The sequence below is a fragment of the Gemmatirosa kalamazoonensis genome, from assembly GCF_000522985.1.
Lineage (GTDB): Bacteria > Gemmatimonadota > Gemmatimonadetes > Gemmatimonadales > Gemmatimonadaceae > Gemmatirosa > Gemmatirosa kalamazoonensis.
Map to the genome: position 1 here is coordinate 346,028 of NZ_CP007130.1, position 230,686 is coordinate 576,713.

General features: G+C 73.4%; 191 protein-coding genes, 1 tRNA gene and 4 pseudogenes (2 of these 196 cut by a window edge). 77 read left to right on the top strand and 119 right to left on the bottom strand.

Annotation, left to right across the window (positions count from 1 at the left end):
• On the bottom strand, positions 1-913 hold the 5' portion of the coding sequence (locus tag J421_RS29270) for a beta-L-arabinofuranosidase domain-containing protein (protein WP_104023603.1). 1,151 nt of this gene lie to the left of the window's left edge; the window shows 913 of its 2,064 coding nt (coding positions 1-913); it begins with the start codon at positions 911-913; its stop codon lies off the left edge, out of view.
• Positions 914-1,086: 173 nt separating this feature from the next.
• On the opposite strand from J421_RS29270, the gene J421_RS29275 reads away from it, so the two are divergent.
• Both J421_RS29275 and J421_RS29280 read left to right on the top strand, forming a co-directional pair.
• The gene (locus tag J421_RS29275; protein ID WP_236646395.1) at positions 1,087-1,800 is read left to right on the top strand and encodes a peptidylprolyl isomerase; all 714 of its coding nucleotides are present in this window, start codon (positions 1,087-1,089) and stop codon (positions 1,798-1,800) included.
• A gap of 124 nt (positions 1,801-1,924) precedes the next feature.
• On the top strand, positions 1,925-2,320 hold the full coding sequence (locus J421_RS29280; protein ID WP_025414682.1) for a hypothetical protein: 396 nt from the start codon (positions 1,925-1,927) through the stop codon (positions 2,318-2,320).
• A gap of 17 nt (positions 2,321-2,337) precedes the next feature.
• Here J421_RS29280 and J421_RS29285 read toward each other — a convergent pair whose 3' ends face one another.
• Both J421_RS29285 and J421_RS29290 read right to left on the bottom strand, forming a co-directional pair.
• Positions 2,338-2,625 (bottom strand): hypothetical protein, encoded by a 288-nt coding sequence (locus J421_RS29285; RefSeq protein ID WP_025414683.1) that lies wholly within the window; start codon positions 2,623-2,625, stop codon positions 2,338-2,340.
• A 63-nt stretch (positions 2,626-2,688) separates the two neighbouring features.
• Positions 2,689-4,812 (bottom strand): tetratricopeptide repeat protein, encoded by a 2,124-nt coding sequence (locus tag J421_RS29290; RefSeq protein WP_025414684.1) that lies wholly within the window; start codon positions 4,810-4,812, stop codon positions 2,689-2,691.
• Between the two features lie 109 nt (positions 4,813-4,921).
• Between J421_RS29290 and J421_RS29295 the strand changes: the two genes are divergently transcribed.
• The 9 genes and pseudogenes from J421_RS29295 to J421_RS29335 all read left to right on the top strand — a co-directional run bounded on the left by J421_RS29295 (position 4,922) and on the right by J421_RS29335 (position 13,534).
• Positions 4,922-5,521, top strand: a complete 600-nt coding sequence (locus J421_RS29295; protein WP_025414685.1) for a hypothetical protein — start codon at positions 4,922-4,924, stop codon at positions 5,519-5,521.
• A gap of 32 nt (positions 5,522-5,553) precedes the next feature.
• The gene (locus tag J421_RS29300) at positions 5,554-5,862 is read left to right on the top strand and encodes a DUF4242 domain-containing protein (RefSeq protein WP_025414686.1); all 309 of its coding nucleotides are present in this window, start codon (positions 5,554-5,556) and stop codon (positions 5,860-5,862) included.
• Positions 5,863-6,009: 147 nt separating this feature from the next.
• Positions 6,010-7,269 (top strand): SGNH/GDSL hydrolase family protein, encoded by a 1,260-nt coding sequence (locus J421_RS29305; protein ID WP_025414687.1) that lies wholly within the window; start codon positions 6,010-6,012, stop codon positions 7,267-7,269.
• The gene (locus J421_RS29310; protein WP_025414688.1) at positions 7,266-8,861 is read left to right on the top strand and encodes a M61 family metallopeptidase; all 1,596 of its coding nucleotides are present in this window, start codon (positions 7,266-7,268) and stop codon (positions 8,859-8,861) included. Before J421_RS29305 ends, J421_RS29310 begins: the two co-directional genes overlap by 4 nt.
• A gap of 323 nt (positions 8,862-9,184) precedes the next feature.
• A pseudogene (locus J421_RS34210) lies at positions 9,185-9,793 on the top strand (MFS transporter); the annotation flags it as partial.
• Positions 9,794-9,897: 104 nt separating this feature from the next.
• Entirely contained in the window at positions 9,898-10,350 is a 453-nt protein-coding gene (locus tag J421_RS29320) for an MFS transporter (RefSeq protein WP_236646396.1), read from the top strand.
• Positions 10,351-10,412: 62 nt separating this feature from the next.
• Positions 10,413-10,664: a carboxymuconolactone decarboxylase family protein gene (locus J421_RS29325; RefSeq protein WP_025414691.1), complete on the top strand. Its 252-nt coding sequence runs from the start codon at positions 10,413-10,415 to the stop codon at positions 10,662-10,664.
• Between the two features lie 51 nt (positions 10,665-10,715).
• Positions 10,716-11,006 carry a carboxymuconolactone decarboxylase family protein gene (locus J421_RS29330; RefSeq protein WP_025414692.1) on the top strand — a complete coding sequence of 97 codons (291 nt, stop codon included), beginning with the start codon at positions 10,716-10,718 and terminating at the stop codon, positions 11,004-11,006.
• Between the two features lie 116 nt (positions 11,007-11,122).
• Entirely contained in the window at positions 11,123-13,534 is a 2,412-nt protein-coding gene (locus tag J421_RS29335) for an ABC transporter permease (RefSeq protein WP_025414693.1), read from the top strand.
• Between the two features lie 21 nt (positions 13,535-13,555).
• Here the strand turns inward: J421_RS29335 and J421_RS29340 are convergent, their stop codons facing one another.
• From J421_RS29340 to J421_RS33255, 5 genes are all read right to left on the bottom strand, one after another.
• Positions 13,556-16,315, bottom strand: coding sequence for an ABC transporter permease (locus J421_RS29340; protein WP_025414694.1), 2,760 nt, complete (start codon positions 16,313-16,315; stop codon positions 13,556-13,558).
• Between the two features lie 101 nt (positions 16,316-16,416).
• On the bottom strand, positions 16,417-17,091 hold the full coding sequence (locus J421_RS29345) for a polyamine aminopropyltransferase (RefSeq protein ID WP_025414695.1): 675 nt from the start codon (positions 17,089-17,091) through the stop codon (positions 16,417-16,419).
• 9 nt (positions 17,092-17,100) lie between these two features.
• Positions 17,101-18,198: a glycoside hydrolase family 5 protein gene (locus tag J421_RS29350; protein ID WP_148306622.1), complete on the bottom strand. Its 1,098-nt coding sequence runs from the start codon at positions 18,196-18,198 to the stop codon at positions 17,101-17,103.
• A gap of 5 nt (positions 18,199-18,203) precedes the next feature.
• The gene (locus J421_RS29355; RefSeq protein ID WP_025414697.1) at positions 18,204-18,716 is read right to left on the bottom strand and encodes a glycoside hydrolase family 97 N-terminal domain-containing protein; all 513 of its coding nucleotides are present in this window, start codon (positions 18,714-18,716) and stop codon (positions 18,204-18,206) included.
• A gap of 178 nt (positions 18,717-18,894) precedes the next feature.
• Complete coding sequence (locus J421_RS33255) at positions 18,895-19,122, bottom strand: PEP-CTERM sorting domain-containing protein (protein ID WP_025414698.1); 228 nt, start codon at positions 19,120-19,122, stop codon at positions 18,895-18,897.
• Between the two features lie 192 nt (positions 19,123-19,314).
• On the opposite strand from J421_RS33255, the gene J421_RS29365 reads away from it, so the two are divergent.
• Entirely contained in the window at positions 19,315-20,178 is an 864-nt protein-coding gene (locus J421_RS29365) for a carboxypeptidase-like regulatory domain-containing protein (protein ID WP_158508980.1), read from the top strand.
• Positions 20,179-20,295: 117 nt separating this feature from the next.
• On the opposite strand, the gene J421_RS29370 is transcribed toward J421_RS29365, so the two are convergent.
• Positions 20,296-22,962 (bottom strand): glycosyl hydrolase 115 family protein, encoded by a 2,667-nt coding sequence (locus J421_RS29370; protein ID WP_025414700.1) that lies wholly within the window; start codon positions 22,960-22,962, stop codon positions 20,296-20,298.
• A gap of 101 nt (positions 22,963-23,063) precedes the next feature.
• Complete coding sequence (locus tag J421_RS29375; protein ID WP_025414701.1) at positions 23,064-23,366, bottom strand: putative quinol monooxygenase; 303 nt, start codon at positions 23,364-23,366, stop codon at positions 23,064-23,066.
• A gap of 123 nt (positions 23,367-23,489) precedes the next feature.
• On the opposite strand from J421_RS29375, the gene J421_RS29380 reads away from it, so the two are divergent.
• Both J421_RS29380 and J421_RS34215 read left to right on the top strand, forming a co-directional pair.
• Positions 23,490-24,452, top strand: a complete 963-nt coding sequence (locus J421_RS29380; protein ID WP_025414702.1) for a GlxA family transcriptional regulator — start codon at positions 23,490-23,492, stop codon at positions 24,450-24,452.
• Between the two features lie 81 nt (positions 24,453-24,533).
• Entirely contained in the window at positions 24,534-25,745 is a 1,212-nt protein-coding gene (locus J421_RS34215) for a serine hydrolase domain-containing protein (protein ID WP_025414703.1), read from the top strand.
• Between the two features lie 525 nt (positions 25,746-26,270).
• Here J421_RS34215 and J421_RS34565 read toward each other — a convergent pair.
• The 4 genes and pseudogenes from J421_RS34565 to J421_RS29405 all read right to left on the bottom strand — a co-directional run.
• Positions 26,271-27,011, bottom strand: a pseudogene (locus J421_RS34565) (alpha/beta hydrolase); the annotation flags it as partial.
• Positions 27,008-27,502, bottom strand: a complete 495-nt coding sequence (locus J421_RS29395; RefSeq protein WP_025414707.1) for a DUF1203 domain-containing protein — start codon at positions 27,500-27,502, stop codon at positions 27,008-27,010. The gene J421_RS29395 and the pseudogene J421_RS34565, both read right to left, overlap by 4 nt.
• 107 nt (positions 27,503-27,609) lie before the next feature.
• Entirely contained in the window at positions 27,610-28,707 is a 1,098-nt protein-coding gene (locus tag J421_RS29400; RefSeq protein ID WP_312845261.1) for a zinc-binding dehydrogenase, read from the bottom strand.
• Position 28,708: 1 nt separating this feature from the next.
• Entirely contained in the window at positions 28,709-30,247 is a 1,539-nt protein-coding gene (locus J421_RS29405) for a serine hydrolase domain-containing protein (protein WP_025414709.1), read from the bottom strand.
• A gap of 135 nt (positions 30,248-30,382) precedes the next feature.
• Here J421_RS29405 and J421_RS29410 point away from each other — a divergent pair, with 135 nt between their 5' ends.
• The 6 genes from J421_RS29410 to J421_RS29435 all read left to right on the top strand — a co-directional run bounded on the left by J421_RS29410 (position 30,383) and on the right by J421_RS29435 (position 35,166).
• Positions 30,383-30,940, top strand: a complete 558-nt coding sequence (locus J421_RS29410; RefSeq protein ID WP_158508981.1) for an RNA polymerase sigma factor — start codon at positions 30,383-30,385, stop codon at positions 30,938-30,940.
• A complete protein-coding gene (locus J421_RS29415; protein ID WP_025414711.1) occupies positions 30,937-31,575 on the top strand; it encodes a zf-HC2 domain-containing protein in 639 nt (212 codons plus the stop codon). Before J421_RS29410 ends, J421_RS29415 begins: the two co-directional genes overlap by 4 nt.
• A 31-nt stretch (positions 31,576-31,606) precedes the next feature.
• Entirely contained in the window at positions 31,607-32,113 is a 507-nt protein-coding gene (locus J421_RS29420; RefSeq protein WP_025414712.1) for a YybH family protein, read from the top strand.
• A gap of 84 nt (positions 32,114-32,197) precedes the next feature.
• Positions 32,198-33,436: a pepsin/retropepsin-like aspartic protease family protein gene (locus tag J421_RS29425; RefSeq protein ID WP_025414713.1), complete on the top strand. Its 1,239-nt coding sequence runs from the start codon at positions 32,198-32,200 to the stop codon at positions 33,434-33,436.
• A 64-nt stretch (positions 33,437-33,500) separates the two neighbouring features.
• On the top strand, positions 33,501-34,787 hold the full coding sequence (locus J421_RS29430) for a hypothetical protein (RefSeq protein ID WP_025414714.1): 1,287 nt from the start codon (positions 33,501-33,503) through the stop codon (positions 34,785-34,787).
• Between the two features lie 106 nt (positions 34,788-34,893).
• A complete protein-coding gene (locus tag J421_RS29435) occupies positions 34,894-35,166 on the top strand; it encodes a hypothetical protein (protein WP_025414715.1) in 273 nt (90 codons plus the stop codon).
• Positions 35,167-35,173: 7 nt separating this feature from the next.
• Here the strand turns inward: J421_RS29435 and J421_RS29440 are convergent, their stop codons facing one another.
• Positions 35,174-37,675 (bottom strand): ABC transporter permease, encoded by a 2,502-nt coding sequence (locus tag J421_RS29440; RefSeq protein ID WP_025414716.1) that lies wholly within the window; start codon positions 37,673-37,675, stop codon positions 35,174-35,176.
• A gap of 89 nt (positions 37,676-37,764) precedes the next feature.
• Positions 37,765-38,451: a peptidylprolyl isomerase gene (locus tag J421_RS29445; protein ID WP_104023487.1), complete on the bottom strand. Its 687-nt coding sequence runs from the start codon at positions 38,449-38,451 to the stop codon at positions 37,765-37,767.
• A 54-nt stretch (positions 38,452-38,505) separates the two neighbouring features.
• Here J421_RS29445 and J421_RS29450 point away from each other — a divergent pair, with 54 nt between their 5' ends.
• Entirely contained in the window at positions 38,506-38,919 is a 414-nt protein-coding gene (locus tag J421_RS29450; RefSeq protein WP_025414718.1) for a PaaI family thioesterase, read from the top strand.
• Between the two features lie 159 nt (positions 38,920-39,078).
• On the opposite strand, the gene J421_RS29455 is transcribed toward J421_RS29450, so the two are convergent.
• Both J421_RS29455 and J421_RS29460 read right to left on the bottom strand, forming a co-directional pair.
• Entirely contained in the window at positions 39,079-39,279 is a 201-nt protein-coding gene (locus tag J421_RS29455) for a hypothetical protein (protein ID WP_025414719.1), read from the bottom strand.
• 234 nt (positions 39,280-39,513) lie between these two features.
• Positions 39,514-42,117 carry a glycoside hydrolase family 3 N-terminal domain-containing protein gene (locus J421_RS29460; RefSeq protein ID WP_025414720.1) on the bottom strand — a complete coding sequence of 868 codons (2,604 nt, stop codon included), beginning with the start codon at positions 42,115-42,117 and terminating at the stop codon, positions 39,514-39,516.
• A gap of 30 nt (positions 42,118-42,147) precedes the next feature.
• Between J421_RS29460 and J421_RS29465 the strand changes: the two genes are divergently transcribed.
• Positions 42,148-42,465: a hypothetical protein gene (locus J421_RS29465; protein WP_025414721.1), complete on the top strand. Its 318-nt coding sequence runs from the start codon at positions 42,148-42,150 to the stop codon at positions 42,463-42,465.
• A 9-nt stretch (positions 42,466-42,474) separates the two neighbouring features.
• The gene (locus tag J421_RS29470) at positions 42,475-42,969 is read left to right on the top strand and encodes a DinB family protein (protein ID WP_025414722.1); all 495 of its coding nucleotides are present in this window, start codon (positions 42,475-42,477) and stop codon (positions 42,967-42,969) included.
• Between the two features lie 24 nt (positions 42,970-42,993).
• On the opposite strand, the gene J421_RS33260 is transcribed toward J421_RS29470, so the two are convergent.
• Both J421_RS33260 and J421_RS33265 read right to left on the bottom strand, forming a co-directional pair.
• Positions 42,994-43,146 carry a cupredoxin domain-containing protein gene (locus J421_RS33260; RefSeq protein WP_236646397.1) on the bottom strand — a complete coding sequence of 51 codons (153 nt, stop codon included), beginning with the start codon at positions 43,144-43,146 and terminating at the stop codon, positions 42,994-42,996.
• A 125-nt stretch (positions 43,147-43,271) separates the two neighbouring features.
• The gene (locus J421_RS33265; protein ID WP_025414723.1) at positions 43,272-43,523 is read right to left on the bottom strand and encodes a hypothetical protein; all 252 of its coding nucleotides are present in this window, start codon (positions 43,521-43,523) and stop codon (positions 43,272-43,274) included.
• A gap of 357 nt (positions 43,524-43,880) precedes the next feature.
• Here J421_RS33265 and J421_RS29485 point away from each other — a divergent pair, with 357 nt between their 5' ends.
• Together J421_RS29485 and J421_RS29490 are read left to right on the top strand one after the other, a co-directional pair.
• Entirely contained in the window at positions 43,881-47,414 is a 3,534-nt protein-coding gene (locus J421_RS29485) for a PAS domain S-box protein (RefSeq protein ID WP_025414724.1), read from the top strand.
• Entirely contained in the window at positions 47,411-48,325 is a 915-nt protein-coding gene (locus J421_RS29490; protein WP_025414725.1) for a diguanylate cyclase response regulator, read from the top strand. Before J421_RS29485 ends, J421_RS29490 begins: the two co-directional genes overlap by 4 nt.
• A gap of 6 nt (positions 48,326-48,331) precedes the next feature.
• Here the strand turns inward: J421_RS29490 and J421_RS29495 are convergent, their stop codons facing one another.
• The 8 genes from J421_RS29495 to J421_RS29530 all read right to left on the bottom strand — a co-directional run bounded on the left by J421_RS29495 (position 48,332) and on the right by J421_RS29530 (position 56,079).
• Complete coding sequence (locus J421_RS29495) at positions 48,332-49,048, bottom strand: DUF4386 domain-containing protein (RefSeq protein WP_104023490.1); 717 nt, start codon at positions 49,046-49,048, stop codon at positions 48,332-48,334.
• Positions 49,045-49,248 (bottom strand): helix-turn-helix domain-containing protein, encoded by a 204-nt coding sequence (locus tag J421_RS29500; RefSeq protein WP_025414727.1) that lies wholly within the window; start codon positions 49,246-49,248, stop codon positions 49,045-49,047. The genes J421_RS29495 and J421_RS29500 overlap by 4 nt, the downstream gene beginning before the upstream one ends.
• A 1-nt stretch (position 49,249) precedes the next feature.
• Complete coding sequence (locus J421_RS29505) at positions 49,250-49,774, bottom strand: DUF2975 domain-containing protein (protein WP_158508983.1); 525 nt, start codon at positions 49,772-49,774, stop codon at positions 49,250-49,252.
• Between the two features lie 96 nt (positions 49,775-49,870).
• On the bottom strand, positions 49,871-50,551 hold the full coding sequence (locus tag J421_RS29510; RefSeq protein WP_025414729.1) for a methyltransferase family protein: 681 nt from the start codon (positions 50,549-50,551) through the stop codon (positions 49,871-49,873).
• Positions 50,552-50,715: 164 nt separating this feature from the next.
• Complete coding sequence (locus J421_RS29515; protein WP_025414730.1) at positions 50,716-53,433, bottom strand: ABC transporter permease; 2,718 nt, start codon at positions 53,431-53,433, stop codon at positions 50,716-50,718.
• Positions 53,430-53,774, bottom strand: a complete 345-nt coding sequence (locus tag J421_RS29520; RefSeq protein ID WP_025414731.1) for a PadR family transcriptional regulator — start codon at positions 53,772-53,774, stop codon at positions 53,430-53,432. The genes J421_RS29515 and J421_RS29520 overlap by 4 nt, the downstream gene beginning before the upstream one ends.
• A 65-nt stretch (positions 53,775-53,839) precedes the next feature.
• Positions 53,840-54,889 (bottom strand): phosphotransferase, encoded by a 1,050-nt coding sequence (locus tag J421_RS29525; protein ID WP_148306625.1) that lies wholly within the window; start codon positions 54,887-54,889, stop codon positions 53,840-53,842.
• A gap of 131 nt (positions 54,890-55,020) precedes the next feature.
• Positions 55,021-56,079 (bottom strand): hypothetical protein, encoded by a 1,059-nt coding sequence (locus J421_RS29530; protein ID WP_025414733.1) that lies wholly within the window; start codon positions 56,077-56,079, stop codon positions 55,021-55,023.
• A gap of 256 nt (positions 56,080-56,335) precedes the next feature.
• Here J421_RS29530 and J421_RS29535 point away from each other — a divergent pair, with 256 nt between their 5' ends.
• The 4 genes from J421_RS29535 (at position 56,336) to J421_RS29550 (ending at position 62,491) form a co-directional block, all read left to right on the top strand.
• Positions 56,336-56,665: a PadR family transcriptional regulator gene (locus J421_RS29535; protein ID WP_025414734.1), complete on the top strand. Its 330-nt coding sequence runs from the start codon at positions 56,336-56,338 to the stop codon at positions 56,663-56,665.
• Positions 56,662-59,436 carry an ADOP family duplicated permease gene (locus tag J421_RS29540; RefSeq protein ID WP_025414735.1) on the top strand — a complete coding sequence of 925 codons (2,775 nt, stop codon included), beginning with the start codon at positions 56,662-56,664 and terminating at the stop codon, positions 59,434-59,436. Before J421_RS29535 ends, J421_RS29540 begins: the two co-directional genes overlap by 4 nt.
• Before the next feature lie 87 nt (positions 59,437-59,523).
• Entirely contained in the window at positions 59,524-61,923 is a 2,400-nt protein-coding gene (locus J421_RS29545; protein WP_025414736.1) for an ADOP family duplicated permease, read from the top strand.
• Between the two features lie 178 nt (positions 61,924-62,101).
• The gene (locus J421_RS29550) at positions 62,102-62,491 is read left to right on the top strand and encodes a hypothetical protein (RefSeq protein ID WP_148306626.1); all 390 of its coding nucleotides are present in this window, start codon (positions 62,102-62,104) and stop codon (positions 62,489-62,491) included.
• Here the strand turns inward: J421_RS29550 and J421_RS29555 are convergent, their stop codons facing one another.
• On the bottom strand, positions 62,492-64,144 hold the full coding sequence (locus J421_RS29555; RefSeq protein WP_025414738.1) for a tetratricopeptide repeat protein: 1,653 nt from the start codon (positions 64,142-64,144) through the stop codon (positions 62,492-62,494).
• 140 nt (positions 64,145-64,284) lie between these two features.
• Here J421_RS29555 and J421_RS29560 point away from each other — a divergent pair, with 140 nt between their 5' ends.
• Positions 64,285-64,875, top strand: coding sequence for a hypothetical protein (locus J421_RS29560; RefSeq protein WP_025414739.1), 591 nt, complete (start codon positions 64,285-64,287; stop codon positions 64,873-64,875).
• A gap of 150 nt (positions 64,876-65,025) precedes the next feature.
• A complete protein-coding gene (locus J421_RS29565) occupies positions 65,026-65,850 on the top strand; it encodes a carboxypeptidase-like regulatory domain-containing protein (protein WP_025414740.1) in 825 nt (274 codons plus the stop codon).
• A 279-nt stretch (positions 65,851-66,129) separates the two neighbouring features.
• Here J421_RS29565 and J421_RS29570 read toward each other — a convergent pair whose 3' ends face one another.
• Entirely contained in the window at positions 66,130-66,984 is an 855-nt protein-coding gene (locus tag J421_RS29570; protein ID WP_025414741.1) for a PEP-CTERM sorting domain-containing protein, read from the bottom strand.
• A gap of 159 nt (positions 66,985-67,143) precedes the next feature.
• Here J421_RS29570 and J421_RS29575 point away from each other — a divergent pair, with 159 nt between their 5' ends.
• Positions 67,144-67,635, top strand: a complete 492-nt coding sequence (locus J421_RS29575; RefSeq protein ID WP_025414742.1) for an SRPBCC family protein — start codon at positions 67,144-67,146, stop codon at positions 67,633-67,635.
• Between the two features lie 44 nt (positions 67,636-67,679).
• On the top strand, positions 67,680-70,802 hold the full coding sequence (locus tag J421_RS29580; protein WP_025414743.1) for a BTAD domain-containing putative transcriptional regulator: 3,123 nt from the start codon (positions 67,680-67,682) through the stop codon (positions 70,800-70,802).
• Positions 70,803-70,807: 5 nt separating this feature from the next.
• On the opposite strand, the gene J421_RS29585 is transcribed toward J421_RS29580, so the two are convergent.
• Entirely contained in the window at positions 70,808-71,530 is a 723-nt protein-coding gene (locus J421_RS29585) for a hypothetical protein (protein WP_148306628.1), read from the bottom strand.
• Positions 71,531-71,627: 97 nt separating this feature from the next.
• On the opposite strand from J421_RS29585, the gene J421_RS29590 reads away from it, so the two are divergent.
• From J421_RS29590 to J421_RS29600, 3 genes are read left to right on the top strand one after another with little or no spacing between them, the layout of a single operon-like run.
• Positions 71,628-73,820 (top strand): TolB family protein, encoded by a 2,193-nt coding sequence (locus J421_RS29590; RefSeq protein WP_158508984.1) that lies wholly within the window; start codon positions 71,628-71,630, stop codon positions 73,818-73,820.
• Positions 73,821-73,836: 16 nt separating this feature from the next.
• Positions 73,837-75,105, top strand: coding sequence for an NAD(P)/FAD-dependent oxidoreductase (locus J421_RS29595; RefSeq protein WP_025414746.1), 1,269 nt, complete (start codon positions 73,837-73,839; stop codon positions 75,103-75,105).
• Between the two features lie 54 nt (positions 75,106-75,159).
• On the top strand, positions 75,160-75,630 hold the full coding sequence (locus tag J421_RS29600) for a DUF983 domain-containing protein (RefSeq protein WP_158508985.1): 471 nt from the start codon (positions 75,160-75,162) through the stop codon (positions 75,628-75,630).
• A gap of 17 nt (positions 75,631-75,647) precedes the next feature.
• On the opposite strand, the gene J421_RS29605 is transcribed toward J421_RS29600, so the two are convergent.
• The 16 genes from J421_RS29605 to J421_RS29680 form a co-directional block, all read right to left on the bottom strand.
• Positions 75,648-76,826 carry a sensor histidine kinase gene (locus tag J421_RS29605; protein WP_158508986.1) on the bottom strand — a complete coding sequence of 393 codons (1,179 nt, stop codon included), beginning with the start codon at positions 76,824-76,826 and terminating at the stop codon, positions 75,648-75,650.
• Positions 76,827-76,828: 2 nt separating this feature from the next.
• Positions 76,829-77,437 carry a hypothetical protein gene (locus J421_RS29610; RefSeq protein WP_025414749.1) on the bottom strand — a complete coding sequence of 203 codons (609 nt, stop codon included), beginning with the start codon at positions 77,435-77,437 and terminating at the stop codon, positions 76,829-76,831.
• Positions 77,434-77,802 carry a response regulator gene (locus J421_RS29615; RefSeq protein WP_025414750.1) on the bottom strand — a complete coding sequence of 123 codons (369 nt, stop codon included), beginning with the start codon at positions 77,800-77,802 and terminating at the stop codon, positions 77,434-77,436. The genes J421_RS29610 and J421_RS29615 overlap by 4 nt, the downstream gene beginning before the upstream one ends.
• A gap of 1 nt (position 77,803) precedes the next feature.
• Entirely contained in the window at positions 77,804-78,868 is a 1,065-nt protein-coding gene (gene cheB / locus J421_RS29620; RefSeq protein WP_025414751.1) for a chemotaxis-specific protein-glutamate methyltransferase CheB, read from the bottom strand.
• The gene (locus J421_RS29625) at positions 78,868-79,755 is read right to left on the bottom strand and encodes a CheR family methyltransferase (RefSeq protein ID WP_025414752.1); all 888 of its coding nucleotides are present in this window, start codon (positions 79,753-79,755) and stop codon (positions 78,868-78,870) included. Before J421_RS29625 ends, cheB begins: the two co-directional genes overlap by 1 nt.
• 4 nt (positions 79,756-79,759) lie before the next feature.
• The gene (locus tag J421_RS29630; RefSeq protein WP_025414753.1) at positions 79,760-82,438 is read right to left on the bottom strand and encodes a HEAT repeat domain-containing protein; all 2,679 of its coding nucleotides are present in this window, start codon (positions 82,436-82,438) and stop codon (positions 79,760-79,762) included.
• A complete protein-coding gene (locus J421_RS29635) occupies positions 82,435-84,501 on the bottom strand; it encodes a methyl-accepting chemotaxis protein (RefSeq protein ID WP_025414754.1) in 2,067 nt (688 codons plus the stop codon). The genes J421_RS29630 and J421_RS29635 overlap by 4 nt, the downstream gene beginning before the upstream one ends.
• Positions 84,502-84,517: 16 nt before the next feature.
• Positions 84,518-85,003, bottom strand: coding sequence for a chemotaxis protein CheW (locus tag J421_RS29640; protein WP_025414755.1), 486 nt, complete (start codon positions 85,001-85,003; stop codon positions 84,518-84,520).
• Between the two features lie 15 nt (positions 85,004-85,018).
• On the bottom strand, positions 85,019-86,974 hold the full coding sequence (locus J421_RS29645) for a chemotaxis protein CheA (RefSeq protein WP_025414756.1): 1,956 nt from the start codon (positions 86,972-86,974) through the stop codon (positions 85,019-85,021).
• On the bottom strand, positions 86,971-87,351 hold the full coding sequence (locus tag J421_RS29650) for a response regulator (protein WP_025414757.1): 381 nt from the start codon (positions 87,349-87,351) through the stop codon (positions 86,971-86,973). The genes J421_RS29645 and J421_RS29650 overlap by 4 nt, the downstream gene beginning before the upstream one ends.
• Positions 87,352-87,464: 113 nt before the next feature.
• Positions 87,465-88,019 carry a hypothetical protein gene (locus tag J421_RS29655; RefSeq protein ID WP_025414758.1) on the bottom strand — a complete coding sequence of 185 codons (555 nt, stop codon included), beginning with the start codon at positions 88,017-88,019 and terminating at the stop codon, positions 87,465-87,467.
• The gene (locus J421_RS29660) at positions 88,016-88,231 is read right to left on the bottom strand and encodes a hypothetical protein (RefSeq protein ID WP_025414759.1); all 216 of its coding nucleotides are present in this window, start codon (positions 88,229-88,231) and stop codon (positions 88,016-88,018) included. The genes J421_RS29655 and J421_RS29660 overlap by 4 nt, the downstream gene beginning before the upstream one ends.
• Positions 88,232-88,276: 45 nt before the next feature.
• Positions 88,277-88,981, bottom strand: coding sequence for a DUF2306 domain-containing protein (locus J421_RS29665; protein ID WP_236646398.1), 705 nt, complete (start codon positions 88,979-88,981; stop codon positions 88,277-88,279).
• Complete coding sequence (locus J421_RS29670; protein ID WP_025414761.1) at positions 88,978-89,568, bottom strand: hypothetical protein; 591 nt, start codon at positions 89,566-89,568, stop codon at positions 88,978-88,980. Before J421_RS29670 ends, J421_RS29665 begins: the two co-directional genes overlap by 4 nt.
• Before the next feature lie 127 nt (positions 89,569-89,695).
• Positions 89,696-92,422, bottom strand: a complete 2,727-nt coding sequence (locus J421_RS34570; protein ID WP_025414762.1) for a winged helix-turn-helix domain-containing protein — start codon at positions 92,420-92,422, stop codon at positions 89,696-89,698.
• Between the two features lie 115 nt (positions 92,423-92,537).
• The gene (locus J421_RS29680) at positions 92,538-93,830 is read right to left on the bottom strand and encodes an MFS transporter (protein ID WP_025414763.1); all 1,293 of its coding nucleotides are present in this window, start codon (positions 93,828-93,830) and stop codon (positions 92,538-92,540) included.
• A gap of 139 nt (positions 93,831-93,969) precedes the next feature.
• Here J421_RS29680 and J421_RS29685 point away from each other — a divergent pair, with 139 nt between their 5' ends.
• The 4 genes from J421_RS29685 (at position 93,970) to J421_RS29700 (ending at position 97,720) form a co-directional block, all read left to right on the top strand.
• Positions 93,970-94,863: a LysR family transcriptional regulator gene (locus J421_RS29685; protein ID WP_025414764.1), complete on the top strand. Its 894-nt coding sequence runs from the start codon at positions 93,970-93,972 to the stop codon at positions 94,861-94,863.
• 110 nt (positions 94,864-94,973) lie between these two features.
• Complete coding sequence (locus J421_RS29690; protein ID WP_025414765.1) at positions 94,974-95,648, top strand: GNAT family N-acetyltransferase; 675 nt, start codon at positions 94,974-94,976, stop codon at positions 95,646-95,648.
• Between the two features lie 51 nt (positions 95,649-95,699).
• Positions 95,700-96,806 carry a flavin-containing monooxygenase gene (locus tag J421_RS29695; protein ID WP_104023495.1) on the top strand — a complete coding sequence of 369 codons (1,107 nt, stop codon included), beginning with the start codon at positions 95,700-95,702 and terminating at the stop codon, positions 96,804-96,806.
• Positions 96,807-96,871: 65 nt separating this feature from the next.
• Positions 96,872-97,720, top strand: coding sequence for a helix-turn-helix domain-containing protein (locus J421_RS29700; protein ID WP_025414767.1), 849 nt, complete (start codon positions 96,872-96,874; stop codon positions 97,718-97,720).
• 115 nt (positions 97,721-97,835) lie between these two features.
• On the opposite strand, the gene J421_RS33275 is transcribed toward J421_RS29700, so the two are convergent.
• The gene (locus J421_RS33275; protein ID WP_158508987.1) at positions 97,836-97,985 is read right to left on the bottom strand and encodes a hypothetical protein; all 150 of its coding nucleotides are present in this window, start codon (positions 97,983-97,985) and stop codon (positions 97,836-97,838) included.
• Between the two features lie 142 nt (positions 97,986-98,127).
• Here J421_RS33275 and J421_RS29705 point away from each other — a divergent pair, with 142 nt between their 5' ends.
• Positions 98,128-98,553, top strand: a complete 426-nt coding sequence (locus J421_RS29705) for a FixH family protein (RefSeq protein WP_025414768.1) — start codon at positions 98,128-98,130, stop codon at positions 98,551-98,553.
• A gap of 10 nt (positions 98,554-98,563) precedes the next feature.
• Positions 98,564-99,799, top strand: coding sequence for a cytochrome-c peroxidase (locus tag J421_RS29710; RefSeq protein ID WP_169738660.1), 1,236 nt, complete (start codon positions 98,564-98,566; stop codon positions 99,797-99,799).
• A 30-nt stretch (positions 99,800-99,829) separates the two neighbouring features.
• On the opposite strand, the gene J421_RS29715 is transcribed toward J421_RS29710, so the two are convergent.
• The 6 genes from J421_RS29715 to J421_RS29740 form a co-directional block, all read right to left on the bottom strand.
• A complete protein-coding gene (locus tag J421_RS29715) occupies positions 99,830-102,313 on the bottom strand; it encodes a TonB-dependent receptor domain-containing protein (RefSeq protein ID WP_025414770.1) in 2,484 nt (827 codons plus the stop codon).
• A gap of 88 nt (positions 102,314-102,401) precedes the next feature.
• The gene (locus J421_RS29720; RefSeq protein WP_025414771.1) at positions 102,402-102,590 is read right to left on the bottom strand and encodes a hypothetical protein; all 189 of its coding nucleotides are present in this window, start codon (positions 102,588-102,590) and stop codon (positions 102,402-102,404) included.
• 51 nt (positions 102,591-102,641) lie between these two features.
• Positions 102,642-103,046 carry a VOC family protein gene (locus J421_RS29725; protein WP_025414772.1) on the bottom strand — a complete coding sequence of 135 codons (405 nt, stop codon included), beginning with the start codon at positions 103,044-103,046 and terminating at the stop codon, positions 102,642-102,644.
• Between the two features lie 22 nt (positions 103,047-103,068).
• Entirely contained in the window at positions 103,069-103,719 is a 651-nt protein-coding gene (locus J421_RS29730; RefSeq protein ID WP_025414773.1) for an HAAS signaling domain-containing protein, read from the bottom strand.
• 5 nt (positions 103,720-103,724) lie between these two features.
• Entirely contained in the window at positions 103,725-104,063 is a 339-nt protein-coding gene (locus tag J421_RS29735; RefSeq protein WP_025414774.1) for a PadR family transcriptional regulator, read from the bottom strand.
• Positions 104,064-104,126: 63 nt separating this feature from the next.
• The gene (locus J421_RS29740; protein ID WP_025414775.1) at positions 104,127-106,076 is read right to left on the bottom strand and encodes a serine/threonine protein kinase; all 1,950 of its coding nucleotides are present in this window, start codon (positions 106,074-106,076) and stop codon (positions 104,127-104,129) included.
• Between the two features lie 344 nt (positions 106,077-106,420).
• Between J421_RS29740 and J421_RS29745 the strand changes: the two genes are divergently transcribed.
• The 5 genes from J421_RS29745 (at position 106,421) to selB (ending at position 112,989) form a co-directional block, all read left to right on the top strand.
• Positions 106,421-108,787, top strand: coding sequence for a glycoside hydrolase family 9 protein (locus J421_RS29745; RefSeq protein ID WP_025414776.1), 2,367 nt, complete (start codon positions 106,421-106,423; stop codon positions 108,785-108,787).
• A gap of 319 nt (positions 108,788-109,106) precedes the next feature.
• Positions 109,107-109,361 (top strand): carboxymuconolactone decarboxylase family protein, encoded by a 255-nt coding sequence (locus tag J421_RS29750; protein ID WP_025414777.1) that lies wholly within the window; start codon positions 109,107-109,109, stop codon positions 109,359-109,361.
• A 51-nt stretch (positions 109,362-109,412) separates the two neighbouring features.
• On the top strand, positions 109,413-109,703 hold the full coding sequence (locus J421_RS29755; protein ID WP_025414778.1) for a carboxymuconolactone decarboxylase family protein: 291 nt from the start codon (positions 109,413-109,415) through the stop codon (positions 109,701-109,703).
• Between the two features lie 50 nt (positions 109,704-109,753).
• Positions 109,754-111,121: an L-seryl-tRNA(Sec) selenium transferase gene (gene selA, locus J421_RS29760; RefSeq protein WP_025414779.1), complete on the top strand. Its 1,368-nt coding sequence runs from the start codon at positions 109,754-109,756 to the stop codon at positions 111,119-111,121.
• Between the two features lie 2 nt (positions 111,122-111,123).
• A complete protein-coding gene (gene selB, locus J421_RS29765) occupies positions 111,124-112,989 on the top strand; it encodes a selenocysteine-specific translation elongation factor (RefSeq protein ID WP_025414780.1) in 1,866 nt (621 codons plus the stop codon).
• 41 nt (positions 112,990-113,030) lie between these two features.
• On the opposite strand, the gene selD is transcribed toward selB, so the two are convergent.
• From selD to J421_RS29850, 17 genes are all read right to left on the bottom strand, one after another.
• Complete coding sequence (gene selD / locus J421_RS29770; protein WP_025414781.1) at positions 113,031-114,077, bottom strand: selenide, water dikinase SelD; 1,047 nt, start codon at positions 114,075-114,077, stop codon at positions 113,031-113,033.
• A gap of 22 nt (positions 114,078-114,099) precedes the next feature.
• Positions 114,100-114,196 (bottom strand) — tRNA-Sec (locus J421_RS29775).
• Positions 114,197-114,241: 45 nt separating this feature from the next.
• Positions 114,242-114,772: a hypothetical protein gene (locus tag J421_RS29780; RefSeq protein WP_025414782.1), complete on the bottom strand. Its 531-nt coding sequence runs from the start codon at positions 114,770-114,772 to the stop codon at positions 114,242-114,244.
• Between the two features lie 311 nt (positions 114,773-115,083).
• A complete protein-coding gene (locus tag J421_RS29785; protein WP_025414783.1) occupies positions 115,084-116,610 on the bottom strand; it encodes a M20/M25/M40 family metallo-hydrolase in 1,527 nt (508 codons plus the stop codon).
• A 24-nt stretch (positions 116,611-116,634) separates the two neighbouring features.
• Positions 116,635-118,494, bottom strand: coding sequence for an NAD(P)-binding protein (locus tag J421_RS29790; protein WP_025414784.1), 1,860 nt, complete (start codon positions 118,492-118,494; stop codon positions 116,635-116,637).
• A 197-nt stretch (positions 118,495-118,691) separates the two neighbouring features.
• Positions 118,692-122,129: an amidohydrolase family protein gene (locus tag J421_RS29795; protein WP_025414785.1), complete on the bottom strand. Its 3,438-nt coding sequence runs from the start codon at positions 122,127-122,129 to the stop codon at positions 118,692-118,694.
• A 10-nt stretch (positions 122,130-122,139) separates the two neighbouring features.
• Complete coding sequence (locus J421_RS29800; protein ID WP_025414786.1) at positions 122,140-122,868, bottom strand: hypothetical protein; 729 nt, start codon at positions 122,866-122,868, stop codon at positions 122,140-122,142.
• A gap of 333 nt (positions 122,869-123,201) precedes the next feature.
• Positions 123,202-125,898, bottom strand: coding sequence for a DUF7133 domain-containing protein (locus J421_RS29805; protein ID WP_025414787.1), 2,697 nt, complete (start codon positions 125,896-125,898; stop codon positions 123,202-123,204).
• 175 nt (positions 125,899-126,073) lie between these two features.
• Positions 126,074-128,716, bottom strand: coding sequence for a protein kinase domain-containing protein (locus J421_RS29810; protein WP_104023498.1), 2,643 nt, complete (start codon positions 128,714-128,716; stop codon positions 126,074-126,076).
• Positions 128,717-128,934: 218 nt separating this feature from the next.
• On the bottom strand, positions 128,935-131,595 hold the full coding sequence (locus tag J421_RS29815) for a DUF6797 domain-containing protein (protein ID WP_025414789.1): 2,661 nt from the start codon (positions 131,593-131,595) through the stop codon (positions 128,935-128,937).
• The gene (locus J421_RS29820) at positions 131,592-134,066 is read right to left on the bottom strand and encodes a hybrid sensor histidine kinase/response regulator (protein ID WP_158508988.1); all 2,475 of its coding nucleotides are present in this window, start codon (positions 134,064-134,066) and stop codon (positions 131,592-131,594) included. The genes J421_RS29815 and J421_RS29820 overlap by 4 nt, the downstream gene beginning before the upstream one ends.
• 168 nt (positions 134,067-134,234) lie before the next feature.
• A complete protein-coding gene (locus tag J421_RS29825) occupies positions 134,235-135,365 on the bottom strand; it encodes a PLP-dependent cysteine synthase family protein (protein ID WP_025414791.1) in 1,131 nt (376 codons plus the stop codon).
• A gap of 294 nt (positions 135,366-135,659) precedes the next feature.
• Complete coding sequence (locus J421_RS29830) at positions 135,660-136,616, bottom strand: 3-keto-disaccharide hydrolase (protein ID WP_025414792.1); 957 nt, start codon at positions 136,614-136,616, stop codon at positions 135,660-135,662.
• 1 nt (position 136,617) lies between these two features.
• A complete protein-coding gene (locus tag J421_RS29835) occupies positions 136,618-137,403 on the bottom strand; it encodes a 6-phosphogluconolactonase (protein WP_025414793.1) in 786 nt (261 codons plus the stop codon).
• Complete coding sequence (locus J421_RS29840) at positions 137,400-138,650, bottom strand: Gfo/Idh/MocA family protein (RefSeq protein WP_312845264.1); 1,251 nt, start codon at positions 138,648-138,650, stop codon at positions 137,400-137,402. The genes J421_RS29835 and J421_RS29840 overlap by 4 nt, the downstream gene beginning before the upstream one ends.
• Positions 138,619-139,104, bottom strand: a complete 486-nt coding sequence (locus J421_RS29845) for a gluconate 2-dehydrogenase subunit 3 family protein (RefSeq protein ID WP_025414794.1) — start codon at positions 139,102-139,104, stop codon at positions 138,619-138,621. The genes J421_RS29840 and J421_RS29845 overlap by 32 nt, the downstream gene beginning before the upstream one ends.
• Positions 139,104-140,792 (bottom strand): GMC oxidoreductase, encoded by a 1,689-nt coding sequence (locus J421_RS29850; protein ID WP_025414795.1) that lies wholly within the window; start codon positions 140,790-140,792, stop codon positions 139,104-139,106. The genes J421_RS29845 and J421_RS29850 overlap by 1 nt, the downstream gene beginning before the upstream one ends.
• A gap of 94 nt (positions 140,793-140,886) precedes the next feature.
• Between J421_RS29850 and J421_RS29855 the strand changes: the two genes are divergently transcribed.
• From J421_RS29855 to J421_RS29870, 4 genes and pseudogenes are all read left to right on the top strand, one after another.
• Entirely contained in the window at positions 140,887-141,249 is a 363-nt protein-coding gene (locus J421_RS29855; RefSeq protein WP_236646399.1) for a PadR family transcriptional regulator, read from the top strand.
• Positions 141,242-141,919 carry a permease prefix domain 1-containing protein gene (locus J421_RS29860; protein ID WP_025414797.1) on the top strand — a complete coding sequence of 226 codons (678 nt, stop codon included), beginning with the start codon at positions 141,242-141,244 and terminating at the stop codon, positions 141,917-141,919. The genes J421_RS29855 and J421_RS29860 overlap by 8 nt, the downstream gene beginning before the upstream one ends.
• Positions 141,874-143,976, top strand: a pseudogene (locus tag J421_RS29865) (ABC transporter permease); the annotation flags it as partial. The gene J421_RS29860 and the pseudogene J421_RS29865, both read left to right, overlap by 46 nt.
• Before the next feature lie 214 nt (positions 143,977-144,190).
• Complete coding sequence (locus J421_RS29870) at positions 144,191-145,807, top strand: amidohydrolase (protein ID WP_104023500.1); 1,617 nt, start codon at positions 144,191-144,193, stop codon at positions 145,805-145,807.
• 9 nt (positions 145,808-145,816) lie between these two features.
• Here J421_RS29870 and J421_RS29875 read toward each other — a convergent pair whose 3' ends face one another.
• Together J421_RS29875 and menC are read right to left on the bottom strand one after the other, a co-directional pair.
• Entirely contained in the window at positions 145,817-147,037 is a 1,221-nt protein-coding gene (locus tag J421_RS29875; protein WP_025414800.1) for a M20 metallopeptidase family protein, read from the bottom strand.
• Positions 147,037-148,173, bottom strand: coding sequence for an o-succinylbenzoate synthase (menC, locus tag J421_RS29880; RefSeq protein ID WP_104023610.1), 1,137 nt, complete (start codon positions 148,171-148,173; stop codon positions 147,037-147,039). The genes J421_RS29875 and menC overlap by 1 nt, the downstream gene beginning before the upstream one ends.
• Before the next feature lie 156 nt (positions 148,174-148,329).
• Between menC and J421_RS29885 the strand changes: the two genes are divergently transcribed.
• A complete protein-coding gene (locus tag J421_RS29885; protein ID WP_025414802.1) occupies positions 148,330-148,923 on the top strand; it encodes a hypothetical protein in 594 nt (197 codons plus the stop codon).
• Between the two features lie 343 nt (positions 148,924-149,266).
• Positions 149,267-149,941, top strand: a complete 675-nt coding sequence (locus J421_RS29890; RefSeq protein WP_025414803.1) for a uracil-DNA glycosylase — start codon at positions 149,267-149,269, stop codon at positions 149,939-149,941.
• A gap of 6 nt (positions 149,942-149,947) precedes the next feature.
• Here the strand turns inward: J421_RS29890 and J421_RS33280 are convergent, their stop codons facing one another.
• The 6 genes from J421_RS33280 to J421_RS29915 form a co-directional block, all read right to left on the bottom strand.
• Positions 149,948-150,895 (bottom strand): DUF3320 domain-containing protein, encoded by a 948-nt coding sequence (locus tag J421_RS33280; protein ID WP_236646404.1) that lies wholly within the window; start codon positions 150,893-150,895, stop codon positions 149,948-149,950.
• The gene (locus tag J421_RS34230; RefSeq protein ID WP_025414805.1) at positions 150,865-154,692 is read right to left on the bottom strand and encodes a DUF4011 domain-containing protein; all 3,828 of its coding nucleotides are present in this window, start codon (positions 154,690-154,692) and stop codon (positions 150,865-150,867) included. Before J421_RS34230 ends, J421_RS33280 begins: the two co-directional genes overlap by 31 nt.
• A gap of 143 nt (positions 154,693-154,835) precedes the next feature.
• On the bottom strand, positions 154,836-156,098 hold the full coding sequence (locus J421_RS29900; RefSeq protein WP_025414806.1) for a DNA recombination protein RmuC: 1,263 nt from the start codon (positions 156,096-156,098) through the stop codon (positions 154,836-154,838).
• A gap of 121 nt (positions 156,099-156,219) precedes the next feature.
• Positions 156,220-156,909 carry a hypothetical protein gene (locus J421_RS29905; protein WP_104023501.1) on the bottom strand — a complete coding sequence of 230 codons (690 nt, stop codon included), beginning with the start codon at positions 156,907-156,909 and terminating at the stop codon, positions 156,220-156,222.
• A gap of 59 nt (positions 156,910-156,968) precedes the next feature.
• The gene (locus tag J421_RS29910; protein WP_025414808.1) at positions 156,969-157,646 is read right to left on the bottom strand and encodes a hypothetical protein; all 678 of its coding nucleotides are present in this window, start codon (positions 157,644-157,646) and stop codon (positions 156,969-156,971) included.
• Between the two features lie 67 nt (positions 157,647-157,713).
• On the bottom strand, positions 157,714-160,326 hold the full coding sequence (locus J421_RS29915; RefSeq protein WP_025414809.1) for a DUF5916 domain-containing protein: 2,613 nt from the start codon (positions 160,324-160,326) through the stop codon (positions 157,714-157,716).
• Between the two features lie 211 nt (positions 160,327-160,537).
• Here J421_RS29915 and J421_RS29920 point away from each other — a divergent pair, with 211 nt between their 5' ends.
• The gene (locus tag J421_RS29920) at positions 160,538-161,764 is read left to right on the top strand and encodes a hypothetical protein (RefSeq protein WP_025414810.1); all 1,227 of its coding nucleotides are present in this window, start codon (positions 160,538-160,540) and stop codon (positions 161,762-161,764) included.
• 33 nt (positions 161,765-161,797) lie between these two features.
• On the opposite strand, the gene J421_RS29925 is transcribed toward J421_RS29920, so the two are convergent.
• From J421_RS29925 to J421_RS29935, 3 genes are all read right to left on the bottom strand, one after another.
• Complete coding sequence (locus tag J421_RS29925; protein ID WP_025414811.1) at positions 161,798-162,958, bottom strand: cystathionine beta-lyase; 1,161 nt, start codon at positions 162,956-162,958, stop codon at positions 161,798-161,800.
• 127 nt (positions 162,959-163,085) lie between these two features.
• Complete coding sequence (locus J421_RS29930) at positions 163,086-163,817, bottom strand: S24 family peptidase (RefSeq protein ID WP_025414812.1); 732 nt, start codon at positions 163,815-163,817, stop codon at positions 163,086-163,088.
• The gene (locus J421_RS29935) at positions 163,814-164,725 is read right to left on the bottom strand and encodes a hypothetical protein (protein WP_148306631.1); all 912 of its coding nucleotides are present in this window, start codon (positions 164,723-164,725) and stop codon (positions 163,814-163,816) included. Before J421_RS29935 ends, J421_RS29930 begins: the two co-directional genes overlap by 4 nt.
• A 138-nt stretch (positions 164,726-164,863) precedes the next feature.
• On the opposite strand from J421_RS29935, the gene J421_RS29940 reads away from it, so the two are divergent.
• Positions 164,864-165,910: an SPL family radical SAM protein gene (locus J421_RS29940; RefSeq protein WP_025414814.1), complete on the top strand. Its 1,047-nt coding sequence runs from the start codon at positions 164,864-164,866 to the stop codon at positions 165,908-165,910.
• Here the strand turns inward: J421_RS29940 and solA are convergent.
• The 7 genes from solA to J421_RS29975 all read right to left on the bottom strand — a co-directional run bounded on the left by solA (position 165,899) and on the right by J421_RS29975 (position 177,986).
• Positions 165,899-167,074: an N-methyl-L-tryptophan oxidase gene (gene solA / locus J421_RS29945; RefSeq protein ID WP_025414815.1), complete on the bottom strand. Its 1,176-nt coding sequence runs from the start codon at positions 167,072-167,074 to the stop codon at positions 165,899-165,901. The genes J421_RS29940 and solA overlap by 12 nt on opposite strands.
• Complete coding sequence (locus J421_RS29950) at positions 167,071-167,970, bottom strand: ROK family protein (RefSeq protein ID WP_025414816.1); 900 nt, start codon at positions 167,968-167,970, stop codon at positions 167,071-167,073. The genes solA and J421_RS29950 overlap by 4 nt, the downstream gene beginning before the upstream one ends.
• Positions 167,971-168,246: 276 nt before the next feature.
• Positions 168,247-168,840, bottom strand: a complete 594-nt coding sequence (locus J421_RS29955; protein ID WP_104023503.1) for an ECF-type sigma factor — start codon at positions 168,838-168,840, stop codon at positions 168,247-168,249.
• A 22-nt stretch (positions 168,841-168,862) separates the two neighbouring features.
• The gene (locus J421_RS29960) at positions 168,863-169,942 is read right to left on the bottom strand and encodes a serine/threonine-protein kinase (protein ID WP_025414817.1); all 1,080 of its coding nucleotides are present in this window, start codon (positions 169,940-169,942) and stop codon (positions 168,863-168,865) included.
• A 5-nt stretch (positions 169,943-169,947) separates the two neighbouring features.
• The gene (locus J421_RS29965) at positions 169,948-173,709 is read right to left on the bottom strand and encodes a GAF domain-containing protein (RefSeq protein WP_025414818.1); all 3,762 of its coding nucleotides are present in this window, start codon (positions 173,707-173,709) and stop codon (positions 169,948-169,950) included.
• A gap of 487 nt (positions 173,710-174,196) precedes the next feature.
• Entirely contained in the window at positions 174,197-176,695 is a 2,499-nt protein-coding gene (locus J421_RS29970) for a TonB-dependent receptor domain-containing protein (protein ID WP_158508990.1), read from the bottom strand.
• A gap of 181 nt (positions 176,696-176,876) precedes the next feature.
• Positions 176,877-177,986, bottom strand: coding sequence for a winged helix DNA-binding domain-containing protein (locus tag J421_RS29975; protein ID WP_312845254.1), 1,110 nt, complete (start codon positions 177,984-177,986; stop codon positions 176,877-176,879).
• A gap of 89 nt (positions 177,987-178,075) precedes the next feature.
• Here J421_RS29975 and J421_RS33285 point away from each other — a divergent pair, with 89 nt between their 5' ends.
• Positions 178,076-179,338, top strand: a complete 1,263-nt coding sequence (locus tag J421_RS33285) for a hypothetical protein (RefSeq protein WP_025414821.1) — start codon at positions 178,076-178,078, stop codon at positions 179,336-179,338.
• On the opposite strand, the gene J421_RS29985 is transcribed toward J421_RS33285, so the two are convergent.
• Genes J421_RS29985 through ligD form a run of 3 tightly spaced genes read right to left on the bottom strand, consistent with a single transcriptional unit; the run spans position 179,335 to position 182,741 of the window.
• Positions 179,335-179,529: a hypothetical protein gene (locus tag J421_RS29985; RefSeq protein WP_025414822.1), complete on the bottom strand. Its 195-nt coding sequence runs from the start codon at positions 179,527-179,529 to the stop codon at positions 179,335-179,337. The two genes, J421_RS33285 and J421_RS29985, sit on opposite strands and share 4 nt — an antisense overlap.
• Before the next feature lie 26 nt (positions 179,530-179,555).
• Complete coding sequence (locus J421_RS29990) at positions 179,556-180,065, bottom strand: hypothetical protein (protein ID WP_025414823.1); 510 nt, start codon at positions 180,063-180,065, stop codon at positions 179,556-179,558.
• Between the two features lie 36 nt (positions 180,066-180,101).
• Positions 180,102-182,741 carry a DNA ligase D gene (gene ligD, locus J421_RS29995; RefSeq protein WP_025414824.1) on the bottom strand — a complete coding sequence of 880 codons (2,640 nt, stop codon included), beginning with the start codon at positions 182,739-182,741 and terminating at the stop codon, positions 180,102-180,104.
• Positions 182,742-182,795: 54 nt separating this feature from the next.
• Between ligD and ku the strand changes: the two genes are divergently transcribed.
• Entirely contained in the window at positions 182,796-183,605 is an 810-nt protein-coding gene (gene ku, locus J421_RS30000) for a non-homologous end joining protein Ku (RefSeq protein ID WP_025414825.1), read from the top strand.
• Positions 183,606-183,615: 10 nt separating this feature from the next.
• Positions 183,616-184,326, top strand: coding sequence for a DUF72 domain-containing protein (locus J421_RS30005; protein ID WP_025414826.1), 711 nt, complete (start codon positions 183,616-183,618; stop codon positions 184,324-184,326).
• Between the two features lie 143 nt (positions 184,327-184,469).
• Here the strand turns inward: J421_RS30005 and J421_RS30010 are convergent, their stop codons facing one another.
• From J421_RS30010 to J421_RS30035, 6 genes and pseudogenes are all read right to left on the bottom strand, one after another.
• A complete protein-coding gene (locus tag J421_RS30010) occupies positions 184,470-185,636 on the bottom strand; it encodes an ABC transporter permease (RefSeq protein WP_158508991.1) in 1,167 nt (388 codons plus the stop codon).
• Positions 185,633-186,775 (bottom strand): ABC transporter permease, encoded by a 1,143-nt coding sequence (locus J421_RS30015; RefSeq protein WP_025414827.1) that lies wholly within the window; start codon positions 186,773-186,775, stop codon positions 185,633-185,635. Before J421_RS30015 ends, J421_RS30010 begins: the two co-directional genes overlap by 4 nt.
• On the bottom strand, positions 186,772-187,500 hold the full coding sequence (locus tag J421_RS30020) for an ABC transporter ATP-binding protein (protein WP_025414828.1): 729 nt from the start codon (positions 187,498-187,500) through the stop codon (positions 186,772-186,774). Before J421_RS30020 ends, J421_RS30015 begins: the two co-directional genes overlap by 4 nt.
• A 109-nt stretch (positions 187,501-187,609) precedes the next feature.
• Positions 187,610-188,590 (bottom strand): annotated as a pseudogene (locus tag J421_RS30025) (efflux RND transporter periplasmic adaptor subunit); the annotation flags it as partial.
• A gap of 446 nt (positions 188,591-189,036) precedes the next feature.
• On the bottom strand, positions 189,037-189,768 hold the full coding sequence (locus tag J421_RS30030) for a VOC family protein (RefSeq protein ID WP_025414829.1): 732 nt from the start codon (positions 189,766-189,768) through the stop codon (positions 189,037-189,039).
• The gene (locus J421_RS30035; protein ID WP_025414830.1) at positions 189,765-191,921 is read right to left on the bottom strand and encodes a winged helix-turn-helix domain-containing protein; all 2,157 of its coding nucleotides are present in this window, start codon (positions 191,919-191,921) and stop codon (positions 189,765-189,767) included. The genes J421_RS30030 and J421_RS30035 overlap by 4 nt, the downstream gene beginning before the upstream one ends.
• Before the next feature lie 313 nt (positions 191,922-192,234).
• Between J421_RS30035 and J421_RS30040 the strand changes: the two genes are divergently transcribed.
• Positions 192,235-192,534 (top strand): hypothetical protein, encoded by a 300-nt coding sequence (locus J421_RS30040; protein ID WP_025414831.1) that lies wholly within the window; start codon positions 192,235-192,237, stop codon positions 192,532-192,534.
• A gap of 30 nt (positions 192,535-192,564) precedes the next feature.
• On the opposite strand, the gene J421_RS30045 is transcribed toward J421_RS30040, so the two are convergent.
• The 3 genes from J421_RS30045 to trxA form a co-directional block, all read right to left on the bottom strand.
• Positions 192,565-193,443, bottom strand: a complete 879-nt coding sequence (locus J421_RS30045; RefSeq protein WP_025414832.1) for a L,D-transpeptidase — start codon at positions 193,441-193,443, stop codon at positions 192,565-192,567.
• A gap of 9 nt (positions 193,444-193,452) precedes the next feature.
• A complete protein-coding gene (locus J421_RS30050; protein ID WP_025414833.1) occupies positions 193,453-193,827 on the bottom strand; it encodes a hypothetical protein in 375 nt (124 codons plus the stop codon).
• A 121-nt stretch (positions 193,828-193,948) separates the two neighbouring features.
• Complete coding sequence (trxA, locus tag J421_RS30055; protein ID WP_025414834.1) at positions 193,949-194,311, bottom strand: thioredoxin; 363 nt, start codon at positions 194,309-194,311, stop codon at positions 193,949-193,951.
• Positions 194,312-194,455: 144 nt separating this feature from the next.
• Here trxA and J421_RS30060 point away from each other — a divergent pair, with 144 nt between their 5' ends.
• A complete protein-coding gene (locus tag J421_RS30060) occupies positions 194,456-194,890 on the top strand; it encodes a MerR family transcriptional regulator (RefSeq protein WP_104023509.1) in 435 nt (144 codons plus the stop codon).
• On the opposite strand, the gene J421_RS30065 is transcribed toward J421_RS30060, so the two are convergent.
• On the bottom strand, positions 194,887-195,129 hold the full coding sequence (locus J421_RS30065; protein ID WP_025414836.1) for a hypothetical protein: 243 nt from the start codon (positions 195,127-195,129) through the stop codon (positions 194,887-194,889). The two genes, J421_RS30060 and J421_RS30065, sit on opposite strands and share 4 nt — an antisense overlap.
• Positions 195,130-195,234: 105 nt before the next feature.
• On the opposite strand from J421_RS30065, the gene J421_RS30070 reads away from it, so the two are divergent.
• From J421_RS30070 to J421_RS30080, 3 genes are all read left to right on the top strand, one after another.
• Positions 195,235-195,567, top strand: coding sequence for a hypothetical protein (locus J421_RS30070; RefSeq protein ID WP_025414837.1), 333 nt, complete (start codon positions 195,235-195,237; stop codon positions 195,565-195,567).
• A gap of 61 nt (positions 195,568-195,628) precedes the next feature.
• The gene (locus tag J421_RS30075) at positions 195,629-196,117 is read left to right on the top strand and encodes a GNAT family N-acetyltransferase (protein WP_025414838.1); all 489 of its coding nucleotides are present in this window, start codon (positions 195,629-195,631) and stop codon (positions 196,115-196,117) included.
• A 204-nt stretch (positions 196,118-196,321) separates the two neighbouring features.
• A complete protein-coding gene (locus J421_RS30080) occupies positions 196,322-197,011 on the top strand; it encodes a phytanoyl-CoA dioxygenase family protein (protein ID WP_025414839.1) in 690 nt (229 codons plus the stop codon).
• A 60-nt stretch (positions 197,012-197,071) separates the two neighbouring features.
• Here J421_RS30080 and J421_RS30085 read toward each other — a convergent pair whose 3' ends face one another.
• Positions 197,072-197,809, bottom strand: a complete 738-nt coding sequence (locus tag J421_RS30085; protein ID WP_025414840.1) for a LytR/AlgR family response regulator transcription factor — start codon at positions 197,807-197,809, stop codon at positions 197,072-197,074.
• The gene (locus tag J421_RS30090; protein ID WP_025414841.1) at positions 197,806-198,774 is read right to left on the bottom strand and encodes a sensor histidine kinase; all 969 of its coding nucleotides are present in this window, start codon (positions 198,772-198,774) and stop codon (positions 197,806-197,808) included. The genes J421_RS30085 and J421_RS30090 overlap by 4 nt, the downstream gene beginning before the upstream one ends.
• 185 nt (positions 198,775-198,959) lie before the next feature.
• Here J421_RS30090 and J421_RS30095 point away from each other — a divergent pair, with 185 nt between their 5' ends.
• From J421_RS30095 to J421_RS30120, 6 genes are all read left to right on the top strand, one after another.
• Positions 198,960-201,512: an ABC transporter permease gene (locus J421_RS30095; protein WP_158508992.1), complete on the top strand. Its 2,553-nt coding sequence runs from the start codon at positions 198,960-198,962 to the stop codon at positions 201,510-201,512.
• Positions 201,513-201,588: 76 nt separating this feature from the next.
• Positions 201,589-201,849 carry a putative signal transducing protein gene (locus J421_RS30100; RefSeq protein WP_025414843.1) on the top strand — a complete coding sequence of 87 codons (261 nt, stop codon included), beginning with the start codon at positions 201,589-201,591 and terminating at the stop codon, positions 201,847-201,849.
• Positions 201,850-201,861: 12 nt separating this feature from the next.
• Positions 201,862-202,071 (top strand): hypothetical protein, encoded by a 210-nt coding sequence (locus J421_RS30105; protein ID WP_025414844.1) that lies wholly within the window; start codon positions 201,862-201,864, stop codon positions 202,069-202,071.
• Positions 202,072-202,099: 28 nt separating this feature from the next.
• Entirely contained in the window at positions 202,100-202,252 is a 153-nt protein-coding gene (locus tag J421_RS33500) for a hypothetical protein (RefSeq protein WP_104023510.1), read from the top strand.
• A gap of 2 nt (positions 202,253-202,254) precedes the next feature.
• Positions 202,255-202,578 carry a Dabb family protein gene (locus tag J421_RS30115; RefSeq protein ID WP_025414845.1) on the top strand — a complete coding sequence of 108 codons (324 nt, stop codon included), beginning with the start codon at positions 202,255-202,257 and terminating at the stop codon, positions 202,576-202,578.
• A complete protein-coding gene (locus J421_RS30120) occupies positions 202,571-203,038 on the top strand; it encodes a DUF1569 domain-containing protein (protein ID WP_025414846.1) in 468 nt (155 codons plus the stop codon). Before J421_RS30115 ends, J421_RS30120 begins: the two co-directional genes overlap by 8 nt.
• Positions 203,039-203,051: 13 nt before the next feature.
• On the opposite strand, the gene J421_RS30125 is transcribed toward J421_RS30120, so the two are convergent.
• The 4 genes from J421_RS30125 to J421_RS30140 all read right to left on the bottom strand — a co-directional run bounded on the left by J421_RS30125 (position 203,052) and on the right by J421_RS30140 (position 206,533).
• The gene (locus tag J421_RS30125) at positions 203,052-203,276 is read right to left on the bottom strand and encodes a DUF3565 domain-containing protein (protein ID WP_236646381.1); all 225 of its coding nucleotides are present in this window, start codon (positions 203,274-203,276) and stop codon (positions 203,052-203,054) included.
• 2 nt (positions 203,277-203,278) lie between these two features.
• Positions 203,279-203,731 (bottom strand): VanZ family protein, encoded by a 453-nt coding sequence (locus J421_RS30130; protein WP_025414848.1) that lies wholly within the window; start codon positions 203,729-203,731, stop codon positions 203,279-203,281.
• Between the two features lie 23 nt (positions 203,732-203,754).
• Positions 203,755-205,506: a hypothetical protein gene (locus tag J421_RS30135; RefSeq protein WP_148306632.1), complete on the bottom strand. Its 1,752-nt coding sequence runs from the start codon at positions 205,504-205,506 to the stop codon at positions 203,755-203,757.
• A gap of 76 nt (positions 205,507-205,582) precedes the next feature.
• Positions 205,583-206,533 carry an alpha/beta fold hydrolase gene (locus tag J421_RS30140; RefSeq protein WP_025414850.1) on the bottom strand — a complete coding sequence of 317 codons (951 nt, stop codon included), beginning with the start codon at positions 206,531-206,533 and terminating at the stop codon, positions 205,583-205,585.
• A 117-nt stretch (positions 206,534-206,650) separates the two neighbouring features.
• Between J421_RS30140 and J421_RS30145 the strand changes: the two genes are divergently transcribed.
• Positions 206,651-209,041 (top strand): carbohydrate binding family 9 domain-containing protein, encoded by a 2,391-nt coding sequence (locus tag J421_RS30145; protein ID WP_025414851.1) that lies wholly within the window; start codon positions 206,651-206,653, stop codon positions 209,039-209,041.
• On the opposite strand, the gene J421_RS30150 is transcribed toward J421_RS30145, so the two are convergent.
• A complete protein-coding gene (locus J421_RS30150) occupies positions 209,038-209,589 on the bottom strand; it encodes a dihydrofolate reductase family protein (RefSeq protein WP_104023612.1) in 552 nt (183 codons plus the stop codon). The genes J421_RS30145 and J421_RS30150 overlap by 4 nt on opposite strands.
• Positions 209,586-211,109, bottom strand: coding sequence for a lipopolysaccharide biosynthesis protein (locus tag J421_RS30155; RefSeq protein ID WP_025414853.1), 1,524 nt, complete (start codon positions 211,107-211,109; stop codon positions 209,586-209,588). Before J421_RS30155 ends, J421_RS30150 begins: the two co-directional genes overlap by 4 nt.
• Before the next feature lie 163 nt (positions 211,110-211,272).
• Between J421_RS30155 and J421_RS30160 the strand changes: the two genes are divergently transcribed.
• Together J421_RS30160 and J421_RS30165 are read left to right on the top strand one after the other, a co-directional pair.
• Entirely contained in the window at positions 211,273-212,670 is a 1,398-nt protein-coding gene (locus tag J421_RS30160) for an APC family permease (RefSeq protein ID WP_025414854.1), read from the top strand.
• Between the two features lie 113 nt (positions 212,671-212,783).
• Positions 212,784-215,393, top strand: coding sequence for a glycoside hydrolase family 2 protein (locus tag J421_RS30165; RefSeq protein WP_236646405.1), 2,610 nt, complete (start codon positions 212,784-212,786; stop codon positions 215,391-215,393).
• 10 nt (positions 215,394-215,403) lie between these two features.
• Here J421_RS30165 and J421_RS30170 read toward each other — a convergent pair whose 3' ends face one another.
• The 3 genes from J421_RS30170 to J421_RS30180 all read right to left on the bottom strand — a co-directional run bounded on the left by J421_RS30170 (position 215,404) and on the right by J421_RS30180 (position 216,658).
• Positions 215,404-215,685, bottom strand: a complete 282-nt coding sequence (locus J421_RS30170; RefSeq protein WP_148306634.1) for a hypothetical protein — start codon at positions 215,683-215,685, stop codon at positions 215,404-215,406.
• 173 nt (positions 215,686-215,858) lie between these two features.
• Positions 215,859-216,212: a cupin domain-containing protein gene (locus J421_RS30175; protein ID WP_025414857.1), complete on the bottom strand. Its 354-nt coding sequence runs from the start codon at positions 216,210-216,212 to the stop codon at positions 215,859-215,861.
• Between the two features lie 71 nt (positions 216,213-216,283).
• Positions 216,284-216,658 (bottom strand): Ig-like domain-containing protein, encoded by a 375-nt coding sequence (locus J421_RS30180; protein WP_148306635.1) that lies wholly within the window; start codon positions 216,656-216,658, stop codon positions 216,284-216,286.
• A gap of 253 nt (positions 216,659-216,911) precedes the next feature.
• Here J421_RS30180 and J421_RS30185 point away from each other — a divergent pair, with 253 nt between their 5' ends.
• The 4 genes from J421_RS30185 to J421_RS30200 all read left to right on the top strand — a co-directional run bounded on the left by J421_RS30185 (position 216,912) and on the right by J421_RS30200 (position 222,432).
• Positions 216,912-220,253 (top strand): VPS10 domain-containing protein, encoded by a 3,342-nt coding sequence (locus J421_RS30185; protein WP_025414859.1) that lies wholly within the window; start codon positions 216,912-216,914, stop codon positions 220,251-220,253.
• Positions 220,250-221,026: a sulfite exporter TauE/SafE family protein gene (locus J421_RS30190; RefSeq protein ID WP_025414860.1), complete on the top strand. Its 777-nt coding sequence runs from the start codon at positions 220,250-220,252 to the stop codon at positions 221,024-221,026. Before J421_RS30185 ends, J421_RS30190 begins: the two co-directional genes overlap by 4 nt.
• Before the next feature lie 232 nt (positions 221,027-221,258).
• Positions 221,259-221,570 (top strand): hypothetical protein, encoded by a 312-nt coding sequence (locus J421_RS30195; RefSeq protein WP_025414861.1) that lies wholly within the window; start codon positions 221,259-221,261, stop codon positions 221,568-221,570.
• An 85-nt stretch (positions 221,571-221,655) separates the two neighbouring features.
• Complete coding sequence (locus tag J421_RS30200; RefSeq protein WP_025414862.1) at positions 221,656-222,432, top strand: hypothetical protein; 777 nt, start codon at positions 221,656-221,658, stop codon at positions 222,430-222,432.
• 173 nt (positions 222,433-222,605) lie between these two features.
• Here J421_RS30200 and J421_RS30205 read toward each other — a convergent pair whose 3' ends face one another.
• The 3 genes from J421_RS30205 to J421_RS30215 form a co-directional block, all read right to left on the bottom strand.
• Positions 222,606-223,127 carry an RES family NAD+ phosphorylase gene (locus tag J421_RS30205; RefSeq protein WP_025414863.1) on the bottom strand — a complete coding sequence of 174 codons (522 nt, stop codon included), beginning with the start codon at positions 223,125-223,127 and terminating at the stop codon, positions 222,606-222,608.
• Between the two features lie 4 nt (positions 223,128-223,131).
• Complete coding sequence (locus tag J421_RS30210) at positions 223,132-223,626, bottom strand: antitoxin Xre/MbcA/ParS toxin-binding domain-containing protein (RefSeq protein WP_025414864.1); 495 nt, start codon at positions 223,624-223,626, stop codon at positions 223,132-223,134.
• A 61-nt stretch (positions 223,627-223,687) separates the two neighbouring features.
• Complete coding sequence (locus J421_RS30215; protein WP_104023512.1) at positions 223,688-227,056, bottom strand: S41 family peptidase; 3,369 nt, start codon at positions 227,054-227,056, stop codon at positions 223,688-223,690.
• Between the two features lie 162 nt (positions 227,057-227,218).
• Here J421_RS30215 and J421_RS30220 point away from each other — a divergent pair, with 162 nt between their 5' ends.
• On the top strand, positions 227,219-227,665 hold the full coding sequence (locus J421_RS30220; RefSeq protein ID WP_025414866.1) for a CBS domain-containing protein: 447 nt from the start codon (positions 227,219-227,221) through the stop codon (positions 227,663-227,665).
• A 52-nt stretch (positions 227,666-227,717) separates the two neighbouring features.
• On the opposite strand, the gene J421_RS30225 is transcribed toward J421_RS30220, so the two are convergent.
• The 3 genes from J421_RS30225 to J421_RS30235 all read right to left on the bottom strand — a co-directional run.
• Complete coding sequence (locus J421_RS30225) at positions 227,718-229,346, bottom strand: N-acyl-D-amino-acid deacylase family protein (RefSeq protein WP_025414867.1); 1,629 nt, start codon at positions 229,344-229,346, stop codon at positions 227,718-227,720.
• A 210-nt stretch (positions 229,347-229,556) separates the two neighbouring features.
• On the bottom strand, positions 229,557-230,411 hold the full coding sequence (locus J421_RS30230; RefSeq protein ID WP_025414868.1) for a VOC family protein: 855 nt from the start codon (positions 230,409-230,411) through the stop codon (positions 229,557-229,559).
• 136 nt (positions 230,412-230,547) lie between these two features.
• On the bottom strand, positions 230,548-230,686 hold the 3' portion of the coding sequence (locus J421_RS30235) for an AfsR/SARP family transcriptional regulator (protein ID WP_025414869.1). Its footprint extends 593 nt past the window's final position; only the last 139 of its 732 coding nucleotides appear in the window; its start codon lies off the right edge, out of view — the gene reads right to left on this strand; its stop codon occupies positions 230,548-230,550.

The window sequence follows — 230,686 nt, forward strand, 5'->3', positions numbered from 1 at the left end:
CGGGCACCTGGCCGTACAGCTCGCGCACGAGGTCGAAGTCGTCGTACGTCGCGTTCACGTCGCGCTGGTCGTGGCTCTGCAGCCACCACGTGGCCGGCTCGCGGAACGACTGCGCGATGTTGACGTTGTGCCAGTTCGGGAGCTTGCCCTTCTGCCGCCAGTCGGCGGTGTTGCGGTGAATCTTCTCCGCCAGCTCGAGCAGCGATGCGTCGCCCGTGCGGTTGTACAGCCAGTGGACGCTGTACAGGTTGTCGCCGCCGCGGCTGTTCTCCCAGTAGTCCTTCAGGAACTGCTCGTCGGGGATCGTGCGCTGCCACGCGAAGTAGCGCTGCATGAGCGCGAGCACGCGCGGGTCGTTCGAGCGCTCGTGATACGACTGCAGGCAGAACAGCATCGGCATGTTCGTCCACAGGTCGCGCGACGGCGTGCGTCTGCCCTGCCCCTTGTAGACGTCGGGCCCGAAGTCGCCGCTCGCGCGCTGGTTCTCGAGGACCGCGTCGAGCCAGAACGTCGCCTCGCGGATCATCGCGGCGTCGTTCAGCACGTAGCCGATGTTCGCGTAGCCCTTGAGCCAGTAGGGGAGCTCCTCCCAGCCGTGCTTCCCCTTGCCGTCCTTGCTCAGCCACGCGTTGTCTTGCTTCGAGAGCCAGATGCTGATCTCGCCGAGGTGGCCGGTGAGGCCGTCGCGTTGGAGCTCGAGCTGGCGCCGCAGCCACCCGCGCGGCGTGACGCTGCCGACGGGGAGCTTGACGAAGCGCTCGGGGAGGAGCGGCGCGCGGTTGCTCGGGTAGTGGCGGTTGCGCGTGGTCGTGGGCGGGTGTCGAACGCTGCTCACGCCGTCGACGCTGCCGACGCTGTCGGCCGTCCCGCCGCGCGCGAGCGGCGTGAGCGGCGTGAGCGGCGCGACGGGCATGAGGGGCGCGAGCCCCGCACCGGCGAGCGTGCCCACGAATCGACGACGGTCCATGGTCATGGGTTGGCGATCCTCCGAGGTTTGACGAATATCGTATACCGTATACGCTCTTCCGCCAGGGCACGCCGCCATCGAACGACCAGCCGAGGGGACGCGAGCAGATGGAGTGCAACGTGCGCGCACGGACGTCGTTCCGTCGCAATGCTTCGATCCCGCTGGTCGCGCTGGTCGCGCTCGTCGCGTGCACGCATCGGCCGTCGGTCGCCGCCGGCATGGACCGCAAGGCGCTGCTGCTCGACCCGGGCAACGCCGAGTGGCGAAAGCCGGCGCCGCCCGTGTCGCACCTCCGCTTCGAGACGACGAAGGGCGTGTTCGTGCTCGAGCTGATCCGCGACTGGGGTCCGATCGGCGCCGACCGGTTGTACAACCTCGCGCGCCTCGGCTACTACGACGACACGCGCTTTCACCGCGTGAACAAGAACTACATCGTGCAGTTCGGCCTGCACGGCGACCCGGCGGTGAACGCGGCGTGGAAGAACCGGTACCTGCCGGACGACCCGCCGCGCTCCGACAACAAGCGCGGCACGTTCGCGTTCGCGATGAAGGGCGCGGCGAACCCGAACACGCGTGACACGCAGATCTACATCAACCTCGCCGACAACACGCGCAGCGACGCGGAGCCGTTCACCATCCTCGGCCGAGTGGTCGACGGGATGGCGGTGCTGGACAGCCTGTACTCGGGGTACGGCGAGCGCTCCGGGTCGGGCGTGCGCCAGGGGCGTCAGGGTCCGCTCGAGACGGGCGGGAACGCGTACATGGACCGCGAGTTCCCGCTGCTCGACCGCATCCGTCGCGTCACCGTGAGCACCGTCGGCGCACCACGGTAGCCGACGATACCCCGCGGGTATCGCACGTGACCAAAGAGGTCTTGGACCGGCGAGCCCGGTCCGAGTAGCTCCAGAGAGGACGGGTGTGTGTCGTCGCCCGTCCGTACCTCTCCCTGGAGCTCTCATGTCTCGTACGCATTCGATTCTCTTCGCCGTCGCCGCGGCGGTGCTCGGCCCCACCGTTGCTCATGCCGCGACCGCGCACGTCGACCCCGTGGTTCGTCCGATCGCGAGCTTCCGCTTCGTCCCCGTCCGCGGGCTGGACATGCCGGCGCAGGTCACCGTCGCCGACTCGGCCGGCGTGCTGGTCGCCTCGTACCGGCTCGCCGGCTCGCGCGCCGACATCCCGATGCAGGTCGACATCCTCGAGTCGGATCTCGTCCTCCAGGGCGAGACGCCGTCGGGCGCGCTGACGCTCGTGCTCCACCAGGAGAGCGATGCCGCCAGCGCCCGCGTCTCGGGGGGCCGCTGGTGGCTCGGCGATGCGTCGGGCGAGCTGCGAGCCCGCTCGACCCGCTGACGCGGGCTCGGCCGGCGTCAGATCCGGTGGCCCGCGACCCAGACCTCGGGGACCGGTAGGCGCAGCACCCAGCACGCCCGGCGCAGCTGCGCGCGCCACACCGGGACGCACGCCTCGATGCAGGCGGCCGCTTCGGCCTCGGCGTCGTCCCCGTGCTGGCCGCGGCATCGGCAGGCGTCGAGCAGCTCGGCGCGCAGGTCGCTCGCGCACGCGTGCATCTCCTCGATGAACGCGCGCAGGTCGCGCTCCCGGAACGCCCGGGGGCGGCACCGCACGTAGACGTGGAAGTAGATGTCGTCCGTCACGCTCTCCTCCGCGGGCCGCCGAGTGGTCGCACCGACGTACCCGTATACGCGCCGGTCGTGCCACTAGGCGAGGTTCATGCGCCGCAGTAGCGCCTCGAACCGCGGCTCGCCGCGCAGCGAGGCGAACAGGAACGACCCCCGGATGCCGTAGACGCCGCCGGCGCGCTCCGCCACCGCGCGCTCCAGCCAGTCCATCGCGCGGCCGGCGTCGCCGAGGCCCGAGTGGACGTAGGCGACGTGATAGGGGGACACGTACGCGGTCCGCGCGCGCGCCTGCAGCTCGCCCACGATCGCCTCCGCCGCGGCCGCGTCGCCGTTCATCCCCTGCGCCGCGCCGAGCTGACCCAGCCACAGCGTGTTGCCGGGTGCGAGCGCGACGGCCTGCCGCAGCTCGGCGAGTCCCTCGTCCCGGCGGCCGCCGAGGAAGTACGCCCATCCGAGCGTCGCGCGCGCGCGATCGTGCGCGGGGTCCAGCTCCACCGCGTTCTCCGCGTGGCGCACCGCCTCCTCGTAGCGCCCGGCGCGGAGCAGCAGCGTCGCCACGTCCGCGCGGTGCGCGAGCGGATCCAGCGTCTGGGCGCGCTGGAGCAGCGCGAGCGCCTCGTCGTACCGCTCGAGCGCGGCGCACAGGCGCCCGTACAGCTCGTGCGCGTCCGCGTGGCCCGGGCCGAGCTCCAGCGCGCGGCGGAAGTCGTGCTCCGCGCCAGGCCAGTCGAAGTCGCGCACCATCTTCAGGTATGCCATGGCGCAGTGCGCCGGGCCCAGCTCCGGGTCGAGCCGCAGCGCCGCCTCCGCCGCCGCGGCGGCACGTCGATACGCGACGTCGGGCGCGACCGCGCCGTGCTCCACCAGCTCGGTGCACGCCGTCGCCAGGCTCGCGCACGCGAGCGCGAACGTCGGGTCGCGCGCGAACGCCCGGTCGAAGCACTCGATCGCGCGCGCGAGCGCGTCCGGCGTGTACTCCGTGAACCACTGGCGTCCGCGAAGGAACAGGGAGTGCGCGTGCATGTCCCGCGTCGGCTCGCGGCGCACGCGCGCCTGCTCGTCGCGCGAGAGCTCCGCCTTCAGCGCGGCGGCGATGTGCAGCGCGACGTCCGTCTGGATCGCGAAGACGTCCGTCACGTCGCGATCGTACGTCTCGGCCCACAGGTGCTGCTCGGTGCGCGCGTCGACGAGCTTGGCGACGATGCGCACGCGGTCGCCGGCGTGCCTAACGGTGCCGTCGAGCAGCGTCGTCGCGCCGAGCGTGGCGGCGAGCGACTTCAGGCTCGCCGGCCGCGTCTTGAACGGCGCCACGGAGGCCCGCGCGATCACGTCCAGCGCGCGGATCTTCGAGAGCTGCGCGATCACGTCCTCGGTGAACCCGTCGGCGAAGCGCTCGTGCTCCGGCTCCGCGCTCAGCGCGAGGAACGGCAGCACCGCGACCGAGGGGACGCGGCCGTCGCGCGCGGCGTGCGCCGTCGTCGCGCGTGTCGCCGGAGCGCGGCGCAGCCGGTCGGCCAGCGCGGTCACCGCGTGGTCAGGATCGAGATCGAGATCCTCGCGCAGGCGACGCGCGTGCGCGCCCGCGTGCGCGATCGCGCCCGCGCGGTCGCCCGCCGCGTCCAGCGCCTCCATGAGCGCGAGCGCGTGCGCGGCGGAGTGCGGCTCGGCGGCGGCGAGTCGCCGGAGCGTGGCCGCGCGGCCGTGCACGTCGCCCTCGCGTCCCTGCCGCTCCGCGATCGCGCGCAGCGCGTCCACGTAAGCGTGCGCCAGCTCGGCGCGTCGCGTGTCGAGCCAGAAGTCGAACTCCGCCGACTCGGGCAGATGGAACCCGTCGAGCAGCGGACCGGCGTAGAGCCGCAGCACCTCGTCGTGCGCCCCGGCGGCGATCGCGGTGCGCAGCGCGTGCAGGTCGCAGTCGAGCGCCGTCGGATCGAGCAGGAGCCCGTCGTGCGCGGTCACGATCGTGCCCTCGCCGAGCGTCGCGCGGAGCACGTGCACCGCGAGGTTGAGCAGGCGCCGCGCGCTCGCGAGGTCGCGCTCGGGCCACAGCAGGGCCATCGCGCGGTCGCGGGCGAGCGCGCGCGGCCACGCGGCGACGACGAGCGTCAGGAGCGCGATGCGATGGCGCTGCGCCGGCGGCCCGCCGACGGGCGCGTCGCCCGAGCGCAGACGCGCGCCGCCGAGCAGGTGGACCGAGATCACCGTGCGGCCTCCGCTAATCCGTGGCTAATCCCCGGGACGCATGGCGGTAAATCGGGCCCGCGCATCGTGCCCGCGCAGTTCCACTCAACCTTCATTGCGCGAGGCCCTCATGACACGCACTGCCCTGCTGTTCCCGCTCGCCGGACTTCTCACGCTGGCGCAGCTGGCCGGCTGCCGCGGCGAGCCGACCACGCCCACGCGTCCCGACCAGATGCTGAGCGTCGGCGACCTCGCGAGCAAGAGTCCCGCGGCGACCGTCGAGCGCGACGTGGCGACGCTGCGCGCCGCGACGACGCGCTTTCACCGCTTCGACGCCGCCCGGAAGGCGTCGTACACGTACCTGTTCATGAACACGTGCATGACCGACGGCAGCGCCCCGAGCCGCGGCGCGATGGGCTACCACTACGTCAACACGGGGCTCCTCGACGGCACGGTCGACGTCGCGACGCCGGAAGCGCTGCTCTACGAGCCGGGGGCGCAGGGCGAGCTCGCGCTCGTCGGCGTGGAGTACGTCATCCCGCAGGCGGCGTGGGCCGGCCCCGGCAAGCCGAAGCTGTTCGGGCGCGAGTTCACGCTGAACGGCTTCGGGCTGTGGGCCCTGCACGTGTGGGCGTGGCGCGACAACCCGAGCGGCATCTTCGCCGACTGGAACCCGCGCGTGTCGTGCGAGCACGCGAGCGCCGGCGCGAGCGCCATGGCGGCGCACTGACGCACCCCACCCTCTCGCACCGGAGCACTCCCATGCCCAAGTACCTCATCGAGCGCGAGATCCCGAACGCGGCCGCGCTCACCGGCTACGACCTGCAGGGCATCGCCGCCCGCTCGTGCGCCGTGCTGCGCGAGCTCGGCCCGAGCATCCAGTGGGTGCAGAGCTACGTGACCGAGGACAAGATCACGTGCGTGTACATCGCGACGAACATCGACCTCGTGCGCGCGCACGCACGGCTCGGCGGCTTTCCGGCGGATCGCGTGCTGGAGATCGCGACGGTCATCGATCCGACGACCGCCGAGACGGACACGATCGCCGCGGCGACGGCGCGCGACCGATAGCCGACGCGCACCATCGTCCACGGCCGCTCGGCGAGGCGTCGGATCGTCGACACTTCGCCGAGCACGCCGTGTCGGTTGCGGCGCCGCGCGCACGGCGTAAGGTGATGGCGTCCGGCTTCGCCACTCAGCTTCCGCCCTCTCGACGACATGCCGAAGTCCACTCCCGCGCGCGTCGCTCTCGTCCTGGCCCTGAGCACGATCGCCGCCTCGTGCGCGCGCACGCCGTCGCGGGCCGCGTCCGCCGCTCCCGTGCCGGCCTGGCTGCCCACGTGGGCGCCGAGCCAGAGCCCGGTGGCGGCGCGTCCCGCCGCGGACGCGCGCGACCCGGTACCGACGTACGCGAACGCCACGCTGCGGCAGATCGTGCACACGACGATCGGCGGCGATCACGTGCGCATCCGGATCTCCAACGAGTACGGCGACCGGCCGATCACGATCGGCTCCGCTCACGTCGCGCTGCGCACGAGCGGCTCGACGATCGACGCGACCTCGGACCGCGTGCTCACGTTCGGCGGCAGGCCTAACACGATCGTCCGCGCGGGTACCGTCGTCGTCAGCGATGGCGTGTCGTTCCCCGTGCCGACGCTCGGCGATCTCGCGGTGAGCCTGTATCTGCCGGATTCGGCGCGCACGAACACGCGCCATCCGCTCGCCGTGCAGACGACGTACGTGTCGCGCGACGGCGATCGCGCGGCCGCCGCGACGTTCCCGGCCGACACGACGCTGCGCCAGTGGATCTTCCTCGCCGGCGTCGAGGTCACGAACCCGCGCGCGGTCGGCACCATCGTGGCCGTGGGCAACTCGATCACCGACGGCTACGCGGCGACGACCGACTCGAACCGGCGGTGGCCCGACGTGCTCGCGCGGCGGCTGCTGACGGCCGCGGGCGAGCCGCCGCGGGCCGTCGTGAACGCGGGCATCTCCGGCAACCGTGTGCTCACGTTCGGCGCCGGCCCGAGCCTCGTGTCGCGCTTCGACCGCGACGTGCTGATGCAGCCGGGCGTGACGCACGTCATCGTCCTCGAGGGGATCAACGACATCTCCCGCGACGCGATCGACTCGGCGACCGCGCAGCAGCTCATCGACGCGCACCGTCAGCTCGCCGAGCGCGCGCACGACCGCGGGGTCGTCATCTACGGCGCGACCCTCACGCCGTTCACGCGGCCGGCGGCCGACACGCGCGCCGCGGAGCGCGAGGCGAAGCGGCAGGCGATCAACGAGTGGATCCGTCACGGCGGCGCGTACGACGGCGTGATCGACTTCGACGCCGTCACGCGCGACCCGGCGCACCCGGGCGCGTTCCTGCCCGCGTACGACTCCGGCGACCACCTGCATCCGAGCGACGCCGGCTACCGCGCGATGGGCGAGGCGATCGACCTCGCGCTGTTCCGGCGGCGGCGTCCGTGAGCCCCACGACGCTCGGCTACCTGTGCCGCCGCCTCGGCCCGGTCGCGTTCATGCTCACGCTCGTGGCGTCGTGCGCGAGCGCGCCGCCTGCGGGTGCGCCGCGGGCGCACGCGCCGCGGGCGCCCGCGCCGCTCGTCTACACGATCCGCGTTCCCGCGCCGTCGACGAGGACGTTCGACGTCGACGTGGTCGTGCCGACCGACGGCCGCGACTCGGTCGTCCTGTACATGCCGATCTGGTCGCCCGGCATGTACACGCTCATGTCGTACGGCGACCGTGTCACCGCGTTCACCGCGCGCGCCGCCGACGGCGCGCCACTCGGCGTCAGGCACCCGGACGGCGGCCACTGGGTCGTGCAGACCGGCGGCCGGCCCGCGGTCACGGTCACCTACACCGTGAGCGCACCGCGCGGAAGCAACCTCTCCAACGGCGCCACCGACACGTCGCTCGTCGTCGTCGGGCCCGCGACGTACGTGGGGCTCGCCGGCGAGACGAGCCGCCCCGCCGAGGTGCGCCTCGTGCTCCCCGCCGGATGGAGGCCCGCGGCCACGTCGCTCGCCGCGGCGCCGGGCGGGGCGCCTAACGATTTCGTCGCGCCGGACTACGACGTGCTGGCCGACTCGCCGATCCTCGCCGGCACGCACATGTCGTCCGCCGCGGTCACGGTCGGCGGCGTGCGGCACCGCTGGGCGTACCTCGGCGACGCGGAGTGGAGCGCGGCGAGCGCGATCGCGTGGCTGCGACCGCTGCTCGAGGAGCACCGCCGGTTCTGGGGCGGCACGCTGCCGCTGCACGACTACGTGTTTCTCAACATCGTCGGCGCGGGCCCCGGCTCGGGCGTCGAGCACCTCAACTCCGTCGCGATCAACACGAACGGCAGGGAGCCGCAGACGGCCGAGGCGCGCTTCCGCGAGGCGAGCTTCCTCAGCCACGAGTACTTCCACGCGATGAACGTGAAGCGGCTGCGTCCCGTGGAGCTCGGCCCGTTCGACTACGAGCACACGCCGACGACGACGGGGCTGTGGGTGGCCGAGGGGCTCACGTCGTACTTCGGCGACCTGCTCGCGGCGCGCTCCGGGCTCGGCGACACGCACGACTGGCTCGCGCTCACCTCGCGCCACATCCGCGACCTGCAGAGCAGCCCGGGGCGCCTCGTGCAGACGCTCGAGCAGGCGTCGGCGCGGATGTTCGAGCGGATCCCGCCGAACCAGCGCGTCGACTACTACGTGAAGGGCCCCGTCGTCGGCCTCGTGCTCGACGCGCACATCCGCAAGCGCACCGACGGCCGCCGGAGCATGGACGACGTCATCCGCCTCGAGTACGACCGCTGGTCGGGATCTCGCGGCTACACCGCCGAGGACTTCGCGCGCACCGCGTCGGACGCGGTGGGCTTCGACCTCGCGCCACTGCTGCACACGCTCGTCGCCAGCACGGAAGAGGTGGACTACGCGGAGATGCTCGACTGGTTCGGCCTGCGGTTCGCGCCTAACGACGATCCCGCGAGGGCGTGGACGCTGGAGGTGAATCCGGCCGCGACCGCCGCGCAGCGCGCGCACCTCGCCGCGCTGCTCGCGCCCTCCGGCCGACGCTGAGCGCGCACGATGGGAGCGGCCGCACGCGGCGCGAGCGTGTGACGTCGCGCTCTTCCCGCGGCACGGCGCGCGCACTATGATGGGCCCGCCTGCGTCCGAAAGGCAGACGGTCGCCCCGCCGCGTGGCCGCGCTGTCGACTCCGCGCCGCCTCACCTCCCCACGCTGCCGCCTCGTGACCGCGATCGAGCTCCCGCCGACGGCAGAACGGACGCACGATGCGGCTCGCCACGTCGTTCCGTACGGCGCGTGCGCGCTCATCGGGCTCGGCGGGCTCTTCGCCGGCGTCACCGGTCCGCTCCTCAGCGCCTTCATCCCGGGGCTCGTGCGCGACGTGCTCGGCGAGCACCGCACCGCCATCGGCGCCGTCATGGCGATCGACAACGTGCTGCTCCTCGCGCTCGTCCCGTGGGCGGGGCCTGCATCGGACCGCGCCGCCGCTCACGGGCGTGGTCGACTGCCGCTCGTCACCGCGGCGATGCTGCTCTCGGCGCTCGGCATGGCGCTCCTTCCCGAGACGCGCGGGCTCGGCCTCCCGACGCTCGTCGCCGCGCTCGTCCTGCTGTACGTGGGAATCAACGTGCAGCGCGCGCCGCTGCAGGCGCTCGTCGCCGACCTCGTGCCGTCGCGCTGGCGCTCGCTCGCGACGGGGTCGGTCACGTTCCAGATGTGCGTCGGCGCGATCGCGTTCCTGATGCTCGGCCACGCGCTCGGGATGCGGCCCGCGTTCTGGATCGCGGCGGTCACGGTGCTCGGCATCGCCGCGGCGCTCGCGCTCGGCCTCCGTGAGTCGCCGCGCCCGATGACGAGCGAGGTGGACGCCGAGGCGGCGGACGTGTCGTTCCGATCGCTCGCCGAGGCCGCGTGGAGCGCGGTGCGCGGCACGGTGCCCGGGATGCGCCCGATCTTCCTCGCCGCGCTGCTGCTGCAGCTCACCTTCCAGACGTTCACCACCTGGTACGCGCTGCACGCCGCCGACCGCTTCGGTGGCGGGGGGCCGATGCGACGATCGGCTTCATCGCGTGGGCGGTCGGCGGCGTGCTCGGCGCGCTGCCGGCCGGCGTGGTGGGGACGCGTATCGGGCGACGGAACGCCATGCTCGCGGGGCTCGTCGTCATGGCCGCGAGCCTGCTGGCGCTCGACCGCGTCGCCACGCTCGGCCAGGCGGTGCCGCTGCTCGCGCTCGCGTCGGCCGCCTGGACGTTCCCGCAGGTGAACGCCTACCCGCTGTTCGTCGAGCCCGTGCCCCGCGAGCGCCGCGGGGTGCTGGCGTCGGTGTTCCTGCTGTGCATGGCGTTGGGCGGCGCGATCGGCGACCCGCTGAACGGGCGCCTGTTCGACTGGTTCGGCGGCTACCGCGCGCTGTTCCTGCTCATGGCGTGCTACACGGCACTCGCGTGCGTGGCGGTGCTGCGCGTGCCGCGCGGCGCCGGTGAAGCGGACACCGGGGCGCCGGCCGACGCCCGCACCGTGCTGGCGCCCGCCGAGTGAGCGCTCGACCGAGCGCGAAGCCGATGCGTCGTGTAGTGCCACCCGAGATGACGAGGACGTACATGGAGCCGATGTTCCTGCCCGGAGTCGAGGGAGACCCCAAGCCCGGTGCATACGCCGACCTGATCGCGCAGATGCGGCCGACGGGGAGCGAGTACCCGCAGATCTGGCATCTCTTCGCCTACCTGCCTAACGCCACGCAGCATCTCGGCCGCTTCACGCAGGAGATCCTGCGCGGGCCCGCGCCGCTGTCGCCGGGACTGCGGGAGCTGATCGCGGCGTACACGTCGCAGCGCAACCACTGTCCGTTCTGAATCGCCTCGCACGCCGCGGTCGCGGCGGAGCTGCTGGAGGACGAGGCGCTGGTGCAGGAGGTGCTCCACGACGCGCAGACGTCGCGCCTCGATGCTCGACACAAGGTGCTGTTCGCGTTCATCGACCGCGTGAACCACGACTCGCCCCGCATCACGGCGGACGACGTGGCGGCGGTGCGCGCCGCGGGCTGGACGGACGAGGCGCTGTACTTCGCCATCACCGTCTGCGCGCTGTTCAACTTCTACAACCGCTGGATCGACGCCACCGGCGTGCACGCCATGTCGGAGGAGGCGCACCGCGCCGGCGGCAAGCGGAGCGCGCGGGGGTCGTACGCACGCTGACTGGCGCGCGACCGCGCCGCGCGAGGGGACGGCGGGTATCGCTCGTCAAACCCTGACGGCCGCCGCGCTGTCCCACCGCCGTTCGGCCGGACCCGTCCCGCTCCCGGAAGGCGCTCATGAACGACCTGCGCTACAGCGTGCGCGCGCTGCGCCGCGACCTCCGCCTCACCACGTTCGCCCTGCTCACGGTCGCGCTGGGCATCGGCGCGACGGTCACGGTGTTCAGCGTGATCGACGCGCTGCTGCTACGGCCCCTGCCGTTGCGCGAGGCCGAGCGGCTGATGTGGATCGCGAACGGCGACGCGTACGACCTCTCCATGCGCACGGCGCAGGTGCAGTACGTGTGGGCGCTCGAGCGCGACGGCCGCTCGCTCGTCGACGTCGCCGGCTACTCGGAGTTCTACGGCGTCGGCGACCACACGCTGACGAGCGGCGCCGGCGAGCCCGAGCGCCTAACGGGAGTCGAGGTCACGCGCGGCTTCTTCCCGCTGCTCGGCGTGTCCCCGATCGTCGGACGGCAGTTCACCGCCGACGAGGCGGTCGACGACGGGCCGCGCGTCGTGCTGCTGAGCCACCGCCTGTGGGCGCGGCGCTTCGCGTCGGACCGGGGCATCGTCGGCCGCGCGATCGTCCTCGACGGCGCGCCGGCCACCGTGGTCGGCGTGCTGCCGTCGACGTTCGACTTCGGGACGATCTTCGCGCCGGGGCGACAGGTGGACTACTACCGCCCGTTCCCGCTCACGGACAGGCGGAACAACCAGGGCAACACGCTCGCCCTGGTCGGCCGCATGCGCGCGGGTGCGACCGTCGCCGACGTGCAGCGCGAGGCGACCGTGATCGCCGAACGCGCGCGCCGCGACGGGGAGACGCGCCGGCGCACGAACGAGTTCCACCCGATCGTGCGCGGGCTGCGGGACCATGTGAGCGGCGCGTTCCGCCCCGCGCTGCTCGTGCTCGCCGGCGGTGTGGCGCTCGTCATGCTCATGGTGTGCGCGAACCTCTCGAACCTGCTGCTCACGCGCGCCGCCGCCCGCGAGCGGGAGGTCGCGGTGCGCATCGCGTTGGGCGCGGGCCGCGCGCGGCTGCTGCGGCAGCTGCTCACCGAGAGCCTCGTGCTCGCCGGCGGGGGCGCGGCGCTCGGCCTGGGGCTCGCGTCAGGCGGCACGCTCGCGCTGTCGCGCACGCAGTCGGTCCGGCTGCCGCTGCTCGACCAGGTGCACGTGGACTGGATCGCGCTCGCGTTCACCGTGGGGGCGGCGGTGGTCACGGGGCTGGTGTTCGGCCTCACGCCCGCGCTCCGCGTCTCCGCGCTGCGCGTCGACGAGAGCCTGAGGGATGCCGCGCGTGGCTCGACCGGCGGGCGGCACGAGTGGACGCGCGCCGCCATCGTCGTGGCGGAGCTCGCGCTCACGTGCACGCTGCTCGTCGGCGCGGGGCTGCTGACCCGCAGCTTCGTGCGCGTGCTCGACCAGGATCTGGGCTTCCGCCCCGAGCGCGCGGTCGCGCTTCGCATCGACCCGAGTCGGCGCTTCGCATCCGCGGGCGCGCGCGCCGCATACTTCGACGAGGCGCTTCGCCGCGTACGCGAGACGCCAGGCGTGCAGGCGGCGGGACTCACCGACGTGCTGCCGATGGGCTTCAACCGCATCTGGAACGTGGCGACCGAGCGCCCGGCGGCGCCGGACCGGCAGTTCCCGGCGTTCGTGCGCGTGGTGAGCGACGCGTACCTCCGCGCGATGGGCGTTCGCCTGCGCGCCGGGCGCGACTTCCTGCCGACCGACGACTCGGCGAGCGCGCCCGTCGCCATCGTGAACGCGGCGCTCGCACGGAAGCTGTGGCCGGGGCAGGATCCGTTAGGCCGCACCCTGCTCGGGTTCGGCGAGGCGCCGGCACGGGTCGTCGGCGTCGTGGAGGGCCTCCGCTACCAGTCCGTCGAGGAGGAGGCCGGGAGCGATCTGTACTTCCCGATGCGGCAGATGCCGGACTACAGCGCCGTGTACGTCGTCGCGCGCGGTGCGCGGCCGGCGGCGGAGCTGGTCGCCGCGGTGCGCGCTGCGCTGCGCCCGACGGATCCGACGCTCGCGCTCACCGAGGTGCGCACGCTGCAGGACATCGTCGACGCCTCGGTGTCGCCGCGCCGACTCATCGTGACGCTGCTCGCCGGCTTCGCCGCGTTCGCGCTCGTGCTCGCGTCGCTCGGCACCTACGCGGTAATCTCCTACGGCGTGGCGCAGCGGCGTCGCGAGATCGGCATCCGCATGGCGTTGGGCGCCACGCCGGCGCGCGTGCGCTCCACCGTCCTCTCGCGCACGCTGCGACTGACCGCGGCGGGGCTCGCGACGGGGCTGCTCGCGTCGTGGGCGCTCGGCCGGCTGCTCGGCGGGCTGCTGTACGGCGTCGGTGCGGGCGACCCGCTCACGTTCGCGGGCACGCTCGCCGTGCTCGCGCTCGTCGCTGCGGCGGCGGGGTGGCTTCCCGCGCGACGAGCGGCGCGGCAGAACCCGGCGAACGTGCTGCGCGCGCCGTGACGCTCGCCGGCGAGCGCCCCGCTACTGTGAGCGCAGCGCCTCCAACGGCCCCACGCGCGCCGCTCGTCGCGCCGGCAGATAGCTCGCGACGACCGCCGTCGCCACGAGCACCACGATCGCGACGCCGAGCGACGGCAGATCCAGCGGTCCGACCCCGAAGAGCTGCGCTCGGATGAGCCGGGTCGCCGCGAGCCCCGCCGGCACACCGATGACGACGCCGAGAACGGTGACGCGCAGCGCCTCGCCGAGCACCATCCTCGTCACGTCGCCCGGCGCCGCGCCGAGCGCCTCGCGCAATCCGAACTCGCCCGTGCGCTGGCTGGTCGAATACGCCGTGACCCCGTACAGCCCGAGTGCCGCGAGCACCAGCGCGACGACGGAGAAGCACGTCGTCACGCGCACGAGCAGCACGTCCTTGGACACCGTCCCGCGCACGAGATCGTTCACCGGATCGACGAAGATCGGCAGGGTGCCGTCGACGTCCTCGATCGCGCGACGGATCGGGAGCGCGAGGCGCGCAGGATCGCCGCGCACGTGCACCGCGAGCTTCGCCTGCCCCGTCTCGCCCGCGTTCGGATCGCTGAAGACGACGTACATCTCGCGAGGCGGCGTGCGGCGCACGTCGCGGCTCCGAAAGTCCCGCACGACGCCAACGATGGTATGTGGGACGCCGTCGATCGTGACCGTGGCGCCGAGCGGATCGCGAGCACCGAAGTATCGCTTCGCCATCGTCTCGTTGATCACGGTGGCGGGTGGGCCCCCTCCGAGATCGCGCGGCTCGATGTCGCGGCCGCGAATCAGCCGCGCGCCGATCGCATGGAGGAAGCTCGGGCCGACGCGATCGAGCGAGACGAGGCGCTCCGAATCCGCCTGTGGAACGAAGCCCGACACGTCGACGTGATAGCCGGACGCGCCGCCGCTGAACAATCCGTGATCGGCGAACGCGACCGCATCCACGCCGGGCACCCGGCCGACGCTCTCCGCGAGGTCGCGGCGGAGCTGCGCCAGGCGCGCCCCCACGTACGGCGAGCGCGCCGTTCGCACACGCACGGCGACGACGTGATCGCGATCGACGCCGATGTCGCTGTGCAGGAGCTGCTGCATGCTGCGCACGAGCAGGCCGCCGCCGATGAGCAGCAGCATCGACAACGCGATCTGCGCCACGACGAGCCCGCGCCCGAACGGCACGCTCACTCGCTGGCCGACGCGTGCCGCGCCCGTGAGGCTGCGTCCCTGCGACCGCAGCGACGTCGCGAGGTCGACGCGCGTCGCACGGAGCGCGGGCAGGAGGCCGAAGAGCAACACGCACGCGAGCGTCGTCGTCGCCGTGAAGGCGAGCACGCGCGCGTTGGGCGTCGTGTCGACGACGACCGGATTCGCGGCGCTGCTCACGCTCGCGAGCAGCACCCGGCTACCCCACGCCGCGGCGAACAGCCCGAGCACGCTCGACACGATCGCGAGCACGGCACCCTCGACCAGCATCTGCTGGATCAACCGTCCGCGGCCGCCGCCAAGCGTCATGCGCAGCGTCATCTCGCGGTTGCGGCCGACGATGCGCGCGAGCATCAGGCTCGACACGTTCGCGCAGACGACGAGAATGACGAGGCCGACCGCCGCCATCAGCACCCACAGCGCCTTGCCGTACTCGGCGCGCCGCTCGGAGAAGCCGAGCGCGCCCGACACGACGTGGATCGGCGTGTCCTTCAGGCCCTGCTCGAACTCCGCGAGGTCGCGACCAGCGAGATGCTCGCGAATCGCGTTCGCCTCGATCGCGCCGATCCGCTGACGTGCCGTCTCGAGCGTGACGCCCGGTCTGAGGCGCCCCATCATCACGACCCACGACCAGCCGCGGTCGTCCAGCAGATTCATCTTCGGCTGGATCACGGGATCCATCATCATCGGCAGCCAGAAGTCCTGCGGCTGGCCGACGATGTCGCCGTCGAATCCCGGCGGCGTGACGCCGACGATCGTCACGGCGACGTCGTTCACGCGCATCACGCTGCCGATCGCGGAGCGCAACCCCGAGAAGCGGCGCTGCCAGTAGTCGTACGCGAGGACGGCGACGGGATCCTGGCCCGGCGTCTCGTCCTCGGCCGCGGTGAACGTGCGCCCGGCGTAGGCGCGCACGCCGAGCACGGAGAAGAAGTTGCCGGTCACGAATCGCGCGTGCGGCTGCTCCGCCGTCGTGCCGGTGCCCGACCCGATCTGCACGTCGATCGGGCCCGACCATCCGCTCGCGTACATGTCGGTGAACACCGTGTTGCGGGCGCGCACGTCCTCATAGAGCGGGAACGACACGTAGTCGGTGAGTGGCGAGCCGACGTTGTTCGTGTTCACCGCCGCGGGGTCGCTCACGATCACGAGCTGCTCGGGATGCGGCACCGGAAGCGGGCGCAGCACGAGCGCGTCGACGAGGGTGAAGATCGCCGTGTTCGCGCCGATGCCGAGGGCGAGCGTGGCGACGACCGTCAGCGTGAACGCGGGACGGGACCTCAGCGCACGGATGGCGTGGCGCAGGTCGCGCAGGATGGACTCGAGCGGCACGGTGCCGCGCATCCGGCGGCTCGCCTCCTTCACGCGGCCCGGGTGCCCGAACTCGGCGCGCGCGCGGCGTCGCGCTTCGTCGCGCGGGAGCCCCGCGCGCTCGTGGCGCTCGGCCTCGCGATCGAGGTGGAAGCGCAGCTCCGCGTCCAGCTCCCGCTCCAGCACGTCGCGATCGAACAGCGCGCGCAGTCGGTAGCGCACGTCGCTCCAGATCTCGCTCCAGAACTCTCCCGGCATCGGCGCGTCCCTCGCTGTGCACCCGCCCGCACGATGGGCTGCTTCTTGTAGAAGCGCAAGGGGAGAGCCGGAACATTCGTCGTGCCGGCGGGAACCATCCGTTAGGCGCGCGACGCCGTCGCGAGGTAGAGCGTGTGCGTCGGACCGCCGGCGTCGTGCGCGCGCACGCGCACCGAGCGGACCTCCAGGCCGGCGCGGCGCAGCACCGCGGCGAAGCGCGGGTCGTCGCTCGCCGACCAGTAGGCGAGCGTCCCGCCGGGCCGCAGCGCGGCGACGGCGGCCGCCACGCCGGGCGCCGCGTACAGCCGCGCGTTCGTCGCCGTCGACATCGCCTCGGCGCCGTTGTCGATGTCGAGCAGGATCGCGTCGAACGCCGCCCGATGCGCGCGGATGACGTTCGCCACGTCGTCATGCACGACGCGCGTGCGCGGGTCGCGCATCGCCGGCGCGGAGAGGTCGTACGCGGGATCCGCGTTCCACGCGATCACCTCGGCCAGCAGCTCCGCGACGAGCACCTCGGCGTCGTCGCGGAGCACGCGGAGCGCGGCCTTCAGCGTGAAGCCGAGCCCGAGCCCGCCGATGAGCACGCGCGCTTGTGCAACGTCGCGGAGCGGGGCGCACGCGAGCTCGGCGAGCCGGTCCTCGGAATGGTGCCGCCGGGTCGACATCAGCTCGACGCCGGCCGCGCGGAGGAGGTACGCGCCGTCGTGGCGATAGAGCACGATCTCGGTGCCGTCCGGCGTCCGCGCCGCGGCGAGGCGCTCCGTGCGCTTCATCGGGCTCGCCTAACGCCCCAGCAGGGCGTCGAGCAGCCCCGGGCGGAAGGCGTGCTGCACCGGGTCGAACACGCCGAAGCCCGCGGCGAGCTCCCAGTACGCCCACGGCATGCCGCGCGCTTCCATCGCGTCGCGCATCGTGCGCGTGAACGTGACGCGCGACGCGTCGTCGGCCTTGCCGTACGCGCCGAACTCGCCGACGAAGACCGGGTAGCGCGTCGCCACCGACCACGCGCGCGCGACGTCGAGCGGCGCGGTCATCTCCGCGCGCTGCGCCGCGCTGCAGCACGTGACCCCGACCGGCGGTGTCGGCGTGACCCACTCCGCGCCCTGATGCGTGAAGCCGAACGGCGCGTAGTCGTGTACCGTCCCTATGAGGTTCGCGTCGTTCGGCAGCCGCAGCAGGTGCAGGTCGCTCGCCGCATTCCAGCTCGTCGGCCCGATCATGACGACGCGGCCGGGGTTCGTCCGGCGCACGGCGCCTAACGCGCGGGCGGCGAGCACGTTCCACGGCTCGCCGTTCAGCCGCCCGTGCGGCTCGTTGTACAGCTCGAACACCAGCCGCGCCCCGCGCCCCTGAAACCGCGCGGCGATCTGCTCCCACAGCGCCAGGAAGCGGACGTCGACCACCGCGTCGGCCACCGGCGCCTCGCCGGCGTCCAGCGGGTCGCCGTCGAGCTGGCGGTAGTGGTGCACGTTCAGCACGACCACGAGCCCCTTCGCGAGCAGCTCGTCGACGATCGACTCGACGCGCGCGAGGAACGCGGGCTCGATCGTGAACGGCGCGGCGGCGAGCGCGTGGCTGCTCCAGCGGACCGGCAGCCGCACGGACGTGAACCCGGCCGCCGCGGCGCGGTCGATGAACTCGTCCGTCACCGTGAGGCCCCACGCGCCCTCGGTGGGCGCCTCGAGCATGTTGCCGAAGTTCACGCCGCGGCCGAGCGCCGTCGCGATCTCGGCGGCGGCGGCGGACGCGCCGGGTGCCGCGCCGCTCGCCACCGGCGGATAGTCGTCGACGCCGACGACGGTCGGCGGCGCGGGCGCCGTGGTGGCGCGGTGGCCGCCGCACGCCGCGGCGACCAGCATCGTGAGAGCCGCTCGGCGCACGCTCGTCACCGCGCTGCTCGGATGCGAATCGCCTGCCCGCCGCCGGGCGCGAGCACCATGCGCAGCCGCGTCGCCGACGTGACCGCGCGCGTCGTGATCGCGACCGTCGTGTCCCAGTCCACCGGCACGTCGCGGATGAACGCGAACGCCGGCTGTCGTCGATCGCGAAGTCGCCTAACGCGGGCTGCGCGGGCAGCTCGGATCGGAAGCCGACGCCGTCGTCGACCGCGCGGAACACGACCGCGAACGTGCGCCGCGCGCGTGGTGTCGACGAGCACGAGGCCCCGGTCGAGCGGCGGCGCGCCGCGGAACGCGAAGCCGAGGCGCGACGGCAGCAGCAGCGCACGCCCGTCGCGGTCGAGCGCGTAGCGCGGCGCGCCGAGCGAGTCGAGCGTCGCGCGGACGACGATGCGGCCGTCGGGTGACGTGACGCTCGCGGCGGGCGCCTGGGCCGCGAGCGGGCCGGCCCCGGCCAGCAGGACCGCGGCGAGCCGCGCAGCGACGGAGGGACGGAACACGGCGAGGAGGGGGCTCAGGACACGACCGATCGGGCAGCGGAAGCCCGGCGCGCCTCAGTGTAGCACCTCCGCGGCCGGCGGTCGACACCGGACGCGCCTAACGACGGAGCGGACGCGCACCGCGCGCTCGCGGCGAGCGCCGGCTCTGTCGTTAGGCGGGGCGACTCGCGGCCGGCGCTCAGACGGCCCGACGCCGCCGCGCCGCCGCGCCGGCGACGCCGACGAGACCCGTGCCGGGCAGCGCCCAGGTGCCCGGCTCCGGCGTCGTCGCGACGGGGGTCGTGGGGCCGAAGTCCATCTGGAACGCGATGTCCCGATCCGGCGTCTGGAACCACGTCGTCGTCAGGTTCGCGAAGTTCGGATCGTCGGCGTTCACGCGAATGCCCGGCACGTAGGCGTCCGACACCGTCGTGCCGCGCTGGGCGATTACGCGTCGGCCAGGAAGTTGTACTCGGCGGGCCATGCGGAGATGGCCTGCGCGCGGGCGTTCCCCACCGCGCGTCGCCGTGCTGGACGCGGCGCTTACAGCGCGTCGCGCCCCTCCGGCCTCCCACCCCGCGTAAGCACGCGCGCAAGCGGTGGCCCGTAGCGTCCCGGCGTGCTCACCGCCGATGTCGCCGAGCGACCACTCGCCACCCAGCCGACTCCCATGCGCCCGTTCACGCTCCGCCACCATCTCGCGCGTCCCGCGCGCGCCCTCGCCACCGTCGCGGTCCTCGCCGCGTGCGCCGCCGCCGATACCGCCGATGGCGGCACACCGACCGAGCCGACCCCGCCGGGCTCGGGGCAGCAGAACCCGTCCGCCGGGTTCGTGACGGGCACCGTCGTCGACGCGGCGGGACGGCCGCTCGCCGGCGTGCAGGTGTTCGCCGACAACACGCTGTTCTACAACACGAACGCGATCGGCGTGACCGACGCGCAGGGCCGGTACCGCATCGACGTGCGGCAGCCGATCGGCACGTGGCACATGACGGCCCAGCTCACGCGCACGTTCGCGGGGCGCTCGTACCGCTTCTACCTGCACCCGGACGTCGACACACCGTTCCCCGGCGTCGACGGCGCCGTGCGCAACTTCGACTGGCGGCTGAGCGGCCAGACGGCCGACGGGGGGTTCTTCGGCGGACCGGTGTACACGCACGTCGACCCGCGCGGGTGGATGGCCGACGCCGAGGTGGACATCGAGGACATCGAGCTGACGTTCACGCCGGTCGGTCCGCTCGTCGACGGCAGCACGGGCGCGGTGCACACGATCCGGCTCGGCGGCCCGGCGGCGGACAAGTACGTGCCGATCGGCAAGTACCGCGTGACGGCGCGCTGGGCGCCGGCGGGCCGGCCGCCGCGCGACGCCGTGCTGCGGCTGACGAACGCCGACGCCGCCTACGCCGCGCAGCTGGAGGTGCTCTGGCCGACCGACGGCTCCGGCTCCATCAGGATGCTCGAGCTCGACGTGTCGGCGCCGTGATGGCGGTGAGGCGGCGCTGATCGGGCGGCGCTGGCGCTTCGGCGCTGGCACGGCGGCGCTGATACCACGCGTTATCAGCGCCGCCGTTCCAGCGCCGCCCCATCAGCGCCCGACGTTTCAGCGCCGCCGCATCAGCCCCGACGCATCAGTCTCCACCGGCCCGAGCCAGCTCGGCCGGAGCCCGCCGAGGTCCAGCACCAGCCTGTCGACGACGACGCCCGGATCGACCATGTAGAGCTTCAGCACGTGCGCGCCGGCGTTAGGCACCTCGAGCGTCACCGCGCCGGAGATCGTGTTGTCGAGCACCCCGCGGGCCCACGCGCGCGAATCGACCGAGGCGTCGACGACGAGCGGCTGCGGCGGCGCATCGTCCAGCCCCACCGCGAGCCGCAGCCCACGGCCATCCACGATCGGGAACGTGGGCACGAGCTGCACGGTGAGCGTCGCGGTGCCCGCGGTGCGCACGTCCATGCGGTACTCGAGCCGCGGCGCCGCCGTCGCCGCCGCGCCCGGCTCGACGCTCGGCGCCGTCGTCGGGAACACCGCGACCGAGCTTCCGGTGCGGCCGAGTCCCGGGACCACGCGCCATCCGACCACGCCGCGGTCGACGCGCGCGGTGTAGTGCTCGGCCTCGATCGACACCACGCGGCCGCGCTCGGAGAACGTGCCGTTAGGCACGCCGTCCGACGCCGCGTCGTCGGGGGCGCGCGGCGCGCGCAGCATCGCCTGGTAGCGCGCGGGAAGCGTGGTGTCCGCCGCGGCGAGACTCGCCGCCGGCAGCGGGAGCGGCGCGATGCGCATCGTCCGCCACTGGTTGTCGGGCGGCTCCAGCGCGACCATGCCGCGCCACTTCCCGCCCGCGACCTCCTCGTTGTAGTGGCGCGTCAGCTCCACGAGCCGCGCGTCGGCGGCGCGCGCTCGTGCGGCGAACACGCCGGCGACATCCGTGTCGCGGTCGTGCGTCGCGTCGGCGCGCTGCTGCGCGTACAGCTCGGCGTAGAAGTAGCGCGCGTTCGCGAGCGCGGCGCCGCGCACCGGGTACGCCACGAGCTCGAAGAACGCGTCGCGCAGCCGCGCGGGGATCGTCCGCTCGACGACCGTCAGGCGCCTCACGAGCGCGTCGTACGCGGCGAGCCGGTCCCAGACTTCCGCCTCGGTGAGCGGCGAGACGAGGTCGCGGTTGCTGCGCACGCCGTCGCCGGGGAGCCACCACTGCAGGTGCTCGGGCCGTCGCTGGTACGCGAGCCGGAAGTGCTCGGCGAGGATGCCGGCGATCTCCGGCGCGTTGGGCGCGCCGAACTGCGCCACGGCCCAGTCGCCGAGGTACGTCGCGATGGTCTCGCGCGTCCAGCGGCGCGCGTCCCACGCCATCTGCAGGAACAGGTCGATGCCGATCTCCGCGGGCTTGAGGTCGCCCACGTTCGCGATCCACTCCGTGCGAGCGCCGTGGTCGTACGCCTTCGACATCTCCTCCCACACGAGCGCCGGCGGCGTCGTGTAGAGCCACAGATACGAGAGCGGCGCGCCGAGGTACGAGAGGTGGTAGTACACGCCGGAGCCGCCCGTGCGCCGCTGCTCGTCGGGCGTCGGGAACGCGCGCACGTAGCCGAAGTTGTCGTCCGGCCAGACGATGGTGACGTCGTCGGGCACCTTCAGGCCGGCGCGATAGACGGGGAGCACTTCCTTGTACGGCGTGAACGCCTGCGCGACGCGCGTCACGTCCGGGTTCACGTGCTTCGCGAGCAGCGCACGCTGGTCGGCGAAGATCCGCTCCAGCAGCGCGACCTGCCCCGCCGTCGTCGACGCGCCGCGGATGCCGGAGTCGTGGATGCCGCGCATACCCAACGTGTAGACGTTCTCGAACTTCCCGTTCGCCGCGACGCGCTCCTCCCAGTACTTCGCCACGCCGGCCGGATTCCGGCTGTAGTCGTAGTCCGCCGCGGGCGCGGTCCACTCGCCGACGTTGTTGCGCAGCATCGGCTCGGCGTGCGACGAGCCCATGACGATCGCGAAGCTGTCGGCGACGAGCCGGTTCCGCGGATCGAGGTTGAACGCCTTCGTGGACGGGTGCATCGCGGGCCACAGCATGTTCGCCTTCAGGCGCAGCAGCAGCTCGAACACCCGCGCGTACGTCTTCGGACCGACGTCGCCCGTCTCCGGCTCGAACGTGCGCGCGGCCCACGGCTGGAGTCCCCAGTCCTCGTCGTTCAGGAAGATGCCGCGGTACTTCACCGACGGTGGGCCCATCGTCACCGCGCCGGCGCGCACGAACAGCGCGTCGCGGTGCGCCGGCGCGACGTCGGACCACCATACCCACGGCGAGACGCCGATCTGCCGCGACAGCTCGAGCACGCCGAACGCGGTGCCGCGCCGGTCGCTCCCCGCGACGACCACGGCGCGCGGCACCCCAGGCGCCGCGTCGGCGACGATGGTGACGACGAACGACTCCCACTGCCCGCGTACGCCGCGCACGTCGAGCTTCCCGGCCGCGACGAGCGCGTCGACGAGCCGGCTGTGGCCCAACGTGCCGACGATCACGGCCGCTCCCGTTAGGCGCGCGTCGCCCCGCGCCACGACCGGGCGCACGCCGGCGACGCGCGCGACGTCGTCCGCGAACAGATGCGCGGCGACGCCGACCACCGCCGCGTCCGCGGGATCGTACCACACCGCAGCGGCGCGCCCGCCGCGCACGAGCGCGACGTCGGTCGCGCCGCCGGTCGTCGCGACGATCGGCGGCGCCTGCGCGACGGCCGTGTGGGACGACCCCGCGGCGCACGCGAGCACGTACGCCGCGCGGACGGCCGCGCGCCCGACGGGTCCGATCGGTGTCGGCAGCGGTCTCGGTCTCGGTGTCGGTGTCACCCGTGCATGATAGCGCGACGCCCCTACGCGGCGACCTTCACGCCGATCAGCTCGACCGGCTCGATCGACGGCGGCACCGCGAACAGCTCGGGCGCCTGCGCCATCAGCGCCGACGCGATGGGGCCGTTCAGGTGCGCCTGTCGCCCCGCCTCGTCGGTGAACGCGTCGAACACGCCGTAGGTCGTCGGGCCGAGCTTCAGGGCGAACCACAACCGCGTCCTCTCCTCCTGGTTCGCGAGCTGGAGCCCGGTCTCGAGAAAGCGCTCGACGTCGCGCTCCTTCCCCGGCTTCGCTTCCAGTCGAACCAACAGCGCGAGCTTCAGCATGGTCGTCTCCTCGTATCGCGTGTGTGCCACGGGTCGGATCGATCCGTGGGTCGGAGACAATGGTACGCCGCCGCGGCGTCCGGGCCTATTGTCGGAAACGACATCTATGGTACCATTTACGCCATGGACATCGCGATCCTCGCCCTCAACGACGTGTTCGACACCGGGCTGTCGACGATCATCGACGCGTTCGCCACCGCGAACGAGCTGGCCGAGGCGACCGGCCTGACGTCGCTGCGCTTCGACGTCACCATCGTCGGCGTTCGCCGATCGGTGAAGTCGGCGCAGGGACTCACCGTCCCCGTGCAGGCCGTGCGACGCAAGACCCCCGACTGCGCCATCGTGCCGGCGATCGGCTTCAAGATGCCGGAGGCGCTCGGCGCCGCGCTGCTGCGGTCGGAGATCCGCGACGCGACGCGGCAGCTGCAGCGATGGGCGCGCGGCGGAGCGACGATGGCCGCCGCGTGCATCGGCACGTTCGTCATGGCGGAGGCGGGACTGCTCGACGACCACGACGCGACCACCACGTGGTGGCTGGCGCCGTTCTTCCGGCAGCGCTACCCCGCCGTGCGGCTCGACGAGACGCGGATGATCGTCCGCTCGGATCGCGTCGTCACGGCCGGCGCCGCGCTCAGCCACATGGACCTGGCGCTGTGGCTGATCCGACAGCGGAGCCCCGAGCTGGCCACCCTCACCGCGAAGTACCTCGTCGTCGATTCCCGGCCGTCGCAGGCGGCGTACGTCCTCACCGACCATCTCGTGCACGCCGATCCACTCGTCGAGCGGTTCGAGCGATGGGCCCGCGGCCGGCTCGCGAAGGGGTTCTCGCTCGACGAGGCGGCGAAGTCGGTCGGCGCCAGCAAGCGAACGCTGGGACGTCGGATCCAGCAGGTCCTCGGACGATCGCCGATCTCGTACTTCCAGGACGTCCGCGTCGAGCGCGCCGTCCATCTGCTCCGCACGACCGACCGCAGCGTCGAGAGCATCGCGTCGCAAGTCGGATACGCCGACGGCGTCACGCTGCGCACGCTGCTGCGTCGCCGGCTCGGCAAGGGGATCAAGGAGCTGCGGCGGCTGGACCAGTGAGACCGGTGACGCGTCGTGCCGTTCGTGGCGGCCGATCGTCCTCGCCACGGATCGCCCCGCGTCTCCCGCCGCCGCCGTGCCGTGCTCCCGTCGTTCGCCATCGCCGCCGCCGTCCTCCTGGCGACCTCCCTGCTCCCGACCCGCGCGGGAGACGAGCTGCTCCCGCACGCCGCGCCCGCCGACGTCGGGATGTCGGCGGACCGGCTCGCGGTGATCGATCGCGTCGTGCAGCGCGCGATCGACGCCGGCGGATTTCCGGGCGCCGCGGTCGTCGTCGGCCGCCACGGCGCCATCGTGTGGGAGCGCGGCTACGGCGCGCTCGGCGGCGGCTCGAGCGCGGCGGTCGACCCGGAGCGCACGCTGTTCGATCTCGCGTCGCTCACGAAGGTCGTCGCGACGAGCGCCGCGGCGATGGTGCTCGTCGACGAGGGACGGCTCGGGCTCGACGACCCGGTCGGCCGCTACCTGCCGGAGTTTCGCGCCGGCGCGAAGGGCCGCGTGACGATCCGCCACCTGCTTCGCCATCGCTCCGGGCTGCCCGCCGGCCGCACGCTCGCGTCGAGCGCCGCCGAGTCGCGGCGGCTCGTGTTAGGCACCGCGCTGGAGGCCGCGCCGGGCGAGCGCTACGAGTACTCCGACCTCGGCCCGATCGTGCTCGGCTTCGTCATCGAGCGCATCACCGGCGAGCCGCTCGATCGGTTCGTGCAGCACGCCGTCTACGCGCGGCTCGGCATGCAGTCCACGACGTTCCGACCGGCGCGCGCGCTCGCGCCGCGCATCGCCGCGACCGAGCCCGGCGTCCCGCGCGGCGAGGTGCACGACCGCGCGTCGCACGCGCTCGGCGGCGTCGCCGGCCACGCGGGGCTGTTCGGCACCGCGGGCGACCTCGCGATCTTCGCGCAGTTCATGCTCGACCGCGGCAGCCGACACGGCGTCCGCCTCGTGCGCGACAGCACCGTCGCGGCGTTCACGCGGCGCGGCGCCGAGGATCGGCAGGCGCTCGGTTGGGAGACGTGCGCCGGCGGCGGGAGCTGCGGCCAGCGCCTGTCACGGACCGCGTTCGGGCACACCGGCTTCACCGGCACGTCGCTGTGGGTCGACCCGGAGCGCGACCTGTTCGTGATCGTGCTGACGAACTGGATCGCGGGCCGGCCCGGTGGCGGTGTCGCGCCGGTGGCGGTGCTGCACGACGTGCGCGCCGACGTCGCCGATCTCGCCGCGCTGGCCGTCGTCGACGGCGCGCCCGCGCCGATGCCCGATCGGATGCGGAGCGACGCGCGCATCGGTTGGTGATGCGTCAGGCATGGCGTTAGGCATGGCGCCAGGCGCGGCGTCCGTCTGCCGCGTCAGCACGATGTGCACCGGTGTCGTGTCCATCCGCGCGTCGACGTGCAGCGCGGTGACCCGCGAGCCGGTGCGCACGAACGTCAGCCGCTTGTCCCAGAAGCGGAACACGTCGCCGTCCGCGGTGCGGCCCACGTACGTCAGGCGGCCCTCGGGGTCGTCCGGCCCGGTGAGCGGCCCGCGCATGGCGAGCCGCCCGCGCGCGTCTGCGAGCACGCGCACGTCGAGCGGCGCGCGCCCCATCGGGCCCCAGCCGGAGTAGGTGCCCACGTACGCCGCGGTCGCCCCCGTGAACAGCGGCGGCGGCGCGGTGCCGAGCCGCTCGGCGAGCCACTGCTGGTGGTCCTCGCCCGACGCCGGCGGGAGCGCATGCCCGGCCGCGTACCAGATCGAATCGCGCGTCGCGGCCGGCGCCGCGCGCCAGAGCGCGAGCGCGTGCTCCGGCGGCACGAACGTGTCCTCCCGGCCCCAGAGGAACAGCAGCCGCGCCGGCGCCGCGCGTCCGACGAACCGGAGCGCCGCGACCGGCGCCATCGCGTCGTTCCACGCGCGCCACTGTGCCTCCGACATCCCGGGCGGCGCGGGGCGGCGGCGTCCCGCGAGATCGGTGAAGTGCTCCGCGGGCCCGCCGTCGGCCACGGCGAGGACGTACGCCGTGAGGCGCCGCTCCACGCCGGCGAGCAGCGCGCCCATGGTGCCGCCATAGCTGATGCCCACCGCGCCCAGGCGCGCCGGGTCGACGTCGGGACGCGCGGCGAGCACGTCGACCGCGCGCTGGAGGTCGACGACGTACTGCACCACGTCGGCGCTGTCCTGCGGCGTGAAGCTGAGCGGGCGGCCGGGATCGCGGCGCGCGAACGGCGCGTCGATCGTGAGCACGACGGCACCGGTGCGCGCGACGGGCTCGGAGACGAAACCCATCCCCGCCGCGTCGCCGGGCGCGCCGTGCAGCACGACGACGCCCGCGTAGCGCCCGCCGGCGCCGCGCGCGGCCAGCGTCGGCACGTACAGCCACCCGGTCGCGCGCCCACCCTTCGGGCTCGCGAAGCTCACGCGATGGATCACGAGCGAGTCGGTGGTGCGCGCCACCGAGTCGCGGAGGTCGAGCGGCGCGCTCCGGTCGTACGCGAACAGCGCCGCCGGCGCCGGCTGCGCCGACGCGCTCGCGACGGAGAGAGCCGTTAGGCAGACGAGCCTGCGCGATGAGCGAATCATGTCGTGTCCCCTGGCGAAGGAGGCTGGAGCCGGTCGACGCGCGCCGCGTAGCAGCCCGGCTTCGCGTTGTGGAGGTGCAGGTACGCGACGCGCGGATCGTCGAAGAACCGGTCGATGAGGGGCGCGAGATCGTTGCCGTCGACGACCTCGGCGCCGAGCATCATCGCCGTGTCGTCGAACGCGCGCACCGACAGCAGGCGGCGCCGCAGCACGTCCGGCACCTCGCCGACGGCGGGCCTCGCTTCCGCGGCGCCGGCGCGCACGTAGATCGCGTGGCCCGCGCGGTACGGGCTATCGGCCGGCTGATGCTCGTAGTGCACGAGCAGCACGGTCTCCCCTGGCTCGGCGTCGCGCAGACTCACGCGGCAGGGAAACCCGGGCGTTCGATCGACGACGCGGCGCACGGCGCGACGCGCGCGAAGCTCCTCGTCCGAGAGGGCGAACAGTGGGGCGAACGGCTCGAATGGGAGGGCACGGATCTGAAACGGCACGTGGAGGTCCTCGGTTTCCGGTGGCGTGTGTCGGGCCTGCACGGTGCGCCGCGGCGTGAAGCCGCGCTTCCCGCGCCTTGCGCGCGAAGTTCGCGTAGCGTCACGCGCTACCGGCTTCCCGCGAGCAGCTGCCGGATCGCCCCCGAGCGGGCCGCTGCCGCCGGCGTGACGAAGTCGACGCGGGCGTGCTCGGGATGCGCCAGCACCACCTTGCCGATCCGCTCCGCGCTCGCCGCGCGCCGGTGTGCGGCGGCGACGTCGTCGAACGTGAAGCGCGCCTCGTCCAGCAGCGGGCACAGGCAGCCGGCATCGACCGTCGCCGCGAGCTCGCGCAGCATCGCACCGTGCCGCTCGCGCCCCTCGCCCGTGAGGAGCGGCAGGAGCGTGGACACGGCGTGCAGCGACAGTCCCTTGCGCAGCATCGGCCCGAGGTCCACGGCGCCGCGGGTCGCGACGGTGACCACCGTTCCGTTAGGCCGCGCGGCGGCGAGCGATTCGGCGAGCGCCGCGCCGCCCGACGCGTCGACGACGAGATCGAAGCCGCGCCCGTCGGTGTACCGCGCGACGTAGCGCGCGGTCGGCTCGTCGCGATGGTTCACCACGTGCGTGGCGCCGAGCTCCCGCGCGACGCGCAGCTTCGCGTCGGACGACGCCGTGGCGGTGACCTCCGCGCCGTCGAGCGCCGCGAGCTGCACCGCGAGGTGTCCGACGCCGCCGGTCGCGCCGTGCACGAGCACCCGGTCGCCGCGTCGCACGCGCGCCTTGCGTCGCAATGCGTCCCACGCCGTGAGCCCGGCGAGCGGCAGCGCCGCGGCCTCGCCGAGCGACAGCGAGTCCGGCTTGCGCGCGACGAGCCGCGCGTCGGCGAGCATGTAGTCGGCGAGCGCGCCGGGCGCGTCGCGCAGGCCGCCCGCGCAGCCATACACCTCGTCGCCGACGTCGACGTTCACCACGTCGTCGGCCGCGGCCACCACCGTGCCGGCGACGTCCATGTGCAGCACCATCGGCGCGGGAGGGGCGAGCACCGCGGCGCGGCCGTCGCGGATCTCGAGGTCCGCGGGGTTCACGCTCGTCGCTGCCACGCGGATCAGCACGTGGCCGCGGCGCACCGTGGGCAGCGGCGCGTCGGTGCGCTCGAATCGCTCCGGCGCGCCGAACTCGCGGAGCGTCCACGCCGACATGCGGCCGGACGAGACGGCGCGCACGTCACTTCCTCCCCGCCAGCAGCCGCTGGATCGCGCCCGACAGCTCCATCCCCGCCGGCGCGTCGTAGTTCGACAGCACGACGACCGTCCAGTCGCCGTCCCACAGCATCTCGACGTCGGCGTCGAGCCCCGTGTCGGGGTTACTCCCGGAGTGGCCGACGACGCGCTGACCGCCGCGGTCGACGTCGAAGAAGCCGTACGCGTAGCGCGCCGGCCCGCCGTCGCCTAACGGAGCGACGCCCTTCGTGACGAGCGCCGTGGTCTCGGGACGCAGCAGCTTCCCGGTCCGCAGCGCCCGCGTGAACCGGAACAGATCCTCGGCCGTGTAGCTGCCCCCGCCGAACGCGGCGAGCATGGGACCGTGCCCGACGTCGCCGAACACGCCGACGTTCGGGCGCCGCGGCTCGACGCCGAGTGGATCCGTCTCGCTGAAGCGCGCGTAGCCGATCGCGCGCCCCGGGCCGCGGCCGACGCCCGCGTGGTCGGTGCGGCGCATCCCGGCGGGCGCCCACACGTGGTCGCGCAGGTAGTCCTCGTAACGCTGCCCGCTCAGCCGCTCGACGATCGCGCCGAGCACCGCGTAGCCGCCGTTGCTGTACTCGAAGCGCGTGCCGGGCGCGAACGCCAGCGGCGCGTCGGCGAACGTCGGCAGCATCTCGGCGTGGGTCCGGAAGTCGTGGCGCGCGGTGAAGCGCGGCGCGAGGAACACGTCGGGGACGCCGGCGGTGTGCGTGAGCAGGTCGCGCACGACGATGCGGCGCGCCGCGTCGCGGTTCGGGTACTCGGGGAGCACGTTCGCGAGCGTGTCGTCGAAGCGCAGCTTCCCCTGCTCCACGAGCTGCGCGACGGCGACGCCGGTGAACATCTTGCCGACCGACGTCGTGCCGAAGCGCGTGTCGCGCGTGTTAGGCACCGCGTGCTCGCGGTCCGCCATGCCGACCGCCTCGTGCACGACGACGCTGTCCCCCTTCGCGACGAGCACGACGCCCGAGAAGCGGTCGGCCGCGGCGGCCTGCCGCACGCGGTCGCGGATCGCGCCGGAGAGCTCGGCGAGCGTCGTGAGCCCCGTCGGCCACGGCGCGGGCGGCTTCGTCGGGTCGTCGAGGGCGATCGTCATCGCGCTCTCGATGCGGTCGGCCGCCGGCGTCGCCGTCACGAGCTCGATGCCGAGCCACCGCTCGCCGCGGTGCGCGCGGGTGAGGATGCGCAGCGTGCGGTCGTCGGGCATCGCGTGCGCCCGCATCACGTCGAGCCCATCGCTCTCCGCGTGCACCTTCATGAGCGTGCGCGCGAACCACGCCGGCGTGCGCCCGCGGTCGAGCTGCGTGACGCCGCCGCGCGCGAAGAACGCGTCGATCGCGGTCGAGTCGCCCCGATTCACCAGCTCGATGAGCTCGCGCCCGAGCCGGCCGAGGGGCGTGTCGGGGAACGTGGGCGGCGCGGGCGTGGGCGCGTCCGCGGGACCGGTCGCCTGCGCCACGAGCGGCGCGCGGGCGGCGACCAGCATGAGGAAGATCATCGCGGCGAGGAGGCGTCGCATGGGCTATGGTTCCGTGGTCCGATGGTGTGTGAGATCGAGCCGTCACTCTCACAACACCGGCCGGCGCGGTTCTGCTTGAACGGCATCTTCAGAAACCGTGGCCGACCGCTTCGCGTACGCCGCAGCGTGACCGCCGTGTCTCACGCCGACCCCCCCGCGCTCTCCGACGCCGTCGTCGCCATCACCGGCAGCCACGTCGCCACGGACCGCTCCGCGCGGCTCGAGCGACTGTATCGCGCGCACGCCGCGCGCGTGTTCGGCGTCTGCCTGCGCATGAGCGGCGACCGCGTGCGCGCGACGGAGCTGGCGCAGGACGTGTTCGTGCGCGCATGGGAGAAGCTCGACCTGCTGCGCGACGAGACCGAGGCCGGCGCGTGGCTCGCGCGCCTCGCGACGAACGTCGTGCTCAACGCGCGGCGCGGCGAGCGGCGGCGGTGGGCGCGCGTCGAGCCGGTGGAGGATCTCGCGCCGCTCGCGCCGGTGAGCGCGCACACGCCGGCGGCGGTGCGGCGGATGGATCTCGACGCCGCGATGCGCCGCCTGCCCGAGCGGGCGCGGATGGTCTACGTGCTGCACGACGTGGAGGGCTACGCGCACGACGAGATCGCGGCGATGATGGGCGTCGCGGCGGGCACGGTGCGCGCGCAGCTGCATCGCGCGCGGCAGCTGATGCGCGAGGCGCTGCGCGCATGACGGCCTCCACAGCCTCGCCGCACCTCGCCGACGAGCGGCTCGACGATCTCGTCGACGGCCTGCTCGACGAGCCGGCGAGCGACGCGGCACGCGCGCATCTCGCGGAGTGCGCGAGCTGCGCCGCGCGTCTCGAGGAGCTGCGCGCGCTGCTCGCGCTCTCCGCGGCGGCGCGCCGCCCCGTGGAGCCGCCGGCGGAGCTGTGGCCGCTCGTCGTCGCGTCCACGGCGGCGCAGCATCGGACGCGGCAGCTGGTGCTGCGCTCGTTGCGTCGCCCGCTCGTGACGTTCGCCGTCGTCCTCGTCGCGCTGTCTTGCGTGACGACGGCATGGGTCGTGACGCGCGTGGCGCACGTGATGGCGAGGGGCGCCGAGGCGCCACCCGTCGTGCCGTTCCTCGACGAGGACGCCACGCTCGACCGCGCCCTCGCGGCGTACGACCACGACGGCGGCCCCATCCCGCGGCCGCGGGTCGCCACGCTGCGCGCTCGCCTCGCCGCGACCGACGCCGCGCTCCGTCACGCGTCGACCGACGAGGCGTTCTACCAGTCGCTCGCGGAGCGCGAGCGCGTGCTGCGCGAGATCCGCGCCGTGTTAGGCAGGGGGCCGCGGCCGCCGCGGCCGCCCGTGCCGCCCTGATCCGACGTCGCCCACACCACGGACATCGAACATGTCGACTCATCGATTCGCGCTCGCGTTGCTGGCCGTCTTGGTTGCCGCGGGCCGTGCGCACGCGCAGCCGCACGTGCAACCTTCGCCCGCGGGCGCGCTCGACACGGCCGCCGTGATCGCGAGCGCGCGGGCGGACATCGACGCCGCGAACGCCGCGTGGATCCCCGGGCTCCGGCAGCGCGACGCGGCGAGGATCGTGGCCGCCTACGCCGACAGCGGCCTGTTCATCGCCGCCGACGGCAGCGTCACGCGCGGGCGCGACGCGGTGGCGCGGATGTACGCGGCCACCTTCCCGCGCCTGCGCGAGATCGTCGACGGTGGGGTGGTGCAGGATGGGCTGACGGTCGCGAGCGCGGACCGTCTCTACGAGTGGGGGCACGCGTGGCTCGCGATGGCTGCGGCGACGCCGGGTGCGCCGCCCACGCGGGGCGGCGGCGCGTACCTCACCGTGTGGCAGCGCGGCGCCGACGGGCACTGGCGCATCGCCCGCAACCTCGCCTGGTAGCCGTTAGGCGCCATGCGCTGCAAACCGTCGCCGCGCGTTCGGTGTCGGAGGGTGCGATTCCCACATCCCATCAACCGAGAGCCCATGTCGAAGACGCTGCTGACCTGGACGGCCACCGCGCTGCTGCTCGCGACGCCGCTGGCGGCGCACGCCGGTCACGCGACGGCCGCGATTGCGCCGCGCGCGCCGCGCGCGCCGCGTGCGCCGCGTGCGCCGCACGATCCCGTCGTCATCCCGCTCCACCACCTCGGCGGCGGGCATCTCCGCACGGTGCGGGTGCGCGTGGGCGACGACACGCTCGACTTCCTGTTCGACACGGGGAACGGCACCACGCTGCTCGCGCGCGACCTCGCCACGCGCGCCGGATGCCGGCCGGGCGGCCACACCGTCGGCTTCCGCATGACCGGCGAGAAGGTCGGCGGCGAGACGTGCGCCGGCGTGCGGCTCGACGTGGCGAGCATCCCCGTCGAGGCCACCGCCGGCGTGGTCGACATGGCCGCGCTGCTCGACATGCCGTCGCCGACCGTGCACGGCGTCGTGTCGCTGCGGGCGTTCGCCGGGCGCGCGGTCACGCTCGACCTCGCGCACGACCAGCTCGTCGTCGAGACGCCGGAGAGCCTCGCCCGGCGCACGCGCGCGATGCGCGAGCTGCCCGCGCGCCTCGCCACGGGCATGAGCGGCGCCGACCTCGATCTGTTCGTCGGCGTCCGCGTCGGCGACGTGCCGCTGTGGCTCGAGTGGGACTCCGGGCATCAGGCGACCACGTTCGTCGCACCGCATGCCGCGCGGCTGCTCGGCATCCCCGACTCCGTGACGCGCGCCGACGCGGCGCTGCCGCTGCTGCCTAACGACACCGTGACGACGCCGGTCGTCGTGAAGGACATCATCTACGACGGCGTCCTGAGCGCGGGATTCCTCGAGCGCGCGGTGTGGACGGTCGACCTCGCGCACGGCCGCGCGTGGGTCGGGCCGGTCGCGCCGATCGCCACGCTGCCGACGGCGAGCGCGCCCGCCCCGACGCCGCCGACCGTGGACCCGGTGGGCACCTACGAGACGTGGGCGAACGTCGGCGGCCGCACGCAGCACGGCATCGTCACCATCGTCCGCGACGGCGGAGTGCTGCGCGGCACCGTGCGCGGCGTGGGCGAGGAGGCCGCGCTGCCGCTGCGCGACGTGACGATGCAGGGGACCGAGCTGCACTACCTGCTGCCGCTGCGCGACCCGACGCCGGCGCGCATCACGTTCGACGGCCTCGCCGGCACCGGCACGTGGGGCGACCCGTCCGGCCGCGGCGGCTCGCTCCGGGTCGTCAAGCGCCGCTGAGTGAGAAACGCGCGCCCATCGCCTCGTGTCGCGTGGAGTGCACCCTTCCACGACAGGAGCTCCGATGCGCGCGCTGCTTGGCCTTCGTTGCGTCGCCGTTCTGCTCCCGGCCATCGCCGGGCCGCTGTTCGCGCAGGATCGAGTGCTGGTGCCCGGCAACCCACCGCTGACCGAGGCGGCGGTGGGGACCGCCGCGCAGCTCTACGAGTGGGCGCTCGACGTTCGACTGAACGAGCCGCAGTACCACGAGTTCGAGCGGCTGCTCGTCGACCGCTGGAAGCAGCCGGGCGGCGCCGCGAGGGCGGAGATCGTCGCGACCGGCGCGCGGTGGGGAGACGTCGCGCGCATGCGCGTCACCGAGCGCGGCGCGATCCAGCCGCGCGTGCAGGACTCGTTGCTCGCGCGACTCCGCGCGGGCGCGCGCGGCGACGACGCGGACCGCTGGCTGCTCGCGCGCTACGCCGAGGGGCACCGGGTGCTCGCCGGCGGCAGCCCGCCGCTCACGCAGGCGCTCGCCGATCGGATGGCCGACTACTGGGAGTGGGTGCTCGACGTGCGCTTCAGCGACCGGGAGCGGTGGGAGCTGCAGCAGCTCGAGGTGTCGATGTGGGGGCAGCGCGACGCCGCGTGGAAGCAGAACTGGGTGACGTTCATCCCGGGCTGGTGGACGACGATGACCAGCCTCGGCCCGGTCGAGCGCACGGTGCTTCGCGTGCAGGCGCGGACGAACGTCCTCGCGGAGATCCGGCAGACCCCTGGGGATCCCTTCGATCGGTGGCGTCTCGCGCGCTACGAGGCCGCCCATCGTCCCGGCGGCGACATGAACCCCGTCCTGGTGGCCGGCGCCGTGCCGCTCACCCAGGACATGGTGACGCAGTACTGCGCGTTCGTCGAATGGCGCCGGCGGCTGCAGCTCACGGGGCTCGGCGCACAGCAGCGGCAGCAGCTGCAGCAGCTCGTCGTCGCCGACTGGAAGTCGGGGGACGCGGCGGCGCGCCAGGCGCTGCTCGCCGACCTCGGGTGGTGGCTCCAGGTCTTCCCCGGGCTGACGGATGCGCAGCGGCAGGACGTGATCTACAAGAACGAGCACACGGGCGCGTACCTCGAGCGGCTGCACCAGTCGCCCGACGCGAACGCCCGCGGCTGGTACCTGTCGCTCGAGGCGCTCACGCTGGAGACGTTCCGCTATCGCGCGGTGATGCAGAACATGTACATCCAGACGTGGCGCTCGATGATCGAGAGCAACCGCGCGACGATGACGCAGATCGCTCGCAACCTGGCCCCGTCGGGCCGATACGAGTACGACGCCCGCACCGGGGCCTACGATCGCTACACACCCTACGTCCCGTAGCGACGTCCGCCTCCTGGCGTTCCACGGCCCCGCGCGCGACTGTGGAACCGGACGTGCTACTGTGTCGGGCCGACTGCCTGACCACTGCCTGACGAGGGAGGATGTGATGTCGCGCGCATTCCTGCGGGACGATGCCGAAGGCGAGATGCCGTTCCGCGATTACGGGCTGCCGCCACGCGACGACCCCGAGTTCGACCGGGTCGCGGCGCGCGCGCTGCTCGAGGCCGCGCGCGTCGGCGAGACGCAGCTCGCCGAGCGCGCGACCGGCTACTACTGGGGCGAGCCCGCGCTGCGCCCGCACGTCGAGGCGATCCTCGCCGAGGCCGAGCGCGCCCGCGACGACCGCCTCGAGACGCTCGCGCGGCGGTTCCTGCGCTGAGCGGCCTTCACTCGTACCGCAGCGCGCGGATCGGCTCGACCTTCGACGCGCGCAGCGCGGGGACGTAGCCGGCGCCGCGCGCGACGACCGCGAGCAGCAGCGCCGCGAGGCCGATGGCGAGCGGGTCCCACCCGGCGAGGCCGAACAGGAGCGACTTCGCCGCCTGGCCGAGTCCGATCGCCGCCGCGACGCCGATCGCGCCGCCGATGGCGGTCATCGTCGCGACCTGGCGCAGCACGAGGCCGCGCACCTGCCGCGCGTCCGCGCCTAACGCCATGCGCACGCCGATCTCGCGCGTACGCTGCGCGACGGTGTACGCGAGCACGCCGTAGAGCCCCACCGCCGCGAGCAGCGTCGCGAGCACGGCGAACGACGCCGAGAGCACGCTGATCATGCGGTCGAGGAACGTGTTGTCCTTCACCTGCTGCGGCATCGTCTTCAGGTCCTCGAGCGGCAGCGTCGGATCGATGCGCTTCATGACGACCGGGATGGTGCGCAGCAGCTGCTCCGGCGCGAGCGCCGAGCGGACGTAGAAGTTCGCCGCGCCGGTCGTGCTGTCCTGCTTGTACGGGCGGAAGAACACCGGCGGCACCCGGTCGCGCACCTTCGCGTACTTCGAGTCCTGCATCACGCCGACGATCTCGATGTCGAGCTGCGCCTGGAGGCCGCCCGTGCCGATGTGCTTGCCCACGGCGTCGCGGCCGAGCCCGAACTTCTTCACGAAGGCCTCGTTGACGATCGCGACCTTCGGCGAGCCGACGACGTCGGCGTTCGTGAACTCGCGGCCGGCGAGCAGCGGCACGCCCAACGTGCGGAAGTAGCCCGGCCCCACCTCGTTGTACTGCGCGTCGGCGTCGGTGTCCGGGCCGCGCTTGAACCCCTCCACCGACACGCTGCTGCCCCAGTCGCTGTTCGCGAGGAGCGGCACGAGCGACGCCGTCACCCCGTTCACGCCGGGCACCGCCGCGAGCTCCTGCTCCACGCGCTCGAACAGCGCCGCCGAGCGCGCGTTCGAGTAGCCGTTGCGCTCCGGCGAGATGCCGAACGTGACGACGTGCTCGATCCTGATGCCGAGGTCCTCGCGGCTGACGTTCACGAGGCTCCGCAGGAAGAGCCCCGCGCACGTGAGCAGCGTCATCGACAGCGCGATCTGCGCCGTGACGAGCGAGGTGCGGAAGCGCGCCGCGGACTTCGCGCCGCCGGCGACCTGTCCGGCGCTCGAGCGGATGGTGCCGATGAGCCCCGGCCGCGTGCTGTGCAGCGCCGGGAACATGCCGAACGCGATCCCCGTGACGAGCGCGACGCCGAACGCGAACAGCACGACCGACAGGTCGACGGTCGGGTGGAGGATGGCCGCCGCGTCGGCCTTGAGCAGGGCGCTGATCCCCTTCTGCGTCCACAGCGCGACGACGAGGCTCACCGCGCCGCCGAGGGCGGCGAGCAGCACCGACTCCACGAGCAGCTGCCGCACGAGCTGGCCGCGCCCCGCGCCTAACGACAGGCGCACCGCCATCTCGCCCGCGCGGTTCGCGCCGCGCGCCAGCAGCAGGTTCGCGATGTTCGCGCACGCGATCAGCAGCACGATGCCGGTGATCGCGAACAGCAGCGTGAGCGGCGTCTTCGCCTCGCGGTGGATGGAGCTCTGGCCGCGCTGTCCCGGCTCGACGGTGATCTCCTTCGCCTTGAAGCGCGCCATCGTCTGATCGCTCTGCCCCTTCTGCAGCGGCGCCTCGACCTCGGTGATGATCGGATGGTACACCGCGTTGATGGCGCGCTTCGCCTGCGCGAGCGTCACGCCCGGCTGGAGGCGCGCGAACAGGTAGACCCAGTAGTACTGCCGGTCGGTGTACCCGTCGAACCGCGGGTTGAGCGCCTTGTACATCGTGATCGGCACGAACACCTGCGGCCGCTGGCCGAGCGTCGTGCCGTCGAAGCCGCGCGGGGTGACGCCGACGATGGTCATCGGCTGCCCGTTCACGAGGAGCGTCTTGTCGAGCACCGCGGGGTCGTGGCCGAGCTTCGTGTCCCAGTACGTGTAGCTCACGACCGCGACGAAGTGGCCGCCGATGGTCCCGTCGTCGGCGGGGCCGAGCAGGCGGCCGAGGGCGGGCGTGAGGCCCAGCGTCGGGAAGTACGAGCCCGAGACGAGCGCGCCCTCGCCGTTCAGCGTCTGCCCGTCGTAGGCGAGGTTCACGCCGATGGCGCGGTGCGCGGCGATCGCGGTGAACGACGTCTGCGCGCGCTGGAGGTCGCGGAACATCGGGTAGCTGAAGACCTGCTCGCAGTTCCCCGCGTCGTTGCACGTCGTCGAGCCGGACTTCGGCCCCGGCGCCCCGAGGTTCACGAGCCGCTCCGGGTCGCGCACCGGCAGCGGCCGCAGGAGGATCTGGTCGAACAGCGAGAAGATCGCCGCGTTCGCGCCGATGCCGAGTGCGAGGGACAGCACGGCGACGGCCGTGACGAACGGCGTCTTGGCCAGCGTGCGGAACGCGCGCGTCAGATTGGTCATGGGGCCCCCGGGGTTCCAGCCCGCTACGGGCCGGCCGTGTCGCGGGTTTCGACAGTCGCCGGCGGGGCAGCGTTTCCTCGGCCGGCCGGTCAGCGCGCGCGGACCGTCACCTTCCGGATGCGATCGAGCTTCGGGTACTTCGCGTCCAGGAACGCGTTCGCCTGCCCGTACAGGCGCGCCGTGTTGGCCGCCGCCATCGGCCGCTCGCCGTAGCCCGCGTAGAGGCGGTCGGCGACCGCCATGCCCTTGATCACGCGCCCGATCGGCGCGAACCCGAGCGCGTCGAGCCGCGGGTTGTCGCTCAGGTTGATGAACAGGTTCGTCGTCCGGTCGTCGGGCTTGAACTGCGCGAAGGTGACCGTGCCGCGCACGTTCGACGTGCGCCGCGGGTCCGGCGGCAGCGGCTGCTCGCTCCACAGGCGGGCGATCGTCGGATCGCCGGCGAGCCCGAACTGCGCGACGAAGCCGTCGACGACGCGGTAGAAGCGCGAGTCGTCGAAGTAGCCGGCGCGCGCCAGGTTGTACGCGCGATCGACGCCGCGCGGCGCCCACGCGCGCCGCAGCACGACGGTGATGGGGCCGCGCGTCGTCTCGATGTCGACGACGACCGTGTCGGGGGCGCGCGTCGCCCAGAACGGGTCGGTCGGCCAGTACAGCGCCGGTGTGGCCGCCGGACGGCGCGCGGGCGTCTGCGCGGGCACGGCGGGCGCGGTGAGCGCGGTGAGCGCGCCGGCCGCGAGGAGACCGACCAGCAGGAGCATGCGACGGAGGGACATGCGGCTGAACTTACCAGCTGGCACGCGCGTGGAGTACACGATACCCTCCGCCGCATGCGCGACCTCACCGAGCTCCAGCACCGTGTCGCGGCCGGCCTGCCCGCGTACCTCGGCATCCGCATCACGCACGTGGCCGAGGGCGAGCTGCACGCCGAGCTTACGCTGCGGCCCGAGCTGATGGCGGTGAACGGCTACCTGCACGCCGGCACCGTGGTGAGCCTGGCCGACACCGCGGCGGGCTTCGGCTGCGTCGCGCACCTGCCCGACGGCGCCGACAACTTCACGACGATCGAGCTGAAGTCGAACCACGTGGGCACGGCACGCGCGGGCACCGTCGCGTGCGTGGCGCGCCTCGTCCACGGCGGCCGCACGACGCAGGTGTGGGACGCGACGGTGTCGCACGTGGAGACGGGCAAGGTGATCGCGCACTATCGCGCGACGCAGCTGATCCTGTACCCGCGCGGCTGACTGGCGTCGGCCGCACGCTGCCTAACGCCAGAGTTCAACTGCAAGCGTTCGGGTTGGAGCATGCACGCTGGCGGACTGCTGCGCGCCTCCGTCAGCTGCAACGATTCGTTAGTCGGCCGTGTCCGCCCGGAGGCGTGGTGCACGCGGCGGGCGGCTGCCTCAGATCGGCCGCGAGCGCCCCGCGCGATGCTCGGCCAGCGCCTCGTCGGCGAACCGGTCCAGGGCCCCCGCCGCCACGTCGGCCGCGAGTCGGCGGTCCCACACCGCGGCGTCGAACTCGGCGTACCACCGGCGGAACTCGGCGAGCTCGGTCTCGGAGAGCGCAGCGACGTCGCGCTCGAGTTTCTCGACCTTAGTCATACTCTCATAATAGTGCCTGCCGGGCAGTCCGGCTAACGAATGTTAGGCGGCGTTCCGGGTGCGCCGGGAAGGCCCCGTGGAGCACCGCCAGCCCCTCGAGAATGCCGGCGTTTTCCGTGAGCTGCGCCAGCGCCAGGCCGCGTCGACGACGATCTCGCGACGTTCCCGACTCGGCCCGCGCGCGGACCGACCGGGCCTGCCGGCCTTCGCGGAGTGCGACGTCTTCGACGCCATCTACGGCCGCACCTGCACCTCGCCGCGCAGCCGGATGTCGCGCGACGACGCGCCGACGAGCAGCCGGTACATCCCGGGCTCCACGATCCAGCGCCCGCGCGCGTCGACCGCACGCAGCGCGCGCGCGTCGAGCGGGATCGTGACCGTGCGCGCCTCGCCCGCCGCGAGCGACACCCGAGCGAACCCCTGCAGCGCCAGCACCGGCCGCGCGACCGACGACACCACCGCGCGCACGTAGAGCTGCGGCACCTCGTCGCCCGCGCGCCGGCCGGTGTTCCGCACGCGGAACGACACCGCCACGCGTCCCTCGTTAGGCACCGCCGTCGGCTCGATGCGCAGGCTGTCGTACGCGAACGTCGTGTAGCTCGTGCCGAACCCGAACGGGAACGCGGGCGCGCCGGTGAGATCCACGTAGTCGTCGCCGCGTCCCGTCGGCTCGTGGTAGTACGAGAGCGGCAGCTGCCCTTCGGCGATGGGAAACGTCACCGGCAGCCGGCCGCCTGGCGCGGCGTCCCCCAGCAGCACGTCGGCGACGGCGTGGCCGCCCTCGGCGCCGGGATACCACGCCATGAGCACCGCGCCCACCGAGTCGATCCACCGCGACATCGTGATCGCGCTTCCGCCCACGAGCACGACCGCCGTCGGCGTCCCCGTCGCCGCCACGCGGCGGATCAGCTCCTCCTGCCGACCGGGCAGCGCGAGCGACGCGCGGTCGCGGAACTCGCCCTCCTCGATGCCGGCGACCACCACCGCGACCGCGCTGCGGCGCGCGAGCGCCACGGCCGAATCGATCCGCGCGTCCCGATCGTTAGGCACCCCGGCGTCCCACACGAGCCGCACGCGCGCGTTCCCCGCGCCCTCGTGGAACTCGAGCCGCACGTCGTGCGTCGTGCCCGCCGCGAGCACCGCCGGCACGAGCGTCGCGCGGGACGACTGCTTCCGCCAGTCGTCGATGACGAGCGCGCCGTCGACCCACAGCCGGTAGCCGTCGCTCCCCTCGACGCCGAGGCGCCTGACGCCGCCGGCCGGCGCGCGCAGCCGGCCGGTCCAGCGCACCGAGTACCAGTCGTTCGCGATGCCCGGTGCCGGCGCGTTGAACGTCCACCGGAAGTCGATCTGCGCGTCGCGGCGCACGACGCGCGGCGTGCCGGCGAGCGCGATGTTGTCGAAGTACTCGCCCTGCAGCGTGTCGAACGCCTCGCGGCCGACCACGACGAACGTCTCGCTCGTCCGGCCGGGCCCCGGCGCGTAGCGCACGCGATCGCCGAGCCGCGCCCGCAGCCCGTCGAGGATCGAGACCCCGCGCGCCGAGTCGATCGTGTAGCCGCCGAGCCGCGGTTCGGACGCGTCGATGCCCACCACCGCGACGTCAGGCACGTCGGGGCGCAGCGGCAGCGTCGCGTGCTCGTTGCGCAGCAGCACCAGCGACGCGCGCGCGGCGTCGCGGGCGAGCGCGCGCGCGGCGTCGTCGGGCATCCGCGCGCTGTCCGGATCGACGTACGGCCGCTCGAACAGCCCGAGCGCGAATTTCGCGCGAAGCACCCGCGCGACCGCGCTGTCGATCGCCGCGGCGGCGATCGTGCCCCCGCGCACCGCGGCGAGATACGGGCGGTGCTCCGGGTACGACGACTGGAAGATCACGTCGAGCCCCGCCTCGAGCGCATGCCGGGTGGCGGTCGCGGTGCTCGCCTCCGTGCGGTGCAGCGCCACCGCGCCGCCCACCGCCGACTGGTCGGAGATCACGAACCCGCGGAAGCCCCAGTCGCGCCGCAGCGTGCCGTTCAGCAGCGCGCCGTTCTGCGACGCGGGCACGCCGTCCACCGAGTTGTACGCGGTCATGACCGAGCCGGCACCCGCGTCCTGGATCGCGGCGCGGAACGGCGGGAAGTGCAGGCCGCCTAACGCCCGCGGGCTCGCGTCGATCGGATAGCTGTCGCGCCCTCCCGCGCCGACGTTGGCGACGAAGTGCTTCGGCGTCGCGATCACGCCGTGCCGCTCGAGCGCGCGCACGTAGGTGCGCCCCATGACGGACGTGAGATACGGGTCCTCGCCGTACGTCTCCTCGACGCGGCCCCAGCGCACATCGGTCGCGATGTTGATCACCGGCGCGAGCAGCTGCCGGATGCCGCGCGACCGCGCCTCGCCGGCGATCGCCGCGGCGACGGCGCCGACGCGCGCCGTGTCGAACGTGGCGGCGAGCGCGATCGCCGCGGGAAACACCGTCGCGCCGCGCCGCATCACGCCGTGCACGCCCTCCTCGAACGCGAGCATGGGGATGCCGAGCCGCGTCGAGTCGACGAAGTAGTGCTGCAGCGCGTCGTACGCGATCGCGTCGCGCCGCGGGTCGGCGGCGCGGCGGTCCTGGAGGCCGAAGACGCCGTGCGAGTAGTCGTGTGTCGGGTCGGCGCGGCTGCCGGGGAGCATGAACAGCTGCCAGAACTTCTCCTCGACGGTCATGCGGCCGAGCAGGTCGCGCACGCGCGCCTCGACGGGGAGCGCGGCGTTCCGGTAGGGCGCCTGCGCCGCCGCGCCGCGGGCGCCAGCGAGGAGCAGCGCCGCGGCGGTCGCCCGCGCGGCGACTGGAACTCCGAGGGTGCGGACCACGTAGGTATTCACGACTCACCAGGAGGGTCGATGCGCGTGCTGTGGACGCTGCTCAAGATCGTCATCGGGCTCGCGATCGCGATCCCGCTCGGGATGCTCGCGCTCGCGCTGACGCTGGGCGTGCTGGGCACGCTGTTCGGGCTGGCGATGCTCGCGCTCAAGCTCGCATGCATCGCGCTGGTCGGATACGGCGCCTTCCGCATCCTGCGGCGCGTCGTCGGACGCTCGCCGCGACACCGTTCGCCGCGCGACCGCGAGCCGCTCGTGCGCGAGCTGCCGGCGCCCGATCCCTACTACCGGGCCGCCATGCGCGAGCTCGACGCGGAGCTCGGGCACTCGGTGCGCTGACGGCGTCTCGTGCCGGACTTCGGCTGCGCCGAGGCGCGCGCGGTGTGGGCGGCGCTCGAGTTCCGAAGCCCGGCGCTGCTGCGCTACGTGGCGCCGCTCGACGACGGCGAGCTGCGGTGGCGGCCGCCCGGCGGCGGCAACTCCGTCGCGTGGCAGCTCTGGCACATCGCCGAGGTGGAGGACAACTGGGTCCGGGAGCTCCTGCTCGGCGAGCCGCGGCGCTACCCGTTCGGCGCGTCGGTCCGCGATGCCGCCGACGACGCGTATCCGCCGAAGCCGGCGCTCCTCGCGTACCTCGCCGAAGCGCGGCGGCTCTCGCGCGAGCGGCTCGCGGCGTTAGGCGCCGGCGACTTCGAGCGGCCGCTGGAGGACGCGCACTTCGGCGCGATCACGGTGCGCCAGATGTGGGCCGGCGTCGTCACGAGCTTCGCCTGGCACGCCGGCCAGGTGCCGCTCACGATCCGGCTGCTGCGGGCGCTGCGCGACGGGCGCGCCGCGACGTGAACGCGGCGCTCCGTCGCGTGAGCGCTACCGCACCGTGATCACGCCGGACATGGCGGTGCCGTGGATCGTGCAGTGGTACGAGTACGAGCCCGCGGCCGAGAAGGCGCGCTGAAACGTGCCGGCGGACTGCGTCGCCGACTTCGCGCCGTCGTCGAACGTCACGTTGTGCTGGTTCACACCGCTCCACGTCCATGTCACCGTCGTGCCCGCAGTGACGGTGGTCGCGTTCGGCGCCGCCGCGCGAATACGCGGGACACACCTCGAGAGACGCCGCGTCGCCGGCGTGTGTTCCCGGCGATCGCTCAGTGGTGGTTCGCCGGGTCGTCCGCGGCGCCGCCGTGGCCGCCCCGGTCGTCGTTCGGCTGCGCCTCGCCCTTGCCGCCCTTGTCGTCGCGGGGCTGCGCGTGGCCGCGGCGGTCGTCGTTAGGCTCGATCTGGCCGCGGCGCGCGGAGATCGCCGAGGGCGCGAGCGCGGTGGGCTCGGTCGTGCCGCGGTCGCAGGCGGCGAGGGCGACGAGCGAGAGGACGGCGGCGGAGATGCGGAGCGTCGACATGGTGATTGCCTCAAGCTGGAAGTGGAATGTGCCGAGCCTTCGGAACGCGAGCCCCTCCAGGGCACACGGCACGCCCGTGCCGCGTCGCCGTGTGCACGGGCCCCAACTCCTTGTGAGGCTTGCGCTTACGGATCCGCGATCGGGTGCGTGGCGCGACGGGCCGTCGTGTCGAAACGTGGCAGCTGCCTAACGAATCGTGACAGGCGCGGCATGACCGCGCCGAGACGTGGTGGCCGCCGCACCGCGAGCCGTGACGCGCACGATTCGCGGCTCGTCCTCGCGCAGGGTGTTCGACACGGCCGGGCGCTCTGCACACCGCGCCGCGAGGCCATCATCGTCAGCGCCGTTCGCCCGCCCATGTCCTCCCCCTCCCTCCGGTACGCCGCCGGCGTCGCGCCGTCGCGCGACGCAGAGCTCGACGAGCTCCGCGCGCTGATCGGCCTCACGAACGACATCGTCCACGTCTACGACGCGGACGGGCACTACCGGAAGGTGTTCGAGACGCCCACGCAGCGGCTGATCCGCCCCGCCGTCGAGCTGCTCGGCCGCACCGTCGCCGAGATCCTGCCGGCGGAGCAGCAGCGCTACGTGCGCGACCGGCTCCGCGAGGCGCTCGCCACGCAGCAGCCGGTGCCGGTGGAGTACGAGCTGCGCGTCGGTGCGGGAACGATGTGGCTGCGCGGCGTCGCGTCGCCCATCTCGACGGACGCGGTGCTGTGGGTCGCGCGCGACGTCACGGAGCGCAAGCGCGCCGAGGACCGGCTGCGGCGCCGCGAGCAGCAGCTCGCCGAGGCACAGCAGATCGCGCATCTCGGCAGCTGGGAGCACGACCTCGGCACGTACACGCTCACGTGGTCCGACGAGACGTACCGCATCCTCGGCGTGGCGCCGCAGTGGTTCGTCCCGACGCTCCGCTCGTTCATGGCGCGCGTGCACCCGGACGACCGCGCGCGCGTGCGCCGCGGCATGGTGGAGGCGCGCAGGCGTACCGACGGCGTGTCGGTCGAGCATCGCGTCGTGCGGCCCGACGGGCAGGTGCGCGTCGTGCTCGCGCAGAGCCGACTCGAGCACGAGGACGGCCGCCCCGTGCGCGTCGTCGGTACGCTGCACGACATCACCGAGCGCACGGCGAGCCGCGACGCGCTCCGCGAGCAGCAGGAGTTCCTGCGGCAGGTGATCGACACGATCCCCAACCTCGTCTTCGCCAAGCATCGCGACGGCCGGTTCACGCTCGTGAACAAGGCGACCGCCGACGCGTACGGCGTCACGCCCGAGGAGCTGCTCGGCAAGACCGACGCGGACGTGAACGCCGACGCGGCGGAGGTCGAGCATTTCCGGCGCGACGATCTCGCGGTGATGGACAGCCTCACGGAGCGCTTCATCGCCGAGGAGCCGGTGACCGATCCGTCCGGGCGCACGCGCTGGCTGCAGACGGTGAAGCGACCGATCGTGAGCGCGGACGGCCGCGCCGATCAGCTGCTCGGCGTCTCCACCGACATCACGCAGCGCAAGCACGCGGAGGCGACGCTCGCGCAGTTCGCGGCGATCGTCGCGTCGTCCACGTACGCCATCGTCAGCACCGACGCCGCAGGGACGATCCTGAGCTGGAACCCGGGCGCCGAGCGGCTGTTCGGGTATACGGACGAGGAGATCATCGGCCGGTCCGTGGCGGTGCTGCGTCCGGTGGCGGAGCGTGCCGGGCTCGCCGAGCGCCTCGACCGGATGCGTCTCGAGGCACCGGTGTACCAGCGCGAGGAGGTCCGCATCCGCAAGGACGGCGCGCCGGTGGACGTGGCCGTCAGCCGCGCGCCGATCCGCGACGAGGCCGGCCGGTTCGTCGGTGTGTCGGCCATCTACCACGACATCACCGAGCGCCTCACCGCCGAGCAGCGGCTGCTGGCCGCGCGCGAGGCGGCCGAGGCGGCGAGCGCGGCGAAGAGCGAGTTCCTCGCCAACATGAGCCATGAGATCCGCACGCCGATGAACGGCGTGTTGGGCATGCTCGAGCTCGCGCTCGACGTCGCGGCCTCGCCGGAGCAGCGCGACTACCTCGGCGTGGCGAGAGCGTCGGCCGAGTCGCTCCTCGACATCATCAACGACATCCTCGACTTCTCGAAGATCGAGGCCGGGAAGCTGGAGCTCGACGTCGCCCCGTTCCGACTCGGCGAGGCGGTGGCCGACACCGTCGTCGCGCTCGCGGTGCAGGCGCACGAGAAGGGACTCGAGCTCACCGTCGACGTCGCGCCCGACGTGCCGGTCACCGTCACCGGCGACGTCGGCCGTCTGCGGCAGATCGTCGTGAACCTCGTCGGCAACGCCATCAAGTTCACGCACGAGGGCGAGGTCTCGGTCCGCGTCGCGCTCCTCGCGGAGACGACGCGCGACGTCACGGTGCAGCTCTCGGTGTCGGACACCGGCATCGGCATCGCCGCCGAGCAGCAGCGCGCCGTGTTCGAGGCGTTCGCGCAGGCCGACGCGTCGACCACGCGCGAGTACGGCGGCACGGGGCTCGGGCTCGCGATCACCGAGCGCATCGCCGCGCTGATGGGCGGCCGCGTGCGCGTGGAGAGCGAGCCGGGACGCGGCAGCACGTTCCACGTCACCATGACGTTAGGCAGGGGCGACCGCGACACCGCGGAGCACGCGGCGCTCGCGCCCGCGGAGCTGGCGGAGCTCGCCGTGCTGGTCGTCGACGACAACGCCACGAACCGCCACATCCTCGAGCGCACCGTCGCCGGCTGGGGCATGCGCCCGACGGCCGTCGCGGACGCGACGAGCGCGCTCGCCGCGCTCGAGGACGGCGTCGCGCGCGGCGCGCCGTTCGACGTGATCCTGCTCGACGCGCAGATGCCCGACGTGGACGGCTTCGCGCTGGCCGAGCGCGTGCGCGAGAATCCGCGCCTGACCGGCGCGACGATCATGATGCTCAGCTCCGCGCAGCAGCGCGACGCCGCCGCGCGGTGCCGCGCGCTCGGCATCGCGCGCTACCTCGTGAAGCCCGTCGTGCGCGCATCGCTGCTCGACGCGCTGGTGGCGAGCCTCGGTGGACGCCAGGCGCCGACCGCCGGGCCGCCGCGCGGGCCGTCGCCCACGGGCGTGCCCCCGCGCGAGGCGGCGCACGCGGAACGGCCGCTCCGCGTGCTGCTCGCCGAGGACAACCCGGTGAACCAGCGGCTGGCGACGGTGGTGCTGCAGCAGCGCGGGCACGCGGTGACCGCGGTGCCTAACGGACGCCTCGCCGTCGAGGCGTGGCAGCGCGCGAGCGAGTCCACGCCGTTCGACGTGGTGCTCATGGACGTGCAGATGCCCGAGATGGGCGGCTTCGACGCGACGGCGGAGATCCGACGGCGCGAGGCCGAGCGCCGCGACGCGGGACGCGGCGGGACGCGCACCCCGATCGTCGCGCTCACCGCGCGCGCGATGAAGGGCGATCGCGAGGCGTGCCTCGCCGCGGGGATGGACGCGTACCTCTCCAAGCCGCTGCGCTCGCACGAGCTGCTCGCGGTGCTCGACGCGGTGCGGCCGGTGCGCGACGATGAGCCGGCCGTCGACCGCGTGGCGCTGCTCGCCACGGTCGGCGGCAATCGCGTGCTGCTCGTGGAGCTGGTGGACCTCTTCCTCGAGCAGTCGCCGTCGCTCATGGCGCTCATCGACGCTGCGATCGCCGACGGCAGCGCCGACGCCCTCCGACGCGCGGCACACACGCTCAAGGGCTCGCTCATCACGTTCGCGGCGCAGCGCGCCGTGGCCGCCGCGCGCGCACTCGAGCTCCTCGGCGACGGCGATCTCGCCGATCCGCGGGTCCGCGCCGAGGCGAGCGCGGCGCGTGCGGTGCTGGCCGCCGAGATCGAGCGGGTGCGGGAGCGGCTCGTCGCGGAGGCGCGCGCATGAACGCGCTCTCCATCCTGCTCGTCGAGGACAACCCGATCCACGCGCGACTGGCGCGTGCCGCGGTGGAGACGGCCGACCAGTCGTGGCGGCTGACGTGCGTGACGACGCTCGGCGCCGCGTGCGCGATGCCCGCGCCGCCGGATCTCGTGCTGCTCGACCTCACGCTCCCCGACAGCAGCGGGCTCGAGACGCTCGCCCGCGTGCGCGAGCGGTTCGGCGGCACGCCGGTGGTCCTGCTCACGGCGTCCGACGACCGCGCGATCGAGGAGCAGGCGCTCGCGGCCGGCGCCCAGGACTTTCTCGGCAAGGACGAGCTGACGCCGCGCACGCTGCGGCGCGCGATCCGATACGCCGTCGAGCGGCACCGCGTGCAGCAGGAGCTGCTGCAGCTGTCGACGCGCGACGAGCTGACGGAGCTCTACAACCGGCGTGGATTCTTCGCCGCGGCCGAGCGGCTCACGTGCACCGCGGAGCGCCGACAGAGCGGCGCGGACCGGTCGTTCGTCGTCGTCTACGCCGACATGGACGGGCTGAAGGAGATCAACGACACGTTCGGGCACGCGGCCGGCGATCAGGCCATCCAGGAGGCGGCGTGGGTGCTGCGCCACGCGTTCCGCGCCGCGGACGTCATCGCGCGCCTCGGCGGCGACGAGTTCGCCGTGCTCGTGGCCGACGCGGGACCGGAGTGCATCCCGATCCTGCTCGACCGCCTCGCCACCGCGCAGGCGCGGAAGAACGGCGAGGCCGGCCGCCGCTTCCGCATCTCGCTGAGCGTCGGCGCGGCGTCCGCCGCCACGTCGACCGACGCGTCGCTCGACACCCTGCTCGCGGAGGCCGACGCGGCCGCGTATCTGCGCAAGTCGGAGCGGCGCCGGTCGGTCATCCGCGCCGCGACGGGCACCGCCGCCTAACGGGTCTCAGCGCCAGACCGACGACGCCGAGGCCGCGGCCATCGCGTGCCATCGCCGCTCGTCGACGCCACGCACGAGCAGCCAGCCGATCGTCACCGCGCAGCCGAGCAGCGCGACGAGCGCGATCGGCACGAACAGACTGCCCCCGAGAGGCGGGTAGATGAACGCGAGCCAGCCCGCTCCGCCGACGAGGCCGAGCACACCGAGCGCGCGCGGCAGGAAAGTCGATCGCAGCATGAGCCAGCCGGTCAGCATCGTGGAGAGGCCGAGGAAGATGCAGGCCATGCCCGCACCCTGGCTGTTGATGCGAATCAGCAGGTACGCGATCGTCTCGAGCTGCTTCTGGCTGAACGCGGCGAGATACGACGAGCCGCCGAGCACGAACAGCGGCGCGTAGAAGAACAGGCGCGACAGGATCTTGATGCCGCTGCCGACGTAGCCGAACGCGGCCGCCATCCTCGCCAGGCCGCGGTCGACGGGCTTCAGCAGCTCGTACATGACCGCCGTCGTCGCCGTCTGACACGCCATCTCGAGCATGAAGATGGTGAACGCCGCGCGAACGACGGACGGATTCGCGACGATGTTGCGCGCGGTGGCGGCCGCATCGCCCGTGACGACGAGCCGGTCGGCGAGCACGCCCTGCGCGACGACGCCGCCGACGATCGTGGCGAGGAACAGCGCGCCGCTCCACCGGGCCATGGTTCTTGGCGACATGTCGGTCATGGACGGAACTCCAGGAGGTCTCCCGGCTGGCAGTCGAGCGCCGCGCAGATCGCCTCCAGCGTGGAGAAGCGGATCGCGCGCGCCTTGCCGGTCTTCAGCACGGACAGGTTCGCGAGCGTGATGTCGACGCGCTCGGACAGCTCGGTGAGCGTCATGCGGCGCGCGTGCAGCAGGTCGTCGAGTCGCACGAGGATCGGCATGTCAGACCGTGCCCTCGAGATCGTCGCGCATCCGCGTGCCGTGCTCGAAGACGCGCGCGAGCACGAACAGCAGCAGCACGGTGACCCAGCGCGACACGTCGAAGCGCCACTTGATGTCGATCGGAAAGCTCGGCGACGATATCGACGTCGCGATCGACATCACGGCGACGTTCAGCAGCGTCAGGCCGAGGACCGACCACGCGATGCGCTGCAGCCGCGCGGCGTTCTCGACGACGAACGGATCGCCCGCGCGCACCGTGTCGACGATCGCGAGCAGTCGCGAGAGCACCACGTGCGTGAGCGGAACCGCCGCGATCCCGATCAGCATGATCCCGCGCATGCCGAGGAGGATGGCCGCCCCGCCGTCCGACAGGCGCCCGCCGAGCGCCGTCGTGAGCCAGCTCGGGGCGACGAGGCTCATGACGAACAGCGCGAGGATCAGGACGCCCGCCGCGAGGTTCAGCGCGATAAGCACGTGGAGCACTCGGCGCGACAGGGACAGGGCATCCGGGTACGGCAGGGTCATGACGCGTCCTCCGAAGGGCGACCAGGGCTGGACCATCTCGATTATCGATATGTACGGCATCGATAATCGTGAGGTTTCAGGGCACGCCCCGGAAGCTCACCAGACGCCGGGCACGAGCCGGTGCCGGACGCGCGCCGCGTACGCCGTATACCCGGGCAGCTCGCGGCGCAGCAGGCGCTCCTCGAGGACGAGCCGGACGACGACCAGCGCCGTCGGGGCCACGGCGAGCGCCGCCGCGGTCCACGACCCGAGCCACAGCGCCTGGCCGACGAAGATCAGCGGGTCCGCGGCGTAGAACGGGTGCCGCACCACGCCGTACACGCCCGACGTCACGACTGCGTGCCGCTCGCGCTGCACCCGCACCTCGGCGACGGCGAACGCGTTCGCGCGCAGCGCGAGCCCCTTGATGACCCATCCCGCCGCGAACGCCGTGAGACCGACGACGGCGACGCCCGCCGGCACCGGAGCGAGCAGCCGCCACCGCGCGGCGTCCGCGGCGGCGACCGCCGGCAGGGCGAGGAACCCGAGCGCGAGGACGGCCGCGACGAGCAGGCGGTCGGCGCGCGGCTGGTCGCGATGGATCGGCAGCCGCGCGCGCTCGCGGAGCAGCGTCGGGTGCGCGAGGCGCACGGCGGCGACGCTCCACGCGCGCACGACGAGCATGACGGCGAGCAGCGTCCATGCGCGCGGCCACGCCACGGTCCGCGCGCCTGCGCCGATGCACGCGCCGATGAGGACCGCGTCCGCCACGACGCGGGCGAGCGCCTTCGACGTCACCGGATGATCGGGCGCACGGAGTCCACGGCCTCCCGTTGCGAGATGATCCGCCTGCCTCATCGTCGCAACCACGGACGGAGGTCCATGGTCACCGTATCGCGGCTTCCCCGAGCGGGGCTGGATCAACTCGGCGGCGCTGCGGCTGCTTCCGTGAGCGCCCCGCGTCACTCGGTGCGGAGCGCCACGATCGGATCGACCGCGCTCGCCCGCCGCGCGGGGATCCACACCGCGGCCGCCGCCACCGCGAGCACCACGAGGCCGATCGCGACGCCGAGCACCGGCGTGCGCGTCGGCGACCAGTGGAGCGCGCCGACGGCGTAGCGCGCCGCGAGCACGCTGAGCGGCAGCCCGACGACGAGGCCTGACGCACTCAACGCGAGCCCGCGCGCGAAGAACATGCGCACGACCTGGCCGCGCCCGGCGCCGAGCGCGGTGCGGATCCCGATCTCCGCCGTCCGCTGCGCGACGGCGAACGAGACCACCGCGTAGAGCCCCATCGCCGAGAGCAGCAGCGCGAGCAGGCCGCCGCCCGCGGCCGCGCCGCCGGCGCGCAGCACGTCGCGACGGAACGCCGCCTCGCGCTCGGCCATCGTCTGCGCGCGCACGATCGGGAGCTGCGGCGCCTCGGCCGCCACGGCGCGGCGCAGCGCGTCGAGCATCGGCGCCGCCGGTCCCGTCGTGCGCGCGAGCACGCCGGTGTTCATCGTCGCGTAGGGCACGTACACGCGGACCCGCGCGGCGTCGTCGTTCGGGCCGGCGGGGGCGGCCGCATCCACCACGCCGACCACCGTCATCGCGGTGCCCTGCCCGTCGTCCGATCCCGCGATGACGAGACGCCGGCCTAACGGATCCGCGGCGCCCCACAGCCGGCGCGCGATGTCGCTCGCGACGATCACGACGTCGTACGACAGCGGTCGCGCGGGGTCGTGCGTCGCGGGCGCGCGCTCGCCGTCCGTGAAGTCGCGCCCCCGTACCACGTGCACACCGAACGCGGCGAAGTAGCCGCGCGGCGCCGCCGTCAGCTGCGCGTCGAGCGCGCCGACCGCCGCGACGCCCGGCACGCGATCGTGGGGATGCACGACGAGCGGCGCGCCGATGGTTCCCATCTGCATCGGCACGGCGGCGACGACGCCCGGCACCGCGCCGACACGCGCCACGACGGCGTCGATGCGCGCCGCCAGCACGTCGGGCGACACGCGGCCGGCCCACGGGTCGAGCTCCACCTCGGCGATCCGGTCCGACACCGCGGACGGGGTGCGGTCGGCGGCGCCGGCGAGCATCGTCACGATCACGACGCCGAGCCCCACGAGCAGCGGCTGGGTGAGCGCGATCTGCACGACCACCAGGGCGCTCTGCAGCCGCGAGCGCGCCGCCGAGGTGGTGCGCGCCACGCCCTTCATCACCTCGCCGACGGACACGCGCGTCGCGTGCAGCGCCGGCGAGAGCCCGAACAGGACCCCCGTGACGAGGGCGACGGCGCACGTCGCGGCGGTCACGCGCCAGTCGACGACGAGCTGCACGTCCTCGAGCGCCGCGCCCGCGACGCGGATGCCGAGCGCCGTCACGGCGAGGCCGACGGCCGCCGCGGCGAGCGACAGCAGCACGCTCTCCGTGAGGAGCTGCCGGATCAGCCGCGTGCGTGGCGCGCCCAACGCGAGGCGCACGCCGATCTCGCGCCGGCGCGCGACGGCCAGGCCGACCATGAGCGCGCTCACGTTCGTGCAGGTGACGAGCAGCACGAGCAGCGCGAACCCGCCCGCCAGCGCGGCCGACACGATCTGGTCCGCCTGCTGGCTCACGCGGCTGTTCGCGGCGCGCATCGGCACGACGTCGGCGCCGATCGAGTCCGCACGCGCGCGCGCCGCGATGGCCGCGACGACCGGCGCGGCGGCCGCCGTCGTCACGCCGGGCCGCAGCCGCGCGAACGCGGACAGGAACAGGCTGTCGGCACCGGCGAACACCGCGGCGGTGCGCTTCTGCAGCAGCGGGTACGCGGCGAGCGGCACCCACATCGTCATGGCGCCGCTCCCCGGCGCACCGCCGCCAGTGCCGACGAAGCGCGGCGGCGCGACGCCGACGATCTCCACCGGCACCTCGTTGATGCGCACGACGCGGCCGATCACGTCGCGCGCGCCGCCGAACCGCCGCCGCCACATCGCGTCGCTGATCACGGCGGTGGGCGACGTCGTCAGCCGCGTGACGTCCGGCTCCGCGGGCGGCACGGTGCCTAACGCGGGCCTGACGCCGAGCACGTCGAAGTAGTTCGGCGTCACGAAGACGACGCGCGCGGCGACCGGATCGGACGGCGCGCCGGCAAGGTCGACGAGCGCCGTCTCGTTCGCGTGCGCGGCGACGCGGTCGAACAGCTCGGTGCGGGCGGCGTACGCCTGCACCTCGGGCCACGAGAGCAGGCGCGCCTGCGCGCTCGTCGTGCGTGTGGCGCGCACGGATCCGCGCACGCGCACGAGCGCCGCGTCGCGCGCGATCCCCGGCGCGGGGAGCGTGGCGAGCGAGTTCATGACCGTGAACAGCACCACGTTCGTGCCGAGGCCCAGCGACAGCACGAGCAGCATCGTGACGGTCGCCATCGGCGTGTGCCGGAAGTGGCGCACCGCGTAGCTCGCGTCGGCGGCGAGGCGCTCGATCCACGGCAGGCCGCGCTGCGCGTGCACGAGCCGCGCGGCCTGCGTGAGCCCGCCCGACTCGACGAGCGCTCGGCGGCGGGCCTCGTCGGGCGGCAGGCCGCGGCGGACGTACTCCTCGGTCGCCATCGCGAGATGCGCTTCCATCTCCGCGCGCAGCTCGTCGTCGGCGCGGTCGTGGCCGCGGAGCGTCGCGCGCAGCCGCGACAGCGTTCCCCGGACGATGCCGACGACGCTCACGAGGCCTCCGGCTTCAGCGCGAAGAACGCCGCGATGAGGTCGGAGGTCCGCTGCCACTCCTGCGCCTCGCGCGCGAGCGCGCGCCGCCCCGCGGGCGTGAGCGCGTAGAACTTCGCGCGGCGGTTGTTCTCCGACTGGCCCCACGACGCCGCGACGAACCCCTCCTGCTCCAGCTTGAGGAGCGCGGGATAGAGCGTGCCGTAGTTGAGCGTGAGCTGGCCGCGGCTCGTCTCCTCGATGCGACGCGCGATGCCGTAGCCGTGGAGCGGCCCGAGCACGTCGAGCGTCTTCAGGATCATGAGCGCCAGCGTCCCGGGCTGAACGTCGAGCTTCGCCGCCATGCGTCTCCTATGGGTTTCCCATATGAAAGTGCGACGGCCCCTCGAATCGCGCAAGCGTGCACGCTTCACTCGCAGGCCGCCTCGAGACGCGCGGCCCACCACGCCCACTCGCCGTCGGCGCCGGGGCGCCCGGCCGCGGCGGCGAGCGCCTTCGACCAGAGGAGCATCCGCGCACCGACGACGAGGCCCGCCCGCACGAGCCGCTCCCAGAGCGCGTCCGACAGCGGCGCGGCGAGTCGCGCCGTGAGCAGCGCGCGATATCGCGCGAGCGTCGCCTCTCGCGTGCGGGCGAGGCGGGTCGCGTTGACGGCGAGATACCATCCCACGTCGAGCGACGCCGGGCCGGCGCCGAGCAGCGCCCAGTCGAACGCGGCGACGCGCCCGTCGGGCAGCACCGCGAAGTTCGCGACCTTCGCGTCGCCGTGCAGCAGCGTGCGCGGCAATCCGTCCCACAGCCACGCCGCCTCGGCCGCCGGAGCGGTCAGCACGCTCGCGACGCGCGGCGGGAGTCGCTGCAGCGCGGCCGCCCATCCATCGGTGACGCTGGCGCGCAGCGCATCCGGGAGCACGGCACGCGCGTCGGGGTCGGCCGCGCAGCGCGCATCGAGCACGCCGGCGAGGTGTTCCGGGCGCGCCAGCCACGGCAGCGCGAGCGTGGGGGACGACCAGAAGCGCGCGTGGAGCGCGGCGAGCGCGCCGAGCAGCCGCTCTTCCGCGGCCTCGTCGAGCGGCGCGCGCACGTCCGGGAACAGGTGCGCCGAGAGGTCGTCCATCACGAGCGCGATCTCGCCGCCGGCGCTGGCGAAGGCGACGTACGGGCACGCGAAGGCCTCCCAGATCGGGCCGAGCGCCGGCTCCGCGAGCATCGCCGCCTCGCGGCCGACCGTGTCGTCGGTTCGCCGTGCCGTCCAGTCGGTGGACGGTCTGGTGCGCTTCACCACCAGCGAGCGGCGGGCGCCCGATTCGAGCGTGAGCTCCAGCCGCTCGTGTCGCGCCTCCGTGAAGCCGACGGTGTGGAGCGGCGCCCGCGCGATCGCGCGCACCGGCCCCGCGAGCGCGGCGAGCGCGTCGGGGTCGGTCGTCTGGTCGGGCGTGGCGAAGCGGAGCGGCGCCATCGGGCCCTCCGTGCTCTCGGTGCCCCGCCGGGCGGGGTGGCGTGTGCCTAACATAACGACCGCGACGCCCGGGACGCGATCTCCGCGTCCCGGGCGTCGTCATGCGAGCCGGATCGGGTGCCGGCCGCGCGTCACGGGAAGTGGCGCGTGCACCCCTGCGGCGACGCGGCCTGCCAGTTCCGCTGCACGAGATAGTTCTTCCCGCCCAGCGTCATGTTCGCGATGGCGCCGTTAGGCGTCACGAACGTCTGGCCGAACGTCCACGCGCACTTGTCGGCGTTCTCCTGCGCCGGGTTGGCGCCGTCGTACCATCCATCGAAGTTGGGATCCGTCACGGCCTCGTCGAGCTCGTGCGCGAGCGCGTTCACCTCGATGTCCGCCGGCGTGTCGTTGTTCGGCGAGCCGCTGAGCGCGGAGCAGTGACTCGGCGCGTCGGCGAGGTACGGCATCACGACGTACTTCAGCGTGTTGTTGGTGTTGGGGTACGTGAACTTGCTGTGGTACGCGCAGTAGTCGCTCGGGAACCCGCCGCCGAGGTTGACGCCCGGCCCGGTGAACACCGCGTAGATCATCGACGGGTCGAACGCGATGTGATGGTTCTGGAGCGCGGTGACGATCTGGTCGCGCAGCACGAAGTCCGGGAGGACCGGGAGCGGCGCGATGTTCCACGCGAGAAAACCACTGTACTGCAGCTGGTTGGGCACCGGCCCGCCGAAGTCGTAGTACGTGGTCTCGATGTTCCAGTACGGCGTCCCGCCGAGGTTGCGCAGGAAGTGGCCGATGAGCGATCCGTCGAACGTGCCGGAACCCGACGTGCCCGGCACCGGGCCGTTCCGGTAGATCCGGCTCTGCGACATGTAGATCACGAACACCTTCGGCGAGTTCATCACCTGGCCGAGGTGCCAGACGATCGGGCTCGTGGAGAGCGTGCCGACGATGGACGGGCGCCCTGGCGCGTCGGTCGTGTCGCCGACCGCGAAGCCCGTGCGTGGGCGCGGCCGGTAGAGCCGCTGTGGGCCCGCGGCGGACTGGGGCTGGCTCGTTTCCGCGACGGTGGGCGGCGTCGTGCGCGGTGCGCCGCGCGGCTGCGTGGGGTGATCGGAGCACGCGATCGCCGCGGCGGCGACGGTGAGCGGGACGCACGAGGAGGCGAACGAGCGCGCGATCGTGCGCAGGGTCGGGCGGGACATGATGGGTCTCCGTGGTGGGGCGGAGAGGGCGTGATGGGGGGCGTCACGGCGCACGCGGGACGTGCCTCGAGGGTCTTCCGACCGGCGTCCTCTCCGCGTTCATGGGCTGTATGGAGGGACGCGACGTCATGCCCGCGAAGCGGACATCGCCGCCGCACACTCGACTCCATCACCGCGCCCGTACCGGTGGATGTGACGAGCCGTGCGCCCCGCGTCTTGTGCGCACCACGTCTTGATACGAGACTCTTATACCAGGATGCCGGATACGCTCCCGTTCCTCAAAGGCACGCTCGACGTGCTCGCGCTGAAGGCGCTCGCCTGGGCGCCGATGCACGGCTTCGAGCTCACGCGGTGGATCGAGGAGCGCTCGGGCGCCGCGTTCGTGCTCGACGAGGCGGCCGTGTACCAGGCGCTCTACCGCATGGAGACGCGCGGCCTCGTCGCCGCCGATTGGGGGACGAGCGAGAAGGGACGCCGCGCGCGCTACTACCGCCTCACCGCCGCCGGCCGCGCGCACCTGCGCCGCGAGGCGGCGCTGTGGCGGCGCTACGCCGAGGTCGTCGCCGCGATCCTCGAGGGCGCGTGAGCCGCGGCCGCCTAACGATCCGCCCCGGCATCCGGCGCGCGTTCCACCTCGCGGTGCGGCGCCGCGCGCGGGTCGAGCGCGACGTGCGCGAGGAGATCGAGCACCACGTCGCGCTCACCACCGAGCTGCTCGTCGCGCGCGGCCTCGCGCCCGAGGCCGCGCGCCGCGAGGCGCTGCGCCGGCTCGGCCGCGCCGACTCGGTCGACGACGTCCACCAGCGGCTCGTCGCCGCGGCACGCGAACGGGAGGCCCGCATGCGGATCCGCGAGTGGCTCGACGACGCCGTCACCGACCTGCGCTACGCCCTGCGCCAGCTCCGCCGCACGCCGGGATTCGCCGGCGCGGTGATCGCGACGTTCGCGCTCGGCATCGGCGCGAACGCCACCGTGTTCGGCCTCGTCGACCGGCTGCTGCTGCGCATGCCGGCGCACGTCGCGGCGCCGGAGCGCGTCTACCAGCTCGCGTCGCGCATGGTGTGGCACGCCGACACGAACATGCAGACGACGTTTCCGTACGCCACGTTCGCGGCGTTCCGCGACCGGCTCGCCGGCCCCGGGCGCGACGTGCAGCGCGTCGCCGCCGTGTCGTACGGCGTGGACGAGATGCCGATCGGGCGCGGCGAGCGTGCGCGCAGCGCCCGCGGCTCGCTCGTGAGCGCGGGCTACTTCGCGCTGCTCGGCGTGCAGCCCGCGCTCGGCCGCTTCTTCCGCGAGGACGAGGACGTGCCGCCGGTCGGCGCGCCGGTGGTCGTGGTGAGCGAGGGCTTCTGGCGGCGTGCGCTCGGCGCCGACCCCGCCGCGATCGGACGCGAGCTGGAGATCGGCCAGCGGCGCTACGCGATCGTCGGCGTCGCGCCGCGCGGGTTCACCGGCGTGAACCTCGGCAGCGTCGACCTGTGGCTGCCGATCGCGTCGGCCGAGGGACTGCGGTTCGGCGGCGCCGACTGGGCGACGACGCGACAGAGCACGTGGCTGCGCGTGTTCGTGCGCCTCGCGCCGGGCGCGACGCCGGAGCGCGTCGGCGCGCGCGCGACACCCGTGAACCTCGACGCGGGGGAGCCGCGCATGGCGCGGCTCGGCGGCGCGATCGTCCCGGTGCCGCTGCTCGCCGCGCTTCACGGCACGTCCGCCGGCGCGTCGGCGACGGCGGAGCTGCTCACCGGGCGCGTGGCGGCGCTGCTCGGCGCGGTGTCGGGGCTCGTGCTGCTCATCGCCTGCGCGAACGTGGCGAACCTGCTGCTCGCCCGCGCGCTGCGGCGGCGCGGCGAGATCGCCGTGCGGCTCGCGTTAGGCACGCGGACGTCGCGGCTCGTCCGGCAGCTCCTCGCGGAGAGCGTGCTGCTGTCGCTCGTCGGCGGCGCGGTCGCGCTGCTGCTCGCGACGTGGGGCGCGTCGGCGCTGCGCGCGCTGCTGTTCGGCGACCTCGCGTGGGACGACGCGCCGGTCGACGGCCGGGTGCTCGCGTTCACCGCGGCCGCGACGGTGATCACCGGGCTGCTGGCCGGCATCGTGCCCGCGCTGCAGGCGAGCCGGCCGGCGCTCGCCGCCACGCTCGTCGGCGGGAGCGGCCGCGGCGGCGTCGGCGTCCAGCGCTCGCGCTCGCGCACGGCGCTGCTCGCGCTGCAGGCGGCGCTCGCCGTCGTGCTGCTCGTCGGGACGGGCCTGTTCGTGCGCAGCCTGCGCAACCTGTACGACCTGCGGCTCGGGATGGAGCCCGCCCGGACGCTGCTCGCGACGATGGACCTCGAGTCGTTAGGCATGCCGCCGCGCGACGTCGACGCGCTCTACCGCCGCATGGAGGAGCGCGTGCGCGCGCTGCCCGGCGTGCAGAGCGCCGCCGTCGCGTGGACGGTGCCGGGCCGCGGATCGTGGGGCGACCGTGCGGTGGTGCCGGGGCGCGATTCGGTCCCGCTGCCGCCCGGCGGCGGCACGTACGTCAACGCGGTGCGCCCGGGCTTCTTCCGCGCGATGGGCACGCACATCCTGCGCGGCCGCGACTTCACCGACGCCGACGACGCGTCGTCGGCGCTCGTCGCGATCGTCAACGAGAGCCTCGCGCGGCGCGCGTGGCCGGGGCAGGACCCGATCGGGAAGTGCCTGAAGCTGGGCAGCGACACGATGCCGTGCCGCGTCGTGGTGGGCGTGTCGGAGAACTCGCGGCGGCAGGACTGGATCGAGGAGGAGATCCTGCACGTGCACCTGCCCCTGTCGCAGGCGCTGCGTGGGATGACGGGCCGCGTGCTCGTCGTGCGTCCCGCGGCGGGCGACCCACGGGCGGTGGCCGGGGCGGTGCGGCACGCGATGCAGACCGCCGCGCCCGCCCTTCCCTACGCCGACGTGCGGCCGCTCGACACGGTGTTCGCGTCGGAGCTGCGGCCGTGGCGCCTCGGCGCGGCGCTGTTCGGCGCGTTCGGCGTGCTCGCGGTGCTACTCGCCGGCGTCGGGCTGCACGGCGTGCTCGCGTTCAGCGTTGGCCAGCGGACGCGCGAGCTGGGCGTGCGCATGGCGCTCGGCGCGCGGCGCACGGTCGTCGTGCGCTCGGTCGTGCGGCAGGGGCTCGCGCTCGCTGGCCTGGGCGGCGTCGCCGGGCTCGCGCTGGCGTTAGGCGCGGCGCATCTCGTCGAGCCGCTGCTGTTCCGCGTGCCGGCGCTCGACCCCGGCGTGTTCGCGGGCGTGGCGGTGGTGCTGCTCGTCGTGGCGACGGCGGCCACGCTGCTCCCGGCGTGGCGCGCGACGCGCGTGGATCCGGCGGTGGTGCTGCGCGAGGAGTAGCGCGTCGTCGCGAGCGGCTTGCGCACCCGCGGCCCGCCACTAGCGTTCCCCGCCCACGCACTCGGCTGGGACGCGATGGGAGAGCCCATGCAGCGATTCGCGCACGACGTCCGCCTCGCGCTCCGGGGCTTCCGCCGCGCGCCGGCGTTCGCCGCGGGGACCGTCGCGATCCTCGCGTTAGGCATCGGCGTGGCGTCGGCCATGGCCGCGATCACCGACGCGGTGCTGCGCCGGCCGCTCCCGGTGACGGCGCCCGGGCGCATCGCCACCGTGTGGCCGACGCGCGCCGGCGTCGAGATCTCGCTCGTATCGGAGGATCTCGACGCGCTGCGGCACTCGACCCGAACGATGCGCGCCGTCGCCGGCTTCGTGCACTGGGGCGCGTTCCCGTTCGCACTCGTCGACGGGGACCGGCCGATGGTCCTGCCGCAGGGGCGCGTCACGGGCAATTTCTTCGACGTCCTCGACGCGAAGCCGGTGTTGGGCAGGCTGCTGCGCCCGGCGGACGACGTGGCCGGCGCGACGCCCGTGATCGTCCTGAGCTACGGCACGTGGCGCCGGCACTTCGGTGGGGATCCCGCGGTCCTCGGCCGCAAGCTGCACCTGACGTCGTTCGGCGTGGACGTGTCGATCGTCGGCGTGGCGCCGCCGGGGCTGGACTACCCTGCCGGGTCGGCCTACTGGTCGCCGTGCGCGACGACCGGCGGCTGCGTCGTCGATCTCGTGGCGCGCCTGATGCCCGGCGCGACCCCCGCCGCGGCCGGCGCGGAGGTTCTCGCGCTCATGCAGCGACGCGATCCCGAGCTGCGCGTGGACGGCGCCGAGACGCACGCGCTCACGGACGCGGTGGTGGGTCGCGTGCGCCCGGCGCTCGTCGTGCTCACCGTGGCCGCGGCGCTGCTGCTCCTCATCACCTGCGTGAACGTCGGCAGTCTGCTGCTCGTGCGCGGCGCGGGACGAACCCGGGAGCTCGCCGTGCGGCGCGCGATCGGCGCGAGCACCGGCGACGTCGCTCGACAGCTCGTGGTGGAGAGCGCGGTGCTCGGGGTCGCGGGCGGCGTCGCCGGCGCCGCGATGGCGACGGGGCTGCTCCGGCTGCTGCTCCTGATCGCGGCGGACCGTCTGCCGCGCGCCGACCTCGTGGGGCGAACGGGCGTGCCGATCGCGGTGTGCGTCGCCGTCACCGTGCTCACCGTGCTGCTCGCCGGGGCGCTGCCGGCGCTGGCGACCGCGCGCGCCGCGCCGGCCTCGCCGTTGCGGCTCGACGCCCGCGCTGGGCGCGAGAGCCGCGCCCGGCGCCGCGCTCGCGGTGGGCTCGTCGCCGTGCAGATGGCGCTCGCGATCCTCATGCTCGCCGGCGCGGGGCTGTTGAGCCGGAGCCTCGCGCGGCTGGAGCGGTTGGATCTCGGCTACCGGCCCGACGGCCTCGCGTTCGGGCAGATCGTCTTTCACGTGCCCGAGCGGGGCGCGTCCGGGGCGGAGTACATGACGTACTACGGGCCGCGCTTCGAGCAGGTGTTCGCGCGCATCCGGGCCATCCCGGGCGTCGTCGCCGTGACCCCGGTGCTGATCCCGCCGTTTCTCGGGCCTAACGTCTGGACGTGGAAGCCGGAGCTGCCGGGCCGGTCGGCCGCCGACGCCGAGGCGACGCCGATGATCCCCGTGGAGCTGGCCGGCGCGGAGTACTTCCGCACGTTAGGCATCCCCATCGTGCGCGGCCGCGGCTTCCTGGAGAGCGACCGCGAGGGCGCGCCGCGCGTCGCCGTCGTGAGCGAGGCGGCGGCGCGGCGGCTGTGGCCTAACGAGAGCCCCATCGGCAAGCGCCTCCGCTACGCGTCCCTCGACAGCACCGCGTGGCGCACCGTCGTCGGCGTCGTGGGCGACATCCACTATCGCAGCCTGCGCGAGGCGAGCCCCACGATCTTCCTGCCGTGGCGTCAGTCGCTGAACCAGGGGATGTTCGCGTTCCGCACGATCGGAGATCCGGCGGCGGTCTTTTCCGCGATCCGCCGCGCCGTGCACGACGTGAATCCCGACTTCGCGCTCTGGCAGCCGCAGACGATGGACGCGTACCTCGCGGCGCCCATGGCCCAGCCGCGAACGAGCGCCCTGCTCCTCTCCGGCTTCGCCGCGGTCGCGCTGCTGCTCGCGGCGGTCGGTCTGTACGGCGTCCTGGCGTCCACGGTCGGCGAGCGGACGCGCGAGCTCGGCGTGCGCTCCGCGCTCGGCGCGACGCCCGCCCGTCTGCGACGCGACGTCCTCGGCCACGCGCTCGTGGTGTGCGGCATCGGCGCGCTCGTCGGCCTCGGTGCCGCGCTCGTGTCGTCGCGCGTGCTCGCGTCGCTGCTGTTCGAGGTGAGCCCGGTCGATCCGGTGGCGATCGTGGGCGCCGCCGCGCTGCTGTTCGCCGTCGCGATCGTCGCCGCGTGGCTCCCGGCGCGGCGGGCGACGCGCATCGACCCCGCGCGAGCGCTGCGCGCGGACTGACGGAGGCAGCGACATGCCGATCGGGGTGCTCGTGGTGCACGGGATGGGCGAGCAGAGCGAGACGAGGTGACGTTCGAGCGCGGCTACTGGGCCGACCTGCTGAACGACCGCGGGCGCGAGCTGCTCGAGCAGATGCGCGTACTACGAGATCCACCGCCGGATCCTCGAGCGGTTGCGCGTGCTCCGCGCAAACCTCGGCGGCGTCGACGCGCCGCTCGTCGTCGTCGCGCACTCGCTCGGCAGCGTGATCGTGTCCGACTACGCGTGGGACGCGCAGCACCCCGAGACCGGCCGCTCGAAGGGCGACGACGACTTCGTGTGCATGCGCACGCTCGCGGGGCTGGTCACGTTCGGCAGCAACATCCCGCTGTTCACGCTCGCGCTCCCGCGCGTGATCGCGATCGCGCCGCCGAGGTCGAGCCCCCGGCTGTCGGATGCCGTGCGGGCGGTGGCGCGGTGGGAGAACTTCTACGTGTCGCACACCGCGTACTGGAGCGACCGCGACTTCCTGGGGCCGGCGGCGCGGCTCATCGGCGCGGTGGCACTCGCCGCGCGTCGGGGCGCGTGATCAGACGGCGAACCGCTCCTGCCGGTCGCGCGCCACATCCATCAGCCGCACGAACCGCGGCTCGCGCCGAAGGCTCTCGAACGACGGATCCACGCGCGCGAGGAAGTGATGGTTCACGAAGCCGCGGTCGACGGCGACCTCGAGCCAGCGCAGCGCGGACGCCGCATCCCCGGCGCGCGCGTAGCCGCCGGCCACGAACCGCGCGAACACGTCGGTCGCGTCGGCCGCCGCCTGCACCTCGGGCGAGAGCGGCGGGATCGGGAGCCCGTCGCGCACCCGCCTAACGGAACCGGCCAGGAAGCGCGCCACCTGCGCCGGCACCGTGTCGCGCACCTCCGGCGGGAACGAGGCGATCAGCCCGGGGATCGCGTCCTCCCGCTCGTTCAGCAGCAGCACCCAGACGTAGAACAGCCGCGCCATCGGGTTGCCGGGGTCCATCTCGAACATCTGTCCGTACGCGCCGAGCGCCGCGGCGCGGTCTCCCTCGAGCAGCGACGCCCACGCCGGCATGCAGCGGGTGAGCGGCGTCAGCGGGTCGATCGCCGCCACGCGCTCGAGCAGCGGCCGCGCCGCCGCGACGTGCCCGGAGATGAGATAGCAGTTGCTCAGCAGCAGCAGCGTGTCCGCGTCGTTCGGCTCCAGGTCGAGCGCCGACTTGAGATCGTGCACCGCGTGCTGCACGCGTGAGCGCGCGTAGTGGATCCATCCGCGGAGCTGCAGCGCCGCCGCCGACGCCGGCCCCATCGCGAAGATCTTCAGCGCGCACGCCTCGGCCTCCGCGAGGGGCGCCTCGCCGAAGTCGATCCCCGCCTCGCGGTACTGGAGGTGCGCGACGCCGAGCGCGGCGTACAGTCGCGCGTTCTCGCCGACGATCGCGAGGCCGTTGCGCAGGAGCTGGATCGCCTGGTCGATGGCATCCCTGCGCCACCGCCATCCCTGCTGCCGCGCGCGCAGGTAGCACGTGTACGCGTGCACGTCGTCGATCCCGCGGTCGAGCAGTCGCCGCTCCTCGTCGCTCGTCAGGCGCAGCTCGAGCGCGCCGACCACCACGCGCGCGACGCGCTCCTGGATCGCGAACACGTCCTCGACGCCGCCGTCGAACGTCTCCGCCCACAGGTAGCTGTCGGCGTCCGCGTCGATCAGCCGCGCGGCGACGCGCAGCCGGCCGCCCGCGCGTCGCACGCTGCCCTCGAGCAGGTAGCGCGCGCCGAGCGCACGGCCGATCGCCCGCGCGTCCTTCGCGGCGCCGCGAAACGTCGCCGACGACGTGCGCGAGATCACGCGCAGCGCGCGGATCCGGGAGAGGTCGGCGGTGATCTCGTCCGCGAGGCCGTCGGCGAAGTACGCGTTCTCGGGATCGGCGCTCAGGTTCGCGAACGAGAGCACCGCGATCGACGGTACGCGTGCCGGGCCCTCGGCGGCGCGCGGGGACGGGCGCGGGCGATCGAGGTCGCGGTGCCAGCGCTGCCACGCGTCGATCTCCGGCCGATACGCGTACACGCTGCCGAGCACGCGGTGCACGTGGCGGTGCACGGGGAGCCCCTCCTCGCGCTCCCAGCGTCGCACGGTGCGCACGCCGCGCTGCAGGTAGACGGCGATCTGCTTCCAGCCGTCGAGGCGGTCGGCGCGGTCCGCGTCCGCCGCGGGCGTCATCGCGACGTCACGCGGTGGGCCGCACGCGGCCGAAGTGGGCCATCGGCGCGGCGGCCCACCATGTCGTCTATGCCGTCCGACCGGCCTCCATACGTTCGGCGGAGATCCCACGCGCGACCGACTCTCACCAGGTACCGCTCATGATCTCCGCCCGCTCCGCCATCGCCGTCTTCGGCAGCATCGGCGCCGCCGTCCTGCACGACTGCAGCGCGCTCCTGCCGACCGAGTTCGGCACGACCGCGCCGTACGCGCCTCGGAGCGCCTCGGCCCAACGAGCCGCGAGCGTCGCGGGCGCGCGCTCCATCACCGTGAGCGGCGTCGGGACCGACGGCCTCACCACCGCCGTCGTTCATTCGACGAAGGCGACGCCGACCGGGATGATCCGGACGAGCACGGAGATCATCGAGCTGTCGGGAGATCTCAAGGGACGCGTCCTGTATCACGTCACGACGGTGCTGGACACGGTGCGCGGCACGCTCGTGAACACGGGCGACCAGGTCTACTCGGGCACGGTCGCCGGATCGGCGCCGGTGATGCTCCACGACGATCGGTTCCACTTCGAGGTCGACCTCAAGACCGGGCAGGAGCGGGGGCGCGTGTACCTGCTCGATCGCATCGCGGGGCCGAACGTCCGCTGCACGCTCGACGTGGTCGGCACCGGCCTGAACGCGCAGGGGAACCCCACCTTCACGTACCGCGGTGCATGCACGTTCGCCGAGGGCCGCCCGTGAAACCATGGCCCCTCGGTCGGCGACGGTCAAGCGACGTCGTCTCCGAGCGTGCACGCGCACGTGTAAGCGTGCCGGCAAGCGGCGGTGCCTAACGTCACGGCGTGCTCACCGCCCGCCTCGCGGGCTCCACCATCCGCCGCCGTGACCGCCATGCGCACCCCGACACGCCGCTTCCACCTCGCCCGCACCGCATCCGTCTTCGCCGCCGCGGGGATCCTCGCCGCGTGCGCCGCCTCCGCCGACGCGAGCGCCCCGACCGATCCGCCGGGCGAGACGCCGCCGCCGACGACGTCGGGACAGCCGAACCCGAGCAGCGGGATCGTGACCGGAACCATCGTCGACGCGGCGGGGCGCCCGCTCGCCGGCGTGCGCGTCGTCGCCGACAACACGCTGTTCTACGACCCGAACGTGACCGGCACGACCGACGCGCAGGGCCGCTACAAGCTCGATCTCAGCCGGATCGCCGCGACGTGGCACATGACCGCGCAGGTCACGCGCACGTACAACGGCCAGGAGTACGTGTTCGACCTGCACCCCGACACCGACGCGTCGTTCTCGGGGCTCGACGGCGCCGTGCGCAACTTCGACTGGCGGCTCACCGGCAAGCGGCCGGAGCTCACCGACGGCTACTACGGCGGCACCGTCTACGCGCACATCGACATCTTCCACTGGCCCGACGGCGCCGACGCGCGCGACATCGAGTTCACGTTCACGCCCATCGGACCGCTCGTCGACGGCAGCGCGGCGCGCCCGCTGACGCTGCGCGCGCCCGACGGCTCGCGGATCGCGGACGTGCCGGTCGGCAAGTACACCATCACCGCGCGGCTCGCGCCGCAGGGCAAGACCGCCCGTCCGCTCACGATCCGCCTCACGACCGGCGGCTCCTTCGCCGACGCCGTCACCGCCGTCTGGCCGCGCGACCTCACCGGCCGCACGGGCCCGATCGATCTGCAGGTCTCGGCGCCGGATCGGTGATCGCGGAAAGGCGGCAGGAAAATGGGGTCGGAGTCGATCGATCACGATCGACTCCGACCCCATTGCTGGCACTGGCGCTTCCCCCGGAATCGAACCACGGACGGCACGGAGGTGCTGGGCGACTACTCTGGGGATCCGACGGCGATGAAAAGGATCTCGAGATCCTTTCGATCGCACGTGGATCCCCAGAGTACTCGCCTGTCACCTCGCCCCAGATGCAGACGAGCGACGCCTCGCAAGCACGCGAAGCGTCGCTCTGTCCTGCTCCCTCGATCGCCGTCAGACGCGGCGCCGACGCGCGACCGCGCCTAACGCGAGCAACCCCGTGCCGAGCAGCGCGATCGTCATCGGCTCCGGCGTCGTGGTGGAGGACGGGTCGACCTCGTAGTCGACGCGCTCGTCCTGCGCCCACGCCGGGCGCGCCTGCTGCGTGAGCACGCCCGCGTCGGCCGACCACGCGATGCCGTTCACCGTCGGGAAGAAGATCCGCGCCGTGTTCTGGAAGTCGGCCTCCCAGCCGGCGTCGGCGGCCACGGTGTACGACCAGTCGATGCGGAACGTCGTCGCGCCGCCGACGATCGCTGGACGCGGCAGCAGCAGCGCGTCCCACGCGTGCTGCGCCGGGGTCGCGTCGTCGCCGAACAGCCACAGGTCCACCGACGACACGAGCCGACCCGAGTTGATGTCCCACGCGCGGCCGATCACGTTCGCGTACGGCGTCCCGTCGGTCGAGCCGGGGATCGTCTGCCGGAAGATGCCGTCGAGGAAGAGCTGCATCGGCGCGACCGTCGCGGGACCGCCGGTGTTCGTCAGCGTCACGTGGTAGCCGAACGCGGCCGACGCCGTGGCGCTGTGCGTCGAGCCCGACGTCCCGGCGTACAGGTGCGCGGCGCCGCCCGCCACGTCGATCGCCGCCGCCGCCGACGCGCCGGGCAGCGCCGCGTGCGTCGTGAGGCTCGCGGCGCCGAGCAGCGCCTGGAGATCCTGCGCGCCGGTCGCGGCGTCGACCACCTGGCCGCTCACGTACGTCGTGGTCTGGGCGGCGGCGGGCACGGCGACGGCGCTCGCCGCGAGCAGGAAGCCCGCGACGCGGCAGGCGTGGACGGGGCGTGGAAGTGTCGTGCGGAACGTCATGGCGTCGGTCTCCGGTCGGGGTCGTGTTGGAACGGCGCCCGAACGTCGCGCCCCGCGCTTGCGCCGTCGCTTAGGTGCCCGGTGTAAGCGCCGCCGTAAGCAGGGAGGACCATCGTACGCTCGCCGTATCGCTCCCCCTCCCCTTCAGCTCCCCCGCCGGTGTTCGTCGTCGAATCGTCCGCGCTCGTCCCGCACCCGCCACGCACCGCGTTCGCCGCCGCGGCCAGCCTCGAGGGCGCCGTGCGCTGGCAGAGCGGCGTCGAAGGGGTGCGCCGGCCGCGCGGCCGGGGGCTCCGCACCTCGCCGCTCGTCCTCCTCTACCGCGCACTCGGCGAGCGCCACCGCCTCGCCGTCCGGGTGACCGAGTTCGACCCGCCCGCCCGCTTCGCCTACCGGGCCGAGGGCGACGCGTTCGCGCTGGAGACGACGCTGGCGTTCGAGCCGGCGCCCGACGGCACGCGCGTGCTGCAGCACGTCGCGCTCGACACGGCCGTCGGCGCGGCGCCCGACGCGGCCGCGCTCCGCCGTCTGCTCGCGCGTCGCACGGCGGGCGACCTCGCACGGCTCACCGCGTGGGTCGCCGCGTGGAGCCGGATGATGCGGGCGCCGAGGGCCGAGGCCCCCGCCGTGCTGGCGCGAATGGCGGACTGACCAGTAGCGTTCCTGGAGTCTTCACGTCCTCGTTTCGCCTCTCCGTGTCCGACGCCGCCGCCGCTACACCCTCCGCGCCGACCGCGCCCGCCGTCCCGCACAACGTTCCGCCCGCCCTCTCGTCGTTCGTCGGACGCGCCCGCGAGCGCGCCGACCTCGCCCGCGCGCTCGGCGGCGCGGGTGGCACGCGGCTGGTGACCATCACGGGGCCCGGCGGCGCCGGGAAGACCCGGCTGGCGCGCGAGGTGGCCGCGGCCGGCGCGGCGTCGCGCGACGACGGGCGGCCGCCGTTTCCCGGCGGCGTCTGGTGGGTGGAGCTCGCGCCGGTCTCCGACCCATCGGCCGTGGCGCCGGCCATCGGTGACGCGCTCGGCGTGCGTCCCGCGCCCGGGCGCGACGTGCTCGACGCGGTGGCCGAGGTGCTGCGCGGCGTCGGCCCGGCGTCGAGCGGCGACGACGGCCCGCGCACGCTGCTCGTGCTCGACAACTGCGAGCACGTGGTGGAGGCGGCGGCCATGCTCGTCGAGCGGCTGCTGCGCGCGGTGCCGTCGCTCGCCATGCTGGCGACGAGCCGCGAGGCGCTCGCGGTGGAGGGCGAGCAGGTGCGGGTGCTGCCGCCGCTCGCCTCGCCGCCGACGACGACGCCCACCGCGGCGGCGATCGCGCACTACGAGGCGGTGCGGCTGTTCGTCGAGCGCGCGCAGGCGGCGAGCCCCGCGTTCGCGCTCAGCGACGCGAGCGCCCCCGCCGTCGCCACGATCACGGCGCGGCTCGACGGCCTGCCGCTCGCGCTCGAGCTGGCGGCGGCGAGCGTCGGCGCGTTAGGCGTGGAGCAGGTCGCGGCGCGGCTCGACGACGCCTTCCGACTGCTCACGCGCGGCCGCCGCACCGCGCTGCCGCGCCACCGCACGCTGCAGGCGCTGCTCGACTGGAGCTACGAGCTGCTGCGGCCGGCGGAGCGCGCGCTGCTGGCGCGGCTCGCCGTGTTCCGCGGGCCGTTCACCGCGGACGCGGTGGAGGCCGTGGGCGCCGCCGGCCACGGCGACGCGATCCCCGACGGCGCGGCGGCGGTGGCCGCGTTGGGCCGGCTCGTCGAGCAGTCGCTCGTCGAGGCGCGCGACCACCACGGCGAGACGCGCTTTCGCCTGCTCGAGACGGTGAAGCAGTACGGCCTCGATCGACTCGGCGCCGACCCGGACGAGGCGCGGCGCACGCACGCCCGCCACGCGCGCTGGGTGGAGGCGCTCGCCTCCGCCGCCGCGCCGGCGACGTGGAGCGCTGCGCGCGGTCGAACGGTCGCGCGTCTCGCCCGCGACGTCGACGAGATCCGCGGGGCGCTCGACTGGGCGTTAGGCGCGGAGCCGATGCTCGCCGCGCGCATCGTCGGTGCGCTCGCGTGGTTCTGGATCTCCGGCGTGTCGTGGCAGGACGCGCGCGGCCGCGTGGAGGCGGCGCTCGCCGCCGCCGACGCCGAAGGCGTGTCCGACGCGGCGCGTTCCCCGGCCGATCAGCGCGCGCTCGCCGAGCTGCTGTTCCCGCTCTCCGCGCTGCAATGGTTCGCCGGCGAGAGCGCGCCGATGCTGCGCACCGCCGAGCGCGCCGAGACGCTGTGGAGCGCCGTCGCTGCCGGCGGCACCGACGACGCGCTGCGCGCTGCCCGCGGGCGCGCGATGATGCGCCAGCAGAGGGGGCTCGCGCTCGCCGCGCTCGGCCGCGTGGACGAGAGCCGGCGCGCCGCGGACGACGCGGTGTGCATCGCCGGCGAGTCGGGCGACGCGTGGCTCGACGCCGTGATGCGCTGCCGCCGTCCGTACATCGGCCGGCTCGGCGGCGCGTACGATCGCGCGCCGGCCGAGTACGCGGACGCGATCGCGCGGCTGCGCGCGGTCGGCGAGACGTGGCTGCTCTCGCGCAGCCTCTACGAGAAGGGAGAGATGGAGCTCGCCGCGGAGGATCTCGCCGCCGCCGCCGCGTCGATGCGCGAGAGCGTCGCCGTGCTGCACGACGAGCCCGATGCATGGTTCCTGTCGTGCGCGCTCGACACGCTGGCGACGATCGCCGTGACCTCGTCGAGCGCCGCGCGCGGCAACGCGGCGGCCGCCCGTCTCCTCGGCGCGGCCGCGGAGCTGCGCGCGCGCTGCGGCGCCGAGGTGATCGAGGCCGAGCGCGGGCGGCACGCCGCGACCGTCGCCCAGGTGCGCGCGACGCTGCCGCGCGCGACGTTCGATGCGGAGTGGGCCGCCGGCGCCGCGCTCGACCTCGACGGGCTGTTCGCCCTCGCGCGCGATGCCGACGTGCTCGATGCCGACGTGACCGGCGCCGAGCGGAGCGTGCGCGCGCCGGAGGCCGCGCCGCCCGCCGCGTCAGGCCCCGCGTCGCCGGCCGTCGCGCCGCTCGCCGTCCGGGTGCTCGGCCCGCTCGTCGTGGCGCGCGACGGCGTGCCGTTAGGCGCCGGCGAGCTGCCCGGCGGCAAGGTGAGCGAGCTGCTGCTGTACCTCGTGTGCCACCCCGAGGGACGCACGAAGGAGGAGATCGGCCTCGCGCTGTGGCCCGACGCCTCCGCGGCGCAGGTGCGCGGCGTCTTCCACGTCACGCTGCACCGCCTGCGGCGCGCGATCGGCGGCGAGCGCGGATGGGTGACGGTCGTCGACGGCCGGTACGCGCTCGCACGCGAGCCCGCGCCCGGCGTCCGCCTCGCGTGCGACGTCGACGACCTGCTCGCCGCCGCCGACGCGCTCGCCCGCGCCGAGCGTCGGCAGCAGGCGCTCGACGCGGCGGCGCTCGCCGACGCGGAGCGCGCGCTCGGCGTCGGCGCGGACGGCGGCCCGCGCGGCGATCTCGCGCCCGGTCTCGCGCTCGGCGACTGGATCGTCGAGCACCAGGACCGCGTGCGAGCGGCGTGGGCCGACGGCGTGCAGGCGCTCGGACGGCAGCACGCACGCGTCGGGCGGGCCGCCGAGGGCGCGCGCGTGCTCGGCGCGCTCGTGACGCGTGAGCCGCTGCGCGAGAGCGCGCACCGGGAGCTGATGGTGCTGTGGGCGGCGTCGGGCGAGCGGGCGCGCGCGCTCGCGCACTACGACGCGCTCGTCACGCTGCTGCGGCGCGAGGTCGGCGTGCCGCCGTCGCGCGACACGCAGGGGATCGCGGAGCGCATCCGGCTCGGGTAGGACGGTCACCGCACCATCCACGCGGCGACGCGGTGCCACCACGCGCTCGTGCCGATCGCGACGCGGAGCGGCAGCGACAGGAACACGAGCGGCGCGCCCCACCGGTAGACGCGGTGCACTCGACCCATGACCAGCCGATCGTGGATCGGTCCCGCGGCGAGGAGCGCCGCCAGCAGCAGGAATCCCAGCGGGATGTGCCGCTGCACGACCGGGATGCGTACGATCCCCGGCCACGTGAGGCTGATCGTGCCGAGCAGCATCAGCCGCTTGTGCGTCTCGCGCCGGTAGCGGAAGTGGAGCGCCGCCGCGGTGAACCCGCCGAACAGCGCGATGTCCCCGAGCGGCACGATCATGAACGCGAGCCCGTCGGGGAACGCGCCGAACGTACGGTTGCGCCGCGCGCCGTCGAGCGACGCGAGCACGCCGAGCACGAGCATCGCCGCGGCGAGCGCGCCGCCGGCGACGCCGAGCCGGCGGTGCAGGTCCACCCGATGCGCGGCGACGAGCGACGTCTGGGCGAGCAGCAGCACCAGCCACCCGGTGAACACCGCGCCGTGCACGTGCGCGATGGTCGGGATCGGTGGTGCGGCGGTGAGCGCCCGCAGGTAATAGCTCGGCGCGAACCCGACGAAGACGACGACCATCGCCGCCGCCGTCATGCCGACGTAGAATCGTCGCGTGCGTCGCGCCTCGGCCGGCGCCGCGACCCGCATCGTGTCCGTCGTCATCGCTGGCTCCATGTTCGTGTCGCGCACAGCGTCGGCCGGCGACGCGGGTGCGACAAGCACCGAACCGCACGCGTACCGCACCACGCAGGTACCGCACGTGCCCGACACGCCCGCACCCGACCGCGAGGAGATCCTGGCGCAGCTCGACCGCGTCCTGGCGAGCGCGGGCTTCCGCCGCGCCGACCGGTCGAGCGCGCTGCTGCGCTTCGTCGTGGAGCGCGCGCTCGACGGCGACGACGAGCGGCTGAAGGAGTACACGCTCGGCGCCGAGGCGCTCGGCCGCGGCGTCGCGTTCGACCCGCGCACCGACCCGATCGTGCGCGCGGAGGCGTCGCGGCTGCGCGAGCGCCTGGCCCGCTACTACGCCGCCGACGGCGCCGACGACCCGGTCGTGATCGCGCTGCCGAAGGGGAGCTACGTGCCCCGCTTCGCCCCGCGCGGCGACGCGATGACCACGACGACGGCGGGGAGACGCGTCGGGCCGCCGGACCGCGTGGTGTGGGGCGTGGCCGGCGCGGCGCTCGCGTTGAGCATCGTGGCCGCCGTCGCGTGGACGCGCGCGACGCGAGTGCGCGACATGGACGGCACACCTCTGCGGCTGGAGGTCGAGCTCCGTTCCGACGGCGTGCTCGGATCCGAGGTCGGCCCCGACGTCGCGGTCGCGCGCGACGGCACGCGACTCGTGTTCGTGGCGCGCGACAGCGCGGGGCTCGCGCACCTGTACACGCGGCGGCTCGACGAGAGCGCCGTCGCCAGGCTGGCGGGCACCGACGGCGCGCGCGTGCCGTTCCTGTCGCCCGACGGCCGGTGGGTGGGGTTCTTCGCCGACGGCGCGCTGAAGAAGACGCCGACCGACGGCGGCTCGCCGGTGGTGCTGTGCGAGGCGACCGACGTGCTGGGCGCCGCGTGGGGCGACGACGGCACGATCGTGGCCGCGCTCAACCCCACGGGCGGGCTGTGGCGGGTCCCCGAAGCGGGCGGCGCACCACGCGTGCTCGTCGACCTCTCGGCGGAGCACGCGCAGCCCGTGTGGCCGCAGATCCTGCCCGGCGGCGCGGTGCTCTACACGCGCCACACGCGCATCGACACCGACCGCGCCGACGTGGAGGTGTACGACCCGCGCACCGGCACTCGGCGGCGCGTGGTCCGCGGCGGCACGTACGCGCGCTGGCTGCCTAACGGCTATCTCGCGTACGTGAACCAGGGCACGCTGTACGCCGCGTCGTTCGACGTCGCCCGCCTTGCCGTCACCGGCACGGCGGTGCCAGTGCTCGACGACGTGGCATACTCGCGCGCGTTCGGCTATGCGCAGCTCGACGTGTCGCCGGCGGGCGGCGGCACGCTCGTCTACCGGCGCAGCGCGGCGAGCGGGCGGTTCGTCGTCGCGTGGATCGACCGCGCGGGACGCGTGTCGCCGCTGCTCGACCGGCCGGGGCGCTACGCGTGGCCGGCGCTGTCGCGCGACGGCCGGCGGCTCGCGGTGACCTCGATGGACGCGGGCCAGGGGGCGATCCTCGTGCACGACGCGGCGAGCGGCGAGACCCGGCGCCTCACGGGAGCGGCCGCGGAGCACGGCGGCCTGCTGTGGTGGTCCGACGCGACGCTGCTCGTGGGCGGCCGCGGCGGCATCGCGTCGCTGCGCGTCGACCGCGCGGAAGCGCCTCGTGTGCTGCTGCCGGTGAGCGACGTCGCCGTCCCGTGGTCCGTCGCGCCGGGCGGCAGGCTGCTCGCGTACTACGCACTGCATCCCGGCACGGGCTTCGACCTGTGGACGGCGCCGCTCGGCGGCGACTCGGCGCGCGCCGCGTTAGGCACCCCGACCTCGCTCCTGCGCACGTCGGCATTCGAGGTGTACCCGGCGATCTCGCCCGACGGCCGGTGGCTCGCCTACGGCTCGAACGAGTCGGGCGCGTGGGAGATCCACGTGCGGCGGATGGGCGGCGGGGCCTCGGTGCGCGTGTCGCCGACCGGCGGACGCGTTCCGCGCTGGTCGCCGAACGGCCGCGAGCTGCTCTACCAGACCGAGGACCAGCGTGTGTTCGTGACTACGTTCCATGTGCGCGGCGCCACGTTCACCGTCGACCCGCCGCGGCCGTGGGGCGGCTCGGGCGCGCCGCCGTTAGGCGACACGGGCGTGCTGCCAGGCTTCGACGTCGCGCCCGACGGCGAGCGCATCGCCGCGCTGCTGCCGGCCGCGGCCCCCGCGGAGCGGCAGTCGCCCGACCACGTGACGATGGTGCTGAACTTCCTCGGTGCGGTGCGGCGCCGTGTCGACGGCGCCCGTCGGTAGATCCAGGGAGGACGAGATGCACAACATACTGGTGCTCGGCGGCGGCTTCGGCGGCGTGACGGCGGCGCGCCACCTCGAGCGCCTCCTCGGCGCGCGCGACGACGTCACGATCACGCTCGTGAGCCGCGAGAACTACTTCGTGCTCACGCCGCTCCTGTTCGAGGCGTGCTCCGGCACGCTCGAGCTGCGGCACTGCGCGCAGCCCATCCGCCCCGCCCTGCGCCGCGCGCGCTTCGTCGAGGCGACCGTCGAGGAGGTCGACGTGGAGCGGCGGGTGGTGCGCGCGACCGCGGCGGGCGGCGCCATGCACGAATTCCCGTACGACGACCTCGTGGTCGCGTTGGGCGGCACGACGAACATGTCGCTGATCCCCGGCTCCGCGCACGCGCTCACGTTCAAGTCCATGGCGGACGCGCTCGTGCTGCGGAATCATCTCATCGAGCGGTTCGAGCGGGCCGACGCGGCGGCCGATCCCACCGACCGACGACGGTGCCTGACCGTCGTCGTCATCGGCGGAGGGCTCGTCGGCGTCGAGCTGCTCGGCGAGCTGACGGCGTTCGCCGACGAGGTGCTCCGCTACTACCCGCGCATCCCGCGCGACGACGTGCGGTTCCACCTGTACGAGGCGGGGCCGCGCATCCTCCCCGAGCTCGACGCGAAGCTCGCCGACGTCGCCGTGCGCGTGCTGCGGAAGCGCGGCGCCGAGCTGCGGAGCGGGACACCCGTGCGCGCGATCGAGCCGGGCCGCGTGCTGCTCGCGGACGGGCCGATCGACGCCGGCACCGTGGTACTCGCGGCGGGCATCGTGCCTAACGGCGCGGCGCTCGGCATCCCGGTCGACCACGACGCGCGCGGGCGGATCGCGGTCGAGGCGACGATGCGGAGTCGGAGCCACCCGAACGTGTGGGCGCTCGGCGACTGCGCCGCGATCACCGGGCCCGACGGCCGCCCGTACCCGCAGCTCGCACAGTTCGCGACGCGCGAGGCGAAGCAGCTCGCCCGCAACGTGGTCGCCGCCATCGACGGACGGGCACCCATGCCGTTCCACTTCCGGTCGCTCGGGACGATGGCGTCGTTAGGCGGCACGCGCGCCGTCGCGCAGCTCATGGGCGTGCGGCTCACCGGCTTTCCCGCGTGGTGGTTCCGGCGGACGTACTACCTGTTCCAGATGCCGCGCTGGGACCGCCGCCTGCGCATGATCCTCGACTGGACGATCGCGCTGTTCTTCCGGCCCGACGTCACGCGGGTCGACGTCGCGCCGCTCGGGTCGGCGGCGACGGTGTAGACTTAGGCAGCACCACACCACCACAACCGTCTGCAATCGAGCATGGAGTCGATGATGAACCGTCCGGAGATGAGCTCCGAGACCGGGATGGCGATCCCCACCGTCCGCGGCATGCTGCGCCTGTTCGGGCGCGCGTTCCTGCTGCGGTGCCCCCACTGCGGCAAGGGGCCGGTGCTCCAGAGCTGGATGAAGCTGCGCGTGAAGTGCGGCACGTGCGGGCTCAGGCTTCAGCGCGGCGAGCACGACACCGTGATGGGCTTCGCGTTCATCCTGTTCGCGCTCGTCGGGCTGTTCTCGTACGCCGTCCTCGTGGTCACGCTGCTCGTGACGCGCACGACCCCCTGGGACCTGCTGCAGAACGGGCTCCCGGTGCTGGTGATCGTGGAGCTGTTCGCGTTCTTCCCGTTCGCGAAGCTGCTGTGGCTCGCGTTCGACCTCGCGCTGCGGCCGGTCACGCCGTCGGAGCTCGAGTGGCACCGCAGCGCCACGCAGCAGTTCGAGACCGAGCGCGACGCGCCGCGCTGAGCGCTCGCCGAGCGGCGCTATCCCTCCGCCGCCCGCACGCCGACGTTCCGCGGCAGCCACAGCGTGAACGTCGTGCCCTGCCCCGCGGCACTCTCGACACTGAGGTCGCCGTCGAGCAGACGCGCGAGCCGCCGGCTCACCGGCAGCCCCAGCCCGGTGCCGCCCTTCACGCGCGTGAGCGACTGATCGATCTGCGTGAACGGATCGAAGATGCGCTCGAGGTTCTCGCGAACGATGCCGGGGCCCGTGTCGCGCACGCGGAACACGACGCGGTCGCTCGTCGCCTCGACGTCGAGCGTGACCTGGCCGGCGTCCGTGAACTTCAGCGCGTTGCCGAGCAGGTTGATCAGGATCTGCCGCAGCTTCGTCGGATCGGTGCCGAGCGTGACCCCCTCGGCGGCCTGGTTCACGACGAGCGCGAGCCCCTTCTGCAGCGCCTGCGGCACGAACAGCTCGCCCACGCTCTCGACGAGCGGCGCGACGTCCACGACCACCGGGTGGATCTCCTCCTTGCCCGCGTCGACGCGCGAGAACGTGAGGATCTCCTCGATGATGCTGATGAGGTGCCGCGCGGCCGCCTTCACCCGGCTGAGATAGGTCTTCTGGAGCGGCTCGACCGGGCCGACCATCTCGCCCTCGAGCAGCTCCATGTACCCGACCACCGCGGAGAGGGGCGTGCGCAGCTCGTGGCTCATCGACGCGAGGAACTCGCTCTTCGCGCGGCTCGCCGTCTCCGCCCGCTGCAGCGCGTCGCGCAGCTCCTCCTCGCGCGCCACGCGCTCCGTGACGTCCTGCACGAGCACGAACACGCCGTCGACGCGCGCATCGCGCAGCAGCGGCACGATGCGCGCGCTCTGCTGCATGTGCTCGAAGTCGTGGTGGCCCGGCGGCGACGGCAGCGGCAGGAAGTAGCGGTGGAACCGGTGCGCCCAGACGGTCGTCACGCCGACGAGCGCTCGGCGCAGCGCGGCCTCCGCGGGCGTGTCGCGCAACCCCGGGAACACGTCGAGCAGCGGCCGGTCGACGACGTCCGCCGCGACCGCACCGCTGGCCGCGGCGAGCCAGCGATTCCACCCGCGGACGACGAGGTCGCAGTCGAGCGTGAGGATCCCGAGCTCGAGCACCTCGCCCAGCTCGGAGAGCAGCGGGAGTGCTTCGGCGCCTAACGATGTGAGCGGCGACTCCTGCAGCGGCACCGTCACTCCTCCCGCGCCGCGAGCGCGCGGGCGATGAGCGCCAGGGAGTGCATGCCGACGGCGATCATGAGATAGCCGCCGACCTCGCCTTCGCTGAGGCGGAACCGCGTCGCCGCGAGCAGCGTGTAGTTCAGCTCCTCGCTGTCGACCTGCAGCGAGCGCAGCAGCCCCTCGAGCGACTCCACGTGCATGCGCGGCACCGAGAACGTCACCGCGACGTGGAGCATGTCGCCGAACGAGCTGAGACACGAGCTGAGGATGACGTTGCCGACTTCCGCGAGCACCTCGCGCGCCGACTGGTCGAGCCGCCCGCCGACGGCCACGCCGCCGTCGGTCATGAGGCCAGTGAGCCGCGTCGCGCTCGCGTAGTCGAGCACGAGCACGGCGTCGCCGGTGACGCTGCCCTTGAAGATCTGGTGCACCGTGGCCAGATCGCCGTCGAGGAACTCCACGAGCCGTGTGTACGTCTCGTCGATCGGGCAGATCCACAGTCGTGGCAGCTCGACGAGGATGCGTTGACCGGTGAGCTCCGACAGCGAGGACGCGGCGCGGTGCAGCCCGATGTTGAACAACTCGGTCAGCGCGTCCTTGTCGAGCTGCTCGACGTTCACGGCGCCCCCGCGCCGAGCGCGTCGCGCACGGCCTGGCGGAGTCCTTCGGCGGAGACGGGCTTGCCGAGAAACGCGAGCGCGCCCGATTCGGCGACGAGCTTCGCGGTCGAGCGCTGCACGTCCGCGCTCACCACGATGACGCGCGCGCCGGCGTCGAGCTCGCGCAGCCGCTCGAGCACCTCCATGCCGCCCATGTCCTCCATCGTGAGGTCGAGCAGCACGAGGTCGGGACGGTGCACGAAGAACCCCTCGATCGCGGCCATGCCGGTGGCGGCTTCGTGCACGACGTGCCCGTCGTCCTCCATCATCCGCCGGTGGGTGCGGCGGGTGTAGTTGGAGTCGTCCACGATCATGATCGTCGCCATCTCAGATCAGCTCCGCGATCGTGCCCGCCATCTCCTCGAGCGTCGCGCTGCGGTCACTCAGCGACGCCTCGGCCACCGCGCGCGGCATCCCGTACACGACGCACGACGACTCCGCCTCGGTGACGATCCGGCCGCCCTGCGCCTTGATGTGCGCCGCGCCCAACAGTCCGTCGTTCCCCATGCCCGTCATCACGACGCCGAGCACGCGCGGCCCGAACACCGCGGCGGCGGACTGGAACAGGACGTCGACGGCGGGGCGGTGCGGGGTGTCGAGCGGGCGCAGGTCGAGGTGCGCGCGGATCACGGTGTCGGGGTCTCGGACGAAGGTGAGGTGCCGGCCGGCCGGCGCCAGCCAGACGACGCCCGGCCGCAGCACGTCGCCGTCCGCTGCCTCGACGACCTCGAGCGGCGAGATGTCGTTCAGGCGTTCAGCGTACATCGCAGTGTATCCCACCGGCATGTGCAGCACCATGGCGACCGGGACCGGAAAGCTCGCCGGCAACCGCGGGATGAGATAACGCAGCGCCTGCGGTCCGCCAGTCGAGATGCCAAGCACGACCAGGTCGGCCGCGGTCGCTCCGGCGCGTCGCGCGAGCACCGGCCCGTGGACGTCGGTTCCCGGCACTTGGGCGTCGGGATGGGCGTCGGCGGGCGCGCGGCCGACCGATGCGCGCGACGCCGCCTCCACCTTCGCGATCAGCTCGTCGGCGATCTCGTAGACGCGGTCGCTCGCCAGCGCGGTCGGCTTCTGCACGAACTCCACGGCCCCCGCCTCGAACGCCTCGAGCGCCATCGCGCCCGACTCGCCGGCGATGCTGCAGATCACCACCGGCACGACGCGCCGCTTCGCCTGCGCGCGCAGGAACTCGACGCCGTTCATGCGCGGCATCATGAGGTCCAGCGTGACGACGTCGGGCTCGAGTCGAGCCGTGAGATCGAGCGCATCCTCGCCGTCGCGCGCGGTGCCCACGACCTCGATCGACGCGCTGCGGGCGAGCATCTGCGAGACGACCTTGCGCACGAAGGCGGAATCGTCGACGACCAGCACACGGATCCGCTTCGGCATCAATTCCTCTGAACTCGTCCCTTCACGTACGCGAACGCGCCGGCGACGTCCGCCAGCTCGAAGTCGGTCTCCAGCCGGGTCAGCGACTCCGACGCGCCGAGGAAGAGATGCCCGTCGTCGGCGAGCCCCTCCGCGAACTGCCGTGCGACACGCGTGATCGTCTCGTCGGAGAAGTAGATCAGCACGTTGCGGCAGAAGATGACGTCGGCCCGCGCGAGCGGCCGCACCTCCTCCGGCGCGACGAGATTCGCCGTCGTCCAGCGAATCCGTCCATGCAGGTGCGGGTCCACCCGCCACGCCGCACCCTCGCGACGGAAGTAGCGGTCGCGCAGCGCCACCGGCAGGTTGCGGAACGAGCGTTCGCCGTAGAGTCCCGCGCGCGCGCGGTCGACCATCGCGCGGCTCGCGTCGCTGGCGACGATCTCCACGGGGCGTCGGTGCAGCAGCCCCGCCTCGGCGAGCGCGATGGCGATGCTGAGCGGCTCCTCGCCCGTGCAGCACGCCGCGCTCCAGATGCGCAGCGGCGCGCTGCCGCGCCGCTCGAAGTGCCGCGGGGCGACGACGTCGGCGAGCGCGAGGAACTGCTCCGGCTGTCGCCAGAAGAACGTTTCCGGCACCGAGAGCCGGTCGGTGAGCTCGGCCCAGTGGCGGTCGGCACCGGCGTCGTACCGCAGCAGAAAGTAGTAGTCGAGGTACGACGTCATGCCGCGCGCCGCGAGCAGATCGGACAGCTTGTCGGCCAGCAGGTCGCGCTTGTCGTCCCCGAAGTGGACGCCGATGCGCTGCGCGATGAGGTCCCGCAGCAGCACGAACGCCGAGTCCGAGATGCCGAGGACCTCGGGGCCGTAGCCGGATCCGCCGCGTCGCCCCTCATCGAAGTCGCGCACGCGGTCAGCCGCTCACCGAACGCGCGTCCGTCGTCCGGGCCGAGCGCAGGTCGCGCTGGGCGAGCGCGTGAGCGGCCGCGGTGCGCACGGCGGGAGACTCGTCGTGCAGCGCGGCGGCGAGCAGCGGCGCGGCGGCCGCGTGCGGGCTGCGGCCTAACGCCTCCACCACCGCGCACCGCACGTGGACGTCGGCGTCATCGAGCCCGCGCGCCACCCACGCCGCGTCGCGCTCCCCCACGCCGGCGAGCGCCTCCACCGCCGCCGCGGTGCGCACCGGATCGGCCGCGATCCCGACGAGCGCCGCGATCGCGTCGACGCCGCCCATCCGCTCGAGCGCGTGCAGCGCGCGCGTCCACACGTCGGGCACGTCGCTCGCCCGCGCGAACGACGCGACCGCCGACGCGGCGCGCGGATCGGCGCGCCGGACGAGCGCGTCCAGCGCCGCCACGGCCGTCGCGCGATCGTCTCCGTCGAGCGCGGCCACGAGCGGCGCGAGCGTGGCCGGGTCGCTGGACCCGCCGAGCGCGAGCAGCGCCGCCCGCGCGACGAGCGGCTCGGGATCGGCGGCGAGCGGTACCAACTTCCGTAGCTCGTCCTCGGATCCGATCTCGCCGAGCGCGTCCACCGCGGCGATGCGGACCGGCGGAGCGTCGTCGCCGACCGCGAGCCGCAGCAGCTCCGGAAGCGCCTGGTCGGTCCGCAGCCGGCCCGCGGAGCGGGCGGCGTAGTAGCGCACCCACGGGTCGGGATCGCGCAGCGCCGCGAGCAGGCCGGGCACCGCGTCGGCCGGCGCGACGTGCGACAGCGCGCGGGCCGCGGCCGCGCGCGTGCTCGGCGTGTCGTCGGCGAGCGCCTCGCCGAGCGCCTCGCGGGCGCGCGGGTCGTCGAACTGCACGAGCTGCTCGACGGCGGCGCGCCGCACGGCCTCGTCGTCGTCGTGGCGCAGCGACAGCAGCGGCTCGACGCAGGCCGCGAACGCGAAGTAGCCGGCCATCCGCGCCGCCGCCTCGCGCACGCGCGGCGACGGGTCGGCGAGCAGCACGACGACCCGGGCCGACGACTCCGGATGCCCGAGGGAGTGGAGCGCCCCGACCGCGGCCTGGCGAACCGCCGCGTGCGGGTCGTCCAGCCGCGCGATCAACGGCTCGAACGCGCGCCGGTCGCCGATGCTCCCGAGCGCGCCCGCCGCGACGACCGCGACCTCCGGTGCGTCGTCCAGCAGCGCGACGAGCGCCGGCACCGCGGCCGCCGATCCGATCCGGCCGAGCGCCGCGGCGGCCGCCTTCCGCACCCCGTCGTCGTCCTGCGTCAGCGCGTCGAGCAGCGGGTCCACGGCGGCCGCGCCCCGCTGCACCAGCACGTCGACCACGGCGCGGCACGCGTCGGGGTGGGCGAGGAGCGCGGCGAGGGTCGTCTCCATCCCCTCGACGGAGAGCCAGCCGAGGACCGTCACCGCCGCGGCGCGCTCCGCCTCGCCCGCGGTGGGCAGCGCGCCGAGCAGCGATCGCGACGCGCCGGCCGGCGCGACCGCGCGCACGAACTCGGCGATTCCTCCGGTGCTCGCGCCGGTTGCGTCGAGACGCGCGTGCAGCGTCGCGAGCGCCACCGCGACGGCGAGCGTGGGCGACCCTGGCTGGTCGAGCAGCGCCGTGAGCGGGGCGACCGCATCCTCGCCGCCGAGCCGCGCGAGCGCGTCGACCACCGCCGGCTGCAGCAGCTCGTCGTCGAGCAGCGGCAGGAGACGCGGGGCGACCGAGGGCTCGCCGATCGCCGCCAGCGTGTCGAGCGCCGCGAACGCCACCGAGAAGTCGCGCGACTCCGCCACCTCGGCCACCGGGAGCGCCGCGGCACGCGAGCGGATGCGTCCGAGCGCCTCGATCGCGTGGAACCGCACGTTCGCGTCGACATCGGCGAGCGCGCGGATCAGCACCGGCACGGCCCGCACGTCCTGCAGGAGCCCGAGGGCCAGGATGACGTACGTCCGGAGCTCGGCGTCCGACCCGGCGGCGTCGAGCAGCTGCACCAGCGGCGGCACGACGTCGTGGTGGGCGCGGGCCAGCGCCGTGAGCGCGGCGTTGAGGACGCCCGGATCCCGGTGCCGCTCGCGCAGCGCGGACAGCAGCAGGTCGACGACGCCGTCGTCCGGCACCCGCGCGAGCCCTTCGGCCGCGGCGCGCCGGACGCGCCAGCTGCTGTCGCCGAGCGCGCCGGCGAGCGGCTCCGGCGCGGCCGCCTCGGTGTCGAGCGCGCGCACGGCGCGCAGACGCACCAGATCGTCCGGGCTCCGGAGCTCCTCGGCCAGCTCGCGCTCGCGGTCGCGGCGCGCGGTCACGTCCTCGACGGTGACGGTCACGCCCACGATCGTCTCGCCGTCGCGCAGTGGAGCGATCGTCACGTGCTGCTGCATGCGCGCGAAGCGCGCGGACGCCGTGCGCGGCGGGCAGGCGAGCAGATACTCGTGGAACGCGGGCGCGAGCACCTGCACGACGCCCGAGTCGGCGACGCGGCGGAGACGCGCGAGATGCCCGCGCGCGTCGAGGTCGGGGAACAGCTCCGCGAGCGGCCGACCGTAGGCCTCGGATTCGTCGACCCCCGTGGCCGCAGCGAGCCACGCGTCCCACGACCGCACGACGAGCGCGAGGTCGGTCGTGAAGACGCCGACCGATCCGGTGGCGACGCTCACCGGCGAGCGGTGGGAGGCCCGTCGGGCGGACCGCCCGCCCGCGCGCGGTCGGCCAGCTGCCTGACGCCGGTCTCGCCGATCGACTCGGCCGCGCGGTCGCTCAGGCGCCGGAGCTCGTGCAGCGTCTCGAGCGACGCGGCCGCGGCGTCCGACTGCTCGCGGTTCGCGCGCACGATGAGACCGATCTGCTTCGACACGTTGTGCGTCGCGCTGGCGATGTCCGCCGCGGCGCGCCCCTGCTCGGCGAGCCCCTTCGTCGTCTGCTCCGACTGCCGCCGCATGTCCTGCGCGGCCTGCGCGATCTGTCCGACGGCGGCCGCCTGCTCCGCCATCGCCGTGCTCACCCGCTCGCTCGTGCGGCGGAACCGCTCGGCCTCGCGCGACACCATCTCGCCGGCGGCGGACTGCTCGGCGAGCGCGCGCGACGTGTTCGTCGCCACGCGGCGGACGCTCTCCACCGCCTGCGACGCCTCCACCACCGCCCGCGCCTGCTCCACCATCGCGCGCCTCACCTGCGTCGCGAGCGAGGCGCTGCCCTGCGCGGCCTGCACGATCTCGGCGGACGATCGCTCCTGATCCTTCATGGCCTGCGTCACCTCGCGCGCGGCGACGCGCATCTGCCCAGTCGTGCGCACGAGGCCCTGGAGCACGCCGGCCTGCTCGGCGGTCGCGACCGAGACCTGACGCACCTGGGTGGTCGCGGTGCTCACCACCGCCACGAGGTTCTGCGTCGCGCCGAGCTGCTCCTGCGTGGCACGCTCGATCTGCGCGACGCGCGCGGAGCTCTGCTCGATGCCGCTGATGATGCGCTTCAGCCCCGCCGCTCCCTCCTCGGCGAGCCGGCCGCTCTCGTCCGCGACGCGCTGCCCTTCGGTGGTCGACGACACCGCTTCCTGGACGACCGCCTGCAGCCCGCGGATGATCGACGCGATGTCGGCGGTCGCCTTCGCCGACCGGTCGGCGAGATTGCGGATCTCCTCGGCCACCACGGCGAAGCCGCGCCCCGCCTCGCCGGCGCGCGCCGCCTCGATGGACGCGTTGAGCGAGAGCAGGTTCGTGCGCTCGGCGATCAGGTTGATCGTGTCGACGATGGAGCTGATGTCCGCCGTGCGGCGCCCGACCTCCTTCACGACCGACGCCGACTCCACCATCGCGGAGCGCACGCGCGTCATCCCCTCCATCGAGCGCTGCACCGCCGTCCCGCCCTCCTCCGCGTCGCGCGTGGCGCGGCGCGAGATCTCCGTGGCCTCGGCCGTCAGCGACGCCACGCTGCGCATCGAGCGGTCGAGCTGCGTGGCGCTCGTGGCGGCGCTCTCCGCGGCGCGCGTGATCGCCTCGGCGTTGCGGGCGACGCCCTCGACCGACCGCGCGCTCTCCTCCACCGATGTCGCGACCTGCTCGGCGAGCCCGGTCATGTGCTCGGCGCTCGCCGTCACCTGCTCGACCGACGACGCCATCGACGCCATGGAGCGCGACGTCTGCTCGGCCGCCGCCGCGAGGTCGTCGGCGTTGCCGCGCACGCCCTCGACCGAGCGCGTCGTCTCCTCCATGGACGCGGCGATCTGCGCCACCGACGACGCCAGCCCCTCGGTGTCCGTGGTGACCGACTTCACCGACGCGGCCATCTCCGTCATGCCGCCGGCCACCGCGGTCGCGATCGTCGTCATCTCGGTGGCCGTCGCGGCGACGGCGGCGATCGAGCGGCTCGTCTGCTCCACCGAGGCGCCCGTCTCGGCGACCGACGCCGCGAGGCTCGCGGCGCCCGCCGTCATCTCCTCGATCGACGCCGCGAACTCGTTCGCCGACGAGGCCAGCTCCTCGCCCGACGTCGCGATCGACTCGGCCTGCGCGGCGGTCTGGCGGAGCGATTCCGCCACCTCCGTCGCGCCGGTGACGGCGCCGTCGACGAGACGCGCCTGCGCCTCGCCCGCCTGCCAGAGGATCACCGCGGCGCGCAGCGCGTCGTTCGTGACGACGGGCGGCGCCGACGAGGGACCGCCTAACGGGCTGCCGCCGTTCGCGGCGCCGGTCGGGTGCTGGGGGTCGCGTGTCCAGAATGCCATCGGTCTCTCTCCCCTCTCACGTGGACGCCGCGTCGTCCGCGGCGGGAGCGTCTGTGGGCTCGATGTCGACGGCGAGCAGCTCGGTGACGTCGACGATGAGCATGAGGCGGTCGCCCTGCTGGGCGATGCCGCGCAGGTACCGGCCGGTGGTGCCGGCGATGCCCTCGGGCAGCGGCTTCACGAGCTCCGGATCGATGCTCGCGAACTCGCGTGCGCTGTCGACGAGCAGCCCCACCGTGCGTCCTTGCGCGTGCACGACGACGAGCCGGCTGCGGAGGTCGTGCGCCACGCGCGGGAACCCGAACCGCGCGCGCAGGCTCACCGCGGGAATGACCTGCCCGCGCACGGACACGACGCCGTCGACGTACGCCGGCGCGTTGGGCACCGGCGTCGGCGTGCCGGCCATCTCCAGCTGCAGCACGTCGTCGCTGCGCAGCGCGTAGGTGGCGCCGGCGAGCTCGAAGAGCACGTACGACTCGCTGCCGCTCGGATGGATCGTCATGCGTCGGACCTCGGGCTACGAGACGAGACGTCGCTCGCGCGGGCGATGCGCACGTCGCGCCTCCGCCTCGCGCAGCAGCGCGGCCGCGTCGAGGATCAGGCTGACGCGGCCGTCGCCGAGCTCCGTGGCGCCGGCGACGCCGGGCACCGACACGAGCGGATCGGTGACCGACTGCACGACGATCTCGCGGAGGCCGAGCAGGCGGTCGACCGTCAGGCCCATCGGCACCGCGTCGCTGCCGACGACGAGCACGTAGACGTCGGTGCCGCGCGCATCGTGCAGCCCGAACAGCCGCGACAGGCTCACGATCGGGAGCACCCCGCCGCGGTACGCGATCACGTCGTTGTTCTCGAACGGCACGATCGACGTGCGCTCCACGCGGAGGATCTCGCGCAGCGCGGGCTGCGGCACGGCCATCTGCTGGCCCCCGATCTCGACGAGCAGCGCGTCGAGGATCATCAGCGTGAGCGGGAGGTCGACGGCGAACCGGGTGCCGCGGCCCGGCGTCGACTCGAGCGTGAGCTCGCCGGAGAGCGCGCGCACCGCGGACCGCACGACGTCCATGCCCACGCCACGCCCGCTCGTCATGTCCGCCTCGTCGCGCGTCGAGAAGCCGGGCGCGCACAGCACGTCGAGCAGACGATCCGACGACAGCGTCTCCCCGGCCGCGAGCAGCCCGCGTGCGTGCGCGCGGGCGGCCACGCGCTCGACGTCGATGCCCGCGCCGTCGTCCTCGACCTCGATGCGGATGCGGTCGCCGGCCGCGGCGGCGCGGAGCGTCAGGCGCCCCTCCGGCGGCTTGCCCCGCGCGCGGCGCTCCTCCGGCGGCTCGATGCCGTGGCTCACCGCGTTGCGCACGAGGTGCAGCAACGGCTCCAGCATCCGGTCGACGACGACCTTGTCGATCTCCGTGCTCTGTCCGTGGAACTCGAGCGCGACGCGCTTGCCCGACTCGCGAATCGCGTCGCGCGCCGCGAACCGGAGCCGCTCGAACACCTCGCCGACCGGCACGAGCCGGATGCGCGTCACGCTCTCGCGCAGCCGTCGGAGCTGGCGCTCCATCACCGCGTTGGTCTCCTCGAGCGCGTCGCGCACGCTCGCGAGATCGCCGCCGGCCGCCTGCCGCAGCACGTCGTCGAGCCGCGAGCGGCTGACCACCAGCTCGCCGACGAGCCGCATGACGCCGTCCAGCCGCGCGAGGTCGACGCGGACGACGCTCGCCGCGGACGGCGCGGGCATCGGCGCCTCCGACCCCACGACCGGCGGCGGTGGTGCGTGCGTCACGCCGACGGTCCACCGCAGTCCGTCCGCGGACCACGCCTCGTCCGGCGCGCTCGCCGACGGCACCTCGACCCAGAAGTCGAACACCAGGCCCCCATCGACCATGCGCGGCTTCGCGTCGAGCAGCGCGCCGAGCGACCGCAGGCGCGCGCGCACGGCGTCCACGCCGATGCCGCGCTGGGCGAGATCGACGCTCGGCACGAACTCGAAGTGGTACACGGTGCCGTCGACGTCGCCATCGACCGGCTCATCGATGCCGGGCGGCCGAGGCTCGTCGGTCGGGGCGCGTGCGAGCGGCGCGATCCGCGCGAGCGCGGCGACGGCCGCGGTCACGTCCGGCACGCCCGCTCCGGTGCGGCGCGCGGCGATGCACTGCTCGAGCAGCTCCGCCCCCGCGAACAGCGCGTCCACGAACCCCGGCGCCGGCGGCGACGCACCGTGCTCCGCGGAGCGCAGGGCGCCCTCGAGCGCGTGCGCGACGCGCTCCGCGCTAACGTCGCCGACCATGCCGGAGAGGCCCTTCAGCGTGTGCAGGCTCCGGAACAGGTCGCGCAGGATCCGCGGATCCGGCGCGTGCGCCGGCGCGGTCGCCTCGAGGTCGAGCAGGGAGCGCCTAACGACCGCGAGGTGCTCGTCGCACTCGGCGTAGTAGTCCTCGATGAACTGATCGAAGAACGCGCCGCCGGTCACGCGCGGCTACCCGCGTCCAGCAGCGCGCGGATCTCGGGCGCGAACGTGGCCGGCTGGAACGGCTTCGTGAGATAGCGCGTCGCGCCCTCGCGCAGGGCGCTGGCGCGGCTCTCGTCGTCACCGCGCGTCGTGACGACGACCACCGGCAGCGCGCGGAAGCGCTCGTTCGTGCGCATGAAGCGCAGCACCTCGAGCCCGTGCACGTCCGGCATGTTCAGGTCGAGCACCACGAGGTCGACCGGCACGAGCGCCAGCCGCTCGATGGCCTCGAGCCCGCTCGCGGCCTGGTCGAACGTGACGTCGCCGAGCTCCCGCAGCGACGCCATGATCATGCGCCGCATGGTGGGCGAGTCGTCCACGACCAGGATCGTTCGCATGCGGGCATGGACGGCGACGGGGAGAAACGGACGAAGCTGTCGCCACAAGCTACAGCGCGCCCCTACCCGCGACTACCGGTGCCCCGCTCTCCCTCCGGCGCGGCGCGAGCGGCTCAGCGCCGCACGCCGAAGCGCAGGCGGAGGTAGCTCGCCCCCTCGACGCGCCGCGCCGTCGCGAACGAGCCTGAGTCGCTCGCCGCCAGGCGCTCGGAGATCGCGTACTGCAGCACGATCGCCCCGACCGAGTCCTGCGGCAGCACGTTCGGGTTGGCCACGAACCGGCTCGGGCCGTCGCAGCAGAGCGGCAGCGGCGCCGCCACGTCGAACCGGGTCCGCGTTCCCACGCGCAGGACCGCGCGCCGCTGCGGGTCGACGTCCAGGGTGAGGGGCACCCACTTCGCCCCCGACGGCAGTGGGGCCTCGGCGAGGACCTGCGGGTCCGACCCGACGCGCTCCAGCGCGACGTACGTCTCGCCGGCGCGCGGCGTCGTGACGCGGAAGGCCCACGGCAGGAACCCGCCGGGGTGCGCGGGCGGCTGGTGCCACACCACGATGTCGTGCCCGACGCGATACGTCGCGCCGCCGGCCATCCAGCGGTCGCAGGCGGCGCCCGCCGCGAGCACGAGCAGCACGCGGAGCGCCGTCGTCGTGAGCGTGGAGTGTCTCATCCTCGCGCCTCCGTCACGAACGTCCACCGTCGTCGCGGAGGATCCCGCGACGGCAGCTCGTCGGCCGGATTCGACGCGGAATGGTCGAGCGCGCGGCGGCGCGCGGCGACCAGCTCGAGGATGAGGGCGCGGCGGTCCTCCGCGCTCAGCGGCTGATTATCGAGCAGTGCGAGGATGAGGCGCTCGCAGTCGGCGGCGGTGAGAATGATCATGCCGTCACGATGCGCGGGGCCCGTCACTGGCCCGTCAACAGGGCGTCACGCGGGCCCCCTCACGGCTGCTGGAAGCCGAGCGGCACCTCGGGGCTCATGAGCGAGGCGCCGCCGTCCGCGTCGGATGATCCACTCCGCGACGACGACGTTGATCACCCAGCCGGCGCCCATCATCACCGCACGCGGCAGCTCGCTCGGCTTGCCGTGCGCGAGCAGCGCCCACGGGAGGTGCGTCAGCACCTGCGTGCCGGCGCCCATGCCGATCGCGTAGGCGCGCGTCATCCACGCCCCGTGCGCCGCGAAGTCGCGGCGGCGCACCGCGTCGAGCGCGAGCACCATCGACGCCACCATGGCCGAGCCGAACACGAGGCGCTCGAGGTAGACGCCCACGCCGTCGCCGGCGGGCCACGGATAGAACTGCGCCATCCACAGCCCCGTGAGCGCGGCCACCAGCCCGCACACGCCGAGCACGCGCCCGGCCGCGCGGTGCCAGCCGCGATGCCGCCGACGGAAGGCGGGCGCGAACTGGAACGCGCCGAGGATGCTGAACGGGATCACGGCGAACACGTGGAGCACGACCGGCAGCGGGTGCGCGAAGAACCGCGCGTTCTCGACGGTGACGGCCGCACCGCGCGCCAGCTCGACGAGCCTGGCCGTGCCGGCCGCAGCCGGCACGAGGCTCAACACCACCAGCAGCGCCGGCACGCGCCACGCGGCGCGGTTGGAGACCGGCATGGCGCGCGCGCTCATCGCCGCACCAGGCGCAGCCCGGCCATCACGACGAGGTCGTTGCGCGCGTCCGCGGCGCCGGGACCGTTCAACGGCTTGAAGCCGGTCACGTAGTCGCGCGTCTCGAGGCGCAGCCGGATGCGGCGCACGCCGATCTCGCCGCCGACGGCGCCGTACGCCGCGACGTCGTGCCGCGCGTCGACGTCCAGGCTGCGATAGTCGTAGCTCCGCGCGCCCGCGCCGATGCCCGCGAACGGCGCGAACGTCACGCCGTGGCCCGCGATCCACCGCGGGGCGCGCGCTTCGGCGCCGACGTCATAGGTGAACACGTCGAGCTTCGGCTGCGAGGCGGCGGCGACGTCGCGGCTGCGCGCCCAGCCGACGGTGGCCGTCACGGCGAGCGTCGGGCGCACGACGTAGGAGAGCTGGACGGCGTTCATGTTGCCGCGCTTGATCGCGTCCCGCTGGGCACCGGTCGGCAGCATGGTCCCGGTGGGCACGAGAAGCTCCCACCGCGACTGCTTGGCGTGCGACTCGGCGGTCTGCGCGGCGAGGGGGCTGACGATCGTGCAGGCCAGCGCGGCGGTGAACAGCGAGCGAGCGGTCATGGCGGCGGCTCCCGTGTTGGCGTGGTGTGTGGTCCCGACGCCAGCCAAGCTGCGGGAGTCGCCCGCCCGTCGAATCGACCGAAAGGTGCAGAGGGGGGTGTAGTCGGGGGGTGTAGACCCGCCGCGGCTACAGCAGCCGCAGCTCCTTCGCCCGCGCGAGCGCCTCCGTCCGGTGCCCCACGCCGAGCTTGGCGTACGCGTTCGCGACGTGACGCTTCACCGTCGCCTGGCTGATGGAGAGCTGATTTGCGATCTCCTGGTTGCGCAGCCCCGCCGCGATGAGACGCAGGACCTCGAGCTCGCGCGTCGTGAGCGCCTGGCCGGGCCCGACGTCCGCGATCGGTGCGGGAGCCGCTTCGGACGGCGCCGGCGCGTCGAACGCGGCGAGCAGCCGCCGAGTGTACTCGCCATCGCCGATGCCGCGGGCGGCCGCGTGGCGGAGCAGGTCGCGCATGCGCCGCCCTTCGTCGACGAACACGCGCAGGTAGCCCGCGGGCTCCGCCAGCGCGAGCGCGCGCTCCAGCGGACGGAGCGCGCCGCGCACGTCGCCGAGCGCGCGATGGGCGAGCGACTGCAGCGCGAGCGTCTCGATGACGCTTCCCGTGCGTCCGCCCGCCTCCGCCGCGTCCGTCAGGCGCTCGAGCAGCCGCACGGCGTCGTGCGCGGAAAGCTCGTCCGCGCCCGTCTCGTGTCGGGCGATGAGCACTCTCGCGAGCGTGACGTGCTCGAACTCGCGCGCGTACGCGAGATCGTCGCGCACCGTCAGGCCGCGCTGCGCGACCCACTCCATCGCCTCGGCCAGCCTTCCCTGCGAGAGCCAGACACGCGCCTTCATCGCGGCGATCGGGCGCACCCGCGGGATCGGGCTGCGGACGTCGTGCGACGCGGCCTCGTCGAGCAGCGCGAGCGCGCCCGACGGATCGCCGCACGACTCGCGCACGCGGGCCATCGCGGTGCACCACCGCTGCCGGTTGCCCGCGTGCGCGCGCTGCTCCGCCGACGCGGCGATCGTGCGCAGGTGGCCCAACGCCGCCTCCACGTCGCCGCGCTCGCGATGCAGCTCGCTGAGGCCGAGATGCAGCTCGTCCGTCTCGGCATGAGCGGTCGCGGTGTGCGCCGCCTGCCGCAGCCCGTCCTCGTAGATCGCCGCCGCCTCGCGAAGACGGCCCTGCGTCGCCCGCACGTCGCCGAGGACGAAGGTCCCGCGGATGGCGTCGAGCGCGTGGCCCGCCGCGCGCATGAGCGCGAGCGCGTCGGAGAACGTGCGGTAGGTCGCTTCGAGGTCGCCGTGCGCCCAGTGCGCGAGCGCGAGCAGCGCGGTGGCGGTCGCGCGCGCCGCGGCGTCGCCCGACGGTGTCAGGTCGAGCGCGCGCCGCGCGTGCTCCACGGTCCCGGGCACGTCGCCGCGCGCCTGCACGAGATAGACGCGCGCCGACGCGAGCTCGAAGGACAGCGTCCGGAATCGCGCCTCGTCGTCGACGATCATCTCCGCGCCGTTCGTCGCGGCGAGCCACCGCTCCACGTCCCGCAGCCTCGGCTCGGCCGCCTCCAGCTCGCCGCCGTTCAGCAGCGCCCACGCGTAGCCCATGCTCAGCACCGGCCTCGCGCGCACCACGGCGTCGGGGAGCGACTTCACCCGGCCCAGCCACTGCGCGGACTGGTAGCTCCGATCCTTCTCCGGCCACGCGGTTTCCAGCAGCCGCGCCGCGCGCTCCCAGTCCTCGGCGGCGAACGCGTGGCGAACGGCGTCGGCCGACGCGCCGGCGTGCTCGAACCACGCGCTCGCGCGGCGATGCGACGCACGCGCACGCTCGGGATCCTCGCGCATCGCGTGCGTCTGCAGCACGTCCGCGAAGAGATGATGATAGCGGAACCATTCGCGCCGATCGTCGAGCGCGACGACGAACAGGTTCCGCCGCTCCAGGCTCTCGAGCAGCGCCTGGGATCCGTGCTCGCCGGTGACGGTGTCGCACAGCGGGCCGCTGAGCCGGCTCAGGATCGCGGTGCCTAACAGGAACCGCCGCACGTGGTCGGGCTCCGTGCTCAACACCTCGTCGACGAGATAGTCGGCGACGAAACGGTGATCGCCGGAGAACCCGTCGACGAACGCGCGCACGTCCTCACGCCCCTGCATCGACAGCGCGGCGAGCTTGAGCCCCGCGATCCAGCCCTCGGTGCGCCGCTCGAGCGTCGTGGTGTCGGTCGTGGTGAGGCCCAGCGCCATCACTTCGTTGAGGTAGGCCGACACCTCGTCCGGCGTGAACCGCAGGTCGGCGGCGCGCAGCTCGGTCAGCTCGCCGCGCGCCCGCAGCCGCGCGAGCGGCAGCGGCGGCTCGGCGCGGCTGGCGACGACGACGTGCATCCGCGGCGGGAGATGATCGAGCAGGAACGCCACCGCGGCGTGGATGGGCGCGGCGTCGACGACGTGGTAGTCGTCGAGCACGAGCATGCAGTCGTCGTCGACGGCATCGACGTCGTTGATGAGCGACGTGAGGATCGTCTCGATCGCCGGCGGTCGGGGCGACTGCAGTTCCACGAGCGCGTGCCGGCCGACGGTCGGATCCACCTGCTGCAGCGCTCTCACGACGTACGCCCAGAACAGCGCGGGGTCGTTCTCGGTCGCGTCGAGCGACACCCAGCCGGCGCGGTCGGCCGACTCCGCGAGCCAGGCGGCGAGCAGCGTCGTCTTGCCGAAGCCCGCGGGCGCCACGACGAGCGTGAGCTTGCCCGCCGCGCCGTGCCGCAGCCGCCCGACCAGCCTGGGGCGCGCGACGAGATCGGCGCGCGACCGCGGCACGTAGAGCTTGGTCTCCAGCAGCCCCGGCGAGCGCTCCGGTGCGGCGCTGGACAGCAACGCGAGGCGTGCGGGACGGGACGGAGACACGCTCGGCCGGAGGAGAAGTGGCGAGGACTGGGCGGGGTGTCGAAGGGTGCAGGTGGGAGCGCGTCATCGCCAGAGGGCACGGCCGTTAGGCCGCATTCGCGCAGGTCCGCGCCACCGGTGCGCGACGCACGCGTGCCGACGCCGAGACCGCGAGCGCGACGACGATCAGCGCGGCCGCGACGCCGAACGTGACGCGCATGCCCGTGGCGACCGCGGCGGGCGGCGCCGTCGCCACGTCCGTCGCGCCCGAGGCGAGCGCGAACACGGCGCCCATGACGGACGCGCCGCTGACGAGGCCGAGGTTCCGCGACAGCGTGAGCAAGCCCGCGACGACGCCGCGCTGTCCGGCCTCCGCGTCCGCCATCACGGCCGTGTTGTTCGCGGTCTGGAACAGCGCGTAGCCGACGGTCACGATGGCGATCGGGCCGACCCAGCCGGGGATGCCTAACGCCACGGGCGACGCGCACGCGAGCGCGGCGCCGACCGCCATCGCGCCGAGTCCGACGAGCGTCGCCACGCGCGTGCCGAAGCGGTCGGCGGCGCGACCCGCGGGCACGCCGGCCGCCGCGGTGACGAGCGGACCGACCGACAGCGCGAGGCCGACGAGCGCCGGCGTCAGGCCGAGCGCACGCGAGAGGTGGAACGGCCCCACCACCAGCGTCGCCATCATCACCGTCGAGACGAGCGCGTTCGACACGAGTCTCGCGCCGAGCACCCGATCGCGCAGCATCGACGGGAACGCCGACCCGGCGCGGGCGAACGCGGTGCGGTCGGTCGTCCGCGTGCGTCCGACGGCGGGCAGGTGCCGGTACGCGAGCAGCAGCGCGACGATGCCTAACGGCACGTCGACGAGGAACAGCGCCCGCCAGCCCGCGCCGGCGATCAGCACGCCGCCGAGCGACGGACCGAGCGCGGTACCGAGCGCGGACATCGTGCCGAGCAGCCCCATCGCGCTGCCGGTGCGCGCGTCCGGCACCGTGTCGCGCACGAACGCGATGGTGAGCGCCATCATGACCGCCGCGCCGAGCCCCTGGGCGGCCCGCGCCGCGATCAGCGCCGGCAGCGTGGGCGCGAGGCCGCACAGCAGCGAGGCCGCGGTGAACGTGGCGATGCCGGCCAGCAGCAGCCGTCGCCGGCCGACGAGGTCACCGAGCCGCGCGACCCCGACGACGAGCGTCGTGACGGCCAGCAGGTACGCGACGACGACCCACTGCACGGCCTGGAACGATGCGCCGAACGCGCGGGCGAGCGTCGGCAGGCCGACGTTGGCGACGCTCGTGCCGAGCGCGGACAGCAGCGTGGACAGCGACAGGCTGGCGAGGGCCCAGCCGACGGCGGGAAACCGCTCCGCGCGCGGGGTGTCGACGAGTGTGTGCAAGGAGCCTCCGGGAGAGCGACTCCGGCAGTGGAGTCGTCCGCAGGGTAGGCCCGTCCGAGCCGAGGCGGAACGCGCACGAGTTGCACGTCATTCGTGCACGCGGCGCCACATCTCGCCGCGCGCGTGGTATGTTCGGCCGATGGCGCGCCCCGACCTCAACCTCCTCGTCACCCTCGACGTGCTGCTGACCGAGGGGAGCGTGGCCCGCGCCGCTCGGCGCCTGCGCCTCAGCCCCTCGGCCATGAGCCGCGCGCTCGCCCGGCTGCGCGCGACGACGGGCGACCCGCTGCTCGTGCGGGCCGGGCGAGGGCTCGTGCCGACGCCGCGGGCGCTGGAGCTCCGCGAGCGGGTGGGGCGAGTCGTGGAGGACGCCGCGGCGGTGCTGCGTCCCGCCGAGCGCCTCGAGCTCGCGAGCCTCGTTCGGACGTTCACGCTGCGCACGAGCGACGGGTTCGTGGAGAGCTTCGGCCCCGGACTCGTCGCCCGCGTCGTCGCGGAGGCGCCGGGCGTGCGCCTGCGCTTCGTGGGCAAGCCCGACAAGGAGAGCACGCCGCTCCGCGACGGCTCGGTCGACCTCGAGACCGGCGTGGTGGAGGAGTCGACCGGTCCCGAGCTGCGCGCGCGCGTGCTGTTCCACGACCGCTTCGTCGGCGCCGTGCGCGCCGGACACCCGCTGAGCGAGAGCGAGCCGACGGCGGAGCGCTACGCCGCCGGCGGGCACGTCGCCGTGTCGCGGCGCGGATCGGAGCGCGGGCTGATCGACGAGGCGCTGACCCCGTTAGGCATCGAGCGCCGCGTCGTCACCATCGTCGACGGCTTCGCGGCGGCGCTCGCCCTCGCCCGTGGATCCGATCTGATCGCGACGGTCCCCGAGCGGCACACCGGCGTTCTGCGCGCGGGCATGCACAGCTTCGCGCTGCCGTTCCCGTCGCCGGAGGTGACGGTGTCGCTGCTCTGGCATCCGCGGCTGCACGCCGACCCGGCGCACCGATGGCTGCGCGGTCTCGTGCTGGAGTGCTGCTCGGCGACCTGACGGGGCGGCACGCAGGTCAGCCCCTGCGTTCAAGCCGGCGAGCGTGGTGGATCGGTACCGTGAGGCGCGTTCCCGCCCCATCGCGCGCCACGCCGACCGAGGACCACCCCATGCCCTTCGCCGCCCGCCATCGTCGCGATCCCGTGCCGAGCATCGAGCCGCTGCCGGGACTCCTCGTGCGACGCGAGGACGACGCCGAGTTCATGGCGTCCATGCAGGGACGCACGCCGGAGGAGATGACGCGTCGCTTCGCGGCGGGCCATCGCGCCTACGTCGCGTGGCACGACGGCACGCCGGCGGCGTGGGGCTGGGTCGCGACGCGCAGCGCCGAGATCGGGGAGCTCGGCTCCAGCTTCGGCATCCCGAGCGGCGAACGCTATCTGTGGAACTTCGTCACGCTCGCGGCGCACCGCGGTCTCGGGATCTATCCGCGCCTGCTCGACGCGATCGTGCGCCACGAGTCGCGCGACACGTCGGACGCGTCGCCGGCCGAGCGGTTCTGGATCGCGTACGCGCCGGAGAACCACGCGTCCGGCGCCGGCATCCGGAAGGCGGGCTTCGTGAGCATCGCCGAGCTGTCGTTCGACGTCGCGGGCCGCGCGGCGCTGAAGGGGCTCGTGCCCGGCGGCGGCCGCATCGCGTCGCGCGTGCTCGGCCTCCCCGAGGCGCACGACGACCTCGCCCAGTGCTGGCGGTGCGTGCGCGCGGGACGCGGCGCCATGTCGTGCGCGCCGGGCAGCTGCCGGTGCGACTACCAGGTGCCGAAGTCCGGCTGCGCGGCCTGAGCGCGGCGTTCCGTTAGGCCATCCACCCCAACACGTCCCGGAGCCGCCGGCATGCGCCCGTCCGCACACCCCTATCTCCGCCCCGCCGCGCGCGTGGAGCGCTACGAGACCCTCGTCATCGGCGGTGGGCAGGCGGGGCTCGCCGTCGGCCATCATCTCGCCGCGCGCGACGCCGACTTCGTGATCCTCGACGCCGAGCGACGCACGGGCGACGCGTGGCGGCGGCGGTGGGACTCGCTGCGGCTGTTCACGCCCGCCGCGTACAGCGGGCTCCCCGGCATGGTCTTCCCCGCCCCGCCCACGCATCTCCCCGACAAGGACGAGGTGGCGGACTACATGGAGCGCTACGCGGAGCGGTTCGACCTGCCCATCCGCCACGCGACGCGCGTCGAGTCGCTCGCGTGGGACGGCGACCGCTACGTCGCGTACGCGGGGGACACGCGGTTCGAGGCCGACCACGTCGTGGTGGCGACCGGTCCGTTCCAGCGGCCCGTGGTGCCTAACGTCTCGACGCGGCTCTCGCCGGGCATCCACCAGCTCCACTCGAGCCAGTACCGCAGCCCGTTCGATCTGCCGGACGGCCCGGTGCTCGTCGTCGGCGCCGGCAACTCGGGTGCGCAGATCGCGCTCGAGCTGGCGCGGTTCCGGAAGGTGTGGCTCGCCGGACGCGACACGGGGCACCTCCCGCGCCGACTGTTAGGCCGCGACCTGTTCGACTGGATCTGGCCGATGATGACGCGCGCCACGCTCGACACGCGGCTCGGCCGCCGCCTGCGGGCGCGGGCGCGGAGCGGCGGCGACGCGCTGATCGGTATCCCGGAGCGCGCGCTGGTGGATGCGGGCGTCACGCGCGTCGGGCGCGTCACCGACGAGCGCGGGGGGCTCCCCGTGTGCGAGGGCACGGTGCTCGACCCGCGCGTCGTGGTGTGGTGCACCGGCTTCCTGCCGGACTACGACTGGATCGACCTGCCCATCTGCGACGAGGACGGGCGCCCGCGGCATCGGCGCGGCGTCGCGACGGACGCGCCGGGACTCTACTTCGTCGGACTGCGCTTCCAGCACCGCATGACCTCCTCGCTCGTCGGCGGCGTCGGCGCGGACGCGGCGTACGTCGCCCAACAGGTGCTGCGCGGCGTCGACCGCGCGGTCGTCGTCTGAGCGGGCGCGTTGTTCGTTCCGTCGCCGCGGGATAGAATCGGAGCGGCGACGAATCGGGAGCGCGCATGGGCAACGCAGGCGGCAGCGCGGCGCCGTATCGGGGGCACTTCGTGCCGTGGGACGGCGGCTGCATGGTGATCGGGCGTGGCGGCGCCGTGGTGCCGGTGCACGCGCACTACGCCATCCAGATCGCGTTCGGCCGCACGTCGGGCATCCGCTTCCGCACCGACGACGCCGAGGCGTGGATCGAGTACGGCGGCGCGATCATCCCCTCGCGGCAGCCGCACTCCATGGACGCGACCCACGTGCAGCCGAACGCGGTGCTGTTCGTCGAGCCGGAGACGCGCGAGGGGCGCGCGCTCGTCGAGCGCTTCCTGCGGGGCGGCATCGCGCACGTGCCCGACGCCGTGCTGACCGAGCTCGCGCCGCCGCTGTTCGCCGCATGGGAAGGAGCGTGGCAGGGGCGTGGAACGGAGCGCGACGTCGCCGACGCGGCGCGACGCGTCGTGCACGCGCTCATCGGCGGCGTGCCGCCGACGACGACCTCCGACGAGCGCATCCTGCGCGCGATCGCGTACATCAAGTCGCACCTCGACCGGCCGCTGACGCTCGACGAGGTCGCGAGCGAGGCGTGTCTGTCGCCGGGGCGCTTCCGGCACCTGTTCGTCGAGGAGACCGGCATGGGGCTGCGGCCGTACCTGCTGTGGCGCCGCTTCCTCCGCGTCTGGGAGCTGCTCATGCGCGGCGAGACGCTGTCGTCGGCCGCGCACGCGGCGGGGTTCGCGGACGCGGCGCATCTCACGCGCACGTCGCGCAGCACGTTCGGCTTCCCGCCGTCGGCGATGCAGATGCTCGGGCCCCTGCCGCGCGACGTCAGCCCCTTCGTTCAATCGGTGCCGGCGCGTCGGGCCTAACGTCAGGCTCACGACGGGCGCGCCGCTTCCGGACAGGCCGGGCGCCGCGCCGCGAACACCGAACCGCGAGGGATCCCATGACCAGCTCCACGACGTCGTGCGCGTGCACGTCCTGTCACGCGACCACCTGCGCCTGCGGCGCGACCGCCGGCGCCGCGCCCACCGACGCCGCGCGCTGCTGCTGCGGCAGCGCATGCGGCTGCGACGTGTGCGCCTGCCCGCCTAACTGCGGCTGCGCCGTGTGACGCCACGGGCTGCAGCGCACCGTCTCACGACAACGACAGCATAGCCCCTTCGTTCAAGGGCACAGCCGCTCCGTTCAATCGCGCGCGCCGCTGCGCCGGTAGCCTTGAGCCACGTCCACGCGACGTGGCTCTTCGCGCTTCCACCGACCTGCAGAGGCTCTCATGCGCACCCTTCGCACCGCTCTCGCCGCCGTGACGTCCGGGGCGCTGCTCACCGGCTGCATGCTGTTCGCGCGTCCGCCGAAGGATCTCGACTACTCGCGTACGCGCGCGAGCGAGGGCGGACGCTATCGCGCCACGATCCATCCCCAGGGCGACACCATCCCGCAGGGCAAGCTGCAGCGCTGGACGCTGCACGTGGAGACCGCCGCCGGCGCGCCGGTCGACAGCGCCGCGATCACCGTCGACGTCGGCATGCCGCAGCACGGCCACGGGCTGCCGACGAAGCCGCGCGTCACCCGCGCGTTAGGCCACGGCGACTACCTCGTCGAGGGGATGAAGTTCAACATGGGCGGCTGGTGGGTCGTCACGTTCCGCGTGCACGCCGACGCGGGCACGGACTCCGTGGTGTTCAACCTCAAGCTCTGAGGACCGCGCGATGACCCACCCGTCGCGCCGTGCGCTGAGCGCCGCGCTGATACTGCTCGCGCTCACCGCCATGGCCGCCGCCCGGTCGGCCGCGCCGCGGCGGCGTGGCTGGTCGGCCGAGCAGCGCACGCTGCTCCGGTCGCTCTCGCTCGCCAGCCTCGGCCCGCTGCCGGCCGATCCGTCGAACCGCTACGCCGACGACCCGCGCGCCGCCACGCTCGGCCGCGCCCTCTTCTTCGACGCGCGCCTGAGCGGGAACGGCACGGTGTCGTGCGCCACCTGCCACGTGCCGGCGACGGACTTCCAGGACGGCACGCCGCTCGGCCACGGCATGGGCACCACGGCGCGGCGCACGATGCCCGTCGCCGGCACGGCGCACGGCGCGTGGTTCTTCTGGGACGGCCGCGCCGACAGCCAGTGGGCGCAGGCGCTGGGCCCGCTGGAGAGCGCGGTGGAGCACGGCGGCAGCCGTGCGCAGTACGCCCACGTCGTCGCCGATCACTACCGACGTGAGTACGAGGCGGTGTTCGGCCCGCTGCCGCGGCTGGACGACGTCCCGGCGCACGCGGGCCCGGTCGCCGACACGGCGTGGCGCGCGGCGTGGGATCGCCTCGCGCCGACACGGCAGGACGACGTCAGCCGCGTGTACGCGAACGTCGGCAAGGCGATCGCGGCGTTCGAGCGGCGCGTGGAGCTCCCGCCGACGCGCTTCGATCGGTACGTGGACGACGAGCTCGCGGGTCGCGCGCGCACGCCGGAATCGACGCTGAGCGCGGACGAGGAGCAGGGGCTGCGGCTGTTCCTCGGCCAGGCGAGCTGCGTGAACTGTCACAACGGGCCGCGCTTCACCGACGACCACTTCCACAACACCGGCGTGCCGCTGCCGAAGGTCGCGCTGCCGTTCGACAGCGGCCGCATCGTCGGCGTGCGGCAGGCGGTGGCGGGAGAGTTCAACTGCACGAGCCGCTACAGCGACGCGCAGGTGGACGACTGCGCCGAGCTGCGGTTCGCGATCACCGAGGGCGAGGCGCTGGTGCGCGCGTACAAGACGCCGTCGCTGCGCGGCGTGGCCGAGCGCGCGCCGTACATGCACGCGGGGCAGCTCGCGACATTGTCCGAGGTGGTCGCGCACTACGACCGCGCGCCGCGCGCGCCGGCCGGGCACAGCGAGCTCAAGCCGCTGCGGCTCTCGCCCACCGAGCGCCGCCAGATCGAGGCGTTCCTCCGAACGCTCTCGGAGCGTTAGGCACCGCGCCTAACGCTCCGGGCGCGTGCGTCAGCTCCCCGGCGTCCCGAAGCCGACGCTGCCGCCGCCGGTCTGCTCCGGCGTGACCTGCCGCACGCGCGGCGGCCGCCCGAAGTTGTACTGGTAGCCGAGGAAGACGACGCGCGACTGCGGGTTCCGCTCGGTGAGCTGCAGCACCTTGCCGTCGCTCGTCTTGATGCGGAACCGCACCATCTCGAACGGATCGGCCACGCGCAGCAGCACGGCGCCCCGGTCGCCCTGGATCTTCCGGCGCAGCGCGACGTTCGCGACCTGCTGCGCGCCGTACTCGCCGCGCTCGATCTTCAGCGGCGCGCGGTAGTTGTACGCCGCCTGGATGGTGAGCGTCCGCGTCACCTCCGACGTCACGTTGATGCGGCCCATCCAGCCGATCGCGTTCGAGCCCACGGCGCTCGTCGAGCCGCCGTCCGTCACCTGCTTGAAGAGGCCGAAGTTCGTGAGTGCCGTGAACCGCGGCGAGAGCCGCAGCTGTCCGGTGAGGTCCGAGCCCCACGAGTCGCTGTGCGCGAGGTTCCGGAAGCTGATCGACGTCACCTCGCGCGTGTCGAGCGTGTCGGTGGTGTTGATGTCGATGCGGATGATGTTCGTCGTGCGCCGGTAGAACGGCGAGATCTGCAGCATCCCCTTCGATCCCGTCTTCGTCAGCCCGAGCTCCATCGCGTCGGTGTACTCGGGGCGCAGGTCGGGGTTGCCGAAGAACACGTTGTCGGCGTCGAAGTAGTTCGGGAACGGGTTCAGCTCCTGCGTCCCCGGCCGGCGGATGCGGCGCGAGTAGCTCGACTTCAGCGTCGTGTTCGGGGCGAGCGTGTACGACGCGACCGCGCTCGGGAACAGGCTCGCGTAGTCGTACGGGTAGCGCTGCGTCGCGAGGCTGAACGTGCGGTTCGCGTACTCGCCGCGCAGCCCGGCCTGCAGATCCCACTTCTTCACGCCCTGACTCAACACCGCGTACACGGCGTGCACCCCCTCGTCGAACGCGAGCACGTTGCTCAGCGGGCTCGGGGCCCACGTGCCGGTGCCCGTCGGGTCGACGGTGACGGCGTAGTCGCGGTCGATCCACCGGACGTTGCTCTTCCATCCCGCCTCGAGCTTCGTGCGGCGCTTGGCGAACGCCTTCAGGTAGTCCACCTGGGCGGTGAGCTGCTGCGTCACCGCGTCGTTGCGCTCGATCTTCCCGTCGCGATAGCTCGTGCCCGACAGACGGCGCTCGTCGTTCGCGTCCTCGTCGTGCGAGCGGTTGAAGCGCAGCTCCGTGGAGATCTCGTGGACGCGCGGCGCGAGCGTGCGCTTCAGCGCGACGTCGTAGTCGAACATGGTCCCGGTGGCGTCCGCTTCCCTCGGCCGCACGTACTGGTCGAGCGTGGCGCCGGCGCCGCTGAGCAGCGTCTGCGTCGTCGTCGACGCCTCGCCGGAGCCGCGGTGGCTCAGGATCAGCGCGTTCGACAGCACGTCGCGCGGCGAGAGCTTGTAGTCGACCGTCGCGTTCAGGTTCTGACCGCGCTGGCGCGGGCGCAGCAGGATGTCCTGGCCGGTGATGCTCTGCAGCGCGTTCGTCGCGTCGAAGCGCTCGCGGTCGTTCACGCCGACGGCGGTGCGGTGGTCGGACACCAGGCCGACGCCGACGAACGTGCTCCACGGCCCGCTCTGGTAGCCGAGGTTCCCGGAGCCGTTGTAGCGGTCCGCGTCGGACACCGCCGTGTTCACCGCGCCGCTGAGGCCGAGGTCGACGTTCGACTTCAGCGCGACGTTGATGATCCCCGCCATCCCCTCCGGATCGTACTTGGCGGACGGGTTGGGGATGACCTCGATGCGGTCGATGACGTTGGCGGACAGCGTCTTCAGGTACGCGGCGAGCTGCGCGCCGCGCATCGGCGTCGGACGCCCGTTGATCTGCACGACGACGTTCTCGTTGCCGCGCAGGCTCACCTTGCCGTCCATGTCGACCTGCACCGAGGGCACGTGCTCGAGCAGCTCGCTCGCGTTCGCCGCGCCGGGCGCGAGGTCCTTCGCGCGATACGCGTTCCGATCCGGCTCCGTGACGACGGCCGCGCGCTCCTCCTTCACCGTCACCCCGGAGAGCGTCACGGCCACGGGCGCGAGCTTCGCCACGCCGAGGTCGAGGACCGGCGTGGTGGGCGGCAGCGTGACGTCCTGGATGACTGGCGCGTATCCGATGTAGGCGACGCGGATCGAGAACCGTCCCGGCCGCAGGCCGGTGATGCGGAACGCGCCGTCCCGGCCGGCGAGCGCGCCGGCGACCGTGAGCCCGTTCGCCTTCAGGCGGAGCGTGACCGAGGCCTGCGGGATCGGCGTGTTCGCGGTGTCGACGATCCGGCCGCGGATCTCGAACGACGGCGGCGGGCCGGCCGGCGGTGTACCGCCCGACGGCGCGGGCGTCTGCGCGGCGGCGGTGCCGGGGCGCAGCGCGAGGGACGACGCCAGCAGCGCGGCGGCGAGGAGTCGGGGTTGCGGCATGGGGGGACGGAGACGGGTGCGGGGTCGGCGCGGTGCAGACCGCAGAGTACTTCAAGCCACAAAGTACGGCCCCCCTCCGCCCCCGGTTTCAACCCGACGACCGCCGCCCCGAGAGCAGCAGCCGGATCGCCCAGCCGCAGAGCACCGCGCTCAGCACCGTGAGCGCGAGGAACCCCGGATCGGACGCCAGACGCGGCGCCTCCGCCGCCATGCGCCACACGTGGGCGACGACGATGAGGCCGAAGATGACGCCGGTGACGAGCAGGTACGCGCGCACGAGCCGCTCCCGCGTGAAGGGTGACGTGAAGCGTGACGTGACGGGTGAGCCTTACGACGCCAGCGGGTGTCCGATCTCCCAGTCGTGGCCGAACGGGTCGCGCACGCGTCCGAGCCGCCACCCGTAGTCCTCCTTCACCGCCACGATCTCGCGCGCGCCCGCCGCGACCGCGCGCGCCACCGATGCATCCGGATCGGCGACGGTGAGGATCATCCGCACCGTGCCGCCGCCGAGCGACTCCGGGCTGTAGTTCGCGTGCGCCGGCGACTCGTCGCTCACCCAGAACTCGGCGCCGTCCACCGACAGGCGCGCGACGACCGCGCCGTCGGGCGACTCGATGCGGAACCGCTCCGCGGCGCCGAACGCGCGCACGTAGAACTCCACCGCCTGCGCGCCGCGCCGGACCGACAGCATCGGCGCGAGCGACGTGCGGACCGGCACCGTCGTCGTCGACATGCGCTCCTCTCCGGGTGAGTGCCTAACGCGACGCGCCGAGCCGGCGCAGGTACGCGCGGTCGAGCCGCGCGGCGATGGCGATGGCCGCGACCCACGCGGCGACCGTCGCCGCCGTGCGCACGAGCGCCGCCGCGGCGTCGAGCCGCGCGTCGCGCAGCAGGTGCGTGAGATAGGCGACGACGAACAGCGCGCCCCACGCGGTGAGCAGGCGCGCCGGCTCGCGCTCGAGCCGCACGCACAGCGGCTCGACGTCGAGCTCCCACGCGGCGACGGCGACGACGACGAGCGCCATCGACAGGTGCGCGGCGGGACGGTACCACGGCGACAGGGACACGCCGTCCACGTCGCCGCCGCGCTGCAGGTGCGCGACGAGCTGCAGCGCGATCGCCACCAGCGTGGACGCGAGCAGCGACGCGGCGACCTTCGCCGCGTACAGGGCGCGCCGTCCCGCGCCGTGCGCGCGTCGAAGCTCCGCGGCCACCGTGTCGGCGTCGCCGAAGCGCGCGAGCGCGGCGCGCACCGCATCGGGCGCGCCGTCGGCGGCTGCGATCGCGTCGTCGAAGTGCGCGACGAGCTCGCGCCGGAGGTCGTCGCGCGCCTGCGCGCTCGCGAGCCCCGCGTCGCGCACGAGACGCTCGACGAGCGCGTCGATCTCCTCGCGGCCGGCGGGCATGCGCCTCACGCGGGGTCGGGGCCGCCGAGGATCGCGCGCATCGCGGCGGAGATCGCCTCCCACTGTCGCCGCTTCGACGCGGCCTGGCGACGCCCCTTCGCGGTGAGGCTGTAGTACTTCCGCGCCCGGCCCGTGTCTCCCTGCCGCCACTGCGCGGTGACGTACCCGGCGCGCTCCATGGCGTGCAGCGCGGGATAGATGGTGCCTTCCTTGAGCTGGAACTGGCGTGCGCTGCGGCGCTCGGCTTCCTGCAGCAGCTCGTACGCGTACATCGGCCGCTCGCCGAGCAGCGAGAGGATCAGCACGCCGACGGTGCCGGTGAGGAACTCGCGGTCGTAGTCCATGCGTGGCCTTGGCGAGCAAGGTACGAAGCCTTGCTCACCAAGGCAAGAGCGCTCAGGGCGGGCTCACGGCGACGTGCGCAGCCGCCAGCCGCTGGAGTCGCGCACGAGCGTGGCGAGCGACGTCGCGTCGGACTTGAGGTGGTCGCGCACGCCGTTCAGCGTGATCTCGATCCGGCTCTGCACCGTGGCCGCGATGACGTCGCCGTCGAACTTCGTGTCGAGCACCGTCAGGCGCGCGTCGATGCGCTTCGCGTTGTGGAACACTTTCGCCCACTGCGCGCGCTCCTTCTCCGGCATGTACGGCACCGCGCGGCTCAGCGCCGCGAGGTCCCGCGTCGACAGCGCGATCGCGAACGCGTCGACGGCCTGCTGCGCATCGCGGCGCGCCTCGGCGACGCGCGCGGCATCGGGTCGGCTCGCCGCCGAGGCCGTGTCGTCGCGGCCGCGGCGCCACAGCGACTCGGCCGCGGCCGCGAACTCCTCGTTGCGGACGACGGCCTTCGACGACGGCGACGGCGCCTCGAGATGCAGATCGGGAATCGTCCCGTCGACCCGCGGCGCGCCGGCGAGCATCGAGTCGAGGTGCGAGGACAGCACCGACGCGCGCGACGTGTCCTCGGTGCTCGCCGCGGTTCTGTCCGCGGCGGCTTCCGCGACATGGTCCGGCGCGCGCGGCGACGAATCGACGGCCACCTTGTCGCGCGCGACGGCCGCCTGCACGCGCGGCGAGGCGTCCGCGGCGGGCCGCGCGCTCGGCGTCGCCCGCAGGGCGAGCGTTCCCGCCGCGACGGCGGAGATCTCGCGCGGCGCCGGCTCGGGCGAGCCGGCACCCCGCAGCGCCGCCGTCGCGACGATGAGCACGCCCGCGCTCACCAGTGCCGCCGCGAGGCGCCGCCGCGCGAGCGGTGCGAGCACGTCGCTCCAGCGGCGCTCGGCGTCGACATCGCCGGACACGTCGGACGTCACCGCCGCGGCGGTCGGCCGATTCGGCCACTCATCGAGCTCGGTCCACGGCACCTGCGCGGCGAGCGCCGCCTCGGTCATCCAGCGCGGCGTGTCGGCGTCGATCGACAGCTCGAGGATCGCCGGCGACGGCAACGGCTCGGGCTCGGCTGCCGACATCGGCATCGGATCCTCGGCCGCGACGAACTGCTCCCAGAGCGCCTTCACGCTCGGGGGACGCAGCTGCGGGTCGGCCGACCGCGCGGCGGCGAGCACCTCGGCCGTGGTACGGGCGTCCGGCGCGGAGTCGGCGCCGCGCGCGGCCCTGCGACGCCGCCCGCCGCGACGTGGCGGCTCGGACACGTCGCTGACCGACGGCGGGGGCGCCTGGTCGCGGGCGAACTGCAGCAGCGACGCGAGCGAGAAGACGTCGGACCGCGCGTCGAGCGCCCTCCCGGCGACGTACTCGGGGCTCAGGAACGGCAGCTCGTGCGGCGCGAACGTGCGCCCGATCGCGTCGGTGCCGATGCCGAGCACGCTCACCGACTCGTCGCGCCGGTCGGCCGACCACTCGAGCAGGATGCTGTCCGGCGTGAGGCCGCCGTGGAACAGCCCCAGCGCGTGCGCCTCCTCGAGCGCGTCGACGACGAGCTTCCCGATGCGCATCAGCCGCTCGGGCTCGAGTCGTCCGAACTGCGTCACGATCTCGCGGAGCGTCGGGCCGCGGCGGTGCTCGATGGCGAAGAAGACGCGCCCGCTCGACGTGCGGCCCCACGGATCCACCGTCGGGAAGGACGGATGCGCGAGTCGTCGCGCCAGATCCAGCTCGTCCGTGACACGCTGCACCGAAGCGGGGTCCTGCATCGCGGCTGGTCGCAGCACGTACAGCACGCGCGGTGCACCGGTCGGCAGGTGGAACGCGTGCATGACGTCGGCACCGGGATAGCGCGTCAGGAGCGCCTGCAGCTCGTACTCGCCGACGTAGCGCGGGGGACCCCGCCGTTCGAGGGTCACGTCCGGCGGGCCGAAGCCGGGTTCCGCCACCTGCCATGTCTCGGTCTGCTCGTACATTGCGCCCTCCGCATCCCGCGTCAGCGTCCCGCGTCAGCCGTCCGCGACGCCAGCGCGGAGGGCTCGAGAACGATCGGTGCCCCGGCGATCACCGGGTCACAGCGACGCTCTCGGTCTACTCATTGGGACCACGCCGCCGCGACCGGATGCGAATCACCAGCATCTCGGGCGCGAGTCGGACTGGGGAATCCGACGCGGACGGCGGGGAAAGGCGGAGATTGGGGGGACGATCCCGGCGCGTCCGTCGCTCGGTGCGAGACGCTGCCCGAAGATCGTGACGACCATCATTAGGACCAAAGCGAATGCGCGCAAGAGAGAGCCGGGCCCTCACAGTCACCCGTGTCGTGCTGCTCGCGGCCGCGCTCGCTACCCGCGCGGCGGCGCAGGCGCCGCGCCCGCTCCTTCCGATCGACTTCACACGGTCATGGGAGCACCGCGCGTTAGGCAAGCCGGTGCGCGCGCGTCGCGCCCTCGACGACTCGGCCGGCCTCGCGAGCTGGCGAATGACGGGCACCGGCCGCCTCTCCATCGCGCCGGTGCCGGCCCTCGGCGGCGAGCGCGCGCTGCGCGTCGACATGCAGCTCTTCACCGGCCCGCCGGCGCCGACGCGCAACCGCCTCCCCGCGGTGACGCTCTCGCGCGCCCTCGGCGGCGAGGACTGGCGCGACTACGATCGGCTGTCGCTCTGGGTGCGCGCGGAGGCGACGGGCTTTCCGACGGTGCCGCTGCAGATCGTGCTGCACAACGACGGCGAGGAGAAGGTGCCCGACCGCTACGGGCGCGAGGGGATCCACTACGTCACGCTCGTCGGCGACGGCGCGTGGCGGCAGGTGGTGTGGGGGATCGACCCGCTGGCGCGCGACCGCGTGACGACGCTGGAGATCGGCTACTGGGCGAACAAGATGCTCGCGGCGCCCGAGGACCGCGTGGCGTTCGAGATCGCGCGCGTGGAGCTGCAGCGCGTGGACGCGGACCATCACACGGGATGGGCGCCGGCGCCGGGAACGATCGCGTTCAGCCACACCGGGTACGACGCGAACGGCGCGAAGACGGCGCTCGCGAGCGGCCTCGCGTCGCGCGACTTCGAGGTGCTGCGCGTGGACGACTCCGCGCTCGGCACCGTGGCGCTGCGCGGCACCGTCGACGACGTGCGCACGCGGCTCGGCGCGTTCCAGCGGCTCGACTTCTCCGCGCTGCGCGCGCCCGGCACGTACGTGCTGCGCGCGGGCGACGTCACCACGCGGCCGTTCCGCGTCGGGCCCGACCCGTGGACGCGTACCGTGTGGGAGGTGCTGAACTTCTTCTACGCGGAGCGGTGCGGCTTCCCCGTGCCCGGGGTGCACGGCGTCGATCACGTCGACTGGTTCGCCACGCACGGCGCCGAGCGCGTGACGATGAGCGGCGGCTGGCACGACGCGGGCGACCTGTCGCAGGGCGTGATCAACACCGGCGAGGCGACGTATTCGATGTTCGCGCTCGCCGAGCGCCTGCGCACGTCCGGTGGCGATCCGGCCCTCGTCGCGCGGCTGCTCGAGGAGGCGCGGTGGGGGCTCGAGTGGACGCTGCGCGTGCGCTTCGACGGCGGATGGCGCGTCGCGTTCGGCAGCCACAACCTGTGGACGAACGGCGTCGTCGGCGACGCGGACGACCGCACGGTGGAGGCGAAGAACAACCCGAACGCGAACTACATCGCCGCCGCGGCGGAGGCGCTGGCCGCGCGCGTGCTGCGCGCCGACGACCCCACGCTCGCCGCCCGCAGCCTGCGCACGGCGGTGGACGACTGGGAGGCCGCGATCCGCGGGGTGGAGAGCGCGGCGACGCGTCACACGCCGGCGTTCGCGGCGACGCGCATGGAGCTCGCGTCGATCGGCGCCACGGCGTCGCTGGAGCTGTACCGCGCGACCGGGGAGCGTCGCTACGCCGACACCGCCGCGTCGCTCGCGCGCACGATCGTCGCCTCGCAGCAGACGCGTCCCGTCGGCCGTGAGCTGCCGCTCGCGGGCTTCTTCTACACGGGCCCCGACCGCGACACGCTGTTCCACCAGTTCCACCGCGGCAACGACCAGGCGCCGATCGTGGCACTCGCGTCGCTCGCTGAGACGCTGCGCGACCATCCGGACCGGCCGGCGTGGCTGGCCGCCGTCGCGCGGTGGGCGGACTACGAGAAGCGGATCGCCGCGACGACGTCGCCGTGGGACGTGCTGCCCGCGTACGTCTATCGCCTGCGCGACACCGTGGAGGTGCCCGACTCCGGCGCGCTGCATCTCGCGACGCGCGCGAGCTATCGCGCACAGGTGCTCGCCGGCCTGTCGTTAGGCGACGACTGGTACCTGCGCGCGTTCCCCGTGTGGTTCGCGCGGCGCGGCAACTACGGCGTGCTCCTGTCGCAGGCGAAGGGGCTCGCCGCCGCGTCGCGGCTGCGCGGCGACTCCGCGGGGCTCGATCTCGCGCGGCGGCAGGCGCAGTGGATCGTCGGCCGCAACCCGTTCGCGCAGAGCACGCTGTACGGCGAGGGCTACGACTGGGCGCAGCAGTACAGCGTGTCGTCGGGCGACTTCGTGGGCGCGCTGCCGGTGGGCATGCAGAGTCGCGGCGACTCCGACCTCCCGTACTGGCCGTCGCAGAACATGTACGTGTACAAGGAGGTGTGGGTGCACCCGGCGAGCCGGTGGCTGTGGCTGATGGCGGATCTGTTAGGCGGGCCGCGGTGACCGCGCTCCGCCGCTCACGCGGAGCCGCGGAGAACGCGGAGCACTGCCTTGGCAGAGCTGTCCTCTTTGATCGAACCACAGGTTCGAGGTGCTGGGCGAGTACGACTGGGGATCCAACGGCGATGAAGAGGATCTCGAGATCGTTTCAATCGCACTTGGATCCCCGGAGTACTCGCCTGGCACCTGGCCCCATCGGTGTCCTCTGCGGCCCTCTGCGTCCTCTGCGGCTCACACGAACCGCCCCGATTCTTGACACTGGACCGCACGCCGGTCAGGCTGAGTGAGCGTCGTTCAAGCGTCTCTCGACAGAGGTCACCGCATGGAGCCGATGTTCCTTCCCGAGGTGGAGGCGAACCCGAAGCCGGGGGCGTACACCGCCGCGATCGAGCAGATGAAGCAGGCGGGGATGCAGGAGTACCCGCAGATCTGGCACCTGTTCGGCTATCTGCCGAGCGCGACGCAGCATCTCGCCCGGTTCACGCAGGAGATCCTGCGCGGGCCGGCGCCGCTGTCGCCGGGGCTGCGGGAGCTGATCGCGGCGTACACGTCGCAGCGCAACCACTGTCCGTTCTGAATCGCCTCGCACGCCGCGGTCGCGGCGGAGCTGCTGGAGGACGAGGCGCTGGTGCAGGAGGTGCTCCACGACGCGCAGACGTCGCGCCTCGACGCTCGACACAAGGTGCTGTTCGCGTTCATCGACCGCGTGAACCACGACTCGCCGCGCATCACGGCGGACGACGTGGCGGCGGTGCGCGCCGCGGGCTGGACGGACGAGGCGCTGTACTTCGCCATCACCGTCTGCGCGCTGTTCAACTTCTACAACCGCTGGATCGACGCCACCGGCGTGCACGCGCTCTCCGATGAGGCGCACCGCGCCGGCGGCAAGCGCATGAAGACCGGGACGTACGCGCGGTGAGCCGGCGGTGAGCCGGGCGCCGCGCGGCGCCCCCTCACCGCCTAACGATCGTGTCCGACACCCCGGCGCTCGCGCGCCTTCCCTCGGTCGACGAGGTGCTCCGGCATCCCGCGTTCGCCGCAGCGGCCGGCGGGCTGGCCGACGCGTACCGCACGCGGCTCGTGCGGCAGACGATCCAGACGCGTCGACGCCGCCTCCTCGACGACCCGCCCGCCGACGGCGCCGACGTGCGCGCGGACGTCGTCGCCGACTGTGCGCGCGAGGCGCGGGCGCTCGCGCGGCCGTTCCCGCGGCGCGTGATCAACGCGACCGGCGTGCTGCTCCACACGAACCTCGGCCGCGCGCCGCTCGGCGAGCTGCTCGCGGGGCTCGAGGACACGCTCGGCGGCTACACCGACCTCGAGTGGGACGAGGCCACGCTCGGCCGCGGCAATCGCGACGAGGGACTCGCGGCCCAACTCCGCCTGCTCACCGGGGCCGAGTCGGCGATCGTGGTGAACAACTGCGCGAGCGCGCTGCTGCTCGCGCTGCACACGCTCGCCGCGGGACGCGCGGCGCTCGTGAGCCGGTCGGAGCTCGTGGAGATCGGCGGCTCGTTCCGCGTGCCGGAGATCATCGAGGCGAGCGGGTGCCGACTGCGCGAGGTCGGCACCACGAACCGCACCCGCGCCGCCGACTTCGAGCGCGCCGCGACCGACGGTGGCGCGGCGGTACTGCTCAAGGTGCACCAGTCGAACTTCGTGCAGCGCGGCTTCGTGGAGTCGGTATCGACCGACGAGATGGTGGCGCTCGGCCGCGCGCTCGGGGTACCGGTGCTGGAGGACAACGGCTCGGGGCTCGTGGTGCCTAACGGCGCGCCGCCGCTCGGCGACGAGCCGCACGTCGCCGCGAGCGTGGCGCGCGGCGTGGACGTCGTGTGCTTCAGCGGCGACAAGCTGCTCGGCGGCGTGCAGGCGGGGATCGTCGTCGGCCGAGCGCCGCTCGTGGACGCGATGCGGCGCAACCCGCTGTTCCGCGCGCTGCGCCTCGACAAGGTGCGCATCGCGCTGCTGCATCGCTGCCTCGCGCCGCACCTCGCGGGCGACGAGCGCGGGCTGCCGCTGTGGCGACTGTTCCACGCGGACGTGGACGAGGTGCGCGCGCGCGCGTCCACGCTGCGGCTGCCGTCATGGGCGCGGCCGGTGCCCCTCCGTGCCACGCTCGGCGGCGGCTCGAACCCGGAGGCCGACTTCCCGAGCTGGGGACTCGAGCTCGCGCATCCCACGCTCGGCGCGGAGCGCGTGCGGCGCGCGCTCGCCGGCCGCGACGTGCCGATCGTGGGCTACGTGCGGCAGGACCGCTGCTTCCTCGACGTGCGCACCGTGCTGCCGGCCGATCTTCCGGAGATCCAGGCGGCGCTCGACACGCTGGATCGTTAGGCATGCGGCTCATCGGCACCGCGGGACACATCGACCACGGCAAGTCGACGCTCGTGCAGGCGCTCACCGGCGTGCACCCGTCGCGGCTCCCCGAGGAGCGCGCGCGCGGCATGACGATCGACCTGGGCTACGCTCATCTCGACCACCCGGACGGGCACCGGCTCGGCGTGGTGGACGTGCCGGGGCACGAGAAGCTGGTGAAGAACATGGTCGCCGGCGCGACGGGGTTCGAGCTCGCGCTGTGGGTGGTCGACGCGCGCGAGAGCGTGATGCCGCAGTCGCGCGAGCACCTGCACATCCTGGAGCTGCTCGGCGTGCGCGCGCTGATGCCGGTGATCACGAAGGCCGCCGTGGCGACGGCCGAGCAGATCGAACGCACGGAGCGCGACGTGGCGTCGCTCGTGTCGGACGTCGCGCTGCCGGTGCTCGCGTCGCACGTGGTGGACTCGGTGAGCGGCGCGGGGATCGCGGAGCTGAAGCGCGCGATTTTCGCCGCGACGCGTGACCAACCTGCCGACGACGACGCGCCGCCGTACCTCGCGATCGACCGCGCGTTCAGCGTGAAGGGCGTGGGCACGGTGGTCACCGGCACGCTCGTGCGCGGCACGCTGGCCGAGGGCGACGAGGTCGTGGTGACGTCGGCGCCGGGCACGTGGCGCGTGCGCGCGCTCACGAACCATCACGCGCGCGTGGCGCGCATCGGCGCCGGTCACCGCGTGGGCGTGAACCTCGCCGGGCTGCATGCCGACGACGTGCGCCGCGGCGACGTTCTCGTGTCGCCCGCGCACCCGTATCGGGCGCGGCGGGTGAACGCGCGCCTGCGGTGGACACCCGACGCGCCCCGCGCGTGGAAGCACGGCGCACCGCTGCTGTTCCACGCGGGCTGCCTGGAGGTGGAGTGCCGGCTGTGGGGAACGGAGGAGGCGGACGGCGCGTCGTGGGCGCAGCTCGAGCTCTCGCGCGAGGCGTGCTTCTTTCCCGGACAGCGGTTCATCCTGCGCGGCGGCACCCCGCTCGCTACGGTGGGCGGTGGCGAGATCCTCGACCTCGCGCCCGACCGGCCGCGGCGCGTGACGATGGCGGAGCGCGCGGCGTACGTCGCACGCGCGCGCGGCGACGAGTGCCTGTCGGTCTACCACGCCGCCGCCGGCGCGACGGTGCTGGACCTCGCGGCGCTCGCGCGACGGTGGATGGTGGCCGAGGACACGCTGCGTCGCGACGTGGCGCGGAGCGCGTCGCTGCGACTGCTGACACCCGACGGGCCGCTCGCGTGGAGCACGAGCGCAGCGACCGCCGCGCGCGAGCGGCTCCGCCGGTGGCTCGACGCGGAGCCACGCGACGAGCACGCGGTGCCCTACGAGCGTGTCGCGCGCGAGCTTCGTCTGCCGCCGGCGCACGTGCAGGCGGTGATGCGAGCGCTGCTCGCGGCCGACGCCGAGTCGGCGTCACGCCTGCGGCTCGACGGCGCCGCGGCGGTCGTGCATCCGGGGCGCGTGGAGCTCGCGCCGGAGGACCAGCGGCTCGCCGACGCGCTGCTCGCGCGGCTGCGGCGCGAGTGGCTCAAGCCGTCGACGGTGGACGCGTACCGTGAGCTGCTCCCCGCCCCGCGCGGCGCCCTGGACCGCGTGGTGGCGCGGCTGTGCGAGGCGGGGCGGCTGGTGCGCGTGAGCCGCGACCTGGTGCTGCACGCCGACGCCGCGCGCGCGCTGCGCAACGCGCCGGCGCACTACGGGCTGGACGCCGTGCGCGCGGCGGAGTTCGGCCAGGCGTTAGGCCTCACGCGCAAGCACGGCATTCCCTATCTGGAGTTCCTGAACCGGGAGGGGATCATGCGGCGCGCGGGGGACGTGCACCATCGCGTGCGATGAGGAACGGCAGCGCACGATCTTCGGCTCGGCAGGGGCCGAGCTCACACGAGCCGGATGGTCGGCTCCGCGCGCGGCGTGAGCACGCCGAACGCCCGCAGATCGAGGCCGCGCTCGCGCGTCACGCGCAGGAACTCGTCGCGCCCCGCCGGATCGACGGCGACGAGGAGACCGCCGCTCGTCTGGGGGTCGCAGAGCAGGTCGCGCCACGCGTCGGGGAGCGGTGCGACGCGGTGGCCGTAGCTCGCGGCGTTGCGCGTCGTGCCGCCGGGGACCGCGCCTGACGCGATGTACCCGGCCGCCGACGCGAGGCGGGGTACGTCGTCGACGCGCACCTCGGCCGAGAGGCCGCTCGCGTCGCAGACCTCGAGCAGGTGGCCGAGCAGGCCGAAGCCCGTGACGTCGGTCATGGTCGCGACCGCGTCGAGGCGCGCGAGCGCGGGGCCGACGTCGTTCAGCGTCAGCATCAGCCTGCGGACCTCGGCGCAGTCGTCGTCGCGCAGGATCCCGCGCTTCATCGCCGTCGTCAGCACGCCGACGCCGAGCGGCTTCGTGAGATAGAGCTCGCAGCCAGCGCGCGCCTGCGCGTTCGTGCGCACGTCGGCGCGTCGCCCGGTGCCCGTGACGGCGAGGCCGAAGATCGGCTCGGGCGCGTCGATGCTGTGGCCGCCAGCGAGCGCGATGCCGGCCCGCGCGCACGCCTCGGTCGCGCCGCGCAGCACGTCGCCCGCGATCGCCGCGTCGAGCAGCGACACCGGCCAGCCGAGTATCGCGATGGCGAGGATCGGCGTGCCGCCCATCGCGTACACGTCGCTGATCGCGTTCGTCGCCGCGACGGCGCCGAAGTCGAACGCGTCGTCGACGATCGGCATGAAGAAGTCGGTCGTGCTGATGAGGACGCGCTCGTCGTCGAGCGCGTACACCGCCGCGTCGTCGCGCGCGCCGTGGCCGACGAGCAGCCGCGGATCCGCGAACCCCGGCCCGATGCCGTCGAGCATGCGGGTGAGCACCGCGGGGGAGATCTTGCAGCCGCAGCCGGCACCGTGCGCGTACTGCGTGAGCCGGACCGGCGATGCCGCGACGGACGTCATGGTTGCCTAACGGTACGGGCGCTGGCGGAAGCGTGCGGGAATCGAACCCACCAAACCCGGCGGAACCGGGTCGCATCGGTTTTGAAGACCGAGGAGGCCACCAGACCCCATCCGCCCCCATGCGCGCGCTGGGCCGTCCTGAACAGCGGGCCGGCCCAGCCACTCTAGCATGTGGGACGCCGCACGACCAGCGGCGCTCGTCCGTCGTCGTCGCCCCGACGTTCGACTCGGCCTCCAGCTGGAACACGCCGCCGGCGCTGCAGTCCTTCGCCTGGATCTTCGTGGAAGCCGGCCGCCGCGACGAGCCGCCCGCGCGCGACGTCGAGGACGTAGTGCACGCCGTCGTGCGGCGAGGACCACCGGTCGAACAGCAGCGTGCGGCCATCCTTCCACGCGAGATCGGAGAGCGGCCGCCAGTCGAACGGGATGCCGCGGACCTCGCGAACGCGATGCATGCGGCGATCGGCGACGTACAGCCGGACGCGCTGTCCGGTCGACACCGTGAACGCGTCGTAGCGTCGCGCGGGATCCGTGACGACGGTGTCACGCGTGGTGCCCCGCGCGAGCGTCGTGTCGGCCATCGCGACGTCCGCGAACTCCGCGCGCACGTCGAGCCGCTCGGCGTGCGGATGTCGGTGCGTGATCGGCGGCTGCGCGAGGCAGACGGCAGCGAGCAGGTGGGCGTGGAGTCTCACGGATTCATGACGACCCAGCCCGGGGCTCCGTTATCTCGCGCGGGGACGCCGGGAACGCGGAGAACACCATCGAACCGCAGAGGACTGTCCTCTTTGATCGAGCCACAGGTTCGAGGCGCTGGGCGAGTACCCTGGGGATCCAGCGGCGATGAAGAGGATCTCGAGATCTTTTCGATCGCCCTTGGATCCCCAGAGTACTCGCCTGCCACCTCGCCCCATCGGTGTGCTCGGCGGCCCTCTGCGTCCTCCGCGGTTCATTCACACAGCCAAGGCAGTGCTCCGCGTCCTCCGCGTCTCCGCGTGAGACAGCCCTACGCCAGCTCGTAGAAGAAGTCCACGAACGACTTCGCCGCGCCGTCCATGCCGACGACGTTCGGGTTCGTCGACTCGACGAGCCAGTACTCGTCCGGCGCGTGCGCGCCCGCGCCGTGGCCGAGCCCGAACTGTCCGGCGGGCAGATTCAGCGGGGGCGCGGTGAACGTCGCGCCGGGCCACGAACCGGCGAGCCGCGGCCAGAGCAGCGGGTCGACGCCGTTCTTGCGATACGTGGCCATCATCGCGTGCACGAGCTTCGAGTCGGCCGGCGTCTCGGTCGGATCGTAGCCGCCGGTCATGTTCACCTCGAGATCGCCGAAGCCGTGCTTCGCGAGGTGCGCCTTCACCCGCTCGAGCGTCTTCGCCGCCGTCATGTCGGGCACGAGCCGCATGTCGAGCTTCGCGACGGCGCGGTGCGGCAGGATCGTCTTGCCGCCGGGACCCGTGTAGCCGCCGACGAGCCCCTCGATGTTGATCGTCGGCTGCGAGACGAGGCGCACGAGCGAGTCGTGCCACGCCTCGTCGGCGATCCAGCGGGTGACGCCCAACGCCTTCTTCGTCTCGGCCTCGCTCATGCGCGGGATCGCGTCCTCGAGGATGCGCCGCTGCGCGTCGCCGATCGGGCGCACGTCGTCGAAGAACCCCTCCACGGCCGGCGTGTGGCCGTCGGGCTTCACCAGCGTGTTCAGCGCCTGCACGAGATGCCACGCGGGGCTGTCGACCTGCGCGGCGAGGCTCGAGTGAACGTCGCGCGCCGGGCCGCGCCCCCACTTCTCGCCCGACGCGACGAGCTCCAGCTCGATCACGCCCTTCGCGCCGAGGTTCACCTGCACGCGGCCGTCGAGGCCCTGGTTGCCTAACGGGATGACGACGCCGACGCACCGATGCAGCGCGGCCTGCACCTCGGGTGTCAGCACGATCTGCCGGAAGCTCGGGCTGCCGATCTCCTCCTCGCCCTCGGCCACGAGCACGAGGTTCACGGGCAGCTTCACGTTCGCCGCGCGGAACGCATGCAGCGCGGCGAGGCACGCGACCTCGGGGCCCTTCTGGTTCGTCGCGCCACGGCCGACGATCACCGTGCCGACGCCCTCCTTCTTCACCAGCCGACCCTCGAGCGGCGGGGAACTCCACTCCGCCGGGTCGAACTGCTTCACGTCGTACATGAAGTAGAGGCCGAGCCACGTGCGCGCCCCGACGTCGAGCGTGCCGAACACGCCGGGCTTCCCGCTCGTCGGCACGAGGCGCGCGTTCGCGAACCCGGCGTCGCGCGCGAGCCGCGCCATGTATTCGGCGCCCTGCGGGTAGTTGCGGTTCTCCGCCGCGATGGACGGGAACGCGATCCAGTCGCGGAGCATCGTGAGGGCGGCGGCGTGGCCCGACGCGATCTTCGCGATCACCGCGTCGCGGTCGGCGGCGGCATGGGCGCCTAACGGAGACGGCAGGCCGCCGAGGGCGAGCCCCGCGACGCCGGCGGCAGCGCCGTGCACGAACGTGCGTCGGTCGATCGAGTTGCTGCGCTCCATCGCGGCCTCCGTGGCTGTGCGCGCTCAGGCGCCCGCGGTCTCGAGGGCGGCGCGCCGCCCCTGTGCGAGCGCGCCCGTCGCGCTCTGGTGTCCGTTCAGCTCCGAGTGCGCGATCGCGATCCGCCCGTAGCCGCGCGCGACGATCTCGCGCGGTGCGGGCTCGCCGTCGCGTCCATAGTACCACCCCGGCGGCTGCACGAGCCGCGCGTGGCCCCACCGGTTCAGGATGATCCCCGCGACGTCGCGCCGCGGGTCGAAGCCGGATGCGCCGAACTGCCGCGCGAGCTGCGCGCGCAGCGTACGCTCGTACTCGCGATACGGCGTGGCGAGGAGCTTCGCGCGGTTCGCGACGCCCTGCTCGGCGGCGCTCATGCCCGGCGTGTAGAGGCCCATGTAGAACGTGAGCATCGCCGGGCGATCGGGATCGAACGGCTCGGTCCTCGCGCCGACGACCATCGGACGGCGCACGTTCGCCACGAAGCCGAGCCCGCGGTCGTCGAACCAGCGCGCGGCCGTGATGCCCAGCCGCTCCAGGAAGCGCCAGTTCCTGAGCGCGACGTTGACGACGAGCGCCGGCGCGTACGCGAAGTCGGCGTACGCGGCGCGCAGCTCGGCCGGCGCGTCGGTCAGCACCCGGCGGTTCACCCAGCCGCCGGTCGCCATGATCACGCGGCGCGCGCGCACGCGTCGGAGGCGGCCGCCTAACGCGTACGTGACGAGCACGCGCTCGCTCGCGCCGGGGGCGCCGTCGTGCGCCACGCGCACCACCGTCGCGCCGACGCGGATGCGCGTGTGCTGCCGCGGGCGGTCGAGCGCCGCCCAGCGCACGGTGCCGCCGAAGATCCCCTCGAACGTCGCGGGGCCGGTGATCGCGTCGGGGACGAGCGCCTTCACGAGGTGCCGCGCGTAGGTCGTGTTGCCGCCGGGGAACGAGAGACCGGGCCCGCCCGTGCGGCCGCGCGGACGGCTCACGCCGGGCATGCCGATCTGCTGCGCGGCGTGCGCGCTCACCGCGTCGGGGCTCGCGCCGCTGATCAGACCGATGACCGGCTCGATCGTCTTCGTCACCGCGCTCGAGTAGCCGAGCTCCTTCTCGAGCCAGTCGCGGTACGACATCGTGTCGAGCCGGCGCGCGAACGCGTCCGCGGAGAGCCCTTTCGTGTCGGGCGGCGTGGAGCGCCAGCGCAGCAGCTCGCGCCTGACGCCATCGGAGAGCGGCGCGTCGGCGAGGTCGTTCTGCCACACGTTGCGCAGCCACGGCCCGCCCGGCGCGAACTGGTAGCCGACGTCGATGCCGTACTCGCCGACGCCCTCCATCGGCTGGTAGTTGTCCTGCGCCGCGCGCAGCGCCGGCCGCCGCGATCCCCACTCGGCGAAGCGGAACTCGCGCGGCAGCGCGAGCTCGGTCCACAGGTCGTCGAGCCAGCCGCTCCCGGCCCGTGGCACGCCGAAGTCGTTCGACCCCTGCGGACCGACGAGGCGCACGCCGTCGACGTCGACCTCGTTCTGCTTCGCCTCGCCACCGAAGATGGGGTGATTCTCGAGCACGAGGCACCGCTTCGCGCCGCCGGTCGCCTTCGCGAAGAAGTGCGCCGCGGCGAGCCCCGAGATGCCGCCGCCCACGACGACGAGATCGTACGGGTCGTCGACGTCGGTCGCCGCGGCGCCGTACGTGCCGTCGCGGATGCCGTGCGCGGCGTCGACGACCGCCTTCGTGTTCCCGTTCGACGCCGCGTAGTCGCCGACGCCGCCGGGGCCCGTCCACGGATCCGCGATCCTGCCCAACGCGGCGGCCGGCGACGGGGCACCGAGCAGCGCGGCGCCGACGCCGAGCAGCGTCGCGTTCAGGAAGTCCTTGCGGGTGATCGGCGTGTCGTCAGGCATGCGATGCGTCGGTGTGGCTTCGGCGTGGCGGGCGGCGCCTCCCGCGCTCGACCGCTCCTCGAGGTTGGAACGCGGATGCCGCGGATCACGCGGATTCGACCGGAGCGACGGCGTGCGCCGAATCCGCGCGACCCGCGCGATCCGCGTCCGACTCGCGGAGTCGTCCGCCGCGAGGGGTCGGAACGATACGAGGATGCCTAACGTTGCTGATCTCCCCCACCGTTCGCGGCATCCTTCCACCACCAGAGCCCCGCCACCTGCCGCTGTCGCGGCCACAGCTCGGCGAGCGTGTTCCCATCGTACAGGCGGCCGTTCTTCATCACGTAGCGAATCGAGTTCGTGTTGCGGATGTCGTCGAGCGGGTTGCGGTCGAGCACCTGCAGGTCGGCGAGCTTGCCCGGCTCGAGGGAGCCGAGCTGCCGGCCCATCCCGATCGACTCGGCGCCGAAGATCGTCGCGACGCGCAGCACGTCGTGCCGCGGCATGCCGCCCGACGCGATGTTCCAGATCTCCCAGTGGGCGCCGATGCCCTGGAACTGGCCGTGGCTGCCCAACCCCACACGGCCGCCCGCGGCGACGACCTTCGCGGCCTGCGCGGCGAACAGCGGGAACGAGTACGCCGACGGCGCCCACCATCCCGGGCGGCGCAGCGCCTTCTTCTCGATCTCGTGGCGCGGCATGAAGTGGTTCACCTTCGGGTCGTCCACGACGTTCGTGTTCTCGTACCAGTAGTTCTCCGCCCACGGGCCGCCGTACTGCACGATGAGCGTCGGCGTCCACGTCACGCCGCTCTTCGCGAACAGCTGCACCGCGTCCTTGTACTGCGGCGCGATGGGGAGCGTGTGCTCGATGCCCGAGTAGCCGTCCATCGCCTCGGTGATGTTCTTCTTGAAGTCGAGCCCGCCCTCGAGCGTGGGCATGAGCCCCTGCTCGCGCGCGGCCATGGCGATCCACTGCCGCACCTTCCGGTCGCCGGCCATGTACTGCTTGATCGTGTTCGTGTGATAGAACTCGGAGTAGCGCCGCAGCACGTCGCGCGCGTCGTCGAGGCTGCGGATGTTGTCGCGCGTGAACACGCCCGGACCCGTGGCGAGGATGCGCGGGCCGACGAGATCCCCCGTCTCCACGAGATCGCCGTACGACAGCACGTCGGTGGTCGACGTCTGCGGGTCGCGCGTGGTCGTGACGCCGTACGCGAGGTTGATGAGGTACTCCCACGGCTGCGTGCGATGCACGCCGAACGCCGGCCAGATGTGCGCGTGGACGTCGACGTAGCCAGGGAGGATCGTCTTCCCCGAGACGTCGATGACGCGCGCGTCGTTAGGCACCGTCACGCTCCCCGTGGCGCCGACGGCGGCGATGCGGTTGTCGCGCACGACGACGTCGCCGCTCGGGATCACCTCGTCGCCCTTCATCGTGATGAGGCGCGCGCCGCGCAGCACGACCGTGCCCGACGGGCGGTCCTTCGGCACGCGGATGGTGACGTCGAGGCGCGTCGGCTCGTAGACGGCGCGCGTGGCGCGGGTGCCCGTCGCGCGCGTGGCGGTGTCGTTCGGCACCGCGCCGGCGCGCCGCGCGTCGCGCAGCGAGTCGGCGCGCGCCGTGGAGTCGCGCACGAGCGAGTCGGCGCGCGCCACGTCGTACGTGAAGAACGAGCGGCCCAGCGAGTAGAAGACCTGCCTGCCGTCGCGCGACCAGCGCGCGAAGTCGCCGCCGACGCGCGTGAGACGCCGCACCGGCACCTGCGACTGCGCCGGGTTCTGGATGGAGATCTGCGGTGCGACGGCGCCGACCATCGGCACGGAGTAGATCAGGTACAGGTTCGTGCCCGCCTGCACCAGCGCGCGGTCGCCGTCGGGGGAGATGAGGATCTCGTCCGGCGGCGGCACCTGCGGGCCGGCGTTCTGCTGCGCGCCGGGGCTGCCGACGCGCAGGTGCTGCTGGCGGTCGGTGCCGTCGTAGCGCATCGACACGAGGCCGTCGGCCGGCTCGAACACGTAGACGCGGCCCGTGTCGGGACCGAAGTGCGGCTGGCCGAAGCGCGTCACCGGCGTGATCACCGTCGCCGCCCCGCCGGTCGCCGGCAGCCACACGAGCTCCACGCCGGCCGCCTCGGCGCTGTTCCCGCCCAGCTCGTCGCGGTCGCGGCGCTGCTCGCGCGGGCCCCGCGCGAGCACCAGGCGGCGGCCGTCGGGCGAGTAGGTCAGCTTGTCGTAGAAGCCGGGCTGCGTCGTGAGCCGCTCCGGGGCGCCGTTAGGCACGTCGGGGCGCGCGCGGTAGACGTGGCCCCCCTCGCGCTCGTTCCACGTCACGTACGCGACATACCGCCCATCGGGCGACCATGCGGGGGAGAACTCGCCGACGTCGCTCGCGGTCGTGAGACGGCGCGGACGGCACGCCGCCGCCGGCGCGTCGCCGGTGGTCGACGTCGGACACGATGCGAGGTCGAGCACCCAGAGCTTGTCGAGCGCGGTGAACGCGAGCCGCTTGCCGTCGGGCGAGCGCGTCGCGTTCCGGATCTGCCGAACGACGAGCGACGAGTCGTCGTACGGGAACTCGAGCTTGATCGCGCCGGCGATCGTCTGATCGACGTCGGCGGTGAACGGGATCATCGTCTGCGCGCCGTCGGGCACGCCGATGCGCCAGATGTGCCCGTGGTGCGCGACGACGATCGCCTTGCTGTCCGGCGTGAACGCGAACGGCGGCATGAGGTCGCGGCTGTAGCGCGACTCCTGGTCGTCGCGCTGCACGTCGGGAGCGAGCCACCGCTCGTCGCCGGTCGCGAGGTCGCGGAGCCGGAGCGCCGTGAGCGAGTCGTTGCGCGTTGCGTAGACGAGCCACTTGCCGTCGGGGCTCAGCACGGGGCGCATCCCCGACCCCGGCGCCTGCGTGCGCACGAACGTCTTGCCGGTGCGGCGGTCGTAGACGGCGATCTGCCAGTCGAGCGACGTCTGGTTGTAGCCGCCGCCCGCCGCGGTGCGCACGGCCGAGTAGACGTAGCGCGGATCCGGCCCGAACGCCGCGCCCACGTAGTTGCTCGGGAACGGCTGCGCGTTAGGCCCGCCCGCGTTGGGCGCGCCGGCCCCCGCGGTCGGCGCGCCGGTGAGCTGCACCCCGGTGCCGCCGTCGCGGTGATAGAGGAACAGGTTGTACCCGGCGCCCGCGCCGTTGCGCGACACGACGACGTACTTGCCGTCGGGCGTCCACGTCGGCGAGATGAACGTGCGGTTCTCCTCGCGCGTGAGCTGGCGCGCGTGCGACCCGTCCGGCTCGACGAGCCACAGGTTGTCCGAGCCGTTGCGGTCGCTCACGAACGCGATCGTCTTGCCGTCGGGCGCCCAGTGCGGCTGGCCGTCGAACGCCTGGCCGCTCGTGATGCGCGTCGCCTTGCCGCCCGCGATCGGCAGCGTGTACAGGTCGCCGAGCAGGTCGAACGCGATCGTCGTGCCGTCCGGCGAGAGGTCGAGCGAGAGCCACGTGCCCTCGTCGGTCGTGAAGCGGAGCGGCTGCGTGGGACGCAGCGGCAGCTCGCGCAGCGGGCGGCCGGCGGAATCGCCGCCGGCGTTAGGCACCTGCGCGCCGAGGGACGTGGCAGCGAGCGCGCCGAGGAGCGCGGCGAGGGCGAGGCGTCGCATGGGTCTGACGTCAGGTGAGGGTGAGCAGCTCGTCCCGATGCACCATCCGCGGCTCCGCGGGCGCACGACGGGCGACGAGCGCGGGGATGCGGGCGCCGATCTCCTCCAGCCGCCACCGCGTCTCGGGATCGCTCGTGTCGCGGGCGACGGACGTGACGGCGTTCATCAGCCCGAACGCCGACCGGTCGTCCTCGTCGCGATGGGTGAAGCGCGCGAGGATCTGCAGGACGAGCTCCCGGGATGCGCCGTGACGCGAGAGCAAGGACAGCACGTTCACCACGTCGTCGGCGGCGATCTCCGTCGCGGTGCGCATCTCGCGCAGCCCCTGCTTGAACGCCTCGGGCGCCGCGGACGCACGCACCGCATCGCCGAGCGCGTCGAGCGCGAGCGTCACGTCGAAGCCGGGCACCGCCGGCACGGTCGTCGGTACGAGCGCCACACGCCGCGTCTGCAGCGCATGCGCGCGGATGGCGCCGTTCACGCACACCTGGCGGAAGATGTATGGGTGCACGAGCAGCTCGGGACCGAGCGTCCGGAGCGCCACGCCGCCGTTCACGGTGTCGCCCGGTCGCACGTCGGCGGCCCGACGGAGCACGGCCCGCGCGAACAGATTGCGACCGTCCTCGTACACGTCGCGGACCGTCCCGCCGAGCGCGGTGATCTCCTCGTCGAACCGCGCGCGAACCTCGGCGATGGATGGCAGGTACGGAAACGTTCCAGTGCGCTCGTTCGCGTCCATGGCAGCTTCCCTCGTTGAAGAGGAAGAGAGTCGTGCCGGGGCCACGAGATCTAGGGGGCGCGCTGGCAGGCAGTAAGACCCGTGACACGAGACGGTCGAACCGCAGAGGACGCAGAGGGCCGCAGAGGACGGCTCTCTTCGAATTGAACCACGAGGACTCGACGTTCTGTTCGGCCGGTTCGAGGTGCTCGGCGAGAACCATGGGGATCCAGCGGCGATGAAGAGGATCTCGAGATCTTGTTGATCGCACGTGGATCCCCAGAGTACTCGCCTGCCACCTCGCCCCATCGGTGTGCGCTGCGGCCCTCTGCGTCCGCTGCGGTCGACGACCGGTCAGCGCCGCGCCGGACCCCACAGCCGCAGCTGCTGGATCCCCCACACCGTCCCCGCCGGCGTCTCCGGCGCGTCGGCGCCGTCGCCGGTGAGCGTGATGCGAACGAAGCGCGCCCGCGTCGGCGCGAACGAGACGCTCGTGATCGCGCCCGTCCCCTCGCCGGCGACCGCCGTGCTCCACGTCGCGCCGTCGCTCGACAGCTCCACGCGGTAGGCGCGCGGGTACGTGAGCGGCGTCGGCGCGTCGCGGCCGGCGTTAGGCACCGCGACGCGCGCCGTGGGCGACTCGAACTGCAGCTCGGTGAGCAGCGCTGGCGCCGGCAGCTCCACCTGGAGCCACATCCCGGCGGCCTGCGCGGCGCCGCTCGTCCACCCCGCGTAGTCGAACGCGCCGCGCGCGCGCTCCGCGTTGTGGCTCGCCGTCGCCTTCCACGTGGGCTGCGGGCGCAGCTCCACCGGCATGCTCGCGGCCAGCTCGGCGTACGTCCACGGCGTGCGCCGCGCGGCGGTCGCGGCGCGGACGCGGGCCACGTCGCGCGTCGTCACCGGCGTGGCGCGGTTGCCCAACGCGAGGCGCACGTACGACGCGACGGCGGCGATCCACGCGTCGTCGTGGTCGCCCATCGGCGCCATGAGCGCGCCCTGGTAGGTGCGCCCGTCGATCGGCCCGGTCAGGCCCCGCAGCAGCGTCTTCACGACGTAGTCGCGGTGGCCCTGCACGCGCGGGCTGCCGGCGAGCATCGGCGCGACGAGGCGGCCGTCGGCCGTGCGCACGCCGCGCCCGCCCTCGCCGTGGCACTGCGAGCACAGCTCGGTGAACACCGTGTCGCCGCGCGCGACGAGCGCCGCCTCGGCCACGGTGAGCGCGGCGCCGTTGCCGTTCGTGACGCGCGCCGGCGGCGGGGCAAGAAGCTGCGCGCCGACGACCTGCACGCCGCGCGCGGGGTTCGCGGCCATCGTCGCGCGCGCGACGTCGGCCGCGCCGCGCACCTTCAGCGTGGCGAGCGTCATCATCGCCTGCAGCGCGACGTCGACGCTCGGGTCGCGGGCGAGCGCGCGCCACCGCGCGGCGAACGTCGTGTCGCCGGCCTTGTACAGCGTCTCGCTCGCGCGGATCGCCTGCACGCGCATGCGGGGGCTCGGGTCCGCGAGCGCGGCGCGCACGAGCGGCGCGTCGAGCGCGCCGAGGCCCTCGAGCGTCCACAGCGCGTGGAAGCGCGCGACGAGCATCGTGTCGCGTCGCACGATGTCGCGCAGCGCCGGCGCGACGGAGCGGTCGCCCTTCAGCACGAGCAGCTGCTGCGCCATGTCGCGCCACCAGCCGTTCGGGTGGCGCAGGTGCGTCACGAGCTGCGCCGGCGTCTCGTCGAGCATGCGCGGGCGCGTGGTGTCGCGCGGAAGCGCTTCGAACGACAGCCGCCAGATGCGCCCGCGGCCGATCGCGCGCTCCAGGCCGTACTGCTCGATCTTCGCGCGGATGTGGCTCCCGCGGGGCGTCCACTGCGACTCCTGGATGATGCCGCGGTACATGTCGACGACGTACACCGTGCCGTCGGGTGCCGTGGCCATGTCGGTGGGACGGAACAGCGGGTCGATCGACCGCACGAACTCCGCGCGCTCCGGCTGATACACGTTGTGGAGCTGCGTGAGCCCCTCGGTCACCACCGGGTGGATGCGCCGCACGATGCGCGCGACCGGCTCGCCGTACAGGTAGTCGCCGAGCAGATCGTTAGGCATGCGGTGCCCGCGCACGACGTCGTTCCCGGCCGAGCCGGTGACCTCCTTCAACGTGCCGTCGGCGCGCGACGCGGTGGGGCCGGGCTGGAAGTCGCCGACGCCGGCGAGCCCGAACGGCTCCTTGAAGCCCGGGGCCAGCTCGTCGGGCACCTTGAACGCGCCGTAGACGATCGGGAACTGGAAGTACGACGGCACGCCGCTCGCCCCGCCCTGGAACCACACCTTGCCGTCGTCGTCCTGCGTCACGCCCCACTGCGCGCCGTTCGGCCCCGTCGGCTCGCGCAGCATGCCGTTAGGCGTGGGGCGGATGCGGAACGCGTTGTACGTGCTGTACAGCCAGTTGTCCATCGCCCAGGTGAGGAACGCCTGCTGGTGCTCGACGTTCCCGGAGCGGCCGTAGCGCGTGGTGAACAGCTCCTTCCGGTCCGCCTTGCCGTCGCCGTCGGTGTCCGTGTACTTCCACACCTCGTCGGCGTTCGACTCCATCGTGAGGACGGCGTTCTTCCCCCACGGCAGCACGAAGCGCGGGAACACGAGCCCGTCGACGAACACCGTGTGCTTCTCGTACACGCCGTCGTTGTCGGCGTCCTCGTGCACCGAGATGCGGCCGCCGGGCGCGAGCTCGCCGGTCGCGTCGGCGTCCTGCATGTAGGTGCGCAGCTCGAGCACGAACATCCGCCCGTTGCCGTCGAACGCGATCGCCGCCGGCTCGGCGATGTCGGGCTCCGTGAGCACGGGATCGATGCGCCAGCCAGGCTGCAGCACGAACCGCTGCTGCTCCTCGCGCGGCGACACGGGGACGATGGCGGGCTCCTTCGTCGTCGTGTCGGTGATCGGCGCGATGGGGCGGCCGCCGTTCGGGCGCACGGGCGGCTCCTGCTGCGCCGATGCCGTGTGCAGGGCGATCGTGCCTAACAGGACGGCGATCGTAGTGGGCGAACGGGGTGCGAGCCTGGGCATGGGTTGGACGTGAGGATGGGCGGGCGAGGTGAGAACTCACTGGGGATCCGAGAGCGATCGGCAGGATCTCGGGATAGGGGGGAGGCCCTCGCACCGAGGTGCGTTTCCCTATCCGAAGATCCCGAAGATCGCACTTGGATCCCCATGCGGTGTGCTCTCGCCTCGTGCCTTGCACTCATCGCGCGCCGCGGCTCACGAGCGCCTCGAACCGCGGGTGCCCACGGAGCGAGGCGTAGAATCCGTCCACACGGAGGCGATTCACCGAGAGGTTTGACGGGGGACCGACGGCGCGCTCGAGCTGCGACACGGCGGCGTCGCGGTCGCCGAGGAACAGGTAGGCCTCGGCCAGGCTCATCGCGACGACCATCTCGTCGAACAGGTGACGCGGTCGGCGCTGCACCTCGCGCAAGGCCGCGACGTAGCGCAGCGCTTCGTCGCGATGTCCCTGGCACGCCGCTGTCGAGGCGAGTGCCCTGACGACGTTCAGGTCGGCCGTGCCCGTCACGACGGGCGCCGTATCCGGCACGGGGCGGCCCCGTCCGATGATGGCGCGATTCGAGTCGCAGTACGCCACCGCGCGTGCGCGCGCTCCCTTGCGGTGCCAGAACTGCGCCTTGACGTAGTAGTACCCGCTGCTGTCGTCCGACGTCGGCACCGGGAAGTCGGCGAGCGTGAGCGCCTCGAGGCGGCCCTCGTACGGCTCGCCGAGGACCGCCGTGGCGTCGGCCCACCAGTCGGTGACCAGCGCGCGCGTCACCGCGACCGCGCCGAGTCGCCGGACCGCGCTGTCGAGCACCGCGCGCGCGGCGACGACGCCGGCGCCGGCGTCGATGAGGGCGACCGCCTTGTCGCTGTAGCCCGTGAAGTCGTCGGGCGCCAGCGCGATCGAATGGTCCGCGTAGCGGAGTGCTTCCGGGTAACGCCCCGCGGCCCGGAAGAAGCGCGACGCCTGGCCCGAAGGCCTTCGCGGGTCGAGCTCCGCTGCGCGCGCCATCATCGCGAGCCCCTCGTTCAGCGTCGGGCGCTGCCAGAACAGATGGGCGCCCAGCGTGACGAGCACGACCACGTCGTTAGGCCGTGCCCGATACGCGGCGCGCATCGCCTCGACCGCGCGCACGGGATCGCCGTCCATCGCGATCGCGAACGCAGCCACGGCCATGTGCGTCTCGGCCGCATTCGGGGCGAGCCGCTGCGCGCTGTCGAGCGCTTGCCGGGCCAGCGCCACGTTGGCGCCCATCGCGAAGCTCGGACTTTCCAGTAGCGCCGCCCGCGCGGCCGCGAGCTTCGCCCAGGCGAGTCCGAACCCCGGGTCGAGCGCCACCGACCGCGCGTACGCCTCTATGACCTCCTCGAACCGCGCCGCGCTCAAGTAGGCCGTGCTCTGCTCGATCACGAGGCCGCGCAGATACTGGTCGTACGCCGCCGCGTTCCGGGTCGGGACGGTTGCGACCTCGAGACGCTGGCGCTCGTCGAGCGCGACGTCGAGCGCGCGCGCCACGTGGTCCGCGATGTCGGCCTGCACCTGGAACACGTCGGTCGGCTCGGCGGTGTACGGCGCCGTCCAGCGCGTGATCCCGTCGTCGACGTGAACCAGCGCCGGCCGCACCTGCACGCGCCGCACGCCGTCCGCCCCGCGCTCCCACTGCACCACGCCGTGGAGCACGTACGCGACACCGAGCTCCCGCCCGATGTTGCGCAGCGGCTTCGTCGTGCCGCGATACTGCACCGTGCTGTGCCCGTCGATCACCCCGAGCGATGGCAGTGTGGCGAGCTGTCCGCGGATCGCGTCCGCGAGCCCCTGCGCGAAGTAGTCGTCCGCGTCGGGCCCCAGGTTGTCGAACGGCAGCACGGCGACGCGGGTGCCTAACGGATGGCTCGCCCGCGGCCCGTTTGTTCGCAGCCGACTCCTGACGGCCACTCCGGCGCCTGCGGCAACGAGTAGGACGAGCCCGCACGCGATCATCACCCGCCGACGCCGCGCGGACGGAGCACGCCCCGACAATGCAGCGGCGCGACGCGGCGCCACCGCCGGGAGCAGCTCGTCGAGCTCGCGGACGACCGCGTTCGCGCTCTGCGGCCGAGCGTCGGCGTGCTTCGCGAGCAGCCGCGCGATCAGCGCCGCGAGCGCGGGCGGCACCTCCGGCCGCCGATCGGCAAGCGGCCCGGGGGCTTCGGTAATGTGCGCCGCGACAAGCTGCTGCGGGGTCTTCGCGGCGAACGGGTGTGCGCCCGCCAGTGCTTCGTACGCCAGCACGCCTAACGCGTAGAGGTCGACGCGGTGATCGGCTGCAGGGTCGCCGAGGGCCTGCTCGGGCGCCATGTACGCTGGCGTGCCCACCGCGACGCCGGCCGCGGTGGCAGTGGTGAGAGCCGCGGCGTCCGCCACGCCACCCGCGTGCGTCGCGGCGGCGAGGGCCTTGGCGATGCCGAAGTCCGCGACCACCGCGTGCCCGCCGGAGAGCAGGACGTTCTCCGGCTTCAGATCGCGGTGCACCACCCCGGCGTCGTGCGCGTAGGCCAGCGCGTCGGCCAGCTCGCGCATAAGGCGAACGACCCCGGCCACCGGGAGGGCGCCTTCGCGTGTGAGCCGCTGCCGCAGGCTCTCGCCCTCGACGTACGGCATCGTGTAGAACGGCAGCCCGTCGATCTCGCCCGCCACGTGCACGGGTACCACGTGCGGGTGCTGGAGACCGGCCGCGAGCCGAACCTCTCGCTCGAAGCGCCAGGCCGAGAGACCGGCGGCGAGGTCCGGCCGCAGCACCTTGACCACCACGCGCCGGCCGAGCCGCGCGTCGCGCGCGACGAACACGCGCGACATCCCGCCTCCACCGAGCTCGCGCTCGATGGTGTAGGCGTCGCCCAGCGCTCGCGCCAGGCGCGGAGTCAGGACGTCTCCGTCGGCTCCAGTCGAGTCAACCGCGCGTCCGCGCTCCGGTGTCGCTCTGGTGTCCCCGGCGTCGCTCACGAGGCCTCCTCAACGGGACGCCGTGCCTAACGATCGTATGTAGCGCACGAGCGACGCCACCTCCACGTCGCTCAGCACCCCCCGGAACGACGGCATCCCCGGCTCGAAGCCGCGCACGATGTCCGCCGTCGGGTCCAGGATCGACCGGCGGAGGTACGCGTCGTCCGCGCGCGCGCGCTCGTGCCGCTCGCGAGCGGCACCGTGGCGCCGTACAGCCCCTTGAACGTCGGCCCCGTCTTGCCCGCGGTCGTGCCGTCCACCGAGTGGCAACCGACGCACCCTTTCTCGCGGTAGAGCCGGGCCCCGAGCGCCGCCGTGGCCGATCCGTTAGGCACCGCCCCCACCGTCGGCGCCGCGTCCGCGCGCCGCGCGAGCGCGCGCCAGTCGACGCCGCGGAACCCCGCGCCGTTCAGGTCGAGCGTGTCCGTCGCGTTCACCGTGAGCCACAGCGTGTCGCGGAGCCGCGTGCCGTCGCGCGCACGGAGGTCGTAGCCGAGCTGCATCTGCATCGCCGGGCGCATGCGCGGCACGACGAGCAGCAGCGCGCGCCCGTCGCCCGACACGCGCGCGGCGACGGGGAGCGTCTCCTCGCCCGCGGTGCCATCGAGCTTGTAGTGCCCCGAGCCGTAGTCGGAGCTGCGCACGTAGTTCCACCGCCTCAGCGTGTAGCGCGCCGCGTCGCCGGCCACCGAGGCGTCGAGCGGCGTCGCGAAGCGCACGACGATCCCCTGCGCGCCGGCGCGGACCGCCGTCGGCAGCCGGCTCGGCCGCCCGGTGTAGCGGAGCCGCACGAGGCTCGACACCTCCGTCGCCTTCGAGCCCCACACGCTGAAGCCGGCGAGGTAGAGCTGTCCGTCGGGGCCCGTGCGGCCTTTCAGCGTCGGCGCGCGGTAGTCGCCGGGGAGCGCGACGAGCGCGCCCTGCACCACGGAGCGCGTCGTGTCGACGTAGACGCGGAACGGGCCCGGGCGGCCGTACGAGAGATGGACGAGCGCGTCGCCGCCGAATCCCATCCGGTCGCCGCGCACGAACACCTCGCCGGCGCCCGACTGGTCGACCTCGTGCGGGATCCACAGCACCGGCGTCTCCGGCGGCGGCGGGTCGGCGCGGTGCGCGGTCGCGGGCACGCCGTAGTAGCCGCCGTCGCGCAGCAGGAACACCGGCGTCGACGGCACGAAGTTGCCCTGCTGGTCCGACGCCGCGATCGCGCCGGTGCGCGGATCGACGCCGATGATCGGCTCGCGCAGCCCCGTGGCGAACGCGCGGATGCTGCGGCCGTCGGCCGAGACCTCCTGCACCGTGCCCGCCTGCCCCGAGCCGGCGCGGAAGCCGGGCATGATCGCCGCCGACGTCTTCGGGCCGAGGTCGAGCGCGCCGCCGATCGCGAGGTAGAAGCCGCCGCCCGGCTTCGCGCCCATGCCTAACGGGAACTCGCGCGACTCGCCCGACTGCGCGGTGAGGTTGGTGAAGTTCTCGTAGAAATCGGCCTCGCCGTCGCCGTTCAGGTCGCGCAGCCGTACGAGCCCCTGCCGATCGTGCACGTAGATCGTGTCCCGCACGACGGCGATGCTGAGCGGCTCGTACAGCCCAGACGCGAAGCGGCGCCACGACAGCCGCGCGAGCCCGCGGTCGATCCCCGACACGATCCACACGTCGCCCTCGAACGTGACGACCGCGGCGCGACCGTCGGCGAAGAAGTCGAGGTCCGCGACGCGCACGTTGCGCCGCCACGCGTTCGGCAGCGGGAGCGTGAGCCGGTCGAGGACGTAATCCGCGCTGTCGGGCGCGGCGACGCCGTGGGTGGTCGCGACGGCCGGCCAGTGCGCCGGTCCGCCGCGCTCGTGCTCGGCCATCCGCACCGGCGCGGCGAGCAGCGACGCGAGCGCGCCGCGCGCCGCCGCGGCGCCTCGCCACGCCGTGACACGGAACGTGCCCCCCGCGCCGGCGGGGATGCGCAGCACGACGTGGCGCCCGTGCTCGACGGCGAGCGCCGCGCCGTCAGGCGCGCCGGTGACGCTCACCGCGGTGACCGTGTCGCGCGCCGGGCCCTGGAACACGAGCGCCGTGTCGCCGAGCACCGCGGCGTCCGTGCCGCCCACCACGTCGGCGACGACGAGCGTGAGCGGCTGCCGCGCGGCGCCGGTGCGCACGGTGCGCGTGAGCGCGACCTGTCCGCCCACCGCCGCGCTGCCGAGCTGCTCGCGCACCTCGGTGCCGGCGACGGTGTACGAGAGCACGGCCTCGCGTCCCGCGACGTAGACGCCGTTCCATCGTCCGCGCTCGGGCGCGATCGGCCCACGGCCGACGGCGTCGGGGTTCGGGCCGGGGGGCCGCGGATCGGCGAAGTCGGCGCCGGGGTTCCAGCCCGGGTACACGCCCGTCGCGACGATCGGCGTGCCCAACACGCGCGGGATCGCGTTGTTCTTGTTCCCCGGCTGCTGATACGACACCTGCGCCATCGTCGTCATCGACACGAAGCCGCCGTGCCACGCCGCCGCGACGCGCAGCAGGTCGGTGTCGAAGCACGCGTACGCGTCGTTGCCCAGCATCACGATCACGCAGCGCACGCCGAGGTTCCGCGTCGGGAACGCGGGGCCGAGCTTCCCCGCGTCGACCGTGGAGACGATGAACGGGAAGCCGGGCTCCACGAACGGCGCGAACGGATCGTCGCTGCGCGCGAACGCCGCCGTGCCTAACAGCGCGGCGGCGCCCCACCGCCACGCGCGCGTCACGGCCGCACCGCGGGCAGGAACCGCTCGACGGCGCGGAGGAACTCGTCGACGTCGAGCGGCTTCGTGAGATAGGCGTCGGCGCCCGACGCGCGCAGCCGCTCCAGCGACGCCGGCGTCGCGTCGGCGCTCACCACGATCACCGGGATCGACGCCGTGCGCGGATCGGCGCGCAGCCGGCGCAGCACCTCGTCGCCGGGGATGTCGGGCAGATGCAGGTCGAGCAGCACGACGTCGGGCACGTACTCGCGCGCGAGCGCGACGCCGAGCTGTCCCTGCAGCGCGGGGATCGTGCGCCAGCCGGGACGCGACAGCAGGATCGTCTCGACGAGGCTCAGGTTCGCGAGGTTGTCCTCGACGTAGAGCAGCGTCGCCTCGCGATGCGGCGCCTGCACGACCGCGTGCCCGCCGGTCTCGTCGAACGTGCGCATCGGATCGGCGGCGACGGCGAGGTCGACGCGGAACACGCTGCCCTCCGGCCCCGTGGACTCGAGCGCGAGCCCGCCGCCCATCGCCTCGCACAGCCGCTTCGACAGCGCGAGCCCGAGCCCGGTCCCCTCGATCTCCGTCTGCTCGGCGCCGAGCCGCGCGAACGGCGTGAAGAGCTGGTCGACACGGTCGGTGGGAATGCCGCTGCCGCCGTCCTCCACGCGCACCGCCCACCGCCCGTCATCGCGCGCCGCGACGATGCGCACGTGGCCGCCGCGTCGGTTGTACTTGATCGCGTTCGACAGGAGGTTGAGCAGCACCTGCGCGAGCCGCTGGCGATCGGCCTGCGCCCACGCGCCGTCGGGCCAGCGTCCCTCGCGCAGCTCCACGCCGCACTGCTGCGCCAGCGGCCGCACGAGCCCGAGCACCTCGCCGAGCACCGGGCCTAACGCGACCGGCTCCAGCGAGAACCGCTCGCGTCCGGCCTCGATGCGCGAGATCTCGAGCACCTCGTTGATGAGGCTCAGCAGGTGGCGCCCCGCCTTCAGGATGTGCTGTACCGACTTCGCCTGCGTCGGGGGCAGCTCGTTGCGCGCGAGCAGCTGGCCGAAGCCGAGGATGGAGTTCATCGGCGTGCGCAGCTCGTGGCTCATGCGCGACAGGAACTCGCTCTTCGCGCGGTTCGCGCGCTCGGCTTCCTCCTTCGCGCGCGCGAGCGCCTCCTCGGCCTGCGTGCGCTCGGTGATGTCGCGGGCGAACGCGATGGCGCCCTCCGCGAACGAGTCGGGCGCGAGCGTGCGTCCCATGTACTCGAACACGCGCCAGCTCCCGTCCTTGTGGCGCACGCGTGCCGGCACCGTGATCACCTGGCCGGGATGCTCGGCCACCCATCGCAGCGCGTCGACGAGCTTCTGCGCGTCGTCGGGATGTGTCATGTCGGGCGGGCGGAAGCCGAGCACCTCCTCCGGCTTGTAGCCGAGCATCCGCTCCGCCGACGGGCCGACGTAGGTGAGCGCGCCCGTCGGGTCGCAGATCATCACCCAGTCGCTCGTGTTCTCGATGATGCGACGGAAGTGCTCCTCGCGCTCGCTCAGCGCACGCTCGGCTTCCTTGCGTTCGGCGATCTCCTCGGCCAGCGCGGCATTGCTCGCCGCCAGCTCCGCGGTGCGCTCGGCGACGCGGCGCTCCAGCTCCTCGTACGCGCGGCGCAGCGCGGCCTCGGCGGCCTTGCGGTCGTTGATGCCGCGCGCCATGGCGAGGATGCGGTCGACGCCGCGGATGGTGACGCGGCGCAGCGTCATCTCCGACCACACCGGGCTGCCGTCCTTGTGCCGCGACAGCCACTCGAAGCGCTGCGGCTCGCCGGCGAGCGCGCGGGTCGCGTAGCCCCACGCGCGCTCGGTCGTGTAGCCCGCGTCGGCGTCGGTCAGGCCCTCGAGGCCGATCGTCTTCAACTCGTCCGCGGAGTAGCCCATCAGCTCGCACGCGGCCTCGTTCACCTCGAGCACCGCGCCGGTGGTCATGTCGTGCAGGAACATCGCGTCCGACGCGCCCTGGAAGATCGCGCGGTAGCTCTCCTCGGACGCGCGCAGCGCGAGCTCGGTGCCGCGCCGCTCGGTGACGTCGAGCGACGTGCCGATGACGCGGGTGAGCGCGCCGTCGGGGCCGGGTACGAGCTTGCCGCGCGCCTGCAGCAGCCGCACCTCGCCGTCCGGGCGCACGATGCGGAAGTCCACGGTAACCGGCTCGCCCGCGGCCAGCTCCGACATCGCCGCGTCGATGGTCGCCCGGTCGTCGGGGTGCACCATCGCCATGAATTCCGAGTGCGTGCGCGGCGCGGTCGTCTCGTCGACGCCGTGGATGCGCCGCAGCTCGCGCGACCACCGGATGCCGTCGGTCGCGAGGTCGATCTCCCAGCTCCCGAGCCCCGCGATCTGCTCCAGCAGGTCCATCTGCTGCTCGCGCTCGCGCAGCTTCTGTTCGGCGCCGCGGCCGTCGGACGGCGGGTCGTACGTGGGGGCGGACGGCGGAGTGTGCGGCAGCACCATGACGAGCGGGGGGCTCTGGAGGTCGGGGCGACGGGGGCCTCCCGGAGAGGCGCCCGACAACATGCGGCCGGGGCACGCCCCCCGCAAAGCCGATCTCCACGCGAACGGCCGGCGACCCCCGTGACGGGGACCGCCGGCCGGATGCGGGCGCTGCCTAACGCGCGCCTAGCGCGGCGCGGTGGCCGGCGCGGGCGGTGCCACGCCGGCGCCGGGCGGCGCGGCGACGGGCGCCGGCGGGGCGGGCATGGTCGGCACGAAGTCGGCGTACATCGGCGTCGACGCCAGCACCGCGCGCTCGTCGTCGGTCATGTCGATGCCGATGTCGCCGAACAGCGGCGTCGTGAGGTACCGCTCGCCCGTGTCGGGGAGCATGCAGAGGATCGTCGATCCCTGCGGCGCCTCCTGCGCGACCTTCATCGCCGCGGCGAACGTGCCGCCCGCCGAGATGCCGACGAAGATCCCCTCCTCGCGCGCGAGCCGCCGGCTCCACTGCATCGCCTCCGGCGCGGGCACCGGGATCACCTGGTCGACGTGCCCGGCGCCAAGGGCGTCACCGGTGAGCTTCGGGATGAAGTCGGGGCTCCACCCCTGGATCGGGTGCGGCTTCCACGCGGGATGGCGCGATGCGCCGGAGCCGTCGGGGTTCCGCTCCTGCGCGGAGCCGCTGCCGACCATCGGCGCGTCGGCCGGCTCGGCCAGCACGACCTTCGTCTCGGGACGCTCCTTCTCGAGCACGCGCGCGACGCCCTTCAGCGTGCCGCCGGTGCCGAAGCCCGTCACCCAGTAGTCGAGCCGCTGGCCGGCGAAGTCGTCGACGATCTCGCGCGCGGTGGTGCGCGAGTGGAAGTCGGCGTTCGCCTCGTTCTCGAACTGCCGCGTGAGGAACCAGCCGTGCGCCTGGGCGAGCTCGATCGCCTTCTTCACCATGCCGATGCCCCCCGCGGGCGCCGGCGTCAGCACGACCTTCGCGCCGAGGAAGCGCATGAGCTTCCGGCGCTCGACGCTGAACGACTCCGCCATCGTGACGACGAGCGGGTAGCCCTTCTGCGCGCACACCATGGCGAGGCCGATGCCGGTGTTGCCGCTCGTCGCCTCGATGACGGTCTGGCCCGGCTTCAACGTGCCGTCGCGCTCCGCGGCCTCGATGACGCCGAGCGCGAGACGGTCCTTCACCGAGCCGAGCGGGTTGAACGCCTCGATCTTGACGTAGAGGTCGACCCCTGGCGGCGCGAGCTTGCTCACCTTCACCACCGGCGTGTGGCCGATGGTCTCGAGGATGTTGGCGTATCTGGTCATGGGCGTACGCTGCCGGTGAAAGGAGGGACCCGGGGCCCGCCGGCGCGGCGCCGGCGGTTTCTCGCGGAGAGTATGGCCCGCGCGGGCTCGCTCGGCCAGCGTCCCTGTGAGCAGCCGCAGCGGTCTCGGCTGCGCGCCTCCCGGACTCCACGTACGGGTTCGTGTGGGACTGAAGAAGGACTCAAGGAGGACTGAAGAAGGAAACACCAACAGAGCTGTTGGTCCTTCTTCAGTCCTTCTTCAGTCCTTCTTCAGTCCTCCATAAACACGTACGTGGACCCCCGCTCGGCGCGCCTAACGGACGGCCGGCGTCAGGACGATCTTGCGGAAGTCGACCCGCCCGTGATCGCCCTGCAGGTAGATCGGCCCCGGCTCGCCCTCGTTCGCGTCCAGCGCACCGCCGGTGGGGCCGGGGATGAGCTGGTCGGCGATGACGGTCTTGCCGTTCAGGACGACGGTGACGCGGCGGCCGACGAGCGTGATGTCGTACGTCTGCCACTCCTCGGGCGCGCGCGCCGCGTCCTCGATCGGCGCGAGGAAGCCGTAGACGCCGCCCACCTCGTCGACGTGCGGGATCGTGCGGCGCTCGCTGTCCTCGATCTGCACCTCGTAGCGGCCGCGCAGGTAGATGCCGCTGTTGCTCCCCTTCGGGTAGCGGAACTCGACGTGCAGCTTGAAGTCGTCGAACTTCCGGTTCGTGACGAGGTTCGCGCCGCCGCCGCCGTTCGTCAGCACACCGTCGGCGACGTGCCACTTGTTCTCGCCGCGCGCCGACCAGCCGGTGATGTCCTTGCCGTTGAACAGCGCGATCGGTGTGCCCCACTTCGGCGTGGGTCGCACGAGATCGGGCGCGCGCACCGCGGTGTAGCTCATGCTCTGGCCGTCGGGCATGGTGAGCGTGCCGGTGAGCTTGTCGCCGGCGAGCGTGCCCTCGACGCGCAGGTCGCCGGTGCCGCGCTCCCACTGCGGCGGGATGGCGAAGCGCACCGTGCCGTTCGCGAACTCCACGCGGCTCACCGGCCGCGCGCTGCCGACGATGGCCACGAAGCGGCCGACGAGCGTGCCGTTGCCGGACGGCATCACCTCGAGCCACGACGGCGCGCTGCCGTTCGGCGTGGCGAGCGTGAAGTCCCAGCGGCCGATGATCGGCGCCTCGCTGTGCTGCGCGGCGGCGTCCGTCGCTCCGCCCAGGATGGCCGCGGCGACGAGCGCGACGAACGGCAGCGTGCGACGTGCGAACGAGGATGACATGTCAGATGGACTCCTCTCGGGTGAGGCCCGCCGCGGCCGCCGCGTCGGCGACGATCTCGCGCTCGGCGCACTCGTGGATCAGCGTGGCGGGCCAGGACGGGTCGTAGCGGTCGGTGCCTAACATACGCGACAGCGTGAGGCGCTTGCCGGCACCCCACACGACCATCGACGCCGCGCGCGACGAGACGATCGTGTCCACGCCGACGCTCACGCCGTGGTGCGGCACAGCGTCGAGCGTGCCGAACGCGGGAAAGGTCTGCAGGTTGTCGCGGCGCGTCTCCTCCGAGAGCGGGATGACGCGCGTACGGCTGTCGCGCGGGCTGCCGGGCGGGTTGAACGCGACGTGCCCGTCGCTCGCGCCCGACGCGAGCAGGAAGAAGTCGATCCCTCCCGCGTCGGCGAGGCGTGCGTCGTAGGCCGCGGGATCGCGCGGATCCGGGAACCACACCGCGTCGTCGGACACGCCTAACGGCCCGGCGATCTCGTGCCGCGCGAAGTGATGGCACGACCACGGCGACTCGGCCGAGGCGTGCGCGAGCGCGTCACCCCGCGGTACGAGGTACTCGTCCATCAGTGCCAGCACGAGGTGGCCGACGTCCTGCCCCGTCTCCGCGCGCCGGCGCGCCATGGCCGAGAAGATCGGCCGCGGCGTGCGCCCCGTCGGGCAGCCGAGCACGAAGCGGCGGCCCGCCAGGCGCGCCTGCTCGATGCGCGCGAGCAGCCGCTCGCCGAGGTCCTCGCCGATCGCCTCGGGGGTCGGCAGGATGCGCAGTGGCGTGCGGCTCACGCGAGCGCGGCCTCCGCCAGCTCCGGCTTCTTCCAGAGATCGATCGGCTTCACGATCCCCGTCGGCCGGAACGGCATCGCGATCTTGCGGCCGAGTCCCGCGGAGGCGTAGGCGGCGTAGAGCACCTCCTGCACGACGCGCCCCGTCTCGCCGTCGGCGATCGGCGTCTCGAGCCCGCGCACGCACCGCGCGAAGTGCCGCATCTCCTGCGGGAAGCCGTAGTTCCAGTGCTCCTCGAACACGGGATACGACCAGCCCGTGGTGAGCGACGCCTTCTCCACGGCGTAGCCGAAGCCGGCCTCGGAGTATGTCGGCAGCGCGTTGCCCATGAGCAGGTCGGCGTAGCACTGCCCCTTGTCGCCGAAGACCTCGACGGAGTCGTCCATGCCGCCGGGCTTCGTCCACGAGTTCTCCACGACGCCGACCGCGCCGCCCTCGAACTCCATGATGCACAGCGCCTCGTCGTCGCCGGCGGTGCGCGCGCCGTGCACCTGCGTGGAGAGCTGCGCGTACACGCTCTTCACCTTCGGCTTGCCGAGGAACCACCAGCAGAACGCGATCCCGTGGCAGCCGAGGTCCATGAGCGCGCCGCCGCCGGAGCGGTCCACGTCCCAGAACCAGTCGGCGTGCGGACCGTTGTGCTTCTCGCCCTGCTTCACGAGATGCACGCGTCCGAATGCGCCCTCGTCGGCCATGCGCTTCGCCTTCACGTACTTCGGCGCGAAGAACAGCTCCTCGGCGTACAGGAGCAGCACGCCCGCCTTCGCGCACGCGTCGAGCATCGCGTCGGCCTCCTCGAGCGTGACGCAGAGCGGCTTCTCGCACACGACGTGCTTCCCCGCGGCCGCCGCGGCGACGGTGATCTCGGCGTGCAGGTAGTTCGGCGCGGTGATCGACACCAGCTCGACGTTCGGGTCGCGCAGCAGGTCGCGGTAGTCGGCGTAGTGCGCGGCGATGCCGTAGCGGCGCGCGCGAAGTCTTCCGCGTTCCCCGGCGTGGGCGACGCGACGGCGACGACCTCCGCCTCGTCGGGGATCATCTTCACCGAGCCCGCGATGCAGTCGGCCTGGAAGCGCGAGCCGACGATCCCGATACGAACACGGGACATGTGGATGAGTGCTCGTGGTGAGAGTAGGTGCTGCGTGGCTGCGTGGCTGCGTGGCTGCGTGGGCACGTTGGGCCGTTACGCAGCCACGCAGCCACGCAGCTCGTCGTTCATCCCCACGCGGGCTGCCCGGGGGCGAGATCGGTGCATCCCACCCACTTGCCGGGGATCATCGTGAACCGCAGCGCGCGCGTCATGCCGATCTCGGACGAGAAGTAGGCGCGGTTCGCCAGCTCGCGCGCGAGGTGGAACCAGTGCGCGTCGCCGGCGCGCTTCGCCTCGGCGTCGACGTCGCGAAGAATCCGCTCGCGCTCGGCCTGCGGCCGCGACGCGAAGCCGGCGTGCCGGGCGCGGAAGTCGCGCAGCCCGTCGGCCACCTTGCGCTGCGCGGCGGCGTCGTAGCAGTCGGCGAGCAGCAGGTGGATGCCGGCCTTCGCGCCCGCGGCCCTCGCGCCGGGCGACGACGGGGTGTCGGGGAGCAGCGTGTCGGCGATCGACTCCAGCAATGCGTCGTCGTCCGCCGGCGCCGTCTCGCGCGCGCACGCGGCGACCGCGCCGCCCACCAGCGCGAGCTTGACGGCCTCTCGTCGGTTCATCACAGGGAGCGCCTCTTCATCTCGTCCACCGCGTGGTTCGCCGCGCGCGCCGTGAGCGCCATGTAGAGAATGCTCGGACTCTGGTTGCCGGTCGACGTCATGCACGCGCCGTCGGTGACGAAGACGTTGGGTACGGCGTGGAGCTGGTTCCAGGCGTTCAGCATCGACGTCTTCGGATCACGGCCCATGCGGCAGCCGCCCATCTCGTGGATGTCGAGCCCCGGGTTCCACCGCTTGTCGTGCGTCCAGATCTTCGTCGCGCCGGCGGCGGCGAGCATCTCCTGCGACTGCGTGAACCAGTCCTTGATCATGCGCTCGTCGTTGTCGTCGTAGCCCACCGACGTGACGAGCAGCGGGATCCCCCACTGGTCCGTCTTCGACTCGTGCAGGCGCACGTGGTTGTCGAACTTCGGGATCGTCTCGCCCTGGAGGTACATGTAGATCCCCCACGGGCCGGGGTGCGTCTGGGCGTCCTTGTACGCGGCGCCCACCGTCTCCGTCGTCGGTGCGCCGCGCTCGCGGTAGCCGTCGACGAACGTCGTGTAGCCGCCGACGAAGTCGGTGTCCTGCTTGCCGAGGTTGCGGAAGTTCACGAGGATCGCCTCGGTCGGGTTGCGGCCGAAGTAGTACTTGTCCTCGAACATCCCCTCGAGCCGCCCGCCCGCCTCGGCGCGGTAGTTGTGGTGGCAGACGTAGTGGCCCAACACGCCATGGTCGTTCCCGAGCCCGTGCGGGAAGCGCGACGACGTGGAGTTCAGCAGCACCAGGTTCGTGTTCAGCGCCGACGCGTTCATGAAGATCACGCGCGCGCGGAACTCGTGCACGGCGTGCGTCTCGGCGTCGATCACGCGCACGCCCGACGCGCGACCCGTGCGCTCGTCGTACAGCACCGAGTGCACGACGGAGTGCGGCCGCACGGTGAGGTTCCCCGTCTTCGCGGCCCACGGCAGCGTCGACGCGTTGGAGCTGAAGTAGCCGCCGAACGGACAGCCGCGCATACACAGGTTGCGCGCCTGGCACGTGCCGCGCCCCTGCTGCAGGTGGATCGCCTTCGGCTGCGACAGGTGCGCCCAGCGGCCCTGGACGACGTGGCGGTCGGTGTACTTCGCAGCGAGCGCGTCGCGGAAGTGCGCCTGCGCGCAGTCGAGATCGAACGGCGGCAGGAACTCGCCGTCGGGCATCGCGTCGAGATGGTCCGCGTTGCCGCAGACGCCGATGAACTGCTCGACGTGCGAGTACCACGGCGCGACGTCGTCGTAGCCGATGGGCCAGTTCACGCCGTAGCCGAGCGTCTCCGGCGCGACGAACTCGTGGCGGCTCCACCGCTGGCACGCGCGCCCCCAGATGAGCGACTTGCCGCCGACCTGGTAGCCGCGGACCCAGTCGAACGGCCGCTCCTGCACGTACGGATGGTCGGCGTCCTTCACGAAGAAGTGCGCCGTGTCCTCGCCGTAGCCGGCGGCCTTGGAGATGAGCGGGTTCTGCTCCACGAGCTTGCGCGGCGTGGCGCCGCGATGCGGCAGCTCCCACGGCGCGAGGTTCATCGTGGGATAGTCCTTCAGGTGCGTCACGAGGCGGCCACGCTCGAGGACGAGCGTCTTGAGGCCGTGGTCGCACAGCTCCTTCGCCGCCCAGCCGCCGGAGATGCCGGAGCCGACGACGATGGCGTCGTAGGTGGTGTCGGGCATGGCGGCAACGTACGCGCGCGCGCGCGGAGCGGCCAGCAGGGTGCCGCGCCGTGACGAATGGCCATTGACGCCCCGGACCGTGGAACCCATATATGTGGCACTTCCACACAACGAGGTCGTCGCGATGCTCGTCGACGAGTTGAAGAAGGGGACCACGCCGCTGCTCGTGCTCGCGCTGCTCGAGGTCCAGCCGCGCCACGGCTACGAGCTCTCCAAGCTCCTCGATGCGCAGTCGCGCGGCGTCGTCCACATCCACGCGGCGTCGCTCTACCCGCTGCTCTACCGCCTCGAGCGCGACGGCTGGATCGAGGGACGCTGGGTGGAGAAGCCCGGCCAGCGGCGCCGCCGCTACTACCACATTACCGCCGAAGGCAAGCGACAGCTCCGCGCCCAACGCCGCGAGTGGGCCGACTTCGTGCGCGCCGTCGGCCAGCTCGCGGGGGTGGAGTATGCCTGAGCCTCGTCCCGCGTCGGATCGCCCCGACTGGCGTGACGCGATCCGCGCCCACCTCGCCGACGCGCGACTCGCCGCCGCCGACGAGGCGGAGGTCGCCGAGGAGCTGCGCCAACATCTCGACGACCACTACGACGAGGCGCGCCGCCGCGGCGCCACCGACGCCGCCGCGCGCGCGAGCGCGCTCGCGGAGCTCGGCGACGACGAGCAGCTCCCGCGCCGTCTGCGCGCCTCGGTGGCGCATCGCGCCGAGCCCGTGCCGTTAGGCGCCCGCTCCGGCGGCGGCGGCGTGCGCGGCTTCCTCGCCGACGTCCGCATCGGCGTGCGGCTGCTGCGCCGGTCGCCGGGGTTCACCGCGGTGGCCGTCGCGACACTCGCTCTCGGCATCGGCGCGAACACGACGGTGTTCAGCATCGTCGACTCGCTCCTGCTCCGCCCCATGCCCGGGGTCGCGCACCCGGCGGAGCTCGTGCTCATCGGGCGCACGCAGGAGGGACAGGGGTTCGACACGTTCTCGTATCCCGACTTCCGCGACTACCAGGCGAGCGCGCGCACGCTCGCCGGCGTCGCCGCGTACGACCCACTCGCCGTGCACCTCAGCACCGGGGGCGCGAGCGACCGGGCGCGCGCGCGGCGCTCGTCTCGGGCGACTTCTTCCGCGTCCTCGGCATGACGCCCGCGCTCGGCCGCACGTTCCTCCCCGAGGAGGACGGCGCGCCTAACGCGCATCCGGTCGTCGTGCTCGGGCACGGGCTGTGGCAGCGGCGCTTCGGCGGCGATCCGCGCGTCATCGGCCGCACGGTGATCCTGAACGCGCACCCGTTCACCGTCGTCGGCGTCGCCGCGCGCGGCTTCATCGGCGTGCAGCGCGACGACCCGGTCGAGCTGTTCGTGCCGCTCGCGATGACGGGGCAGATCCGCGGCTGGGATCGCATGCTCGGTCAGCGCGACGCGGTGTGGCTCCAGCTGTTCGGGCGCCGCGCGGCAGGCGTGCCGCTTCCCGCGGTGGAGTCGGAGCTGCGGGGCATCGCGCGGCGGCTCGAGACGCAGTACCCGGAGTCGAACCACGGGCGCGGCGCGACGGTGGTTGCTGGCATCGGCTTCGACCCCGGCTCGCGGCAGCAGGCGCGCGCGTTCACCGGCGTGCTGTTCGGCGTGGTGGCGCTCGTGCTGCTCATCGCGTGCGCGAACGTCGCGAACCTGCTGCTCGCCCGCGCGAGCGCCCGCCAGCGCGAGATCTCGCTGCGCGCGTCGCTCGGCGCGAGCCGCGGCCGCCTCGTGCGCCAGCTGCTGGCCGAGGGACTGCTGCTCGCGACGCTCGCCGGCATCGCGGGGCTCGCGCTCGGCGCATGGACGGCGAGCCTCGTCGGGCGGCTGCCGGTGTTCGTCGACAACGAGCTGCACGTGGACGCGATCCCGAGCCCGAGCGTGCTCGCCTTCACGGCGGCGGTCGCGCTCGTGAGCGCGCTGCTGTTCGGGCTCCCGGCGGCGTGGCGCGCGTCGCGCGTGGATCTCGTCGGCTCGCTGAAGGCGGGCGCGCCCGGCAGCGGCGACGCACGCTCGCGGGCGCGGGGCGCGCTGCTGGTCGGTCAGCTCGCGCTCTCGCTCGTGCTGCTCGCCGCCGCGGGGCTCTTCCTCCGTACGCTCGGCCGGCTCCACGCGGTGGACCCGGGCTTCGCGACGGACCGCGTGCTCGTCGCCCGCGTCGACGTCGAGCTGCAGGGCTACGACCAGGCGCGCGGGCGGCGGTTCTACACCGAGCTCGCGCGGCGCGCCGCGGGGCTGCCCGGTGTGCGCGCGGCGAGCCTGGCGTACATGATCCCGTTAGGCGGCGGCGGGTGGGACACGCGGATCTTCCGCGCCGACGTCGTGCCCGCGCCGGAGGTCGAGGGGCTCAAGACGGACATGAACGCCGTCGACCCGGCGTACTTCCGCACGATGGGCATGACGATCACGCGCGGCCGCGGCTTCACCGACGCCGACCGCGACGGCGCACCGGCGGTGGCGGTCGTGAACGACGCGGTGGCGAGCGCGTTGTGGCCCGGCGAGAACCCGATCGGCAAGCAGTTCCGCCGTGGTCGCGACGGCGCGCCGCTCGAGGTGGTCGGCGTGGTGCGCGCGGCGAAGTACCGCTCGCTGCTCGAGCCGCCGCGTCCCTTCCTCTACTTACCGTTCGCGCAGTCGTACCTGTCGCCGATGACGCTGCACCTCGCCACGGCCGGCGACCCGGGCGCGCTCCGCGAACCGGTGCGCCGCCTGGTGCACGATCTCGACCCCGACCTGCCGGTCTACGCGGTGCAGACGCTGGCCGAGCGGCTCGACGAGTCGATCGGCGCGCAGCGCACCGCGGCGACGATGGTGGGCGCGTACGGCGCGCTGGCGCTGCTCGTCGCCGCGGTCGGGCTCTACGGCGCGATGGCGTACTCGGTCTCGCGCCGCACCCGCGAGATCGGGGTCCGCATGGCGCTCGGCGCCCGGCAGTCGTCGGTGCTGCGCGAGGTGCTCGTGGAGGCGGGCCGACTGGCGGCGATCGGCGCGGCGTTAGGCCTCGCGGCGGCGATCCCCGCGACGGGGCTGCTGCGGAGCCAGCTCTTCGGCGTGTCGCCGGGCGATCCGCTCACGCTCGTCGCGGTCGCGCTCGTGCTGGGGCTCGTGTCGCTCGCGGCGGCGTACCTGCCGGCGCGGCGGGCGACGCGCGTGGATCCGGTGGTCGCGCTGCGGGCGGAGTGAGGTGCGCCTCGGACGACTCCACGTACGTGTTTCACTAGGACTGAAGAAGGACTGAAGGAGGACTGAAGAAGGAACCTCTCAAGTGTCCTTCTTCAGTCCTCCTTCAGTCCTTCTTCAGTCCAACGCACACTCGTACGTGGAGTCCTGATGGCCGCGCCTTGCCACGCGACCGCGCGGAATCTATCTCCAAGGGCACTCTCGCCCCGAGATCCCGATGCGCGCCCGCCTAACGATCCTCGCTCTCGCCCTCGCGACGCCCGCCGCCGCGCAGATCCCCGCCGCGAAGCTCGCCGCGTACAAGAAGGCCGTCGCGCAGGACGTCGACGCGCGGCGGAAGTTCACGCAGCAGATGACCGATCAGATCTTCAGCTACGGCGAGCTGGGGTTCCAGGAGGTCGAGACGTCGAAGTATCTCGTGAAGCTGCTGCGCGACTCCGGCTTCACCGTCACCGAGGGTGTCGCCGGGATCCCCACCGCGTGGGTGGCGACGTGGGGGAGCGGCAAGCCGTTCATCTCGTTGGGCGCCGACATCGACGACATCCCGCAGGCGTCGCAGAAGCCCGGCGTCGCCTGCCGCGAGCCGATGGTGCCGGGCGCGCCCGGGCACGGCGAGGGGCACAACGCCGGCCAGGCCGTAAACGTGACCGCGGCCCTCGCCGTGCGCGCGCTCATGCAGCGCGAGCATCTGCCCGGCACGATCCAGATCTGGCCCGGGGTCGCCGAGGAGCTCGGCGGCGCGAAGGCGTACTTCGTGCGCGCGGGCATGTACAAGGACGCCGACGTCGTGCTGTTCGCGCACGTCGCGAACAACATGAGCGTGAGCTACGGCGACTTCCCCGGCACGGGGAACATCTCCGCGGTGTTCTCGTTCCAGGGGCAGAGCGCGCACGCCGGCGCGGCGCCGTGGCGCGGCCGCAGCGCGCTCGACGCCGCGGAGCTCATGGACGTCGGCTGGAACTTCCGCCGGGAGCACCTGCGCCCGTCGCAGCGCTCGCACAACGTCATCAAGGACGGCGGTGACCAGCCGAACGTCGTGCCGGCCACCGCGTCGACGTGGTACTACTTCCGCGAGCTCGACGGCCCGCACGTGCAGGAGCTGTTCGACACCGGGATGGAGATCGCGCAGGGCGCGGCGATGATGACGGGCACCAAGCTCGCGAGCGTGCGCATCCTCGGCTCGGCGTGGCCCGGCCACTTCAACCGGCCGATCGCCGAGGCGATGTACGAGAACATCAAGGCGGTCGGGCTGCCGAAGTGGGACGCCGCCGACCAGGCGCTCGCGAAGGGCGTGCAGCGCGAGATCAAGGTCCCCGAGCAGGGGCTCGACACGGTGCTCACGCCGCAGCAGACGCACGCGCTCACCGACGCCGAGCGTACCGCCGGCTACTCGGACGACATCGGCGACATCTCGTGGAACGTCCCGACCGTCGTGCTCTCCTACCCGTCGAACATCCCGAACCTGCCCGGGCACAACTGGGCGAACGCGATCGCGATGGCGACGCCGATCGCGCACAAGGGCGCGACCGCGGGCGCGAAGGTGCAGGCGATGACGATGCTCGACGTGTTGGGCAGGCCGCAGCTCGTGCGCGACGCGTGGAGCTACTTCCGCGACGTGCAGACGAAGACGATCAAGTACGCGCCGTTCGTGCGGCCGACCGACGAGCCGGCCGTGGAGCTCAATCGCGACATCATGGGCCGGTACCGCGACGCGATGCGCCCGTTCTACTACGATCCGTCGAAGTACGAGACCTATCTGCAGCAGTTGGGCGTGTCCTACCCGACCGTCAGGCGCGCCGACGGATCGTGCGGGGCGCCGACGACGGTGCCGTGAGCGACGCAGCTACGCGGCCGTCTCCGCCAGCGCCGCCGACGCCACGCGTGCCGCCTCGGCCAGCACGGCGGCGCCGATGAACAGGCTCTCCTCGGCGGCGTAGAAGCGCGGCGAGTGCGCGGCGATGCGCTCCCCGCCCGGCTCCCGCGCGCCGACGCGCATGAAGCAGCCGGGCATCTTCTCGAGGTAGAACGCGAAGTCCTCGCCGCCCATGTTCGTGGTGCCGAACGGCACGAGCGCCGCGCCGCCGAGCACGCGCTCGGCCGCCTCGCGCGCCCACATCGTGGCGCGCGGCTCGTTCACCACCGGTGGCGTGCCGTCCTTGAACGTCACCGTCGCGGTGCAGCCATATGCCGCGGCGACGCTCTCGGTGAGGCGCCGCAGCTCCTCGGTGAGCAGCGCGCGCGCAGCCGGCAGCGTGGCGCGCACCGTGCCGGCGAGCGTCGCACGCTCGGGGATGACGTTAGGCGCCGAGCCGGCGTGCACCGCGCCGACCGTGACGACGCCGGGGAGCGCCGGGTCGAGGCGGCGGGCGACGAGCGTCTGGATCGCGGTCACGATCGCCGCGAGCGCGACGACCGGGTCCGCCGACTCGTGCGGCCGCGCGCCGTGCGCGCCCGCGCCCACGAGCTCGATGTCGAACGAGTCCGTCGACGCGTTCACCGGCCCGACGTCGGCGACGACCTGTCCCACCTCGAAGCGCCGATCCACGTGCGCACCGAAGATCGCGCGCGCCTCGTCCAGCGCTCCGCTCGCGACGACGCGCTCGGCCCCCTGCCCCATCTCCTCCGCCGGCTGCAGCACGACGAGCACGTCGCCGTGCGCCGGTGTCGCGCGGAGCAGCGCCGCGGCGCCGACCGCCCACGTCGCGTGCACGTCGTGCCCGCAGGCGTGCATCACGCCGTCGACGCTGGACGCGAACGCGAGCCCCGTCGCCTCGCTGATCGGCAGCGCGTCGATGTCGCCGCGCACCGCGACGACCGGCGCGCCGCGCACGCGTCCCGGCACGCGCGCGACGACCGCTGTGTCGAGCACCCGCCGCGCACCGCCCACGCCGAGCATCTGCAGCGCCGCCTCGAGCGCGCCGGCCGTGCGCGTCTCGCGCCACGACAGCTCGGGGTGCCGGTGCAGGTCACGGCGGAGCGCCACGAGGTCGGCGGCGAGCGCCGGCGCGAACAGCGGCGCCACGGCGTCGGGAACGATCGGCAGGCCGGTCGACGGAATGGTCATCAGACGCCTAACGTGAGCGTGCGTACCGTGAGCGCGTCGACGCGATCCATGTTCACCGTGACGCCGATTCCCGGCCGGTCGAGCGGGACGCGGACACGGCCGTCGGCGTCCATGGTCCACTCGGGGTCGACGACGTCGCGGGCCCAGTAGCGCGCGCTCGGGCTGAGGTCTCCGGGCTTCGTGAAGTTCGGCAGCGACGCGAGCGCCACGTTGTAGGCGCGGCCGACGCCGCTCTCCAGCATGCCGCCGCACCACACCGGCACGCCGCTCCGCGCGCACACGTCGTGGATCGCGATGGACTGCGTGAAGCCGCCGACGCGCCCGGGCTTGATGTTGATGATGCGGCCCGCGTCGAGCGCGAGCATGTCCTCCGCGCGGTCCACGCTCGTGATCGTCTCGTCGAGGCACACCGGCGTCGCAAGCTGCTTCTGCAGCGCGGCGTGGCGCAGCAGGTCATCGTGCGCGAGCGGCTGCTCGATCATCATGAGGCCGAACGCGTCGAGCTGCTGCAGCACGTCGGCCTGGGCGAGCGTGTACGCGTTGTTCGCGTCGGCCATGAGCGGCGCGTCGGGAAGCGCCTCGCGCACCGCGCGCACGTACGCGACGTCGCGCCCCGGCTCGATCTTCAGCTTCACCTTGCGGTAGCCCTCGGCCACCGCGGCCGCGGCGCGCTGGACGAGCGCCTCGGGGCTCGCCTGGATGCCGAGCGAGATGCCGGTCTCGATCCAGTCGCGGGTGCCGCCGAGCAGGCGCGCGAGCGGCACGCCCTCCTTCTCCGCGGCGAGCGCCCAGCAGCCCATCTCGAGCGCCGCCTTCGCCATCTGGTGGCCGCGGATGTCGCGGTCGAGCACGGGCCAGATGTCGCGCGGGTGCGCGAACGCGGCCCCGAGCACGCGCGGCGCGATCCACTCGGTGATCGCGAGCCAGCAGGTGTCGATCGTCTCCGGCGAGTAGTTCGGCAGCGCGTCGGCGACGCACTCGCTCCAGGTGCGCGCGCCGTCGGCCTCCTCGAGCTCGAGCAGCAGGATGCGCCGGTCGGCCATCACCCCGGACGAGATGCGGAACGGCTCGCGGAGCGGGAGGTGGATCTCGCGCAGCGTGAGGCGCGCGACGCGAATCTCGGGAACGTTAGGCATGGGCGGCTCGGGAGGCACGCGGCGCGGGATGCGCGGCGCGGGATGCGCCGCACGCAATCAATCATCGCGCGTCGCCACCCGCCACGTGCCCTGGCGTGGCGTCGCCCCGCGCGGCAACCTTCCGGCGCCCGCCCCGACCCACTCCCGAGACCTCCCATGCCGCGCCTCCGCCACACCGCCGCGCTCCTCCCGCTCGCCGCTGCCACCATCGTCGGTGCGCGCGACGCGTCCGCGCAGACGGCGCTCCCCGCCGCCGACCAGATCGCCGCCGCGGTGCTCCCGCTGCCGACCGAGTTCCGCACCGACGCCACGGTGCTCGGCTACGGCGCCGACGGCCGCCTAACGACGCTGCGCACGGGCGCCGGCCCGTTCAACTGCCTCGCGCCCGACCCGAAGGTCGCGCAGTTCCACGTTGCGTGCTACCACCGGGCGCTGGAGCCGTTCATGGCGCGCGGGCGCGAGCTGCGCGCGTCGGGCGTCACCGGGGGGCGCGTCGACACGGTGCGCTTCGCGGAGGTGCAGAGCGGGAAGCTCAAGATGCCCGACCGCGGCGCGCTCTACACGCTGACCGGCGGCCACTTCGACGCCGCGACCGGCACGGCGCCCGGCGCGAACCCGCTGTACGTCATCTACATCCCGTACGCGACCGCGTTGACGACGGGGATCAGCGAGCGGCCGGTGCAGGGGGCGCCGTGGATCATGTTCCCGGGGACGCCGAAGGCGCACATCATGCTCGTGCCGAAGATGTGAGGCGGCGGGACACCTGACGGCGGGACGTCTTCCTGCGGGACGTCTCACGGCGGGACGTCCAACGGCGGGACGATCCACGGCGGGACGAATACCGCGGGGCCGTGCGTACCTAGGTCCCAGGGGGGCTCCCCCCCCTTCGCCCAAGGTGCTAGACGGCGATCGCGCCACTGTATCAATCCGACGCCGATCGGATTCGGCCGTACGCATCCCGCCGCTTCCGTCCCGCCGTATCCATCCCGCAGTAAGGCGTCCCGCAGTAAGGCGTCCCGCAGTAAGGCGTCCCGCCGTCAGGCGTCCCGCCGTCAGGTGTCCCGCAGTCAGGCGTCCCGCCGCTCCCTCAAACATGCCGCTTCCGCCCATCCCGAAGTCCTGGCAGCCCACGCTCCGCCACGAGACCGAGCAGCCGTACTACGAGGCGCTCGCCGAGTTCGTCGACGCGGAGCGCGCCGCGCACGAGGTCTGCCCGCCGAAGGACGAGGTGTTCACGGCGCTCGAGCTCACGTCGAAGCGGGCCGTGAAGGCGCTGATCCTCGGCCAGGATCCGTACCCCACGCCCGGCGTCGCGCACGGCCTCGCGTTCTCGGTGCGCCCGGGCAAGCCGATCCCCGCGTCGCTGCGCAACATCTTCAAGGAGCTCGTCGCCGACCTCGGCGTGCCCGCGCCGACGGACGGCTCGCTCGTGCCGTGGGCGGAGCACGGCGTGCTGCTGCTGAACGCGGTGCTGACGGTTCGCGCCGGCGCGCCGAACTCGCACAAGAACAAGGGCTGGGAGCGGTTCACCGACGCCGTGATCCGCGCCGTGAACGAGAAGTCGACGCGCGTCGCGTTCATCTTCTGGGGCGCGTACGCGCAGAAGAAGATCCCGCTCGTCGACACCGAGCGGCACGCCGTCATCACCGGCGCGCATCCCTCGCCGCTCACGCGCGGCAAGGGCTTCTTCGGCACGCGGCCGTTCTCGCGCGCGAACGCGGCGCTCGAGGCGGCCGGCGTGAAGCCGATCGACTGGCGGCTCGACTGACGCTGCCTAACGCTTCCTGATCCCGGCGGCCGCCTCGCCGAGCTCCCCACCGGCGAGCAGCGCGTCGATCGCGCCGCCGATCGCGTCCTCGAGCGCGGGGCCGGTGCGCGCGAAGCCGAGCAGCGCGCGGACCTCGGTGACGAGCTGCTCGCGCGGCAGCGCGTGGCCGCCCGCGAGCACGAGGCGCACCGCCTCCTGGTACTCCTCCGGCGCGATGCGCTCGGCCGGGATGCGCGTGCCGGTGCGCGAGCGGACGGCGACCGCGTCGGCGGGGCCCCACCAGAACGCGCCGCGCCGCCGCACCGCGCCCGCACGCTCCGCGGCGGCCGCCGCGTCGCGGATGCGCGCCTCGATGCGCGACCCCACCCGCGTCCCCCACATCCCCGCCACGCGCGCCACGAGGTCGTCGTCGTGCACGGGTGCCTCCGCGATCACGACGTCGCGCACCGCGTCGCGCAGCCGCTCCGCCGGCGCCGCGAGCAGGTCGTCGTCGGCGTACCGCTCCTCCCCCGCCGCGAACGTGTACGGCACGACCGCCGGCCGCACGTATGGCGGCATCCCGCCTAACGCCGCCGCCTCCGCCCTCGCCGTCTCCGATTCCGCCGTACCCGCCGCCGCGTCCGGCTCCGCCGTCGACGCTGCCGCCGTACCCGCGCCCGCCGTATCCGCCGCGATGAGCGCGAGGAGCCGCTCGATCTGCCCCGCGCGGTCCTTGAACCAGTCCGTGGACCACACGCGATGGATCGTCCAGCCGCGGTCCTCGAGCACCTGCTGCCGCAGCCGGTCGCGGTCGCGCGCCGTGTCCGAGGCGTGGTAGGCGACGCCGTCGCACTCGATGCCGCACAGGAACCGTCCGGGCACCGCGTCGTGCAGCACGCCGAGGTCCACGCGATAGCCCGCGACGCCGACCTGCGGCACGACCGTCAGCCCACGGTCGACGAGCGCGCGCAGCACGTCGCGCTCGAACGGCGACTCCGCGTCGGCGGCGCGGCTCGCCGACTGGCTCTCCAGCCGGCCGCGCTCCGCGTACAGCAGGAACTCGCGCAGCAGCTGCGCGCCGCGCGACGGCGTCGTCGCGTCGATGTCGTCGCCGTGCATGGACGCGAACACCAGCATGCGGCGGCGCGCGCGCGCGTCGTGATGACGTTGAGCCGTCGCCACCCGTTGTCGCCGTTCAGCGGCCCGAAGTTGTAGCGCAGCCGCCCGTCGGCGCTCCGCGCGTAGGTGACGCTGAGGAACACGACGTCGCGCTCGTCGCCCTGGATGTTCTCCAGGTTCTTCACGAAGAACGGCTCCGCGGCGCCGCGGTCGAAGAACGGCTCCAGCGACGGGTCGGCGCGGCGGCGCTGCTCCAGCTCGTCCTGGATCGCGAGCTGCTGCCGGAGGTTGAACGTGCCGACGCCTAACGACAGCGGCCGCTCGCCGCGCGCGCTCCGCGCGAGCTGGTCGCGCGCGAACGCCACCACCGCGTCGGCGACGGCGCGCGCCTCGACCATGTTGAGCCCCTTCCCCTCGTACGTGCCGCCCTCCACGAACTGGAAGCGAAGGCCGAGCGTCTCGGTGTCCGTCTCGACGCTCGGGAACGTGTACAGGTCGCCCTCGTAGAACTGGACGTTGGAGAACGCGATGAGCGACTCGTGTGCGCTCCGATAGTGCCAGCGCAGGCGGCTCATCGGCACGCCGGCGCCCATGTACTCCTCGAGGATGCTCTCGGCGTCCTCGTACGCCGGCATGCCGTCGGCCGGCTCGTGGTCGTCGACGAGCGAGGCGGCGAAGAAGTTCGTCGGCGGGAGCTGCTTCGGGTCGCCGACGACGACGAGCTGCTTGCCGCGGATCACCGCGCCCACCGCGTCCTCCACCGGGAGCTGCGACGCCTCGTCGAAGATCACGAGGTCGAACGTCGGCAGCTCGCCCGGCAGGTACTGCGCGACGGTGAGCGGCGACATCATCCAGCACGGCTTGATCGCGCGGACCGCGGCCGTCGCTTCGCCCAACGTCTTCCGGAGCGGCGCGTGCCCGCGCTGGCGGGCCAGCTCGCGCCGCAGCAGCGGCATGCCGCGCGCCGCCTCGCCCTCGCGCAGCCGCTGCTGCACCCGCTCGCGGAGCTGCGCCACCAGCGTCGCCTGGTTCTCGCGGAACACGCGCCGGTCGAGGTCGCGGAACTCCGCGACGCGCTGCTCGTGCGTGAGCGTCGAGAACCGCTCCAGCGCCGGCCGCAGCGTGACGACGGCGGTGAGCCACCGCAGCCAGAACGCGCGCCGGAACGCCGCCGCCGCGTCGCGCGCGGGCAGCGCGCCCGACGTCACCTCGCCGAGCAGCTCCGCGGCGAGCCCGCGCTCCACCGCGCGCCGCGCCGTCTCGTACGCCGCCCACCGCGGGCCCAACGCCACGTGCTCGGCCAGCTTCGCCGCGCGCCCCGCGATCTCCGCGATCGGCGCCGCGCCGAGGTAGTCCGCGGGCCACCCCACCTCGGCTCGCAGCCGCTCGAGCACCGTCACCGCGTCGCGCGCCGCGTCGCGCAGCGCGAGCACCGCGCCGACGTCGACGGGACCGCGCGCCGCGAGCTCCAGCACGCGCGGCGCGAGCGCGTGGCGCACGGCGAGCGCGCGGAGCTCGGTGACCCACCGCACGTACGCGTCGAGCGCGTCCCAGTCCGACGCCTCGCCGCGCCACGCCGCGCCGAACAGCGACGCGCCGTCGGCAGCGGCGAGCGCCGACCGCTCGGCGCGCAGCCGGTCGACGTCCGCCATGAGCTCCGCCTGCTCCGCCATCGACATCGCGACGCCCGGGCGGCGGTACTGCGTCCACCGCGCGCGGATGCCGCGCCAGCGGCCGTCGAGCACCGCGAGAAAGCTCAGGATCCCCTCCGACCTGTGGCGCACGTACGACACGTCCTCGGCGTGGTCGCGCTCCAGCGCCTCGGGCGCGAGCCGCGCCAGCAGCCGCTCGCGAAGCGCGACCGCGGCGCGCCCGCGCGCGACGAGCGACGTGGCCTCCGGCGGCGCCGCGTTCCATCGGTCGGACGCGAGCACCGCCACCGGCGCGCCCGGCGAGCGGCGGAGCACGTCGGCGATCGCGACGAGCGCGTCGACGTCGGCGAGCGTGCGCACGGGCGGCAGGCCTAACGACGTCTCGAGGACGCCCGCGTCGTACACGAGCCGATCGAGCCGCGCCGCGAGGTCGCGCGCGAGTGCGGCGATCGTGTGCAGCGCGTCGTCGGTGTACAGCGGGCGCGATGCGTCGCGCCACGGATGCTCGGCCGGCACCCCGATCGGCGCCGCGGCGGCACCGAGGTCCGCGAGATCCCGCACCGTGGCGTCGAGCAGCGCGCGCGACACGCCCTCGATCGGCCCCGTGTACGTCACGCGCGGCGCGTCGCGCACGACCGCCAGCTCGCCGTACGCGTCGAACGGGGTGGCGCCGAGGGCGCCGTGGAGCGTGTGCACCGCGTCCACGTACTCGTCGAGCGTCGCGCGCACCGCTGGCAGCCGCTGCGCGGCCCCCGCCACCGCGGTCACGCTCTCGAGCGACCGGTCGAGCGCGGCGCCGAGCGAGCGGATGACCGCGCGCTTGTTCGCCTTCGTGGAGTGCAGCTCCAGGCAGAACTCGCCGAGCCCCGCGGCGACGAGCCGCGAATGCACGACCGACAGCGCCGCCATCTTCTCCGCCACGAAGAGCACCGACTGGCCGGCGGCGAGCGCGCGGGCGATGAGATTGGTGATCGTCTGCGACTTTCCCGTGCCCGGCGGCCCCTCGACGACGAGATCGTGGCCGCGGGCGACGGCGGCGATCGCGCGGAGCTGGCTCGAGTCGGCGTCCACCACCTGGTACGTGCGCTCCGGCGGGAACTCGGCGTCGAGGTCCATGCGCCGCACGTCGTCGGGCAGCCCCACGACGTGGTCGTCGGTGGTCCCGGCGCGCGTCACCAGCTGCGTCACGAGGCGGTGCGACGCGATCGGCGCGGCGTTGCGCTCGAGGTCCTTGTACATCACGAACTTCTGGAAGCTGAAGAGCGCGAGCACGACGTCGTTCTTCAGCGACCACCCGTCGCGCGCGTCGATCGTGGCGGCGACGGCGGCGAGCCACGTCTGCAGGTCGTACGTCTCGTCGAGCGCCTCGACGTCGGGCAGCTCGGGGAGCGCGACGTCGTGCGTGCGGCGCAGCCACTCGGCCAGCGCCGGATTGACGAGCGGATCGTCGTCGGTGACGCGCAGCTGATACCCGGCGCGCGCGCTGCGCCGCGTGAGCTCCACCGGCACGAGCAGCAGCGGCGCGCGCAGCGTCACGTCGCTCGCCTCGGCTTCGGTGTAGTGCACCATGCCGAGCGCGAGGAACAGCGTGTTCACTCCCTGCTCCTCGATCGCGAGGCGGGCCTGCTCGTCGAGCCGGCGGAGCGAGTGGTCGAGCGCCTCGGGCACGAGCGCGGTCTGCAGCACCTCGTCGGTCTGCCGCGCGTCGAGCGTCGCCGGGTCGTACGGCGTGAACTCGGGCGCCGGCACGTCGACGTCGTCGGCCGGCGGCTCCGCCGGCGAGCCGTTAGGCGGCTCGGGAGCCGCCGCGAAGCGCATCGGCTGCTCGCGCAGCACGAGGCGTCGGAAGATCTCCGCCGGCTGCTCGTCGACCACCGCGACGGTGGAGACGCGCGTCGGCCGGAAGTTGAGCGCGCGATTGCGCTTCGTGAGGTCGAGGAGGGCGCGCTGCCAGCCGGCGACGGCGGCGGCGAGACGCGGGTCTTGGGTGGTACCGGTCATCCCACAAAGTCTAGCGCGCGGTATGAATGGGCGCGCCCGTCGGGACTCCACGTACGTGTGTTGGTGGGACTGAAGAAGGACTGAAGAAGGACACTTGAAAGGTTCCTTCTTCAGTCCTCCTTCAGTCCTTCTTCAGTCCTTCTTCAGTCCTCCAGAAACGCGTACGTGGAGCCGTGCCCCTGCGGCACCGCGTCGACCAGCAGCAGCTCCTCCGCCCGCACGTCGCGCGGCACCTCCTCCACCGGATCCAGCACGCCGATCTCCTGCTCCGGCGCCGCGCCGAGGTCCCGGAACCGGCGCGCCGACACGAGCACCCGCGCCTCCATCGACCCGACCGCCTGGTTGTACGACCGCACCGTCTTGCCGAGCTGCTCGCCCACGCGCGCGAAGTGCTCGCCGAGGGTGCCTAACCGCTCGTAGAGCTCCCGGCCCAACGCGCTGATCGCGCGGGCGTTCTCGGCGAGCGCTTCCTGCCGCCAGCCGTAGGCGAGCGCCTTCAGCAGCGCGATGAGCGTCGTCGGCGTGGCGAGGATCACGCGCTGCCCCACCGCGTGCTCGATGAGCGACGGGTCGTGCTCGAGCGCGGCGCTGAAGAACGACTCGCCGGGCAGGAACAGCACCACGAGCTCCGGCGCGCGCTCGAACTGCTCCCAGTACGACTTGCGGCTCAGCGCCTGCACGTGCGCGCGCACCTGCCGCGCGTGCTGCGCGAGATGCCGCCGGCGCTCGTCGTCGTCGGCCGCGGCGACGGCGGCGAGGTACGCGTCGAGCGGCGTCTTCGCGTCGACCACGATGCTCTTGCCGCCCACCAGACGCACGACGAGGTCGGGGCGCAGCTTCCCGTCCTCGCCGTCGACGGTGTGCTGCGTCGCGAAGTCGCAGTGCTCAAGCATCCCCGCCAGCTCGCAGACGCGCTTGAGCTGCACCTCGCCCCACTGGCCGCGCACGTGCGGCGTGCGGAGCGCGGTCACCAGCTTCTGCGTCTCGTGGCGCAGCGACTCGCTCGACGCGGCCACGCCGTCGAGCCGCTCGGCGAGCATGCCTAACGACTCGGCTCGCGCCAGCTCCATCGCCTGGAGCGTGCGGTCGTACGTCGCGAGCCGCTCGCGGATCGGCGCGACGAGCGCCTCGATCGCCGTCTCGCGCTCGCGCAGGTCGACCCTCGACGACTCGGCGGTGCGCTCCAGCTCCGTGCGTGCGAGCCGCAGGAACGCCTCGTTGTTCTGCCGCAGCGCCTCCGCCGACAGCGCCTGGAACGAGTCGCGGAGCCGCGCGTCGAGGTCGTCCGCGCGCCGGCGCTCGGCGTCGAGCCGCGCGCGGTGGGCGGGGCGCACGGCGAGCAGCGCGACGACGGCGCCGACGAGCGCGCCGGCGACGAACGGGAGGACGGGAAGGAGCGGCGACATCGGGGGCGCGTTAGGCGGGACGGAAGCGGGCGGCGGGCGCCGCGAAGAAGACGGGCGGCGGCCCGTGCCCGAAACATTCCCGCCGCGCCGCGCGAGGTCGAGGGGCAGCGCCCGTCCGCCCTCACGCCGACACGATGAGGAAGCCGACGAACCGCCCGTCGGGACCGGCGATGCGACTCGAGATGAGATAGTCGTACACCGCGGTCCACTGCGTCAGCTCGTGCACGGTGACGCACCCCTCGGACACGTGCCCCGGGTGGATGTACCGGCTGCTGTTCCCGCTCATGCCCTCGAGCTGGATGGGGAACCAGACGTCGGTGCACCGCATGCCGGGCGTCTTCGCGCGATACGGCCCCGTGTTGATGTTCGCGTGCGACTGGTCGGGAGCCATGATCATGTGCTTCCCGCGCGGGATCGGCGTGAACGATTCGTCCCACACGCTGTTGAGCGAGACGAGCGCGTGGACGCCGGCCACACTCACGGTCGCCCACTGCTGCTTCAGCGGTCCCTTGAACGGCGAGTTCTCGATGATCGGGGCTCCGAACGGGCTGACTTGCACGATCGCCGGTCCCATGGGGCCGACATCGGACAGGTACGTCGCCGCGTTCGCGGTCGTGAGGCTCGCCTCCTTGCCGACGTGCTCGGAGTTGCCATCCGCGATCGTGAAGTACTGACGCCCTCCGGTCTCCCGCAGCAGCTGCACCCTGGTGTACTCGCACAGGTACGCCGCCTGGCCGGACCCGTTCAGGGTCACCCGCAGCCACCCGGTGTCGTCCGCCCGCCGCGTGTACTTCACCCCGATGTCGCCCATGATGACATCCTCCTGAGAGTCGTCCGACGAAACCGATCCAGGGGGGGTGGAAGGGTGGACTAGTGCTCCGCCGTCGCGCTGGAGCCGTGATCGATGAAGTAGGTGAAGCTCCCGTCGCCGCCGACGGTGCCGACGTCGCAGTACAGGCACCGGTGCTGGCCGCCGCCGCCCGACTGCTGCGCGAGCGCGACGAGGTTGAAGTACGCGGGCCCGCCCTCGAGACCACCGACGCCGTTCGCGTCGACCCAGTAGCGGCCGGGAACGATCGGCTGGCGCACGATGCGCGCGAGCACCGCGACGTCGATCGGGTGCAGCTCGCGGCCGTTCACGAACACGCCCGTCACGTCGCCCGCGCCGCCGCCCGACGCGTCGGCCCGCAGTCGCCCGCCGAGCGTCAGGCCCGCGGCGATGATGCCCCGCGCCGGGCCGCCGCGCATGCCCCACGCGCCGGTGTCGCGATCGTACCAGTAGTCGCCCGGGCGCACGCCCATGCCGTAGCGCCGCTCGATGTCGCGGATGGTGCGGTCGTCGAGCGCGACGCCGTTCACGATCACCGACGACGCGACCTCCACGGCGGGCTCCGGCGCGTCCGGTGCCGCGACGGGAACGGGCGTGACGGCGACCGGTGCCGCCGGCCGACCATGTCTCGTCCCCTGTGCACCCACCAGCGCGACCGCACCGACGACGAGCCCCGCGACGACCAGCTTCACGCCGCGCCCCGATCCGTGCTCCGACATAGTTCCGCTCCCGCGTGGAAGGTGATGCGGATCACCAATCCCATACGCGGCGCCGAGCGTGGACCGATCAGGGGTTGAGCCAGTAGCTCGCCTTCACCACGAGGATGTTGTCCGGCCGCGTCGCGAACAGCGCCGCGCGGTCGCGCCCGAACGCGAAGTCGCCGACCGGCGCGATCCCCTGCCGCAGCTGCTGCCACGCGACGTAGAGCGTGGACCCGGGCCGGTACTCCCAGCGCAGCACCGCGTTGCCGCGCAGCGAGCGGAGGTTGAAGTCGAGGTCGGGCACGCGTCCCGGGTAGTCCGCGAAGTCGTACGAGCGCGCGCGCACGAGCTGCCGCGCCGCGCCGTAGTCCGCGCTCGAGATGAGCGGCTGCACGTACGTCTCGAGCGAGAGGTCGCGCGTGAACGTCACGTTGAGCCGCGTCTCGAGGCCGAGCTCCGTCTGGGCGAGCGGCGCGAACAGGTAGCGCGCGCCGTACGTCGGCGTGTACGCGCTGTCGCGCACGGCGGTCACGTACTGCGCGGTGACGCGCGCCTTCGTGAACGTCGGACCGACGCGCAGGTTCCACCGCGACGACGTCTTCAGCCCGACGCCCGCCTCGACGTTGTACGTCCAGCCGCCGCTCTCGTCGCGCTGGTAGAACACGCCGCCGTCGCCGGTGATCGGCTTGCGCCCGTCCGACGAGAACGCGACGTTCGCCGCCACGTTCGCCGGCCGGATCGCGATCGGGCCGCCGCGCGTCAGGCGGTCGTCGAACGACCGGAACTGCCGCCGCACCGCGCCGTTGAACGACCAGTAGCCGACCGTGAGCAGGTTCGCGTTCACGCCGCCGACGGTGAGGATCGGCTCCCACGCGGTGTTGTGCTCCGACCGCACGTTCGGCGTCACCGACCACCGACGCACGTGCTTGCCGGGACGGTTCTCGCGGTACGACACGTTGAACGCGACGTCGCGCCGATCGGTGCGGTACGAGAACCCGAGATCGTTCACCTCGTAGCCGGGGCTCGTCGCCGCGGCAGCGAGATCGCCGCGCCAGTGCTCCCCCGACTGCTTCGTGATCCCCGCGCTCGCCGAGTAGCCGCCGAGCGACGCCCGGGTGCCTAACGGCGCGTTCGGGTCGACGTCGACCGCGAGGTGGTCCGCGTCGGGGCGCTGGAAGAAGTGGTTCGACGCCGTCTCCACGAGCGCGATCGACGCCGCGCTGCCGCGAATCAGGCTGCCCTCGGCGTCGCCGCGGAGCCGCCACGCGTGGTTCGCCCACTCGTGCCGGAAGTCGACGCCGCCGGCGAACGCGTCGGACCGGAAGGCGCGCCGCAGCACGTCCGTGGCGAGGTCGCGATGCACCGCGGTCAGGGCGCCGCCGACGATCGTCTGCCCACCACGGTACTCGCGCCGCGCGCGGCTCACGAAGTAGCCCGACCGCGGCTCCGCGGCGCTCGTGAGGTCGTGCCCGAGGTCGTCGCGGTAGCGCGCGTTCTCCCGGCCGGTCACCGCGCCGAGCGTGCCTAACGACCACCCGGCCACCTTGCCGGAGAGCTTCGCCGCCCCGAGGATCGTCGTCGTCGTCGGGATGTCGGCGAACGGTGTCGGAGCGCCCAGCGTCGGCGCGCGGCCGATGCGGCGGCTGTAGAAGAGCTGCCCGCCGCTCGTGTTGCCGAGCCCGAAGTCGAAGATCTCGCTCCCCTCGAGGAAGAACGGCCGCTTCTCCTCGAAGAACGTCTCGTACACGCCGAGGTTCACGACCGCGGGGTCGACCTCCACCTGTCCGAAGTCGGGGTTCAGCGTCGCGACGAGCGTGAGGTTCGACGCCACGCGGTAGCGCAGGTCGAGCCCCGCCGAGCCGACGTACTCGTGCTTCGTGCGATACGGGTTGCCGTGCGGGTCGACGTACTCCGCGCGGCTCACGGTGTACGGCAGCAGCTCCAGCCGCTTGCCCGCGTGCAGCCCGTTGAGCCCCGCGAGATGGCCGTACGCCGGTACCCCGCCGCGATCGCGCTTCGGGATGAACGTCGAGACCGCGTACTCGAGGTTGCGACCGATGACGCGCTCGAACTGCACGCCCCACGTCTGCGCGCTATCTCTGCCGAAGCGGAGCTGGCTGAACGGGATGCGGTACTCCGCGGTCCACCCGCCGGAGTCCACCGACGTCGCGACGTCCCACACCGCGTCCCACGAGTTGTCGTCGGCGTCGATCGTCTTCACCTCGTCGCGCCGCACGCCCGCCGGGTTCACGTCGAAGCCGAACGCCGTGCGATGATCGTGGTAGCTGTCGAGCATCACGCCGAACCAGTCGGAGTCGCCCAACGGCATGTCGCGCCGGCCGAGGCGCCCGGTGACGCGTCCGCGGTCGTGCAGCCGCACGCCGACGTACAGCGCATCGTCGTCGTAGAGCACGCGCACCTCGGTGCGCTCGCTCGCCGGCTTTCCCTCGTCGGGGTCGATCTGCGTGAACGCGTCGGTGACGGGGGCGTCGCGCCATGCCGCGTCGTCGAGTCGTCCGTCGACGTGGATGGTGCCGACGAGGCGCGCGGCGCGGGACACGGGGACCGCGGCCCCGCCGGCCGAGACGGTCGGGGCGACGCTCGGCTGGGCGAGCGCGGAGCGAGCGGCCACCACGGCGGGCACCATGGCGGCCAGCACCGCGCCGACGGAGGGGATCGGGCGCAGGAGGGGATGCATACCGAGACGGCTGAGGAATCCTCGTGCCGCGCGGCCGCGCGCGGAAGCGGCGGTGCGGCAACGACTTGAGCGCGGGTGCGGGGCGGCGGGTGTCCGGAGCTGGGACTTCCGGTCCCAGGAGCGAACACCCGTGGGACGGGAGCGCTTGCGAGCCGGAGGCCCGCGCCGTACGATCGCCGCGTTACGCTCGTGCCCGCCACTCCCCCCGGCCATGTACCGCTCCCTCCTCCTCGCCGCGCTGCTGTCCTCGCGCGTGGCGGCCACGCAGCCGGCCCCGCAGACCGAGGCCGACGAGTACACGCGCTACGAGCTGCTCGCTCCGGGCTCGGCGAAGTTCCGCATCCTCTACGAGGTGACGGCGACGACCGCCGGCGCGACGCACTACTACAACCCGATCCGTCGCGGCAGCGTGGCGAGCGACGAGCACGTGTTCGATCGCGCGACCGGACGGCCGCTCGTGTTCGACGTCGTGACCGGCACCGTGGCCCGCGCCGGCGGCGTCGCGCGCGCCGACTCCACGCAGCAGTACATCCGCGTCACGCTCGCGCGCGCCGTGCCGCCCGACGGCGGCGAGGCGCGCATCCTCATCGACAAGACGTACACCGACACGGCGAGCTACGTCACCGACGGCGCCGACATCGTGTTCCGCCGCCCGCTCGGCATCAAGCGCAACGCGGTGGTGCTGCCGCGCGGGTACGAGCTCGTGTCGAGCAACTATCCCGCGCAGGTGCTGCAGGAAGAGGACGGCCGCGTGAAGGTGAGCTTCTGGAACGGGACGCCGGCGGAGGCGCCGCTCGCGCTCCGCGCGCGCCCCGCGACGTCGATGGCGGCGGGCGCGGTGCCGTCCGCGTCGTTAGGCATCGGCGCCGCGGCGCGGCTCGACGAGCGCGCGCACCAGAACCGCGAGATCGTCTACTTCCTGCGCCAGCCGGAAACGCATGCGTTCGACCTGTACCACGACTACACCGAGACGCGCCCCGGCGTCGCGGCGTACGTGAACGTGGTGCGCGCCGGCAGCGCGGTGTCGGGGCCGTCGGCGCGCAACCTCGACACGGGCGAGATCCTGAAGTGGGAGGTGCTGCGCGGCGACGCGATCGCGCGCGCCGGCTTCGGGGCCGAGGCGCCCGACGCGACGCCGCAGACCGAGGCGGTCGTGTTCCGCTTCGCGCCGGTGCCCCGCGGCGGCACGACGCGGCTCCGCATGTCGGAGACGTACACCGACTCCGCGCGCTACCGCCTCGCCGGCGACGAGCTGGTATGGGACCGCGCGTTCGGCCGCCCGGCGAACGCGGTGGTGCTGCCCGCGGGGTGGATGCTGACGAACAGCTCCATGCCCGCGACGGTGAGCGAGCTGTCCGACGGCCGCGTGCGGCTCGACTTCGTGAACCCGCGGCCGGACGAGATCGCGGTGCTGATCACGGCGCGGCGGAGGCGTTAGGCGCGGTCTTCGCGCCGGCTCACGCCACGCGGATCACTCCCCGAGTCGCCCGAGCGCCTGCTCGAGATCCGCGATGAGATCCGCCGTCGACTCCAGGCCGACGTTGAACCGCACGAGCGACCGCATGCGCGGCGACGCGTGGTCGCGCGGCGGACCGGGCACCGGCACGACGAGGCTCGTCACCCCGCCCCACGAGTACCCGAGCTCGAACAGCTGCAGCGCGTCGGCGAACGCCTCGAGCTGCGCGCCGGTGTAGCGGGCGTCGAACACGACGGAGAACACGCTCGTCGAGCCGGTGAAGTCGCGCCGCCAGATCTCGTGGCCCGGGCACGACGGCAGCGCGGGGTGCAGCACCGCCTCCACCTCGGGGCGCGCGGCGAGCCAGCGCGCGACCTCCAGCGTGCTCCGCTCGAGTGCGTCGAGCCGCACGGCGAGCGTCTGCAGGCCGCGCAGCGCGAGCGAGCAGTCGTCGGGCGACGCGTTGAAGCCGATGCCGGCGTGCGTGCGGCCGATCGGCTCGTAGAGCGACTCGTCGCGCAGCGACACGGTGCCGAGCAGCAGGTCGCTGTGCCCGCCGACGTACTTCGTGAGCGCCTGCATCGACACGTCGACGCCGTGCGCGAACGCGTCGAAGTGGACGCCCGCCGCGTACGTGTTGTCGAGCGCGACGCGCGCGCCGCGCTCGTGCGCCGCGGCGACGATCGCGGGCACGTCCTGCACCTCCATCGTGATCGACCCCGGGCTCTCGCACCACACGAGCTTCGTCTCGTCGCGGATCCACTCGGCGATCCCGGCGCCGATCGTCGGCGGGTAGAAGTCGACCGCGACGCCGAAGCGGCGCATCACGCGGCGCGCGAACACGCGGTTCGGGCCGTACACGTGGTCGGGCACGAGCGCGTGGTCGCCCGCGCTCGTGAGCGCGAGCCAGATCAGCGCGATCGCCGCCTGGCCGCCCGGCGTGAGGAACGTGTGCCGGGCCCCCTCCAGCTCCCCGACGCGCGCCGCGAGCTCCATCGCCGTCGGCGTGCCGTACAGGCCATACGTGTACCCCACGCGGTCCTGCCGCCAGTCGTCCGTCATCGCGGCGGCGCTGTCGAAGACCACGGTCGAGCCGCGGTGCACGGGCGGGACCAACGCCCTGAACCCCGATGGGATCTCGACGTCGGAGTGGATCAGCTTCGTCTTCCAGTCCATTGATCGATGGGGCGGCTCTGATGAGGCGGCGCTCGAACGGCGGCGCTGAACCTCGGCGCTGACACCACGCGTGTCCAGCGCCGCCATATCGGAGCCGACGCATCAGCGCCGCCCGATCAGCGCCGCCTCACCGGCAGTGATGACACCAGACCGCGACCACCTGCCCGACCACGAGGCCCGGGTCGCGCGGGATGCTGATGAGCGGCCGCCCCGGCGCGAGCGACTCCAGCTCCACCGCGCGCGCACGCACGCGCTTCACGCGCTTGCAGACGTAGCCGTCGTCCGGATGCCGCGCGACGATCACCGTGCCGGCGCGCAGCGGACGGCCGAGCGCGACGAGCACCGTATCGCCGGTGTGCATGAGCGGCTCCATCGAGTCGCCGGCGATGCGCAGCGCGAGGTGCTGCTCGCCGCGCGGCTCCTCGTGCGCCACCCACGCGTCGACGGGCTCGTCCCACAGCTCGCGTCCCACGCCCGCGGCGACCGCGAGATCGACGAGCGGCGCGGTGGGCAGCTCGTCGTCGCGCACGGCGAGCACGGGGCGTGCGCCGCGCCACCGCACCCCGACGCTGCGCGCGAGCGCGAGCGCCTGCAGCGCGCGGCCGGCGGCGAGGAACTCCGCATCGCTCATGCGCCGCGTGGCGCGCGCCGCGGCGCTGCGCTCGCGCGAGATCCACCACTCCACGAACGCCGGGTCGTCCCACGCCGCGGCCTCCTCGCCGGCGACGGCCGCGGCGGCGAGGCGCACGAGCGCGTCGTCGTGGGCGCCCGCCGCGAGCTCGTCGAGCCAGGCGTCGTGTGCGGCGTCCGTCGGATCGGAGGCCGGCATCGGCACGTCGGGATGGGCGTCGTCGCTCATCGCTCGTCGTCGAACGGCGTCGTGGGACAGTCGCGCGCCGCCGCCGCGGGCGATACGGACGCGACGACGGGAGGGAGCACACCGGCGCGGCGCAGGAAGCGATCCACCTCGGCGCGCTCGGCGTCGCCCAACCGCGCGCCGTACTGCACCGCCGCCGCGCGCAGCTTGCGACACAGCCGCCAGATCCGCTTCGTCGCCGCGTCGTAGCTGACGCCGAGCCACGTCGCGATCATGCGGTGCGACACGCGCTCGGCGAGCCACGTGAGCAGCAGCCGCTCGTCGTCCGACGTCATGTCGCGGATCGCGGCGGCGAGGGCGCGCACGGCGGGCGACCCGGCCGCGTCGTCGTTAGGCTCGCGCGGCTCGCTCGCGCGGCGCGCGTACTCCGAGCAGAGCGTCTCGACGACCGCCTCGCCGACGTGCGCGGGGCCCGCGGTGCCGCGCACCGTGCCGCGCACCGGCGCGTGCCGCGTCGCGTCCGTCGCCGCCTCGGCGTAGCGGCGCTGCCGGCGCGCGGCGGCGCGGCGCACGTCGATCAGCTTGTGCCGCGCCGCGCGCACGAGATAGCCGGCGAGGTTCATCACGCGCGGCGCGCCCGGCTGCGTGAGCCGCACCGCCTCGTCGGCGAGCACCTCGTCGACGAGCGCTTCGGCCGCCGTCACATCGGCGCCGACGGGCATGCGCACGTGGCGCGCGATGCCGGCGAGCAGCGGACGGAAGCGCGCGTGGAACTCCGACCACGCCCACTCGTCGCCGCCCTGCATCGCGGCGAGCAGCGCGCGGTCGTCGAGCGCCGCGGCGCGCGCGCGCTCGGGACGCTGTCCGCGCGCGACCGTGGATCCTTCGGCCCGGTCGGGCAACCGCTCGGCCTCATCGGGCTCGCTCGTCATCCGGGCTCTGGCAGACATGGTCATGGCTGTGGCGATCACGCCGGACAGCCGTCGGCGCGTCGCCTCGGTCCCTGCGCCGAGCATCGTAGCCCGAACAAGGACCGAATACAACCCTGTACGTTGGAGGTCCCTGGCCGTCCCGCGCCGACGCCATGGATGATGACGCTCTCGCTGCCCCTCCCCGACGTGCCCGCGCGCCGCGCGCTTCCCGTGCTCGGCGACGCGCTCGATCGGCAGAAGGACATCGTGTACCTCGACGCGACGGCGCACTCGGTGCTCAACCCGCCGTCGGCGACGGGCATCGGCTGCTGGACGGTGAACCCGTACGTGGGATGCGCGTTCGGCTGCGCGTACTGCTACGCGCGCTACGCGCACCGCTACGTCATGGAGCGCGCCGGTGCGCCTAACGACGACGCGCTGCCGCCGTGGCTCGCGTTCGAGCGGCGCGTGCTCGTGAAGCGCGACGCGCCGACGCTCGTGCGGCAGGCGCTCGCGTCACGATCCACGCGCTACCGTGCGCTCGTCTCCGGCGAGGAGTCGGTGCTCGTCGGCAGCGCGACGGACCCGTATCAACCGGCCGAGCGACGGTTCCGCGTCACGCGCGGCGTGCTCGAGGCGTTCGCCGAGCATCCCGGCGTGCGCGTGAACGTCATCACGAAGAGTCCCCTTGTCGCGCGCGACGTCGACGTGCTCGCGTGCATCGCGTCGCGCGGCGCGGTGACCGTGCACGTGTCGCTCATCACGCTCGACCGCGCGCTCGCGCGGCGCGTCGAGCCGCGCGCGCCGACGCCGGAGAGCCGCCTGCGCGCGATCGAGCGCCTCGCCGCGGCGGGGATCCACGTCGGCCTGAACGTGATGCCCGTGCTCCCCGGGATCACCGACGATCCCGCGGGGCTCGACGCGCTGCTCGCGCGCGCCGCGGCCGCCGGCGCGCGCGACGTCGGCGCGTGTGCGCTGCGACTGCAGCCCGCCGCGCGCGACCGCTACCTCCCGTGGATCGCCGCCGAGTTCCCGGAGCTGGCGGCGCGCTACCGGACGACGTACGCGCGGTCGTCACACGCCGGCGAGCGGTACCAGGCCGGTCTACGGAGCTACGTCGGACGCATCGCGGCACGCCACGGGCTCGTGTTGCGCGAGTATGGGCGCGGCGAAGAGAAGATGCGTGTCGAGCGGACGTCGGCGCAGCTCTCGTTAGGCATCTGAGCGCCGATGCCGGGTCCCCTCGTGAGCGACGACGCCGTGTGCGAACCGAGAGATCCGGAATGGCGCGAGATCGAACGTCGGCCGCTCGCCCAACGCCATGTCCGCCAGGATCTCCCCGATCGCCGAGGAGAACTTGAACCCGTGCCCCGAGCACGCGCTGGCGACGATCACCTGCGGCCACGCCGGATGGCGATCGACGACGAAGTGCTCGTCGGGCGTGTTCGTGTACATGCACACCGCCGACTCCGCGTGCGCGCCGTCGGCGTCGGGCAGGAACGTGCGGAGCAGCGCGTGCACGTACGCGATCTCCGCGGGCGCGACGGTGCGGCGCAGCGTGTCGGCGTCGGCCGGCTCGCCCTGGTGGTGCAGCGCTACCTTCACCCCGTCGCCGACGTCGGGGAAGCCGTACCACGTGCGCCCCGGCGCATACTCGCACAGGAAGATCGGGAACCGCGACGGCGCGTACAGCCCGGTGTCGCGTGCCGGCCGGAACCAGTGCTGCACCATGCGCTCCACGACGAGCGGCGGCGACGCGGCGCCTAACAGCGACGACATCCACGCGCCGGCGGCGAGCACGAGCCGGCGGGCGCGGTACGTGCCGCGCGCCGTCGTCACCACCACGCCGTCGCCGGCGGCGTCCCACGTCCGCACCGGCTCCTCGACGCGGAGCTCGGCCCCGTGGTCGGCGGCGAGCGCGAGGTGGGCCGCGATCACCGCCTCGGGCACGAGGAACCCCGCGCGCGGCTCCCACACGCCGACCATGTCGCTCGTCACGCGGAGGCCGGGGACGCGGTGGTGCACCTCGCGTGCGTCGAGCAGCTCGTGCGGCAACCCGTGCTCGCGCGCGCTGCGCAGCGCGCCGGCGACGACGACGCCGTCGGGCGGGCCGAGCATGAGCCCACCCGTCGGGACCAACAGCGTGCGGCCGGCGAGGCGCTCCAGCTCCGCCCATCGCTCGTAGGCGCGGCGCACGAGCGGCACGTACAGCGGATCCTCGAAGTACGCCTCGCGAATGATGCGCGCCCTGCCGTGCGACGAGCCCGACGCGTGCGGCGGCGCGAAGCGGTCGAGGCCGAGCACCGACGCGCCGCGGCGCGCGAGCTCGAACGCCGCCGCGCTGCCCATCGCGCCGAGCCCCGCGACGACGACGTCGAACGACGTCATGGCGACGCCGGCCAGAGCCACGCCGCGCCGCGCACGCCGCTCGAGTCGCCGTGCGCGTTAGGCACCACGCGCGTCGTCACGGTGTCGGAGAAGACGTGCCGCGGGAGCCGCTCGCGCACCGCGTCGGCGAGGCCCGGCAGGTTCGACATGCCGCCGCCGAGCACGATGACGTCGGGGTCGAGGATGTCGATCACCATGGCGAGGCCGCGCGCGAGCCGGTCGTGGTAGCGCGCGAGCGTCGCCAGCGCGCCCGCGTCGCCGTCGCGCGCGCGGCGCACGATGTCGAACGTGTCGCGCGTCTCGCCGGTCGCCTCGCGGTGGTCGCGCGCCATGCCGGGGCCGGAGAGGTACGTCTCGATGCAGCCGCGCCGTCCGCAGTAGCACGGCGGCCCCGGGAGCTCGCTCGCGTCGGGCCACGGCAGCGCGACGTGTCCCCACTCGCCAGCCACGAGGTTCGGTCCCACGAGGCACCGGCCGCGCACGACCACCCCGCCGCCGACGCCCGTGCCGAGGATGACGCCGAACACGACGTCGGCGCCCGCGCCCGCGCCGTCGCACGCCTCGGAGAGCGCGAAGCAGTTCGCGTCGTTCATCACCCGCACCGGTCGGCCGAGCCGCGCCTCGAGGTCGCGGGCGAGCGGACGGCCGATGAGCCACGTGGAGTTCGCGTTCTTCACCGCGCCGGTCGACGGCACGATCGCGCCCGGGATGCCGATCCCCACCGGCCCCGTATCGTCGGCCTCCCGCTCGATGTCGGCGACGAGCCGCACGAGGGCGTCGAGCGACGCCGCGTAGTCGCGCGGCGTGGCGACCCGGCGCCGCGCGAGCTCCGCGCCCGCGTCGTCCAGCGCCAGTGCCTCGATCTTGGTGCCGCCCAGGTCGATGCCGATGCGCACGTAGGGGGATGATCGGTTTCGCGTGTGATTCGCGTACAGTGGAGTGGACGGGCGCCGGCCGACGAGGATCCGGGGGGACCGCGCCGCGCCGGCCGTCCGCTCCACGATGTTCACGAGGTAGCTGTGACGCGGCCGAAGTCGAAGGTGTCGACGTGGCAGCTGCCGACGACGTCGTACGCATCGCGTCCCGTGTTCCGAACGCCGCGTCCGTGACTCGCGGTGCCAGGGGCACGGGCGCGCTGCATTCGCGCCCCACCCCTCCCGTCCCCACCCCGCTCAGGCGTCGCGGCGGAGCTCCACGGCGAGCCACGCGCGCGCCGCGCGCCAGTCGCGCTGCACGGTGGGCGTCGAGATGCCGAGCGCCTCGGCCGTCTCCTCCGCGGTGAGGCCCGCGAAGTAGCGCAGCTCCACCACGCGCGCCTGGCGCTCGTCGAGCTGCGCGAGCCGGGTGAGCGCCTCGTCGAGCGCCACCAGCTCGTCGGCGCGCACGGGGCTCGCCTGCGCCGCCTCGTCGAGCGTGACGGCGAACTCGCCGCCGCCGCGCTTCTCGGCCAGCCGCTCGCGCGCGGCGCCGACGAGCACCTGCCGCATGGCGCGCGCGGCGACGCGCAGGAAGTGCTGCCGCCCCTCCCACGACGGCTGCGCCGCGGGCGCGAGCTTGAGATACGCCTCGTGGACGAGCGCCGTGGCGCCGAGCGTCTCCGAGGCGCGGCCGCCGCGCACGAGCACGGCGAGGCGGTGCAGCTCGTCGTACACCTTCGCGAACGCGCGGTCGAACGCGTCGGAGTCGCCGGCGCTCGCCGCGCGCAGCAGGATCGTCAGCTCGCCGGGATCGGCGTGGTCCTGCGCGGAAGCGGCGGGATCGCTCACGGGGGGAGGGGCGGACGTTGTGTTAGGCACGGTCGATGACGTCCCGGAGCGCACCGGCGCTCGGGAGGCGGTCGGGCGGTTCGGTGGCCAGCGCGCGCTGCATCGCCTGCGCCACCGCGTCCGGCACGTCGGGGCGGAGGGCGCGCACGTCGGGCGCCGGACCGGTGTCGCGGCCGGTGAGCACCGCGCGCAGCGCCGCGCCGCGATACGGGCGCTCGCCGGTCAGCATCTCGTACAGCAGGCCACCGAGCGCGTAGACGTCGGTGTACGTCCCCACGCGCTCGCCGCGCGCCTGCTCGGGGCTCATGTAGCGCGGCGTACCGATCGCCGCGCCGGGCACGGTGAGCGCGCCGTCCATGTCCGCGAGGTCGAGCGCGCGCGCGACGCCGAAGTCGGCGAGGTGCGCGGCGCCGTCGGCCGTCACGAGCACGTTCTCCGGCTTCACGTCGCGGTGCACGATGCCGTGGGCGTGCAGGTGGGCCAGCGCGTCGGCCATCTGTCGCCCGACGCGCAGCGCGTCGGCGAGCGCGAGCCGGCGCTCCGCCTGCAGCCGCTCGCGCAGCGTGGGCCCGTCGACGAACGGCATGGTGAACCAGAGGCGCCCGTCACTCTCCCCCGACTCGAGCACCGGGACGAGGTTCGGATGCGAGACGCGCGAGCCGACGCGGATCTCGCGCAGGAAGCGCTGGCGCGTGTCGGCGACCGCGAGCGCCGCGGCGACCGACGGGCGCAGCACCTTGATCGCGACGTCGGTGGCCCGGCCCTCGTCGTGCGCGAGGTACACGACGCCCATGCCGCCCTTGCCGAGCAGCCGCACGACGCGGAACGGCCCGACGTGCTCGTCCGGGGCGAGCTGCTCGCGCACGGGCGGGCGATTGCCTAACAGCTCCGCCGGTCGGCGGTCGAGCACCGAGGTCGCCGATGCGTCGGCGGCGAGCATCGCCTCGACGTCGGCGCGGAGCGTGGCGTCGAGGCCGGCGAGCCACGCGGCGCGCGCCGGCTCGGGCTGCGCCAGCGCTTCGTGGAACAGCTGCTGCACGAGCGCCCAGCGCGTCTGCGCGGCCGAGGGCGCGGCGGACCCGGTGTGCTCGGAGGGGAGCATGCGTGTCAGGCCAGGGGGAGCGCGAGCGTGAACGTGGAGCCCACGCCCGGCGCACTCACGACGGTGAGATCGCCGCCCATGCCGCGCGCGAGGTCGCGGCTGATCGCGAGCCCGAGCCCCGTGCCCTCGAGGTTCGTGGAGAGCGAGCGGCCGAGCTGCACGAACGGCTCGAAGATGTGCTCGATCTTCTCGGAGGGAATGCCGATGCCGGTGTCGCGCACCTCGACGAGCGCGCCCTCGCCGTCGCGCGCGCAGCGGATGACGACCTCGCCGTGCGCCGGCGTGTACTTCGCCGCGTTCGACAGGAGGTTGAGCAGGATCTGCCGCAGCTTGTCGGCGTCGGCCCGCACGACGAGCGTCGCGTCGCACCCCGCGTGCGCGTGGCGGATGCCCTTCGCGTCGAACTGCGGCTCGACGAGCGCGGCGACGGCACACACCGCGTCGTGCAGCGACACCGCGACCGGGTGGAACTCGACCTTCCCGGCGTCGAGCTTCGCGAAGTTCAACACGTCGTTGATGAGGCCGAGCAGGTGCGACTGCGACGCCTGGATCCGCGCCAGCGCCTCGGACTGCGCGTCGGTGAGCGGGCCGTGGATCCCGAGCTCGAGCAGCTGTGCGTGGCCGCCGATCGCGTTCAGCGGCGTGCGCAGCTCGTGGCTCATCGTCGCCAGGAAGTCCATCTTCGCGCGGTTCGCCGCCTCGGCCTCGGCGCGCGCGACACGCTCCGCCTCGTAGAGCCGCGCGTTCTCCAACGCGACGGCGCTGCGCCGCGCGAGCTCCTCGGCGAGTGCGAGATCGTCGGCATCGTACTGCCGGTCGGACTCGGTGATCATGAACGACAGCGCGCCGAGCGTGGTGTTCGCGACGACGAGCGGCGCGAGCATGTACGACCGGATCCCGACGCCCGAGATCGCCGCGCGCTGCGCCTCGTTAGGCACGTGGGCGGCGAGCCGCTCCGGCGTCAGGTCGGGGACGAGCACCCCGTGGCCGTCGAGCAGTCGCTGGAACGTCTCGGGCTCCACGCGCTGCCGCACGTCGAGGTTCGCACGAGCGGAGGCGGCGATGAGCGCCGCCTTCGCCGGGTCGACATGGACGTTGACCGCGCGCTCGAACGCGCCCGCCGCGTACAGCAGGTCCACCGCGCAGCCGTCGGCGAACGTGGGAACGGCGAGCTTCGCGATCGCGGCGAGCGTCCCGCGGACGTCGAGCGGTGCCGCGAGCGTGCGTCCGGCATCCGCGAGGACGCGCAGACGGCGCGACAGCCGCTCGGCCTTCTCGCGCTCGTGGCGCTCCGCCTCGTACAGGTTCGCGCGGGCGAGGGCGAGCGCGCACTGGCCGGCGAACGCGCGCATGTGCTCGCGCTCCGCCTCGGTGAACGGGCGCGGCTCCGTGAAGTTGAACACCACGAGGCCGAGGAGCCGGCGGCCGGCGTGCAGCGGCAGCGCCGCGAACGCGGGGAACCCGTGGTGCGCCATCGCCGGCACGAGCACCGGGAATCGCTCGCGCGCCTCGTCCATCGACCGCACGAACACCGGCGCGCCGGTGCGCACCACCTCGCTCCCCGCCGTGCCGCGGTCGATGGGATAGCGGCGCCACGGCCGCATGAACTCCGACGACAGCCCGGCCGCGCCGAGCTGCACGAACTCGCGGTCGTCGTCGCTCAGCAGGTTGAACAGGCCGCCGGCCGCGCCGAACGCGGGGCGCGCGCGCTCGAGCGCGACCGCGGCGACATCCTCGGGCCGCACCGCGCCGGTGAGCGCGGCGGTGAGCGTCTGCAGCTCGCGCACGCGCGCCGCCTCGGCCACCGCCGCCGCGCGCGCCTCCCCCGACGACTCGAACAGCCGCGCGCGCTCCTTCGCCTGCGCGCACTGCGCGGCGAACGCGACGAGCTGCGCGCGCTCGTCGTCGCTCACGACGTGCGGCGCGCGCCACGCGAACGCGATCATGCCGAGCGTGCGCGCATCGACGCGGAGCGGCAGCGCGACGATGGCCTCGTATCGGCCGGCTTCCATCACCGGCACGAACGCGGGGAACGCGCGCCGCACGGCTTCGAGGTCCTCCAGTAGCACCGGCTCGCCGGTCGTCACCACACGCCCGCCGGGCGAGCCGCTCGTCACGGTGTAGCGCCGCCAGTGCGCGACGGTGTCGTCCGGGAAGCCGGCCTGCGCGAGCAGCGACAGCGTGACGCCGTCGGCGTGCAGCCGCGTCACCACGCCGGCGTCGGCGCCGAACGCGGGGATGCCATGATGCAGCACGACGTGCGCGACGGCGTCGTTCGTGAGCGCGGAGCCCAGCGCCGCGGTGAGCGCCTGGAGCTGCCGCGTGCGCTCCGCCGCGCGCTCCGCCGCCGCGCGGGCCGCGCGCTCCGCGGTGTGCAGCTGCGCGTTGTCGAGCGCGAGCGCGGCCCGCGCGGCGAGCTCGCCGGCGAGTGGCAGGTCCGCATGCGTGTAGCCAGGCGCACCGTCGCCACGCACGAGCGTGAGCGCGCCGAGCGTGCGGCCGCGCGCGCGCAGCGGTACGCAGAGGTACGAGCGCAGGCCGAGCGCCTCGAGCGCGGCGCGGCGCTCGGGCACGCGGGCGAGCGCAGCGGCCAGCGGCGTCGGGATCTCCGTGGCGACCTGCGGCTCGCCGCTGCGCACGACGGCCGGCGCGCCGTACGCCCACGTCGGCTCCGACGGCCAGCGCACGACCTCGCGCGCGGCTTCCATCCGGTCCGGCTCGACGTGCACCGCCGCGACGCGCCGCAGCGTGTCGTCGTCGGCCAGCAGATCGACCATCGCCCAGTCGGCGAGCGTCGGCAGCGCGGCACGCGCGACCGCGGCGGCCGTCTCGTCGACGTCGAGCGAGCGCGCGATCGCCGCGCTCGCGGTGCCGAGCAACCGGTCGGCGGCCTCCGCGCGGCGTCGCTCGGTGACGTCGCGGAAGACGATGGTGGCGCCGTCGTCGATCGGCGCGATGCGCGCCTCGACCCACGCGCCCACGGACGCGGCGTACTCCTCGACGGTGGACGAGCGCCCGTCGCGGATCGCCGCCCAGATCGCGCGTGAGAACCGCGTCTCGGCGAGCGCCGGATACACGTCGGAGGCGGCGCGGCCGATCAGCATGGACGCGGGCTTGCCGAGCATCGACTCGGCCCGCGCGTTGAGGTAGGTGAAGCGATAGGCGCGATCGACGGCCAGGAAGCCGTCCTCGATCGACGCGAGCACCATCTCACTCAGCGCGCGCGCGCGGCGCTCCGCCTCGGACAGCCGCGCGCGGTCGAGCGCCTGCGCGCACTGGTCGGCGAACGCCTGCATGAACGCGCGCTCCTCGGACGTGAACGCGCGCGGCGCGGGGAACGTGATGGTGAGCGCGCCGAGCACGACTTCGTCGACACGCAGCGGAAGCACGCACCACGCGCCGTCGGTCACCCCGGACGGGAGGACGCCGGGGGCCTGCGCGTAGCGCGCGGTCCACCCGGCGAGCGACTCGACGTAGACCGGCTCGCGCGTGCGCACGACGTCGCGCGCGGGGAGCGGTACCGCGTCGGGAAAGGACGCCTGCCCGTCCGGCGAGAGCTCGACGACGGCGCCGGTGTGTGCGCCGAGCGCGGGGACGAGCTGCGAGACGACGACGTCGGCCACCGCGTCCCGAGCGAGTGGGCGGGCGAGCGCGGCACTCAGCCGCTGCAGCGCCTTCGTGCGTGCGGCGGGGGTTCGCGCGAGCCGCGTGACGCCGTCGCCGGACGCGGAGTGCGGCGAGTCGAACGAGCGACGCGTGAAAGGCACGGGGTGGGACGGAGGCGGCATCTCGGGGTAAGCATGGCGTCGGGGGAGCACGGTGGCAACCGAGCCGGCGGGCACGCGGTACCTAGGTGCCAGGGGGGCTCCCCCCCCTTCGCCCAAGGTGCCATGCGCCGATTCCGGCGCGGTACCATTCCGACGCGGGCCGGATCCCCGGATCGCGGCGCCGGCTCACGTCTCCTCGCCGGAGAAAGCCCCTCGTGTTTGGTACGCGGATCAGCGGATTCGTGAATCAATCGATCCGCGTACCAAACCCCGGGAGGGTGGCTCCCTCGATGAGCCACGCGCGGCGCGCCGATCACGCGTCCGTCGCGGAGACGCGGAGCACTGCGTCTTCGAAGCGAACCGCAGAGGACGCAGAGGGCCGCAGAGGAGACCAACTCCCGTCGTTGGTGGTCCTCTGCGGCCCTCTGCGTCCTCCGCGGTTCATTCACACTGCCAAGGCAGTGCTCCGCCTGTTCCGCGTCCCGACTCAGCTACCCGACGGGAACCCGGCGCCGCCCTGCTGGTTGTCCTGCGGCCGCTCACGCACGCGCGGCGGACGGCCGAAGTTGTACTGGTAGCTCACGAACACGCCGCGCACGCCCGGCCTGCGCGCCGTGATCTGCGTCAGGTTGTCGTCGCCCGCCTGAATCCGGAACTTGTTCGTGTTGAACGGGTCGACGACGCGGATCGCCACCGATGCCTTCTCGCCGTCGATCTTCTGCCGCAGCACGACGTTCGCCATCTGCATCGCGGCGAAGCGGCCGCGCTCGATCTTCATCGGCGCGCGATACATGTAGCTGCCCTGCAGCGTCGTCTTGCTCGTGAGGTTGAACGTGCCGTTCACGCGCGACATCCACGTCACCGCGTCGGAGCCGAGGCTCGACTGCGAGCCGCCGTCGGTCACCATCTTGAAGACGTTGAAGCCGGCGAAGCCATTGAACTTCCTGCCGAGCCGCAGCGAGCCGTTGAGGTCCGTGCCCCACGAGCTGCTCGTCGCGAGGTTCTTGAACGACACCGTCGTCACGTCGCGCCCGTCCACTTCGGCGTCGGTGTCGATGTCGACGCGGATGACGTTCGTCGTGCGCCGGTAGAACGGCGCGAGCTGCAGCGTGCCGAGCTTGCCGTTGCGCGTGACGCCGAACTCGTACGCGTCGGTGTACTCGGGGTTCAGCTTCGGGTTGCCGATGAACACGTTCTGCACGTCGAAGAACGTCGGGAACGGGTTCAGCTCCTGCGTACCGGGACGGCGGATGCGGCGCGAGTAGCTCGCCTTGAGCTGCGTGGCGGACGACGCGTTGTACATCACGACGCCGCTCGGGAAGAGGCTCGTGTAGTGATACGGGTAGTGCTCCGGCTGCGCGGCGAGCGAGAAGTCGCGGGCCGCGTACTCCGCGCGAAGCCCCGCCTGCAGGTCGAACTTGCCGGCGCCCTGGCTGAACACGCCGTACGCCGCCTGGACCTTCTCGTCGAACGCGAGCGCGTTCGAGAGATCGCTGCGCACCCACGTGCCGCTGCCCAACGCGTCCTTGCGCACGCCGTAGTCGCGGTCGAGCCAGCGGCTGTCGCTCTTCGCGCCCGTCTCGAGCTTGCGGCGCTTGTCGAACGTCTTCGTGTAGTCGACCTGCGCGACGAGCTGCTGCTGCACGGCGTCGGTCTCGTCGATCTCGTTCTCGGTGCGCGTCGCCTGCGCGAGCGGCTGGCGCCACAGGCCGGTGTCGTCCTCGTCGTGGCTGCGGTTGTAGCGCACCTCGGCCGACAGCTCGTGCTTCTTCTTCGGGTCGAACGTGCGCTTGAACGCCGAGCTGAGGTCGGTGTAGAGGCCCGTCGAGCGCGAGTCGCGCAGCCGGTCGTAGCTGTCGAGCAGCGCCTGCGTGGAGTTCAGCTCCTCGTAGGTGCTCGTCGTCGCGTCGGTCGAGCGCCGGTGGCTCAGCGTCCCCGCCGTCGACAGCACGTCGCGCTTGTTGAACTTGTAGTCGACGGTCGTCGTGAAGTTCTGGCCGCCGTTGCCGTTCAGGCCGCGCAGATCCTGGTTCGTGATCGGCGCGGCGATGTTCGCGCCGTGACGCACGCGATCGTTGACGCCGGTGACGGTGCGGTCGTCGGCGTTCACGCCGATCGTCGTGAACGTCGTCCACGGTCCGCTCTGGTAGCCGAGGTTCGCGGACGCGTTGTAGCGATCCTCGCTCGCCGCGCCGACGTTCACGCCGCCGGAGAGCCCGAGGTCGACGTTCTGCTTCAGCACGATGTTGAGGATCCCGGCCATCCCCTCGGGGTCGTACTTCGCCGACGGGTTCGGGATGACCTCGACCTTCTCGATGACGTTCGCCGGCAGCGTCTTCAGGTACGACGCGAGCTGCGCGCCGCGGATCGGCGACGGGCGGCCGTTGATCTGGATGGCGACGTTCTCGTTGCCGCGATAGCTCACCTTGCCGTCGGCGTCGACCTGCACGGACGGCACGGCGTCGAGCACGTCGCTCGCGTTCGTGGCGGCGGGCGCGACGTCCTTCGCGCGGTACGCGGTGCGGTCGGGCTCCACGGCGACGGCAGCGCGCTCCTCGGTCACGTTGACCGCGGTGAGCGAGACGGCGACCCGCGTGAGCTTGACGGTGTCGATCGGCGCGCGCGGCGCGGCCTCGGTGATCGCGAACGGCATGACGCGCGGGGCATAGCCCAGTGCGGCGATGCGCAGCAGGTACGCGCCGTTGCGCAGCCCCTGCACGCGGAACGCGCCCTGCGGCGTGGTGATGGCGCCGGCGACGAGCGACGAGTCGCGCCGCGCGCGGACGGTGATGCTCGCGCGCGCGATGGGCGTGCTGCCCTCGCCCTCGAGCACGGTGCCGCGCACCTCGCCATTGGCGGCGGGCATCGCACCGGGCGCGCCACCAGGCGCGCCGCCGGGACGAGCGGTCGGGGGCGACGGTTGCTGCGCGGACGCGACGTGCACGGTAGCGAGCAGCGCGAGCGCGAGGGGGGCGGTGCGCCTCATAGCGGGGCTCCCAGGAAGGCGGGTACGCATCGGGGCGATGCGTCGTGTCTCCCGCGCTACGGGCCGCGCGCGCTCGAGGTTTCGCGTTGTGACGAACGGAGGATGTTCGCGTCGTGTAAGGCGCGCGATGCAAGTGCTTGCAACGTCGCCGCAAACCACTGCACGCGAGGGACGCCCCGCGTTAGGCGGCCGCGAAGCGCACCGCGTAGCCTTTCGCGTCCGGCTCGACGAAGCGCAGCAGCGCGTCGCCTTCGGGCTCCAGCGCGCGCCGCACGCGCGCGCTCACCGACGCGAACGGCGTCGCGGTGAGCACCGCCTCGCCGCGCACGCGCGCCGCCTTCCACGTTCCCGCCACCACGCCGTCGACGAGGAACGTCGCCGCGACCTGCAGGTTCTTCGATACGACACGCGCACGGTGCGCGTCGGCGATCACGCGCGACCGATCGTCGTGCGCGAGCACCAGCGTGTCGAACTCGGGAAGGAGGCGGGGCGGCGCGTCGACGTCCTCGCCGGGACGCGGCGCCTCGGGCAGATCGAACAGTTCGCGCCCGCGCGCGTCGCGGAACATCGCCAGCTCGTCGCGCATCGCGTCGAACGTCGCCTTCAGCCCGCGCAGGCCGCACCACGCGCCCGCATCCGCCGGCGTCGCGGGGCCGAACGCGCCGAGATAGCGCCGCACGAGCGCACGCATCGCGTCGGGTGCGGGCTCGCTCGGCACGGGGGTGCCTAACCAGTCGTCGGCGAGCGCGAACGCGGGCCCCGTCTCCCACCCCCACGCCGACCGATCGTTCGGCACCTGCACGAGCGGCAGGTGCATGCGCACCGCGTAGCCGAGCGCGCGCTCGTCGATCTCGGGGAACGCGCGCGACAGCTCCGCGCGCAGCACCTCGAACGTGCGCGGCTCCGCGGCCAGCAGTGGACGCGCCGCCGCGGTCACCGCGCCGAGGTTCTCGGCCATGAACCGGTCGCGCAGCACGCCGCGCATCGCCGCGGTCAGCATCGGCTGCAGCGCGGGACGCAGGCGCGCGAAGTCGTCCGCGCTCACGAGGTGCAGCGTGGCCCGCATCATCGTCGCGCGCACCACGGCGCGCGCGCGTACCGCGTCGAGCAGCGCGTCACGCGTGAAGCCGTCGAGCCGCACCCACAGCGCGACGAACGGCGGCCGCGCGAGCTGTGCCTGCAGGCCGCCGAGCCGCTCCACGGCGGCGGGCACGGCGTGGCGCTCGCGGGCGAGCAGCATCTGGCGGGCGAGCGTGGCGCGGTTGAGGTCGCGCACGGTGAGCGTGGTCATGCGCACAATCTTACGCGCACCGCCCGTGCGCGCGCGGTTCGTCACCGAACGCATTCCGCCGGCGCGCCGATGATGGTAGCGTCGATCGCATGTGCCGCATCCGGCTCGTCCTCGCCGCCGGCGGGATCGTGCTCGCCGCCTGCGGCGGGGCGTCCGCTGGCGACGGCCCGGCGGCGCCGCGCTCCGCCGCCGACATCGTCGCCCTCGGCCACTCGGCCTTCGTCACGAGCTGCGCCGGGTGCCACGCGTCGCGCGATGCGTTCGACGTGGCGCGCTTCGGCTTCGACGACGCGACGATCGTGCGGCGGGCGGTGAAGCACGTCGACAGCGCCACCGCACGGCAGATCGTCGCCTACGTGCGCTGGCTCCAGGTACCGCCGATCCGGCGCGACACGTCGCTGTTCCAGCCCGGCACCACGGTGCTCGACGACGACCGCACGTTCTGGCGCGCGCTCACCGGCACCGACGGCTGGCCCGCCGACCTCACGCCGGACAAGCTCCGCGCGATCGACCCGCGCACGCTCTCCGTCCCGCTGCGCCTTCCCGTCTGGTCGAGCGAGGCGGACGAGACCGACTGGATGCCGGAGCGCCCGCTGCCGGCGGAGATCCTCGCCGGCGGCGTGCAGCAGGCGCTCGACGCGTACTACGCGGCGCCGTCCGACGAGACGATGCTGCGCGCCGTCACCACGTTCCAGGACGCGATGCGCACGCGCACCGACATGTGCACCGGCGAGATCGCGTTCAAGAAGCGCCCCGACGACTGCTTCGAGGCGATGCGATGGATGTCGGCGTTCACCGCCGTGCACCTGTTGCGCTCCGGACGGCCGCCGGCGTCCCCGCCGCCCGCCCTGCTCGATCTCTGGTGGGACACCGGTGAGGCCGGCGTGAGCCGGTACTTCGCGCACTTCCCCGCCGAGCCGACGAACGTCGCGTCGGCGTGGATGTACCTCGCCTACAGCTTCGCGCCGTCGCGCTTCGACGAGCCGGGCGGCTACCTCGGCCAGTTCCTGCAGTCGCCGCAGCGCAACGGGTCGCCCGTGAGCTATCCGCGGCTCGCGACGTTCACCGCGCTGCGGCGCATGGTCGATCCCGGCGTGCCGCGCGACACCGGCACCGCGCACACCACGCACGTGTTCTACGACGCGCTGCTCGCGATGGTGCGCGCGCCGGACGCGATGAAGCCCGACGTGGCGCGGTTCACCCACGACTTCCTCGTGCGCTGGCTCGACACCGCAGGGCCGCTGGACGATGCGACGCGCCGCGCGGCCGCCGACATGGTGACGCGCTCGTACCGCGACATGCCCGCCGCCCTGCGCGACGACCTCGCCGCCCGCGTCGCCGCCGCGCGCTAGTCGCGGAGCGCTCGGACGAGGGCGATCGCGACGGCGACGACGAGCAGCAGCGCGCCGAGCGCGCCGGCGCCGTACGGGATCATCCCCGCCATCTCGTCGAACGCGCGTCGGCCGGCGGCGGTCAGCGTCCCCCACGCCGCGAACAGCAGCAGCGCGGCGCCGACCGTGGCCAGGACGATGGCGGTGCGCACCGGTGCCTAACGCGAGGGGGGCGCGCTCATCGCACGCGCCGCATGACGTACTCGCGCCGACGCATCGCCGTCGTCTCGACCCACAGGATCATCGCCTGCCACTGGGCCGGATGCATGCCCGCGCCCTTCGCGCGATCCCACCGGAAATGATTGGACGCGCGCGAGACCGGCGCGAACTCCACGCCGAGGGAGTCGAGGCGCACGGCAACGTAGCGCGGTCCCATCCCGACGTTGCCGAGCCGGCCACCGCGCAGCTCGTAGCGCGCCGCGTCGCGCACGGTGCGGAACGTCGAGTCGGCGAACGACTCGACGGTGAGCGTGGAGTCGTCGACGAAGCGATATCGCTCGTAGAACGGAGCCTGCTGCGTGCCGCCCATGCCGGCGCCGCGCCAGTCGCCCTCGATCCAGCGGAGCTGCGCGAGGCCACGCGGCGTGATGACGGGGACTTGCAGCCCGCGCGGCTGCGCGCCGAGCGGCAGGGACGACGGCAGCGCGACGCAGAGGGACGTCAGCGCGACGAGCGGGAGGCGGCGCATGGCTGGACGGCGTATCGGAAGGAGCGCGGGTGGTGCCTAACGGGCGTCCGCGGCGAGCACCTGCGCGAGCCGCTGCAGCACGAGCTGCAGGTCGGGTGATTCGGCGAGCACGTCGAGCATCGGGTCAACGCCGAGTCGGTCCATGCGGTCGAGCGCCGTGCGGATCGTGAACGCCTTCGGGTCGAGCGACGCGTTCACCTCCTCCCAGCGCAGCGGCATCGACACCGTCGCGCCGGGGAGCGGCCGCACGCTGAACGGTGCGACGATCGTCTGGCCGTGCCGGTTCTGCAAGTAGTCGAGGTAGACCTTGTCGCCGCGCTTCGTCACGTGCCGCGTGATCGTCGCGATGTCGCGCACGCGCGCGAGCACGACGCGCGCCAGCAGCTCGCCGAGCATGCGCGACTGCGCGTACGTGCACTGGCGGCCCAGCGGCACGAGGATGTGCAGCCCGGTCTTGCCGGTCGTCTTCACGTAGCTCGGCAGCCCGATCGACTCGCAGATCTCGCGCAGCACGAGCGCCGTGCGCACGACGTCGGAGAACGGCGCCTCCTTCGGGTCGAGGTCGATCACGCACCAGTCCGTCTGCTCCAGCGACCCGACGCGGCTCGCCCAGATGTGCAGCGGGATGGACGCCATGTTCGCGAGGTAGAGCAGCGTCTCCACGTCGTTGCACACGAAGTAGCGGATCTCGCGCTGCGACTCCTCGCTCCAGATCGGGATCGTGCGCACCCACGGCGGCGTGAACTCCGGCGCATCCTTCTGATAGAACGACTTCCCCTCGATGCCGTCGGGGAAGCGCGTGAGCACCACGGGACGATCGCTGAGGTACGGCAGCATGCGCGGCGCGATCGCGCGGTAGTACTCCACGAGGTCGCCCTTCGTGTATCCCTCCGCCGGCCAGTAGCGCTTGGACAGGTTGGAGAACGCGAACGTCTTCTCGACGGGCCGCGGCGGCTCTGGCGCGACGGGGGCCGCCTCGCTTTCCTCGACGGCGTCCGCGGCGTCGGCGACATCGACGGCGACGGTCATCGGAACCGGCTCGGGCTCGTGCGCGGGCCACCGCTGCCGATCGCAGTCGCGTGGGTGCTTGTCGGTGCGCATGCGCAGGAACGACGCGTGCCGCAGCAGACCGTCCGGCGTCCACTCGGCGTAGCGCACCTCGCACACGTGCACCGGATCCACCCACGTCGTCGTCCCCGTCTCGGGGATCGCGGCAGCGGGCTCCGCGCCCGGCGCGGCGACGGGCCCGTCGCACGGCGCGTCGCTGCGGATGACGGGCTGCAGCATCGCGCCGAGTCGCGCGAGCTGCGCGTCGTCGAAGCCCGTGCCCACGCGGCCCGCGTAGACGAGCCGCCCACCGACCATGTCCGCGAGCTGCAGCGCGCCGAAGTGCCGCCGCCCGCCGTTAGGCGCGGTGAAGCCGACGATCGCGAAGTCGCCGGTGCGCGCCGACTTGATCTTGAGCCACGCGTCGGTGCGCCCGCCGCGGTACGGCGCGTCGGCCCGCTTCGCGATCATCCCCTCGAGCCCGATCGCCGAGGCGTGCTGCAGGAACCGCTCGCCCTCGCGCTCGTGGTGGTCCACCGAGCGCAGCACGCCTAACGAGGGCACCAGCTCGGCGAGCAGCGCCTTGCGCCGCACGAGCGGCAGCGGCCGGACGTCGAACTCCTCGAACGCGAGCAGGTCGAACGCGTAGTACGTCGCCGGCAGCTCCACGGCCATGCGCCGGATGTCGAGCGGCGACGTGAGCTGGCCGCGCCGCTGCATGAGCGCGAAGTTCGGCATTCCGCGCGGGTCGAGCACGACGACCTCGCCGTCGACGATGCACTCGTGGCACGGGATCGCGCGCACGGCACGCGCGATCTCGGGAAACACGTTCGTGTAGTCGTTGCCGTTACGCGTGAGCAGCAGCACGTCGCCGCGCGTCTTCGCGGCGAGCAGTCGATAGCCGTCGAGCTTCGGCTCGAACAGCCAGCCGGCGCGCGTGAACGCCTCGTCCGCGGGCTCGGCCAGCATCACCTCGACGGCACGCGGATCGACGCGCGTCGCGGGCGCGCCGGCCTCCATGAGCGCGGCGCGCACGCGCCCCGTCGGACTCTTGCCTGCTTTCACTTCCTCGACCGTCAGTCCCGACAGCACCGACGTCTCGGGGAAGTCGTCGCCCGGGGTGCGGACCCACGCGTCGCGCTCCTTGATGAAGAGCCAGTCGCGATCGCTCTTCTTGATCTTTACCAGAGTCCACTTGCCGTGCAGTTTGTGGCCACGGAGCTCGAACAGCAGCTTCCCCTTCTCGAGCCCCTCCCGCCAATCCTCCAGCGGCACCCACTCGCCGCGGTCCCACACGATGATCCCGCCGGCGCCGTAGTTGCCGGCGGGGATGATCCCCTCGAAGTCGCCGTACTCGATCGGGTGGTCCTCGACCTTCACGGCGAGCCGCCGGTCGTTCATGTCGTACGACGGTCCCTTCGGCACGGCCCACGAGCGGAGCACGCCGTCCATCTCGAGCCGCAGATCGAAGTGCAGCTGTCGCGCGGCGTGCTTGTGCACGACGAACAGCCGGCCGAGCACCGGCGACACGCTCCCCATCGGCTCGGGGGTCGTGTCGGCCGACCGCTTGGCGCGGTACCGACTGAGATGATCGGACGTGGGTGTCTGCTCGTTGCCGTCGGCGGTCATGCGCGTCGTTCGTCAGCCGTTCGTGGTCACGCCCCACCCTCAACCCGCTGCATCATGCCCGCTCGCGCCATCGGCACCGCTACCATCTCCTTCGGGCTCGTTTCGGTTCCGGTCAATCTCTACTCGTCGAGCGAGTCGCGCACGAGCGTGTCGTTCAACATGCTGCACAAGAACTGTGGCTCGCGACTGAAGCAGCAGTACGTCTGCCCGAAGGACAACAACGAAGTGGTGGGACGCGACCAGACCGTCAAGGGGTACGAGTTCGCGAAGGAGCAGTACGTGGTGTTCACCACCGAGGAGCTGAAGGCGATCGAGGAGAAGGCGACCGGCGCGATCGACGTCGTGGAGTTCGTGCCGCTCGCGCAAGTCGACCGCGAGTATCTCGAGAAGGTCTACTACCTCGGGCCCGACAAGGGCGGCGAGCGCGCGTACCGACTGCTCGCGGCGGCGCTGCACGACACGGGACGCGCGGCGCTCGGCCAGTACGCGGCGCGCGGTCAGCAGCATCTCGTGCTCCTGCGGCCGCTGAACGGCGTGCTCGTGATGGAGCAGCTCCACTACGCCGACGAGGTGCGGTCGATCACCGAGGTGCCGATTCCCGACGGCGAGGTGAAGGCGCAGGAGCTCGCGCTCGCGAAGATGCTCATCGCGCAGGGATCGAACGACGCGTTCGAGCCGCAGAAATACAAGGACACGGTGCGCGAGCGCGTGATGGACGCGATCCAGCGCAAGATCGAGGGCCAGGACATCACGTCCGACGTGACGCCCGACGGCGGCGGCAAGATCATCGACCTCATGGAAGCGCTGAAGGCGAGCCTCGCCGCGCCCGGCGAGATGAAGTCGCAGGAGCTGCGCGCGTCGTGAGGACACGTCGGTGACGATCCTCGCCGGCACGAGCGGCTACGCGTTCGAGGAGTGGAAGGGACCCTTCTACCCGCCGACGCTGCACGCGGACGAGCTGCTCCCGTTCTACGCCGGCCGCTTCCCGACGGTCGAGATCAACAATTCGTTCTACCGGCTGCCGAAGACGCAGGTGCTGCTCGACTGGGCGGCACAGGTGCCGGAGTCGTTCCGCTTCGCGATCAAGGCGAGCCAGCGCATCACCCACTTCGCCCGGCTCAAGCCGGACTGCGCCGAGGCGCTCGGCTTCCTGCTCAAGAACACCGCGGCGTTAGGCGACAAGCTCGGCGCGATCCTGTTCCAGCTCCCGCCGAACATGAAGCGCGACGACGAGCGGCTCCGCGCGTTCCTCGCGCTGCTGCCGGCGGGCCGGCGCTACACGATCGAGTTCCGGCACGAGAGCTGGTTCGACGAGACCGTGTTCGGCGCGCTCCGCGAGCACGACGTCGCGCTGTGCGCAATCGAGCAGGCGGACTTCGCGGCGCCGGTCGTCGGCACCGCGTCGTGGGGCTACGTGCGACTGCACCGGCTCGACTACGACGACGCGGCGTTGGGCGCGTGGGCCGAGCGCATCGCGGCCGAGGGCTGGTCCGACGCGTACGTGTACTTCAAGCACGACGAGGGCGCGGGGTCAGGGCCGCCGGCGGTCGAGGCGTTCGATCGCGCCGTCTCGGGACTCCCATGACGTGACGGCTCCCCGTGTGAGACGCGGATCACGCGGATCACGCGGATCACGCGGATCGAAAGCATCCGCGTGATCCGCGTCATCCGCGTCCACAATGCGAGGCGCCGTCAGCGACGAGGCGCGCGGCCCGGCGGACCGAAGCTTCAGCGCAGCGCCTGGATCACCGGCAGCTTCGACGCGCGCCGCGCCGGGAAGAAGCCGCCGATCACGCCCATCGCCACCGCGAACCCGACGCCGGCGCCGAGCAGCCCGGGGGTGACGCGGAACGCGAACGCGACGTCGCTGAAGCTCGCCCAGTTCGTGGTGCTCGTGACCACGCCGTTGATCGGCAGCGCGAGCAGACATCCCACCACGCCGCCGATGAACGCGATCACCGCCGACTCGGCGAGGAAGCTCGCGAGCACGCTGCGCGGGTGGAAGCCCAACGTGAGCAGCACCGCGATCTCCGGCGTGCGCGAGCTCACCGCGGCGTACATCGTGTTCACCGCGCCGAACACCGCGCCCACCGCCATGATGCTCGTGATCATGATCGCGAGGAAGCGGAGGATGTTGCCGAGCAGCTCCGACTGGCTCGCGTAGAACTCCGACTCGCGGTGCGCGTCCACCTGCAGCCGCTGGTCGGCGAGGAACGCGCGCTGCGCCTCGGCGAAGCCGCCGGGATCCTTCAGGCGGAACGCGACGTCCTGGAACGAGTTGTAGCGGAACACGTTCTGGAACTGCTCGTTCTCCCCCCAGATCTCCGACTCGAAGCTGGAGCCGTCGGCGGTGAAGCGGCAGACGACCTTCCAGTCGCGGTTCGAGAAGCGCAGCACGTCGCCGACGTTCACGTTCTCGAAGCGGCCCTTGAGCTTCGCGCCGACGCACACCTCGCTCTGCCCCGACGCGAAGCGGCGCCCCTCGACGATCTTGATGCTGCGCCGCACCTCGAACGCCTTGTCGGAGACGCCGCGCGCGACGACGTTCGCCACCGTGTACTCGTCCCCGCCGGGGCGCTTCAGGTTCAGGACGATGTACGTCTCCGGGCTGATGAGCGGTCGGCCGTCGGCCGCGGTCGCGACGTGCGGCGACGCGGCGATGATGGAGATCGCTTCGCGCGGGATGCCGCTCGACAGCTCGCTGTCGGCGCCGCGCCGCAGCAGCAGCACGTTGTCCGTCGAGCCGGTCGTCGCGAGCGCGGCGATGAAGCCGTTCGCCAGCGCGAGCATGGCGACGAACACCGCGACGACGAGCCCGATGCCGAGCGCGGTGAGCGCCGTGGAGACGGGCCGCTGCTTCACGCTGCGCAGGTTGTAGATCAGCGGGATCTTCACTCGACCCTCCGGAGCGCCTGCACCACGGGAAGCTTCGCGGCCTGCCACGCGGGGAAGATGCCGCTCGCCACGGTGAGCAGCAGCGCCACCGTCGCGCCCACCGCGAGCGTGCCCGGCGTGACGTGGAAGCCCGGCAGGAAGCCGCCGTTGCCGAACCCCGTCGCTGCCGGCAGCAGCACCGCGCCGCCGAGCCCCAGCACCGCGCCGACGAGCGAGATCACCGCCGCCTCGACGATCACGAGCCCGAACACGCGTCGGTCGGAGAAGCCGACGGTCTTCATCACTGCCACCTCCGCGCGCCGCTCGCGCTGGTTCATCATCATCGCGTTCGCGGTGACGAGCAGGATCGCGAACACCACCGCCATGCCGATGGTGCTCATGAGCAGCTTGACGTTGCCCCACATGCTCGCGAACCCCGCCGCGAACGCCTTCTCGGTACCCGTCTTCGTCGGCGCGGCGGAGTTGCGGAAGCCGTCGTCGATCGTGCGGATCACGGCGGGCGCGGCGTTCGGATCGTCGATCTTCAGGATGTACCAGCCCGGCGTCACGCGGTCCGGGTACTTCTCGTACATGTAGTCGTAGTGGAACATGAACGAGTCGTCGCCGTACTCCTTCAGCGTCGGGTGATAGATGCCGCGGATGGTGAACGTCCAGTCGCCGGGGAAGATCGTCCCCTGGATGGTGACGTTGTCGCCCACCTTCCACCCGAACGCGCGCACCAGCCCCTCGCCGATGAGCGCCGCCGAGCGCTCCTTCAGGAAGGCCTGCTTCTGATCGTCGGCGACCTGGATCTCGGGGTACATCTTCAGGTACGACTCGGGATCGACGGCGAACTGCGCGAAGAACTTCTTGCCGTCGCCGTACTTGCCGCCGAACCAGTTCGCCCACGTCACCTCCTGCACGTGCGGCACGTTCTTGAGCCGCGCCGCGTAGCTCATGGGCAACGGGATGACGAACGCGGTGGAGTTCTGCACGATGAGCCGCGACGCGCTCATCACCTGCGATCCCGAGTTCAGCGTCGTGACGACCGTGCGCAGCGACGCGAACAGGAACAGCGCGAGCGCCACGCTGAACGTCGTGAGCACGGTGCGCAGCTTGTGCCGCTTCAGGTTCGCGAGAACGAGCGGGAGGAACTTCATAGCGCCACCGCCTCCCGCCGCGCCTCGGGAAGCGCGTGCGTCGCCGCGACGCCGCGCTCGAGCAGGTCGCCCTTCTCGAGGTGCAGCACGCGCTTGGCGCTCCCCGCCGCCTTCGCGTCGTGCGTCACCATCATGATCGTCTTGTGGAACTCCTCGTTCAGCCGCCGCAGCAGCTCGAGCACTTCCTCGGAGCTGCGCGCGTCGAGCTGTCCGGTCGGCTCGTCGAGCAGGATGAGCGTGGGGTCGGCGACGATGGCGCGCGCGATCGCCACGCGCTGCTCCTGTCCGCCGGAGAGCTGCCGCGGGTAGTGGTCCATGCGGTCACCGAGCCCCACGACGCCCAACGCGATCGCGGTGCGCTCGGCGCGATCCTTCTTGCCGAGCTTCGTGAGCAACAGCGGCAGCTCCACGTTCTGCCGCGCGGTGAGCACCGGGAGGAGGTTGTACGACTGGAACACGAAGCCGATCGTGCGCGCGCGCCAGCTCGCGAGCTGCGCCGCCGACATCGCGCTCACTTCGGCGCCCGCGACGCGCACGCTGCCGCGCGTGGGCTTGTCGAGTCCCGCGACGAGGTTGAGGAGCGTCGACTTGCCGGAGCCGGACGGGCCCATGAGCGCCGTGTAGCTCCCTTCCTCGAAGTCGATCGTGAGCCCGCTGTACACGTCGACGGTCTGCGCCTCGCGCTTGAACGACTTGTAGACGTCTCGGATCTCGACCAGCGCCATGTGGGCATTCTCCTGTGGAGTGGCTCGGCTGGCTCACGCGGAGACGCGGAGCACGCGGAGAGAATCACACAGCGTTGTTCTCCGCGTGCTCCGCGTCTCCGCGTGAGACTCACGGCACTTTCACGCGCATCCCTTCGGCCGGCGCGTCCACGCCGCCGACGAGCACCTGCTCCCCACCGCTCAGCCCCGAGCGGACCTCGAGATAGCCGCCGCTCACCGGCCCCGTCTGCACCGCGCGCCGCACGAGCCGGCCGTCGCGCACGAGCCACACGACCGTCGCGCCGCCGTCGGTCTTCACCGCCGCGGCGGGCAGGCGCAGCGTCGTCCTCGCCGCGCCGCCATTCATGGCGACGGCCCCGGACGTCGACGACTCCGCGGGCGCGAGGAAGTCCACCTTCGCGCCCATCTCGGGCAGGATGCGCGGGTCGCGGTCGTCGATCGCGACCTTCACCTGCACCGTTGCGCGCTGCCGGTCCGCCGTCGGCACCACCTGCCGCACGCGGCCGCGGAAGCTCGTGTCCGGATACGCGTCGAGCGTGATGCGCGCCGGACGTCCGCCGGCGATGCGCGCGATGTACGCCTCGTTCACGTCGACCTCGACCTCGAGCGTCGACAGGTCGGCCATCGTGACGACCGCGCCGCGCGTGAGGCCGCCGCCGACCGACGGCGCGACGACCTCGCCGACCTCGGCGTCCTTGCGCAGCACGGTACCGGTGAACGGCGCGCGGATCACGGTGTTCTCGTCGGTCGCCTGCGCGAGCCGCAGCCCCGCCTCGGCGGCGGTCTTCCGCGCTTCGGCGGCGCGCACGCGCGCGGCGGCCTGCGCGGCGCGGCTCTGTGCGGCGTCGAGCTCCTGCTGCGACACGAGGTTCGCGTTCGCCGCCTTCATCGACTCGAGGCGCGCGGCGTCCTTCGCGAGCTGGTCGCGGTCGGCCCGCGCCTCGATCGCGCTCGCGTCGGCCGACGCGACGTTCGCCTGGGCCTCCGCGACGGCGGCCTCGTAGTCGGCGTTCTCGAGCCGCGCGATGACGTCGCCGCGCCGCACGAACGAGCCCTCGGCCACGCCGAGGTACGCGAGCCGCCCGGCCGTCTTCGCGGAGACCGACGCCTTCGTGCGCGCGACGACGTAGCCGTTCGCGGTGACGGTCGTCCCCGCCGCGCCGGCGCCGCCCCCGACGCGCCGCCGCTCGCGTTCACCACGGTCACCTGCACCGTCGGCACCGCGCGCGCCCGCACGATCGTCACCGCCGCCGCGACGACGCCCGCCGCGACGAGAAAGAGGACCACGTTCCGCACGAGCGCGCTCCGCTCGGCGGGCGAGGGCGCATCGCGGTCGATGCGGAGCTTCGAGAGATCGGCGGGGACCGTCATCGCGGGGGGAGCGGCTGGCCGTCGGGCGGGGGGACGCGCGGTGGGGGGGGGCGACGGATCCGTCCTCGTGCTGCGCGGTCCGTCGGGGCGCGTCGTCGGGTCCCTATAGTCGGGCCGATCCCTGGGGGCCGCAACCCGGAGCCCGATCCGGTGCACGCCCCCTGTTTACGGCACCCGCGGCCCGAGTCGCACGCGTCCCGCGGGACAGTCGAGCGTCACCGCGATCCCGTCGCGCGCGCCCGCGGCGACGCGCTCGCGCAGCCCCGCGCGGCCGAGCAGCGCGCGCACGGAATCGGCGGACGGCGAGGCGAGCGCGAAGTCGGCGAGCATGCAGCCGGCCGGCGCGTCGGCCGCCGGGTGACGCGACGCGGGATCCCACTCGATGAAGAACGGCGTGGGGCCGAACTCCGCCGAGTCGGTGCCCCAGTCGAGCGTGCGCCAGCGGAGCGTGACGCCGTCGGGACGCGCCCGCTCCCCGGGGAGCACCGGCCCCGGCGCGAGCGCCCGCGCGACGAGCGCGGCGCGCACGCTGTCCGCGTTCCGCGTGCGCGCCGCCCACCCGATCGGCGTGAGCTCGCGCAGCCCCGCGAGCGCCGCGGAGCGCGGCGTGAGCGGCTGCCGCGGGTCGGGCGCCATGAGCTCCAGGTAGCGGCCGCCGCCCAACGACAGCAGCGCGTTGCGCGTGCCGCGCCCCGGGTGCACGCCGCCGACCGCCGGCGCGATCCCGGTGGCCGCGCGCAGCAGCGCGATCCCGCGCTCGAGCGAGTCGATGCCGACGATGACGTGGTCGAGGTCCGGCGCCACGGTGCCTAACGGCTGCGCGCCGGCACGCGCCGCGAGCGTGGTGCCTAACAGCAGGAGCGCGGCACGTGTCGCGCGCGCGATCGATGGGGTCATCGGAACCCGGTCATGAGCACCACGTCGCGCACCTCGTCCACGTACGAGAGCGCGGCGCGACGGCCATCCTTCGCCCAGTCGAGGAAGTAGATGCGCCCATCGGCGATCTGGCCCACGCGCGCCGCGGCGCCCCCCGTCAGCGGCTGCCGCCAGAGCCCGCGGTCGAAGTCGCGGTAGATCAGCGCCGAGCCGTCGGGCACCCAGTGGACGCCGTTGGACAGCCGCCCGCCGCGCGGCAGCGGGAACTCGGCCACGCGCCGCCCGTCGGCGAGCGACAGCACCGCGAGCCGCGTCTCGCGCCCCGCCGAGTCGCTCAGCGCGACGGCGAGCCGCGTCCCGTCCGGCGACACGCTCGGCCAGCTCGCGCCGGCGCCGGTCACGCGCTGGGACGCGCCGCCGTCCACCGGCAGCCGCCACACCGACGGCGCGCCGTCGTCGACGCGCGTGTAGAGCACCCACCGGCCGTCCGGCGTGAGCGTGGGCTGCGCGGCGTGGCCGCCGGTGGTGAGCGCGCGCAGATGCGACCCATCGCCGTCGACGCGCCACACGTCCTCACCGCCGCCGCGGTTCGACTCGAACACGAGGGCGCGGCCGTCGGCGGTGGCCTGCGGGAAACGGTCCATGTAGCCGGACGACGTCAGCGGCCGCGCATCGCGCCCGTCGGCGGTCATCGACCAGAGCGAGTACGTGCCGTTGACGAACGACACGTAGACGATGCGCCCGTCGCGCGTCCACGTGAGCCCCGCGCTGCCGTCGAGCTTCCCGAACGCGCGGCTGGTGATCGGCCGCGCGCCGGCGAGGTCGGCGGACGGCGACACCCAGATCGTGGAGCTCACGACCGAGCGCACCGCGAGCAGCGACGCGCCGTCGTCGGTCACGCTCAGCGACGCGCGGCCGTAGCGGCTGAGGTCCGGCGTCACGCAGCGTACCGCGCCGGTCGCGACGTCGAGCAGCCAGATGTGGAAGTCGGAGCCCGCGCCGACGGCGTGGAACAGCACCCCGCTGCCGTCGGGGAGCCACGCGACCCGGCTGATCTCGTCCCACGCGTGATCGGCGAGCGACGAGACGGCGCCGTCGGCGATGCGCACGCGCGCGAGTGTGACCTTGCCGGGCGCCGTCGCGCTCGTCGCGCCGACGGCGAGCGACGCGCCGTCCGGCGACCACGCCGGCCCGTAGACCGCGAACGCGCGCGGCGCGGCGAGCGCCGCCACCTCGCGCTCGCGCCCCGCGTTCGCGCCGCGCAGCTCCGCGACGACGAGCAGCGACGCGTCGCGCGCGGCGTCGTGGCGCACGAACGCCACGCGCGAGCCGTCGCGCGACAGCGAGAACGGGCCGCGCACGCCATCGAGCGCCTTGCGCGGCGCGCCGCCGCGCACCGGGATGTCGAACAGCGCCTCGCGGGTCGCGAAGTAGAGCCGCTCGCCGTCCGGGGAGAACGCGAGCCCGCGATAGTCCACGTCCTCGGGCGCGCGCAGCTGGACCGGCGGCTCCGTGCCGCGCACGCGTCGGATCCACAGCGACTCCATGCCGTCCTGCGGGTGCACGTACGCGAACCACACGCCGTCCGGCGACAGCACCGCCGACGACACGTCACCGAGCGCGGTGAGGAGGCGAGCGGACATGCCGCGCGGCGCCGCGTCGCCCTCGTGCGCGCCGAGTGTGCGTGCGCCCTGCACGACCACCGCCGCGATGACGACGACCGCGATCGCGGCGACGATCGCCCGCCGCAACCGGCGCGTCGGCAGTGGCGCCGCGGCGGGCGCGGGCGGCGCGGGCGGCGTGGGTGCGGCGGCCGTCGCGACGACCGCCGGGTCGTCGTCCGCGTCGCGCAGGTCGGCGACGAAGCGATAGCCCCAGCCCGGCACCGTGACGACGTAGCGGTGCTCGCCGCGTCGCTCGCCGAGCGCCTTGCGGATCGCCGAGATGTGGACGGTGAGGTTCCCTTCCTCGACGATCTGGTTCGGCCACACGCGGGCGAGCAGATCGTGCTTCGTGACGAGCTCTCCGCGGCCCTCGACGAGCGCGAGCAGCACGTCGAACGCCTTCGACGTGAGCGGCACCGCGATGCCGTCGCGGAGCAGCAGGCGCCGCCCCGCGTCGACCGTGAAGCGATCGAAGCGGAGACAGCGGGGCGCAGCGCTCGGCGTCGTCATCGCCGCGTTAGGAAGGTTTACGAAGTTCTTCGGCGCACGTTAGGGACTTTCCGGCCGGGCCCCGTCATGGTCGTCGCATGCGAACCATACCATACGCCCTCGTCCCCGGTGTTGCGGCCCTGCTCGCCGTCGGGGCTGCGACCGCGCGGCACCCACCGCGCCGCAAACATTCGCCTCGGCGGCCGTCCGCACCAGCCCGCTCGTCCCACTCGGCGGCACCCGCGCGCTCGGCGGCACCACCGGCTCGCTCGTCCAGCTGGTCGACATCAAGCGCGCCCGCGGGGGACCGAGCACGATCGACCCCTGCTGGCTCGTGAACCGCGGGCTGTACGAGGCCGACGCGCACAACGGTCGGTTCAGCGTCGAGCTCACGTTCACCTATTCGTCCCGAGGCACGCTCGTGACGCGCACGTTCGACGTGCCGCTGCACGACGCGCGGCCGGAGGACGACGCCGACGCCCGTGCGAGCTTCGTGGAGCTCACGATCCCGCTCGACGTCGGCGACGCCGTGCCCGACGCGGGTGCCGCGATCGACGGCGAGATCGTGCTCGTGCGCACGAGCGGCGACGGGCGGGTGGTGGTCGACGTGTCGCGCCTCACCGCCGGCGGCTGACCGCCTAACGCGTCGTCGGGCCGGCGTGTCCTAGTAGATGAACACCGGCGTCCAGCGCGGCACGTGCGCGTACAGCCACGCGACGTCCGCGTCGCGCAGGCGCACGCAGCCATGCGTGGCGGCCTTGCCGATCGACGCGGAATCGCGCGTGCCGTGGAGCAGGTAGCCGTCGCCGAGGTCGAGGCGGAAGCGGCCGAGCTCTCCCGGGATCCGGCGGTTGCGGGTGCCGAGCGGCGGGATGTAGAGCGTGCTGTCGAAGATGATCTCCTCGTCCTCGGCGAGCGTGTCGAACACGCCCGACGGGTGCACGAGGCCGGCGACGGGGCCGCGCACGGTGAGCACGTCGCCGTTCGGCAGCTGCACGGGTCGCCCGTACTCGAGTCGGCCGACGCGCAGCCCGCTCTCCCGCGCCGACTCGACGTAGTGCCAGTCGGGCGGCACCCACACGGGGTTCGCCTGCTTCCCGCGCACGAAGCGGATGCCGCGCGGCGTGCGGAAGCGCCACACGTGTCCCTCGTACGCGATCGTCGTGTCGCTGCCGACGGCGACCGGCGCGCGGAGCAGCGTGTCGCGGTCGCGCAGCACGAGCAGGCGCCGCGCGGCGAGCGCCACGATGATGCGCAGCCCCGGCGTGGTGTCGGCTGCGCGGCGCACCTCGGCGGCGGTGAACCCGACGCGTGGAGCGTATCGCGCCTCGAGCGCGCGCCGCACGTCCGCCGTGTCCGGCGTGTGCAGCGTCGTCAGCGTGGCGGCCCGTGCCGCCGTCCGACGGGGTGGTGCCTCGTCAGACGGCGGCGCGGGACGACGCGCGAGCGCATGGCGCGCGGCGGCCCCCCCGGCGAGCGTGATGAGGCCGACGAGTGCGAGCCCGCCGAGCGCCCACCTACGCGCGCCGCGTCGCGCGGCCACGGCCCGGCGTCACTCCGTGCCCGCGGAGTCCTTGCGGACTGCCTTGCGGTGCTCCGAGTGCGCGCGCGCGGCGTGCCGGGTAGCGGTCCGGTGTGCCGCGGAGTCGGTCGCGGCGTTCGCGGCCGCGGTGTTCGCGGCCGCCGTGTTCGCGTTCGTCGTCGCGGCATGGGCCGCGGCGTTCGCGTGGGTGGAATCGGCGGCCATGGCGCGGTGCGCCCGGCGCGCGCCGTGACGGGCGGCGCTGTCGGCGGTCGTGGACCGCGCCATCGTGCCCGGCTGCGTGCCGGTCTTGCCTGTCGTCTGCGCCGCGCCCGTCGATGCGACGACGAGCGAGAGCGCGAGCGCCGCCATGGCGGCGCTCACGTTCGCGAGTGCCTTGCGCATGCACACACCTCCGTGAAAGCCTCGGACCGACGAGCCACGTGATACGCTCGCCTCGTCGGGAGGCGCCGCATCGCGCGTACCGGCCGACGGCCCGACGCCTAACGGAGGCACTAAGAATCCGCTAATTCTCCGGGCCGGTGCCTAACGGTGCGGGCGCGAGGCGCAGCAGCCGCGCCTCCAGCGCCGCGTACGGCACCGCGCCGACGATGCGGTCAACGATCTCGCCGCCGCGGAAGAAGAGCAGCGCGGGAATGCCGCGCACGCCGTAGCGGATCATCGTGCGCTGGTTCACGTCGGTATCGAGCTTCACGACGCGCACGCGGTCGGCGTGGCGCTCGGCCAGCCGCTCGAGCGCCGGCGCGATCATGCGGCACGGGCCGCACCACGGCGCCCAGAAATCGACCAGGGTGAGGCCGTCGTGTCGCTCGACCTCGTCGGCGAACGTCTCGTCGGTGACGGCGGTGATGGTGGCGGTGTCGGACATGGGCATGGCTCCTCGGTGATCGTTAGGCACCCGCGCGGGCCGCACCCAGGGGGCCGCACCGTGCGGGGCCGGCGCGTTGCGCCGCTGCCGAGGAGCCTACAACTTGAAGCGCGGTTGAGGTCAACCCCCCCGCTCCGGACCGGCATGGAACAGATGAGCATCGGCGAGGTGGCCCGGCGCGCCGCCGTGGCACCGTCGGCAATCCGCTACTACGAGCGACTCGGCCTGCTCCCGGCGCCGCCGCGCACCGGGGGCAAGCGGCGCTACGACGCGGCCGTGCTGGACTGGCTGTCGCTCATCGCGCTGGCCCGCGAAGCCGGGTTCACGATGGCCGAGATCAAGCGGCTCGTGACCGGGTTCACGCCGGGGACGCGGCCCGCCGCGCGCTGGCAGGAGCTCGCGACGCGGAAGCTCGCGGACATCGACGCGATGATGGCGCGCGCGGAGCGGATGCGCGCCCTGCTGCGCGTGATGCTCGACTGCGGCTGCTTCCGACTCGACGACTGCAGCGCGTTGCTCGCCGCCGGCCCGACCGACGGCCAGAGCCCGTGCGTGCTGCCCGCGGCCGCGCGCCGTTAGGCACCGAGGGCGGCGCGCGCCGTCGACGCGGCCGAGCGGATCGCGTCCGGTGACGCGGTGGGGTCCTCGAGCAGCTCCCACAGCGCGCGCAGCGCGGCCCGCTGGCCCGTGGTGAGATCGTTCTGCATGCAGTCGAGCGCGAGGCTCGCGGCGTCGGCAGCATCGGCGCGCGTGTCCGCGGCGACGACGGCCTCGCGGTCGGCGAGGGTGCGGAGGGCGGTGGTGAGGCGCTCGATCATGAGGGAATGAATACTCCGGCGCGCGGTGGCGCGTGGGGTGGCGTCGTCGCGGTCCGCGTGTATGCTGCCGACGTGAGAGTCACGCGTCCTCGAACATCATCGACCATGTCGAGACACTCGGGCCGTCGAGGAAGCTCGCTCCGCCTCACGGCATCGCTCGTCGGCGCGGCGCTTGGCCTCGCCGCCTGCGCGCACGGCGCGGGCGCCGAACGGCGGGCCGTCGGCGTCGCGCTGCGGGGCGTGTGCGGTCCGGCGAGCGCTTCGCGCGACTCCAGCTGCGCGGTGCGGGGTACCGAACGGGTGCGCGGCGGGTATCGGGTGCTCATCGATCGCCGTCCGCCGGCCGGGAACGACCGCCTCGCCGTCGTCGTGCGGGGCCGCGGCGTCGACGTCACTCCGGTCGACAGCACGCGGCCCGCGCCGGGCGGCCGGCCGTGAACCATGCGGCCTAACGAATCGCCGCAGCACGCAGCCACACCCCCGCATCGGAGAGTCGGAAATGTGCCTCGACGCGAACTGGCGGATCGTCGATGACGCCGCCGCGCAGGAAGTGGACCTCGCGAGCCTCCCGCAGGTCTCCGCGGACGGCTACCGCTATGCCGTCACGCACGCCTTCCGTGCGCAGACCGGCGTCCCCGGCGTGGTCTACGAGATGGTGCGCGAGGCGGACGAGGAGCCGATCGGCTGCGTGACGCTGCTCCTGAGCGACGACGAGGACGCCGTGATGCACGTCGGACACATGGGCTGCTCCATCCGGCCGGAGCACCGCAGCCAGGGACACACGACGCGTCTGATTCGCGCGCTCGCGCCGGTGATGTGGGCGCGCGGCATCGGTGACCTGATCCTCGGCTCCGCGGTCGGGCACGCATCGCACTATCAGTCGATCGGTGCCACGGGGGCGATGCTGATCGGGGAGCAGTTCGGGGACGGATCGAACTGCGGGGCACTGTTCCGGCTCTCGCGACCCGCGTCGCCGGCCGGAGGCTGATACGACGATGGAGTTTTCCCTGAAGAGGAGTCGTGAGACGGCGCGCGAATCATGCGAGCGAACGGCGCCCGTCGTAATCTCTCCAGCGTTAGGCGACTGCCGACCACCCTGCCGCGCACGAGCGAGACGTCGTGAATTGGTTCTTCGTCGAACCGTGAGCGCTCATCGCCACGTACGCCGCCGGCGAGCTGGGGGGGAGGCTGAATGACGCTCGCCCGCGACGGCTACGTGATCGTGCCTGACGCCGTCGATGCCGCGACCGTGGACGCGCTGCTGGCGGCGCTCGCTCCACTCGCGGAGACGGTCGACGGCACGCGCGGCGGCGCGCGTCACCTGCTGCGCGACGTGCACGCCGTGCGCGCGCTCGCGCGGAGCGCGGCGGTGCGCGGCGTCGCCGAGGCCGCGCTTGGGCCGGGGGCGTTCGCCGTGCGCGGTATCCTGTTCGACAAGACGCCGGGCGCGAACTGGAAGGTGGTCTGGCACCAGGATCTGACGATCGCGGTCCGCGAGCGTCGCGACGTGCCGGGGTTCGGGCCGTGGACGGAGAAAGACGGCGTGGCGCACGTACAGCCACCGGCGCAACTGTTGGCTCGCATGGTGGCGGTGCGCGTGCACCTGGACGACTGCACGGAGGCGAACGGCCCGGTGCGCGTGATCCCGGGGTCGCATGTGCACGGCAGGCTGACCGCGGCCGACGTCGGCCGCTGGCGCGCCACCGCCCCGCAGGTCGTCTGCACGGTGACGCGTGGCGGCATCCTCGCGTTCCACTCGCTGCTGCTGCATGCCTCGGCGCCGGCGGTCGAGCCCGCGCACCGCCGCGTCGTGCACCTCGAGTTCGCGGCCGCGGAGTGGGCGCAGCTGCCCGGCGGACTCGCGTGGTACGATCGAGTGTGAGTGGACCGGGATCGCCGTTCGGCGCGCCATCGCCCCGCGCCCGCGGCCGTCGCGCCTCTCCTATCGCCCCAGCGTCCGGATCTCCTGCGCCCGCGCCCGACTCACCGGCACGCGCGCCCCGTCCAGCAGCTCCGCCTCGAGGTTCCCGGCCGCGTCGCGCTTGAACGCGCGCACGTGATCGAGGTTCACGATGTGCGCGCGGTGCACGCGCGAGAACCGACGCGCGTCGAGCCGCGCCTCGAGACGGCCGAGCGAGAGATGCAGCACGTGACGGACGTTGCCGTCGTGCGCGATCACGTAGTCGCCGTCGGCCTCGAACCACGACACGCGCTCGACCGGGAGCGGAACGAGCGCGCCGCCGACCCGCACGAACAGCCGGCTGATCGGCCCGCCCGCGAGTGCGCCGCTCAACCGCTCCATCGGGTCCACCGACGCGGGCTCGCCGAGCGCGGACCGCACGCGCTCCATCGCGGCGGCGAGGCGCGATGGACCGAATGGCTTCAGCAGGTAGTCCACCGCGCCGAGCTCGAACGCGCTCACCGCGTGCTCGGAGAACGCGGTCGTGAAGATGACGAACGGCGCGCGCTCGAGCCGGCGCAGCACGTCGGTGCCTAACAATCCCGGCATCTGCACGTCGAGGAAGACGAGCTCCGGCCGCAGCGCGTGAATCCCGGCGACCGCGGATTCGCCGTCGGCCGCCTCGCCGACGACGTCGACCCAGTCGAACGCGCGGAGCATCGCGCGCAGCCCGGCGCGCGCGATCGGCTCGTCGTCGACGACGAACGCGGTGACCTTCACGACGCCGCGCCGCGATGGCGGGGCACGACGAGCAGCGCCTCGAAGCCGCCTTCCGGCGCGGGGCCGCACACGAGGCTCGCCGCGCTGCCGTAGAGCACCCCCAGCCGATCCCGCAGTCGCGCCAGCCCGGTGCCCGGACTCGGCTTCGCGGGGAGCGCGCGAACACCGTCGCCCGAATCGCGCACCGAGAGCATCAGCTCGGAGCGGCTGGCGGCGGCGGTGACGACGATCTCCGTCGCGGCCGTGCGCGGCGCCGCGCCGTGACGCACCGCGTTCTCGACGAGCGTCTGCAGCGCGAACACGGGCACGCGCTCGTCGAGCAGCTCGTCGTCCATGTCGGCGTGCACGACGAGGCGATCGCCGAACCGGATCCGCTCGAGGGCGAGGTAGCGGGAGACGAACGTCCACTCGTCGCCGAGCGTGACCTCGTCGCGCTTCTCCTCGAGCGTCGCGCGCAGCAGGTCGCCCACGAGCTCCGCGGCCTCGGCGGCGCGCTGCGGGTCGACGGGAATGAGCTGCACGACGGTGTGCAGCGCGTTGAACAGGAAGTGCGGCTGCACCTGCGAGCGGAGCGCCGCGAGCTGCGTGCGCGCGGCGACCGACTCCGCCCGCGCGGCGCGCGCCGACCCGTCGGCTGCGTACGAGATCCCGACGACGATGGCGTACATGAACACGCCGATGAACGTCATCTCGAACGCCCGGCTCTGCAGCGAGAGCTCGGGCACGTGGCCGGGCACGAGCGCCTCCAGCACCGCCGTCACGAGGAACCACGTGAAGGCGGCGATCGGCGCGCCGACGATGTGGAACGCGGCGAAGCGGAGCCGGAACGGCCGCGGCCACGGCACCCGGCGCACGAAGTGGTAGACGAACGCGATGATCGCGGCGCCGACCGGCAGGCGGATCGCGGCGGCGATGATCTCGTCCGTCGTCCACACCGAGGCGACGACCAGATGCAGTGGGGACATGCGCGTCGAGAGAGAGGTGACCGTGGGGTGCCGTCTCAGGATAGGGACCGCGCGACCTTCGGGCGACGGCCGCCGCTGCCGTTCGGCGGCCTGGATCTGCCGTTCGGCGAATCGCCGCTGTCGAGCCCCGCCGCGGCATCCCAGGTTGCGCGAGCGATCCGCCAATACCACCAGCCGTCATGACGATGTCGCGTCCCCTTCGATTCGCGCTGCCGCTCGACCTGAAGTTCGGCTTCCGGATGCTCGTGAAGTATCCCGGCCTGACGATCGTGGGCGGGCTCGCGATGGCGTTCGCCGTGTGGGTGGGCGCCGTGGTGTTCGAGATGGTGACGGCGTTCACCAACCCCACGCTGCCGCTGCCGGCCGGCGATCGCGTCGTGCAGATCCGGGACTGGGACGTGGAGGCCGGGAAGGCGGAGCCGCGGGCGCTGCACGACTTCGTCGTGTGGCGCGAGTCGCTCAAGTCGGTCACCGACATCGGGGCGTTCCGCGACGTGTCGATCAGCCTCGTCGCGCCCGGCATCGAGTCCGGTCCCGTGCAGGTGGCGGAGATCACGTCGAACGCGTTCCGGATCGCGCCCGCCGCGCCGGTATTGGGTCGCGTGCTCGCTCCGGCCGACGAGCGCGCCGGGGCGCCGCAGGTCGTGGTGATCGGCTACGGCGTGTGGCAGAAGCGCTTCGCGGGCGACGCGCACGTGATCGGCCGCAGCGTGCAGCTCGGAGACACGTTCGCCACGGTGGTCGGCGTGATGCCCGAGGGGTTCGCGTTCCCCGTCTCGCACGAGGCGTGGATCCCGCTCCGGTCGGACGTGCTCGGCCAGCCGCCGCGCGAGGGGCCGGACGTCACGGTCTTCGGGCGACTGGCGCCGGGCGTCTCGCTCGAGGGAGCGCAGGCGGAGCTGGCGGTGCTCGGTCGGCGCACGGCGGCGCAGTTCCCGAGCACGCACGAGCACCTGCTGCCGCAGGTCAGGCCGTACACGAGCACGTTCTGGGATCCGTCCGCCCAGGAGATGCCGCTGATCTACTCGTTCAACGTCTTCGCGGTGCTGCTGCTCGTGCTGATCTGCTGCAACGTGGCCCTGCTCATGTTCGCGCGGGCCGCCACGCGTCAGAGCGAGCTCGTGGTGCGCAGCGCGTTAGGCGCGAGCCGCGGTCGGATCATCGCGCAGCTCTTCGCCGAGGCGCTGGTGTTGGGCGCCGTGGCCGCGGCGGTCGGCCTGGCGGCCGCGTGGTTCGTGCTCGACCGGTGGGGGCTGCGCTACCTGGAGTTCAACCTCGGGCGGATCCCGTTCTGGTTCGACATCGGCCTCTCGCCGCTGACCGTGCTCTACGCGTGCGGGCTCACGCTGCTCGGCGCGGCGATCGCCGGCGTGGTGCCGGCACTGAAGGTCATGAAGGGGATCGGCGCGCAGCTCCGGCAGGGGACGACGGGCGGCGGCGGCGGCGTACAGTTCGGCGGCGTGTGGACGGCGGTCATCATCACGCAGGTCGCGTTCACGGTAGCATTCCCCGGGATCGCGTACGTCGAGCAGCGGCAGCTCGCGCGCATCAAGTCGTTCCCCGCCGGCTTCGCGGCGGAGGAGTATCTCGCCGCACGGCTCGACATGGACGTTCCCGACGTGCGCGAGGCGGCGGCCGAATCGGCGTGGGTGGCGCGGGGCACGCGCCTCGCGGCCGCGCTCGAGACGGTGCGCCAGCGCGTGGCCGCCGAACCCGGCGTCCTCGGCGTCACGTTCGTGGACCGACTGCCGCGCGACGAGCACGCCGAGCGCGTCATCGAGCTGGAGGAAGACCTGCCCGGCGCGCGGCAGGCGGCGCCGGTGCCGTCGCGCTCGGGGCAGCAGCCGCTGCGAGAGGTGAGCACCGCGCAGATCGACCCGTCCTACTTCGACGTGCTGAAGACCCCGATGCTCGCCGGGCGCGCGTTCGACAACGGCGACCTCGCGCCGAGCGCGCGCGCCGTCATCGTCGACAAGGGCTTCGTCGACCAGGTGCTGCAGGGACGCAGCGCCGTCGGCCGGCTGGTGCGCTTCGGCGCTCGGCGGGGCAGGAACGTGCCCGAGCAGGAGCGGCCGTGGTTCGAGATCGTCGGCGTGGTGAAGGAGCTCGGCATGGGTGCGCCGACGCAGATGGGGCGCGCCGCGGGGCTCTATCTGCCGACGGTCCCCGGGCGGGACGGGCCGGTCAACATCGTCGTGCACACGCGCGGCGACCCGATGGCGCTCGTGCCGCGGCTGCGCGCGATCTCGTCGGCGGCGGACCCCACGCTGCGGCTCACGGCGCTGCAGAGCGTCGATCAGGTGACGAGCGGCGTGCTGTGGTTCATCCGGCTGTGGTTCCGGATGACGCTCGTCCTGATCGGCATCGCGATCCTCCTCTCGCTCGCCGGCATCTACTCGGTGCTGTCGTTCACCGTCGCGCGGCGCACGCGCGAGATCGGCGTACGCGTCGCGTTAGGCTCCGACCGGCGACGCGTGGTGGTCGACATCTTCCGGCGGCCGGTGACGCAGGTGGCCGTCGGCGTCGTGGCGGGCGGGGCGCTCATCGGTGCCGTGGCGTTCTTCGCGTCGACCATCGGGCTCGAGGACGGCCGGATCAAGCCCGCGTTCAGCGCGGGACAGGTGGCGCTCTACGTGGCCTACGTCGCGTTCATGTTCGGCGTGTGCCTGCTCTCGTGCGTCGTGCCGACGCGGCGCGCGCTCGGCGTGCAGCCGACGGAGGCGCTGCGCGCGGAGTAGTGCGGCGGACGGCCGCTCGGCGTGTTATCCTGCAGCCGTATCGTGCAGGACCACCGCCACACCGCACCGTCCGACCGTGTCCGACGAGATCGTCGTCCTCCGCGAGTTCCTGAACGAGCTCGACGCGCGCTTCGCGTCCACGGTCCTCGAGGCGAACGGGATCCCGTCGCAGGTGCTCGCGGACACGGCCGGGGGCGCGTACCCGAGCATGGCGCTCGTCTACCCGGTGCGCCTGCTCGTGCGCGCCGAGGACGCGGCGCTCGCCGCCGAGGTGCTCGACACGCCGGCCGACGCACCGGCCGAGGCGCCGCACGACGACACCCCTCCCGCCGCCTAACACGAGGTGACCATGTCGACCCGCTCCTACCGGCTCGTCGTGCTCGGCTGCATGCTGTCGTGGTTCCTGCTCGGCCTGCACGCACCGATCGTCCATCAGCTCACGTCGCGCCACCGGGCGCCGCACGCGTCGGTGCTCGTGGCGGTCGCCGCGCTCGCGCTCTGCGCGCTCGCGGGATCGTGGGCACTGCTGCGCGCACCGGGTCGGCAGGCCGGCCGTTAGGCACCGACGGAGACCGACGGAGGCCGCCATGATCCGCAAGCTAAAGAGCGGTGAGTACCGGCTCTACTCGAAGAAGAAAGACCCGAAGACCGGCAAGCGCCGCAACCTCGGCACGTTCAAGACGCGCGAGGCCGCCGAGAAGCACGAGCGCGCGGTGCAGTACTTCAAGCGGCAGGGGTGAGCATGTTCGTGCACGCCGTCTACTTCTGGCTCCGTCCCGACCTCACGCCCGACGAGCGCGCGCGCTTCGACGCCGGCGTCGCGTCGCTGCGCACGATCGAGGGCGTGCGCCACGGCTACGTGGGCGTGCCCGCGCCGACCGATCGGCCGGTGATCGAGCGCGGCTACTCGGTCGCGCTGGTCGCCGTCTTCGACGACCAGGCGGCGCACGACGCGTATCAGGTGCACCCCGTGCACGACCGCTTCCGCGACGAGTGCGGCGGCCTGTGGACGGACGTGCGGATCTTCGACTCGGTGAGCGACGAGCAGGAGGCGGCACGTGGCTGACGACCGCCGACGTAACCTGTTCGATCCGGACGCCGTCGCCGAGGTGCAGCGCCGCCTGCAGACGCTGCGCCCCGACAGCCCGCGGCAGTGGGGCACGATGACGCCGTCGCAGATGGTGGTGCACTGCGCGCGGGCCGTGGAGCAGGCGCTGGGCGAGCGGCGGCCGCCGCGCGCGATGATCGGGCGCGTCCTCGGCTGGGCCATCAAGCCGCTCGCGCTCGGGAACGATGCGCCCATGCGCCGCAACTCGCCGACGATGCCGGAGCTCGTCGTGAACGAGGAGCCGGACCTCGCTGCGGAGCGCGCGCGGCTCTCGGCGCTCATCGACCGCTTCGTCGCGGCCGGGCCCGCGGGGTGCACGACGCACCCGCACGGCTTCTTCGGGCGCCTGACGCCGCGCGAGTGGGCGGTGCTGATGTACAAGCACCTCGACCATCACCTGCGGCAGTTCGGCGTCTGACGCGATCGCCGCGTCAGGCGGGCGGCTCGCCGAGCAGGCAGCGCATGCAGCGCAGCGTCGTGCCGAGGTGCGCCGCGCGCCCGGCCTCGGTCAGCACCCACGGCCGGCTCTGCATCGGCGGCTCGTGACGCACGTGCTGCCGGTGGCCGCACGCCAGCTCCGCGACCCAGTGCCCCTCGTCGTCGAGCCGGAAGCCGGTGATCGCCTGCTCCGGTGCCGCGGGATCGAACGGGCGCACGATCAGCCGCGCGCGGCGACGCGCACCCGCACCGCGTCGCGCGCCCCCCCCCATGCGAGCATGACGAGCGCGCCTAACGCGGCGCCCGTCGCGTCGGGCACGAGGTCGCGCAGCCGGCAGTGTCCCTGCCCCGTGACCCCTTCGGCCAGCTCGACGAGGGCGCCCATCACGAGCGTCGCCGCACCCGCGCACAGCCAGCGCCGCGGCCCGCGGAACTGCGGGAGGCTCAGCACGTAGCACAGCGCGAACAGCACGATGTGCGGGTGGTTGCCGAGCGACAGCGCGGCCAGCCGCGCGTCGAGCGCGGTCTCGCAGGCGCGCGGGTGCAGCCGGAAGCCGACGCGCGCCGGGAAGTAGAGCAGCCCGAGCGCCATGAACGCGACGTACGCGGCGCGCACGCCTCGGAGCGCGAGCACCGCGAGCACCACGCGCACCGCCGTGAAGAGCGCCGTCATGTCAGGAAGCTACCACGCGCGCGTCACTCGAGCCCGAGCAGCAGGTGCCGCTCGCCGAGGAACGCGGCGTGGAGCGCGTGCGCCGGGCCGACGCGGCGGACGACCGACGCGACGCGGAGGTACAGCGCGAGGTACGCGGCGTCGCGCGCCGTGATCGCGTCCGCGCGGTCGATGCTCCCCGACGGCCACGCGCCGCCCTGGAACCACCGCGCGCAGCTCGGCGCCACGCTGCTCCACGACGACGCGTCCAGCTGCGCGTACATCACGCTCGTCCAGTAGCAGGTGTGGCCGAGCCCGAGGACGTGTCCCGCCTCGTGCTGGACGAGGGCGGCCTCGCGCACGCGCCGCGTACGACCGCTGAACGAGAGCGTCGCGTCGACGCGATCGAGCACGCCGAGGCACGGGTGCGCCGCGAGCCGCTCACCGACGCACGCCGTCGTCCACGTGCTCGCGGCGAGCCCCTGCAGCAACACCGAGTCGACGACGACCGCGACCGCGTACGCGCGCGTCACGAGCGATCCGGCCGCGGTGGCAACCTCGCGCTCCGGCACGAGCCGCTTCTCCGTCGGGCGGTAGAGCCGCGTCCCGACCGCGTCGCCGAGCGCGTCGAGCGCGCGCCAGAACGCCGTGGAGTCGTCGGCGACGATCGGCATCCGCGAGCGGTCGCGGTCGAAATACACCGGGAGCGGGAACGCGTCGTCGGGGAACGCCTCGAGCGTGGGCGCGCTGCCTAACGGCGCGACGCGGTCGAGGAACCAGTTGCGGTCGTACCACGGCGCGCCCCCCGGGGCCCCGGCGAGCCCCGCGCCGAGCGCCGCGTTCAGGCTGAGCGGGATCTCCCCGCCGGCGAACGCGCCGGAGGCGAACCGCCAGCGGAGCGGCAGGAGCACGAAGCGCAGCGGCGGCGCGTCGCCCGACCCCGGCGTCCAGCGCGTGAGCGACGGGAACCAGCGTCGCGCCACGCGGTCCGCGGCGTCGACGAGGATCTCGGTCGAGTCGCGCAGCGCTGCCGACCGCGCCCGCAGCGCGAACCTGCCGTCGGCCGCGACGTCGGCGGAGTCGACGCCCGACGCGGTGCGGACGTACACGCGCAGCCCGTGCGGCGCGGTGCCGTCGAGCAACTCGACCCGGCCGGCGAGCGGCACGCCGACGACGATCGTCGCGCGCAGCGGCCGTGCGAGGCCCAACGCCGAGAGATCCGCGGTGAGCTCGGTCACGCCGTCGCGGAGCGCGGCCACCTGGCCGTCGGCGCCGACCGTCGCGACCGCCGCGTCGCCGCTCGCCCATCGCGCGTCGACCTCGCCGGCCGCGAGCGCGACGCCTGCCGCGTCGAGCGGCTGCCACGTCACGCGTGCATGCTCGCCCGAGCGCAGCACCAGCGTGTCGCGCGCGAGCCGCGCGTCGCTCGCCAGCACACGCGCGCGGAAGATCACCGAGTCGCGCGAGCCGAGGTGCGCGACGGCGCTCTGCCCGCCGAGGCGTGGCGCGAGCCGCCATGAGGCATGCGCCTGCCCCGCGGCGTCGGTGCGCGCGTCGCCCGCGACGGCGCCATCGCTCGTCGTCCACGTGATCATCGCGTCGGGCGCGCCACGACCGCTGCGATCGACCGCGGACACCACCAGCGGCGCGGGAAGCGTAGTCCCAGCCGTGCGCGTCTCCTGCGCGTCGCCGGACGCGCGGCGGAGGGCGATGTCGCGCGCCGGCGGTGTCGGCTCGCGGTCGGCGGTGCAGGCGGACAGCAGGCTCGCGGCGAGAACCGAAAGGCAAGCACGCATCATCTGCATCGCGTTACCATCATCTCCATACAGCGCTCGATGGAGCTCATGGTAACGCCATGGACATGATGCGTTCTCATGGCTCGCCTATGAACTCGCGCACCACCGCCACCGTGCGCCCCGGATCCTCCTCGTGCGGCACGTGCCCGAGGTCGGGGAAGACGACGAGCCGGCTGCCCGCGATCTCGCGGTGGAAGCGGTCCGCCGACGCGCGCGGGATGAGCCGGTCGCGTCCGCCCCACAGGATGAGCGTCGGCACGCGCAGCGACGGGATGCGCTCGGACAGCTCGCCCGGGCGCGACTGCCGGAAGCGCTCGACCACCGCGCGCCTGTTGCCCGCACGTGCCGTCATGTCGAAGTAGCGGTCGACGAGCGCCGGCGTGACGCGCGACGGATCGCCGTACACGTTGCGCACCGAGCTCGCGACGAGCGGCCGCGGCAGCACGTCCTGGAGCAGGCGCGCGAGCCCCGGCGTGTTCGCGAGGCGGAAGCCGATCGGCACCGACGCGGAGTGGAACGGGTAGCCCGCGGCGTCGACGAGCACGAGCCGCGCGACGCGCTCGGGGTGCAGCGCCGCCATGGCCCACGCGACGTGCCCGCCTAACGAGTTGCCGGCGAGCACGCAGCGCGCGACGTGCAGCGTGTCGAGCACCGCGGCGAGCGTGCGCACGTACGCCTCGATGTCGTAGCGCCCGTCGGCGGCCGGCCCGGTGAGCCCGAAGCCCGGCATGTCGTAGCGGATCACGCGACGGTGCGTCGACAACGCGCGCGCCCACCCGTCCCACGTATGCAGCGACGACGACGTGCCGTGCAGCAGCACGATCGGCAGCGAGTCGTCGCGCGGGCCCTCGTCGCGCAGGTGGAGCGAGAGCCCCGCCACCGGCACGAAGCGCGACGGCGGCGGCGCCCAGCGCGCGGTCAACGCGTCCACCGGTCGGTCGGGGACGCGCCACGCCACGAGGAGCCCGATCGCCGCGACGAGGAGCAGCGCGAGCGCACCACCGAGCAGCCGGAGCACGCGATTCATGCCTCGTATGCTGCCGTCCGTCACGGAATCGCTCAAGGGCGCTCTCGCGACGCGCCGGGTCGCGTACCTTTCGTGCCCCGACCGCGCTCGTCCCCTCCCCCCGCCGCACCGCCCTCGATGCTGCCGTTCGCCGCGCTCCTCGCCACGCTGCTCGCCGCCGCCACACCGCCCGACGACTTCGCGGGGCGCACGTACGCGGGGCGCAGCCGTGAGCTCGACGTCGCGATCCCGCGGCACGACAGCGAAGGTACCGTCGACGGGCGGCTCGACGAGGCGGCGTGGCGCACGGCCGCGCGGCTCACCGGCTTCTCGCGCTACGCACCGACCGACGACGCGCCGGCCGACGACTCCACCCAGGTGCTCGTGTGGTACTCGCCGACCGCGATCCACTTCGGCATCCGCGCGTTCGCCGAGCCGGGGACGGTGCGCGCGACGCTCGCCGACCGCGACAAGATCTACACCGGCGACTACATCGGCATCTTCCTCGGCACGTTCAACGACGGGCGCCAGGCGACGGTGTTCGCCGTGAACCCGTTAGGCGTGCAGGGCGACGGCATCGTCGTCGAGAGCGGGCGCTCGAGCGGCGGCGGCTTCCAGGGCCTGCAGTCGGGGCGCGAGCCGACCGACATCAGCCCGGACTACGTCTTCGAGTCGAAGGGGCGGCTCACCGACTTCGGCTACGAGGTCGAGATCCGCATCCCGTTCAAGAGCCTGCGCTACCAGTCGCTGCCGTCGCAGACGTGGGGCGTGAACGTCATCCGCGTGGTGCAGAGCCGCGGCGTCGAGTACAGCTGGGCGCCGGCGCAGCGCGCGGCCGCGTCGTACCTCGCGCAGTCGGGGCATCTCGTGGGACTGAGCGGCCTGCGGCGCGGGCTCGTGCTCGATCTCAACCCGGTCGTGACGGAGCGCGCGGTCGGCGGACCGACCACTGCGCGGGGCTACGCCTACGACGCACAGCCCGCGCGGCTCGGCGGCAACGTGCGCTGGGGCATGACGAACAACGTCACGCTGAACGCGACAGTGCGCCCCGACTTCGCCGAGGTAGAGTCGGACGCGGGGCAGATCGCGTTCGACCCGCGGCAGGCGCTGTTCTTCGCCGAGAAGCGGCCGTTCTTCCTCGACGGCATCGAGCAGCTCAACGTCCCGAACCAGCTCGTGTACACGCGGCGGATCACGAGCCCGTTAGGCGCGGTGAAGGTCTCGGGCAAGGCCGCCGGCGTCGACTTCGCCGCGCTCTCGGCGGCCGACGACCGCGCCGCGTCGGCCGACGGCGACGCGCGCCCGTGGTTCGAGATCCTGCGGCTGCAGCGCGACGTCGGCCGCTCGTCGCGCGCGGGCTTCGTGTACACCGACCGCGAGGAGCACGGCCACAGCAACCGCGTCGTCGGCGTCGACTCGCGCGCGGTGTGGCGGAAGATCTACAGCGCGCAGCTGCAGGGCGCGTACAGCCGCACCACCGCGCCCGATGCGCCGACGCGCGAGGGGCCGCTGTACATGGTGGACCTCCGCCGCACCGGCCGCTCGTTCGTCGCGCGCTACCTGTTCAACGCCATGCACGACGAGTTCGACGCGCAGAGCGGCTTCATCTCACGGCCTGCGGTGACGCACCTGCTGATCGACCATACCGCGCGCATGTTCGGCGCCCAGGGCTCCGCGCTCCGCTCGGCGTCGTTCGACGTGTCGGCGGACGGGCTGTGGAAGTACCGGAAGTTCGTGACGCGCGGCGACATGCTGGAGAAGAAGCTGCACCTCAACACGAACTACGAGCTGCGCGGCGGCTGGAAGGCCGGCGTGTCGTACCTGCTGGAGACGTTCGGCTACGATCCCGACTTCTACGACGGCCGGCTCGTCGCGTCGGCCACCGACACGGTGCCGTTCGTCGGCCTGCCGCGCATCACGAACCACGACTGGGTGTTCTCCGTCACGACGCCGAACTACCGGCGCGTGTCGGCGTCGGCGACGTACATCGTCGGGCGCGACGAGAACTTCTTCGAGTGGGCGCCGGCGAACATCGGCTACGTCTCCGCGGCCGTCGACTGGCGGCCGACCGACCAGCTCCGCGTCGGCGGCACGTACCTGTGGCAGTGGTACCGCCGCCCGACCGACGGATCGATGGTGGGCGAGACGCGCATCCCGCGCGTGAAGGCCGAGTACCAGATCACGCGCGCGGTATTCGTGCGCGCCGTCGGCGAGTACCGCGCCGACTACGCCGACGACCTACGCGACGCGGCCGGCGCGAGCGCGATCCCCGGCGGCACGATCCTCGTCCCGGACGGGCGCGGCGGCTACCTGCCGGGGCGCGGCTTCACCACCGCGACGGGGCGCGCCCGGTCCGTGAACAGCTTCCGGCCGGAGCTGCTGTTCTCGTACATGCCGTCGCCGGGCACGGTGGTGTTCGTCGGCTACGGCAGCACGCTCGGCGAGGCGGACGCGCTGCGCTTCTCGGGGCTGCGCCGGCAGCGCGACGCGGTGTTCGTGAAGATGAGCTACCTGCTGCGGCGCGCCTAACGCGACGGCAGCACCGCGTACTCGCTCTGCACCAGCCCGTCCGCGAAGCTTCGCGTCGCGACGTGGCGCAGCCGCACGTCGCCGTTCGACAGGGGGCCGAACAGCGGGATGCCGCGACCGAGGAGCACCGGCACGGTCGTGACGATCATGCGGTCGACGAGCCCCGCGTCGAGGAACGCCTGCACCGTCTTTCCGCCGTCGACGTAGAGCCGCGCGAGCCCGCGCGCCGCGAGCCGCTCGACGATCTCCTCCGGCCGCCCGGCCATCGTCTCGACGCGGCCGCCCGACGGCGCGGGGCCGTCGAGCGGGCGGTGCGTGAGCACGACGACGGGCTTGTCGCCGTACGGCCACGTCGGGAACGCGCGCACGAGCTCGAACGTGTTGCGTCCCATGACGAGCGCGTCGACGGCGTCGAAGAACGTCGCGTACCCGTAGTCCTCGCCGCCCGGCTCGGGCACGGGGAGCCAGTCGATGGCGCCGTCCTCGCGGGCGATGAAGCCGTCGAGGCTCGTGGCGATGAAGACGGCGGCGGGAGCGTGCGGGCTCACGCGGCCGTCGCCCACCGCCGCCACATGGTCGCCACCTCGCGCGACACGATCGGCCGCAGCTCGCGCAGGCAGACGAACGTCGTCGCCATCACCACCGTCCCCGCCGCGGCGATGTACACGAGCGCCGAGAGCCGGTCGAGCGGCGGCATCGCCAGCCGCAGCGCCGCGCCGACGCCGAGCGCCACGAGCAGCGGCACGCCGACGTCCGCGCGCAGCCACCGCCCGAGCTCTCCGCGCAGCAGGCGCCGATGCATGATCGGCGTCGTGACGAACATGTACCCCGCGTTCGGCACCGCCCACGTCGCCGCCGCGCCGACCGCCCCGTAGCGGCTCGCCGTGAACCAGATCGCGGGCACGAGCAGCGCGACGTAGACCGCGTTGTACGTCGTCATGAGCCCCGGCCAGCCGCACGCGTTCTGCACGTGCGACGGCACGCTCGACAGCGCGTTCATGGCCGTGCCGATCGCGAGCACCGTGAGGATCGGCGCCGCGCGTCCCGCCGTGTCGGCGCTGCGCGTCCAGATGAGGAGCAGCGGGTACGCGAACGCGCACAGCACGACCGCGAGCGGCGCGGCGGCGAGCGTGATGAGCTGGCTCGCGCGGTGATACATCTCGGCCAGCCGGCCGATGGCCCGCTGCTCCCACAGCTCGGCGAAGCGCGGGAAGAACGGCGCGCCGAGCGGGAGCACCACCGACCACAGCGTGCCCGCCGCCGTCCCGGCGAGCGTGTAGTACCCGAAGTCCGCGAGCGAGAGCACGCGGCTGAAGATCACCTTGTCGACCTGCGACACCGCGGCCGTGAGGAACGAGTTCGCCGAGACCGTCGCGGTGAACCGCCACACCTCGCGGATGACGCCGCGCTCGAAGCGGCTGCGGCGGCCGATCGCCGGCAGCGACGTCCACAGGAGCCACGCGCCCACCACCACCTGCGCGGCGAGCGCGAGGCCCTGCAGCGCGAAGAACACGTGCGGGGCCGAGGTCACGCGCGCGAGCACGAGCATCGCCCCGCCGATGCGCACGGTGCTGAAGACGATCATGAGCGCGTTCAGCGCCACCTGCCGCCCGATCCCGAACAGGCCGCCCTGATAGAACGAGAACAGCACCGCGGCCGTGACCGAGAGGCTCATCCAGCGCAGGCAGCGGGTGATCGTCGCGGGATCGAGCGCGCGCGCCTGCACCCAGTGGTGCGCGATCAGCGGCGCCGCGGCGAGCACGAGCCCACCGCACACGAGCGCCAGCCCCCAGTGCACCGCCTGCAACGTCAGGAGCACGTCGCGCCGCGTGTCGACCGCGCCCGCCCCGGTCACCGCGCCGCGGCGCGCGAGCTCGCGGTTCAGCGTCAGCCCCAGCCCCGAGTCGAGCAGCGACGAGATGTTCTCGAGGAGGATGAGCAGCCCGATCAACCCGTAGGCCTCCGCGCCGAGGTAGCGCAGGTAGACCGGGACCGCGAGCAGGTTGAGCGCCATCGACCAGAAGCGGCCGGCGAGGTTCGCCGTCAGGTCGCGTTGCAGCTGATTCATGCGGGAGGCGGGACACGAAGGGGGGAGCGGCCCGAGGACCGGCGCCCCAGGTTAGCATCCGCCGCCGAATGTGACCAGCGCGGCCCTGGTCCAGTGCCGGACCGGCCGAGACATTTCGCCACGCGCTCCCAGGCCACCGTCCGCCCAGCTCCCGCGACTGCCGATGTCCATCCCGCCCCCTATCGACGCCGCCGAGCCGCCGCAGCTCCCGCGCCGCTTCGGCCTCCTGCCCGCGACGGCGCTAAACATGACGAACATGATCGGCGTCGGCCCGTTCATCACGATCCCGCTGCTCATGTCCGCGCTCGGCGGGCCGCAGGCGATGCTCGGGTGGATCGTCGCCCTCGTCATCGTCATCGGCGACGGCATGGTGTGGAGCGAGCTGGGGGCGGCGATGCCCGGCTCCGGCGGCTCGTTCCACTACCTGCGCGAGGCCTTCGGGCGCGAGCGGCTCGGCCGCCTCATGGCGTTCCTGTTCGTGTGGCAGTTCGTGCTCAGCGGCCCGCTGGAGATCGCGTCGGGCTACATCGGGTTCGCGGACTACGCGAGCTACATCTGGAAGGGGCTCACCCGCGCGAACACGATCGCGCTCGTCACCGTGGTGGGGCTGGTCAACATCGCGCTGCTGTACCGGCGCATCCACTCCATCGCGAGCATCACCGTCTCGCTCTGGGTCGGGACGCTGATCACGGCGCTCGCGGTCATCGTCACCGGCACGATGCACTTCGACCCGCGGGTCGCGTTCGACTTCCCGCCGGGCGCGTTCAACTTCTCGTTGGGCTTCTTCCTCGGGCTCGGCGCGGCGTCGCGCATCGGGATCTACGACTACCTCGGCTACTACGACGTCTGCTACATCGGCGACGAGGTGCGCGACCCGGGGCGCGTGATCCCGCGCTCGATCCTCATCAGCACCGCCGCGGTCGCGGTGATCTACCTCGGGATCAACCTGTCGATCATCGGCGTCGTCCCGTGGCGCACGTTCGTGCCCGCGGCCGCGCACCCCGAGTCCAACTTCATCGTCTCGATCTTCATGCAGAAGATCTACGGGCGCGGCGTCGCGACGGTGTTCACGCTGCTCGTGCTGTGGACGGCGTTCGGCTCCGTGTTCGCGCTCCTGCTCGGGTACTCGCGCATCCCGTTCGCGGCGGCGGAGAGCGGCTACTTCTTCCGCGCGTTCGCGCGCCTGCATCCGACGAAGGACTTCCCGTACGTGTCGCTCCTCGTCCTCGGCGCGATCTCGATCGTCGCCGGGCTGTTCTCGCTCGGCACGGTGATCGACGCGCTGATCGTGACGCGCATCCTCGTGCAGTTCATGGGGCAGGTCTTCGGCGTCATGCTCCTGCGCAAGCGCGCGCCGGAGATGCCGCGTCCCTACCGCATGTGGCTCTATCCCGTGCCGGCGCTCGTCGCGCTCGTCGGCTGGATCTTCGTCTTCGCCACCACGGCGCCGCGCGTCATCATGTTCGGGCTCGGCGTCCTCGCGCTGGGCGGCCTGGCGTTCCTCGTCTGGTCGTGGCGCACCACGCGGTGGCCGTTCGCACTCCAGGAGGCAGCATCGTGATGCAGATCCTGCGGAAGAACACTCTCACGCGGAGCCGCGGAGGACGCGGAGAACTGCCCATTCACAAGTGTCGTGCTCCGCATGCTCCGCGTGCTCCGCGTCTCCGCGTGAGCATGCACTGCGTCGTGCTCGCCGCGTTCGCCGCTCGAGGCGGCGCGCAGGAGCGGGAGACGCTGCGCGACGGATGGGCGATCCAGTCGTCGGCCGAGGTGGGCACCGACGGTGCGCGGATCTCCGCGCCGACGTATCGCGCCACCGGCTGGCATCGCGCGACGGTGCCGTCGACGGTGGTCGGCACGCTCGTCGACGACAGCGTGTACCGCGACCCGTTCTTCGGGATGAACCTGCGCGCGCTGCCCGGCATGAGCTACAAGATCGGGCAGAACTTCGCGCACCTGCCCATGGACTCGACGAGCCCGTTCGCCGTGCCGTGGTGGTACCGCCGCACGTTCCGCGTGCCGGGCGCGATGCGCGGCCGCCGGCTCGTGCTCCACTTCGACGGGATCAACTACCGCGCGAACGTGTGGCTCAACGGCCGCCGGCTCGCCGACTCGAGCCAGGTCGTCGGCACCTATCGCCGCTACGACTTCGACGTGACCGATGCCGTCGCGGCGGGGCCCAACGCGCTCGCCGTCGAGGTCTTCGCGCCGACACCGCCCGACCTGCAGACGACGTGGGTGGACTGGAACCCATCGCCGCCGGACAAGGACATGGGGATCTGGCAGCCCGTGTCGCTCGTCGCGAGCGGCAGCGTCGTGCTGCGCGACCCGCAGGTCGTCAGCCACGTCGACACGGCGACGCTCCGGCGCGCCGAGCTCACCGTGGGCACGGAGCTCCGCAACCTCGGCCCGCGCCCCGTGACGGGCACGCTGCGCGGGCGTATCGAGGGCGTCTCGTTCAGCAGGACGGTGACGCTCGCGCCTAACGACAGCGCGTACGTCGCGTTCACGCCGGACAGCTTCCCGCAGCTCCGCTTCACGAGCCCGCGGCTCTGGTGGCCGGTGGAGCTCGGGCGGCCGGAGCTGTACACGCTCGACCTGTCGTTCACCGCGGGCGGCCGGGTCTCGGATCGGCAGCGCGTGCGCTTCGGGATCCGGGAGATCACGTCCGAGACGACGGCGCGCGGCGGGCGGCTGCTCGTGGTGAACGGCAGGCGGATCCTGGTGCGCGGCGGCGGATGGGCGCCGGACATCTTCTTCCGACCGCAGCCCGAGCGGCAGGACGCGCAGCTCCGCTACGCGCTCGACATGCACCTCAACACCATCCGGCTCGAGGGCAACTACGAGGACGACCGCTTCTGGCAGCGCACCGACAGCCTGGGTCTGCTCGTGATGACCGGGTGGGTGTGCTGCGACGCGTGGGAGGAGTGGGCGAAGTGGGGCCCCGAGCAGTACGCGGTCGCCGCGGCGTCGCTGCGCGACCAGATCCGGCGGCTGCGCGGCCACGCGAGCGCGCTCGTCTGGCTCAACGGCAGCGACAACCCGCCGCCGGCGAACGTGGAGCAGACGTACCTCGACATCGAGCGCGAGGAGCACTGGCCCAATCCGACCATCTCGTCGGCGAGCGCGAAGCCGACGCGCGTCACCGGCGCGAGCGGCGTGAAGATGACGGGCCCGTACGACTGGGTGCCGCCCGGCTACTGGCTGCAGGACAGCACGCACGGCGGCGCGTGGGCGTACAACACCGAGACGAGCCCCGGCGCGGCCGTGCCGCCGATCGAGAGCGTGCGCCGCATGATGCCGGAGCGCGACATCCAGTGGCCGCTCGACAGCGTGTGGCTGTTCCACGCGGCCGGCGGGCAGTTCACGCACCTGCTCGACCGCTTCGACACCGCGCTCGTCAAGCGCTACGGTCCGCCGCGCGACATCGACGACTTCGTGGAGAAGTCGCAGCTCATGACGTACGAGGGCGAGCGCGCGATGTTCGAGGCGTATCGCCGCAACAAGTACGTCTCCACGGGCGTGATCCAGTGGATGCTGAACAACGCGTGGCCGTCGATCTACTGGCACCTCTTCGACTGGTACCTGCGGCCGGGCGGCGGCTACTTCGGCACGAAGAAGGCGAACGAGCCGGTGCACGCGATGTTCTCGTACGACGACCGCTCGATCGCGATCGTGAACGCGCGGCGCGAGCCGCTGCGTGGCGTGCGACTCCGCGCGAGAGTGTTGGGCCTCGACGCGTCGGAACAGTGGACGCGCGACACGGTGCTCGACGTGCCCGCCGACAGCACTCTGCGCGTGCTCGCGCTGCCGGAGCCGAGCGGGATCTCGGGCGCGTACTTCGCCGATCTCCGGCTGACGGCCGCGGACGGTCGACCGCTGAGCAGCAACTTCTACTGGCTGTCGACGCGGAGCGACGTGCTCGCGGACACCTCCACCTGGTACATGACGCCGGTGAAGTCGTACGCGGACTACACGGCGCTCGCCTCGATGCCGCGCGCGACCGTGACGGCGAGCGCGCGCTTCACGACGCGCGGCACGGACGAGGACGCGCGCGTGACGCTCACCAACACGAGCCAGGCGGTGGCGTTCTTCCTCCGGCTGCAGGTCACGGGGCGCGGCGGCGAGGAGGCGCTCCCGGTGCTCTGGAGCGACAACTACCTGTCGCTCCTTCCCGGAGAGACGCGCGTGGTGACGGCATCCTTCCACCGTCGCGATCTCGGCGGCGCCGCGCCGCGCGTGGTGGTGGGCGGCTGGAACGTGTCGAGGACCGAGACGCGTTAGGCGGATCCGCCTAGCGCGGCACCGGCGGCGGCTCCTGCAGGTAGCTCCACGTGTCCCCGTGGATCGCCGCGCGCGCCGTCGCCGACGCGACCGCGAATCGCGCGCCCTGCCGCGCGAAGAACGCCGCGGGCAGCCGCTCGGCGTCCGGATGGGCGTCGAGCCATGCCCACGCCGCGCGGCGCAGCGCGGCCGTCTGTCGCTCGCTCAACCGCGCCATCCCGTGCGCGGCGCCGAGGCGTGCCTTCGCTGCGCCTCGGCCCGCGCGCCCCGCCCGTGCATGCTGTGCGCTCATCCCCATTCCTCCGCGTCGCGTCGGGCGCCGACGCCCGACCCCGGTGTGAGCCGAACCGCTCGCGAGGATTCTCGCCACTCACCGGCGCGGACGCAATCGGAGGCGGCCCGCACGCCGGATCGCGCCCCGTATCCGCCGACCCGACGAATCGTTAGGCGGCGGGGACGCCGCGCTCACTTCCGCACCGTCGCCGGCAGCGCGAGCTCGGTGAGCTGGATCATCACCGCGCTGCAGCCCGAGTCGCTTCCCTTCGCGTGCACCTCGCCGCGCGCGATCACCGCGCCGTGGCCCGCGCGCACGAGGTGACGCGCCCCATCGGCACCGGCCACCCAGCCCTCGCCGCGGACGACGAGGAAGAGCTGATCGAAGCCCGCCGGGTGCGCGCCGATCTCGCCGCCCGGCTCGAGGTGCACCACGTAGACGTGTGCCTCGCCCGCGCCGTCGCCGAGTGGCTGCGCGCTCGCGCCGCGGCTCGCGTACTCGGTAATGGGCGTGGCGCGCTCGGCGCCGCAGTCGATGACATGCATGTCGACGGTCGATGTCAGGTGTCGACGGCCGCGCGATGCGTCAGGCGGTCGCGGCGAGCGCGCTGCCCGTGTCACCGCACCGCCGACGCGACGACGGTCACGGTCACCGTGTCCTGCTTGCCTCGCGCGATCGCCCGGATGGTCGCGCGGCCCAGCGCGAATGCCGTCACGAGCCCGGACGACGCGTTTACGGTCGCCACCGCCGGGGCGCTGCTCGCCCAGCCGATGACGAGCTTGTTCGTCGTCGCGTAGGCGCCCCGCGCCCCATAGGCGGTCGCCTGCAGCTGCAACGTGTCGCCGACGACGAGCGTGCGGCGCGGCGCCGTGATCTCCAGCCGATCGACCGTCGGCTCCACGCTCAGGTAGTCGCCGCAGCTGGCGGCCATCGCCGCGAGGGCCGGCATCCACGGCGTGAGACGGTATCTGCGGAACGGAGTTGCTTCCACTGCGAGCCTCGTGAATCGGTCGTCGCCTAACGCTCGTTCGAGGCACGGACGACTGCCCTGCACACGTTAGTCCGGCGCCCCGCCGGCGGCCACCACGGCCGCGCGGCGTGCGACCCGGCCTGCGACCCGGCCTGCGCGTCGCCAGGCGCTCCCGTTCCGTCACCACGCGCCTCGCGCCACTGGTCGGCCGCCTCACCCCCCGTGACATTTCGGCGCGGCCCGTGGCCGCCCCGTCCATCATCCGCCCTTGCCGATGCCCCGCTCACGCTTCACCGTCGCCGCCACGCTCTGCGCATGCGGCGCGTTCGCCGCCAGCGCCCACGCCCAACGCGGCACGCCGCGCGACGCCCAGCGCGCCACGCAGGCCGCCGCGCAGGCCGACAGCGGCCGCCCGCCGAGCGAGTTCCGCTCGCTCCGCTGGCGCAACATCGGCCCGTTCCGCGGCGGGCGCTCCGTCGCCGTCACCGGCTCGTACACCGACCCGCGCGTGTTCTACTTCGGCGCCGTCGCCGGCGGCGTGTGGAAGACGACGAACGGCGGGCAGACGTGGCGCAACGTCTCCGACTTCCGCGTGAAGAACGGCGGCCCCGAGATCGCCTCCGTCGGCGCGATCGCCACGTCGCCGAGCGACCCGAACGTGATCTGGGTCGGCTCGGGCGAGATGGGGATCCGCGAGGACGTCACCTACGGCACCGGCGTGTACCGCAGCACCGACGGCGGCGAGAGCTGGGAGCACCTCGGCCTGACGGACACCCAGCAGATCGGCGCCATCCGCGTGCACCCGACGAACGCCGACGTCGCGTACGTCGCCGCGATCGGGCACGTGTTCGGGCCTAACAAGGAGCGCGGCGTCTACCGCACCACCGATGGCGGCAAGACGTGGAAGCAGGTGCTGTTCGTCGACGACTCCACCGGCGCCATCGATCTCGCGATGGACCCGTCGAACCCGCGCGTGCTGTTCGCGGCGATGTGGCGCGTCCAGCGCTTCCCGTGGGGGATGTCGGCGGGAGGCGGGAAGAGCGGGCTGTGGAAGTCGACCGACGGCGGCGACACGTGGACCGACGTCAGCGCGAACCCGGGGCTGCCCAGCACGGCGTTGGGCCGCATCGGCGTCGCGGTGTCGCCCGCGAACCCGCGTCGCGTCTATGCGAGCGTGGAGGCCCCGGACTCGGCCGGCGCGCCGCGCGGCGGCATCTTCCGCTCCGACGACGGCGGCGCGACGTGGCAGCGCGTGAGCGGCGACCAGCGGTGGCAGGTGCGCGCGTGGTACTACTCCACCGTCACGGCCGACCCGCAGGACGAGAACACCGTCTACGTGAACAACCTCGGCACGTGGCGCTCCGTGGACGGGGGACGCAGCTGGGCGCGGCTCGGCGTGCCGCACGGCGACACGCACCTGCTGTGGATCGACCCGAAGGATCCGAAGCGCATGATCCACGCGAACGACGGCGGCGCCACGGTGAGCTACGACGCCGGCGCGACGTGGTCGAGCATCCAGAACCAGCCGACGTCGCAGTTCTACCACGTCATCACCGACAACCAGTTCCCGTACCGCGTCTACGGCGCGCAGCAGGACAACACCACCGTCTCCATCGCGAGCCGCTCCGACCAGGGCACCGTCACGCGGCAGGACTGGTGGCCCGTCGCCGGCGGCGAGAGCGCGTACATCGCCGTCGACCCGACGAACCCCGACGTCACGTACGGCGGCGGCTACATGGGCGAGATCTGGCGCCACGACCGGAAGACGCAGCAGACGCGCAACGTCAGCGTGTGGCTCGACAACTACGACGGCTGGGCGGCGGGCGAGGTGCCCTACCGCTTCGCGTGGACCTTCCCGCTGTTCTTCTCGCCGCACGATCCGAAGACGCTCTACACCGCCGCGCAGTTCCTCTTCCGCTCGACCGACGAGGGGAACTCGTGGACGAAGATCTCCCCCGACCTGTCGCGCGCCGACCCGAAGACGTTAGGCCGCTCCGGCGGCCCGATCCACGGCGACATGACCGGCACCGAGTGGTACGCCATGGCGTTCGCCGTCGCCGAGTCGCCGATCGCGAAGGGGCTCATCTGGGCGGGAAGCGACGACGGGCTGATTCACGTCACGCGCGACGGCGGTGGCACGTGGACGAACGTCACGCCGCCCGGGCTGCCGCCGTTCACGAAGATGAGCATCGTCGAGCCGAGCCATCACGACGCCGGCACGCTCTACGTCGCGGCGAACCGCTACCAGCAGGACGACTTCCGCCCGTATCTGCTGAAGACCGCCGACTACGGGAAGACGTGGACACGCATCGACGCCGGCATCCCGTCAGGCAGCTACACGCGCGCCATCCGCGAGGATCCGGTGCGGCGCGGGCTGCTCTACGCGGGCACCGAGACCGGCGTGTTCGTGTCGTTCGACGACGGCGCGCGCTGGTGGCCGCTCCAGCTCAACCTCCCGCGCACGCCGGTGCGCGATCTCGCCGTGCACGACAACGATCTCATCGCCGCGACGCACGGGCGCGCGTTCTGGATCCTCGACGACGTGTCGCCGCTGCGGCAGCTCGCCGACTCCGTGCGCGCGAAGTCGGCGCACCTGTTCGCGCCGTCGACGGCGATCCGCTTCACGGCGGGGCGCGGCCGCGCCGGGAGCGAGTCGGGCGAGAACCCGCCCGCCGGGCTGTACGTCGACTACTGGCTCAAGACCGCGCCGGCGAAGCCGATCAAGCTCGAGTTCCTCGACGCGAAGGGCACCGTCATCAAGTCGTTCACCAGCCCCGACACGACCGCGCCGAAGCCCGACTCGACCCGCGTCGCGTTCACCGCGTCGGACTCGCTGAAGCGCTTCACGGCGTACGACACCACCGGGCAGTCGTCGCAGCGCCGGCGCATCGAGTCGGACAGCGCGAGCTACTTCCCCGCCGACTCCGTCGTGCACGCACGCGCGGGGCTCAACCGGTTCGTGTGGGATCTGCGCTACCCGGGCATCAAGGAGCTCAAGAGCGTCGTGAACGACGAGGGCACGACCGACGGTCCGATGCTGACGCCCGGCACGTACGCGGTGCGCCTCACGGTCGGCGGCACCGCGCTCACGCAGCCGTTCCGCGTCGTCGACGACCCGCGCATCGGCGCCACGCCGACGGAGCTCGCGGCGACGTTCGACTTCGCGCAGCGCACCGTCGCGAAGACGAACGAGCTGGTGGACGCCGTGAGCCGCATCGAGTCGATGCAGCGGCAGCTCGACGCGCGCGTGAGCCAGACGGCGAAGCAGTCGTACGCGTCGCGCGTCTCGGCGCCGGCGCGGTCGCTCCGCGCGCGGCTCGAGGCGATTCGCGCCGCGCTCGCCGACGTGCACTCGGAAGCCGACCAGATCACGCTGCACTACCCGGTCAGGCCGTACAACCAGCTGCTGAACGTCAACCGCATGGCGCAGAGCTTCGACAAGGGGCCCACGACGCAGTCGCAGGCGGTGCTCCGCGACCTCGGCGCGCAGGTGGACGCGCAGCTCGAGCGGCTCCGGGCGCTGGAGGCGGGCGACCTGTCGGCGTTCAACCGGCTCATGAAGGAGCTCGACGTGCCGGCCGTGACGGTGGAGGACGCGAAGAAGCCGATCTCGTGATCGCGATCGGCGGCGATGCGCTGCGGCTGCTGCCGGTGATGGTGGCCGCAGCGTTAGGCGGTGCGGTGAACGCGGTCGCCGGCGGCGGCACGCTGCTCACGTTCCCGTCGCTCGTCTCGTTAGGCATCTCGCCCATCGTCGCGAACGCGACGAGCACGGTCGCGCTGTGGCCGGGATCGGTGAGCTCGATGTACGGCTACCGCGATGCGCTGCGCGGCGCGGGCGGCTGGGCGGTGGCGTTCGCGGTGCCCAGCCTCGCCGGCGGGGCGCTCGGCGCGTGGCTGCTGCTGCACACGTCGCCGGAGCGGTTCGCGCACCTCGCGCCGTGGCTGGTGCTCGGCGCCACGTCGCTGTTCGCCATGCAGGGCGTGCTGGCGGCCCGCCGCGGTGCGGTGCCCGAGCTCGCGCGCCCCCGTCTGCGCCACCTCGCCGCCCAGTTCGCGGTCGGCGTCTACGGCGGCTACTTCGGCGCCGGCATCGGCATCCTCATGCTCGCCGTGCTCGGCATGATTGGGCTGCGCGACATCCACCGCATGAACGGGCTGAAGAACTGGGGCGGCACGTGCATGAACTTCGTCGCCGCGGCGACGTTCTCGTTCACCCGCCTCGTCGACTGGCCGGTGGCGCTCGCCATGGCCGTCGGCTCGATCGCCGGTGGCTACGTGGCGTCGCGCGGCGCCCAGCGGGTGCCTCAATATCTGGTGCGGAGGGCGGTGCTGGTGGTGGGGTTCGTCAGCGGCGCTTGGCTCCTTGTCGAGCAGCTGCGGCGCTGATGAGGCGGCGCTGCTGGAGCGGCGCTCGAGCCGCGGCGCTGATACCGCGCGTCACCAGAGCCGCGGTATCAGAGCCGAGGTATCGGAGCCGATTCATCCGCGCCGCCAGTCTGGCTGCCCTCGGCCGCCCTGGCACTCCGCAGCGCGGTCAGCCCGCCGAATGGCTGCCGCGCCGGCACTTCTGTCAGGCACCCCGCTCGCACTACATCGGGCCGACCAGAGAGGACTCCCGATGATCGACACCATGCAGACGCTGTTCGGGCTCACCGTGCCCGTGACCGATATTCCCCTCGCCCTCGAGCAGGCGCAGGCGCTCGCCGAGCGCCTCATGGCCGCGGCCGTGTCGGTGCGCGAGGGCGCGCCGTCGCCGGTCGCCGCGGATGCGCGCGACGACGCCGGCCGCTACCTCGCGCTCCGCCGCCGCGGTGCGCTCAGGCTGCCGTTCTCGCTCCAGCGCACGTGCGACGAGACGGCGCAGGCCGTCATGCGCCTCACGCTGAACGTCCCGGCGCGGCTGCCGCGTGCGGAGCGGCTGGTGGCGTGACGCTGCCGCGGATCGCGGAGTAATCCTCTGCACGGGGCCCGCTTCGCCGCGGGCCCCGTTCTCGTGCCCCCGCCCGCCGCCGTCGATGCGCTCCCGTCTCTCGCGCTCCCTCGCCATCGCCGGCCTGGCGATCGCCGGCGCGGCCTGCTCCGGCCAGCCGACCGGGCCGGAGTTCCCGCCCCCGGCGAGTGTCGTCGCGGCGCTCCCCGACTCGGCCGCCGCCGCGTACCGCCACGACGCGGTGGCGCTCGCGGTGCGCGAGCTGCGTCGCGTCGGCCCGCCGGCGGCGCAGCCGATCGAGGTGCCGGCGGATCTCGTGGAGAGCCTGTACCGCTCGCTCGCCGCGGTCTACGCCGCGACGTCGCTGCCGGCGCGCGACAGCGTCGTGACGCTCTACCGCATCCACGCGTTCGGAGAGTCCCAACAGCTAATCGTCATCGCCGACGACCCGCTGCCGCGGTGGGCGGACGCGTTGGCGCACGGCGTCCTGCACACCGGCGACGCGTCCATCGACGCGCTCGTCGCCCGCTACGGCCTCACGCTCGACCAGCGGTACGCGCTGACGACGGGCCTCATGGTGACGCTCGGCGCGACGCGCCCGACGAACATGGCCGCGCTCGCGACGCGCTTCGCCTCGATCGCCGGCGTGCGCGCCGCGGAGCCGAACGGCTCCGGCGGCGACGGCGACGACATCCGCGCCGAGCCGTCGAGCGGCGGCTGGCGGCTCGAGTACTCGGTGGGCTACGGCGACTGCCCCGCGGGGTGCATCTCGCGCCATTACTGGACGTTCGACGTCGACGGCGCGGCCCGCGTGACCTACCGCGGCAGCCGCGGCGATCCGGCGCCGGTGGGTCGGTTCTAAGACATGTCGAACCGCAGAGGGCCGCAGAGGGCCGCAGAGAACGGCAACGGCTCTTAACCACAGAGGACACGGAGGACACGGAGGAAACCAATCGAAGTGGTTCTCCTCCGTGTCCTCCGTGTCCTCTGTGGTTCAAATGAAAAGGCTCTGCGACCCGCTGCGTCCTCTGCGGTTCATTCACGGCCCACGAGCCTGGGATCGAACGCGAACGGGTGGTGCTCCGCCACGGTCACCCGCGCCGCGTCGGGGTGCAGCGGGTCGAGCACGGCGCACCAGCACCCTTCCGCGACGCCGGCGCCGGCGTGCTCGGCCCAGTCGGGGAGGACCGCGGTGGGGACGCGAAGGAGCGCGCCGCGGGCGGCGGCCGGGATCGCGAGCCACGCGTCGCCGACCGCGCGGCAGGCGGTGGGCTGCGCCACCGCGCGCCAGCCGTCCGGGAGCGCCGGGGGCTCGGCCGGGCCCCAGCCGTCGGGGGCGCCCAACGCGTCGTCGACGTCCACCGCGAACGCCGTGAGGTCGAGCGGCAGCGTGTCGCGGTCGACGTGGGCGAGCACCTCGAGCACGGCGAGCGGGAGCTGCGACGCGAGGTAGACCGCGGGGCGGCCGGGCGACGTCCACCGGCCGCCGTGGCGGCGGGCGCCCTCGCCGGAGAGCGGGTCGTGGCGCCCGGGCGCCAGCCGCCAGAGGCGGGTCACGCCGTCAGGCGAACACCCCGAACGCGATCCGTCCGAGCTCGTCCTCGACGATGCGCGCGCCCGCGTCGGTCGTGCACAGGCCGAGCGGCGTCTCGCCGTCGAGCGCCGGGCTCGGACGGCGGAGCCAGCGCGCGGCGCGGCGGGTCGCCTCGCGGGTGCGCTCGTCGTCGGCCGTCGCCGGGTCGCCGCCGAACGCCTCCACCGCGGTGGCGAGCACGCGAGCGAGCCGGACGAGGCGATTCGACTCCTCGAGCGACAGCGGCTGCCGACGGGCGCGCCGTTTCGTGAGCGTGCGGCGGGGGATGACCAGTCGCTCGATCTCGTCGGGGGTGAGCCCGCCGTCGGCCGGATCCGGCGTCGTCAGCCGGCGCAGCGCGGCGAGCGGCAGCCCGCGCTCCACCGCACGCGCGACCGCGATGTCGTCCACGAGCGCCACCGCGGGGCGCGGCGCGGCGTCGGCCGGGTCGACGAGCAGGTGCAGGAGCTGCGCGGCAGTCATGGAGCCTCCGGTGGCACGTGTGCCTCAATCTAGCGGCACACGTGCCATCCGACCACCCTCGTCACGGCTCCGGCGCGGTGCGCTTCGGGTATGGCGGCGCGGCGGGCGGCTTCGGCATCGCCTGCACCCGCGTCATCACCTCCTGGATCGCCCGCTCGAGCTGCGGATCGCGCCCCCGCGCCATCAGCGCCGGATCGTCCACCACCGCGATGTCCGGGTCGACGCCGTGGTTCTCGATGATCCACTCGCGCTTCGTGCTGTAGATCGCGAAGTCGGGCGCCGTCACGCTCCCGCCGTCGACGAAGCTGGGCGTGCCGCTGATGCCGATCAGCCCACCCCACGTCCGCATCCCGATCAGCGGGCCGAGCCCCGCCTGCTTGAAGTAGTACGGGAACGCGTCGCCGCCCGAGCCGCTCCAGCCGTTGACGAGCATCGCCTTCGGCCCGGGGCTCCCGACGGGGGGCCACTGCCAGCTCGGCCCGTTGCGGCGCTTCCAGTAGTTGGTCACCGGCCGGTCGAGCAGCTCGACGAACCGGTCCGGGATCTGGCCGCCGCTGTTGAACCGCTCGTCGATGATCATCCCGTCGCGGTCCACCTGCGCGCGGTACTGCCGCACGAGCTCCGTCTGCCCGTCGATGCCGGTGCTCGGCACGTACACGTAGCCGATGCGCCCGTGCGACGCCGAGTCGACGCGCTTCCGGTTCGACTCGATCCACGCCAGGTTCCGCAGCCGTCCCTCGTCGCCTAACGTCTTCACGAGCACCACGCGCGCGCCGTCCATCGTCGGCCGCGCGTTCACGGTGAGCGCGACCGCGGTGTTCGCGAGCCCGTCCAGCGCCGCCGCCGGCTCCTTCGTCGTGTCCACGGGGCGCCCGTTCACGGCGAGCAGGTAGTCGCCCGCGCGCACGCCGATCCCCGGCTCCAGCAGCGGCGAGCGCACCTCGCTGTCCCACTGCCCGCCGTCGACGATGCGCGCGATGCGGTACGCGCCGTTCTCCAGCGCGAAGTCGGCGCCCAACAGTCCGACGCCGCGCCGCGGGCCGGTCTCCACGTCGCCGCCGCCCACGTACGTGTGCGACGAGTTGATCTCCGCGATCAATTCACCGAGCACGAAGTTCACGTCCGAGCGCGACACCGCGTCGTCGATGAGCGGCCGGTAGCGCGCGCGCATGGCGTTCCAGTCGACGCCGTGCATCCCCGGGTCGTAGAAGTAGTCGCGCTCCACGCGCCACGCGTCGTCGAAGATCTGGTGCCACTCGGCCGCCGGATCCACGACCATCGACATGCCGCCGAGCGCGAGCTTCTTCTCCAGCTTCTGCGCCGGCTTCGTGTCGACGATGTAGTAGTCCGGTCCCGCGCCGGGGCCGCCGCCCTGCGCCGCGCCCGGCGCGTTAGGCGCGCGCACGAGCATCTTCTTGCCGTCCGCGGAGACGACGAAGGCCGCCGCGTTCTCGACGAGCGTCTTCTCCTCGCGATCATTCAGGTCGAACGCGACGATCGGCGTCGGCACGTTCGGCGGGCCGCCGTTAGGCGCCGGCTGTGCCGTGCCGGTGCGCGCCGTGCGCCGGTACAGCACGCGCCCGGCGACCGCCGACAGACTCGTGTAGTTCCCCGGGGCCGCCGGCAGCACCACGGCACGCCGTTCGAACCCGTCGACGTCGATCGCGACCGGCGTGGGTGCGCGGTGCGTCGAGTCGCGCGCCGCGGCGAGCGTCTCGCGCGCGCGCCGCTTCGTCGAGTCCTCCTTCTGCGCGCCCGGCACCGTGCGGTCCGCCGCGGCCGGCTCCTCGTCGTTGCGCGGCGCGAGCGGCGACGGCACGTCGGCGCGCAACGGCACCGCGACGACGTTCGTCGTGTTCGCGTAGATCCACGTGTTGTCGAGGTCACTGTACGACGGCGCGAGCGACCGGCCGGAGAGGAAGTACAGGTACTTGCCCTCGGGGTCGAACGCCGGCTGGGTGTCGTCGAAGTAGCCCGACGTCGCCTGCTGCGTCTTGCCGGTCGTCGCGTCCCACAGGAAGATCGCGCCGTGCTGGTTCGGCACATCGCGCGAGTACGCGAGCCAGCGGCCGTCCGCCGACCAGCTCGGGCGGAACGCCTGCAGGTCGCCGTGCGACCAGTACAGCGCCTGGTCCACCGGCGTCACCTTGCCCGTCGCGACGTCCACCACCTGGATGCGCAGCGCCTCGTCGACGAACGCGATGCGCTTGCCGTCGCCCGACCACCACGGCGTGTAGCGGAAGCCGGGCCCGAGGTGCGTCACCGTGCGCTCGGCGCCCGTGCCGTCCGCGTCGCGGATCGTCAGCTGGTACTCGCCGGTGCGATCGCTCCAGTACGCGACGCTCTTCCCGTCGGGCGACCACTGCGGCGTGCGCTCCGCGGCGCCCGACGTGCCGGTGAGATCGTGAACGAGGCCGTTCTCCGCCGGCACGGTGAACACGTCGCCGTGCGCCTGGAACAGCGCCCGCTTGCCCGTCGGCGAGATGTCCGCGGCGGCGATCTCGCCGGCCACCGCGCGCGGCTGCGGGCGCAGCGTCGAGCGGTCGGTGACGACGCGCACCTGGACCTCGTGCATCTGCTCCGACGCCAGGTCGAGCAGGTAAAGCCGCGACCCCGCCTGGAACACGATGTCCGACGGCCCGATCGACGGGTACTTCACGTCGAAGTCGGTGAAGTGCGTGAGCTGACGGAACGTGTCCTTCTGCGTGTCGTACGCCCAGATGTTGCCGCGCATGTTCGTCGCGCGGTCGGACAGGAAGTAGATCGTGTTGCCGTGCCACATCGGCTGCGCGTCGCTCGCGTCGTCGTGCGTGATGTTGCGCGCCGTGTTCTTCTCCAGATCGTAGATCCAGATGTCCGGCGCCCACCCGCCGCGGTAGCGCTTCCAGGTGCGCGCGTCCACCGCCTCGGGCAGATACGCGACCTGCTTCGCGTCGGGCGAGAACGTGCCGAACTCGCCGTATGGCATGGGGAGCTGCACCGGGAGGCCGCCCGCGGCGCTCACGCGGAACAGCTTGTCGTAGCGGTTCGTCTCGCTCGTGCGGGACGACGCGATCAGCAGCGCGCTGCCGTCCGGGTACCACGCCGCCACGCGGTCGATCGCCGGGTGGTACGTCACGCGCGTGACGTCGCCGCCGCGCGCGGGGATGACGTACACGTCCTGATTGCCGTCGTACGCGCCGGTGAAGGCGAGGCGCGTGCCGTCGGGCGAGAACTTCGGGAAGCTCTCCTCCCCGCGCGCGCTCGTTAGGCGCTCGGCGACGCCGCCGATCTTCGGCACGACCCAGATGTCCCCGCCGTACACGAACGCGATCTGCGTCGCCGACACGGCGGGCTGGCGGAGCATGCGCGCGTCGACCTGCGCCTGGACGCGGCCGGACGCGAGCGCGAGCAGGAGGACGGCGAGGGGGCGGATCCGATGGGCGCTCATGCGGCCAGGGGGACGGGGGTGACCGGCGGTCGGTGCGCGTCCGGCGCCGACCGCCCCATTGTGCGTGGCGGCGCACGTCGCAGGAAGAGTCCGCCGGCGGGCGCCCTGGCGGCGGGCCGCGGTCGCCCGTAGCGTGGGCTCATCCGACCACAGCGAGGCGTCATGACCACGGTGCAGAGCATTCTCGCGCGGAAGACGCAGGAGCGGCCCACGATGATCACCGTGCATCGCGCGGCGACGGTACGCGAGGCGGTGCGTCTCATGGCGGAGCACGGGATCGGCGGCCTGCCGGTGCTCGCCGAGGACGGCACGGTGGCGGGGATCTTCACCGAGCGCGATCTGCTGCGCCGCGTCGTCGCGCTCGACCTCGACCCCGCCAGCACGACGGTGGATCTCGTGATGACGCACCCCGTGGTGGTGGGCTCGCCGTCCACGCCGCTGGACGAGTGCGCGAACGTGATGACCGAGCGCCGCTTCCGCCATCTCCCGATCATCGACGGCGACCGGCTCGTCGGCATGGTGACGGTCGGCGACGTGCTCGCCCTGCGCGCGGCGGAGCAGGAGGTGACGATCGCGGAGCTGAACCGCTACGTGTTCGATCTGCGTTGATCGGGACTCGGGACTCGGGACTCGGGACTCGGGACTCGGGACTCGGGACTCGTTAGGCACCCGAGTTCCGAGTCCCGAGTCCCGAGTCCCGAGTCCCGATGCGCCGTAGCACTCGGCCCGCCCGCGCTCCGTTAGGCACCCCGCCGTCCACCGCGACGGCGCCGTTCACGATCACGTACGGGATGCCCGCGGGGTACTGGTGCGGTGCCTCGTACGTCGACTGGTCGCGCACGGTCGCCGGGTCGAACACCACGACGTCCGCCGCCGCGCCCTCGGCGAGCCGGCCGCGGTCCGCGAGGCCGAGCCGCGCGGCGGGCATGCCGGTCATCTTGTGCACCGCCTCTTCCAGCGTGAGCAGCCGCTTCTCTCGCGCGTAGACGCCGAGCACGCGGGGGAACGTGCCGTAGGCGCGCGGGTGCGGGTGGCCGTCGCCGGGGCGCGACAGGCGGCCGTCGGAGGCGATCATCGTCTGCGGGTGGCGCATGATGCGCTCCACGTCGCGCTCGTCGATGACGTGGAAGATCGCGTTCGCGCCGCCGCGCCGCTCCGCCTCGAGCACGAGCGTCGCGCCGTTCTCCGGCGTCGGCGCCTTCCCCTCGCGGCGCGCCCAGTCGGCGAGCGTCTTCCCTTCCAGCGACTTGTCCCACGTCACGCGCGCGAACTGCACGCGCGCGATGTCACCGCCGCCGCGGTCGTTCATGATGTTCTCCACGACGCCGCGCCGCATGCTGTCGCGCAGCGCCGGGCTGCCCAACCGCCGCACGAACGCCGAGTCGCCGCCGGCGAGCGCCCACGACGGGATCAGCACGTTCAGCCCCGTGTGGCTCGCCGTGTACGGGTACTGGTCGATCATCACGTCGACGCCCGCCCTCCGCGCCGAGTCGACCATGGCGAGCGTCGTCACGCTCGCGCCCCACATCGGCTTGCCGACGACCTTGTGGTGCGTGAGCACGATGGGAATGTGCGCGTCGCGCCCGATGCGGATCGCCTCCGCGACGCCGTCGAGCAGGCCGAGCCCCTCCTCGCGCAGGTGCGACGTGTAGATGCCGCCCGAGTCCGCGGCGGCGCGCGCGAGCGCGATCACCTCGTCGGTCTTCGCGAACGTGCCCGGCAGGTACTTGAGCCCCGTCGACAGCCCGAACGCGCCGTCGCGCATCGCCTCGCGCACCATCGCCGTCATGCGCGCGAGCTCCGCGGGGCTCGGCGCGCGGTCGGCCATGCCGAGCACCGTGCGGCGGATCGACCCGTGGCCGACGAGGTACGCGACGTTGATCGCCACGCCGGCGCGGGTGACCGAGTCCATGTACGGCGCGAGCGGCAGCGGCGAGCTGCCATCGGGCCCGCCCAACGCGGTGGTGACGCCTTGCCGAACCGCGCTCTCCGCCCCTGGCATCGCGAGCAGCGGCTCGAGGTGCGCGTGCAGGTCGATGAACCCCGGCGCGACGACGCGCCCCGTGGCGTCGATCACGCGCCGCGCGCGCGACCGATCGAGCGCCGCGCGCGACACCCGCACCACCCGGTCGCCGCGGATCGCCACGTCGGCGCGGTAGCGCGGCGCGCCCGTCCCGTCGATCACGGTGCCGCCGGCGATCAGAAGGTCGTAGCGCGCCGTGTCCGGCTGCTGCGCGTGCGCGAGCGGGGCGGCGAGGAGAAGCGCGGCGGCGAGCGAGAGGAGGCGCATCGGTCGGGGCTGGGGTCCGCTGGAGAAACGCGCGGACCGGCCGGGATGCTGCGGCGAACGGCATCGCACGCGGAGGCGCGGAGGACGCGGAGGGCCACAGAGGAAACCAATTCCTGTTTTGGTGGTCCTCTGCGGCCCTCTGCGTCCTCGGCGGTTCAATTCGAAGAGGCACTTCTCCGCGTTCTCCGCGCCTCCGCGTGAGCTCCGTCGTCAGCTCGCGCTCGGCTGACTCACGCGCTGATGCACGCCGAACGCCCCGCCCTGCGGGTCGCGGCAGATCGCCACGCGGTCGCCGCCGGGAACCTCCATCGGGCCGGTGAGCACCTGGCCGCCCTGCTCCTTCACCGTCGCCACCGCGGCGTCGACGTCGGGGACGCGGAAGTACAGCGTCCACATCGGCGGGATCTCCTCGGTCGGGCGCTTCATCATGCCGCCGTACATGTGCTGTCCGCCGCGGCCGTACATGAGATACCGGCCGTGCTCCGGCCCCATGTCCATGGTGCTCGCCTCCGACCAGCCGAGCAGCTGGCGGTAGAAGTCGAACGCGGCGTCGAGATCCGTCGTGTACAGCTCGTGCCACGACACGTCACCGAGTCCCGGCTCGGCGGGCATGGGGCCCGGCGCGTTCGACGGCGTGAACAGCGCGAAGTAGGCGCCCTGCGGATCGGTGAGCACGGCGAAGCGCCCGACCGTAGGGATGTCCGTCGGCGGCACGTGCGTCGACGCGCCGAGCCGCTCGGCCTCGGCGACCGTCGCGTCGACGTCGGGGGTGCCGACGTACGAGAGCCAGTGCGCCGGCACGCCTGCCGCGCTCTCCTGCTCCGGCATCCGCATCACGCCGCCGATCGGCGCGCCGGCGGCGTTCGTCCACATGGTGTAGGCCGGTGCCCCCGGGCCCATCTCGAACGGCGTCGTCGTCCACCCCACCACCGTCGTGTAGAACGCACGCGCAGCCGACTCGTCGGTGGTCATGTGGTCGTACCAGAGATACCGGCCGAGGAGCGAGTCGTTCGTCGCCGAGAGAGGAGAGGGCTGCGCGTCGGTGCCGCTGGCGGGGCTGGTCATGGGGCGCTCCTGGGGTGGATTCCGAAGACACACCGAAAGGGGACGGCAATCTGCCGGTGACCTGCATGGAGCGCCAGCCTCCGTCACCACATTGTGACGAGACGCAGCAGGAGGTCCCGACGGCGCGTCGGGGCGCCTAACGCGCGGTCGCGCCGCGCACGCGCGCGCTGAGCGCCTGCGTCTCCGGCGACGGCTCCGCGTCGTACTCGCGCTTCAGGCGGCGCGCGAAGTCGTCGTACACGTGCACCGCACCGGCGCGGTCGCCGAGCCGGTCG

Bases quoted from the DNA above. Each gene is read 5' to 3' on its own strand.
- J421_RS29975 (WP_312845254.1), bottom strand. From the start codon at position 177,986: ATGACCACGCTCACCGTGCGCGACCTCAACCGCGCCACGCTCGCCCGC.
- J421_RS29420 (WP_025414712.1), top strand. From the start codon at position 31,607: ATGTCGACTCATCGATTCGCGCTCGCGTTGCTGGCCGTCTTGGTTGCC.
- J421_RS29430 (WP_025414714.1), top strand. From the start codon at position 33,501: ATGCGCGCGCTGCTTGGCCTTCGTTGCGTCGCCGTTCTGCTCCCGGCC.
- J421_RS29740 (WP_025414775.1), bottom strand. From the start codon at position 106,076: ATGTACGAGCAGACCGAGACATGGCAGGTGGCGGAACCCGGCTTCGGC.
- J421_RS29450 (WP_025414718.1), top strand. From the start codon at position 38,506: ATGCGCGACCTCACCGAGCTCCAGCACCGTGTCGCGGCCGGCCTGCCC.
- J421_RS30090 (WP_025414841.1), bottom strand. From the start codon at position 198,774: ATGTCCCCACTGCATCTGGTCGTCGCCTCGGTGTGGACGACGGACGAG.
- J421_RS30200 (WP_025414862.1), top strand. From the start codon at position 221,656: ATGCGCTCCCGTCTCTCGCGCTCCCTCGCCATCGCCGGCCTGGCGATC.
- J421_RS29940 (WP_025414814.1), top strand. From the start codon at position 164,864: ATGATGACGCTCTCGCTGCCCCTCCCCGACGTGCCCGCGCGCCGCGCG.
- J421_RS29930 (WP_025414812.1), bottom strand. From the start codon at position 163,817: ATGAGCGACGACGCCCATCCCGACGTGCCGATGCCGGCCTCCGATCCG.
- J421_RS29705 (WP_025414768.1), top strand. From the start codon at position 98,128: ATGCGCACCCTTCGCACCGCTCTCGCCGCCGTGACGTCCGGGGCGCTG.
- trxA (WP_025414834.1), bottom strand. From the start codon at position 194,311: ATGTCCGACACCGCCACCATCACCGCCGTCACCGACGAGACGTTCGCC.
- J421_RS30105 (WP_025414844.1), top strand. From the start codon at position 201,862: ATGTCGACCCGCTCCTACCGGCTCGTCGTGCTCGGCTGCATGCTGTCG.
- J421_RS29405 (WP_025414709.1), bottom strand. From the start codon at position 30,247: ATGCGACGCCTCCTCGCCGCGATGATCTTCCTCATGCTGGTCGCCGCC.
- solA (WP_025414815.1), bottom strand. From the start codon at position 167,074: ATGACGTCGTTCGACGTCGTCGTCGCGGGGCTCGGCGCGATGGGCAGC.
- J421_RS29295 (WP_025414685.1), top strand. From the start codon at position 4,922: ATGACACGCACTGCCCTGCTGTTCCCGCTCGCCGGACTTCTCACGCTG.
- J421_RS30050 (WP_025414833.1), bottom strand. From the start codon at position 193,827: ATGCGCAAGGCACTCGCGAACGTGAGCGCCGCCATGGCGGCGCTCGCG.
- J421_RS30175 (WP_025414857.1), bottom strand. From the start codon at position 216,212: ATGCATGTCATCGACTGCGGCGCCGAGCGCGCCACGCCCATTACCGAG.
- J421_RS29615 (WP_025414750.1), bottom strand. From the start codon at position 77,802: ATGGCGACGATCATGATCGTGGACGACTCCAACTACACCCGCCGCACC.
- J421_RS29435 (WP_025414715.1), top strand. From the start codon at position 34,894: ATGTCGCGCGCATTCCTGCGGGACGATGCCGAAGGCGAGATGCCGTTC.
- J421_RS30230 (WP_025414868.1), bottom strand. From the start codon at position 230,411: ATGACCAGCCCCGCCAGCGGCACCGACGCGCAGCCCTCTCCTCTCTCG.
- J421_RS29935 (WP_148306631.1), bottom strand. From the start codon at position 164,725: ATGTCTGCCAGAGCCCGGATGACGAGCGAGCCCGATGAGGCCGAGCGG.
- J421_RS29530 (WP_025414733.1), bottom strand. From the start codon at position 56,079: ATGTCCCGCCCGACCCTGCGCACGATCGCGCGCTCGTTCGCCTCCTCG.
- J421_RS30130 (WP_025414848.1), bottom strand. From the start codon at position 203,731: ATGACGGCGCTCTTCACGGCGGTGCGCGTGGTGCTCGCGGTGCTCGCG.
- ligD (WP_025414824.1), bottom strand. From the start codon at position 182,741: ATGACCGCCGACGGCAACGAGCAGACACCCACGTCCGATCATCTCAGT.
- J421_RS29560 (WP_025414739.1), top strand. From the start codon at position 64,285: ATGATCTCCGCCCGCTCCGCCATCGCCGTCTTCGGCAGCATCGGCGCC.
- J421_RS29650 (WP_025414757.1), bottom strand. From the start codon at position 87,351: ATGCGAACGATCCTGGTCGTGGACGACTCGCCCACCATGCGGCGCATG.
- J421_RS30020 (WP_025414828.1), bottom strand. From the start codon at position 187,500: ATGGCGCTGGTCGAGATCCGAGACGTCTACAAGTCGTTCAAGCGCGAG.
- J421_RS29545 (WP_025414736.1), top strand. From the start codon at position 59,524: ATGCAGCGATTCGCGCACGACGTCCGCCTCGCGCTCCGGGGCTTCCGC.
- J421_RS29640 (WP_025414755.1), bottom strand. From the start codon at position 85,003: ATGACGATCCATCCGAGCGGCAGCGAGTCGTACGTGCTCTTCGAGCTC.
- J421_RS29500 (WP_025414727.1), bottom strand. From the start codon at position 49,248: ATGCCGATCCTCGTGCGACTCGACGACCTGCTGCACGCGCGCCGCATG.
- J421_RS30140 (WP_025414850.1), bottom strand. From the start codon at position 206,533: ATGAATCGCGTGCTCCGGCTGCTCGGTGGTGCGCTCGCGCTGCTCCTC.
- J421_RS29795 (WP_025414785.1), bottom strand. From the start codon at position 122,129: ATGCGACGCCTCGCCCTCGCCGCGCTCCTCGGCGCGCTCGCTGCCACG.
- J421_RS29700 (WP_025414767.1), top strand. From the start codon at position 96,872: ATGGGCAACGCAGGCGGCAGCGCGGCGCCGTATCGGGGGCACTTCGTG.
- J421_RS29970 (WP_158508990.1), bottom strand. From the start codon at position 176,695: ATGAGGCGCACCGCCCCCCTCGCGCTCGCGCTGCTCGCTACCGTGCAC.
- J421_RS30160 (WP_025414854.1), top strand. From the start codon at position 211,273: ATGTCCATCCCGCCCCCTATCGACGCCGCCGAGCCGCCGCAGCTCCCG.
- J421_RS30195 (WP_025414861.1), top strand. From the start codon at position 221,259: ATGATCGACACCATGCAGACGCTGTTCGGGCTCACCGTGCCCGTGACC.
- J421_RS29685 (WP_025414764.1), top strand. From the start codon at position 93,970: ATGGCGCGCCCCGACCTCAACCTCCTCGTCACCCTCGACGTGCTGCTG.
- J421_RS30135 (WP_148306632.1), bottom strand. From the start codon at position 205,506: ATGCGTGCTTGCCTTTCGGTTCTCGCCGCGAGCCTGCTGTCCGCCTGC.
- J421_RS30060 (WP_104023509.1), top strand. From the start codon at position 194,456: ATGGAACAGATGAGCATCGGCGAGGTGGCCCGGCGCGCCGCCGTGGCA.
- ku (WP_025414825.1), top strand. From the start codon at position 182,796: ATGCCCGCTCGCGCCATCGGCACCGCTACCATCTCCTTCGGGCTCGTT.
- J421_RS29445 (WP_104023487.1), bottom strand. From the start codon at position 38,451: ATGTCCCTCCGTCGCATGCTCCTGCTGGTCGGTCTCCTCGCGGCCGGC.
- J421_RS29415 (WP_025414711.1), top strand. From the start codon at position 30,937: ATGACGGCCTCCACAGCCTCGCCGCACCTCGCCGACGAGCGGCTCGAC.
- J421_RS30030 (WP_025414829.1), bottom strand. From the start codon at position 189,768: ATGACCCCATCGATCGCGCGCGCGACACGTGCCGCGCTCCTGCTGTTA.
- J421_RS29495 (WP_104023490.1), bottom strand. From the start codon at position 49,048: ATGACCGACATGTCGCCAAGAACCATGGCCCGGTGGAGCGGCGCGCTG.
- J421_RS29665 (WP_236646398.1), bottom strand. From the start codon at position 88,981: ATGAGCGCGCGCGCCATGCCGGTCTCCAACCGCGCCGCGTGGCGCGTG.
- J421_RS29875 (WP_025414800.1), bottom strand. From the start codon at position 147,037: ATGACCATTCCGTCGACCGGCCTGCCGATCGTTCCCGACGCCGTGGCG.
- J421_RS29690 (WP_025414765.1), top strand. From the start codon at position 94,974: ATGCCCTTCGCCGCCCGCCATCGTCGCGATCCCGTGCCGAGCATCGAG.
- selD (WP_025414781.1), bottom strand. From the start codon at position 114,077: ATGACGTCCGTCGCGGCATCGCCGGTCCGGCTCACGCAGTACGCGCAC.
- selB (WP_025414780.1), top strand. From the start codon at position 111,124: ATGCGGCTCATCGGCACCGCGGGACACATCGACCACGGCAAGTCGACG.
- J421_RS30170 (WP_148306634.1), bottom strand. From the start codon at position 215,685: ATGAGCGCACAGCATGCACGGGCGGGGCGCGCGGGCCGAGGCGCAGCG.
- J421_RS29830 (WP_025414792.1), bottom strand. From the start codon at position 136,616: ATGTCATCCTCGTTCGCACGTCGCACGCTGCCGTTCGTCGCGCTCGTC.
- J421_RS30225 (WP_025414867.1), bottom strand. From the start codon at position 229,346: ATGCGCCTCCTCTCGCTCGCCGCCGCGCTTCTCCTCGCCGCCCCGCTC.
- J421_RS29325 (WP_025414691.1), top strand. From the start codon at position 10,413: ATGGAGCCGATGTTCCTGCCCGGAGTCGAGGGAGACCCCAAGCCCGGT.
- J421_RS29925 (WP_025414811.1), bottom strand. From the start codon at position 162,958: ATGGACTGGAAGACGAAGCTGATCCACTCCGACGTCGAGATCCCATCG.
- J421_RS29440 (WP_025414716.1), bottom strand. From the start codon at position 37,675: ATGACCAATCTGACGCGCGCGTTCCGCACGCTGGCCAAGACGCCGTTC.
- J421_RS30155 (WP_025414853.1), bottom strand. From the start codon at position 211,109: ATGAATCAGCTGCAACGCGACCTGACGGCGAACCTCGCCGGCCGCTTC.
- J421_RS29565 (WP_025414740.1), top strand. From the start codon at position 65,026: ATGCGCACCCCGACACGCCGCTTCCACCTCGCCCGCACCGCATCCGTC.
- J421_RS29525 (WP_148306625.1), bottom strand. From the start codon at position 54,889: ATGGCGCCGCTCCGCTTCGCCACGCCCGACCAGACGACCGACCCCGAC.
- J421_RS29735 (WP_025414774.1), bottom strand. From the start codon at position 104,063: ATGGACTACGACCGCGAGTTCCTCACCGGCACCGTCGGCGTGCTGATC.
- J421_RS29425 (WP_025414713.1), top strand. From the start codon at position 32,198: ATGTCGAAGACGCTGCTGACCTGGACGGCCACCGCGCTGCTGCTCGCG.
- J421_RS29655 (WP_025414758.1), bottom strand. From the start codon at position 88,019: ATGAGACACTCCACGCTCACGACGACGGCGCTCCGCGTGCTGCTCGTG.
- J421_RS29465 (WP_025414721.1), top strand. From the start codon at position 42,148: ATGCGCGTGCTGTGGACGCTGCTCAAGATCGTCATCGGGCTCGCGATC.
- J421_RS29635 (WP_025414754.1), bottom strand. From the start codon at position 84,501: ATGGCATTCTGGACACGCGACCCCCAGCACCCGACCGGCGCCGCGAAC.
- cheB (WP_025414751.1), bottom strand. From the start codon at position 78,868: ATGCCGAAGCGGATCCGTGTGCTGGTCGTCGACGATTCCGCCTTCGTG.
- J421_RS29505 (WP_158508983.1), bottom strand. From the start codon at position 49,774: ATGACCCTGCCGTACCCGGATGCCCTGTCCCTGTCGCGCCGAGTGCTC.
- J421_RS29915 (WP_025414809.1), bottom strand. From the start codon at position 160,326: ATGCATCCCCTCCTGCGCCCGATCCCCTCCGTCGGCGCGGTGCTGGCC.
- J421_RS33285 (WP_025414821.1), top strand. From the start codon at position 178,076: ATGTGCCGCATCCGGCTCGTCCTCGCCGCCGGCGGGATCGTGCTCGCC.
- J421_RS30185 (WP_025414859.1), top strand. From the start codon at position 216,912: ATGCCCCGCTCACGCTTCACCGTCGCCGCCACGCTCTGCGCATGCGGC.
- J421_RS29520 (WP_025414731.1), bottom strand. From the start codon at position 53,774: ATGGCGGCGAAGCTCGACGTTCAGCCCGGGACGCTGGCGCTCATGATC.
- J421_RS29300 (WP_025414686.1), top strand. From the start codon at position 5,554: ATGCCCAAGTACCTCATCGAGCGCGAGATCCCGAACGCGGCCGCGCTC.
- J421_RS30220 (WP_025414866.1), top strand. From the start codon at position 227,219: ATGACCACGGTGCAGAGCATTCTCGCGCGGAAGACGCAGGAGCGGCCC.
- J421_RS29790 (WP_025414784.1), bottom strand. From the start codon at position 118,494: ATGCCTGACGACACGCCGATCACCCGCAAGGACTTCCTGAACGCGACG.
- J421_RS29335 (WP_025414693.1), top strand. From the start codon at position 11,123: ATGAACGACCTGCGCTACAGCGTGCGCGCGCTGCGCCGCGACCTCCGC.
- J421_RS29805 (WP_025414787.1), bottom strand. From the start codon at position 125,898: ATGCCCAGGCTCGCACCCCGTTCGCCCACTACGATCGCCGTCCTGTTA.
- J421_RS29585 (WP_148306628.1), bottom strand. From the start codon at position 71,530: ATGACGACGGACACGATGCGGGTCGCGGCGCCGGCCGAGGCGCGACGC.
- J421_RS29845 (WP_025414794.1), bottom strand. From the start codon at position 139,104: ATGAACCGACGAGAGGCCGTCAAGCTCGCGCTGGTGGGCGGCGCGGTC.
- J421_RS29910 (WP_025414808.1), bottom strand. From the start codon at position 157,646: ATGTCGGAGCACGGATCGGGGCGCGGCGTGAAGCTGGTCGTCGCGGGG.
- J421_RS30015 (WP_025414827.1), bottom strand. From the start codon at position 186,775: ATGAAGTTCCTCCCGCTCGTTCTCGCGAACCTGAAGCGGCACAAGCTG.
- J421_RS29905 (WP_104023501.1), bottom strand. From the start codon at position 156,909: ATGGGCGACATCGGGGTGAAGTACACGCGGCGGGCGGACGACACCGGG.
- J421_RS29595 (WP_025414746.1), top strand. From the start codon at position 73,837: ATGCACAACATACTGGTGCTCGGCGGCGGCTTCGGCGGCGTGACGGCG.
- J421_RS30070 (WP_025414837.1), top strand. From the start codon at position 195,235: ATGTCGAGACACTCGGGCCGTCGAGGAAGCTCGCTCCGCCTCACGGCA.
- J421_RS29695 (WP_104023495.1), top strand. From the start codon at position 95,700: ATGCGCCCGTCCGCACACCCCTATCTCCGCCCCGCCGCGCGCGTGGAG.
- J421_RS29670 (WP_025414761.1), bottom strand. From the start codon at position 89,568: ATGACCGCTCGCTCGCTGTTCACCGCCGCGCTGGCCTGCACGATCGTC.
- J421_RS29345 (WP_025414695.1), bottom strand. From the start codon at position 17,091: ATGAAGCGCACGGAGCGCCTCGCCGCGGCGCGGACGCCGGACGGCACC.
- J421_RS29920 (WP_025414810.1), top strand. From the start codon at position 160,538: ATGTACCGCTCCCTCCTCCTCGCCGCGCTGCTGTCCTCGCGCGTGGCG.
- J421_RS30065 (WP_025414836.1), bottom strand. From the start codon at position 195,129: ATGATCGAGCGCCTCACCACCGCCCTCCGCACCCTCGCCGACCGCGAG.
- J421_RS29725 (WP_025414772.1), bottom strand. From the start codon at position 103,046: ATGTCGACGACGACGGTGCCGGTCCGCACGTCGCTCGCGCCGATGCTG.
- J421_RS30115 (WP_025414845.1), top strand. From the start codon at position 202,255: ATGTTCGTGCACGCCGTCTACTTCTGGCTCCGTCCCGACCTCACGCCC.
- J421_RS29860 (WP_025414797.1), top strand. From the start codon at position 141,242: ATGCCTGAGCCTCGTCCCGCGTCGGATCGCCCCGACTGGCGTGACGCG.
- J421_RS29825 (WP_025414791.1), bottom strand. From the start codon at position 135,365: ATGACCAGATACGCCAACATCCTCGAGACCATCGGCCACACGCCGGTG.
- J421_RS29885 (WP_025414802.1), top strand. From the start codon at position 148,330: ATGCCGCGCCTCCGCCACACCGCCGCGCTCCTCCCGCTCGCCGCTGCC.
- J421_RS29730 (WP_025414773.1), bottom strand. From the start codon at position 103,719: ATGCCCGCCGGCCGCGAGGAGATCGACGCGCTCGTCGAGCGTCTCGTG.
- J421_RS30165 (WP_236646405.1), top strand. From the start codon at position 212,784: ATGCACTGCGTCGTGCTCGCCGCGTTCGCCGCTCGAGGCGGCGCGCAG.
- J421_RS29900 (WP_025414806.1), bottom strand. From the start codon at position 156,098: ATGTCGCCGCTCCTTCCCGTCCTCCCGTTCGTCGCCGGCGCGCTCGTC.
- J421_RS29375 (WP_025414701.1), bottom strand. From the start codon at position 23,366: ATGCTGAAGCTCGCGCTGTTGGTTCGACTGGAAGCGAAGCCGGGGAAG.
- J421_RS29890 (WP_025414803.1), top strand. From the start codon at position 149,267: ATGCCGCTTCCGCCCATCCCGAAGTCCTGGCAGCCCACGCTCCGCCAC.
- J421_RS29870 (WP_104023500.1), top strand. From the start codon at position 144,191: ATGCGCGCCCGCCTAACGATCCTCGCTCTCGCCCTCGCGACGCCCGCC.
- J421_RS29535 (WP_025414734.1), top strand. From the start codon at position 56,336: ATGCCGGATACGCTCCCGTTCCTCAAAGGCACGCTCGACGTGCTCGCG.
- J421_RS29455 (WP_025414719.1), bottom strand. From the start codon at position 39,279: ATGACTAAGGTCGAGAAACTCGAGCGCGACGTCGCTGCGCTCTCCGAG.
- J421_RS29850 (WP_025414795.1), bottom strand. From the start codon at position 140,792: ATGCCCGACACCACCTACGACGCCATCGTCGTCGGCTCCGGCATCTCC.
- J421_RS33500 (WP_104023510.1), top strand. From the start codon at position 202,100: ATGATCCGCAAGCTAAAGAGCGGTGAGTACCGGCTCTACTCGAAGAAG.
- J421_RS29570 (WP_025414741.1), bottom strand. From the start codon at position 66,984: ATGACGTTCCGCACGACACTTCCACGCCCCGTCCACGCCTGCCGCGTC.
- J421_RS30145 (WP_025414851.1), top strand. From the start codon at position 206,651: ATGCTGCCGTTCGCCGCGCTCCTCGCCACGCTGCTCGCCGCCGCCACA.
- J421_RS30035 (WP_025414830.1), bottom strand. From the start codon at position 191,921: ATGACGACGCCGAGCGCTGCGCCCCGCTGTCTCCGCTTCGATCGCTTC.
- J421_RS30215 (WP_104023512.1), bottom strand. From the start codon at position 227,056: ATGAGCGCCCATCGGATCCGCCCCCTCGCCGTCCTCCTGCTCGCGCTC.
- J421_RS29600 (WP_158508985.1), top strand. From the start codon at position 75,160: ATGAACCGTCCGGAGATGAGCTCCGAGACCGGGATGGCGATCCCCACC.
- J421_RS29960 (WP_025414817.1), bottom strand. From the start codon at position 169,942: ATGCTCCCCTCCGAGCACACCGGGTCCGCCGCGCCCTCGGCCGCGCAG.
- J421_RS29715 (WP_025414770.1), bottom strand. From the start codon at position 102,313: ATGCCGCAACCCCGACTCCTCGCCGCCGCGCTGCTGGCGTCGTCCCTC.
- J421_RS29660 (WP_025414759.1), bottom strand. From the start codon at position 88,231: ATGATCATTCTCACCGCCGCCGACTGCGAGCGCCTCATCCTCGCACTG.
- J421_RS29485 (WP_025414724.1), top strand. From the start codon at position 43,881: ATGTCCTCCCCCTCCCTCCGGTACGCCGCCGGCGTCGCGCCGTCGCGC.
- J421_RS33265 (WP_025414723.1), bottom strand. From the start codon at position 43,523: ATGTCGACGCTCCGCATCTCCGCCGCCGTCCTCTCGCTCGTCGCCCTC.
- J421_RS29990 (WP_025414823.1), bottom strand. From the start codon at position 180,065: ATGCGCCGCCTCCCGCTCGTCGCGCTGACGTCCCTCTGCGTCGCGCTG.
- J421_RS30095 (WP_158508992.1), top strand. From the start codon at position 198,960: ATGTCGCGTCCCCTTCGATTCGCGCTGCCGCTCGACCTGAAGTTCGGC.
- J421_RS34230 (WP_025414805.1), bottom strand. From the start codon at position 154,692: ATGACCGGTACCACCCAAGACCCGCGTCTCGCCGCCGCCGTCGCCGGC.
- J421_RS30080 (WP_025414839.1), top strand. From the start codon at position 196,322: ATGACGCTCGCCCGCGACGGCTACGTGATCGTGCCTGACGCCGTCGAT.
- J421_RS29280 (WP_025414682.1), top strand. From the start codon at position 1,925: ATGTCTCGTACGCATTCGATTCTCTTCGCCGTCGCCGCGGCGGTGCTC.
- J421_RS29555 (WP_025414738.1), bottom strand. From the start codon at position 64,144: ATGACGCCCGCGGCGGACGCGGACCGCGCCGACCGCCTCGACGGCTGG.
- J421_RS29490 (WP_025414725.1), top strand. From the start codon at position 47,411: ATGAACGCGCTCTCCATCCTGCTCGTCGAGGACAACCCGATCCACGCG.
- J421_RS30075 (WP_025414838.1), top strand. From the start codon at position 195,629: ATGTGCCTCGACGCGAACTGGCGGATCGTCGATGACGCCGCCGCGCAG.
- J421_RS29750 (WP_025414777.1), top strand. From the start codon at position 109,107: ATGGAGCCGATGTTCCTTCCCGAGGTGGAGGCGAACCCGAAGCCGGGG.
- J421_RS29340 (WP_025414694.1), bottom strand. From the start codon at position 16,315: ATGCCGGGAGAGTTCTGGAGCGAGATCTGGAGCGACGTGCGCTACCGA.
- J421_RS29785 (WP_025414783.1), bottom strand. From the start codon at position 116,610: ATGGAGCGCAGCAACTCGATCGACCGACGCACGTTCGTGCACGGCGCT.
- J421_RS29810 (WP_104023498.1), bottom strand. From the start codon at position 128,716: ATGTCGCGCGTGTTCGTCGCGCGCGACGCGCGGCTCGGCCGGCGCGTG.
- menC (WP_104023610.1), bottom strand. From the start codon at position 148,173: ATGCCTAACGTTCCCGAGATTCGCGTCGCGCGCCTCACGCTGCGCGAG.
- J421_RS29800 (WP_025414786.1), bottom strand. From the start codon at position 122,868: ATGGACGCGAACGAGCGCACTGGAACGTTTCCGTACCTGCCATCCATC.
- J421_RS29380 (WP_025414702.1), top strand. From the start codon at position 23,490: ATGGACATCGCGATCCTCGCCCTCAACGACGTGTTCGACACCGGGCTG.
- J421_RS29305 (WP_025414687.1), top strand. From the start codon at position 6,010: ATGCCGAAGTCCACTCCCGCGCGCGTCGCTCTCGTCCTGGCCCTGAGC.
- J421_RS30210 (WP_025414864.1), bottom strand. From the start codon at position 223,626: ATGACTGCCGCGCAGCTCCTGCACCTGCTCGTCGACCCGGCCGACGCC.
- J421_RS29710 (WP_169738660.1), top strand. From the start codon at position 98,564: ATGACCCACCCGTCGCGCCGTGCGCTGAGCGCCGCGCTGATACTGCTC.